General features: G+C 58.1%; 232 protein-coding genes and 1 tRNA gene (2 of these 233 running past the window's edge). 125 read left to right on the forward strand and 108 right to left on the reverse strand.

The genetic code is table 11. The features are described 5' to 3' along the window. From ACR0LY_RS01155 to purB, 4 genes are all read right to left on the reverse strand, one after another. Positions 1-717: the 5' portion of a lysophospholipid acyltransferase family protein gene (locus ACR0LY_RS01155; protein ID WP_170349100.1), read on the reverse strand. It extends 207 nt beyond the left edge of the window; only the first 717 of its 924 coding nucleotides appear in the window; the start codon lies at positions 715-717; its stop codon lies off the left edge, out of view. 97 nt (positions 718-814) lie between these two features. After that, positions 815-1,906, reverse strand: coding sequence for a flagellar motor switch protein FliG (locus ACR0LY_RS01160; protein WP_170349099.1), 1,092 nt, complete (start codon positions 1,904-1,906; stop codon positions 815-817). A gap of 68 nt (positions 1,907-1,974) precedes the next feature. Continuing rightward, positions 1,975-2,517: a tetratricopeptide repeat protein gene (locus tag ACR0LY_RS01165; RefSeq protein ID WP_170349098.1), complete on the reverse strand. Its 543-nt coding sequence runs from the start codon at positions 2,515-2,517 to the stop codon at positions 1,975-1,977. Between the two features lie 379 nt (positions 2,518-2,896). Then, positions 2,897-4,201, reverse strand: a complete 1,305-nt coding sequence (gene purB, locus ACR0LY_RS01170) for an adenylosuccinate lyase (RefSeq protein WP_170349097.1) — start codon at positions 4,199-4,201, stop codon at positions 2,897-2,899. 88 nt (positions 4,202-4,289) lie between these two features. Between purB and ACR0LY_RS01175 the strand changes: the two genes are divergently transcribed. The 4 genes from ACR0LY_RS01175 (at position 4,290) to ACR0LY_RS01190 (ending at position 6,405) form a co-directional block, all read left to right on the forward strand. Then, a complete protein-coding gene (locus ACR0LY_RS01175; protein ID WP_170349096.1) occupies positions 4,290-4,622 on the forward strand; it encodes a hypothetical protein in 333 nt (110 codons plus the stop codon). Next, entirely contained in the window at positions 4,619-5,041 is a 423-nt protein-coding gene (locus ACR0LY_RS01180) for a DUF6314 family protein (protein WP_170349095.1), read from the forward strand. The genes ACR0LY_RS01175 and ACR0LY_RS01180 overlap by 4 nt, the downstream gene beginning before the upstream one ends. Before the next feature lie 76 nt (positions 5,042-5,117). Next, positions 5,118-5,705: a biotin transporter BioY gene (locus ACR0LY_RS01185; RefSeq protein WP_170349094.1), complete on the forward strand. Its 588-nt coding sequence runs from the start codon at positions 5,118-5,120 to the stop codon at positions 5,703-5,705. A gap of 139 nt (positions 5,706-5,844) precedes the next feature. Beyond that, a complete protein-coding gene (locus tag ACR0LY_RS01190) occupies positions 5,845-6,405 on the forward strand; it encodes a hypothetical protein (RefSeq protein ID WP_170349093.1) in 561 nt (186 codons plus the stop codon). 361 nt (positions 6,406-6,766) lie between these two features. Here ACR0LY_RS01190 and ACR0LY_RS01195 read toward each other — a convergent pair whose 3' ends face one another. After that, positions 6,767-7,981 carry a bifunctional alpha/beta hydrolase/OsmC family protein gene (locus tag ACR0LY_RS01195; protein WP_170349092.1) on the reverse strand — a complete coding sequence of 405 codons (1,215 nt, stop codon included), beginning with the start codon at positions 7,979-7,981 and terminating at the stop codon, positions 6,767-6,769. A gap of 235 nt (positions 7,982-8,216) precedes the next feature. Here ACR0LY_RS01195 and ACR0LY_RS01200 point away from each other — a divergent pair, with 235 nt between their 5' ends. Next, entirely contained in the window at positions 8,217-8,408 is a 192-nt protein-coding gene (locus ACR0LY_RS01200; RefSeq protein WP_170349091.1) for a hypothetical protein, read from the forward strand. 4 nt (positions 8,409-8,412) lie between these two features. Here the strand turns inward: ACR0LY_RS01200 and dddP are convergent, their stop codons facing one another. Further along, positions 8,413-9,756 (reverse strand): dimethylsulfonioproprionate lyase DddP, encoded by a 1,344-nt coding sequence (gene dddP, locus ACR0LY_RS01205; protein WP_170349090.1) that lies wholly within the window; start codon positions 9,754-9,756, stop codon positions 8,413-8,415. A 122-nt stretch (positions 9,757-9,878) separates the two neighbouring features. On the opposite strand from dddP, the gene ACR0LY_RS01210 reads away from it, so the two are divergent. Then, the gene (locus ACR0LY_RS01210) at positions 9,879-10,619 is read left to right on the forward strand and encodes a heme-dependent oxidative N-demethylase family protein (protein ID WP_170349089.1); all 741 of its coding nucleotides are present in this window, start codon (positions 9,879-9,881) and stop codon (positions 10,617-10,619) included. A 36-nt stretch (positions 10,620-10,655) separates the two neighbouring features. Here ACR0LY_RS01210 and ACR0LY_RS01215 read toward each other — a convergent pair whose 3' ends face one another. The 5 genes from ACR0LY_RS01215 to ACR0LY_RS01235 form a co-directional block, all read right to left on the reverse strand. Next, positions 10,656-11,567, reverse strand: coding sequence for a hypothetical protein (locus ACR0LY_RS01215; RefSeq protein WP_226688305.1), 912 nt, complete (start codon positions 11,565-11,567; stop codon positions 10,656-10,658). 199 nt (positions 11,568-11,766) lie between these two features. Further along, positions 11,767-12,561 (reverse strand): lytic murein transglycosylase, encoded by a 795-nt coding sequence (locus ACR0LY_RS01220; protein ID WP_170349087.1) that lies wholly within the window; start codon positions 12,559-12,561, stop codon positions 11,767-11,769. A gap of 54 nt (positions 12,562-12,615) precedes the next feature. After that, complete coding sequence (locus ACR0LY_RS01225; protein ID WP_174820419.1) at positions 12,616-12,885, reverse strand: hypothetical protein; 270 nt, start codon at positions 12,883-12,885, stop codon at positions 12,616-12,618. A gap of 148 nt (positions 12,886-13,033) precedes the next feature. Further along, positions 13,034-14,440 (reverse strand): type I glutamate--ammonia ligase, encoded by a 1,407-nt coding sequence (gene glnA / locus ACR0LY_RS01230; RefSeq protein WP_170349085.1) that lies wholly within the window; start codon positions 14,438-14,440, stop codon positions 13,034-13,036. Between the two features lie 27 nt (positions 14,441-14,467). Next, on the reverse strand, positions 14,468-14,806 hold the full coding sequence (locus ACR0LY_RS01235) for a P-II family nitrogen regulator (protein ID WP_058280621.1): 339 nt from the start codon (positions 14,804-14,806) through the stop codon (positions 14,468-14,470). Positions 14,807-14,975: 169 nt separating this feature from the next. On the opposite strand from ACR0LY_RS01235, the gene ACR0LY_RS01240 reads away from it, so the two are divergent. The 3 genes from ACR0LY_RS01240 to tig all read left to right on the forward strand — a co-directional run bounded on the left by ACR0LY_RS01240 (position 14,976) and on the right by tig (position 19,657). Continuing rightward, positions 14,976-16,712 carry an NAD(P)H-hydrate dehydratase gene (locus tag ACR0LY_RS01240; protein ID WP_170349084.1) on the forward strand — a complete coding sequence of 579 codons (1,737 nt, stop codon included), beginning with the start codon at positions 14,976-14,978 and terminating at the stop codon, positions 16,710-16,712. Between the two features lie 303 nt (positions 16,713-17,015). Further along, on the forward strand, positions 17,016-18,140 hold the full coding sequence (locus ACR0LY_RS01245; RefSeq protein WP_170349083.1) for a porin: 1,125 nt from the start codon (positions 17,016-17,018) through the stop codon (positions 18,138-18,140). A 185-nt stretch (positions 18,141-18,325) separates the two neighbouring features. Beyond that, complete coding sequence (gene tig, locus ACR0LY_RS01250; RefSeq protein ID WP_170349082.1) at positions 18,326-19,657, forward strand: trigger factor; 1,332 nt, start codon at positions 18,326-18,328, stop codon at positions 19,655-19,657. Between the two features lie 98 nt (positions 19,658-19,755). On the opposite strand, the gene ACR0LY_RS01255 is transcribed toward tig, so the two are convergent. The 6 genes from ACR0LY_RS01255 to rpsF form a co-directional block, all read right to left on the reverse strand. Further along, positions 19,756-20,604, reverse strand: a complete 849-nt coding sequence (locus tag ACR0LY_RS01255; RefSeq protein ID WP_170349081.1) for an acyl-homoserine-lactone synthase — start codon at positions 20,602-20,604, stop codon at positions 19,756-19,758. Between the two features lie 97 nt (positions 20,605-20,701). Next, positions 20,702-21,403, reverse strand: a complete 702-nt coding sequence (locus ACR0LY_RS01260) for a helix-turn-helix transcriptional regulator (RefSeq protein WP_170349080.1) — start codon at positions 21,401-21,403, stop codon at positions 20,702-20,704. Between the two features lie 239 nt (positions 21,404-21,642). Then, complete coding sequence (locus ACR0LY_RS01265) at positions 21,643-22,083, reverse strand: lytic transglycosylase domain-containing protein (protein ID WP_170349429.1); 441 nt, start codon at positions 22,081-22,083, stop codon at positions 21,643-21,645. 190 nt (positions 22,084-22,273) lie between these two features. Continuing rightward, positions 22,274-22,894 carry a 50S ribosomal protein L9 gene (gene rplI, locus ACR0LY_RS01270; protein ID WP_170349079.1) on the reverse strand — a complete coding sequence of 207 codons (621 nt, stop codon included), beginning with the start codon at positions 22,892-22,894 and terminating at the stop codon, positions 22,274-22,276. Positions 22,895-22,906: 12 nt separating this feature from the next. Continuing rightward, positions 22,907-23,134, reverse strand: coding sequence for a 30S ribosomal protein S18 (gene rpsR / locus ACR0LY_RS01275; RefSeq protein ID WP_005982441.1), 228 nt, complete (start codon positions 23,132-23,134; stop codon positions 22,907-22,909). A 27-nt stretch (positions 23,135-23,161) separates the two neighbouring features. After that, positions 23,162-23,515 (reverse strand): 30S ribosomal protein S6, encoded by a 354-nt coding sequence (gene rpsF / locus ACR0LY_RS01280; protein WP_170349078.1) that lies wholly within the window; start codon positions 23,513-23,515, stop codon positions 23,162-23,164. A gap of 305 nt (positions 23,516-23,820) precedes the next feature. Here rpsF and ACR0LY_RS01285 point away from each other — a divergent pair, with 305 nt between their 5' ends. Both ACR0LY_RS01285 and ACR0LY_RS01290 read left to right on the forward strand, forming a co-directional pair. Further along, the gene (locus ACR0LY_RS01285; RefSeq protein WP_226688309.1) at positions 23,821-24,330 is read left to right on the forward strand and encodes a hypothetical protein; all 510 of its coding nucleotides are present in this window, start codon (positions 23,821-23,823) and stop codon (positions 24,328-24,330) included. Between the two features lie 126 nt (positions 24,331-24,456). After that, positions 24,457-25,029 (forward strand): YceI family protein, encoded by a 573-nt coding sequence (locus ACR0LY_RS01290; protein ID WP_170349076.1) that lies wholly within the window; start codon positions 24,457-24,459, stop codon positions 25,027-25,029. Positions 25,030-25,084: 55 nt separating this feature from the next. Here ACR0LY_RS01290 and ACR0LY_RS01295 read toward each other — a convergent pair whose 3' ends face one another. Beyond that, positions 25,085-26,311: a cytochrome b/b6 domain-containing protein gene (locus ACR0LY_RS01295; protein WP_170349075.1), complete on the reverse strand. Its 1,227-nt coding sequence runs from the start codon at positions 26,309-26,311 to the stop codon at positions 25,085-25,087. Positions 26,312-26,481: 170 nt separating this feature from the next. On the opposite strand from ACR0LY_RS01295, the gene fabD reads away from it, so the two are divergent. The 7 genes from fabD to mltG all read left to right on the forward strand — a co-directional run bounded on the left by fabD (position 26,482) and on the right by mltG (position 32,813). Next, complete coding sequence (gene fabD / locus ACR0LY_RS01300) at positions 26,482-27,420, forward strand: ACP S-malonyltransferase (protein WP_170349074.1); 939 nt, start codon at positions 26,482-26,484, stop codon at positions 27,418-27,420. Between the two features lie 40 nt (positions 27,421-27,460). After that, entirely contained in the window at positions 27,461-28,198 is a 738-nt protein-coding gene (fabG, locus tag ACR0LY_RS01305) for a 3-oxoacyl-[acyl-carrier-protein] reductase (protein WP_170349073.1), read from the forward strand. A gap of 209 nt (positions 28,199-28,407) precedes the next feature. Beyond that, the gene (locus ACR0LY_RS01310; protein WP_008756330.1) at positions 28,408-28,641 is read left to right on the forward strand and encodes an acyl carrier protein; all 234 of its coding nucleotides are present in this window, start codon (positions 28,408-28,410) and stop codon (positions 28,639-28,641) included. A 138-nt stretch (positions 28,642-28,779) separates the two neighbouring features. Beyond that, positions 28,780-29,319 (forward strand): GNAT family N-acetyltransferase, encoded by a 540-nt coding sequence (locus ACR0LY_RS01315; protein ID WP_170349072.1) that lies wholly within the window; start codon positions 28,780-28,782, stop codon positions 29,317-29,319. Positions 29,320-29,438: 119 nt separating this feature from the next. After that, positions 29,439-30,182 carry a 1-(5-phosphoribosyl)-5-[(5-phosphoribosylamino)methylideneamino]imidazole-4-carboxamide isomerase gene (locus ACR0LY_RS01320; RefSeq protein ID WP_170349071.1) on the forward strand — a complete coding sequence of 248 codons (744 nt, stop codon included), beginning with the start codon at positions 29,439-29,441 and terminating at the stop codon, positions 30,180-30,182. A 204-nt stretch (positions 30,183-30,386) separates the two neighbouring features. Continuing rightward, positions 30,387-31,652: a beta-ketoacyl-ACP synthase II gene (gene fabF, locus ACR0LY_RS01325; RefSeq protein WP_170349070.1), complete on the forward strand. Its 1,266-nt coding sequence runs from the start codon at positions 30,387-30,389 to the stop codon at positions 31,650-31,652. Continuing rightward, positions 31,653-32,813, forward strand: coding sequence for an endolytic transglycosylase MltG (gene mltG, locus ACR0LY_RS01330; RefSeq protein ID WP_170349069.1), 1,161 nt, complete (start codon positions 31,653-31,655; stop codon positions 32,811-32,813). It begins immediately after the preceding gene. A gap of 39 nt (positions 32,814-32,852) precedes the next feature. Here the strand turns inward: mltG and ACR0LY_RS01335 are convergent, their stop codons facing one another. Both ACR0LY_RS01335 and ACR0LY_RS01340 read right to left on the reverse strand, forming a co-directional pair. Next, positions 32,853-34,109, reverse strand: a complete 1,257-nt coding sequence (locus ACR0LY_RS01335; RefSeq protein WP_170349068.1) for a DEAD/DEAH box helicase — start codon at positions 34,107-34,109, stop codon at positions 32,853-32,855. A gap of 296 nt (positions 34,110-34,405) precedes the next feature. Next, positions 34,406-34,936: a winged helix-turn-helix transcriptional regulator gene (locus tag ACR0LY_RS01340; RefSeq protein ID WP_368040133.1), complete on the reverse strand. Its 531-nt coding sequence runs from the start codon at positions 34,934-34,936 to the stop codon at positions 34,406-34,408. A gap of 45 nt (positions 34,937-34,981) precedes the next feature. Here ACR0LY_RS01340 and ACR0LY_RS01345 point away from each other — a divergent pair, with 45 nt between their 5' ends. The 19 genes from ACR0LY_RS01345 (at position 34,982) to ACR0LY_RS01435 (ending at position 50,678) form a co-directional block, all read left to right on the forward strand. After that, positions 34,982-35,356 carry a VOC family protein gene (locus tag ACR0LY_RS01345; RefSeq protein ID WP_170349066.1) on the forward strand — a complete coding sequence of 125 codons (375 nt, stop codon included), beginning with the start codon at positions 34,982-34,984 and terminating at the stop codon, positions 35,354-35,356. Positions 35,357-35,790: 434 nt separating this feature from the next. Next, positions 35,791-37,161 carry a DNA-packaging protein gene (locus ACR0LY_RS01350; RefSeq protein WP_170349065.1) on the forward strand — a complete coding sequence of 457 codons (1,371 nt, stop codon included), beginning with the start codon at positions 35,791-35,793 and terminating at the stop codon, positions 37,159-37,161. 421 nt (positions 37,162-37,582) lie between these two features. Continuing rightward, entirely contained in the window at positions 37,583-37,933 is a 351-nt protein-coding gene (locus ACR0LY_RS01355) for a hypothetical protein (protein WP_480640458.1), read from the forward strand. A 197-nt stretch (positions 37,934-38,130) separates the two neighbouring features. Beyond that, positions 38,131-39,300, forward strand: a complete 1,170-nt coding sequence (locus ACR0LY_RS01360) for a phage portal protein (protein WP_170349063.1) — start codon at positions 38,131-38,133, stop codon at positions 39,298-39,300. Continuing rightward, positions 39,293-39,511, forward strand: coding sequence for a GTA head formation protein, RCAP_rcc01685 family (locus ACR0LY_RS01365; protein WP_058280601.1), 219 nt, complete (start codon positions 39,293-39,295; stop codon positions 39,509-39,511). The genes ACR0LY_RS01360 and ACR0LY_RS01365 overlap by 8 nt, the downstream gene beginning before the upstream one ends. A gap of 26 nt (positions 39,512-39,537) precedes the next feature. Continuing rightward, positions 39,538-40,083, forward strand: coding sequence for an HK97 family phage prohead protease (locus tag ACR0LY_RS01370; RefSeq protein WP_170349062.1), 546 nt, complete (start codon positions 39,538-39,540; stop codon positions 40,081-40,083). Positions 40,084-40,117: 34 nt separating this feature from the next. Continuing rightward, positions 40,118-41,296: a phage major capsid protein gene (locus tag ACR0LY_RS01375; protein WP_170349061.1), complete on the forward strand. Its 1,179-nt coding sequence runs from the start codon at positions 40,118-40,120 to the stop codon at positions 41,294-41,296. 177 nt (positions 41,297-41,473) lie between these two features. Then, a complete protein-coding gene (locus tag ACR0LY_RS01380; protein ID WP_170349060.1) occupies positions 41,474-42,073 on the forward strand; it encodes a head-tail connector protein in 600 nt (199 codons plus the stop codon). Beyond that, positions 42,070-42,408 (forward strand): phage head closure protein, encoded by a 339-nt coding sequence (locus ACR0LY_RS01385; protein WP_170349059.1) that lies wholly within the window; start codon positions 42,070-42,072, stop codon positions 42,406-42,408. The genes ACR0LY_RS01380 and ACR0LY_RS01385 overlap by 4 nt, the downstream gene beginning before the upstream one ends. Continuing rightward, on the forward strand, positions 42,405-42,818 hold the full coding sequence (locus ACR0LY_RS01390) for a DUF3168 domain-containing protein (RefSeq protein WP_170349058.1): 414 nt from the start codon (positions 42,405-42,407) through the stop codon (positions 42,816-42,818). Before ACR0LY_RS01385 ends, ACR0LY_RS01390 begins: the two co-directional genes overlap by 4 nt. Positions 42,819-42,838: 20 nt before the next feature. Next, positions 42,839-43,252: a phage major tail protein, TP901-1 family gene (locus tag ACR0LY_RS01395; RefSeq protein ID WP_058280596.1), complete on the forward strand. Its 414-nt coding sequence runs from the start codon at positions 42,839-42,841 to the stop codon at positions 43,250-43,252. Positions 43,253-43,256: 4 nt separating this feature from the next. Continuing rightward, positions 43,257-43,577, forward strand: coding sequence for a gene transfer agent family protein (locus ACR0LY_RS01400; protein ID WP_170349057.1), 321 nt, complete (start codon positions 43,257-43,259; stop codon positions 43,575-43,577). After that, complete coding sequence (locus ACR0LY_RS01405; RefSeq protein WP_170349056.1) at positions 43,574-43,783, forward strand: rcc01693 family protein; 210 nt, start codon at positions 43,574-43,576, stop codon at positions 43,781-43,783. The genes ACR0LY_RS01400 and ACR0LY_RS01405 overlap by 4 nt, the downstream gene beginning before the upstream one ends. Continuing rightward, on the forward strand, positions 43,770-44,432 hold the full coding sequence (locus ACR0LY_RS01410; RefSeq protein ID WP_170349055.1) for a phage tail tape measure protein: 663 nt from the start codon (positions 43,770-43,772) through the stop codon (positions 44,430-44,432). Before ACR0LY_RS01405 ends, ACR0LY_RS01410 begins: the two co-directional genes overlap by 14 nt. A 16-nt stretch (positions 44,433-44,448) precedes the next feature. Beyond that, complete coding sequence (locus tag ACR0LY_RS01415; RefSeq protein ID WP_170349054.1) at positions 44,449-45,081, forward strand: DUF2460 domain-containing protein; 633 nt, start codon at positions 44,449-44,451, stop codon at positions 45,079-45,081. Continuing rightward, on the forward strand, positions 45,081-45,968 hold the full coding sequence (locus ACR0LY_RS01420; protein WP_170349053.1) for a DUF2163 domain-containing protein: 888 nt from the start codon (positions 45,081-45,083) through the stop codon (positions 45,966-45,968). The genes ACR0LY_RS01415 and ACR0LY_RS01420 overlap by 1 nt, the downstream gene beginning before the upstream one ends. After that, on the forward strand, positions 45,965-46,411 hold the full coding sequence (locus ACR0LY_RS01425; RefSeq protein ID WP_170349052.1) for an NlpC/P60 family protein: 447 nt from the start codon (positions 45,965-45,967) through the stop codon (positions 46,409-46,411). The genes ACR0LY_RS01420 and ACR0LY_RS01425 overlap by 4 nt, the downstream gene beginning before the upstream one ends. After that, positions 46,411-50,373, forward strand: a complete 3,963-nt coding sequence (locus tag ACR0LY_RS01430; protein ID WP_170349051.1) for a baseplate multidomain protein megatron — start codon at positions 46,411-46,413, stop codon at positions 50,371-50,373. Before ACR0LY_RS01425 ends, ACR0LY_RS01430 begins: the two co-directional genes overlap by 1 nt. Before the next feature lie 8 nt (positions 50,374-50,381). After that, positions 50,382-50,678 carry a DUF7742 family protein gene (locus tag ACR0LY_RS01435; protein WP_170349050.1) on the forward strand — a complete coding sequence of 99 codons (297 nt, stop codon included), beginning with the start codon at positions 50,382-50,384 and terminating at the stop codon, positions 50,676-50,678. Here the strand turns inward: ACR0LY_RS01435 and ACR0LY_RS01440 are convergent. Then, positions 50,659-50,997 carry a TraR/DksA family transcriptional regulator gene (locus ACR0LY_RS01440; RefSeq protein WP_170349049.1) on the reverse strand — a complete coding sequence of 113 codons (339 nt, stop codon included), beginning with the start codon at positions 50,995-50,997 and terminating at the stop codon, positions 50,659-50,661. The genes ACR0LY_RS01435 and ACR0LY_RS01440 overlap by 20 nt on opposite strands. An 84-nt stretch (positions 50,998-51,081) precedes the next feature. Between ACR0LY_RS01440 and cysE the strand changes: the two genes are divergently transcribed. Further along, positions 51,082-51,891, forward strand: a complete 810-nt coding sequence (gene cysE / locus ACR0LY_RS01445; protein WP_170349048.1) for a serine O-acetyltransferase — start codon at positions 51,082-51,084, stop codon at positions 51,889-51,891. A 7-nt stretch (positions 51,892-51,898) separates the two neighbouring features. On the opposite strand, the gene ACR0LY_RS01450 is transcribed toward cysE, so the two are convergent. From ACR0LY_RS01450 to ACR0LY_RS01480, 7 genes are all read right to left on the reverse strand, one after another. Then, complete coding sequence (locus tag ACR0LY_RS01450) at positions 51,899-52,138, reverse strand: hypothetical protein (RefSeq protein ID WP_170349047.1); 240 nt, start codon at positions 52,136-52,138, stop codon at positions 51,899-51,901. 154 nt (positions 52,139-52,292) lie between these two features. After that, positions 52,293-53,597, reverse strand: a complete 1,305-nt coding sequence (locus tag ACR0LY_RS01455; RefSeq protein ID WP_170349046.1) for a pyruvate dehydrogenase complex dihydrolipoamide acetyltransferase — start codon at positions 53,595-53,597, stop codon at positions 52,293-52,295. Positions 53,598-53,611: 14 nt separating this feature from the next. Continuing rightward, a complete protein-coding gene (locus ACR0LY_RS01460) occupies positions 53,612-54,982 on the reverse strand; it encodes a pyruvate dehydrogenase complex E1 component subunit beta (RefSeq protein ID WP_170349045.1) in 1,371 nt (456 codons plus the stop codon). 15 nt (positions 54,983-54,997) lie between these two features. Next, a complete protein-coding gene (gene pdhA / locus ACR0LY_RS01465) occupies positions 54,998-55,987 on the reverse strand; it encodes a pyruvate dehydrogenase (acetyl-transferring) E1 component subunit alpha (protein ID WP_170349044.1) in 990 nt (329 codons plus the stop codon). Between the two features lie 166 nt (positions 55,988-56,153). Then, positions 56,154-56,453: an FtsB family cell division protein gene (locus tag ACR0LY_RS01470; RefSeq protein ID WP_170349043.1), complete on the reverse strand. Its 300-nt coding sequence runs from the start codon at positions 56,451-56,453 to the stop codon at positions 56,154-56,156. A gap of 132 nt (positions 56,454-56,585) precedes the next feature. Next, positions 56,586-56,930, reverse strand: coding sequence for a lysozyme inhibitor LprI family protein (locus tag ACR0LY_RS01475; protein WP_170349042.1), 345 nt, complete (start codon positions 56,928-56,930; stop codon positions 56,586-56,588). Positions 56,931-56,994: 64 nt separating this feature from the next. Continuing rightward, positions 56,995-58,191, reverse strand: coding sequence for a phosphoglycerate kinase (locus ACR0LY_RS01480; RefSeq protein ID WP_170349041.1), 1,197 nt, complete (start codon positions 58,189-58,191; stop codon positions 56,995-56,997). 132 nt (positions 58,192-58,323) lie between these two features. On the opposite strand from ACR0LY_RS01480, the gene ACR0LY_RS01485 reads away from it, so the two are divergent. Then, positions 58,324-58,830, forward strand: coding sequence for a peptidylprolyl isomerase (locus ACR0LY_RS01485; protein WP_170349040.1), 507 nt, complete (start codon positions 58,324-58,326; stop codon positions 58,828-58,830). Then, positions 58,823-59,371: a peptidylprolyl isomerase gene (locus tag ACR0LY_RS01490; RefSeq protein ID WP_170349039.1), complete on the forward strand. Its 549-nt coding sequence runs from the start codon at positions 58,823-58,825 to the stop codon at positions 59,369-59,371. The genes ACR0LY_RS01485 and ACR0LY_RS01490 overlap by 8 nt, the downstream gene beginning before the upstream one ends. Before the next feature lie 40 nt (positions 59,372-59,411). On the opposite strand, the gene aqpZ is transcribed toward ACR0LY_RS01490, so the two are convergent. From aqpZ to ACR0LY_RS01520, 6 genes are all read right to left on the reverse strand, one after another. Beyond that, positions 59,412-60,098 carry an aquaporin Z gene (aqpZ, locus tag ACR0LY_RS01495; RefSeq protein WP_170349038.1) on the reverse strand — a complete coding sequence of 229 codons (687 nt, stop codon included), beginning with the start codon at positions 60,096-60,098 and terminating at the stop codon, positions 59,412-59,414. Between the two features lie 122 nt (positions 60,099-60,220). Further along, positions 60,221-61,042: a M90 family metallopeptidase gene (locus ACR0LY_RS01500; protein ID WP_170349037.1), complete on the reverse strand. Its 822-nt coding sequence runs from the start codon at positions 61,040-61,042 to the stop codon at positions 60,221-60,223. Between the two features lie 97 nt (positions 61,043-61,139). Then, positions 61,140-61,640: a bactofilin family protein gene (locus tag ACR0LY_RS01505; protein WP_170349036.1), complete on the reverse strand. Its 501-nt coding sequence runs from the start codon at positions 61,638-61,640 to the stop codon at positions 61,140-61,142. Continuing rightward, positions 61,630-62,955: a DUF5930 domain-containing protein gene (locus ACR0LY_RS01510; protein WP_170349035.1), complete on the reverse strand. Its 1,326-nt coding sequence runs from the start codon at positions 62,953-62,955 to the stop codon at positions 61,630-61,632. The genes ACR0LY_RS01505 and ACR0LY_RS01510 overlap by 11 nt, the downstream gene beginning before the upstream one ends. 180 nt (positions 62,956-63,135) lie before the next feature. Continuing rightward, complete coding sequence (locus ACR0LY_RS01515; RefSeq protein ID WP_170349034.1) at positions 63,136-63,975, reverse strand: ferritin-like domain-containing protein; 840 nt, start codon at positions 63,973-63,975, stop codon at positions 63,136-63,138. Positions 63,976-64,036: 61 nt separating this feature from the next. Then, positions 64,037-64,498, reverse strand: a complete 462-nt coding sequence (locus ACR0LY_RS01520) for a peroxiredoxin (protein WP_170349033.1) — start codon at positions 64,496-64,498, stop codon at positions 64,037-64,039. 68 nt (positions 64,499-64,566) lie between these two features. On the opposite strand from ACR0LY_RS01520, the gene ACR0LY_RS01525 reads away from it, so the two are divergent. From ACR0LY_RS01525 to ACR0LY_RS01540, 4 genes are all read left to right on the forward strand, one after another. Next, the gene (locus ACR0LY_RS01525; protein WP_368040132.1) at positions 64,567-67,944 is read left to right on the forward strand and encodes a YhdP family protein; all 3,378 of its coding nucleotides are present in this window, start codon (positions 64,567-64,569) and stop codon (positions 67,942-67,944) included. 31 nt (positions 67,945-67,975) lie between these two features. Next, the gene (gene queA, locus ACR0LY_RS01530) at positions 67,976-69,022 is read left to right on the forward strand and encodes a tRNA preQ1(34) S-adenosylmethionine ribosyltransferase-isomerase QueA (RefSeq protein WP_170349427.1); all 1,047 of its coding nucleotides are present in this window, start codon (positions 67,976-67,978) and stop codon (positions 69,020-69,022) included. Positions 69,023-69,134: 112 nt separating this feature from the next. Further along, positions 69,135-70,406 (forward strand): MFS transporter, encoded by a 1,272-nt coding sequence (locus ACR0LY_RS01535; RefSeq protein ID WP_170349031.1) that lies wholly within the window; start codon positions 69,135-69,137, stop codon positions 70,404-70,406. A 109-nt stretch (positions 70,407-70,515) separates the two neighbouring features. Beyond that, entirely contained in the window at positions 70,516-71,094 is a 579-nt protein-coding gene (locus ACR0LY_RS01540) for a DUF924 family protein (protein ID WP_170349030.1), read from the forward strand. On the opposite strand, the gene ACR0LY_RS01545 is transcribed toward ACR0LY_RS01540, so the two are convergent. Further along, positions 71,091-71,525 carry a hypothetical protein gene (locus tag ACR0LY_RS01545; protein ID WP_170349029.1) on the reverse strand — a complete coding sequence of 145 codons (435 nt, stop codon included), beginning with the start codon at positions 71,523-71,525 and terminating at the stop codon, positions 71,091-71,093. The genes ACR0LY_RS01540 and ACR0LY_RS01545 overlap by 4 nt on opposite strands. A gap of 216 nt (positions 71,526-71,741) precedes the next feature. On the opposite strand from ACR0LY_RS01545, the gene lpdA reads away from it, so the two are divergent. After that, positions 71,742-73,136 carry a dihydrolipoyl dehydrogenase gene (gene lpdA, locus ACR0LY_RS01550; RefSeq protein WP_170349028.1) on the forward strand — a complete coding sequence of 465 codons (1,395 nt, stop codon included), beginning with the start codon at positions 71,742-71,744 and terminating at the stop codon, positions 73,134-73,136. Positions 73,137-73,280: 144 nt separating this feature from the next. On the opposite strand, the gene ACR0LY_RS01555 is transcribed toward lpdA, so the two are convergent. Then, on the reverse strand, positions 73,281-74,666 hold the full coding sequence (locus ACR0LY_RS01555) for a M20/M25/M40 family metallo-hydrolase (RefSeq protein ID WP_170349027.1): 1,386 nt from the start codon (positions 74,664-74,666) through the stop codon (positions 73,281-73,283). A gap of 320 nt (positions 74,667-74,986) precedes the next feature. Here ACR0LY_RS01555 and hemA point away from each other — a divergent pair, with 320 nt between their 5' ends. The 3 genes from hemA to ispG all read left to right on the forward strand — a co-directional run bounded on the left by hemA (position 74,987) and on the right by ispG (position 78,743). Then, positions 74,987-76,210 (forward strand): 5-aminolevulinate synthase, encoded by a 1,224-nt coding sequence (gene hemA / locus ACR0LY_RS01560; RefSeq protein WP_170349026.1) that lies wholly within the window; start codon positions 74,987-74,989, stop codon positions 76,208-76,210. Between the two features lie 128 nt (positions 76,211-76,338). Continuing rightward, entirely contained in the window at positions 76,339-77,550 is a 1,212-nt protein-coding gene (locus tag ACR0LY_RS01565) for a helix-turn-helix domain-containing protein (protein WP_170349025.1), read from the forward strand. 71 nt (positions 77,551-77,621) lie between these two features. Beyond that, a complete protein-coding gene (gene ispG / locus ACR0LY_RS01570) occupies positions 77,622-78,743 on the forward strand; it encodes a flavodoxin-dependent (E)-4-hydroxy-3-methylbut-2-enyl-diphosphate synthase (RefSeq protein ID WP_170349024.1) in 1,122 nt (373 codons plus the stop codon). Between the two features lie 21 nt (positions 78,744-78,764). Here the strand turns inward: ispG and ACR0LY_RS01575 are convergent, their stop codons facing one another. The 4 genes from ACR0LY_RS01575 to ACR0LY_RS01590 all read right to left on the reverse strand — a co-directional run bounded on the left by ACR0LY_RS01575 (position 78,765) and on the right by ACR0LY_RS01590 (position 83,246). Continuing rightward, positions 78,765-79,835 carry an agmatine deiminase family protein gene (locus ACR0LY_RS01575; RefSeq protein WP_170349023.1) on the reverse strand — a complete coding sequence of 357 codons (1,071 nt, stop codon included), beginning with the start codon at positions 79,833-79,835 and terminating at the stop codon, positions 78,765-78,767. Between the two features lie 196 nt (positions 79,836-80,031). After that, a complete protein-coding gene (locus tag ACR0LY_RS01580) occupies positions 80,032-80,919 on the reverse strand; it encodes an FkbM family methyltransferase (RefSeq protein ID WP_170349022.1) in 888 nt (295 codons plus the stop codon). Positions 80,920-81,108: 189 nt separating this feature from the next. Beyond that, a complete protein-coding gene (locus ACR0LY_RS01585) occupies positions 81,109-81,867 on the reverse strand; it encodes a DsbA family protein (protein WP_170349021.1) in 759 nt (252 codons plus the stop codon). Further along, positions 81,864-83,246: a M48 family metalloprotease gene (locus tag ACR0LY_RS01590; protein WP_170349020.1), complete on the reverse strand. Its 1,383-nt coding sequence runs from the start codon at positions 83,244-83,246 to the stop codon at positions 81,864-81,866. Before ACR0LY_RS01590 ends, ACR0LY_RS01585 begins: the two co-directional genes overlap by 4 nt. Here ACR0LY_RS01590 and ACR0LY_RS01595 point away from each other — a divergent pair. From ACR0LY_RS01595 to ACR0LY_RS01620, 6 genes are all read left to right on the forward strand, one after another. Continuing rightward, entirely contained in the window at positions 83,245-84,408 is a 1,164-nt protein-coding gene (locus ACR0LY_RS01595; RefSeq protein ID WP_170349019.1) for a pyridoxal phosphate-dependent aminotransferase, read from the forward strand. The genes ACR0LY_RS01590 and ACR0LY_RS01595 overlap by 2 nt on opposite strands. A gap of 66 nt (positions 84,409-84,474) precedes the next feature. Next, a complete protein-coding gene (locus ACR0LY_RS01600) occupies positions 84,475-85,695 on the forward strand; it encodes an N-acetylmuramoyl-L-alanine amidase (protein ID WP_170349018.1) in 1,221 nt (406 codons plus the stop codon). 95 nt (positions 85,696-85,790) lie between these two features. After that, on the forward strand, positions 85,791-88,277 hold the full coding sequence (locus tag ACR0LY_RS01605; RefSeq protein ID WP_170349017.1) for a penicillin-binding protein 1A: 2,487 nt from the start codon (positions 85,791-85,793) through the stop codon (positions 88,275-88,277). A 90-nt stretch (positions 88,278-88,367) separates the two neighbouring features. Then, on the forward strand, positions 88,368-89,492 hold the full coding sequence (prfB, locus tag ACR0LY_RS01610) for a peptide chain release factor 2 (protein ID WP_170349016.1): 1,125 nt from the start codon (positions 88,368-88,370) through the stop codon (positions 89,490-89,492). A 172-nt stretch (positions 89,493-89,664) separates the two neighbouring features. Continuing rightward, complete coding sequence (locus tag ACR0LY_RS01615; protein ID WP_170349015.1) at positions 89,665-91,065, forward strand: amidase; 1,401 nt, start codon at positions 89,665-89,667, stop codon at positions 91,063-91,065. Between the two features lie 25 nt (positions 91,066-91,090). Next, positions 91,091-91,873 carry a DUF2189 domain-containing protein gene (locus ACR0LY_RS01620; RefSeq protein WP_170349014.1) on the forward strand — a complete coding sequence of 261 codons (783 nt, stop codon included), beginning with the start codon at positions 91,091-91,093 and terminating at the stop codon, positions 91,871-91,873. A gap of 2 nt (positions 91,874-91,875) precedes the next feature. Here the strand turns inward: ACR0LY_RS01620 and ACR0LY_RS01625 are convergent, their stop codons facing one another. From ACR0LY_RS01625 to ACR0LY_RS01635, 3 genes are all read right to left on the reverse strand, one after another. Continuing rightward, a complete protein-coding gene (locus tag ACR0LY_RS01625) occupies positions 91,876-92,628 on the reverse strand; it encodes a helix-turn-helix domain-containing protein (protein WP_226688333.1) in 753 nt (250 codons plus the stop codon). A 289-nt stretch (positions 92,629-92,917) separates the two neighbouring features. After that, a complete protein-coding gene (ilvN, locus tag ACR0LY_RS01630) occupies positions 92,918-93,478 on the reverse strand; it encodes an acetolactate synthase small subunit (protein ID WP_170349013.1) in 561 nt (186 codons plus the stop codon). A gap of 59 nt (positions 93,479-93,537) precedes the next feature. Continuing rightward, positions 93,538-95,289: an acetolactate synthase 3 large subunit gene (locus tag ACR0LY_RS01635; RefSeq protein WP_170349012.1), complete on the reverse strand. Its 1,752-nt coding sequence runs from the start codon at positions 95,287-95,289 to the stop codon at positions 93,538-93,540. Between the two features lie 425 nt (positions 95,290-95,714). Here ACR0LY_RS01635 and ACR0LY_RS01640 point away from each other — a divergent pair, with 425 nt between their 5' ends. Continuing rightward, positions 95,715-96,560, forward strand: a complete 846-nt coding sequence (locus ACR0LY_RS01640; protein WP_170349011.1) for a HalD/BesD family halogenase — start codon at positions 95,715-95,717, stop codon at positions 96,558-96,560. Positions 96,561-96,607: 47 nt separating this feature from the next. Next, positions 96,608-96,991: a bleomycin resistance protein gene (locus ACR0LY_RS01645; protein ID WP_170349010.1), complete on the forward strand. Its 384-nt coding sequence runs from the start codon at positions 96,608-96,610 to the stop codon at positions 96,989-96,991. A 79-nt stretch (positions 96,992-97,070) separates the two neighbouring features. Here the strand turns inward: ACR0LY_RS01645 and ACR0LY_RS01650 are convergent, their stop codons facing one another. Continuing rightward, a complete protein-coding gene (locus ACR0LY_RS01650) occupies positions 97,071-97,718 on the reverse strand; it encodes a response regulator transcription factor (protein WP_170349009.1) in 648 nt (215 codons plus the stop codon). Next, entirely contained in the window at positions 97,715-99,148 is a 1,434-nt protein-coding gene (locus ACR0LY_RS01655) for a cache domain-containing protein (protein ID WP_170349423.1), read from the reverse strand. The genes ACR0LY_RS01650 and ACR0LY_RS01655 overlap by 4 nt, the downstream gene beginning before the upstream one ends. 231 nt (positions 99,149-99,379) lie before the next feature. Between ACR0LY_RS01655 and ACR0LY_RS01660 the strand changes: the two genes are divergently transcribed. The 3 genes from ACR0LY_RS01660 to ACR0LY_RS01670 all read left to right on the forward strand — a co-directional run bounded on the left by ACR0LY_RS01660 (position 99,380) and on the right by ACR0LY_RS01670 (position 103,894). Then, a complete protein-coding gene (locus ACR0LY_RS01660; protein ID WP_170349008.1) occupies positions 99,380-100,465 on the forward strand; it encodes a TRAP transporter substrate-binding protein in 1,086 nt (361 codons plus the stop codon). A 121-nt stretch (positions 100,466-100,586) separates the two neighbouring features. After that, the gene (locus tag ACR0LY_RS01665) at positions 100,587-101,522 is read left to right on the forward strand and encodes a TRAP transporter small permease subunit (protein ID WP_170349007.1); all 936 of its coding nucleotides are present in this window, start codon (positions 100,587-100,589) and stop codon (positions 101,520-101,522) included. 17 nt (positions 101,523-101,539) lie between these two features. Beyond that, positions 101,540-103,894 carry a TRAP transporter large permease subunit gene (locus ACR0LY_RS01670; RefSeq protein WP_170349006.1) on the forward strand — a complete coding sequence of 785 codons (2,355 nt, stop codon included), beginning with the start codon at positions 101,540-101,542 and terminating at the stop codon, positions 103,892-103,894. A gap of 133 nt (positions 103,895-104,027) precedes the next feature. Here the strand turns inward: ACR0LY_RS01670 and ACR0LY_RS01675 are convergent, their stop codons facing one another. The 4 genes from ACR0LY_RS01675 to ACR0LY_RS01690 all read right to left on the reverse strand — a co-directional run bounded on the left by ACR0LY_RS01675 (position 104,028) and on the right by ACR0LY_RS01690 (position 106,244). After that, positions 104,028-104,417, reverse strand: a complete 390-nt coding sequence (locus tag ACR0LY_RS01675; RefSeq protein ID WP_170349005.1) for a VOC family protein — start codon at positions 104,415-104,417, stop codon at positions 104,028-104,030. A 6-nt stretch (positions 104,418-104,423) separates the two neighbouring features. Then, the gene (locus ACR0LY_RS01680; protein ID WP_170349004.1) at positions 104,424-105,248 is read right to left on the reverse strand and encodes an arginyltransferase; all 825 of its coding nucleotides are present in this window, start codon (positions 105,246-105,248) and stop codon (positions 104,424-104,426) included. A 75-nt stretch (positions 105,249-105,323) separates the two neighbouring features. Continuing rightward, positions 105,324-105,755 carry an RDD family protein gene (locus ACR0LY_RS01685; protein ID WP_170349003.1) on the reverse strand — a complete coding sequence of 144 codons (432 nt, stop codon included), beginning with the start codon at positions 105,753-105,755 and terminating at the stop codon, positions 105,324-105,326. A 66-nt stretch (positions 105,756-105,821) separates the two neighbouring features. Then, positions 105,822-106,244 (reverse strand): DUF2852 domain-containing protein, encoded by a 423-nt coding sequence (locus ACR0LY_RS01690; RefSeq protein WP_170349002.1) that lies wholly within the window; start codon positions 106,242-106,244, stop codon positions 105,822-105,824. Between the two features lie 152 nt (positions 106,245-106,396). On the opposite strand from ACR0LY_RS01690, the gene ACR0LY_RS01695 reads away from it, so the two are divergent. The 5 genes from ACR0LY_RS01695 to ACR0LY_RS01715 are packed head-to-tail and all read left to right on the forward strand — an operon-like array spanning position 106,397 to position 111,611. Continuing rightward, positions 106,397-106,786 (forward strand): nuclear transport factor 2 family protein, encoded by a 390-nt coding sequence (locus ACR0LY_RS01695; RefSeq protein ID WP_170349001.1) that lies wholly within the window; start codon positions 106,397-106,399, stop codon positions 106,784-106,786. Then, entirely contained in the window at positions 106,783-109,572 is a 2,790-nt protein-coding gene (locus ACR0LY_RS01700) for a [protein-PII] uridylyltransferase family protein (RefSeq protein WP_170349000.1), read from the forward strand. The genes ACR0LY_RS01695 and ACR0LY_RS01700 overlap by 4 nt, the downstream gene beginning before the upstream one ends. Beyond that, complete coding sequence (locus tag ACR0LY_RS01705) at positions 109,559-109,831, forward strand: hypothetical protein (protein WP_170348999.1); 273 nt, start codon at positions 109,559-109,561, stop codon at positions 109,829-109,831. Before ACR0LY_RS01700 ends, ACR0LY_RS01705 begins: the two co-directional genes overlap by 14 nt. A gap of 38 nt (positions 109,832-109,869) precedes the next feature. Continuing rightward, positions 109,870-111,072: an RSP_2647 family RNA methyltransferase gene (locus ACR0LY_RS01710; protein WP_170348998.1), complete on the forward strand. Its 1,203-nt coding sequence runs from the start codon at positions 109,870-109,872 to the stop codon at positions 111,070-111,072. Next, positions 111,069-111,611, forward strand: a complete 543-nt coding sequence (locus ACR0LY_RS01715; RefSeq protein WP_170348997.1) for an RSP_2648 family PIN domain-containing protein — start codon at positions 111,069-111,071, stop codon at positions 111,609-111,611. The genes ACR0LY_RS01710 and ACR0LY_RS01715 overlap by 4 nt, the downstream gene beginning before the upstream one ends. Positions 111,612-111,672: 61 nt before the next feature. Here the strand turns inward: ACR0LY_RS01715 and ACR0LY_RS01720 are convergent, their stop codons facing one another. Then, positions 111,673-112,362, reverse strand: coding sequence for a M48 family metallopeptidase (locus ACR0LY_RS01720; RefSeq protein WP_170348996.1), 690 nt, complete (start codon positions 112,360-112,362; stop codon positions 111,673-111,675). Between the two features lie 252 nt (positions 112,363-112,614). On the opposite strand from ACR0LY_RS01720, the gene ACR0LY_RS01725 reads away from it, so the two are divergent. Continuing rightward, positions 112,615-112,968 carry a hypothetical protein gene (locus tag ACR0LY_RS01725; protein WP_170348995.1) on the forward strand — a complete coding sequence of 118 codons (354 nt, stop codon included), beginning with the start codon at positions 112,615-112,617 and terminating at the stop codon, positions 112,966-112,968. A 61-nt stretch (positions 112,969-113,029) separates the two neighbouring features. Here ACR0LY_RS01725 and ACR0LY_RS01730 read toward each other — a convergent pair whose 3' ends face one another. From ACR0LY_RS01730 to ACR0LY_RS01750, 5 genes are all read right to left on the reverse strand, one after another. Beyond that, positions 113,030-114,214, reverse strand: coding sequence for a vWA domain-containing protein (locus tag ACR0LY_RS01730; RefSeq protein WP_170348994.1), 1,185 nt, complete (start codon positions 114,212-114,214; stop codon positions 113,030-113,032). 3 nt (positions 114,215-114,217) lie between these two features. Beyond that, on the reverse strand, positions 114,218-114,388 hold the full coding sequence (locus tag ACR0LY_RS01735; protein ID WP_170348993.1) for a hypothetical protein: 171 nt from the start codon (positions 114,386-114,388) through the stop codon (positions 114,218-114,220). Between the two features lie 3 nt (positions 114,389-114,391). Next, positions 114,392-115,756: a DUF2927 domain-containing protein gene (locus tag ACR0LY_RS01740; protein ID WP_170348992.1), complete on the reverse strand. Its 1,365-nt coding sequence runs from the start codon at positions 115,754-115,756 to the stop codon at positions 114,392-114,394. Beyond that, a complete protein-coding gene (locus ACR0LY_RS01745; RefSeq protein WP_367647911.1) occupies positions 115,753-116,202 on the reverse strand; it encodes a GNAT family N-acetyltransferase in 450 nt (149 codons plus the stop codon). Before ACR0LY_RS01745 ends, ACR0LY_RS01740 begins: the two co-directional genes overlap by 4 nt. 116 nt (positions 116,203-116,318) lie before the next feature. Continuing rightward, a complete protein-coding gene (locus tag ACR0LY_RS01750; protein ID WP_170348991.1) occupies positions 116,319-117,164 on the reverse strand; it encodes an AAA family ATPase in 846 nt (281 codons plus the stop codon). A 370-nt stretch (positions 117,165-117,534) separates the two neighbouring features. Between ACR0LY_RS01750 and dksA the strand changes: the two genes are divergently transcribed. Both dksA and ACR0LY_RS01760 read left to right on the forward strand, forming a co-directional pair. Next, positions 117,535-117,957 (forward strand): RNA polymerase-binding protein DksA, encoded by a 423-nt coding sequence (gene dksA, locus ACR0LY_RS01755; RefSeq protein WP_170348990.1) that lies wholly within the window; start codon positions 117,535-117,537, stop codon positions 117,955-117,957. 71 nt (positions 117,958-118,028) lie between these two features. Beyond that, a complete protein-coding gene (locus ACR0LY_RS01760) occupies positions 118,029-119,180 on the forward strand; it encodes an FAD-dependent monooxygenase (protein ID WP_170348989.1) in 1,152 nt (383 codons plus the stop codon). 4 nt (positions 119,181-119,184) lie between these two features. Here the strand turns inward: ACR0LY_RS01760 and xth are convergent, their stop codons facing one another. After that, positions 119,185-119,964: an exodeoxyribonuclease III gene (xth, locus tag ACR0LY_RS01765; protein WP_170348988.1), complete on the reverse strand. Its 780-nt coding sequence runs from the start codon at positions 119,962-119,964 to the stop codon at positions 119,185-119,187. Between the two features lie 60 nt (positions 119,965-120,024). Then, positions 120,025-120,348, reverse strand: coding sequence for a HesB/IscA family protein (locus tag ACR0LY_RS01770; RefSeq protein WP_170348987.1), 324 nt, complete (start codon positions 120,346-120,348; stop codon positions 120,025-120,027). A gap of 76 nt (positions 120,349-120,424) precedes the next feature. Here ACR0LY_RS01770 and ACR0LY_RS01775 point away from each other — a divergent pair, with 76 nt between their 5' ends. Then, positions 120,425-121,591, forward strand: coding sequence for a deoxyguanosinetriphosphate triphosphohydrolase (locus ACR0LY_RS01775; RefSeq protein ID WP_170348986.1), 1,167 nt, complete (start codon positions 120,425-120,427; stop codon positions 121,589-121,591). On the opposite strand, the gene ACR0LY_RS01780 is transcribed toward ACR0LY_RS01775, so the two are convergent. Next, entirely contained in the window at positions 121,568-122,119 is a 552-nt protein-coding gene (locus tag ACR0LY_RS01780; RefSeq protein WP_170348985.1) for a putative pterin-binding protein, read from the reverse strand. The genes ACR0LY_RS01775 and ACR0LY_RS01780 overlap by 24 nt on opposite strands. A 134-nt stretch (positions 122,120-122,253) precedes the next feature. Between ACR0LY_RS01780 and argS the strand changes: the two genes are divergently transcribed. The 6 genes from argS (at position 122,254) to ACR0LY_RS01810 (ending at position 127,875) form a co-directional block, all read left to right on the forward strand. Then, a complete protein-coding gene (gene argS / locus ACR0LY_RS01785; RefSeq protein ID WP_170348984.1) occupies positions 122,254-123,999 on the forward strand; it encodes an arginine--tRNA ligase in 1,746 nt (581 codons plus the stop codon). Between the two features lie 88 nt (positions 124,000-124,087). Continuing rightward, positions 124,088-125,152 carry an SPOR domain-containing protein gene (locus ACR0LY_RS01790; protein WP_170348983.1) on the forward strand — a complete coding sequence of 355 codons (1,065 nt, stop codon included), beginning with the start codon at positions 124,088-124,090 and terminating at the stop codon, positions 125,150-125,152. Beyond that, positions 125,149-126,156 carry a beta-N-acetylhexosaminidase gene (gene nagZ, locus ACR0LY_RS01795; protein WP_170348982.1) on the forward strand — a complete coding sequence of 336 codons (1,008 nt, stop codon included), beginning with the start codon at positions 125,149-125,151 and terminating at the stop codon, positions 126,154-126,156. Before ACR0LY_RS01790 ends, nagZ begins: the two co-directional genes overlap by 4 nt. Beyond that, positions 126,146-126,940, forward strand: coding sequence for a segregation and condensation protein A (locus tag ACR0LY_RS01800; protein ID WP_170348981.1), 795 nt, complete (start codon positions 126,146-126,148; stop codon positions 126,938-126,940). The genes nagZ and ACR0LY_RS01800 overlap by 11 nt, the downstream gene beginning before the upstream one ends. Then, positions 126,933-127,589, forward strand: coding sequence for an SMC-Scp complex subunit ScpB (gene scpB / locus ACR0LY_RS01805; protein ID WP_170348980.1), 657 nt, complete (start codon positions 126,933-126,935; stop codon positions 127,587-127,589). The genes ACR0LY_RS01800 and scpB overlap by 8 nt, the downstream gene beginning before the upstream one ends. 64 nt (positions 127,590-127,653) lie before the next feature. Beyond that, positions 127,654-127,875, forward strand: a complete 222-nt coding sequence (locus ACR0LY_RS01810) for a hypothetical protein (protein ID WP_170348979.1) — start codon at positions 127,654-127,656, stop codon at positions 127,873-127,875. Here the strand turns inward: ACR0LY_RS01810 and ACR0LY_RS01815 are convergent, their stop codons facing one another. From ACR0LY_RS01815 to ACR0LY_RS01850, 8 genes are all read right to left on the reverse strand, one after another. Then, positions 127,876-128,955, reverse strand: a complete 1,080-nt coding sequence (locus ACR0LY_RS01815) for a 2'-deoxycytidine 5'-triphosphate deaminase (RefSeq protein WP_170348978.1) — start codon at positions 128,953-128,955, stop codon at positions 127,876-127,878. 61 nt (positions 128,956-129,016) lie between these two features. Beyond that, positions 129,017-129,093 (reverse strand) — tRNA-Pro (locus ACR0LY_RS01820). A gap of 62 nt (positions 129,094-129,155) precedes the next feature. Continuing rightward, positions 129,156-129,764 carry a MerR family transcriptional regulator gene (locus tag ACR0LY_RS01825; RefSeq protein WP_170348977.1) on the reverse strand — a complete coding sequence of 203 codons (609 nt, stop codon included), beginning with the start codon at positions 129,762-129,764 and terminating at the stop codon, positions 129,156-129,158. Between the two features lie 18 nt (positions 129,765-129,782). Next, positions 129,783-130,085: an integration host factor subunit alpha gene (gene ihfA / locus ACR0LY_RS01830; RefSeq protein ID WP_008755922.1), complete on the reverse strand. Its 303-nt coding sequence runs from the start codon at positions 130,083-130,085 to the stop codon at positions 129,783-129,785. A gap of 96 nt (positions 130,086-130,181) precedes the next feature. Next, positions 130,182-131,153: a beta-ketoacyl-ACP synthase III gene (locus ACR0LY_RS01835; protein WP_170348976.1), complete on the reverse strand. Its 972-nt coding sequence runs from the start codon at positions 131,151-131,153 to the stop codon at positions 130,182-130,184. 20 nt (positions 131,154-131,173) lie between these two features. Continuing rightward, positions 131,174-132,262: a phosphate acyltransferase PlsX gene (plsX, locus tag ACR0LY_RS01840; RefSeq protein ID WP_170348975.1), complete on the reverse strand. Its 1,089-nt coding sequence runs from the start codon at positions 132,260-132,262 to the stop codon at positions 131,174-131,176. 23 nt (positions 132,263-132,285) lie between these two features. Continuing rightward, the gene (rpmF, locus tag ACR0LY_RS01845; protein WP_008756996.1) at positions 132,286-132,492 is read right to left on the reverse strand and encodes a 50S ribosomal protein L32; all 207 of its coding nucleotides are present in this window, start codon (positions 132,490-132,492) and stop codon (positions 132,286-132,288) included. 207 nt (positions 132,493-132,699) lie between these two features. Next, positions 132,700-133,236, reverse strand: coding sequence for a YceD family protein (locus ACR0LY_RS01850; protein ID WP_170348974.1), 537 nt, complete (start codon positions 133,234-133,236; stop codon positions 132,700-132,702). A gap of 85 nt (positions 133,237-133,321) precedes the next feature. On the opposite strand from ACR0LY_RS01850, the gene ACR0LY_RS01855 reads away from it, so the two are divergent. From ACR0LY_RS01855 to ACR0LY_RS01865, 3 genes are all read left to right on the forward strand, one after another. Further along, positions 133,322-133,798 carry an outer membrane protein assembly factor BamE gene (locus tag ACR0LY_RS01855; RefSeq protein ID WP_170348973.1) on the forward strand — a complete coding sequence of 159 codons (477 nt, stop codon included), beginning with the start codon at positions 133,322-133,324 and terminating at the stop codon, positions 133,796-133,798. Between the two features lie 98 nt (positions 133,799-133,896). Further along, positions 133,897-134,631 (forward strand): GNAT family N-acetyltransferase, encoded by a 735-nt coding sequence (locus ACR0LY_RS01860; RefSeq protein ID WP_254440175.1) that lies wholly within the window; start codon positions 133,897-133,899, stop codon positions 134,629-134,631. 41 nt (positions 134,632-134,672) lie between these two features. Further along, positions 134,673-136,481, forward strand: a complete 1,809-nt coding sequence (locus tag ACR0LY_RS01865; protein WP_170348971.1) for an ABC-F family ATP-binding cassette domain-containing protein — start codon at positions 134,673-134,675, stop codon at positions 136,479-136,481. Here ACR0LY_RS01865 and ACR0LY_RS01870 read toward each other — a convergent pair. Together ACR0LY_RS01870 and ACR0LY_RS01875 are read right to left on the reverse strand one after the other, a co-directional pair. Further along, on the reverse strand, positions 136,478-137,029 hold the full coding sequence (locus ACR0LY_RS01870; protein ID WP_170348970.1) for a sugar O-acetyltransferase: 552 nt from the start codon (positions 137,027-137,029) through the stop codon (positions 136,478-136,480). The genes ACR0LY_RS01865 and ACR0LY_RS01870 overlap by 4 nt on opposite strands. A 9-nt stretch (positions 137,030-137,038) precedes the next feature. After that, entirely contained in the window at positions 137,039-137,794 is a 756-nt protein-coding gene (locus ACR0LY_RS01875; protein WP_170348969.1) for an SDR family NAD(P)-dependent oxidoreductase, read from the reverse strand. A 209-nt stretch (positions 137,795-138,003) separates the two neighbouring features. Here ACR0LY_RS01875 and ACR0LY_RS01880 point away from each other — a divergent pair, with 209 nt between their 5' ends. Further along, the gene (locus ACR0LY_RS01880; RefSeq protein WP_217360541.1) at positions 138,004-138,909 is read left to right on the forward strand and encodes a hypothetical protein; all 906 of its coding nucleotides are present in this window, start codon (positions 138,004-138,006) and stop codon (positions 138,907-138,909) included. Positions 138,910-138,989: 80 nt separating this feature from the next. Here the strand turns inward: ACR0LY_RS01880 and tyrS are convergent, their stop codons facing one another. Both tyrS and ACR0LY_RS01890 read right to left on the reverse strand, forming a co-directional pair. After that, a complete protein-coding gene (tyrS, locus tag ACR0LY_RS01885) occupies positions 138,990-140,237 on the reverse strand; it encodes a tyrosine--tRNA ligase (RefSeq protein WP_170348968.1) in 1,248 nt (415 codons plus the stop codon). Between the two features lie 92 nt (positions 140,238-140,329). Beyond that, on the reverse strand, positions 140,330-141,595 hold the full coding sequence (locus tag ACR0LY_RS01890; RefSeq protein WP_170348967.1) for an MFS transporter: 1,266 nt from the start codon (positions 141,593-141,595) through the stop codon (positions 140,330-140,332). A gap of 243 nt (positions 141,596-141,838) precedes the next feature. On the opposite strand from ACR0LY_RS01890, the gene ACR0LY_RS01895 reads away from it, so the two are divergent. Continuing rightward, positions 141,839-142,912, forward strand: coding sequence for an anhydro-N-acetylmuramic acid kinase (locus ACR0LY_RS01895; protein WP_254440196.1), 1,074 nt, complete (start codon positions 141,839-141,841; stop codon positions 142,910-142,912). A gap of 116 nt (positions 142,913-143,028) precedes the next feature. After that, positions 143,029-143,622 carry a dimethylsulfonioproprionate lyase family protein gene (locus ACR0LY_RS01900; protein ID WP_480640478.1) on the forward strand — a complete coding sequence of 198 codons (594 nt, stop codon included), beginning with the start codon at positions 143,029-143,031 and terminating at the stop codon, positions 143,620-143,622. A 70-nt stretch (positions 143,623-143,692) separates the two neighbouring features. Here the strand turns inward: ACR0LY_RS01900 and ACR0LY_RS01905 are convergent, their stop codons facing one another. Next, positions 143,693-144,580: a fatty acid desaturase gene (locus ACR0LY_RS01905; RefSeq protein WP_170348964.1), complete on the reverse strand. Its 888-nt coding sequence runs from the start codon at positions 144,578-144,580 to the stop codon at positions 143,693-143,695. Positions 144,581-144,583: 3 nt separating this feature from the next. Continuing rightward, positions 144,584-145,003, reverse strand: a complete 420-nt coding sequence (locus tag ACR0LY_RS01910; protein WP_170348963.1) for a cupin domain-containing protein — start codon at positions 145,001-145,003, stop codon at positions 144,584-144,586. An 87-nt stretch (positions 145,004-145,090) separates the two neighbouring features. Between ACR0LY_RS01910 and ACR0LY_RS01915 the strand changes: the two genes are divergently transcribed. The 8 genes from ACR0LY_RS01915 to ACR0LY_RS01950 all read left to right on the forward strand — a co-directional run bounded on the left by ACR0LY_RS01915 (position 145,091) and on the right by ACR0LY_RS01950 (position 151,601). Continuing rightward, entirely contained in the window at positions 145,091-146,509 is a 1,419-nt protein-coding gene (locus ACR0LY_RS01915; protein WP_170348962.1) for a protein adenylyltransferase SelO, read from the forward strand. Positions 146,510-146,664: 155 nt separating this feature from the next. After that, positions 146,665-147,030 (forward strand): cupin domain-containing protein, encoded by a 366-nt coding sequence (locus ACR0LY_RS01920; RefSeq protein ID WP_170348961.1) that lies wholly within the window; start codon positions 146,665-146,667, stop codon positions 147,028-147,030. A gap of 39 nt (positions 147,031-147,069) precedes the next feature. Next, a complete protein-coding gene (locus ACR0LY_RS01925; protein WP_170348960.1) occupies positions 147,070-147,780 on the forward strand; it encodes an endonuclease/exonuclease/phosphatase family protein in 711 nt (236 codons plus the stop codon). A 73-nt stretch (positions 147,781-147,853) separates the two neighbouring features. Continuing rightward, positions 147,854-148,267: a Fur family transcriptional regulator gene (locus ACR0LY_RS01930; RefSeq protein WP_170348959.1), complete on the forward strand. Its 414-nt coding sequence runs from the start codon at positions 147,854-147,856 to the stop codon at positions 148,265-148,267. Between the two features lie 133 nt (positions 148,268-148,400). After that, entirely contained in the window at positions 148,401-149,282 is an 882-nt protein-coding gene (locus tag ACR0LY_RS01935) for a DMT family transporter (protein ID WP_170348958.1), read from the forward strand. 145 nt (positions 149,283-149,427) lie between these two features. Further along, complete coding sequence (gene eno, locus ACR0LY_RS01940) at positions 149,428-150,705, forward strand: phosphopyruvate hydratase (RefSeq protein WP_170348957.1); 1,278 nt, start codon at positions 149,428-149,430, stop codon at positions 150,703-150,705. A 39-nt stretch (positions 150,706-150,744) separates the two neighbouring features. Further along, positions 150,745-151,251 carry a GNAT family N-acetyltransferase gene (locus ACR0LY_RS01945; protein WP_170348956.1) on the forward strand — a complete coding sequence of 169 codons (507 nt, stop codon included), beginning with the start codon at positions 150,745-150,747 and terminating at the stop codon, positions 151,249-151,251. Between the two features lie 182 nt (positions 151,252-151,433). Next, positions 151,434-151,601 (forward strand): hypothetical protein, encoded by a 168-nt coding sequence (locus ACR0LY_RS01950; RefSeq protein WP_165590747.1) that lies wholly within the window; start codon positions 151,434-151,436, stop codon positions 151,599-151,601. Here ACR0LY_RS01950 and ACR0LY_RS01955 read toward each other — a convergent pair. From ACR0LY_RS01955 to mazG, 3 genes are all read right to left on the reverse strand, one after another. After that, entirely contained in the window at positions 151,598-152,047 is a 450-nt protein-coding gene (locus ACR0LY_RS01955; protein ID WP_170348955.1) for a GNAT family N-acetyltransferase, read from the reverse strand. The genes ACR0LY_RS01950 and ACR0LY_RS01955 overlap by 4 nt on opposite strands. Then, positions 152,044-152,985: a nucleoside hydrolase gene (locus tag ACR0LY_RS01960; protein WP_170348954.1), complete on the reverse strand. Its 942-nt coding sequence runs from the start codon at positions 152,983-152,985 to the stop codon at positions 152,044-152,046. Before ACR0LY_RS01960 ends, ACR0LY_RS01955 begins: the two co-directional genes overlap by 4 nt. A 63-nt stretch (positions 152,986-153,048) precedes the next feature. After that, on the reverse strand, positions 153,049-153,906 hold the full coding sequence (gene mazG, locus ACR0LY_RS01965) for a nucleoside triphosphate pyrophosphohydrolase (protein WP_170348953.1): 858 nt from the start codon (positions 153,904-153,906) through the stop codon (positions 153,049-153,051). Positions 153,907-153,972: 66 nt separating this feature from the next. Here mazG and ACR0LY_RS01970 point away from each other — a divergent pair, with 66 nt between their 5' ends. The 4 genes from ACR0LY_RS01970 (at position 153,973) to ACR0LY_RS01985 (ending at position 157,610) form a co-directional block, all read left to right on the forward strand. Then, the gene (locus ACR0LY_RS01970) at positions 153,973-155,136 is read left to right on the forward strand and encodes a M20 aminoacylase family protein (protein ID WP_170348952.1); all 1,164 of its coding nucleotides are present in this window, start codon (positions 153,973-153,975) and stop codon (positions 155,134-155,136) included. Between the two features lie 12 nt (positions 155,137-155,148). Beyond that, positions 155,149-156,117, forward strand: a complete 969-nt coding sequence (speB, locus tag ACR0LY_RS01975; RefSeq protein ID WP_170348951.1) for an agmatinase — start codon at positions 155,149-155,151, stop codon at positions 156,115-156,117. Positions 156,118-156,194: 77 nt separating this feature from the next. Continuing rightward, positions 156,195-157,142 (forward strand): agmatinase, encoded by a 948-nt coding sequence (speB, locus tag ACR0LY_RS01980; protein ID WP_170348950.1) that lies wholly within the window; start codon positions 156,195-156,197, stop codon positions 157,140-157,142. A gap of 108 nt (positions 157,143-157,250) precedes the next feature. Then, a complete protein-coding gene (locus ACR0LY_RS01985; protein ID WP_480640739.1) occupies positions 157,251-157,610 on the forward strand; it encodes a DUF1499 domain-containing protein in 360 nt (119 codons plus the stop codon). On the opposite strand, the gene ACR0LY_RS01990 is transcribed toward ACR0LY_RS01985, so the two are convergent. After that, positions 157,536-157,793, reverse strand: coding sequence for a hypothetical protein (locus tag ACR0LY_RS01990; RefSeq protein ID WP_480640741.1), 258 nt, complete (start codon positions 157,791-157,793; stop codon positions 157,536-157,538). The two genes, ACR0LY_RS01985 and ACR0LY_RS01990, sit on opposite strands and share 75 nt — an antisense overlap. 107 nt (positions 157,794-157,900) lie before the next feature. Here ACR0LY_RS01990 and prfA point away from each other — a divergent pair, with 107 nt between their 5' ends. From prfA to ACR0LY_RS02005, 3 genes are all read left to right on the forward strand, one after another. Next, positions 157,901-158,956 carry a peptide chain release factor 1 gene (gene prfA, locus ACR0LY_RS01995; RefSeq protein ID WP_170348947.1) on the forward strand — a complete coding sequence of 352 codons (1,056 nt, stop codon included), beginning with the start codon at positions 157,901-157,903 and terminating at the stop codon, positions 158,954-158,956. Next, positions 158,953-159,795: a peptide chain release factor N(5)-glutamine methyltransferase gene (gene prmC / locus ACR0LY_RS02000; RefSeq protein WP_170348946.1), complete on the forward strand. Its 843-nt coding sequence runs from the start codon at positions 158,953-158,955 to the stop codon at positions 159,793-159,795. Before prfA ends, prmC begins: the two co-directional genes overlap by 4 nt. Positions 159,796-160,038: 243 nt before the next feature. Further along, positions 160,039-160,629 (forward strand): DUF4167 domain-containing protein, encoded by a 591-nt coding sequence (locus ACR0LY_RS02005; protein WP_170348945.1) that lies wholly within the window; start codon positions 160,039-160,041, stop codon positions 160,627-160,629. A gap of 57 nt (positions 160,630-160,686) precedes the next feature. Here ACR0LY_RS02005 and rsmA read toward each other — a convergent pair whose 3' ends face one another. The 5 genes from rsmA to lptG form a co-directional block, all read right to left on the reverse strand. Next, the gene (gene rsmA, locus ACR0LY_RS02010; RefSeq protein WP_170348944.1) at positions 160,687-161,529 is read right to left on the reverse strand and encodes a 16S rRNA (adenine(1518)-N(6)/adenine(1519)-N(6))-dimethyltransferase RsmA; all 843 of its coding nucleotides are present in this window, start codon (positions 161,527-161,529) and stop codon (positions 160,687-160,689) included. 73 nt (positions 161,530-161,602) lie between these two features. Next, a complete protein-coding gene (pdxA, locus tag ACR0LY_RS02015; RefSeq protein ID WP_170348943.1) occupies positions 161,603-162,568 on the reverse strand; it encodes a 4-hydroxythreonine-4-phosphate dehydrogenase PdxA in 966 nt (321 codons plus the stop codon). After that, positions 162,565-163,818, reverse strand: a complete 1,254-nt coding sequence (locus ACR0LY_RS02020; RefSeq protein ID WP_170348942.1) for a peptidylprolyl isomerase — start codon at positions 163,816-163,818, stop codon at positions 162,565-162,567. Before ACR0LY_RS02020 ends, pdxA begins: the two co-directional genes overlap by 4 nt. After that, positions 163,809-165,971: an LPS-assembly protein LptD gene (locus ACR0LY_RS02025; protein WP_170348941.1), complete on the reverse strand. Its 2,163-nt coding sequence runs from the start codon at positions 165,969-165,971 to the stop codon at positions 163,809-163,811. The genes ACR0LY_RS02020 and ACR0LY_RS02025 overlap by 10 nt, the downstream gene beginning before the upstream one ends. Continuing rightward, on the reverse strand, positions 165,971-167,071 hold the full coding sequence (gene lptG / locus ACR0LY_RS02030; RefSeq protein WP_170348940.1) for an LPS export ABC transporter permease LptG: 1,101 nt from the start codon (positions 167,069-167,071) through the stop codon (positions 165,971-165,973). The genes ACR0LY_RS02025 and lptG overlap by 1 nt, the downstream gene beginning before the upstream one ends. 240 nt (positions 167,072-167,311) lie before the next feature. Here lptG and ACR0LY_RS02035 point away from each other — a divergent pair, with 240 nt between their 5' ends. The 3 genes from ACR0LY_RS02035 to ACR0LY_RS02045 are packed head-to-tail and all read left to right on the forward strand — an operon-like array spanning position 167,312 to position 170,323. Next, positions 167,312-168,778, forward strand: a complete 1,467-nt coding sequence (locus ACR0LY_RS02035) for a leucyl aminopeptidase (RefSeq protein WP_170348939.1) — start codon at positions 167,312-167,314, stop codon at positions 168,776-168,778. A gap of 4 nt (positions 168,779-168,782) precedes the next feature. After that, on the forward strand, positions 168,783-169,241 hold the full coding sequence (locus ACR0LY_RS02040) for a DNA polymerase III subunit chi (RefSeq protein WP_170348938.1): 459 nt from the start codon (positions 168,783-168,785) through the stop codon (positions 169,239-169,241). Between the two features lie 35 nt (positions 169,242-169,276). Further along, positions 169,277-170,323 (forward strand): aldo/keto reductase, encoded by a 1,047-nt coding sequence (locus tag ACR0LY_RS02045; protein ID WP_170348937.1) that lies wholly within the window; start codon positions 169,277-169,279, stop codon positions 170,321-170,323. A gap of 69 nt (positions 170,324-170,392) precedes the next feature. Here ACR0LY_RS02045 and ACR0LY_RS02050 read toward each other — a convergent pair whose 3' ends face one another. Beyond that, complete coding sequence (locus tag ACR0LY_RS02050; RefSeq protein ID WP_170348936.1) at positions 170,393-171,379, reverse strand: GlxA family transcriptional regulator; 987 nt, start codon at positions 171,377-171,379, stop codon at positions 170,393-170,395. 132 nt (positions 171,380-171,511) lie between these two features. Here ACR0LY_RS02050 and bcoG point away from each other — a divergent pair, with 132 nt between their 5' ends. The 3 genes from bcoG to ACR0LY_RS02065 all read left to right on the forward strand — a co-directional run bounded on the left by bcoG (position 171,512) and on the right by ACR0LY_RS02065 (position 174,991). Further along, entirely contained in the window at positions 171,512-172,429 is a 918-nt protein-coding gene (gene bcoG, locus ACR0LY_RS02055; protein WP_170348935.1) for a 3-dehydrocarnitine:acetyl-CoA trimethylamine transferase BcoG, read from the forward strand. A gap of 340 nt (positions 172,430-172,769) precedes the next feature. Then, positions 172,770-174,236 carry a carnitine 3-dehydrogenase gene (locus tag ACR0LY_RS02060; protein WP_170348933.1) on the forward strand — a complete coding sequence of 489 codons (1,467 nt, stop codon included), beginning with the start codon at positions 172,770-172,772 and terminating at the stop codon, positions 174,234-174,236. Then, the gene (locus ACR0LY_RS02065) at positions 174,233-174,991 is read left to right on the forward strand and encodes an SDR family oxidoreductase (protein ID WP_170348932.1); all 759 of its coding nucleotides are present in this window, start codon (positions 174,233-174,235) and stop codon (positions 174,989-174,991) included. Before ACR0LY_RS02060 ends, ACR0LY_RS02065 begins: the two co-directional genes overlap by 4 nt. 92 nt (positions 174,992-175,083) lie before the next feature. On the opposite strand, the gene ACR0LY_RS02070 is transcribed toward ACR0LY_RS02065, so the two are convergent. Next, positions 175,084-175,266, reverse strand: a complete 183-nt coding sequence (locus tag ACR0LY_RS02070) for a hypothetical protein (RefSeq protein WP_170348931.1) — start codon at positions 175,264-175,266, stop codon at positions 175,084-175,086. A 70-nt stretch (positions 175,267-175,336) separates the two neighbouring features. After that, complete coding sequence (locus ACR0LY_RS02075) at positions 175,337-176,215, reverse strand: helix-turn-helix domain-containing protein (RefSeq protein WP_170348930.1); 879 nt, start codon at positions 176,213-176,215, stop codon at positions 175,337-175,339. 107 nt (positions 176,216-176,322) lie between these two features. Here ACR0LY_RS02075 and ACR0LY_RS02080 point away from each other — a divergent pair, with 107 nt between their 5' ends. Genes ACR0LY_RS02080 through ACR0LY_RS02090 form a run of 3 tightly spaced genes read left to right on the forward strand, consistent with a single transcriptional unit; the run spans position 176,323 to position 178,326 of the window. Next, the gene (locus ACR0LY_RS02080) at positions 176,323-176,526 is read left to right on the forward strand and encodes a DUF2061 domain-containing protein (RefSeq protein WP_170348929.1); all 204 of its coding nucleotides are present in this window, start codon (positions 176,323-176,325) and stop codon (positions 176,524-176,526) included. Beyond that, complete coding sequence (locus ACR0LY_RS02085; protein WP_170348928.1) at positions 176,519-177,403, forward strand: fatty acid desaturase; 885 nt, start codon at positions 176,519-176,521, stop codon at positions 177,401-177,403. Before ACR0LY_RS02080 ends, ACR0LY_RS02085 begins: the two co-directional genes overlap by 8 nt. Positions 177,404-177,423: 20 nt before the next feature. Beyond that, complete coding sequence (locus tag ACR0LY_RS02090) at positions 177,424-178,326, forward strand: DMT family transporter (protein WP_170348927.1); 903 nt, start codon at positions 177,424-177,426, stop codon at positions 178,324-178,326. Here ACR0LY_RS02090 and ACR0LY_RS02095 read toward each other — a convergent pair. From ACR0LY_RS02095 to ACR0LY_RS02110, 4 genes are all read right to left on the reverse strand, one after another. Then, the gene (locus ACR0LY_RS02095; RefSeq protein WP_170348926.1) at positions 178,323-179,681 is read right to left on the reverse strand and encodes a DEAD/DEAH box helicase; all 1,359 of its coding nucleotides are present in this window, start codon (positions 179,679-179,681) and stop codon (positions 178,323-178,325) included. The two genes, ACR0LY_RS02090 and ACR0LY_RS02095, sit on opposite strands and share 4 nt — an antisense overlap. A 186-nt stretch (positions 179,682-179,867) precedes the next feature. After that, complete coding sequence (locus tag ACR0LY_RS02100; protein ID WP_170348925.1) at positions 179,868-180,806, reverse strand: glycosyltransferase family 2 protein; 939 nt, start codon at positions 180,804-180,806, stop codon at positions 179,868-179,870. Further along, positions 180,799-181,563 carry a hypothetical protein gene (locus ACR0LY_RS02105; RefSeq protein WP_170348924.1) on the reverse strand — a complete coding sequence of 255 codons (765 nt, stop codon included), beginning with the start codon at positions 181,561-181,563 and terminating at the stop codon, positions 180,799-180,801. The genes ACR0LY_RS02100 and ACR0LY_RS02105 overlap by 8 nt, the downstream gene beginning before the upstream one ends. Positions 181,564-181,607: 44 nt before the next feature. Further along, entirely contained in the window at positions 181,608-183,215 is a 1,608-nt protein-coding gene (locus ACR0LY_RS02110) for a peptide chain release factor 3 (RefSeq protein ID WP_170348923.1), read from the reverse strand. Between the two features lie 109 nt (positions 183,216-183,324). Between ACR0LY_RS02110 and ACR0LY_RS02115 the strand changes: the two genes are divergently transcribed. The 8 genes from ACR0LY_RS02115 (at position 183,325) to ACR0LY_RS02150 (ending at position 190,772) form a co-directional block, all read left to right on the forward strand. Beyond that, positions 183,325-183,687, forward strand: a complete 363-nt coding sequence (locus ACR0LY_RS02115) for a nuclear transport factor 2 family protein (protein ID WP_170348922.1) — start codon at positions 183,325-183,327, stop codon at positions 183,685-183,687. Between the two features lie 73 nt (positions 183,688-183,760). Continuing rightward, positions 183,761-184,540, forward strand: coding sequence for an SDR family oxidoreductase (locus ACR0LY_RS02120; RefSeq protein WP_170349419.1), 780 nt, complete (start codon positions 183,761-183,763; stop codon positions 184,538-184,540). A gap of 3 nt (positions 184,541-184,543) precedes the next feature. After that, entirely contained in the window at positions 184,544-185,656 is a 1,113-nt protein-coding gene (locus ACR0LY_RS02125; protein ID WP_170348921.1) for a hypothetical protein, read from the forward strand. Positions 185,657-185,756: 100 nt separating this feature from the next. Next, positions 185,757-186,827 carry a methyltransferase domain-containing protein gene (locus ACR0LY_RS02130; protein ID WP_170348920.1) on the forward strand — a complete coding sequence of 357 codons (1,071 nt, stop codon included), beginning with the start codon at positions 185,757-185,759 and terminating at the stop codon, positions 186,825-186,827. A gap of 45 nt (positions 186,828-186,872) precedes the next feature. Next, positions 186,873-187,994: an ABC transporter ATP-binding protein gene (locus tag ACR0LY_RS02135; protein ID WP_170348919.1), complete on the forward strand. Its 1,122-nt coding sequence runs from the start codon at positions 186,873-186,875 to the stop codon at positions 187,992-187,994. A 121-nt stretch (positions 187,995-188,115) separates the two neighbouring features. Continuing rightward, positions 188,116-188,898, forward strand: a complete 783-nt coding sequence (gene surE, locus ACR0LY_RS02140; protein WP_170348918.1) for a 5'/3'-nucleotidase SurE — start codon at positions 188,116-188,118, stop codon at positions 188,896-188,898. Next, complete coding sequence (locus tag ACR0LY_RS02145; protein ID WP_170348917.1) at positions 188,895-189,545, forward strand: protein-L-isoaspartate(D-aspartate) O-methyltransferase; 651 nt, start codon at positions 188,895-188,897, stop codon at positions 189,543-189,545. Before surE ends, ACR0LY_RS02145 begins: the two co-directional genes overlap by 4 nt. Before the next feature lie 63 nt (positions 189,546-189,608). Beyond that, positions 189,609-190,772 (forward strand): LysM peptidoglycan-binding domain-containing M23 family metallopeptidase, encoded by a 1,164-nt coding sequence (locus ACR0LY_RS02150; protein ID WP_170348916.1) that lies wholly within the window; start codon positions 189,609-189,611, stop codon positions 190,770-190,772. Between the two features lie 41 nt (positions 190,773-190,813). Here ACR0LY_RS02150 and ACR0LY_RS02155 read toward each other — a convergent pair whose 3' ends face one another. Together ACR0LY_RS02155 and ACR0LY_RS02160 are read right to left on the reverse strand one after the other, a co-directional pair. Then, a complete protein-coding gene (locus ACR0LY_RS02155) occupies positions 190,814-191,485 on the reverse strand; it encodes a helix-turn-helix transcriptional regulator (RefSeq protein ID WP_170358768.1) in 672 nt (223 codons plus the stop codon). 21 nt (positions 191,486-191,506) lie between these two features. Continuing rightward, positions 191,507-191,812, reverse strand: coding sequence for a hypothetical protein (locus tag ACR0LY_RS02160; RefSeq protein ID WP_170348914.1), 306 nt, complete (start codon positions 191,810-191,812; stop codon positions 191,507-191,509). Between the two features lie 219 nt (positions 191,813-192,031). On the opposite strand from ACR0LY_RS02160, the gene ACR0LY_RS02165 reads away from it, so the two are divergent. The 4 genes from ACR0LY_RS02165 (at position 192,032) to ACR0LY_RS02180 (ending at position 194,545) form a co-directional block, all read left to right on the forward strand. Next, the gene (locus ACR0LY_RS02165; protein ID WP_170348913.1) at positions 192,032-192,247 is read left to right on the forward strand and encodes a twin-arginine translocase TatA/TatE family subunit; all 216 of its coding nucleotides are present in this window, start codon (positions 192,032-192,034) and stop codon (positions 192,245-192,247) included. Between the two features lie 6 nt (positions 192,248-192,253). Continuing rightward, the gene (tatB, locus tag ACR0LY_RS02170) at positions 192,254-192,712 is read left to right on the forward strand and encodes a Sec-independent protein translocase protein TatB (protein WP_170348912.1); all 459 of its coding nucleotides are present in this window, start codon (positions 192,254-192,256) and stop codon (positions 192,710-192,712) included. Continuing rightward, complete coding sequence (gene tatC / locus ACR0LY_RS02175) at positions 192,709-193,584, forward strand: twin-arginine translocase subunit TatC (protein WP_170348911.1); 876 nt, start codon at positions 192,709-192,711, stop codon at positions 193,582-193,584. The genes tatB and tatC overlap by 4 nt, the downstream gene beginning before the upstream one ends. A 118-nt stretch (positions 193,585-193,702) precedes the next feature. After that, positions 193,703-194,545, forward strand: coding sequence for an ATP-binding protein (locus tag ACR0LY_RS02180; protein ID WP_170348910.1), 843 nt, complete (start codon positions 193,703-193,705; stop codon positions 194,543-194,545). Positions 194,546-194,607: 62 nt separating this feature from the next. Here ACR0LY_RS02180 and ACR0LY_RS02185 read toward each other — a convergent pair whose 3' ends face one another. The 11 genes from ACR0LY_RS02185 to alr form a co-directional block, all read right to left on the reverse strand. Beyond that, entirely contained in the window at positions 194,608-195,252 is a 645-nt protein-coding gene (locus ACR0LY_RS02185; RefSeq protein WP_170348909.1) for an SDR family NAD(P)-dependent oxidoreductase, read from the reverse strand. Positions 195,253-195,293: 41 nt separating this feature from the next. After that, a complete protein-coding gene (locus ACR0LY_RS02190) occupies positions 195,294-195,542 on the reverse strand; it encodes a hypothetical protein (RefSeq protein ID WP_170348908.1) in 249 nt (82 codons plus the stop codon). 265 nt (positions 195,543-195,807) lie between these two features. Then, complete coding sequence (gene purF, locus ACR0LY_RS02195; protein WP_170348907.1) at positions 195,808-197,331, reverse strand: amidophosphoribosyltransferase; 1,524 nt, start codon at positions 197,329-197,331, stop codon at positions 195,808-195,810. 630 nt (positions 197,332-197,961) lie between these two features. Then, positions 197,962-198,567, reverse strand: a complete 606-nt coding sequence (locus ACR0LY_RS02200; protein WP_170348906.1) for a CvpA family protein — start codon at positions 198,565-198,567, stop codon at positions 197,962-197,964. A 42-nt stretch (positions 198,568-198,609) separates the two neighbouring features. Further along, positions 198,610-199,971, reverse strand: a complete 1,362-nt coding sequence (gene radA / locus ACR0LY_RS02205) for a DNA repair protein RadA (RefSeq protein ID WP_170348905.1) — start codon at positions 199,969-199,971, stop codon at positions 198,610-198,612. Between the two features lie 121 nt (positions 199,972-200,092). After that, complete coding sequence (locus tag ACR0LY_RS02210; RefSeq protein ID WP_254428445.1) at positions 200,093-200,737, reverse strand: DNA repair protein; 645 nt, start codon at positions 200,735-200,737, stop codon at positions 200,093-200,095. Between the two features lie 287 nt (positions 200,738-201,024). Beyond that, a complete protein-coding gene (locus tag ACR0LY_RS02215; protein ID WP_170348903.1) occupies positions 201,025-201,477 on the reverse strand; it encodes a paraquat-inducible protein A in 453 nt (150 codons plus the stop codon). Next, on the reverse strand, positions 201,474-201,875 hold the full coding sequence (locus tag ACR0LY_RS02220; protein ID WP_170348902.1) for a hypothetical protein: 402 nt from the start codon (positions 201,873-201,875) through the stop codon (positions 201,474-201,476). The genes ACR0LY_RS02215 and ACR0LY_RS02220 overlap by 4 nt, the downstream gene beginning before the upstream one ends. After that, a complete protein-coding gene (locus tag ACR0LY_RS02225; RefSeq protein WP_170348901.1) occupies positions 201,875-202,621 on the reverse strand; it encodes an ABC transporter ATP-binding protein in 747 nt (248 codons plus the stop codon). The genes ACR0LY_RS02220 and ACR0LY_RS02225 overlap by 1 nt, the downstream gene beginning before the upstream one ends. Continuing rightward, on the reverse strand, positions 202,618-203,400 hold the full coding sequence (locus ACR0LY_RS02230; protein WP_170348900.1) for an MlaE family ABC transporter permease: 783 nt from the start codon (positions 203,398-203,400) through the stop codon (positions 202,618-202,620). The genes ACR0LY_RS02225 and ACR0LY_RS02230 overlap by 4 nt, the downstream gene beginning before the upstream one ends. Beyond that, positions 203,397-204,431 carry an alanine racemase gene (alr, locus tag ACR0LY_RS02235; RefSeq protein WP_170348899.1) on the reverse strand — a complete coding sequence of 345 codons (1,035 nt, stop codon included), beginning with the start codon at positions 204,429-204,431 and terminating at the stop codon, positions 203,397-203,399. The genes ACR0LY_RS02230 and alr overlap by 4 nt, the downstream gene beginning before the upstream one ends. A 214-nt stretch (positions 204,432-204,645) precedes the next feature. On the opposite strand from alr, the gene ACR0LY_RS02240 reads away from it, so the two are divergent. Continuing rightward, positions 204,646-205,185, forward strand: a complete 540-nt coding sequence (locus ACR0LY_RS02240; RefSeq protein WP_254438704.1) for a GNAT family N-acetyltransferase — start codon at positions 204,646-204,648, stop codon at positions 205,183-205,185. A 1-nt stretch (position 205,186) separates the two neighbouring features. Here ACR0LY_RS02240 and ACR0LY_RS02245 read toward each other — a convergent pair whose 3' ends face one another. The 3 genes from ACR0LY_RS02245 to ACR0LY_RS02255 form a co-directional block, all read right to left on the reverse strand. Next, the gene (locus ACR0LY_RS02245; RefSeq protein ID WP_170348898.1) at positions 205,187-206,677 is read right to left on the reverse strand and encodes a replicative DNA helicase; all 1,491 of its coding nucleotides are present in this window, start codon (positions 206,675-206,677) and stop codon (positions 205,187-205,189) included. 223 nt (positions 206,678-206,900) lie between these two features. Continuing rightward, positions 206,901-207,581 carry an orotate phosphoribosyltransferase gene (locus ACR0LY_RS02250; RefSeq protein ID WP_170348897.1) on the reverse strand — a complete coding sequence of 227 codons (681 nt, stop codon included), beginning with the start codon at positions 207,579-207,581 and terminating at the stop codon, positions 206,901-206,903. Between the two features lie 142 nt (positions 207,582-207,723). Then, positions 207,724-208,905, reverse strand: coding sequence for an ammonium transporter (locus ACR0LY_RS02255; RefSeq protein WP_170348896.1), 1,182 nt, complete (start codon positions 208,903-208,905; stop codon positions 207,724-207,726). A 340-nt stretch (positions 208,906-209,245) separates the two neighbouring features. Between ACR0LY_RS02255 and ACR0LY_RS02260 the strand changes: the two genes are divergently transcribed. Beyond that, complete coding sequence (locus tag ACR0LY_RS02260; protein ID WP_170348895.1) at positions 209,246-209,653, forward strand: SET domain-containing protein-lysine N-methyltransferase; 408 nt, start codon at positions 209,246-209,248, stop codon at positions 209,651-209,653. Between the two features lie 4 nt (positions 209,654-209,657). Then, the gene (locus ACR0LY_RS02265) at positions 209,658-210,884 is read left to right on the forward strand and encodes a hypothetical protein (protein WP_170348894.1); all 1,227 of its coding nucleotides are present in this window, start codon (positions 209,658-209,660) and stop codon (positions 210,882-210,884) included. A gap of 17 nt (positions 210,885-210,901) precedes the next feature. Here ACR0LY_RS02265 and ACR0LY_RS02270 read toward each other — a convergent pair whose 3' ends face one another. The 3 genes from ACR0LY_RS02270 to ACR0LY_RS02280 are packed head-to-tail and all read right to left on the reverse strand — an operon-like array spanning position 210,902 to position 212,999. Continuing rightward, positions 210,902-211,378 (reverse strand): CinA family protein, encoded by a 477-nt coding sequence (locus tag ACR0LY_RS02270; RefSeq protein WP_170348893.1) that lies wholly within the window; start codon positions 211,376-211,378, stop codon positions 210,902-210,904. Beyond that, positions 211,375-211,872 (reverse strand): phosphatidylglycerophosphatase A family protein, encoded by a 498-nt coding sequence (locus ACR0LY_RS02275; protein ID WP_170348892.1) that lies wholly within the window; start codon positions 211,870-211,872, stop codon positions 211,375-211,377. Before ACR0LY_RS02275 ends, ACR0LY_RS02270 begins: the two co-directional genes overlap by 4 nt. After that, positions 211,869-212,999 (reverse strand): bifunctional 2-C-methyl-D-erythritol 4-phosphate cytidylyltransferase/2-C-methyl-D-erythritol 2,4-cyclodiphosphate synthase, encoded by a 1,131-nt coding sequence (locus tag ACR0LY_RS02280; protein WP_170348891.1) that lies wholly within the window; start codon positions 212,997-212,999, stop codon positions 211,869-211,871. Before ACR0LY_RS02280 ends, ACR0LY_RS02275 begins: the two co-directional genes overlap by 4 nt. Before the next feature lie 184 nt (positions 213,000-213,183). Between ACR0LY_RS02280 and dusB the strand changes: the two genes are divergently transcribed. From dusB to ntrX, 5 genes are all read left to right on the forward strand, one after another. Further along, positions 213,184-214,167, forward strand: coding sequence for a tRNA dihydrouridine synthase DusB (gene dusB, locus ACR0LY_RS02285; protein ID WP_302477181.1), 984 nt, complete (start codon positions 213,184-213,186; stop codon positions 214,165-214,167). Continuing rightward, a complete protein-coding gene (locus ACR0LY_RS02290; RefSeq protein WP_170348889.1) occupies positions 214,164-215,231 on the forward strand; it encodes a two-component system sensor histidine kinase NtrB in 1,068 nt (355 codons plus the stop codon). The genes dusB and ACR0LY_RS02290 overlap by 4 nt, the downstream gene beginning before the upstream one ends. A 17-nt stretch (positions 215,232-215,248) precedes the next feature. Beyond that, on the forward strand, positions 215,249-216,616 hold the full coding sequence (locus ACR0LY_RS02295) for a response regulator (RefSeq protein WP_170348888.1): 1,368 nt from the start codon (positions 215,249-215,251) through the stop codon (positions 216,614-216,616). 99 nt (positions 216,617-216,715) lie between these two features. Then, a complete protein-coding gene (locus ACR0LY_RS02300; RefSeq protein WP_170348887.1) occupies positions 216,716-219,004 on the forward strand; it encodes a sensor histidine kinase NtrY-like in 2,289 nt (762 codons plus the stop codon). Continuing rightward, the gene (gene ntrX / locus ACR0LY_RS02305) at positions 219,001-220,410 is read left to right on the forward strand and encodes a nitrogen assimilation response regulator NtrX (RefSeq protein WP_170348886.1); all 1,410 of its coding nucleotides are present in this window, start codon (positions 219,001-219,003) and stop codon (positions 220,408-220,410) included. Before ACR0LY_RS02300 ends, ntrX begins: the two co-directional genes overlap by 4 nt. Positions 220,411-220,422: 12 nt before the next feature. Here ntrX and ACR0LY_RS02310 read toward each other — a convergent pair whose 3' ends face one another. Next, the gene (locus ACR0LY_RS02310) at positions 220,423-220,905 is read right to left on the reverse strand and encodes a hypothetical protein (protein ID WP_170348885.1); all 483 of its coding nucleotides are present in this window, start codon (positions 220,903-220,905) and stop codon (positions 220,423-220,425) included. Between the two features lie 96 nt (positions 220,906-221,001). On the opposite strand from ACR0LY_RS02310, the gene trkA reads away from it, so the two are divergent. Next, on the forward strand, positions 221,002-222,247 hold the 5' portion of the coding sequence (trkA, locus tag ACR0LY_RS02315; RefSeq protein WP_170348884.1) for a Trk system potassium transporter TrkA. 131 nt of this gene lie beyond the right edge of the window; the window shows 1,246 of its 1,377 coding nt (coding positions 1-1,246); it begins with the start codon at positions 221,002-221,004; the stop codon falls past the right edge of the window.

Raw genomic sequence — 222,247 nt, forward strand, 5'->3', positions numbered from 1 at the left:
CGGGATCAGTTCGGCTTTGTATTTCATCGCCAATTCGGCGTTCAAGACGGATGTTACGGCCGGTTTGCCAAAAAACGTCAGTTCTTCCCCGCCGTGGGCGTGCAGGTCTGAGACGATGGCAATGATACCGCCACTCTTGAGGGATCGCACCATCTCAACCATCCCGCGGCGGCCCTGTTCGAACATGGGCGCGCCGGTTTTGTAGAACGCATCTACATACATGTCGTTGAAATACGGATTAGCCATACGCCGATAGAGGCATCCTATGGGCTGTCCACTGCGAGTTTGCAGGGCGATCCGCGCTGCCAGGTAGTGACCGAAATGCGCGGTTATCATCATGACGGGTCGCCCTTCGGCCACGGCGGCGTCAAAGGCAGCAATGCCGGGGCCGGACACCTTGGCGCTGGCCTGCCGTTCCGTGAAGCCTTCTGGCGAAAAGTGCTCCATGATGGCGCGACCTGCATTGTCGGGTACAGCGCGACAGATGCGATTTACCTCGGCGTCCGACAGGTCGGGGCGGGTGAGCTTCAGGTTGCTGCGCACGCGCTTGGTGAACCCGACCAAAGGGGCAAGCCCGCGTACGATGGCCCCCATCGTTGCGATACGCCGTTCATACGGCAACAGCCGCATTGCCCCGATTACACCTTTCAGAAACAGGCCGGTGACATAATATTTTCGAAGCGCCCCGCGGCTTAGTTCCGACTTTTCGACGGGCATAATCTGGTCTCACCGGCTGTTGCGTTTTGCCGGGTCAGACATACAAGGCACATTCCGCGACCACAAGCATTCCTATGGCTTAAGTCGTGGTGCTTGCCTATTCCTCATTGTCTTCTTCGATAAGGGCGATCGTTCCTTCGTCAACCAGGGCACGAATAGCGCCAACAATCTGTGTCATGGCCTCTTCAGCCTCGGACTGCTTGACTTTGCCGCGTTCGCCGATTTCTTCGCGCAGGTTGTCGGCCATTCGCGATGACATGTTGGACAAAAGGAATTCGGTTGTATTTTGGTCATCCTCCGCAGTGGCCCCGGCCAACGCGGTGACCAGATCTGCCTGATCCACACTGCGGAGAACCGCCGGGACGTCGCGTGACAGAATACGGGCTGGGATATGCGTAAAGGTAAAGATCGAACGGCGCACGACACTGGCGAAATCCGAATCCTCTTCGTCTAGCGCGGTCAGCAACCCGTCTCGGGTTGAGGCCGCCGACTGGTTCAGAATTGCGCCCACGCGCTCCCCGGGACCATCCGCAAACGCCTGCGACGGCCTTTGGTCCAGCTGAGCCGCCAGCGACCAGCCGATGCGTTCTACCGCCTCGGGTGTGACATTGGCGGTTTTCGAAACCGCATAGGTGATCTGACGGGCAACAGGACCGGGCAGATTCCCCAAAAGCTGCGCGGCCTTTGCGGTTTCCAGTTTCGATAGCATCACGGCGGCGATCTCGGTGCTTTCTGCTTGTGCCATGGCAGCCAGGTCTTCGGTTGGTACCTCGCGCAGCCGTTGCCAGGGATCACCAATCTGGCGCACTCCGGCCACCTTACGCAGCCGCGCGGCTGTAGCTGGGGCAATCTTACCATCCACCGCGTCCAAAGCACCGGCCAGACCGTGCGGGAAAGACAGGCCGACGCTGTCCAGCGCCTGTGCAAACTCCTGCGCCACTGCGTCCAATGTCACACGATCCACCAGCCCCATCTCACCCAGCTGATGGGTCAGTTTTTCCTGCAAATCGTCGGGTAGATCCTCTAGCGGGATATCCGCGCCTTCATTCAGCAGCAGCCGCACGACCACGGCGGCCTTCTGTCGGTTGCTGAGCGCGCGAGGAATGACGCGAGGCGCTTCACTGTCCGCCTGATCTGTCACCGGAGCCGCCCCCGGTGCCACCTGTATCAAAGTGTTTGTATCCTGCATCTGCCTGCGGTGCCATAGTTGCGTTCCACAGGCAAATTACGGAGAGTCGGGTAAAGAAAGGCTGAAGCTTAGTAGTTATAGGTCAGCCCGGTGCGGATTGCCTCGCGCAGCGACGCCTCGGCCCAGGTGCCTTCACCACCGCGCGCCTTGATCTCGCGCCATTGTGCAATTGCCAAATCGGTTTTCCCTTCGGCCACAAAGCCCTGACCCATATAGCTGCGTGCTAGGATATTGTCGGGGTTGGTTTCGATGGCGTTGGAATAAAAGACGTTAGCCAGTTCAAGCTCACCCATTTTGCGATAGGTAAAGCCCCAGTAGGTCAGCACACGATCATCGTCTTGATCCATAATGCGTAGAATATTCTGAGCGTTTTCTAACTGGCCGTCATATGCCAATTCCCGCACGGCTTCATACAGCTCATCTTGGGTGAAGTTGGTCTTGTCCGGCTTGACACAGCGCCCGGCATCCTTGTCGTAAACGCGGCCAAACAGGCATTTCTTGGTTGTGTTCGTTGGCTTGGGTGCGGCGCCGCTTCCACCGCCCGCAGCGTATGCCACCGGTGCAAACACAAAGGCCTGAAGGGCAATAGCTGAAACTAATACAAGACGCATTTTCCTACTCCGTTCTCTGGGCTGCTCTGATCAAGCATAGTGCGATCTGATAAAAAGCTAACAATCGCGGCCTCGCTTTTATTCACAAGTAGGAAATAAAATTCTCAGCTGTTTACAATTTTCGCGCATGTTTGGGTTTCGGAATCCCAATATGTCCCGTCTGCGCAGGACTGGGTTTGCTTGGAATGGCCAGTACAGGCCAAAGCGACCGAAGCTGAAAACGTAAGGGCCAAGGCGCAGAGAATGGTGCGTATCATGCTATTTCTCCCGTTCGGACATATAGGCGCACCATAGCTGATTTTGACCCGTCTGGCAAAAGAGCAGGGCCCGGATCGCGTTGTGCGAACCGGGCCCTTTGAACTGACTGAACGGTCAGGCTTTATTCGCCAAACACGCGGGCGAAGATCGTGTCGACGTGTTTGGTGTGGTAACCGAGGTCGAACTTCTCTTCGATTTCTTCAGGGCTCAGCGCTGCGGTGACATCGGCGTCGGCAAGCAGTTCTTCTTTGAAGTCGGTGCGATGTTCCCACACTTTCAACGCGTTGCGCTGAACCATGGCATAAGCATCTTCGCGGCTGACCCCTGCTTGCGTCAGCGCCAGCAGAACCCGCTGGCTCATCACCAGACCGGGGAACTTGTTCATGTTCTCCAGCATGTTCTCGGGGAAGATTAGCATCTTGTCGACCACGCCGGTTAGGCGGGTCAGCGCAAAATCCAGCGTGATTGTCGCATCCGGGCCGATCATGCGTTCGACCGACGAATGCGAGATATCGCGTTCATGCCAGAGCGCCACGTTTTCCATCGCCGGGATCACCGCTGCGCGCACCATGCGCGCCAGACCGGTCAGGTTCTCGGTCAGGACCGGGTTTTTCTTGTGCGGCATGGCCGAGGAGCCTTTTTGGCCCATCGAGAAGAACTCGGCACCCTCCAACACCTCGGTCCGCTGCATGTGACGGATTTCGATGGCGATGTTTTCGATGCTGCTGGCGATGACGCCAAGGGTCGCAAAGAAGGCCGCGTGGCGGTCACGCGGGATGACCTGCGTGCTGATCGGTTCAGGCACCAGACCTAGCTGATCGCAGACATGCTCTTCAACGCGGGGATCGATATTGGCGAAAGTGCCGACCGCACCACTGATCGCACCGGTGGCGATTTCCGCACGGGCGTCGCGCATGCGTGACAGGTTGCGGTCCATCTCAGCATAGAATCGGGCAAAGGTCAGACCCATTGTGGTGGGTTCCGCATGGATGCCGTGGCTGCGACCGATGCGGACGGTGTTCTTGTGTTCGATCGCGCGGCGTTTCAGGGCGGCCAGCAGGCTTTCGAGGTCAGCAATCAGCAGGTCCGCGGCGCGGGTAAGCTGTACGTTCAGGCAGGTGTCAAGTACATCCGAAGAGGTCATGCCCTGATGGACAAAGCGTGCCTCTTCACTGCCGACATGCTCGGCCAGATGGGTCAAAAAGGCGATAACGTCGTGCTTGGTGACGGCCTCGATCTCATCAATGCGGGCCACGTCGAATTCCACGTCCTTGGCCTTCCACACCGCCTCGGCGTTTTCGCGCGGGATGACGCCCAGATCGGCCATGGCGTCGCAGGCGTGAGCCTCGATCTCGAACCAGATGCGGAACTTGGTCTCGGGCGACCAGATGGCAACCATATCGGGGCGGGAATAACGTGGAATCATTGGCGGTGAGACCTTTTTGTGTTTGGGATAGAGCGTTGGCGCGGGGTTTAAACCCAGCCGCACAAGGGAACAAGGCACGAGTGCAAGTATGAGACGGTTTGCCCTGATTTTGGCCGTTTGGCCCGGTTTTTTGGCCGCGGAAGAGTTCCGGACACTGACCGGAGACGAGATTCTGGATGCCCTGACCGGCCAGAAGCTCGATTACGGGGACGGCGTCTGGCAGACATTCGATGAAACGATGCTGACGCAGTATTACTCGGGTCGCCCAAGCGCGGGCCGTTGGGCGGTGCGCGAGGATCGGTATTGCTCGGTCTGGCCGCCCTCTGATTTGTGGGCCTGTTATGACGTTCAGAAAAAGGGTGACGTGATCCGGTTCGTCGATGACAGCGGAGGCACCACCGACGGGACCTATGCCGAATGACCCAGCCTCGCAGCCTATCCGAGTTCGAAGGGAGCTGGAGTCTGAGCCGAACCATAAACGACGCGCGGGCAGGGCAGTTCGTGCAAGCCGAAGGTCACGCGGTTCTGCGCCCGGCTGAAAATGGGTTAATCTATGATGAAGAGGTCACGCTGCGTATTCCGGGTCAGGCCGAGATGACAGGCACCCGGCGCTACCTGTGGCGGGATGAAGGCGAAGGGATTGCGGTTCATTTCGAAGACGGACGGTTTTTTCATACATTGAAGCTGGAGCATTCGCAGTCTAGGGATCATCATGATTGTCCGCCAGACAGCTATGACGCGGTTTATGATTTCTCAGCCTGGCCGATTTGGTCCGTCCACTGGACGGTGAACGGACCGCGAAAAGCCTATGAAATGAAAACCGAATACCGCCCTCGATAGCGCAATCATCTTGAAGTCTCGATGTGAAATGGGCCATCCTGTGCCCCAATTTCCATCCGAACGTGGAGAAACGAAAATGACTACAAATGTTCTGGCCGAGGCAATCGGTCCGCGCGAGGGCACAGCGCTGCGCGTGAAACAGGTGGCCTTGGTCGCGGTGGGTATCGTTACGCTGGCGATTGCCGCAAAGATTAAGGTTCCGATGTGGCCGGTACCGATCACTATGGGTACCTTTGCTGTTCTGACCATCGGTACCGCTTATGGTGCGCGTCTGGGTCTGATCACCATGCTGGGCTATCTGTTGATCGGCGCGCTGGGTTTTGACGTCTTCGCCGGGTCCTCGGCCGAGAAATTTGGGCTGACTTACATGATGGGCGGCACTGGCGGCTATCTGGTCGGCTACCTGATGGCTACCGTACTGCTGGGTGCGTTGGCCGCGTGCGGTTGGGATCGCTCGGTCGGGAAACTGGCGCTGGCGCTGGTGCTGGCAAATGTACTGATCTATGTGCCGGGCCTGCTGTGGCTGGGTCAGCTCTATGGTTGGGATAAGCCGATCCTGGAATGGGGTCTGACGCCCTTCCTGATGGGAGATGTGATCAAACTGGCGCTGGCCGCTCTGCTGATCCCCGGCCTGTGGAAACTGGTTGGCGACGCCCGCAACTGATCTCCGAATAACTTTGTGAATGACACCGCGCCCAAAGCAATCCGGGCGCGGCTTTTTTTGACCTATTCCAAGAGATGCTGGACAAAACCGGCCACCGCAGTCCAAGCTGCATTCAACGAAAACATCAGGTTATTTAGAAATGAGAATTTTTACTGGCTCGACTCTGGCCGCCTGTGCCGCCCTGTGGTTAGGGGCTTTGACACCGGCGTCTGCGGATACTCCTGTCACATACACCGAAGCAGGGCGCGCCCTGTTTGGCTTTTCGGTGCCCGACTATTGGGTCGTGCGAACGGGCGGCCCGCGTGAGATTGAGGATACGGAACTGGGTGATCTTCGCGCTGTCGCACGTGTCATGGCCATACGGCCTTTGACCGATGACAACGTCTGGATGGGGTTCGTTTCACCTGCTGGCGTAAAGTCAATTAAAGACGGCCTGCAATATCTTGAAGATATTGATAAGTTTCTTGTTGAAGATCCCGAAGTTACCAACACTTCCGACACACGGATTGGCGGTTTGCCGGCGCGAGTGATCCGGGGTACCGGCACCCGCGACGGGCGTGGCATCAACTTTACGGCCTCGGTCATTGACCTGCCAAACGGTCGCGTGGCCGTTGTTGTCGCGATCCTGCGCAATGGCGCTGATCCGGCATATGTTGACGACCTGAATGCCGTTTTCGCGTCGTTTCGGGCCACGCAGTAAGGAGATGTGCCGATGATCACAAAACGTATCAAACGTACAATCCTTGCGCTGGGGCTTGGTGTTTCAAGTTTTGCACTGTCAGCATGTGACGGTGTTTCAGTTGGTGTCGGCTATGGATACGGTTACGACCCGTTTTATGACTCGATGCTGTGGAATGACTACTATCGACGCGATGTTGACGTAGATATTGACGTCGACCGGCCTCCGCGGCCGAAACCGCCTGCTGGCAAACCTCCGGCAAGACCAAAGCCGCCGGTTGCAAAACCACCTGCGCGACCGCGTCCGCCAGTGGCGCGACCACCCGCAGCCAGACCGCCGATCCATCGCCCGGCGCCACGACCGCGCAGATAGTTTCAGAGGGTCAGGTCAGAAGTTCCGTAGTGATATGGGCTGACCCTTCCAACGTTCTGTGTACAGGGCATTTATCTGCAATCTCCAGCAGCCGGGTACGCTGTTCCTGATCCAGCGGTCCTTCCAGGCGGATTTTGCGGCGGAACACGTCGATCTTGCCGTCTCCGGCAAGACCGGCATCCTGACCATGTACTTTGTTGTGGCAGACATCGACCGAGATACCCGTCAGTGGCCACCGCTTGCGCCGCGCATACATGCGGATCGTCATCGACGTACACGCCCCCAGACCCGAGGAAACAAAGCCATAAGGCGACATGCCCCGATCCGTACCGCCATAGGATTCAGGCTCATCCGCAACCGCGTGATGCCGGGGGCCGGATTGGATGTCCTGCAAATACCCGGAGGGATCAACTTCTGTCACGCGCACCACGCCCTCGGGCGCGCCCGGCGGTGGTGCCGGTGGGCAGAGTGTGACGTATCGCTTGACCCATGCGGCGATCACATCCGCCGCGTATTCCGCATCCGAGGCCCGCGTGATCAGGTGATCGGCATCGTCCAACGTAACAAAGCTTTTGGGATGTTTGGCAGCAAGAAAGATGGTGCTGGCATTGTCGATGCTGACGGTTTCATCCCGGGGGGCGTGCAGGACCAGCAGGGCAGCTTTCAGGTCGCCAATGGCAGGAGACAGAGCCGTTTCTGAAATGTCGTCGACAAAAGCCTTGCCGATGCGGAACGGGCGACCGCCCAGCATGACCTCGGCTGATCCCTCCTGTTCGATCTGGGGCAGTGCAGCCTCAAAATGGTGCGAGACATGTCCGGGATCAGCAGGCGCGCCCAGCGTGACCACTGCCTTGACGCTTGGGATACCTGCGCGCGCGCGTAGAACGGCAGCCCCACCCAATGAGTGACCGATCAGCAAGGCGGGAGCCATGTTTCGCCCGGCCAGATAATGCGCGGCGGCAATCAGGTCTTCTACATTCGAGGTAAAGGTGGTGTTCGCGAACTCACCGCCCGAATGACCCAGACCGGTGAAGTCAAAACGCAATACAGCAATGCCCATAGCCGCCAGACGCGCAGCAATACGGCGGGCGGCGGGAATATCTTTGGAACAGGTAAAACAATGCGCAAACAACGCGGTCGCAAGTACCGGTCCATCCGGCAAATCAAGGCGCGCAGCCAGCTGGTTGCCGTCGTGACCGGCAAAAGTGATGCGTTCGGTGGGCATGACAATTCCTTACCTATCGGGATGGCCCCAATAGTGTGTGCTTCGGTCTAGGCACTCAACCCCATTGTAAGAAGCGTCACGGGAAGGTGAGGGGAATACAGATATTTGGGTCGGATTCTTGGGAGAATTCGAGGTTCAATATTTGTGATGCTTGATCAATCAAATATTCGTTTTAATTATTTCTCTCTGATGTCCATCTTGCAGGTGTCACACACAGTCAGCCAAGGAGGCTCAAATGGCACATACTGCATCCGCCCCGCGTGGCGTTGTTATTCGTCCCGATCTTTTAATCATCATTGCCCTGACCGGAATTCTGGGGTTCTCAGTGGGGCAAAATTGGCCACAGGCGGCACCGTCTACAACCGAAGCCGCCATCCCACACGAGGACTGGCATGGTAACGTCCGCCGCTCAACCTGGCCGGACTAATCCTTTATGTTAGACCCATAAGCTGAGGATCAAACGGGTATGTGCTGAGGTTTTCATACCCGTCCTCGGTGATCAGCACCTGATCTTCCAGCTTGATCGAAAAATCGCCCCCAACCTCGCCACAGGCGGCTTCGACACACAACACCATGCCGGGCTCAAGCGGATAGTCGTATGAGCCCGCAACCGCCTTGTCCGGATAGGCAACCAGAGGCCATTCATCACACAGACCCACGCCATGCATCAGGCAGCCGTATTTTTGCGCCTGAAACTTGTCGTCCAGCTTGTGTGCATTGGCGGTCAGTTCCGGAATCATCACGCCGGGTTTCAACATCTCCATATTGGTCATGATGTGTTCATGGGCGTGCTGCATGGCATAAACCATGTCAGGGCGGGGTTTCTCATCCCCGATCCACCACGTGCGCGAAATATCGATGCAGATACCGTAAGATCCGATCAGATCGGTATCAAAGGCGATGATTTCGTTCTTTTGCGTGATGCGTGGGCCGCATTCCTGAAACCAAGGATTGGTGCGCTGCCCCGAGGCCAGCAGGCGGGTTTCGATCCATTCCCCACCGCGCCGGATGTTTTCGGCATGTAGTACGGCCCAGATGTCGTCCTCGGAGGTCTTGCCGTCACCCACATTGGCGCGCGCGAACTTCTCCATCTCGGCTACCGCGGTTTCACAGGCGTGATTGGCACAGCGCATGGCCAGGATCTCATCCGGGCCTTTTACGGCGCGGGTCTTTTCGGTGACCTCTTCACCCTCCATGATCTCGAACCCTTGCGCCTCAAGCGCGCGTAGGCCGTGCAACATGATCTTGTCGACGGCCAGACGTTTGTTGCCATCGCCATGTTCGTCGATCAGCAGCCGTACCTCGTTCGAGAACACGTCGGCCTGAACATCCACCTTGTCACCACGGTCAAAATAAAACAGGTCCGCTCCCGAGCGTTGTTCACGTACTAGAGGATTGAATTTCGACAGGAAGGGAGAGTTTTTATAGTCCCAGATCACCATGTAGCCATCGGCACACAGCAGCACGGCGCGGAACGGGTTATGGGTGTTCCACAACTGCATATTGGTGCTGTCCGTGGCATAACGGATGTTAAGCGGATCGAACATCAGCAGCCCACCATAGCCACGATCCACGATGGCCTTCGTCAGGCGCTTCCACCGGTATTCCCGCATCCGCGCCAGATCGGGCAGGGCAAGCCCGGCGGCTTCCCATTCAGCAAAGGCCAGCTGCGTCGGCCCGATCTCAATCCGATCATTCTCGTTCGGGGTGCCGTCGCCAAGCGTAGCGCCCTTTGCCGGGTCAATCTTGCGGGTGTCGCGATAGTGCTGGTTCATAGTGGGTCTCCCTGCCTGCGGTCGAGCGTGGAGAATCATTTCCCCCACGTCTTGAAGGATTGCGACCGGGCATCCGTCGCTTTTTGACCGACAATCCAGTAAACTGGTGTTAGGTCAAAGGCATGACGATCCTCCAGACCTCAATTCCTTATGATCCGCTTGCCCCACGTCCTTTGCCCGGTATCCAACCGGGCAGCATGGATGATTGGCTGCATTGTGATGATGTGTTTGCCGCGCAGATGCAGCGGCGCACGACGTTGTTGGCCGAAAGACGGGCAGAGGTTCTGGCGCTGGACCCAAGTGCCGTACCTGCGGCGCAAGAGCTGTTGGACCTTGTCCTAAAGCACGCTTACCCTGGGTGTTTGGACCGGGTCATACGCCCGGACGGGCAGGGTGTTGAAATCGACCGCTCCAACCCCATGGATATGCTGTGTCGTCTGGTGCAGGAAGATTTCTGCATCCTTCAAAAGCACGGGGATGAACACGTTCTGACCGGTGCCATCCTGTGTTTTCCCGCCAGTTGGCGTTTGTCTGAAAAATTCATGCGCCCCTTGATCGACATTCATGGGCCCGTCGCCAGCTATGATGCCGATATCGCCCGCCGCGTGCAGCGCCTGTTTGATGGAATACAACCTGAACGTCCGCTTTGGCGCTTCAATGCCTTGTGGTACGAGGACGCGGAACTGCACCAACCCCGCAGTGCCAGCGCACCGCGTGATGTCCAAGAACCTGGGGTCGCGCAGTATCTGCGCAGCGAACGACAGACGCTTTTGCGTCTGCCTGAAACGAAGGCCGTGGTCTTTTCAATCCATACTTATGTGCTTGAGGCAAAGCGCCTGCGCAAAGCGGAAAACCCCGCCTAAGTGGCGGGGCTTCCAAGGAGGGTCTTCGGTTTAGTGCTACATGCCAAACGCGTTTGCGACACCGGCAATTGCCCCGCTTGTGCTGAGAGCGGAGATTGCGACGGAGTAGGCAAGTACCTGAGTATTAAGGCGAAAATCTTCACCTTTGATCAGGTTCACTGCGGCCAGAGAGACCGCGATCGGAACTGACACGCTTGCCACGGCCCCGGTCAATCCCCAACTGGACAGTCGCAGGATATCGCTGGGCTTATCGTGGTCGAGGGGGGGCGTATCTTCGTCCCGATCAGTAGGTTGCTCGATAGGTTCTGTCCGGAAAGCGATGCTGAGCAACTGCTCATCCGACAGCTGGATCGGCCGGGCTGCTGGTTTCAGCGCCTCTTTTTGTGGCTCATCCAGGTCTTCTTCAGTAATGGCCAGCCCCGCGAACGGGCCTGTCACTGCCTCGAAAATCTGTTGTCTGTTGCGTGGTTTGGAAGGCGTCAGCGTGTTGAACGCGCTCATGAACTGTTCCACGGTCAGAACTGTGTTGGGCGACAGCCATTCGACGCGCTGCGTCGCGCAGATATCAACCATCCGATACAGGATGACCACCAACATAAGCTCTGAGATTTCACTGTCATCCAGCAGCGCTGATACCGGAGAGATTGTAATTGCCAAACGGCTCTGCGGAAGGGTCACGATCGGCCGATGGGCGGTCTTTAACCCGGCGGCACGGTCCAACCGCTCAAAACGGTCTTCTGCTCCGGTCGCCTGAGTTTCCAAAGTCAGGCGCACCAGATACTGGCTGGAAACGATGCTGGCTTCGGTTGCGCTTAGCATGGTCTTACGCTCGACCAGATGGCCATAGTCTTCCAATGTCGTGGCGACGATGGCACCGAACCGCTCGATCGCGCCGTCGGTCTCACCGTCGAATTGAAGACCACCATGATAGCTGTGCTTCGTTGTCACTGCGCTGTCCCTTGTCGCATCCTGTCTTACCAAACAGGTTAACAAGCGATATGGGGCAGAATTTGGCAGAAATGGAAAAAAATCCAAAATTGGCAGGATTGATTACTCTATGGAAACCTAGACATTTTAGCGGCCACTTAATGTCTGTGGCAACAATGTGGCCGGATTGGGGTGTGCAGGCGCAGATTTGTGGCAGGTCTCAGCCGTCGATTCGGGCTGCCATAATCGCAATGGATTGCTGATAGACCGTGGCAGCGTTCCATTGCTGAATTACAGCGAAGTTGGGTTGCCCCGGCTGGTAGCCACGCCCCGGTTTCCACCCTTTTTGGCGTAGAAAATTGGCGGTTGAGGCAAGCGCGTCTGTCATATTGTAGAAATCGACCTGGCCGTCACCGGTTGCATCGACCCCATAGGTCAACGCATTGCCCGGCAGGAATTGAGTGTGCCCCAATTCGCCATGTTTGGCCCCTTGGGTTGCCGTCGTAATACTGCCTTGATCGACCAGTTTTAGCGCACCGATGGCATGTGGAATAAAGAAGTCAGAACGGCGACAATCATAGGCCAGTGTTGTGATCGCGGAAACAACCTGACTGTCCCCCATGAAATTTCCGAAACCCGTTTCCATTCCGTGAATGGCGATAAGCACTCCGCTGGGGACGCCGTATTGGCGCTCCAGCGCGGCATAGAACTGCGGGTTGCGGGCCTTGCGCTTGCGTCCTTGCGACACGATTGCGTCGGCGCCGCGTACCCGCATGAATTTGTCCAACGAGTATTTAAAGCTTTTTTGATTGCGGTCTGCCGCGATTGTACGGGTGGCGTATTGGCTTTGCGCCAGCGCCTGCAATCCCTTCTTTTTGACTCCCGCGCGTTTAGCCTGTTTGGCAAAGTCCTTCTTCCAAACCTCAAACCCGCTGCTGGTATTGCCGCAAGGGGCGCTGGCCGCAATTGTGGGCAGAGCCAGCGTAAGGGTCAGTAAAATTGCAAATCGCTTCATGAAAAGAATCCCTTAATAAGATAAGTCCAACCGACCCCGCGATCCGAGTGGCACTTATAATGCACGCTGCAGATCCTCGGCCGTCAGGACGGGCTGAATTTCGATATTGGCGTTCAATGCGGCAAACAGGGGCTCGTTGATTTTCGGCATGCGGGCCTGATCGCTTTCCTCGAAAATGACAATGCCCATGCGTTTTCCGTGTTCCAGCGCAAAATAGGCGGCCTCGGCATTGACGTCTTTCACAAGCGCTTCGATGGCTTTTCCCAGCGATCCGTCCCGTTCTGCTTGATTGCCTTTTTCAACCGGTATTGTGAATTTCAACATCAACCGCACCGCGCCCTCCCAAAATCCTCTGATCAATACTTTGGGACGAGGCTCGGACGTTCGTGCGTGTCAGTCAAGAAGTGTTACCCTGAACGGCAAAAGGGCGCCCGGTAGGACGCCCTTTTCTTTTCTTAAGTTCAACCGCCGCTTAGCAGCTGTAGTACATGCCGTACTCAACCGGGTGCGGAGTATGCTCGTAGGTTTCGACCTCTTCCATCTTCAGTGCGATGTAGCCGTCGATCTGGTCTTTGGTGAACACGTCGCCTTGCAGCAGGAAGTCGTGATCCGATGCCAGAGCTTCCAGAGCTTCACGCAGACTGCCGCAAACGGTCGGGATATCGGCCAGTTCCTCGGCGGGCAGATCGTACAGGTTCTTGTCCATGGCTTCGCCCGGATCGATCTTGTTCTTGATGCCGTCCAGACCGGCCATCAGCAGTGCGGCAAACGCCAAATAAGGGTTCGCAGCCGGATCGGGGAAGCGGGCCTCGACGCGCTTGGCTTTCGGGCTTTCGGTCCACGGAATACGGACACAACCCGAACGGTTACGGGCCGAGTAGGCGCGCAGAACAGGAGCTTCGAAACCCGGGATCAGGCGCTTGTAGCTGTTGGTCGACGGGTTGGTGAAGGCGTTCAGGGTCTTGGCGTGCTTCAGAACACCACCGATGAACCACAGGGCTTCGTCCGACAGATCAGCATACTTGTCGCCGGCAAACAGCGGCTTGCCATCTTTCCAGATCGACATGTTCACGTGCATGCCGGTGCCGTTGTCGCCTGCAATCGGTTTCGGCATGAAGGTCGCCGACTTGCCGTAGGCGTGGGCAACGTTATGGATGACGTACTTGTATTTCTGCAGCTCGTCGGCCTGTTTGGTCAGGCTGTCAAAGATCAGACCCAGCTCGTGCTGGCACGAGGCAACCTCGTGGTGGTGCTTGTCGACCTTCATGCCCAGACGCTTCATGGTCGACAGCATTTCCGAACGCAGGTCCTGTGCTTCGTCAATCGGGTTGACCGGGAAGTAGCCCCCCTTGACGCCCGGACGATGGCCCATGTTGCCCATCTCGTACTCGGTGTCGGTGTTCCACGATGCGTCGGTCGCATCAACTTCGTACGATACTTTGTTGATAGTGTTTGAGAAACGAACATCGTCGAACAGGAAGAACTCAGCTTCGGGGCCCATATAGGCCACATCACCGATACCCGATGCCTTCAGGTATGCTTCGGCTTTCTGAGCGGTGCCGCGCGGGTCACGCTCATAAGCTTCGCCAGTGTCGGGCTCAACAACCGAGCAGTGTACGCAGATGGTTTTTTCAGCGTAGAACGGATCGACATACGCGCTTTCGGTGTCGACCATCAGCTTCATGTCCGATGCTTCGATCGATTTCCAGCCCGCAATGGACGAACCGTCGAACATAAAGCCTTCTTCCAGGAAATCCTCGTCAACCTGATCGGCCATCAGGGTCACGTGCTGCAACTTGCCGCGCGGGTCGGTAAAGCGAACATCGACGTATTCGGCGCCTTCGTCCTTGATCAGCTGAAGAACTGCGTCCTTGCTCATACTCTTATTCCTCTATTGGGTGTTCGATTACAGGGCTTCCGAACCGGTCTCGCCGGTACGGATGCGAATGGCTTGTTCAACGGGCGAGACAAAGATCTTACCGTCGCCGATCTTGTCGGTTTTCGCGGCGGACACGATGGCCTCGATGGCGGCGTCAACCTGGTCATCGTCCAGAACGACCTCGATCTTCACCTTGGGCAGAAAGTCGACCACGTATTCAGCGCCGCGATAGAGCTCGGTGTGACCTTTCTGTCGGCCGAACCCTTTGACTTCGATCACGCTGAGGCCCTGGACACCTACGTCCTGCAGCGCCTCTTTCACTTCGTCCAGTTTGAACGGTTTGATGATCGCTTCGATCTTCTTCATCCCGGGCTCCTATAACTCTTGTCAGAAAGGCACTGATCACGTCTAAGATCGGTCGGCAATCTGATTGCGAAAATGGCCGGGCCCTTGTGGTGAGAAATTAAGCGGTGGGTGAAATTTTGATCGACTTGCACAAAAAGTAATCAGAATTGAATCGTCAGGGGAATTTGAGATGACGGAATTGCTGACAGCCGCACAGATGCGGGCCATCGAACAGGCCGCGATTGAGTCTGGCGAGGTGACCGGGCTGGAGTTGATGGAACGGGCTGGGCGCGGCGTTGTCGAGGCTATATTCGAAGAGTGGCCAGAGCTGTCGAAAACATTGGGTCGAGCCGTGGTATTGTGCGGTCCGGGAAATAACGGTGGTGATGGGTTTGTCGTTGCGCGGTTGCTGAAAGAGTGGGGTTGGGAGGTCGAGGTCTTTCTCTATGGCGATCCCAAGAAGCTGCCGCCAGATGCGCGAGTGAATTATGATCGATGGCTTGAGTTAGGGGAGGTTATACCGCTGACCGAACAGGACATGCGCAAAGGTGGTTTTGCTGATCTTTACGTTGATGCTCTGTTCGGGACGGGACTGAAACGCGGTTTGGACGGTGAATTGTTCAACGTCGTTCGACATCTTTCTGGTGTGAATGGGGACCACTACACCGACCGCATAATCAGCATCGACGCCCCGTCCGGATTGTGTCTGGACAGCGGGCGTGTGTTGCATCAAGAGGCTCCGAACCCATGGTCTAGCAAGTTGCTGGACAGTGTTCCTGCAGAGATACGGAGCAAGGCTGCCCAAGCGGGCGGCGCGCGTGCTTTGCGCGACCGTTTTGCGTGGCTGACTGTTTGTTTCGACAGCCCAAAGCCCGGGCATTTCCTGGCGCAAGGGCCGGATTTGTGTGGCAGGCTAGTTGTGAAAGACATCGGTATCTCCATTCAGCGTTGCCGCTTTAACGGTGAACCATATGACGATGCGTTCACATTAGGCCCAAAGCCTTTTCGCAGAGCGAACCGCCCTGCATTTCTAACCCTTGCCGAAGCACCGGGCCGCGTGAAGGACGAGCGAACATGGGGTGGGTTGCCGCTCTATCGCTTGCCAAAATCCAAACAGCATCACAAGTTCACCCACGGCCACGCTCTGATCCTTTCGGGTGGCGCAGTTAAAACCGGTGCTGCTCGATTGGCGGCGCGCGGGGCTCTGCGGATTGGGGCAGGGCTTGTGACGTTGGGGGTGCCTCCGGCGGCTCAGATGGAGGTCGCTGCGCAGGTCACAGCCATCATGTTGCAGAGGGTCGAAGGAGCGGATGGCCTGACACAAGTGCTGCAGGACGAGCGGCTCAACGCATTGTGCCTTGGCCCCGGGTTGGGGTTGGAACGTGCGCGGGATTTGGTGCCAGCGGCTCTGAACGCCAAGCGCGCGACTGTACTGGATGCGGATGCGTTGACAGCTTTTGCGGATGATCCCGCAGTCTTGTCCGCGCAATTGCATGAAAACTGCATTTTGACACCACATGGTGGTGAGTTTGCGCGGTTGTTTCCGGATATTGCCGAAAAGCTGTCAGCCCCTGCAACCAAAGGCCCGGCCTATTCCAAGGTGGATGCAACACGCGAGGCCGCCAAGCGGGCAGGGTGCGTGATCTTGTTCAAAGGGCCGGACACGGTGATCGCGGCGCCGAACGGACAGTGTTCGGTCAATGCAGCAGTCTACGACCGTGCGGCCCCTTGGTTGGCTACGGCCGGGTCCGGCGATGTTCTGGCTGGTTTTATCACCGGGCTGCTCGCGCGTGGGTTTGCCCCGATGCAGGCCGCTGAAACAGCGGCTTGGTTGCATGTGGAATGCGCGCGTGCGTTTGGCCCGGGGCTTATCGCTGAAGACTTGCCCGAGTTGCTTCCTGAAGTTTTCAAACAACTTAATATATGATTTTTAGGCGAGATTTGGCCGATCCACCCGATCTTCGGCAGCATTTGGCCGACTGGTTTGCGGTGTCATCAAATCGAGTGTTTGCCAGACGCATAGCCGGGCGTCAGAATTCGCTTGGAGGGGGTCTCCGGCTGCGGTCTTCCTGCAGATAATGCGTTGATTAAAATAGGAATTATTTCTGACTTTCCTGCTCTGAGTGGCGGACATGCAATACTTTGAAAGTATCGCAAGAGGCCTCTGGAGCTATGGCGGCATGCACGCGATTGATGAGCAACGAAAGCCGGAATTTTCAAGGTGAATGAAATGACCCAGAAACTAAAACTGTCCTCAATAGCTGCGATGTTGGTTGCGACAACGGCAATTCCCGCGGCAGCGGAACTGAAATACAACAACAACAGTGGCGGTTACGTTCTGTTGTACGGACAGCTCGATCCGGTGATCGTCTCGGTCGATGATGGCGAGGAAACGGAAACGCGCTTGCTGGACAATGACCTGTCCAACAGCCGCGTCGGCCTGCGGCTGATGCAGCCCTATGGCAGCAATGAATTCATGTTCCGTTTCGAAACCGGACTGGGTCTGCCGAGTACGGGAACGGCCAACCAGAATGGAACCAACAATGACGGGTGGTCACGGGAAGACATCCGACATGTCGATTTCTCGTTAAAAGGGGGATACGGCAAGTTCTCGGCCGGGCAGGGGAGCATGGCGTCGGACGGTGCGGCCGAGGTTGATCTGTCTTATGTTGGAACGGCTTTGTATTCCTTTACGAACGACGAAAACGGTGCGTTTTTCTATCGCGGCACGGACGGTGTATTAAGCGGTATCACCGTCGGTGACTCTGCCAGCAACTTTGATGGCGCTCGCCGTGGCCGGATCCGTTACGACACCCCCGACTTCAACGGTTTCTCAGCGGCAATTGCCTATGGTCAGAACATTCTGTCCAGCAGCGACGATGATGACTACTACGACATCGCGGTTTCTTACGGCAATACTTTCGCAAATGGCGTGGAGTTTGCCGCAAGCGTGGCCTATGCGGTGCGGGATTTCGACAATAGCTCGGGTGAACGCAAAGACACGATCGGGTCCGCTTCGGTTTTGCTGCCCAGCGGTTTCAGCTTTACGGCGGCCTTGGGTACGCGTGACGACACTGCCACCGGTGCCAGCGACCCGGACTATTGGTACACCAAACTGGCCTATGAAGGGGACTGGGTGTCCTGGGGGAAAACCGGTGTCGGAATCGACTATTTCGATGGTTCGGATTTCGAAAACGACGGGTCCAGCACAAAATCCTGGGGTGTCGCCGTCGTTCAGCGGATCGACAGCATCAACACTGATGCGTACCTGAAATATCGCAACCATGACTTCGACGACACGGTCGACTTTGACAAGAACGAAGCCTGGGTTCTGGGTGCGCTCTGGAAGTTCTGATCCCGACCTTCTTGGGAATAGGCGCCCCGGGTCAGTCCGGGGCGTTTTTTTTTGTTCAAATCGGCGGTAAAACAAGGCTGATCCGGGCTTTGCCCCCTTGCACGCAGGCGGCTGGGCAAATAGAAGGCGTCAAATTTGCCCGGCGCGCCGTTTTGCGCGCCCCGAATCCTATGGGGACTACCATAATGCAGGTTACCGAGACGCTGAACGAAGGTCTGAAACGCGGCTACAACATCGTTGTGACCGCAGCCGAGCTGGACGACAAGGTCAACGAAAAGCTGACCGAAGCACAGCCCGAAGTCGAGATGAAGGGCTTCCGCAAAGGCAAGGTGCCGATGGCCCTGCTGAAAAAGCAGTTTGGTCAGCGCCTGCTGGGCGAAGCGATGCAGGAAAGCATCGATGGCGCCATGAGCAAGCATTTTGAAGACAGCGGTGAGCGTCCGGCGCTGCAGCCTGACGTCAAGATGACCAACGAAGATTGGAAAGAAGGCGACGACGTTCACGTCGAGATGTCTTATGAGGCGCTGCCGGAAATCCCCGAAGTTGATCTGAAATCGGTCGAGCTGGAAAAGCTGATTGTCAAAGCGGATGATGAGGCCGTCGAAGAAGCGCTGAAAAGCCTGGCAGAAACCGCGCAGGACTTCAAAGCGCGCCGCAAGGGGTCCAAAGCCAAAGACGGCGATCAGGTTGTGATCGACTTTGTTGGCAAAGTGGACGGCGAAGAATTCGAAGGTGGTTCGGCCGAAGACTACCCGCTGGTTCTGGGCTCGAACAGCTTCATCCCCGGCTTTGAAGAGCAGCTGGTCGGTGTGAAGGCCGAAGAAGAAAAAGACGTGAACGTCAGCTTCCCAGAAGAATACGGCGCCGAAAACCTTGCCGGTAAGGACGCTGTTTTCACCTGCACGGTGAAAGAAGTGAAAGAGCCGGTTGCTGCCGAGATTAACGACGAGCTGGCCACCAAGTTCGGTGCCGAAGATCTGGCTGGTCTGAAAGCTCAGATCGCTGAGCGTCTGGAGGCAGAGTATTCCGGTGCGTCACGTGCGGTCATGAAGCGCGCGCTGTTGGACGCGCTGGACAAGATCGTTTCCTTCGACCTGCCGCCGTCGCTGGTTGAAGCCGAAGCCAAGCAGATCGCGCACCAGCTGTGGCACGAGGAAAACCCGGAAGTGGAAGGCCACGACCACGCCGAGATCGAGCCCACCGACGAGCACAACAAACTGGCCGAGCGCCGCGTGCGTCTGGGCCTGCTGCTGGCCGAGCTGGGTCAGAAGGCCGAGGTTGAAGTCACCGATGCCGAGATGACGCAGGCGATCATGAACCAGGCGCGTCAGTACCCGGGTCAGGAACGTCAGTTCTTTGAATTCGTGCAGCAGAACGCTCAGATGCAGCAGCAACTGCGCGCGCCGATCTTCGAAGACAAAGTCATCGACTACATCGTTGAACTAGCTCAGGTTGCCGACAAAGAAGTCAGCAAAGACGACCTGCAGAAAGCCGTAGAGGCATTAGAAGAGGAGTAATCCTCTTCCGCCCCCTGCCCACGGGGCACAAAAAAACGGAGCCGTCTGACAATCAGACGGCTCCGGTGGGTGGCTTTTGATCTTATGAGGTGAGGGGGTCAGGCCTCATGAGCAAAAGCACGGGGGGTACTCAGCAGAGCAGTCTTTTGCTCTGGCGTGAAACGATCTGACAGCGCTTCGATCAGTTTAAGCACGTCTTTGACTTCGTCTTTCGATTTTGCTGAATGCATCTGTTCGACGAAGTATTTCTCAAGCTCGGTCAGCGGTTGGTGATCGACATTAGCGGGTTTTTCGGCCTTGCCGAGCGCGAACAGACTCAGCGCCTGTTCTTCGGTCAGGAAGACGTCATGTTCGATTCCCGCATAGTCCCGAATGCCCGAAATTCGTTCATCCGAGCAATCCATCAACGCCGCCATCGCAACCACTTTGCCCATTGGTTTTGCACTACCGAGGTAATCATACGGGGCATTGCCCGACCGTTGCAGAACACGGTTCATAATTGGGTCAATCACAGCGATCGAGTCCAGTACGCCTGCGGTTTTGGCGTATTCGAACGAGCCGATCATGACCTCGCTGGTCACATAGGACACTGAATTTTTGCCGCGCCCTTGGCCCAGTCGTTTGGTGTCGACACAGAACCGGGTCGCTTCCCAGACCTGTGAACTGCGCAAGGGCGGTTCACCGTCCAGAATAGAATTGAAGACATCCGCAAGCATGTGTGGACCTGTGGTCTGCAACAGGCGCATACACCCAACGACTTCCCCCTCGTCGTTGATGCTGACCACGTGTGCAGGATTCAGGTCGTCGAACATATCGCGTTCACGGCCGTCTACTATGTTGACCTCCCAGCCCAAACGATCGCCGAACACGCGGGCTCGTAGTTTGAACATTTCGTCCAGGACATCACTAAACATATGCTGGTTGATACCATCAATTACGATGATCATTTCCATCCCCCTACAGTCTGGTTACCGTGACTCGAGAGTTAACCATGTCGCGGGCGGAAACTATTGGGGGTTTCCCGTATTTTTTTCGATTTTTTGCTTATCCTGGGGCGATTAAGCCCAAACCTATCGCCCGGCCAATGGCCTGAGGCGTGGTTAACGCGCCCAGTTTTTCGCGGCCAGAGCGCATGTGAACCTCGACGGTTCGGTGGGAAATCGACAAAATATCACCAATATCTTGCTGCGATTTACCCTCAGCGACCCATTGAAGGATCTCTTTTTCGCGTGTCGAAAGGGCGGGCAGGTACAATGCTTTGGCCAGAACCCCGGACTGCATAACCGTATCATGCGCATGCACAGCGGCCATTTGCAGGTCGCCCATAACTTCTCTTTTGAGCGACTCCCATTCAGCATCTGAACAATCGCGGGTCACGCTTAGTATTCCGCATTCGCCGTAAGGGCCGCGGACAGGAACGGTTAAGCCACGCGGGGTAATGCCGAAGTCATGTGCATCGCGGAAAACGGCATTAAATTTTTCGTCGTGATTGAAACGGCCCCAATCGACCGGTGCAATGCTGAGAACCGACTGGTATATTGTTGGATCGAAATGGTGGTATCCATGGCTGCCGTAATGGATTTTCCATTCGTCAGGGTAATTCGCATACCCCTGAACGTCACCTTTCACAGGATTTAAAGTGGCATAAGACGCATAGTCAAAGCCGAGTTCCTCGCAGACCGAGTTGATTATGTCTGCGGTCGACTTTTCCTGTTGGTCGAGCGCGGCCAAGTCTATGAGTTTCACCTGTCCAACCTTTTACATAGCGCTTTCCACCCCCCGAAAGCGCACAGTCTGTCCGTATTCAAGCCTACGTTGCGTCAACCGAGGTATTAAGCGCAAGGGAATTGTTCATATCGCGCAGGCATAATGCGTACTTAGAGCAACAGAACTGCGTGAAGCTGGGGTATTTGGGTGGAATTCCGCCGATTCTGACGCGAATTGGCATCGGATGTTTACGTTCTTTGTACAAGTTGAGCGGGAATTCATTCGGGTACAAGCCCAGTTTCAACCAGCATTCCGCGGGCTTTGGCTTCGGGCCAATACCCTTTGGCGTACAGGAAGATTGCCCTTTGCTGATCGCCATCCGAAAGCAACCAGGCGCCGCGCAGATACTTTCCGGCAAATTCCAGATTGGCATCGGCGTCCAGCAGCCCCTGTGCATTTCCGCTGTAGCCCATAGAGCGTGCCGTCGCAGGAAGGATTTGCAACAGTCCATAATAAGGCCGGTTCACAGCCCACGGGCGATGAGTGCTTTCCCGGATCGCCAGCTTGTGTACAAGCTCGCGGGGGACTTCGTAGTGATCCGCCCACTTATTGATCGAGGCCCGTAACTCAGGCGTTTCGTTGGGGTAGAGAGGGGGATCGAATGCGTCTTGCGACACCGTCTCCGGCCCTCCGCAAGCAGCGAAGGGGATCATCAGCATCATGGCCAGAGCGCTGCGGCGCAGGTAAGCGGTCATCTGTGTACTCCGAATTTCAGGGCGCGATGATAGGAAACGAGTGCCCATCTGCAAGTGTAGGCTTGAGATGTGGCCGAAATTTGCCCGTTTTGCGTGTGCATGAAAAAAGGCCGCACAAATCGGTGCGGCCTTTTCGAAATTCGATTGAACCAGATCAGGCTTTGGCTTCGTCTTCTTCAGCCGGAGCTTCTTCGGCAACCAGCTCTTCATCTTCCGAAGCAGCGGAACCGATATCGTCGAACAGTTCGGCGATTTCGAATTCAGCAGCGGCTTCTTCTTCAGCAGCCAGTTCCTGGATCGATTTGCCCGACGCCTGCAGTTCGGCTTCTTCTTCCGAACGGGCGACGTTCATCTTGATTTCAACTTCGACCTCAGGATGCAGTTTGACTGCGAGCGAGTGCAGACCCAGTTCCTTGATCGGTGCGATCAGGGCAATCTGTTTCTTGTCGACGGTGAAACCAGCCTCGGTTGCTGCGTCTGCGGCGTCACGCGGGGTGACCGAACCGTACAGAGCGCCGGCATCCGATGCCGAGCGAATCACGATGAACTGCTGACCATCCAGCTTTTCAGCCAGTGCTTCAGCTTCTTTTTTGGTTTCCAGGTTGCGGGCCTCAAGCTGCGCTTTCTGGGCTTCGAACGAGGCGACGTTTGCCTCGGACGCGCTCAGCGCTTTGCCTTGAGGCAGCAGGAAGTTGCGGGCGTAGCCGGGCTTGACGTCAACGACGTCGCCCATCTGACCCAGTTTCGCAACGCGTTCCAGAAGGATAACTTGCATGTCAGTCTCTCCTTACTTCACGGCGTAGGGCAGCAGGGCGAGGAAGCGGGCGCGCTTGATAGCACGGGCCAGTTCACGCTGCTTTTTCGCCGAAACGGCGGTGATGCGGGAAGGTACGATCTTGCCACGCTCAGAGATGTAGCGCTGCAGCAGACGGGTGTCTTTATAGTCGATCTTCGGCGCGTTGTCGCCCGAGAACGGGCAGACCTTGCGGCGGCGGAAAAATGGTTTTGCGGCCATGGTTTATGTCCTTTCGTCAGGCGTTGATCAACGGCGCTCGCGGCGGCCTTCGCGCTCGTCGCGCTTCTGCATTTGGACCGAAGGGCCCTCGGCATGCTCGTCGACCTTGATGGTCAGAACGCGCATAACATCATCATGCAGGCGCATCAGGCGCTCCATTTCCTGAACGGCGCCAGCGGGGGCGTCGGTCTTCAGGAAGGAATAGTGACCCTTGCGGTTTTTGTTGATCTTGTAGGCCATTGTCTTAACGCCCCAGTACTCGCTTTCGACGACGTTACCGCCGTTGTCCGCCAGAACGGTGCCGAAATGTTCGACAAGGCTTTCTGCCTGCGCGTTGGACAGGTCCTGACGCGCGATCATTACATGCTCATACAGCGGCATGTGTACTCCTGTTTCTATCAAGGCGCATTTCATAGGCGGGGCCATTTTGTCCTTCGCGACCCTGCCACGAGAGGCTGCGCGATTCATAAGATTTGCGAAGGATGGCCTCATATACACGTTTGAGCGTGAGGGGCAAGCCCCGCCACAGACGCCTTGGCGGTGTCGTGCTATTAACATCCAATTAACATTGCGCTGCCCAATTCCTGACGCTTTTCGGCTCAAAGTTGTTTTTCATACCGGGGACTATCCGGAATTACCGGACCCAGAACGGCAACCTGAAAAACAGGGTGAGAGAGATGACCGCGATGAATACGAATGCATTCGAAGAGTCCGCAACCTCAGCGAACTATGAGAAATCTGTACCAGTTCTGATCACCTTTGCACCGAACTGGAAGGTTCGGATGGTACTGGCCCGCGTCCTGGGCGCCTTTCTGATCGTGATGGCGTTTTCCATGTGGTTGGTGGCCGGTTCCGCAATGGCCGCCGAAGTCTGGCCAATCAAGCTGGCTGCGTCACTTATGTTTCTGCTGGTCGGGGTTAGCCTGCTGACGATTCAGCTGCTGGATGCCCGCCCGGATGCTTATTTCGATCCGATCCGCCGCGAGGTTCGGGTTCTGCAAAAGAACGAAAACGGCCGCCCGCAGACCGTTCTGCGCCGCAGCTATGACACCTTGGGTGGTGCCCGCTTTGCCGACGATCAGGTCGAATTGTACGATGTCGATGGCAGCCTGCTGATGAAACTGCCGCTGCAATCGGCGGATGTCAGCCGAGCGCTCAAGGGGCAACTCAGTGGAAGCGTAACAATCTTCGCGTGAAATTTATTCTGTTCATCTAGGAACAGAAACTGTTAGAGAATAATACTTGTGTGCTGCCCTTGGGCAGCACATTTTCGTTATCGAGCAACCCATTCGGGTTGCATCCATAATTTTTCGGAGATTGTTATGAAATCCACCCTTCTTGCTGCTGCACTGGCCGTTTCGGCAACTTCGGCGTTTGCCAGCGCCGAGAAATACGTTTTGGACCCCAGCCACAGCCAGGTCGTCTTCAGCTATAACCACCTGGGTTATTCCACCACGACCGGCATGTTCTCGGGCTTCGAAGGCGAGATCATGTTTGACCAAGAAGACCCTGCGGCATCCAGCGTTTCTGTTTCGATGCCCGTGATTGAAATGATCACCGGTTGGAAGCCACGCGAAGATCACTTCATGACCGAAGATTTCTTTGGCGCCGCCGAAGGTGACCTGGTCACCTTTACTTCGACTGGTATCGAAGTCACCGGTGAAAACACGGCCAACATCACCGGCGATCTGACCATGAACGGCGTGACCAAGTCGGTCGTTCTGGATGCCAAGTTGAACCAGGTGTCCGAACACCCAATGGCGAAAAAGCCGTGGGCGGGTTTTGACGCGACCACCACGCTGGTACGCAGCGATTTCGATCTAGGTCAGTTTGCGCCTTTTGTCGGTGACGAAGTCGAAGTCCGGATCTCGGTAGAAGCAGTTAAGGCTGAATAAGTCGCACGCGATCTTCTGAACAAAACCGCCGAGGCACGTCGCCTCGGCGGTTTTTTTATTCGGCTCGTTGCGCGACCAGTTCCACAGAAACTGCAACCACAAAGGCCAGCGAGTCCTCGCCGGGCATGGACTTGCCAACATCAAAATCCAGCCGGTTCAATTCCAACACCCCGGACATCGCGGCGGTGTTGTCCTGAAGATCAAGTGTGAAAGGCAGCACCACATCCATAGTTTTGTCGCGGATGGTCAGCGGACCGCGGGCCTCGTACCCGGTGTCGGTCTTGTAGAGGTCGGCCTTGAACTGGGCGGTCGGGAATTGGGTGCTGTCAAAGAAATCGGCCCCCATGGCCTGATCCGTAACCGTTCCAAGGCTCAGCGAAGGGATCGCGATTGTGACGTCAACTGTACCGGCTAGGCCCGGCTCAGATGGGTCTTCAAAGGCAATTGCTGCGGTCCAATCGGCGAATGTGCCGGTCACTGGGCTGCCCAGTTGGGTGATGGTAATGGACAGTGTGCCTTCTTGCACCTGCCAGTCCGATTGCACCTCGGACAGTTCTGCGGTGTCGGTTGCGGCGGCGGAGTGATCCGAGAATACGCCCGTGGACCAACCACCCAACAGGACCGCACCCCAAATAGCCAGCGCAGCAACAGCGGGTAGGGCAGAGTGATGTTGGTCTGGGGGCTGAGGCACGTCTGAACGGCCGGGTAGCATACGGCGTAGAGTGCTGTCCTTGTCGACCACATGGTGCTTGAGGGCACCTGCGATATGCAGGATTAGTGATCCCGCCAGAACCAGAATGAACAGCCAGTGCAGGCCCGCCGTAACCTCGGCGACATAGGGTGACTTGGGTACGAAGGGCAGATTTTGCCCAAAGGGCCACAGGATCGGGGCGAAACCTTCCGCTGCGGCATGGTGCAGCCAGCCAGTCAGGGGAACCAGAACCAGCGAGGCATAGAGCATCCAGTGTACGACCTCGGCGGCGAAGGCTTCGGGTTTGTTGTCTGCGTTCAACAGGCCGGGCTTGGTCTGGGTCATCGCCCATAAGATGCGGGCCAGCGCGACAAAAAAGACGGTGACCCCGACTGTTTTATGGAGCGAGAACAACTGAACCGCCCGAACAAGGTCCTCTTCGGTGGTGGGGATGGACGGATCATAGATTGCGTGGGCCAGATTGTTGGCGAACCATCCCAGCGGCAGGGCGGTAAAGATCAGCAAGGCGGTCAACCAGTGAAAGGTCTTGGCCACACTGCCATAGCTGGAAAAGGTGTTGGTCGTGGGCATTGGTTGCTCCGTACTGGGGTGGCTGCGTTCAACCTAAAGCCATGGGATCAGGACGCAATAGCGAGCCACGCACAGCAAAAGTGCCAGATTGCAGAGGTCAGGCAGTGCTTGTGCCGCGCCCGCGCACGGTTTACACCCCGCCGCAACCTAACGTCATCCAAGAGGTCGCAATGACACGCGCATTCGTTTTTCCGGGGCAGGGTGCCCAAACTATCGGGATGGGCAAGGCTCTGGCCGAGGCTTATCCGGCTGCTCAGGCTGTGTTCGACGAGGTCGACGAGGCGCTGGGTGAAAAGCTGAGTAGCCTGATCTGGGAAGGTGATATAGCGGATCTGACGCTAACGCAGAACGCGCAGCCTGCGCTTATGGCGACGTCAATGGCGGTGATGCGCGCGCTGGATGCCGAAGGTGTTTCGGTTACTGACGCAGCATTTGTAGCCGGTCACTCGCTGGGTGAGTATTCCGCGCTGGCCGCTGCTGGAGCTTTGTCGGTTGCCGATACTGCCCGCCTGCTGCGCACTCGTGGTCAGGCCATGCAAAGCGCCGTGCCGGTAGGCGAAGGCGCAATGGCTGCCATTTTGGGTTTGGATTTGGACGCCGTCCGCGTCGTGGCCGAGGAAGCCGCGCAGGGCGAAGTCTGTCAGGCCGCAAATGACAATGATCCGACACAAGTCGTGGTTTCAGGCTCCAAAGCCGCCGTAGAGCGTGCTGCCGAGATCGCTAAGGAAAAAGGTGCCAAGCGCGCAGTGATGTTGCCGGTTAGCGCGCCGTTCCATTGCGCTCTGATGCAGCCTGCCGCAGACGTAATGGCAGAGGCGCTGTCAGAGGTTGAAATCAAGGCACCTGCTGTGCCGCTGGTGGCCAATGTGCGGGCCGAGGCGGTCTCGGACCCTAGCCTGATCCGTCAATTGCTGGTCGAGCAGATCACGGGTTCGGTTCGGTGGCGTGAAAGCGTGCAATACATGGCGGCGCAAGGCGTGACCGAGACATGGGAGATTGGCGCAGGTAAAGCGCTGTCAGGTATGGTCCGCAAGATTGATCGGGCCATTGCGGGCAAGGCCGTCAGTACGCCGGAAGACGTGCAAAAGGTCATTCAGGCTGAATCGTAAGTTGAAAGCGTCGCAACGGACGCACCAAGAGGGAAACCGAATGTTTGATTTGACAGGTAAGAACGCGCTGATCACCGGCGCTTCGGGTGGTATCGGGGGCGAAATCGCACGCGCACTGCATGGCGCGGGTGCCACTGTGGGGTTGTCTGGTACGCGGGTCGAACCGCTGCAAGCACTGGCGGATGAGCTGGGTGAGCGCGCGCATGTATTGCCTTGCAACCTGAGCGACCCCGAAGCAGTTGCAGCGCTGCCGAAGCAAGCCGCCGACGCGATGGGATCTGTGGACGTTCTGGTGAATAACGCGGGCATCACGCGGGACAATCTGTTTATGCGGATGTCGGATGACGAATGGCAAAGCGTGATTGACGTGAACCTGACTGCCACAGCAAAGCTGTGCAAAGGCGTATTGCGCGGCATGATGAAGGCGCGTTGGGGTCGGATCATCAACATCTCGTCCGTGGTCGGCGCGACCGGCAATCCGGGTCAGGTCAATTATGCCGCGTCCAAGGCCGGTATGGTCGGTATGACCAAGTCGCTGGCCTATGAGGTCGCAAGCCGCGGAATCACGGCAAACGCAGTGGCCCCGGGATTCATCACAACTGCGATGACGGATAAGCTGACCGACGATCAGAAATCGGGAATTCTGGATCAGGTTCCAGCTGGTCGTATGGGCGAGCCGTCAGAAATTGCTGCGGCAGTTCTGTACCTTGCAAGCCCAGAAGCGGGATATATCACAGGAACGACCTTGCATGTGAACGGCGGTATGGCCATGTTGTGAGCGCACACCGGGGCAGGCGCGAAAGCGTTTGCGTCGGGCGTTGTCTGTGCTATAGGCGGCGCATGTATGCGGGGGTCGGCCAGTGGGTCGGCCTTCTACTTTCCCGGCAATCGGGAAACCAAACCGCCCGGACCGGGCAAAATCAAGCCAGCCTGAGCGGGCAAGGGCAGAACCGGGCGCTACGCCCTGAAATGGAATGAGGAATAGACATGAGCGACGTCGCAGATCGCGTTAAAAAGATCGTTGTTGAGCACCTGGGTGTTGAAGAAGACAAAGTGGCAGAAAACGCTTCCTTCATCGACGATCTGGGCGCAGACAGCCTGGACACTGTTGAGCTGGTCATGGCCTTTGAAGAAGAGTTCGGCATCGAAATCCCCGATGACGCAGCCGAGACCATCCAGACCTTTGGCGACGCCGTCAAATTCATCTCTGAAGCGTCCTAAGCGTTTCAAATCTCTAAAAGCGGCGCTTCTGGGCAACGGAGGCGCCGTTTTTTATGCCCGAAACAAATTCACTCTTGCTTGACGCTTTTCCGCTAAGCACTGTCTGAACAGAGGCAATTTTTTCCGAGCGGGCAGGGCATGATACGATCCACCCCGACGATAAACACTGCACGCTTGATGCTTTGCGCCATGCGTCCCGAAGATTTTAACCGGTTCGCCGAGATCTGGCGCAACCCGTGCATCGTGCGGCATATCGGTGGCAAACCAAGGTCGCGTGGTGAGGCGTGGGATTCATTCCTGCGCAATGCCGGGCACTGGCAGATGGCCGGGTTCGGGCATTGGGCGGTTTTGCAGCAATCGAATCGCCAGATGATCGGTCAGGCTGGTTTTTTCTACGGCAACCGCTCGATGGGTGAAGATTTCGACAGTTACCCGGAAGCCGGATGGATTTTGGTACCCGAAGCGCAGGGGCAGGGTTTGGGAATAGAAGCGGCCCAAGCGGCGCATGATTGGTTCGACCGCATCATGCCTGGGCCCTTGGTTGCAATGGTAAATTCGGCCAATGCCGTCTCGCAGAAACTGGCTGAGAAGCTGGGATATGTGCCGATGCGCGAAGATAAGTACAACGGGTCTGAGGTTGTATTGCTGCGCCGGAATGGCCCTCCGAAACGCCATTAGTTTTCAATCGCGGCAATGCCGCAAAATGTCCTCAGTTTGCCGAAACTGGTAAAATCCGAGATCGGTCCGGTGTGTATGGTACACTGGATTGACATGCGATTGAGCGAAGGAGCGGGCTCATGAGGATTTACCCTACTATGGAACTGCAGAACGGCCGGTGCGTGACGCTGGACAAGGGCCGTCTGGACAATGCCATGATCTGGCACGTGGACCCGGTTGAAACAGCGCGCAGTTGGTCGGCCGCCGGGGCCGAATGGATGCAGCTGACGGATTTCGACGCGATCGAAGGCCGTGACACCAATGCCGAGCTGGTCGAGGAAATCATCCGCTCGGCGGAAATGCCGGTGCAATTGGCCGGTGGGATGCGCGCCCGCGAACATGTCGAACATTGGATCGACAAAGGGGCCGGGCGGGTCGTCATAGGTACATTGGCTGCGCGCGACCCGATCTTGGTAAAGGAACTGGCCAAGTTTTACCCGGATCAGATCGTTCTGGCGGTTGATGTCTGGCAGGGCTTTGTCATGACCGAAGGTTGGCGCAGTCAAAGCGCCTTTACCCCCGAAGCCTTTATCGAAGCGTTCGCGGACACCCCGTTCGCGGGTATTGTGGTGACGGATATCGACAGCGACATGGAAGATGTCGAAGCGCAGTTGGGGCTGATCTCGGGTCTTGCGGAAAAGTCCCGTACCCCCGTTATCGCCAGCGGTGTGGTGCGCACGGCGGACGATATCTCGCGCTTGGCCTATATCCACAACATCTCGGGCGCGATTGTCGGGCGGGCGCTGTTCCGCAAATCGCTGAGCCTGGAAGATGCGCTGGAAGTTGCCAAAACCGCGCATGAGCCCGTGGCGCAGTTCCAGTAAAAGACAAGTCACCCGGAAATCGCCTTTTGCCCCGCGCGGGCAGAAGGCGGTTTTTCATTTCTGAACCCTTCCAACGGTGACAGGCGGATTTTCTTTCGGTTTTGGCAGGATGATGCCGGAAGGGATTGCGCCGTGGCTCTTGCCCCCGGCCCCCACGCCGGGGTATGAGCGGTTCTCAAATAGGAAGCAGGCAAGAGGCATTTCATGCGCAGAGTCGTTGTAACCGGTCTGGGATTAGTCACTCCGTTGGCCAGTGGGGTCGAGGAAAGCTGGTCACGGCTGCTGGACGGAGAATCCGGCGCGGGCCCGATCACGCAGTTCGATGCTGAGGCGAGCGGGGTCACCACGACCTATGCCTGCGAAGTGCCCCGTGGCGATGGTACGAACGGGACGTTCAATCCCGACGATTGGATGCCACCGAAAGAGCAGCGCAAGATCGAGGACTTTATCCTGTATTCCATCGCTGCGGCTGATATGGCCTGCCAGGATGCGAATTGGCTGCCTGAGAATGAAGAAGATCGCCTGCGCACTGGGGTTCTGATCGGTTCGGGTATCGGTGGGCTGGGTTCTATCGCGAACACGGCCAATCTGATCCGTGACAAGGGTCCGCGCCGCGTGTCGCCCTTCTTTATCCCTGGCGCGCTGATTAACTTGGCCTCGGGCCAGGTCTCGATCCGTCATGGGTTCAAAGGGCCGAACCATTCGGTTGTTACCGCCTGTTCGACCGGCGCACATGCCATTGGCGATGCCAGCCGTATCATCCGTGCCGGTGACGCGGATGTCATGGTTGCAGGTGGCGGCGAGGGTTGCATCTGTGAGATTGGCATTGCGGGCTTTAACGCGTGCAAGGCGCTGTCGACCAAGTATGCCGACGACCCTAAGAAAGCCAGCCGTCCTTATGACGTCGACCGCGACGGGTTCGTAATGGGTGAAGGCGCAGGCATTGTCGTGCTGGAAGAATACGAACATGCCAAGGCGCGCGGTGCGAAGATTTACGCTGAGGTTCTGGGCTATGGCATGTCCGGTGACGCCTATCACATCACCGCACCGTCCGAGGACGGCGATGGGGCAGAGCGTTCCATGAAAGCCGCCCTGCGCAGTGCCGGGCTAGAGCCAAAGGATCTGGATTATATCAACGCGCATGGGACTTCGACCATGGCGGATACGATCGAGCTGGGCGCGGTGGAGCGTCTGTTGGGCGATCATGCGGGCAACGCAACCATGTCTTCGACCAAATCGGCCACGGGTCACTTGCTGGGTGCGGCTGGCGCGATCGAGGCGATCTTCTCGATCCTGGCGATCCGCGATCAGGTGGCTCCGCCGACGATCAACCTGGACAACCCGGCGGTTGAGACACCGATTGACCTGGCGCCGAATGCCAAACGCGAGCGTGAGATCAACGTGGCCTTGTCGAATTCGTTCGGGTTTGGCGGCACCAATGCCAGCGTGATCTTCGGAAAGGCCAGCTAAATGTGGCGGGCTTTGGCATCAAACGCGCTGACCATCCTGGTGGTCGGCCTGTTTTTGATCGGCGGTCTGATCCTTTGGGGGCAATCGCAGTACAAGGCCGAAGGCCCGCTGGACACCGCAATGTGCCTACAGGTGAAAAGCGGCTCGAACATGACACGCGTCAGCCAGCAGCTTGCAGATGAGGGTGCCATCAGCAGCGCCATGATCTTCCGGATGGGTGCGGATTACACTGACAAGGCGCAGCAGCTGAAAGCGGGCAGTTTTCTGGTTCGCGAAGGCGCATCGATGGCGCAGATCATCGACGATATCACCAGCAGCGGTGCCAGCACCTGTGGATCCGAGATTGAATATCGCGTTGGTGTCACACGGGTACAGACCCGCGTGCGAGAGCTGAACCCGGCCACCTTGGAGTTTGTCGAAATTGCGAGTTTCGAGGCTGGTGAAGAGGAAGCCCCTGCTGAATACGTTGAAAAACGTCAGGACTCCGATACGCGGTATCGTGTTTCGGTGGCTGAGGGCGTGACCTCTTGGCAGGTGGTCGAGGCGCTTAAGGGCATTGACGCCCTGACCGGTGAGGTGTCCGAAATTCCGGCCGAGGGCATGTTGGCGCCCGACAGCTATGAGCTGGCCCCAGGAGATGACCGGGCTGCTGTGTTACAGGACATGCAGGCGAAGCAACAGTTGCGGATCAACGCGGTTTGGGAAAGCCGGCAGAACGATTTGCCGATTAGCAGCCCAGAGGAGATGTTGATCCTTGCCTCGATTATCGAGAAAGAGACCGGCGTTCCACATGAGCGCGGCCAAGTGGCCAGTGTGTTCGTGAACAGACTTGAAAAAGGCATGAAGCTGCAGACAGACCCGACAGTGATCTATGGTGTCACCAAGGGACAAGGTGTGCTAGGCCGTGGCCTGCGCCGCAGCGAGTTGCGCCGTGCAACCCCTTGGAATACTTATGTGATTGACGGTTTGCCGCCCACACCAATCGCCAATCCCGGCCTCGCGAGCCTTGAGGCCGCGGTGGCGCCGGAGGATACAGACTATGTGTTCTTCGTTGCGGATGGTACTGGCGGGCACGCGTTTGCGGAAACTCTGGATGAGCACAACCGCAACGTCGCCAAATGGCGAGAAATAGAAGCTGAGAGAAACAGCTCGAGCAACTAAGAAAAGGGCCGCGTCAAAAAACGCGGCCCTTTCTTTTTCTTATGCAGCGGGACGTCTGCGGGGGCGGCGACGTTTTGACGACGCAGGTTTTGACATCGAGTTCGCTCCGTGCGGTTTGCGCCCCCGGAACCCACCACGATTGCGCGGTTTTTTGGGCTCGGCGTATTCAGGCATGGTACCGCTGGCGACCGGAATTTCGATCTTCATCAGCTTTTGGATCTGCAATAGCTGGTCCAGCTCATCCGGTGCGCAGAAGGCAATGGCTTCGCCTTCACGACCGGCGCGGGCTGTGCGGCCAATGCGATGGACATAATTGTCTGGCACCTCGGGCAGGTCATAGTTGATCACATAGGCAACGCCGGGAATGTCGATGCCACGCGCGGCCACGTCGGTGGCAACCAGCACGTTGATCTCACCGGCGCGGAACGCCTTGATTGCGCGATCGCGCTGTCCTTGGCTTTTATTTCCGTGGATCGATGCCGCGTTGAAGCCATCGGCCACGAGACCTTTCATCAGCTTTTCAGCACCGTGTTTGGTGCGGGAGAAGACCAACGTCAGGGCGTCCATGTCAGCGGACAGAATTTCGCGCAGTTTTTGCGGCTTTTCGCCCCGGCTGAGGAAATGCACAGACTGCGTAATCTTGTCGGCTGCCTTGCCCGGGGGGGAAACCTGCACCCTCTGCGGGTTGGTCAGGTAGGATTGGCTAAGCTCCTCCATCTGTTTCGGCATTGTGGCCGAGAACAACATGGTTTGACGCGGTGTGCCCAGTGCAGGTGCGATTTTACGCAGGGCGTGGATAAAGCCCATGTCCAACATCTGGTCAGCTTCATCCAACACCAGATGACGCACTGAACTGAGGTCAACGGCACCGCGCTCCATCAGATCGATCAGGCGCCCCGGAGTGGCAACCAGAATATCGGTACCTCGCGACAGGAACGAGATCTGTTTGCCAATGGATTGTCCGCCAACCACAGTGGCCACGCGCAGTTTCGTCTTTTGCGTCAGATTGCGCAGGCTTTCCGCGATCTGGTTCACCAGTTCGCGGGTGGGGGCGAGGATCAAAGCCTTCACCGTTTTCGGCGCAGGTTTGCCCGGTTGCGCCAGCAGATGATCAATCAGAGGCAAGCCAAAGGCCAAGGTCTTGCCGGTGCCAGTCTGGGCCAGCCCAAGAATATCATGCCCGTTCAGCGCCAGCGGAATGGCCTGGTTTTGTATCGGCGTAGGTTGGGTAAAATTGGCGCGTTTCAGCGCATCGTTCAGGGCGGGCGCGAGGCCCAGCATGTCAAAGTCGAACAAATAACTATCCTTTGCAGCCCTCGGTATTAACCCAAAGGCAAGTCGTCACGGGCCGCATCTGCGACCGGCAGGGGTTGTACGAGACCTCGGGAAATGCAGGCGGCTCCTGCACCATCCGGTCGTCGCATCAAGAACCCTGCGTGATGGGGAACTATGGGTGGATCGGGCGCTGTGGGGCTGTTGATGGCCCGAATGCTCACGCGGCAGCGCTGTTTCATGGGCACATGCGGGTTGAGAGGTCGAATGTCAAGCTATTGGGCAGGGTTTTCTATGTCCTGTACGACGGTGTTGCTTGATTACTGACCCAACCCGACGGCCTGATGGATGGCAAAACCGGTTTTGACCGCGCGATAGGTCGGGAAGGGCATCCGCCCCGAGGTCTCGATATCGCGCTGGATCCAGTCGTGATTCTCTAACTGATGCAATGAGGCGGATAAGGCACGATCGGTGATGGTGATCAGATCCGACCTGATCGCTGAAAAGCGATGCGGGGTGCCGGTTAGGGCCAGGATGGGAACGGTCCACGACTTTCGAAGAAGCTTGTGCGTGGCGTCATCCGGGGCAACCTGAATGATCGCGCTGGCGATACGCGCGGCTTGGGTGCCTGCGGGGGTGAGGCGAAACTCGGGGCGTAGGGGATGGCCATGGCCGGGGTTACGCTCGAGCAGTTCGAGTTGGACGAGGTGATCGAGACTGGCCGCGAAGGCCGTTCGACTGGCGCTGGTTGCGGCGAGTAAAGGGGCTTGTCGCCCAGAAACACCGGAATGCATCAGCGCCAGAATGTTCAGTGACCATGCGCGGGAGGTGAGCTTGACAAGTAGAGCCATGTCCATAAAGTATAGTAACTATATTTAAATACAAAGGAAAGTTCAATGCCGCATGTTTCGTTAAAAAACACGATCACGTTTGCGATTTCAGTCAGGGATCGTCACGCCAGTGCGGATTGGTATCGTGACATGCTTGGGTTCGAACTTGCCCATCACATCGATGAAGCCGGGTGGAGCGAAATGCGCACCAATGTGGACGGAGTGACATTGGGTCTGGGAGAACAAGCCGAGCCGTCACCGGGTAATTGCGTTCCGGTCTATGAAGTTGGTGATATTGCCACGGCGCGTGGTGCGCTGGAAGCTGCCGGGGTGGCGTTTGATGGCCCGACGGAAACGATCGAGGGGATGGTCAGCACGGCCACATTCTATGATCCGGATCGCAATGCGATGATGCTGGCGCAAGATTTGACGGGCGGTTAATCTTAATACAGCGTACGATTGTTGTTGCGTTCGATGTTGCGTAACACATTGACTTTGCGTGCTTAATCACGTAGAAGTTATGTCATGCTAGAAGAGGTGGGCCACGGCCCCGGGGCGACCCGGTGGCCGTTTTTCATTTCTCTCGTGCGGAGAAAACTCACGCATGAGGTCACAGGCAAACATGACTTTGATTACCCCGGAAGAGCGGATTTCTCAGACGGCTGACTTGTTGCAGTCCCTTGAAAGATCCATTCGCGATCTGCGCCAAGCAGCGGAAGAACTGCGCCAGCAGATTGGTGCCGGGGAGGATGCAGACCTTGCCGGAGCAGGCAAGCAACTGGGGCAGCTAGAGGGGCTGATCCGAAGTTGTCAGAAAGTGGAGACAAGCTTTGTCGAACAACATCACAGACAAGCCGGAATTGCCCAAGGAGGGTATGCGATCGACCTTGAGCGCGCTCGATTTGAAATCGGGTGCAGGTTGGCTCGCCTCCGCAGATGCTGCGGTTCGGGAGAGATTTCTGAGTGAGATCGGGGAGGGGGGGCTGTGTGCCCTCCCTTTCCTGTTTGAGTTTTGGGCGCTGCCGCATCAGTTGCCGCCCGAGGGTGATTGGCGATGCTGGGTGATCATGGGTGGACGTGGCGCGGGCAAGACACGGGCTGGATCCGAATGGGTGCGGTCGATGGTCGAGGGGGCGAAACCGCTGGATCGGGGTGAGGCCCGCCGTGTGGCTTTGGTTGGAGAGACCTTCGATCAGGTGCGCGATGTCATGATTTTTGGTGACAGCGGGATATTGCGATGTTCGCCCCCGGACAGGCGACCCAGTTGGAAGGCATCTGAACGCAAGTTGATCTGGCCCAATGGGGCTGAGGCACAGGCATTTTCGGCAAATGATCCCGAAGGGTTGCGGGGACCCCAGTTCGATGCAGCTTGGGTGGATGAGCTGGCCAAATGGAAAAAGGCCGGGGAAACCTGGGATATGCTGCAATTTGCGCTGAGATTGGGTGAGCGGCCGCGGGTCTGTGTGACGACCACGCCGCGGAATGTGAAGGTTTTGAAAGAGTTGCTGGCGTCGCCTTCAACGGTGCAGACGCACGCGCCGACCGAGGCGAACCGGGCAAATCTGGCCGCATCGTTTCTGGACGAAGTGCGCGCGCGCTATGCAGGCACGCGGCTGGGACGGCAGGAGTTGGACGGGGTGTTACTGTCGGATGCTGAGGGTGCTTTGTGGACGGGCTCGATGCTGGAGGCGGCGCGGTGTGCGCAGGTGCCCGAATTGGATCGCATCGTGGTGGCGCTGGACCCGGCTGTGACGTCTGGTTCAGATGCGGATGCCTGCGGGATCGTGGTGGTCGGTGCGCAGGTGCAGGGGCCGCCCGAGGAGTGGCGCGCCTATGTACTGGCCGACCGGACGGTGCAGGGCGTTGGCCCGGCGGGCTGGGCGCAGGCGGCGATTGACGCGATGGACGAATTCGGGGCGGAACGGTTGGTGGCCGAGGTCAATCAGGGCGGGCAACTGGTGGAAGAGGTGGTGCGGCAGGTGGACCCTCTGGTCCCGTTTCGGGCAGTGCGGGCGTCACGCGGCAAGGTGGTACGGGCTGAGCCTGTGGCGGCGCTCTACGAGCAGGGACGGGTGTCTCATGTGGTGGGGCTGGACGCGCTGGAGGAGCAGATGTGCCAGATGACCGCACGGGGGTTCGAAGGGCAGGGCTCGCCCGACCGGGTCGACGCGCTGGTCTGGGCGCTGCATGAGCTGGTGGTGGGGCCTGCGGGGGCCTATCGGCGGCCTAGGGTGCGGAGTCTGTGACGCATGGTATCATCCGTCACCGGGCTTGGATTTTTGGTGGGAAGGTCGGTTGGAATGTTGACCTAGCAGACCGATAGAGTTAGCGATGAAACCCATATGCGGAGAGTATTCATCATTGAGGAATTGTACCGAAGTGACTAAAAATAATAGTGTTTTTTTGTTTGTTGGGCTTGTGCTGCAAGCGGCATGCGTAGAAACCACACCTGACGAAAGTTATGTACCTTCGAAGCAATCTCTGACCACTTTTGGACCCTATGAGGTTCGACAGCACTCAGACCAACCGCTGACCACGCGGGTGAGAAATGCGTTTGACCAAGCTGTGAGCCAAGGAGACGGAGCGTTTGGAGCGTTTTACATTCGACCGGATGGCGGCTCTTGGGCAGTAGTGACAGGTCGGTATTCAGAGCATGACGCAAAACGAATGGCGAAGATCGACTGTGAGATCGTGTCTCGACAGGATTGTATCCTCTACGCTACGTTTGTTCCTCAAGATAAACCTACAGCATCCACAATACCCAATGCGCACAAAAGTGAATTGGCCAAGGCAAAACGAGACACAGTGTCGGGTAATTACCTAGCGGTTGCAAACAACCCAGCAGGCTACACAGGATTTGGCGTCAATTATACCTCCCAAGTAGAGGCGGAAAACAGTGCAATGAAAGCTTGCGCTGAAGCGACCCAAACAGGTCTGGCAAACGAAATAGCTCGATTCAGATCAGCCTACGAGTCGGCTGGATTGCTGAGATGTAAAATTTTTGGTGTTTATCGTTAACAAGCTTTGATAACTTGTCATTCTTATCGGCTTTGTCCACGAATTGACGGTCTGAAGTCGTGACCGATCTGGATCGTGGCGCCAGGTCGAGAATGCCGTTGCCCACCCCCCGTACGCCCCATTCCCAAGCCTTAAACTTCTTTCCGTCATAACTCCTTTCAACAAGCCGGGCAGAGCGGCGGCAGAAAGGAGAACAGATGGTATTCGATTTCTTGCGTCGTGGGTCGGCTGGGAGCGCGCCGGAGGCGAAGGCGAGCGCGGCGGGGCCTGTGGTGGCGTGGCAGACGGGCGGGCGTGTGGCGTGGAGCCCGCGGGACGCGGTATCGCTGACGCGGACGGGGTTTTCGGGGAACCCGGTGGGGTTTCGCTCGGTTAAGCTGATTGCCGAGGCGGCGGCGGCATTACCACTGGTGTTGCAGGACCGTGAACAGCGCTATGAGACGCATCCGATGTTGACCCTCATGCGTCGTCCGAACGCAGCGCAGGGGCGGGCCGAGTTGATGGAGACCGTGTTCGGTCAGCTACTGCTTTCGGGCAATGCTTACATCGAGGCGGTGCAGGCGGAAGATGGGCTGCCGGTTGAGCTGCACGTTCTGCGCTCGGACCGAATGAGCGTGGTGCCGGGCGCGGATGGCTGGCCCAAGGCGTATGACTACAGCGTCGGTGGCAAGACGCATCGTTTTTCGGCTGAAGTCATCTGTCACATAAAGTCCTTTCACCCGCAGGATGACCACTATGGATTTTCGCCGATGCAGGCGGCGGCTATGGCGATTGATGTGCATAACAGCGCGTCTCGGTGGTCGAAATCGCTGTTGGATAATGCGGCGCGGCCTTCGGGGGCGCTGGTGTGGAAAGGCGATGGCCATGGGGTGATGGCCGAAGATCAATTCCGGCGTCTGTCAGACGAGATTGAGCAGAACTATCGCGGGGCGCGCAATGCTGGTCGTCCAATGGTTCTGGAAGGGGGGCTGGATTGGAAGCCGATGGGCTTTTCCCCTTCGGACATGGAGTTTCAAAAGACCAAGGAAGCCGCCGCCCGCGAGATCGCGCTGGCCTTTGGGGTCCCGCCAATGTTGCTGGGAATTCAGGGCGACGCGACCTATTCGAACTATCAGGAGGCCAACCGGGCGTTTTATCGCCTGACCGTTCTGCCCCTGGTGACGCGGGTGGCGGCGGCAGTGTCAGAGTGGCTCTCGGGCTTTTCTGGCGAGGATTTGATGCTGAAACCCGATCTGGATCAGGTGCCCGCGTTGGCTACCGAACGTGATGCGCAGTGGACCCGCGTCAGTCGTGCCGATTTCCTGACAGATGCCGAGAAGCGGTCTTTGCTAGGGTTGCCGGCACTGGCGGAGGATGCGGATGGCTGAAGGGTATCCGCCATTCGATTGCGCGCCGGGCTTGCGTCTGGCTGCGCATGAACGGGTGGCCGAGATTCAGCATGCGCACCTGTGCAAACGGTTGGATCAGATCGAAGAAATGATGGAGCGGTTAGAGCGCCGGTTGTGGCTGACGGTCTACGGTGTGGCCGCAGTGATCCTGGCACAGGCGTTTCAGTCGTTTTTGTCGGTAACACCATGAGTTCAGAGGCTTACGAGGAGTTGTTCATGGATTTGGAGCATAAGTTTGCGCGGTTCGGCTATGGGCTGTCTGTGTCCGAGGATGCAGTGATCGAAGGCTATGCCAGCCTGTTCGGTCAGGTCGATCAGGGCCGTGATGTGGTGCAAAAAGGCGCCTATCGTGCATCACTGGATGGGCTGGTGAAGGCTGGTCAGCGAGTTAAGATGCTGTGGCAGCACGACCCGGCGCAACCAATCGGCGTTTGGGACGAAGTGCGCGAAGACGATAAGGGCCTGTGGGTCAAGGGGCGTCTGCTGGAAAGCACACAAAAGGGTCGTGAGGCGGCGGAGTTGATCCGGGCGGGTGCGATGGATGGTCTGTCGATTGGCTATCGCACTAAGCGCGCCGTGAAGAATGACAAGGGCCAGCGGGTCCTGACGGAACTGGAGCTTTGGGAGGTGTCGCTTGTGACTTTCCCGATGCTGCCCAGTGCGCGGGTGGCGGCAAAGGGGGCGACCCTGGATGCCGAAGAAACCCTGCGCAGTATTGCCGAGGTGTTCAACGACGCCCGGCAGGAGCTGGCGCGACCCTAGCGCGCCTCAAACCCACCCAAGAATGGAAGTGCTGATGAGCAAGACCGAGACCCCGGCCTTGACCGGAGAGGGTGCGCCCCTGGTTCAGGAGGTGAAGCAGGCGATGGCTGGCTTCGTGAATGAATTCAAGGGCCTGAAGGCTGAAGTGAAAACCAAACTGCAACAGACAGAAGAGCGACTGACTATGCTGGATCGTAAATCAACCATCGCGGCACGCCCGCATCTTGCTGCCTCGATCACCGAAGGCGCACCGCACCAAAAGGCTTTTGACGCTTATGTGCGTTCGGGTGACGATGACGGCCTGCGTGGGCTGGATATGGAGGCCAAGTCGCTGACCAGTGCGGTCAACAGCGATGGCGGTTACCTGGTTGATCCGCAAACCGCTGAGATCATCAAATCGGTGCTGAAATCCACCGCCTCGATCCGTTCGATTGCGTCGGTGGTGAATGTCGAAGCGAACTCGTTCGATGTGCTGATCGACCACACCGATGTGGGTGCGGGATGGGCGGATGAGGGCTCGACCGCGACCGAGACTGCGACTCCATCGATTGACCGCATCTCAATCGCGCTGCACGAGCTGAGCGCGCTGCCCAAGGCCTCGCAGCGCCTGTTGGATGACAGCGCGTTTGACGTCGAAGGTTGGCTGGCCGGTCGTATCGCTGACAAGTTTGCCCGCGCCGAGGCGTCGGCGTTTATCAGAGGCGATGGTGTCGACAAGCCGAAGGGCATTCTGGACCACACAAAGGTCGATAATGACGTCTGGGCCTGGGGCAATATCGGCTATGTTCCCACCGGCATCGACGGTGGTGTCGAGGCGGATGCGATTGTCGATGTGGTCTATGCGCTGGGTGCCCAGTACCGCGTGAACGGCACCTTCGTGATGAACTCGAAGACCGCGGGTCTGATCCGCAAGCTGAAGGACAGCGATGGCCGCTTCCTGTGGTCCGACGGCCTGGCAGCGGGCGAGCCTGCGCGTCTGATGGGCTATCCGGTGCTGATCGCCGAGGACATGCCCGATGCGGCGTCCGACAGCTTCTCGATTGCCTTTGGTGACTTCCAGGCCGGTTACACCATTGCCGAACGTCCCGACCTGCGCGTCCTGCGCGACCCGTTCAGCGCCAAGCCGCATGTCCTGTTCTACGCAACCAAGCGCGTTGGCGGCGACGTGAGCGACTTTGCCGCGATCAAGCTGGTGAAATTCGGCACCGCCTAAGTGGTGGCGAATCCGGGGGGCGGGCAACTGGCCCTCCGGGCGGCGGGTACGGGCCGGGGTGAGATCCCTTGCGTTGTCTAGCTGCTCCCCTCCGTCCGAGCAACGTGGGGCGGCGCGTGCCCGTCAAATTCCTGAAGTGACGACCCCCGGAGGGGGCCGAGATTGCGGAGTGAATGGATGATGTTGATCGAAGAAACCGCCATCGCGGATGCGGCGCTGCCGGTGGATCAGTTCAAGGCGCATCTGCGGCTGGGCACGGGCTTTGCCGAGGACAATGTGCAGGACGAGGTGTTGAAGGGCTTTTTGCGGGCGGCGATCGCTGCGATCGAGGCGCGCACCGGCAAGGTGCTGATTGAACGCGAATTTTATTGGAGCCTGAGCGAATGGCGCGATGCTGCAGGCGAGGTGTTGCCGGTAACCCCGGTGGTGACTGTGGGCGCGGTGACAATCCGCGATGCGGCGGGTTTGGAAAGCACAATCGCGCCCGATGCCTATCGGCTGGAACAGGACAGCCAGCGCCCTAGGCTGCGCCCAAAGGGCGCAATGTTGCCGAACATTGCGACAGGCGGCTCGGTGAAAATCACCTTTGCTGCAGGGATGTCGGCAGATTGGGGTGGGCTACCTGCTGATCTGGGTCAGGCAGTTTTGTTGCTGGCCGCGCATTACTACGAATACCGCGACGAGACTGCTTTGGGTGCCGGTTGTATGCCCTTTGGCGTAACCAGCCTGATCCAACGCTATCGCGTCGTGCGCTTTGGCGCAGGGGTGACGCAATGAAGGCGCCGCGATTGAACCGAAAGCTGGTTCTCGAAGCGCCAGTCCGAACTGCCGACGGCGCAGGTGGGTACATCGAAACATGGGCCTCGTTGGGCACGGTTTGGGCTGAAGTCACTGCACGCAGCGGGTCCGAGCGTCAGGTGGCCGGGGTGCCAGTTTCGCGCGTGAGTTACCGCATCGTTGTGCGGGGTGCGCCCGAGGGGTCATTGATGCGCCCGTCGCCGGACCAGCGTTTTGCCGAAGGCATACGGCGTTTTGTTATTCGCGCGGTCGCCGAGCGTGATCCGCGTGGCCAGTACTTGACCTGTTTCGCGGACGAAGAGGTGGCGGCATGAGCTATGGCGTTTCAGCGGCTTTGCAAGCGGCGGTGTATCAGCAGCTTTCAGGCGATACGCAGGTCATCACGCTGTCGGGCGGAGCGATCTATGACGCGGTGCCGGCAGGGGCGGTGCCCCAGACTTATGTGACGCTGGGCCCGGAAGAGGTGCGGGATGCCTCGGACCGATCGGGCGCTGGTGCCCTGCATCGGTTCACGGTGTCGGTGATGTCCGAGGCCGCCGGGTTTGGCGCAGCCAAGGCCCTTGCGGGGGCGGTGTGCGATGCGCTTGAGGGTGCAGCACTGACCCTGGATCGCGGGCGACTGGTGGGGCTGTGGTTCGAACGCGCCTCGGCCCGCCGCACGGGAACCGGCGGTGCCATCCGCCAGATCGACCTGAGATTCCGCGCCCGCGTGGAAGACGACTAAGCAATCAACGGAGAGAACATATGGCTGCCCAGAACGGAAAAGACCTGTTGGTCAAAGTGGATATGAACGGCTCGGGCCTGTTCGAGACCATCGCGGGGCTGCGGGCCACGCGGGTCAGTTTCAACGCGGAAAGTGTGGATGTCACCAGCCTGGAAAGTCAGGGCGGTTGGCGCGAGCTGTTGTCGGGGGCCGGGGTGAAGTCCGCTGCGATCTCGGGTTCGGGCGTATTCAAGGATGCAGGCACCGACGAACGCGCACGACAGCTGTTTTTTGACGGTGAGACACCGAACTTTCAGGTGATCATTCCCGATTTCGGCATCGTTGAAGGCGCGTTTCAAGTCACCGGCATCGAATATGCGGGGTCGCACAATGGCGAGGCGACTTATGAGATGAGCCTGGCCAGCGCCGGCGCTTTGGCCTTCACGGCACTGTAATCCTATGGCCAATCCGTGGACGGGCGAGGTGGCATTGACCATCGATGGAGAACGGCGGGTGCTCAAGCTGACGCTGGGTGCTTTGGCGGAATTGGAACAACAGCTGGGCACCGGGTCTTTGGTGGAACTGGTGCAGCGCTTCGAAGGTGGGGCCTATTCCAGCGGTGATGTGCTGGCATTGATCGTGGCCGGGCTGCGAGGCGGGGGCGCCGAAGTCGCCCGATCGGATCTGCTGCGGGCTGAGATCGATGGCGGGCCGATGGCTGGCGCCAAGGCTGCGGCTGAACTGCTGGCACGGGCCTTCATGGTACCGGGTGACGCATGAGCGGGTTCGACTGGCCCGCCCTTATGCGGGCCGGTTTCGTCGGCCTGCGCCTGACGCCGGATCAGTTCTGGCGTCTGACACCGGCTGAATTGCGACTGATGTTGGGGCAAGGGGCCGGGATGCCAGCGATGAACCGGGCGGGGTTGGACGCTTTGCTGGCGGCCTATCCGGACAAGCAACAAGGAGAGCGTGATGACGGATCGTGACGGGTTGGATGACCTGCAGGAACGGGGTGAGGCGCTGGGCGACTCTTTGGGGGATGCGGCGTCGATGGCTGCGGCATTCGACAATCAGATGAAGCGGATCAGCGCAGCCTTTGAAGAAACCGGCAAGGACGTCGCCACGTTGGAGCGCGGTATGTCCGGCGGTTTGCGCAAGGCATTTGACGGCGTGGTGCTGGACGGCATGAACCTGTCAGATGCGCTGGATGTGCTGAAGAACTCGATGATCCGCACGGCCTATTCGGCGGCGATCAAGCCTGTGACCGATCACTTTGGCGGTATGCTGGCCAATACGGTTGGTGGTCTGGTGCAGGGAATTTTGCCCTTTGCCAATGGCGGCAGCTTTTCGCAGGGCCGGGTGATGCCCTTTGCCAATGGCGGTGTGGTCAGCGGCCCAACGACATTTCCGATGCGGGGCGGCACCGGACTGATGGGCGAGGCCGGCCCCGAGGCGATCATGCCTCTGGCGCGCGGGCCAGATGGCAAGTTGGGCGTGCGGACATCCGGCGGAGGGCGCGCAGTGAACGTGGTGATGAATATCACAACGCCGGACGTGCAGGGGTTCAGACGCAGTCAGGGTCAGATCGCCGCTCAGATGAGCCGCGCCTTGGGTCGCGGCAATCGCAACAGGTAACACGAGGGAGCAGCTCATGAATTTCCACGAGGTAAGATTTCCCGCCAGCCTGAGCTTTGGTTCGGTCGGCGGCCCCGAGCGGCGCACAGATATCGTGACGCTGGCCAACGGGTTCGAAGAACGCAACACGCCCTGGGCGCATTCCCGTCGCCGCTATGACGCCGGGCTGGGGATGCGATCATTGGACGATATCGAGACGCTGGTTTCGTTTTTCGAAGCCCGTCAGGGGCAGATGTTCGGTTTTCGTTGGAAAGACTGGTCGGATTACAAGTCCGGGGCTGCGACAGCAGACGTGGCAATGGATGATCAGGTCATTGCTCGTGGTGACGGTACAAGCACCAAGTTTCAGCTGGTCAAAACCTACAGCTCGGGCGGGTTCAGCTATATCCGCCCAATCGTCAAACCGGTTTTGGGTACCGTGCGGATCGGTTTGGAACAGGATCAAATGCGCGAAGGCGTAGATTTTGAAGTGGATCTAAACAGCGGTCTGATCACGTTTACAGCGCCGCCGCCTGAAGAGGTGGAAGTCACCGCCGGGTTTGAGTTTGACGTCCCGGTTCGTTTTGACACCGACAAGATTCAGACCAGTGTCGCTAGTTTTCAAGCGGGCGACGTACCCAACGTTCCAGTGGTCGAGGTACGTGTTTGATGAGCGGCGATAAGCAGGGGCTGCACACCCATCTGCAAACAGGGTTGACCACAACCTGCCGATGCTGGGCGATCCGGCGTGAGGACGGGCAGGAATACGGTTTCACCGATCATGACATGGTACTGAGCTTTGACGGGATGACCTTCAAGGCCAGCACGGGCCTGACGGCTACGGCTATCGAACAAGCCACCGGACTGTCCGTCGACAACTCTGAGGCCATGGGGGCCTTGTCCGATGCCGCGGTCACAGAAGAAGACATCGAAGCCGGTCGGTTCGACAATGCTCAGGTCCGGGCGTGGCTGGTCAACTGGGCCAGGCCTGAACAGCGTTTTCTGCAATTCAAAGGCTCGATCGGTGAGATGCGCCGCGCAGGTGGTGCATTTCACGCCGAATTGCGTGGTTTGACCGACCTGCTCAACCGACCGATGGGCAGGGTTTACCAGAAACCTTGTACGGCAGTTCTGGGGGACGGTGATTGCAAGTTCAATCTCGGCGCGCCAGAGTATCAGGCCGAGGCTGAAGTGGTCGCTTTAATTGCCGGCACTGTCCTGCAATTGAAAGGGGCAGAAGCACCGAATGAAGCCTGGTTCAGGCGGGGCAGATTGGATGTTTTGTCCGGGCGGGCAACCGGGTTGTGGGCCGCAATCAAACAGGACGACCGGATCGTGGGTGGGCGCAATGTTACGCTTTGGTCCGGGATCAGCGGCGGCCTGGCCGTCGGGGACCGGGTAAAGCTGACAGCAGGGTGCAACAAAAGTATGCACACCTGCCGGAAAAAATTTAATAACATCATCAACTTTCAGGGGTTTCCTGACCTGCCCGGTGAAGACTGGGTAATGGCGGTGCCCAAGCAAGGCAATCCCAACACTGGGGGAAGCAGACGATGAGCGGCCATAGGCAGGATATTGTCGACGAGGCGCGCGGTTGGTTGGGAACGCCTTACGTGCATCAGGCTTCGGTCAAAGGGGTGGGTACGGATTGTCTGGGCCTTTTGCGTGGTGTGTGGCGCGCGCTGCTGGGGCACGAACCCGAAACGGTGCCGAGCTATAGCATGGACTGGTCTGAGCCGCAGGGCGAAGAGCGCATGTGGGCAGCGGCCCGCCGTCACCTGATTGAAAAGAACCCCAGTTCTGCGAAGGCGGGCGATGTTTTGTTGTTCCGTATGCGCGATGGGCGTGTTGCCAAGCATGTTGGTATCGTCAGCGAAACCGCACCCGCGCTGCGGTTTATTCACGCCTATTCCGGCTATGGCGTCGTCGAAAGCACGCTGAGTGATCCCTGGCGCCGCCGGGTGGTCGCCTGTTTTGAATTCCCGCTGGAGGATGTGTGATGGCTACAATAATTCTGTCTGCAGCAGGAGCCGCGGTCGGCGGAGCGATTGGCGGCACCGTTGCGGGGCTGTCGACCGCGGTGATCGGCCGTGCCATTGGGGCAACGCTGGGCCGGGTCATCGACCAGCAGTTAATGAGCCAGTCGGTCATGGGCGGCGGCAGCGAAGTGGTCGAGACCGGGCGCTTGGACCGTTTCCGCCTGACCGAATCCGGAGAGGGTTCTCCGGTCGCTACGGTTTTCGGGCGTATGCGGGTGGGTGGTCAGGTTATCTGGGCGTCGGATTTTCTAGAAACCAAAAGCACAAGCACAACCTCGCAGGGTGGCGGAGGTGGCAAGGGATCTCCGAAATCGCCCGAGGTCACAACAACCACGCACAGCTACAGCTATTCGATTTCTCTGGCCATTGCGGTAGGGGCGGGGCAAATTTCGGACGTCCCGCGCATTTGGGCTGATGGAGAGGAGCTGGAGCTCTCAACCCTGAACATGCGTATCTATCGGGGGAACGACCATCAATTGCCGGACCCTCTGATCGAAGCCATTGAGGGCGCGGGCAACGTTCCGGCCTATCGTGGCACGGCTTATGTTGTGATTGAAGGTTTGCAACTGGCGCCGTTTGGAAACAGGGTGCCGCAATTTTCATTCGAAGTCGTACGTCAGGAACAGCCGGGATTGCCGGATACGCCGGATGCCCTGTTCAAGACCATCCGGGGCGTTGCCCTGATGCCGGGCACCGGTGAATATGCGCTGGCCAGCGAACAGATCAATTACACAAAAGGGCGTGGGCAAAGCTGGGCGGCGAATGTCAACTCTGCCTCGGGGAGGCCGGACCTGGTGACCTCGACCCGGGCGCTGCAACGTGAGTTGCCTTCCTGCGAGGCGGCCTCTTTGATCGTGTCGTGGTTTGGCGATGACTTGCGGTGCGGGCAATGTCAAATTCAGCCCAAGGTTTTGCGCAAAGACATCGAAGGCAAGAACATGCCCTGGCGCGTGGCAGGTGTGACCCGACAGACCGCCCAAGCTGTCCGGTGCGAAAATGACCGCCCCGTCTATGGCGCAACCCCTGCGGATCAATCCGTAGTTCAGGCAATCCGGCATATGAAAAGTATTAGCAAACGGGTTATGTTTTATCCGTTTATCCTGATGGATCAATTGCAAGGCAACGGTTTGCCAGACCCGTGGTCGGATGCCGCCAACCAGCCGCATTTGCCTTGGCGGGGGCGCATCACGCTTAGCACCGCGCCCGGTAGAAAAGGATCACCGGATAAAACGGCAACGGCCGACGCGCAGGTGGCCGCGTTCTTTGGACACGCACGCGCCAGTGACTTTGCCGTTGGCGATGGCGAAGTGACCTATAGCGGCCCTCAGGAATGGGGTTTGCGCCGCTTCATTCTGCATTATGCGGCATTGTGTAAAGCTGCTGGAGGGGTGGAGTCTTTTTGCATCGGTTCCGAAATGCGCGGGCTGACCCAAATCCGAGGTCTGACCGGCTTTCCAGCCGTTTCCCAAATGCAAGCCTTGGCCGCCGAAGTGCGCGAAATCTTGGGACCAGGCACAAAAATCGGGTACGCATCGGATTGGAGCGAGTATTTCGGCTATCAGCCGAATGATGGAACCGGGGACCGTTATTTTCACCTTGATCCACTGTGGGCAGATGAAAACATCGATTTCGTCGGCATCGACAATTACATGCCCCTGTCGGATTGGCGGGATGGTGAGGATCACGTGGATCTGAAAGCCGGCACAGACGCGATCTATGACCTCGACTACCTTCGAGGCAATATCGAAGGCGGAGAAGGCTATGACTGGTATTATGCCTCGTCGGAAGAGGCCGAAGCCCAGATAAGAACGCCGATCACGGATGAGGAGCATGATGAGGCATGGGTCTGGCGTTACAAAGACCTTCGCAATTGGTGGTCGAACCGGCATCACGAACGCATTGGCGGTGTACGTCAATCGAACCCGACCGATTGGGTGCCTGGCTCAAAACCTATCTGGTTTACGGAACTGGGTTGCGCGGCCATCGACAAAGGAACCAATCAGCCGAACAAGTTTCTTGACCCGAAATCCTCGGAATCCAGCTTGCCGAAATACTCTTCCGGTCGGCGCGATGATTTCATGCAGGTGCAGTACTTGAAAGCGATGTATGGCTACTGGTCTGATCCGGCAATCAACCCGCTTTCGGATCAATATGATGGTCACATGGTTGATATGGCGAACGCCTATGTTTGGGCATGGGATGCGCGTCCGTTTCCAACGTTTCCGAACCTGCGAAGCCAGTGGAGCGACGGGGCGAACTATCCCCGAGGTCATTGGTTGAATGGACGGTCAGGCACGCGGACTCTGGCCTCCGTGGTCACTGAAATCTGCTACGGTGCCGGAGTAAAGGATATCGACGTATCGCGTCTGGAGGGCGTCGTACGGGGCTATCTGGTTCAAGATGTCTCCAGCGCGCGCGCGGCATTGCAGCCCTTGATGCTGCGTTATGGGTTTGATGCGATTGAACGGGATGGTGTGCTGCTGTTTCAGATGCGCGACGGTCTGAAAGTGGTCGGATTGGATACAGACGATCTGGCAGACAGCTCTGATATCGAAGGCCGCGTGGAATATCGCAGAGAAGCCGAGGCCGAAATGACAGGCCGCGTTCGGTTGCGCTTTGTACAATCGGACGCCGATCATGATGTAGTGTCTGAAGAGGCCATCTTGCCGGACACTCGAACGCATTCGGTGGCCGTGAACGAGATGCCTCTATCGCTGACACGCGCCGAAGGCCGCCAAACCGCTGAACGCTGGCTAAGCGAGGCGCGGGTCTCACGCGAGACAGCGCGCTTTGCACTGCCGCCGTCGATGTTGCATCTGGGGGCGGGCGACGTCGTGAGCTTGACCAAAGACGGGCAGAGTGCGCGCTATCGCATCGACCGGCTAGAGCAGGCCGATCTGCAACTGGCCGAGGCAGTGCGCATCGAACCCGGCGTCTATGCGCCATCTGATCTGCCTGACGATCAAGTGTCGATCAAACCCTTTGTGGCACCGGTTCCTGTTTTGCCTGTGTTCATGGATTTGCCGCTGCTGACCGGCTCAGAGGCACCGCATGCCCCATACCTTGCTACTTCGGCCAACCCATGGCCCGGCAGTGTTGCCGTCTATTCGGCGGCCAGCGACGAAGACTATGCTCTGCAAGAGGTGATCTCGGGGCAAGCGATAATTGGATTAACCGAAACCCCGCTGAGACGGGCAAGCGCCGGTGTCTGGGATGAAGGAACGCCGCTGCGCGTCAATCTGGTTGATGGCCTGCTGGAATCGCGTCCTCGGGATGCGTTGCTGAACGGGGCCAATCTGGCCGCGATCGGGGATGGAACACCCGGCAATTGGGAGCTGTTCCAATTCGCCGACGCCACGCTGCAAGAAACGGGCATCTATACATTGTCCGGTCGCTTGCGCGGTCAGCTTGGGACGGATGCGATCATTCCCGATGTCTGGCCCGATGGGTCGATGTTCGTCCTGTTGGATCAGCGTATTTACCAAACCGGCTTGTTGCGGTCCGAGCGGCGTGTGAGCAAGCACTACCGCATTGGTCCGGCAACGCGCGGGTATGATGACCCGTCCTATGTACATCTTGTCGAGGCGTTCGATGGCAACGGGTTGCGCCCATACACACCGGTGCATCTGAAGGCGATGGGAACAGCCGCAGGTGATCAACTCTCGTGGATACGTCGAACCCGGCTGGATGGGGACGATTGGGCGGGGATCGAGGTTCCGCTGGCCGAGGAAAGCGAATCCTACCTTCTGCAAATACGAACCAACGGGACCCTGGTACGGGAACAGATCGTGAGCGTTCCAAACTGGACCTACACGTCAGCAATGAAAGCAGACGATGGGATCAACGGGCCTTATGAAGTCCACATTGCACAGGTTTCAGCCAGCTACGGGCCGGGACTATTCGCCCAAGTGACAGTCGGGTGATCCACTGAATGCGCCCTATCCTGCATGGAGATGTCGCAGCGGCGGCGCGGGCCTTGCTGGCCGCGCTACCGCAGGATCGCGACCGCCTTTGTACACGTCTCATCCAAGAAGCAGCGCTGGCCGACCAATATGTCGGCCAGACGGGTAATCTTCATCCATTGTTCGGGAATGGATCTTTGATGGCAGCCGCGCGAAACAGGCGGCTGGCGGATGAACCCGGATTTGATGATGTGCAATATTGTCGCTGTTTCGAACTGGTTTTGCAGCATCTGATCCGGTTTCAGATCAGCCGGACGCACAACTGACGCATTTCGTGGCGGCAAGGTTCAGATTCAATCGACCGCCAGGAATCTCATCGCCGCAATCTTCGCAATACCCGAATTCTCCGTCATGTATGCGGTCCAGGGCGGCTTGTAACCGGTGCGTTTCGATATCCCGATTGGCCTGTTGTGCCTTGGCCATCGCCTGATTCTGCAGGGCATCCATTCTGCTAAGGCGGCCGACGGCCTGCTGATCAAGCTCAACAATGGCCTGAGCCTGCTTTTCCGCCGCGGAATGTTCTGAAAGTTCAGCCAATCTTGCCTGAATTTTCGCTTCATAGTCTGCCAAATCTGTTTCATTCATTTTCGTTACTCTGCCGATCACGGGTTTGCGTTTGGCGTTTTTCCCACTAAATGGCATTCTAGGCGCAGCAAAGGATCAAAAGCCATGTTGGAAAAGCGCAGTCAGGTTACTCCGGTCGACCCGGTTTGGGATCGTATCACGACCGAAGCTCATGCAGCGGTCGAAAGCGAACCATTGATGGGTGGTCTGGTTCACGCTTGCATCCTGCACCACCGAAGCCTTGAGCGGGCCCTCTCATACCGGGTGTCGGCCAAGCTGTGTTCGAACGAAATGTCGATGATGGTGCTGCGTGAAATCGTGGATGAAGCCTATGCGGATGACGCTTCGCTGCTTGAAGCGGCCCGTGCGGACCTGATGGCAGTCTATGAACGTGATCCGGCATGCCACCGATTGTTGCAGCCGATCCTTTATTTCAAAGGCTACCAAGCGATGCAGGCTTATCGCGTGGCGCATTGGCTGTGGAAAAAAGGGCGCCACGATCTGGCGTATTTCTTCCAGATGCGCTCGTCCGAGATTTTCGGGATCGACATTCACCCGGCTGCGAAAATCGGCAAAGGCATCATGATCGACCACGCTCATTCGATTGTCATTGGTGAAACCGCTATTGTCGGTGACAATGTCTCGATGCTGCATTCCGTGACACTGGGTGGCACAGGCAAGGAAGAAGAGCAGCGCCACCCGACCATCGGTAACGGTGTGCTGATCGGGGCCGGGGCCAAGGTTCTGGGCAACATTGTGGTCGGCCATTGCAGCCGCATCGCAGCGGGGTCTGTGGTTCTTCAAGAGGTCCCCGCCTGTAAGACCGTGGCAGGCATTCCTGCAAAGATCGTCGGAGAGGCCGGTTGCGACCAGCCCTCGATTTCGATGGATCATATGCTGGGCAAAGACCAGTAATTCAACCTTAGTTCGAGCGGTTTTTCTTTCTGTTCAACCGCTCGAGCCGCTTTTCCTCGCGGCGCTTTTTGCGTGCTTCGATACGTTTGGCGCGCTCAGCTTTGCGCTTGGCGACTTCAGCGGGATCCGGGTTATAGGTCGAGTTCTCGCCCGGATAGCCGTTGGGCTTTGCGATCGCAGCAACGGGCAGCGACGTCGCCAACAATGAAACCACCAGAAAGCACTTGGCCGAGTTCACGAGGGTCATGGGGCACCTTTGCATCAGAACTATAAATGCAATCAAGGTGGTCTGTTGCGTGTGTCTGAGCAACTATCGCAGCGATCACGACTGCTCACAACATGGCAGTGATTTGGTAGGCCACGCCAAGGAATGATCCGGCGTGGCCTGTGTTCAAAAGGCTTTACGCCAGCATAACCATGGGGTTTTCAAGGTTATCGACGATGGCTTGCAGCAATTCCGCACCCAACGCGCCATCAATGACCCGGTGATCCACCGACATGGTGACCGACATGACTGTGGCAACGGTAAGTTCGCCATCGTCGCCGACAACCGGTTTCTTGACGCCCGAGCCCACAGCCAGAATGCCGGCGTGAGGCGGGTTCACAATGGCGTCGAAATTGTCGATGCCGAACATACCCAGGTTCGAGATGGCAAATGTGCCGCCCTGATACTCGTGCGGTGCCAGTTTGCGTTCACGGGCGCGACCCGCAAGGTCTTTCATCTCGGTCGACAGGGCCGACAGGGATTTGGTGTCGGCATCCTGCAGGACCGGAGTGAACAGGCCCCCCTCAATAGCAACCGCAACGGCCACATCCGAAGGTTTCAGTTGCAGAACCCGGTCTTCGGCCCAGACGGCATTACATTGCGGTACTTGCTGCAGGGCGTTGGCGACGGCCTTGATGATGAAGTCGTTTACACTCAGCTTTATGCCTCGGCCTTCCAGCTGTTTGTTCAACTGGCCGCGGAACTTGAGCAGCGCGTCGAGCTTGATGTCGCGGCGCAAGTAGAAATGCGGGATGGTTTGTTTGGCCTCGGACAGGCGCGCGGCGATGGTCTTGCGCATACCGTCCAGCTTGACCTCTTCATACTCTCGCCCTTCGTACATGCGGGCCACGGCATCTGCCGAGGGACCAGCCGGTGCCGCAGCGGGTGCGGGTGCCGTAGCAGGGGCCGAAGCGGCAGCAGTGGCCGGAGCAGCCGTGGCGCTTTCGACATCTGCCTTGACGATACGGCCATGCGGACCGGACCCTGCGATTTGCGTCAGGTCCAGACCTTTTTGTGCCGCAATCCGGCGGGCCAGCGGAGATGCAAAGATACGACCGCCATCCGCCTTGGCCGGAGCAGCTGGGGCAGGGGCGGGCGCCTCGGACACCGCTTGCGCGGCGGCCTCGTTGCCCGCGGCGGCTGCGGGGGCAGCCGCAGGTGCGGCGATGGGCGTGGACGCGATATCATCGGCGCTTTCGCCATCTTCCAGCAGAACTGCGATGGCGGTGTTGACCTTGACCCCTTCGGTGCCTTCGGGGATCAGGATCTTGCCGATGGTGCCTTCGTCGACGGCTTCGAACTCCATCGTGGCCTTGTCGGTTTCGATCTCGGCCAGCAGGTCACCGGACGAGACGGTATCGCCTTCCTTGACCAGCCATTTAGCAAGCGTGCCTTCTTCCATCGTCGGTGACAGGGCGGGCATCAGAATTTCTGTGGGCATCTATCTGTCGCTCCTTACCGGTAAGTCACTTGTTTGACAGCGGCGATCACCTCATCGGTGGTGATCAGAGCCAACTTTTCAAGGTTGGCGGCGTAGGGCATTGGCACATCCTTACCGGTGCAATTAATGATGGGCGCGTCGAGGTAATCGAACGCCTCCTGCATCACTACGGACGAGATGTAGCTGCCGACCGAACCTTGCGGCCAGCCTTCTTCTACGGTCACCAGGCGGTTGGTTTTCATCACTGAGTTGATGATCGCGCCGGTATCCATGGGGCGGATGGTGCGCAAGTCGATCACTTCGGCGTTGATGCCTTCCTCGGCCAGCTTGTCGGCTGCTTCCAACGCGAACTGCATGCCGATGCCAAAGCTGGCGATGGTCACGTCCGAGCCTTCGCGCCAGATACGGGCTTTGCCCAAAGGGATGGCCAGGTCATCGACCTGTGGCATATCGAAGGAGCGGCCATAGAGGATTTCGTTTTCCAGGAAGACCACAGGGTTGGGATCGCGGATCGCTGATTTCAGCAGGCCTTTGGCATCGGCTGCAGAATAGGGCATCACTACCTTCAGGCCGGGGACCTGCATGTACCATGCGGCATAGTCCTGAGAGTGCTGTGCGGCCACGCGGGCAGCGGCACCGTTAGGGCCACGGAACACGATGGGGCAGCCCATCTGGCCGCCTGACATATAGAGCGTCTTGGCGGCCGAGTTGATGATCTGGTCCATCGCCTGCATGGCGAAGTTGAAAGTCATGAACTCGACAATCGGTTTCAACCCGCCAAAGGCAGAGCCAACCGCGATACCGGCGAAGCCATGCTCGGTGATTGGGGTGTCGATCACGCGCTTGGACCCGAATTCGTCCAGCAAGCCTTGGGAAATCTTGTAAGCGCCCTGATATTCGGCGACCTCTTCGCCCATCAGGTAGACATCTTCGTCGCGGCGCATCTCTTCCGCCATGGCGTCGCGCAGGGCTTCGCGGACCGTTTCAGATTTCATCTCGGCGTCGGCAGGCCAATCGGGCGACAGATCAACAACTGGTGCTGCCGGCGCCGTGGATGGAGCGGGGGCCTCAACCGCCGCCGGGGCGGCCTCGGCCACCGCTGTGGCTGCAGGCGCAGCCGCGGGCAGGGCCGAGGCGTCTTCGCCTTCCTCGACCAGAACCGCGATTGGGGTGTTAACCTTAACCCCTTCGGTGCCTTCCGCGATCAGGATCTTGCCGACGATGCCTTCATCGACCGCTTCGAATTCCATTGTCGCCTTGTCGGTTTCAATTTCGGCCATGATGTCGCCGGAAGAAACGGTATCGCCTTCCTTGACCAGCCATTTGGCCAATGTGCCCTCTTCCATCGTGGGCGAGAGTGCGGGCATGAGAATTTCGGTTGCCATGTCTTAATCGTCCTCTCAGGCGTAGATATCTGTCCAGAGCTCATCCAGCGACGGCTCGGGGCTTTCTTTCGAGAATTCGGCGGCCTGGTTGACGATCTCTTTGATCTCTTTGTCGATCGCCTTCAGATCCTCCTCGGTCGCGTGTTTGCCGGTCAGCAACAGCTCGCGCACATGTTCGATCGGGTCGCTTTGTTCACGAACCTTCTGAACCTCTTCGCGGGTGCGGTACTTGGCCGGGTCGGACATCGAGTGGCCCCGATAGCGATAGGTCTTGATTTCCAGAATGTAGGGGCCTTTGCCTGCGCGGCAGTGCGCGACGGCTTTTTCACCTGCGGCTTTAACCGCCAGAACATCCATGCCGTCGACCATTTCGCCCGGTATCCCAAAGGCTTGACCTCGGTGGTAGATGTCAGCGGAAGACGTCGAACGCGCCTGAGCGGTGCCCATGGCGTACTGGTTGTTCTCGATCACGAACACCACCGGCAGTTCCCACAGCGCGGCCATGTTGAAGGTCTCATAGACTTGACCCTGGTTCGCTGCGCCATCACCGAAATAGGTGAAGGTCACGCCGCCGTTTCCCTTGTACTTGTCGGCAAAAGCCAGACCTGCACCCAATGGCACCTGCGCGCCAACGATACCGTGGCCGCCGTAGAAGTGCTTCTCTTTCGAGAACATGTGCATCGAGCCGCCCTTACCTTTGGACAACCCGCCTTCGCGCCCGGTCAGTTCGGCCATCACACCACCCGGCTCCATCCCACAGGCCAGCATGTGGCCGTGGTCGCGGTATGAGGTGATGCGCTTGTCACCTTCCTTGGCTGCGGCCTCAAGGCCCACAACGACAGCTTCCTGCCCGATATACAGGTGGCAGAACCCGCCAATCAGGCCCATGCCGTAAAGCTGACCTGCTTTTTCTTCGAATCGGCGGATCAAAAGCATTTCGCGGTAGTAGGTTTTAAGCTCTTCCGCAGAAACATTTGGTTTCTTTGTGGTTTTTCGCGCAGCCATCGTGGCGATCTCCCCCTTCCGGACAGATAGTTTAGCGTTAAACTATCTCATAAAGCATTTCCGGCAATCTGGCGAGAGTAAATATGACGCATCGTCATTTCGCGCGGCTTCAGGCCGGGGGAACCCTCGGGTAAAGTTGAATTTCCAAGAAAAATGTCGGTCCGGCTTAGCGGATGACAATTTCGTCCGAACGGATCATGCCAAGAACCGAGCGGGCCTGCTGATCCAGCAGATCGAGGTCCAAATAAGTGTCGGACAAACGGCGGGTCAGGTTATCCATCTCGGCGATCTCGGCCTTAAGCTTGGCCAGGTCTTGTGACAGGGCGTCCCGTTCCGCTGCGATCTCGACCCGTCTGAATAGGCCATAGTCGCCCTGCACGGCGGCGAAGGTGAAATACACACCCAGCATGAAAGCCACCATGAAGAATACAACTGCGCCCAAACCGGGCCGATGGGAACGGGACACTCTGTTTACCGCCGTATGAAGTCTGCCTCAAAAATGTGCCCTTTGCGGGCATCTGTTCGCACTATGTCACAGGTGATTCGGCTTGTGAATCCCTTGATTCGCACTTTTTCGCGAATGGTCGGATTAAGTTTCTCAGCGCGCAGACTTTAAGATCTGATTGCGCGTCAGGGTTTGTTGTTCCATGCAATCCCAATAGAACATTGGCGCCGCGCTGCCGTCACTATCCAGTTCCGGGTCGCAGGCTGCGTCGCGCGCTTTCAGCCAGGCGCGCTGTTCGTCCAATAGGGCCTGACCGTTTCCGCGTGCATCGGCCATTGGTTTGACCTCAGCCCAGATACGGTTCAGTTCGCGATCAGCGATTTCCCACTTTTCCTTGGCGCAGAAATTGGCGTCGAGTTGCGTTTGCCCTTCGCAGCTGGATTGTGCCGCAGAGTAGGCAGGTATCAATATGGTGACCAGGCAGACTATGAACCTCATGACAAAATCTCCGATTCAACAAGGAGAGACTACCATGAGGCCCGAAATGCGACCAATTTTGACCTTACGCCTGACCTTCCAAGGCGGCGACGCCGGGCAGGGTTTTACCTTCCATCCATTCCAGGAACGCGCCGCCAGCGGTCGAGATATACGAGAAATCCTTGGCCGCACCGGATGCATTCAGCGCCGCGACTGTGTCACCGCCGCCAGCGACCGAAACCAGCTGTCCCGACCGTGTCAGCGCCGCCGCTTTTAGGGCCGCTGCATTGGTGGCGGTGTCAAAGGGTTCGATCTCGAACGCGCCCAGCGGACCGTTCCAGATCAGGGTCTGGCTCTGACCAAATATGTCCGTAATGGTCGTTACGCTTTCAGGACCAGCGTCCAGGATCATTCCGTCTTCGGTGCATTGATCGGCTGGCAACACCTGATGTGGGGCATTTGCCTCGAATTTCTCGGCGACCACAACGTCCGAAGGCAGTACGATCTTACAGCCCGAGGTTTCAGCCTTGGTCAAGATCTCGGCTGCGGTGTCCTTCATCGCTGTTTCCGCCAATGATTTGCCAACGCTAACTCCCTGAGCGACCAAAAACGTATTCGCCATACCGCCACCGATCACCAGGTAATCAACCTTGTCGATCAAGTTGCCCAGCAGCTCTAGCTTGGTTGATACCTTTGCCCCCCCAACAACCGCTGTCACAGGGCGCTTGGGCGCACCCAGTGCGCCTTCCAGCGCTTCCAGCTCGGCCTGCATTAGGCGACCGGCACAGGCGGGCAGCAACCGCGCGATGGCCTCGGTCGAGCTGTGGGCGCGGTGAGCAGCCGAGAAGGCGTCGTTGCAATAGATGTCGCCCAGCTTGGCCATGCCGGCGGCCAGATCGGCGTCGTTCTTGGTTTCAGCGGCGTGAAAGCGGGTATTCTCCAGCAGCAGCACCTGACCGGGCTTCAAGGCTTTGGTGGCCAGATCAGCCTCGGTGCCGACGCAATCGGCGGCGAATAGAACTTCGGTGCCAAAGGCGGCTTCAAGCGTGGGGATCAATTGTTTGAGCGACAGGTTCTCGCGCCGCTCGCCACCAGGGCGACCGAAATGGGCCAGCAGGATAGGCTTGCCCCCGGCTGCGAGGATATCGCGAACGGTCGGGACGATACGCTGAATACGGGTCGCATCGGTCACAACCCCGTCAACGACCGGCACGTTGATATCGACGCGCACCAGCACGCGTTTGCCGTTCAGGTCCATATCGTCCAGAGTTTTCCAGCCCATCGCTCTATCCTTGCCATTACAACAGATTCAGGCGGTTCTTTTCCTGCATTTTGCCTTCAGGTCAATGCGTCACTTGGCATTCACGCGCGTGGCGCATAGGTATTTGCGCAAGATAAACGACAGGAGGGCCTCATGGCCGAGATCAAGGATCCCGAAAACACGATCATCATGGAACTGAAAGACGGCAATGTCGTCATCGAGCTGCTGCCGGATGTTGCCCCGCAGCACAGCGCCCGGATGAAGGAACTGGCGCGTGGTGGTGAGTATGACAACGTGGCCTTCCACCGTGTGATCGACGGTTTCATGGCGCAAACCGGCGACGTGCAGCACGGCGATATGGAAGACGGGTTCAACCTGCGTATGGCGGGTACTGGCGGCTCGTCTTTGCCGAACGTCCCTGCAGAATTCTCGAAGCTGCCACATGACCGTGGCACCTTGGGTGCGGCCCGTTCGCAAAACCCGGACTCGGCCAACTCGCAGTTCTTCATCAACTTCAAAGACAACCACTTCCTGAATGGCCAGTACACCGTTTACGGCCGCGTCATCGACGGGATGGAGCATGTAGATGCCATCGTGCGTGGCGAGCCGCCTGCAAGCCCCGACCGCATGATCAGCGTCAAGGTTGCGTCTGATGTATAAGCTGGCCGCCGCTTTTGCCCTGCTGGCCAGCCCTGCGCTGGCCACGGGCCTGCAGATCGAGATCGAAGGTGAGGGCGCCAACGGCACCGTCACCGTTGACCTATTTGATGACATCGCCCCCAAACATGTCGAGCAGATCAGTGCTCTGGCCTCTGAGGGCAAGTATGACGGCGTGGTGTTCCACCGTGTCATCGACGGTTTCATGGCGCAGACCGGTGATGTTGAATTCGGCCGTATCGGTGGCGACATGCGTCGTGCCGGAACCGGTGGATCTGATCGCCCCGATTTGCCTGCCGAGTTCTCGGATTTCAACTATGACCGCGGTGTCGTCGGCATGGCGCGAGCGCAGGATCCAGACAGCGCGAATTCGCAGTTCTTCATCATGTTCGAACCGGGTCCGTTTCTGAACGGCCAATACACAGTTGTCGGTCAGGTCACTGACGGCATGGACGTGGTGGACGCGATCAAGCGCGGCGAAGGCCCGAACGGCGCAGTGACCGGTCAACCGGACGTGATGAAAAAAGTCACCGTCACCGAATAAAAAAAGCCCCGATGCGCATCGGCATCGGGGCTTTTTTGTCTCAGTCATCACCCATCATTTGCCAAATCAGCGCCCCGATGGCTGCGCCGATAAGTGGGGCGACCCAGAACAGCCAGAGCTGCGCCAGCGCCGGGCCATCAGCAAACAGGGCCACGCCGGTAGAACGCGCCGGGTTGACCGAGGTGTTGGTCACCGGAATCGAAATCAGGTGGATCAGGGTCAGGCAAAGGCCAATCGCGATCGGAGCGAACCCGTCAGGTGCAAAGTTGGATGTTGCGCCCAGTATGACCACAATGAAGAACGCGGTCATCACGATCTCAATCACCAATGCGGACATCATTGAATAACCTTCGGGTGACGCTTCGCCGTACCCGTTCGAGGCGAACCCGCCAACACCTTCGAACCCTGGTGCGCCGCTGACGATCAGGTACAAAACGGCCGCAGCAGCAATGGCGCCGATCACCTGCGCGATCCAATAGGGGATCAGTTCTTGCGCCGGGAACCTGCCTCCGATCATCAAGCCAAGGCTAACCGCCGGGTTGAAATGCCCGCCCGAGATATGTCCAACCGCGTATGCCATAGTCAGAACCGTCAGGCCGAAGGCAATGGAAACGCCCAACCAGCCGATGCCTACGTCAGCAACGCCAGCCGCCAGAACGGCGCTGCCGCACCCGCCCAGTACCAGCCAGAATGTGCCGAAGAACTCGGCCATGAGTTTAGGTGCCATGAAAATCCCTCCTGAAAACACTGGTTTAAGCGTAATTCAAAAATCACAATTTGTGAAATGTCAGGATAAGGAGAAAATTCTCCAACTGTGTTCAGGGATGACTTTTCACGTCCCTGTTGGCTTCATTTCTTTGCGTTGTCCCAACTGGCTGGATCCAGCCGAAACAGCTTTGACAGCTGTTTATAAACATCGGGAACAGCGGCCTTGAGCTGCCGGGGTTGTTCAAAAAACACCTCGACCGACACGGCAAAGAACTCTTCGTGACCCACAGCACCATAGGGATCGATAACCGTATGTTGGCTATGCTCGACTGCGCGAACATGGGCGTCATAGGCTGTCAGGAAAACACGTTCCCACTCCGCAAAGCTCTGACCGTCGCTCAGAATCGGAACGCCGTTGGTGCCCCCAGACAGGTCATCGACCTGATGCGCAAACTCGTGCAGGACGACGTTCTGCCCATCGTGATCATTCGCGGCGCCTTGCTTGCTGTGTGACCAGGATAAAATGACCGGCCCGCGATCCCAGCTTTCGCCGGTGCGTACGATCTCTTTCTCGCTGACGACATAGCCATCCTGCCGGCGCTGACGTGATTTGAAGGCGCTAGGATAGATCAGGATGGTTGTCAGGTGATCGTACCAGAGGTCGCTGTTAACCAACAAAAGGCTGGCTTGCGCAGCAATGGCCAGCTCCATCTCTTCGGTGACCTCCAGCCCGTCGCAGCCGTGGAACTCCACCTGGTCCAGAAAAAGGTTCACCTTGCCGTCCAGCTTGGACCGCAGATCGGCGGGAAGGCGGCGGATCAGTGGTACTTGCTGCTCGATCAGCCTGCGCTGGTGGTCGGTCAAGGGCGTGGCCAGCAGGGCCTGCCGCGCTTGGGACTTTGACCAGTGGCGGTACAGAAAGAAGCCCGCAATCAACAGAAGGATAGAGAAAAAGATCAACATGTCAGAACCCTATACCGACCACAGCAACCGGCAAGGACAAAAGAAAAACGCCGCAGGCTGACCCGCGGCGTTTGCTTATTCATATTTAGGGGCAGTGTTACTGCTTGACCTCGGCCGCCGGGTTGGCGCCCGACTTGCCGCTGCGGCCAGGATTCAGCGGGTCGTCCTGACGCTGCACTGAACCTTCGAAATGCGCGCCGCTTTCGATGGCGATGGTCTTGTGAATGATGTCGCCTTCGACACGGGCGGACGAGGTCAGGCGCACCTTCAGGCCACGCACGCGGCCCACGATGCGGCCGTTGATCACGACGTCATCAGCGGTGACTTCGCCCTTGATGGTCGCGGTTTCGCCGATGGTCAGCAGGTGCGCGCGGATGTCGCCTTCTACTGTGCCTTCGACCTGGATGTCGCCCGTGGTTTTCAGATTGCCTGTGATGTGCAGATCCGAGGACAGAACCGATGCCGGAGGTTTGGGCTTGGGCGCGGTGCTGGCCTTGGTTTCCGCCGGTGCAGGGGCAGCCGGTGTCGCCGGAGCAGCAGGTTTTGCTGTCTCGGGGGCGTCGGATGCGGGCTCGTTGATTTTGCTCTTAGAAAACATTTCTCGCAGCCTTAATGTAAGTCATTGGATTTCTTGGCACACCGTCGACGCGAACCTCATAGTGCAGATGCGTGCCGGTAGACCGTCCAGTGCTACCCATATCAGCAATATGATCCCCGCGCGAGACCCTTTGGCCAACCTTGACCCGGATCTTGGTATTATGAGCGTAAAGAGTCTCAACCCCGAACGCGTGCTTGATTTTCACCAGCCTGCCGAACCCGGATTGCCAGCCCGCATGGGTGACGATTCCGTCGGCGGTGGCAAAGATGTCGGTTCCGTAGGCACCGGCAAAATCCGCCCCATTGTGCATGCGCCGCCCCCCGGTTTTTGGATCCCGTCGCGTGCCAAAGCCGCTGGTAAAGCGCACCACATCATGCACCGGGCTGGCAAAGGGGGCTTTTTCGGCGGCAATGCGGTACAGGTTCAGCTGGTCCATCTGTTGCAGCAACACATTCGCGCGGATTTCGTCGGGGGTCAGGTCCTCTCCGCGCGTGCTGAATGAGATGGGGGTGAGGGGGCCACCCATACCGCTATAGCCGCGGCGGACTTCTTCGATAATACGGTCGGTGGGCATACCGGCCTGGCGGAACATTTTGTCCAGAGGCTCAACCGAGATAATCATCGCCTCTTCCAGCTGGCGGAAAATCTCGTCGCTGCGTTCCTGCATCAAACGGATTTCCAACTCAAGATCGTCGCGCTGTGCCAGAGCATCCTTTGCATCGGCGGCGATTTGGTCGCGCTCTTGTGCCGTCCGGACCAGAGCGTCGGTCATGAAATTCATTTGTTCCGGGTCGCCTGCGGCGGTCATATAAATGTCGCCGTCATCGGTCTCGACCTGCATGCTGGCTAGCTCAGTGCGGGCCTCTTCGCGCTGTTTCATCGTGGCGCGCAGGGTGGTCTGGATGACCTCGATCCCGGTCTCAAGCTCGCGGCGGCGGTTTTCCGACGCCAGCAGCTCCGATTGCATCGCCGAGATCTGTTCCAGCGCCGCGTTGAACCGGTCTTGCGCGGCCAGCGCTTCTTGCGCCCGGGCATCCCGTTCCGTCGACAGGATGTTCAGACGGTCTTGATAAGTCGCCTGATCGCGCTTGGCTTGCTCGCGGAAATTACCCGATCCGATGCTGTCCATTAGCAGGATCGCCGTGGCGACGGCGGTCCAGCCAACGAATACTGCAACGCCAGCAACGGCGAAAATCTGCGTTTCCGAGCTGAGCCGGATAAACCGCGTGTCGTTGTCAGATTTAAGAAAGACTCGGCGTTCGGGAAAATGCCGCTCGAGCAGTGAGTGTAACTTAATTGCCAGACGTGTTCGCACGCGTCTTCACCTCTCATCCCCAAGATTCGGGACCGGTCGTGAGTGATAGCCGTCCCTTTGGCGAAGTGCATAGAGGGCACGCGGGATTTGGGCAAGTTTGTAAACTAGTTCACACATGAAACCGCGTTATTCCCGCTAAATCTCGGCGGGAAATTGCCGATAACATCAATTTGCGCGCGTTTATTGCGCCGAGCCGGGCGCGGGCAGCTCCTCGGTCAGGGGCCAGTAGAAATCAGGCGGCAACCCGGCCTCGGCGCGTTTTTCTTCGTTGAAAGGTGGCTTCAACACGCCGTGAAAGTACCGGCGAACCAATTGGTGAAACACATCCTTGGGATCGGCATTCTCGCGCCCACACAGGAAATGAAACCATTTTGAGCCATAAGCCACATGCCCGACCTCTTCGGCATAAATGACTTCCAGCGCAGCAATAGCTTTTTCGTCCTTGGCCTTGCGGAATATGTCGATCATGCCGGGGGTCACGTCCAGCCCGCGTGCCTCAAGCACCATGGGAACCACGGCTAATCGACCCATCAAATCTTCGGCGGTGTCCTCGGCCGCGCGCCACATCCCGGCATGGGCGGGCAGAGCGCCATAGTTGCTATCCATGGCCTCAAGGCAATCGCACACCATCTCGAAATGACGCGATTCCTCTTCGGCGCATTTAACCCAGTCGTCATAAAACCCGACAGGCATAGGTACATGACCAAAGCGGGCGATGATGTCCCAATGCAGATCGACGGCGTTCAACTCGATATGCGCGACGGCGTGTAGCAGGGCGATACGGCCCGCTTCTGTACCCGGTTTCCGTTTCGGTACCTCGCGCGGGGAAAGCAGTTCAGGTTGATCCGGGCGTGCGGGTTGCAGCGGCGGCGTAGCGGTGCCGATCTCGATCTCTGGCGCGTCACCGCTGCGCGATGCGAACCACGCGGCGGCATGACTTTTGGACAGGGCGGTTTTTTCCCGACCATCCGCCGTTGTCAGAACCTCAGTAGCCATCTGGGTCAGCGTTTTGGGCACCATGTTTCTCCGCTTGATTGCACGCGCGGCTCTTAGACCGGATGGCGCGCGTGGTCGAGGGGCGTTACATCGCCCGTACGGCTTCCAGCACTTCATCCACGTGACCGGGCACTTTAACCTTGCGCCAGATCTTGGCGATTTTGCCATCGGCATCGATGATGAAGGTCGAGCGCTGAATGCCCATCGATTTCTTACCGTACATATTCTTTTCAACCCATACGCCATAGTCCTCGCAGACCGACGAGCCCTCATCCGACAACAGCGGAGTGGTCAGATTGTGCTTGGCAACAAACTTGTCGTGCTTGGCGACGCTGTCCCGCGAGATGCCGAAAACGTGAGCGCCCGCGTTACCAAAGGCTTGAAGTTGTTCCGAGAAACCGATGGATTCCTTGGTGCAGCCCGGCGTATCATCACGAGGATAGAAGAACAGAACGACGGTGCCGCCGCGCAGGGCTGACAATGTGACCTCGCCGCCTCCGTCGCGGGGCAAAGTGAAATCAGGGGCGATGTCTGAAACGTCGGGCATTGGAAACTCCGCTAAAGTTTTTTAAGGGCTGCCAGACATCATAGGGCGGCGCGGGCGGGTTGGAAGACGTGGATAGAAAATTGGTGCAGCACGAAGACAAAAGTGCGTCGCAGCCCAAAAAGCCCCGGCGTCGCCGGTCCCGTCGTCGTATTGCCGCGCATTTTTCCGGTTGGACGGTCCTGTCGCTGGGGCTGTTGGTCTTTGTGGGCTGGTTTTTTCTGATCGGCCAGAATCTTCATGCACCCGAATGGTTGCGAAAGCAGGTTGAACAGCGCCTTGAACACAGCCTCGGAGGGCTGAAAATCCGGTTTGGCGACGTCAACTTTATCGTGAATGAGGAATGGCGTCCCCGTCTGCAGCTGAGCGACGTGACGATCAGCGACGCAGCCGGGCAGCAGATTGCGCAGGTTTCGGACCTGCGCACCCGATTGTCGATGCGCGGGCTTTTACGGGGTCAAATCCGCCCGCGCCGCATCATCCTTCGCGATGCACAGATCGCGCTGACCCGGGGCCTGGACGGAGCATTGTCGCTGACAGTTGGTTCGGGCAGCGCCCCTGTGCAGCAAGCACCGGACCTGGCTCAACTGATCGAGCAATCGGATGATGTATTCCTGTCGCCTATCCTGTCCGGGTTGCGTTCGGTCGACTTGGAATCGCTGACGCTGGATTATCAGGATCTGCGTCTTGGGCGGGCTTGGGTATTCGACGGGGGGCATATCACTGTGACCCGCACCGGCGATGAGATGCATCTGGCCACTGGGTTTTCCGTGCTGACCGGGCGCGACTATGCAAGCTCGATCGAGGCGAACTATACCAGTGTTCTGGGTACGCCACAGGCACGGTTCGGCATTTCGATCACCGACCTGCCAGCCGAAGACATCGCCAGCCAAAGTCTTGCCCTGTCGTGGTTGCAGGTTCTCAAGGCACCGATCTCTGGGGCGTTGCGCGGCAGCATTGACGACAGGGCGGCGTTGGGGCCGCTGTTTGCAACGCTAAACCTTGGAGCAGGCGCGGTGCAGCCTACGCAGGAAACGCGCCCCATTCCATTCGAGTCCGCCAGAACCTACTTCACCTACAACCCCACGCGGCAGGAGCTGGACTTCAACGAAGTTTCGGTGGTGTCCGCATGGGGCGCGTTTCATGCCGAGGGCAAGGCGTTCCTGCGTGGAATTGAAAACGGTGCGTTGGAAAGCCTGACCTCGCAGCTGAGCCTCAGCAACATCAATATCAACCCGGCCAACCTGTTTCCAGAATCGCTGAACCTGGCACGCGCCGAACTTGATATGAAGATGAAATTGGCCCCGTTCGAATTGCGGTTGGGTCAGATCATGGTCGAAGACGCCAACTATCGGTTGCTGGGTTCTGGCACGCTGATCGGCGAACCCGAGGGTTGGGCGGCGCAACTGGATGCACATCTGGACAGCATGAACGGGGATGAACTGTTGAACTACTGGCCTGAACGCCTGGCGTCAAAACCACGGCTTTGGGTCCAAGAGAATTTGTATGAAGGGCGGTTCTCGGACGTTGACTTTGCTTTGCGGCTGCGGCCAGACAGCAAACCAGATATCTATCTGGATTTCGGTTTTGACGAGGCAAAGATTCGGTTCGCCAAGACCCTGCCGCCGCTTGAGAATGCGCAGGGACAGGCCAGTCTGATCAATCACCGTTTCACCGCCACCGCTGAATCGGGTGTTGTCATCGCGGATGAGGGGGGCGCAGTTGATGCCACGGGCACGTCCTTCATCATCCCCGATACCGAGATCAAGGGGATTTCCCCGTCGATTACCCGGATCACGGCCAAAGGGAGTGCGACCGCTGCGTTGTCGCTGCTTGATCGCCCGCCGCTCAGCTTGCTAACCAAAGCGAACCTGCCGGTTGATCTGGTCGAAGGTACTGTAAATCTTGCCGGAACATTGTCGCTGCCAATGAAGAAGGGGTTGAAATTCGAAGACACCGAATTCCACTTTCTTGGTGATATCGACAATGTAGAAAGTGACAAACTGGTTCCTGGTTTTTCGGTTAGCGCCGATCAGCTGGCGCTTGAAGGCAACCAAACCGGAGTTGAAATTTCCGGCGAAGGTTTGTTTGGCGACGTTCCCATCCAAGCTGCCTGGCGACAACCAATCGGTGGTACCGAAGCGCAGCGCAGCGAGATGACAGGTCAGATCGAACTATCCCCACGATTGATGACAGAGCTGAATGCTGGGCTTCCGCAGGGGATGCTGACGGGACGGGGGACGGCTGATATTGCGCTGGGAATTGGCGCAGGAACGCCGCCTAAGCTGACCGCATCGTCCGATTTGAAAGGCGTTGCGCTGGCTATTCCCGAACTGGGCTGGCGCAAGGGAGCGGGCACAACAGGCGCGATGACGCTTGAGGCCACCCTGGGCGACAAACTGCGTGTGGATGAACTTAAGCTGGATGCAGCCGGATTGCGTACCACCGCGTCGATCTCGTTCAACGATGGTGATTTCGACCGGGTTCAGTTCAGCTCGTTTGATCTGGGCAATTGGCTGGCGGTTCCGGCCGAACTGATCAATCGAGGTGGGGCAGTACCGGATATCCGGGTGCTGGGCGGTGTGATGAACCTGGGCCGTGCGACCTTTGGCAGTAGCAGCGGTGGTGGCTCGGGCGCGGGACCCCGGATGGACGTGACGTTGGACCGTCTGCAAGTGACCGAGACCATAGCCCTGACCGGTTTCAAGGGCGCGTTTCAAACCACCGGTGGCGTCAACGGCTCTTTCACCGCAAACGTAAACGGGGGTGCCCCCGTGCGTGGACAGGTCTCTCCGCGCGCAGGTCGCAGCGCAGTGACGTTAACCTCGGGGGATGCCGGGGCAGTTTTGCGGTCTGCGGGCATGATCACACAGGCGCGAAGCGGGTCGCTGAACGTGCAACTGGAACCGGTTGCGGGGCCTGGCAACTATGACGTGATCGCGAAAATTACCAATACATACATCAAGGATGCCCCGGCCATGGCCGCGCTGCTGAACGCTATCAGCCTTGTTGGTCTGGTCAATGAAATGGCCGGGCAGGGCATCTTTTTCTCGTCCATCGAAAGCCGGATGCGCATCACCCCGACCGAGGTCAAAGTTCTCAGCGGCAGTGCGGTCGGGCCGTCGATGGGATTGTCCTTTGACGGCACCATCAACACGGTTGCCGGAACGCTGAACCTGCGTGGCGCGATTTCTCCGATCTATCTGGTGAACGCGATTGGCAGTGTTTTCACTAAGAAAGGTGAGGGCGTCATTGGTTTCAACTATACCCTGACCGGACCGTTGCGAGACCCAAAAGTCTCGGTCAATCCGTTGTCTGGGCTGGCACCACTGTTTCTGCGAAACCTACTGAGGGCTCCAGCACCCACGGTGTCCGATGGGCCAAATGCACAGCCGATAAAACCGGATGAGCCGAAACGAACTTTCGGGGCACCACCATCAGACCGTTGAATTGGGAAGTGGGGCGCTGTATGGCGCGGCCATGAAACTCAGCGACTTTGATTTCCACCTGCCCGAAGACCGGATTGCCACACGACCTGCCAGCCCGCGCTCGTCCGCGCGACTGTTGGTAGCCAATGGCGATGCGGTATCGGATGCACATGTGTTCGATCTGCCGGACTGGCTGCAACCTGGCGACCGGCTGGTGCTGAACGACACACGCGTCATCCCTGCGCGCCTGATTGGTCGCCGACGTCGCAACAGCGCCCAGGGGCCGGTTTCGGCGGCGATCGAGGCGACCCTGTTGGACCCACAGGCCGACGGCACTTGGGCGGCGCTGATCAAACCGTTGAAAAAGGTCAAGCTGGGCGAAGAGATCACGTTTTCCGATGACCTCAGCGCCACGCTGGACCGGGTTGAAGACGGGCAGGCCTATCTGCGGTTCAACCTGACGGGTGAGGATTTCGACACCGCGCTGGAACAGGCGGGGGCAATGCCACTGCCTCCGTACATTGCCGCCAAGCGCCCGGCGGACGAACAAGACAAGACCGATTATCAGACGATTTGGGCGCGCAACTCGGGTGCCGTCGCAGCCCCTACTGCGTCGTTGCATTTCGATCAGGCACTGATGCAGGCGCTTGCAGCCCGCGGCGTCACCATCAGCCATGTGACCTTGCATGTGGGGGCGGGGACCTTCCTGCCGGTCAAGGTCGAAGATGTAACCACCCACAAGATGCACGCCGAATGGGGCAAGGTCAGCGCCGCGGCCGTCGAAGAAATCCGCGCTACCAAAGCCGCCGGAGGGCGGGTGATACCTGTGGGCACCACCGCGCTGCGCCTGATCGAAAGCGCCGCACGGTCCGGGCAGATCGAGCCGTGGGAGGGTGATACTGATATCTTCATCTATCCCGGTTTTGAATTCCACGTCACCGACGCGTTGATGACCAACTTCCATCTGCCGAAATCCACGCTGCTGATGCTGGTTTCGGCACTGATGGGGCAGGACCGGATGCGTGATGTCTACGCGCATGCGATTGAACAGAAATATCGTTTCTTTTCCTACGGAGACGCGTCGCTTTTGATCCCATAAGGGGCGCGTTGTCGGGATCGTCTACCTGCAATGTCGTAGACAAGCGCGATCAGAGCCGTTTTTCATATAAAAACGAATCCAGAGTTCAGGTCGGCATTTTTCGGAGGCCCCAATGATTCAGGTCCTGTCCAGCGCGTGGGCGCTTCTTCTTGGTATGGGCTTGCTAATGGTCGGCAACGGCCTGCAAGGCACGATCCTGGGAGTTCGGGGCGAGATCGAGGGCTTTTCGACCCTTGAGATGTCGTTCGTAATGTCAGCGTATTTTATGGGTTTTCTGGGCGGTTCGCGCCTTGCACCGGAAATGATCCGAAGGGTCGGACACGTTCGGGTGTTTGCTGCACTGGCGTCTTTCATTTCGGCCGTCATGATCCTTTACCCGTTGATGACCAATCCGTTTGTCTGGATTCTGGGTCGCTTCGTAATTGGGTTCTGCTTTTCCGGCGTGTATGTCACCGCCGAAAGCTGGCTGAACAATGCGGCCAGCAATGAAAATCGTGGTCAGGCCTTGTCGCTGTACATGATCTTCCAGATGACTGGCATCATCACTGCCCAAGGGTTGGTCTTGTTGGGGGACCCAGCTGGTTTCGACACTTTTGTTGTCGCATCTATTTTGGTTTCGATTTCTTTTGCTCCCATTCTTTTGTCAATTTCACCAACACCAGCATTCGATACTACCAAACCGATGACACTGCGCGAGCTTTTCAAAAGCTCACCTTTGGGCTGCGTCGGCATGTTCCTGTTGGGTGGTGTGTTCTCGGCTCAGTTCGGTATGGCGTCGGTCTACGGTGCCCGCGCAGGCCTGACTCTGGTTGAAATTTCGACCTTTATTGCTGCGTTCTATATCGGTGCCTTGGTGCTTCAATACCCGTTGGGCTGGATGTCGGATCGCATGGATCGGCGCTTCCTGATCATGTTGGTTGCAGGAGTGGGGACGTGTGCAGCATTGGCGGGCATGTTGTTCGGAGTCACTTTTCCAATCCTGCTGGGCGCGGCCTTCGTGATCGGAGGCATGTCGAACCCGCTGTATTCGCTGTTGATTGCCCACGCGAACGATTTTCTGGATCATGAAGATATGGCCGCAGCCTCGGGTGGTTTGCTGTTCATCAACGGTCTTGGCGCGATTGCCGGCCCGCTGATCACCGGCTGGTTGATGGGGGACAGCGTCTTTGGCCCGCAGGGGTTCTTCCTGTTCATCGCCGCGTTGCTTGCGACGATGGCTGTTTATGCGCTGTACCGAATGACGCAGCGTGCGGCGATCCCGGTGGATGAGACCGGCACCATGTCTCCTGTCTACGCGACAGCCTCGCCAGTTGCGGTCGAAGTGGCGCAAGAGGTTGCCATTGAAGCCGCCGAAGCCGAGGCCGAAACGCAAGATGTTGCCTAAGACACAAGAATATGTCGCGAATGTTGCAATTTTTTACTGTTACAATCCTGAAAAACATCCTTAAATGACCTTACGTCCCTGGGGAGGGCAACACGACGGAGTTAGGGCAATGGTAGGGCCTGAAGAAGTATTGAGTTATTGGTTAGATGAGATTGGTCCCAAAGGTTGGTATCTACAGGACGATGCCTTGGACGCAGACATTCGCGAACGGTTTTTGACCACCTGGGAAGCCGCGAATGAAGGCAAATTCTCTCTTTGGTTGACGTATCCTAGTGGGTCACTGGCCTACATCATTTTGATGGACCAGTTCCCGCGCAACATGTTCCGCGGTAGCGCCAAGGCTTTCGCGTCAGATCGCGCCGCATTGTCGGCCGCGAAATGTGCGGTGGACAAGGGGTGGGATCTCAGGATCGACGAACCAGCGCGGCAGTTCTTTTACCTGCCGATGATGCATTCGGAAAATCTGTGTGATCAGGAACGCTGTGTCCGTTTGATGTGCCAGAACATGAGTGACAGCGATAAAAGCAATCTGCTGCACGCACGAGCACATCGTGAGGTGATACGCAAATTTGGGCGTTTCCCTTATCGGAACGAAGCACTGGACCGTCCGATGACCGAACACGAAGCCGCCTATGTCGACATGGGTGGATATGGTTCGACGGTACGCGAATTGCAGGCGTCCCTCTAGGACTGCGGCACGCAACCTCGAATGGCAATAATTCGGTCGGCGACCACGTCGGCCGATTTCTCTATGGCGGAATTGATCAGCTTGTCCGGAGAGTCGGTCAACTCGGCAATGCTGGCTTGCGCGCCTTGCATTCTTTGTTCCAGATTATCCAGTTTTACCAGCGCCGTGGATATCCGCAGTTTTTCGGCAATATCTGTGACTGAGCCGCTTGATTGCACCTCGGCAAGATCATTGCGTAGCGCCGCAAGTTCCCCCCGAACGCCGAGAATTTCGTCCTTCAAGGGCGCGATAATCTGGACTTTTTCCGAGAAGACCGTGGTGACGCCCTCGACTGTCGATGCCAGTTTCCAACCTAGAAATAAGCAAAGCGCCACGAGGATGAGTGTCGCGTTGAGCAATGCAAGCAGCAGATCTTTAAGTGTTTTGGCCATGGTAAGCCTCTCGAATGATTTGCGTTTATGAAATGGCGGGCGAACCCGACATCTATGTTCTAGCCATTGAAGGATGCCCGGTATAGGCTGAAAACCGCATAAACTGATACCGATGATCCCACGTCGTATTTGTCGCGGGAATGGTGTGTTGATGCGTTTCGGAAATTAGTTTAATGGTAAACTAAATTTTCAACCGTCCTGCGCCGAGAGGGAAACATGGCTGCACAATCTTTTGATCTGATCGTAATCGGCGCTGGTCCGGGCGGCTATGTCGCTGCCATTCGTGCGGCGCAGCTGGGCCTGAAAACGGCCGTGGTTGAACGTGAGCATCTGGGCGGCATCTGCCTGAACTGGGGATGTATCCCTACCAAGGCACTGCTACGTTCGTCCGAAGTGTTTCACCTGATGGAGCGCGCCAAGGATTTCGGCCTCAAGGCGGACAAGGTCGGATACGATCTTGATGCTGTCGTTAAACGCTCGCGCGGTGTGGCGGCGCAGCTTTCAGGCGGCATCGGTCACTTGCTGAAAAAGAACAAAGTCACCGTGGTGATGGGGCAAGCGACGATTCCTTCTAAGGGCAAAGTCTCGGTCAAAACCGAGAAAGGAACCGAAGAGCTGACGGCCAAAAACATCGTACTGGCCACCGGCGCACGAGCGCGTGAATTGCCGGGGCTTGAAGCTGATGGCGATCTGGTCTGGACCTATAAGCACGCGCTGCAACCGCCGCGGATGCCCAAGAAACTTCTGGTCATCGGCTCGGGCGCGATTGGTATCGAATTCGCCAGCTTCTACAACACGTTGGGCGCTGACACGACCGTTGTCGAAGTGATGGACCGCGTGCTGCCGGTGGAAGATGCCGAGATCAGCGGGCTGGCCAAGAAAGCCTTTACCAAGCAAGGCATGACCATCATGGAAAAAGCGATGGTCAAGCAGCTGGATCGCGCCAAGGGCAAGGTCACGGCGCATATCGAAGTGAAGGGTAAGGTCGAAAAGCACGATTTCGATACCGTGATCTCTGCCGTGGGGATCGTCGGGAATGTCGAAGACCTTGGGCTTGAGGCTTTGGGCGTGAAAATCGACCGCACCCATGTTGTAACGGATGAGTTCTGCCGCACCGGAGTTGACGGTCTCTATGCGATTGGTGACATCGCGGGCGCACCGTGGCTGGCGCACAAGGCAAGCCACGAAGGCGTCATGGTCGCCGAACTGATCGCAGGCAAACACGCGCATCCCGTAAAGCCCGAAAGCATCGCCGGCTGCACCTATTGTCAGCCGCAAGTGGCTTCAGTCGGATACTCCGAGGCAAAAGCCAAAGAGTTGGGTTACGACATCAAAGTCGGTCGTTTCCCCTTTATCGGAAATGGCAAGGCCATTGCGCTGGGTGAACCCGAAGGTCTGATCAAAACAGTATTTAACGCCAAAACCGGCGAATTACTGGGGGCCCACATGATCGGTGCCGAGGTGACCGAGCTGATTCAGGGCTATGTGGTTGGTCGTCAGTTGGAAACCACGGAAGAAGACCTGATGAACACGGTCTTCCCGCATCCGACACTCTCAGAGATGATGCATGAAAGCGTTCTGGACGCTTATGGAAAGGTCATCCACATGTAATCTACGGTGGGTGGGGACTTTGCCCCCCGCCGCCCGTTCCGGGCGACTCCCCCGAGATATTTATAGCCAGATGAAGCAAGGGATCCTTAACTTCATCTGGCCGAAAACACCTCGGAGCGCGAGGCAGAGCTTCGCATGGACTCATCAGCGCGTCAGCGCGTCCAGAATGCGAGCCCAGGACCGGATGCCTTTGTGAAAGCTTTTCACGTCGTATTTTTCGTTCGGCGAGTGAATTGCATCGTCATCGTTGGCAAAGCCAACCAGCATCGAATCCAACCCAAGTTCAGTGTTGAAATAACCGACGACGGGGATCGAACCACCCATCCCGGTGAACACGGCTTCGCGCCCCCATTCGTCCGACAGGGCGCCGCGGGCGGCTTCGAACTCGGGGCGGTCCAGATTCATAACCGAAGCGGGGGACCCTTCTAGATCATTGTCCCAGTCGACCTTGGCGTCGGGCGACAGACGCTCTTGCACATGTTTGCGGATTTTGGTGCGCAAAGCGTCAGGGTCCATGTCACCGACCAGACGGCAGGTGATCTTGCAATGTGCCTGCGACGGGATCACGGTTTTCGAGCCTGCACCATTGTAACCGCCCCACAACCCGTTAACCTCAAGCGTAGGGCGCGCCCATTGCTGTTCCAGCGTCGAATATCCTTTTTCGCCATGGGGTTGCGAATAGCCGACCGAGCTTAGGTACTCGACCTCGTCAAACCCACAGTTTTGCCACTGGCGCAGTTGCTCGGCGGGCACTTCGTGAACGCCTTCATAGAACCCCTCGACCGCAACACGGCCGGTTTCGTCGTCATAGAACGAGGCGATGATCTTGGACAATTCCCGCAGGGGGTTCAGGCCGGGGCCGCCGTAATGGCCCGAATGCAGATCGATGCGGGGGCCAGTGATAGTGAATTCATCCTTGAGCATGCCGCGCAGTTGCGAGGAAATTGACGGTACGCCGCGAGATACCATCGAAGTGTCGCACACCAGTGCCAAGTCAGCTTTCAGCTCGGCCGCGTTTTCCCGCAGGAAAGGCACCAGAGACGGCGATCCTGATTCTTCTTCACCCTCGAAGAAAAAGGTGATGCGGCAGGGCAGGGAGCCATTGACGGCCTTCCAGGCCCGGCAAGCTTCGACAAAGGTCATCAACTGGCCTTTGTCATCCGACGACCCGCGACCGCGAATGACGGGGCCGTTGTCGGTGTCTTCAATGGCGGGATCGAACGGGTCGCGTTTCCACAGCTCAAGCGGATCAACGGGTTGCACGTCATAGTGCCCGTAAAACAGCACATGCGGTGCGTTGCTGTCCTCTCCGACATGGCCGACGACCATGGGGTGGCCGGTGGTTTCACGCTTTTCCGCTGCGATGCCAATACTTTGTAGGTCAGCGACCAACCAGTCCGCGGCTTGATCCACTTGCGCGTCATAGGCCGGGTCGGTCGAGATGGATGGGATGCGCAGCAGCTCCATCAGGCGATCGATTGAGGTTTGCAGATCAGTGTCGATGCGGTTCAGAACGGCGTCCAGCGACATGGGGTTCTCCTGCTTTCAAGATTTGGCAGAACCTATCAGCGCAATCGGCGCCGTCCAGTGCGCTTTGGCGGGAATATGATATAATATCGGAAACTCCGAGTGGCGCCTGCGTCGTTTCCTCGCGCCCGATGGCCGTAACTTTACTTGTCGATGCGAGTGCGAGGGGATATTTGATGCAAATCAAATGTGTGATCCCAATGTTGTCTATACGTACGGGGCACAAGGGAACGCATTGGCGTATTATCGGATTCGTCCGGTGAGAGCGTCAGAAATTTTGTCCGGCTGCAAATGCAATGGGTCGGGCATGTAAGGAGATACCGGTGGACTATACTGCTCAGCTCGATACAGCGATTGCCAAGCTGCATGATGAAGGACGTTACCGGACCTTCATCGACATCGAACGTCGCAATGGTCATTTCCCGCATGCGGTGCGGACCCGCCCGGACGGGTCGCAGCAGAATATCACCGTGTGGTGCGGCAATGACTATCTGGGCATGGGCCAGCACCCGGTTGTTCTGAACGCAATGCACGAAGCCGTTGACGCCGCCGGCGCCGGTTCGGGCGGGACCCGCAATATCTCGGGGACGACCGTCTACCACAAAAAGCTTGAGGCCGAGCTGGCCGATCTGCATGGCAAAGAGGCCGCGCTGCTGTTCACCAGTGCTTATATCGCCAATGACGCGACGCTCAGCACTTTGCCGAAATTGTTCCCCGGTCTGATCATCTATTCGGACGAGTTGAACCATGCCTCGATGATCGAGGGCGTGCGCCGCAATGGTGGGGCCAAGCGTATCTTCCGTCACAACGACGTTGCCCATCTGCGCGAATTGCTTGAGGCCGACGATCCCAAAGCCCCCAAACTGATTGCGTTTGAATCCGTTTATTCGATGGACGGCGATTTTGGTCCGATAGAAGAGATTTGTGATCTGGCCGATGAGTTTGGTGCGCTGACCTATATCGACGAGGTCCACGCAGTTGGCATGTACGGCCCGCGCGGTGGCGGCGTGACTGAGCGCGATGGCCTGGCGCATCGCATCGACATTATCAACGGAACCCTTGCCAAAGCCTTTGGCGTAATGGGCGGTTATATCGCCGCTAGCGAGAAAATGTGCGATGCCGTGCGTTCTTATGCACCGGGCTTCATCTTCACCACCTCGTTGCCGCCTGCAGTGGCCGCAGGGGCAGCGGCCTCGGTCGCTTTCCTGAAAACGGCGAGCGATCTGCGTGAGCAGCATCAGACACAGGCCAAGATCCTTAAGCTGCGGCTCAAGGGGCTGGGCATGCCATTGATCGATCACGGTACACATATCGTGCCGGTGATTGTTGGAAATCCGGTACACACCAAGATCCTCAGCGACCAGCTGCTTGATGATCATGGCATCTATGTTCAACCGATCAATTTCCCCACTGTCCCGCGCGGAACCGAGCGTCTGCGCTTTACCCCATCTCCGGTACATGGGCCTGACGAAATGAACCGTTTGGTACAGGCGATGGACGAACTTTGGTCACATTGTGCGCTAAATCGCGCCGAACTTGCCGGTTAACCTCACGCTAAAGTGTGCAACGCGTTTGCCGCGTGTTAAGCTTAGGCTAACAAAAGTATCGGACGAATCGTTAATGGGATGATTCGCCGTTAGCGCGAAACGCGCGCAGGCAGAATGGGGCAGCAGGGATGATTGGGCGCAGATCTCAGCGCGATTCCAAGGACGAAGCCGACGTCAGGCCAAAGGGTTTTGACGATTACGAAGTGCGGCTTGGTGACAGGATGCGCGGCGAACGGGCAACGATGGGTAAGTCCCTATTGGATGTTCAGCGCGAACTGCGGATCAAAGCCAACTACATAGCTGCAATCGAAGACGCCGATCCTGACGCGTTCGACACACCCGGCTTCATTGCCGGGTATGTGCGTTCTTATGCCCGGTATCTGGGGATGAACCCGGATGAGACTTTTGCCGCCTTCTGTAAGGAAAGCGGGTTCGAGGTTGCGCATGGCATGTCGGCCGAGGCTTCGGTTGTTCGCAAGCCTACGGGCGCGGTTCCGGCGCGCGGTCCGATGGGGCGTGATCCGTTTACCTCGCCCAACACGCCATACATTCCCGGCCGCGAATCCCTTGTCAGCCAGATTGAACCGCGGGCTATCGGCTCGTCACTGGTTCTGGTCGCAGTGATCTGCGGCATTGGCTATGGCGGCTGGTCGGTGCTGAACAAGATTCAGCAGGTACAGGTCAGCCCGGTCGAGCAGGCCCCGGTGGTTCTTTCCGATCTCGATCCGCTGGATGCGGCGCGCGACAGTGCCGAAACTGAGGTTGCCGTTGCGGCCACCCCCAGCGCCGAGGCGTTGGACCGTCTGTATCGCCCACAGGCGCTGGACGTTCCTGTTCTGGTCGCCCGTGATGCTCCGATCTCTACCTTGGACCCGCGCACTGTGGGCACCTTCCTGCCACAGGAATTGCCGAAGGTTGAGGTCGCCGAGGTCCACACTGTCGAACGCCCGGCCTTGCCGCAGGTGGTCGAGCAGATCGACACCACCTTGAAAATTGTCGCCGTGAAACCAGCCTGGATGCGGGTCACCGCAGCTGATGGAAGCGTAATCTTCGAAGGCACCCTTGGCACGGTTGAACAAGGTAATGTGTTCGAAGTTCCGCTGACGGAAGAGCCGCCTCAACTGCGTGCAGGTGCTTCGGGTTCGGTGTTCTTTTCGATGAACGGCGAACATTACGGACCGGCGGGCGCGCCGGGGACCGTCGCCAAAGGCGTTGTTCTGTCCAAGGACGCGGTTGCCGAAACCTATGCGGTTGCCGATCTTGAGGCTGATCAGAACAGCGCGCTGAAACAATTGGTGGCTGAACTTCAGGCACAGGTTTCAGAAGACCCCGCCGAGTGATCTAGCCATTGCGGTGTCCTGGCAGGCGGACTATCTAAAGACGCAACTTAGGTTGTCTTGGACCCGTCCTCATGTCGCTCAATCACGTTCGCCCGTGGCGCAATATCTACCGCCGCAAGTCCCGTCAGATCATGGTTGGGGATGTTGCTGTCGGTGGTGACGCACCCATTGCCGTTCAGACGATGACCAACACGCTGACAACCGATGTTTCGGCGACCGTGGCACAGGTGCAAGCCGCTGCCGAGGCCGGTGCCGATATCGTACGTGTGTCTGTCCCAGATGAGGCGTCATCAAAAGCCCTGAAAGAGATCGTACGCGAAAGCCCGGTGCCGATCGTCGCTGACATTCATTTCCATTATCGCCGTGGGATTGAGGCTGCCGAGGCTGGTGCTGCCTGTTTGCGGATCAATCCGGGCAATATCGGTGACGAAAAGCGCGTGAAAGAGGTCATCAAGGCGGCGCGCGACCACAATTGCTCGATCCGGATTGGCGTGAATGCGGGCAGTCTGGAAAAGCACCTGCTTGAGAAATATGGCGAGCCTTGCCCCGAAGTGATGGTCGAAAGCGGGCTGGAGCATATCCGCATCCTGCAGGACAACGATTTCCACGAATTCAAGATCAGTGTGAAGGCCAGTGACGTATTCCTATCCGCCGCTGCCTACCAGGGTATTGCCGAGGCCACCGACGCCCCCATTCACCTAGGGATAACCGAGGCAGGGGGGCTGGTGTCCGGCACCATCAAATCGGCCATCGGGCTGGGTAACCTTTTGTGGATGGGTATTGGCGACACAATCCGTGTCAGCCTGTCTGCCGATCCGGTCGAAGAGGTGAAGGTGGGTTATGAGATCCTGAAATCTCTGGGCCTTCGCCATCGCGGCGTGAACATCATCTCATGCCCGTCCTGCGCGCGGCAGGGGTTCGACGTGATCAAGACGGTCGAGGCGCTTGAGCAGCGGCTGGAACACATCAAGACCCCGATGAGCCTGTCCATTATCGGCTGCGTAGTCAACGGCCCGGGTGAGGCCTTGATGACCGATGTCGGCTTTACCGGCGGTGGGGCTGGGTCGGGTATGGTCTATCTGGCGGGCAAGGCCAGCCACAAGATGTCCAACGACCAGATGATCGACCACATCGTTGAAGAGGTCGAAAAGAAGGCTGCCGAGCTGGACGCCGCGCAGGAAGCGGCAGAATAACTTAAACTCGGGTGGGCAGTATTAGATCGCAGGCATCTGCTGTGTTGCACAGTGAATCCCGCCGCCAGATTGCCCTAATACGTCCACATTCAGGGCAACGACCTCGCGCCCAGGATAGTGGCGAGCAATTGCATCATTCGCTAGTAGGTCGGTTTCAATATCGCCGAACTCAGGCATGATCACACCATTATTGCACACATAATAGTTCACATAAGACGCGACGAAATCCAGGTCTCTGATGCGCGGTGAATGGGGCTCTGGGATCACCTCGATTTGCAGCCCTTCGGCGGCCAATCGGTCATGTGTATCCAGTGCAGACAGATGAAACGGGTCCCGCATGTCGGGCTCATCGGGCAGGTTCATCAAAACGCGCCCCGGTCCCGTGAAACGAGCCAAAGAGTCGATATGGTAGTCGGTGATATCTTCGCCCCATACCCCCTCGGACCAAATCATGCGATCTGCTCCGTAGGCGGCCAGCAAGCGCGTTTCGACCTGGTCCCGCGATAGGCCGGGATTGCGGTTCTTGTTCACCCACGAGCTTTCATGCGCCATGAGCAGCCCGTGCCCGTCCTGTTCAACCCCTCCAGCCTCGCCTTGTAAACCGCTTGGCAGCAGGGGCAGGTCCAAGTGTTCCGCTACGCGACCAGCGATGCGCGCGTCATGCGTATGGACCTGCTTCTTGCCCCAACCATTGAATTGAATCTGACGGATCGCCAACTGACCGCTTTCATTAACGACGAATACCGGCCCAGAGTCGCGACACCAAAGATCTTCGGTCGGAATGTCCCAGAGTTCGATGGCTGGCGAGAGCTTTCGCTTTGCCGATGCATGCTCAGCCGCAGAAGCCAGCATGACTACGGGCTCAAATGCGGATATGGCGTTGGCTATGTCGGCGATAGCCTGTTGCGTGTCTTCCAGATGGGCTGCATCCCAATACACCCGTCGGCTGTTAGGCCATTGCATAAAGGTGCGCTGATGGCGGGTTTCCTCGGCGGGTACAAAATAGCCCAAGTCCGGTTGCGATGCAGAGTGATTGGACCAACCCATCAATCCCAGCGCGCCTCCGGTCAGGATCAAATGCCTTCTGTTCATGGCAATCTTATATCGGTTCCCGGACGTTAAAGCACGTCATCGTTTCATGGCCCGAAAGTATTTAGGGTTTTGGACCTTCCGATTGACGCAGTGTAGGCTGGCCAGTGCGAAGGCTTGCAGGGTCGAACCCTTAGGGTCAAAGGCATTGGCATTTCGCACCATCCCTGACCCAGTTTCCCCCGCATAGCGGATGACCTTACTTGATGGATGAGTGCTTGGCGTGCAGATCAAACCATCCAACAACAACGGCAAACAGGTTGTCAGGGGAAAGGCCCGCGGCAATATTCAGCCCTTCTTGAACCTTTACAGCATCTTCATAAGATATCCATTTTCCAGGTATGTCTTCACCAAACACACCCGATGCACTGGTTATAAACTTGTGATCGGGAACCGGTCCGTGCGGCGATGAAGGTGAAATCGTTTGGTGCTCTACATATTTCTGGTTGGAAAACTTGAACCTGTCATACCCGTTCTCGTGCAAAGTCTCGAGCATATCCAGGCTTCCGTTTTCAACCGACACATATTTCGGCAGATTGGGCAGGTTCATAATTTGCGAAAGCGCAACGCTGTCAAGGCCTTCTATGTCGATCTTAACGTAAAGGATTTGCTTGGAAACCGGCCCCAATTCCTCGGAAAGATCAACCGCCGGAACAACGATCTTTTCGGCCCCGTCCTTCCGGCTTCCGATCCGCTCATTGACCGAGCTCCAGGCCGAATTGAATTTGTTTACGTAGAAAGTGACCTCATCCGATGTGCCGTCGGTTACAGCAAAATTTCTGATATCGACGCCGTCCACGCCCAGGTCTTCGAAATGCTTGGTTACCGCAGCGCACAAATCTGGGATGGCCTCTACGGCGATGACGTTGAACCCTCTTTTACGGTAATAGACCGTGTCTTTGCCGTCATTCATGCCGATGTCGACGATAATGCTTTCGCGGGCTTCGGGATACAAAGATTGAACTGAAGTTCCGTCTTCCTTAGGCAATGGCTTGGCAATCGGTTTTTTCTTGCCACGCAGAACACGACCTGCTTCGCGTACGCTTCGCGCCGCGCGGGACAGTCCAGATTTCTTGTTATCGCTCATGCGTGCCTCTGACTTTGGATAAATTACTTTAGCGTGTTCAATGCCCGAGACCAAAATCTCGTTCAACACAAAAATTTGGATTTCAAACCTTGATAGGTTTGCGTGGCAATAGGTTGCTGAACAAGTCCGACCTATTGCCCGGATACTTACACCAAAAGCGAGAGGGGGGCGGGTGAACCGCCCCTTTACTCAGCCTTGTTCAGCGCGCACGCCTTTGGCGATTTGCAGCATTTGATCCGCAGGAAGGAAGCCGCGCAGCATTTCGGTGCCCAAAACAAACGACGGCGTTCCCGAAATCTGCATCCGTTGTGCCAGGGCGCGGGTGCGGGTGATCTCATCGGTCACCTGATCGCTGTCCATCGCCTCGACGATTGCATCGCTGTCCAGACCCAAACCATCGGAAATGCGACGCAGAGAAACCTCGGTCGGTTCGCCGCCAAATTCCAGCAGCGCGTCATGAACTTGTTTATATGCGTCGTCGCCGGCCACATGTTTGGTCGCCACCGCAAAGCGCGAAGACAGGACCGAAGCTTCGCCCAGGATTGGGAATTCCTTGATCACCAAACGGATATTGCCGTCCTCAGCCAGCAGGCCGGCCACTTCAGGCACCGCACGGCGGCAATAGCCGCAGCGGTAGTCCATGAATTCGACCAGAGTAATGTCGCCTTCTGGATTGCCACCCACCCAGCTATAGCCGTCATTGAACAGTTCTTCGGCATTGGCGGCCACTAGTTCTTGGTCAGCGGCGGCCTCGGCAACCGCGTTGCGTTGTTCAAGGATGTTGATCGCCTCGATGATCACTTCGGGGTTCTCCAGCAGATATTCGCGCACCTGGGCGCCGAATTCTTCCTTTTCCGAGGCGCTAAGCGCGTTCAAATCCAACGCTTGCGCAGGGCCAGTGATCAAGGAAAGCCCCAGTAGGGCAGGTGCTGCATGTCTGAGGATCATTTCCGTTTCCTTTTTGCTTTCTTAGCGCGTTCCGAGGCAATCAGCACATCCTGCGCCCTTTGCCAACCCGGAGAGCCTTCGGGCAGTTGCCCTAAGGCCCGTTTTGCGTGAATACCCGCGTCGGCCAACCGGCCGCGCAAGGCATATCGTTCAGCGGTCACGACCGAAGCCATGCCATTATTGCCGACCTTCGCATAAGCGACCCCGAGGTCCTGCATCAGTCGGGCATTTCGGTAATCTCTTTGACGTGCCTTTACAAGCATTTGCAAGGCGTTCTTTGTCTGACCTTGCGCCAGCAATGCACGCCCGTACCCAGCCAGGATCAACGCGTCATTCGGGGCCATTTCAACAGCTTTGCCATAGGCTTTCACGGCGTCCTGCATTTGCCGGTTTTCCAGTAAAATCTGGCCCTTAAGCTCATAGTAAAACGGATCATTTGGGCGAATGGCCAGGGCGCCATCTATGGCGGCGCGGGCGTTGGCCAGATCATGGTTCTGATGATAGGCCGATGCCTCACGCATCAGGCGGATGTCTTGCGCGTCTTCCTCTTTTGCGCGTCGCATGGTCCATGTTGGGGATCGGAGGAAAGCCGACAGCTTACCCTTGACCCGTGCGAACCAATAGTCGGCATTTGGGTCCGATTTGGACCAGTCGCCAGATTGCGCTAGAAACCTTTCGGCCACGCGCAGGCGCTCGCGGCTGGTGGGGTGCGACCGCATATAGGGGTCTTGATTGACCGCGTTTAGTAACTCTTGACCTGCGAATTTTCGATGCAGTTCAACCATCCCGATGGGCGAGATACCGGCCCATCGGAGGTAACTGGCGGCGCTTTGGTCGGCCGAGGATTCTTCGGCGCGGGTATGTCCCAGAAAACTGCGCAGGGCAGCACTTTGGGTTCCTGCGGCAATGCCTACTGCGGCCTCACCACCTCCGGCGGCAGCGGCAATTAGGGCCAGCGCAGTCCCTAACCCCGCCTTGCGTTGCGCCGCGCGCAGGTTTTGCGTCCGCCGGGCCAGATGGCCATTGGCGATATGCGCGGCCTCGTGCGCGATCACGGCCTGCAGCATTTCAGGGCTTTCGACGGTCAGGATCAGCCCGTAATTCAGGTAAATCGCGCTGTAATCGATGACAAAGGCGTTGAACGTGCGGTCATTGACGACAAATATCTTGACCCGATTGGTGTTCAGCCCGGCCGCACGCAGGATCGGAAAGGCCAGTTCGCGCAGCCCATGTTCGATATCGGGGTCTCGGATCAGGCCCTGAGCGTTTGCCGGAACAAGGCTTGCCATCCATGTCACTGCCACCAGCAACAGGGTCGGGATTGACGCCACCCTGGATAAGCGTTCAAAAGCCATGGCTGAAACATGGGAGATTGGCATGAGAAACTCAACCCGGTCCGGGGTCGATCCCTTTATCGTGATGGACGTGATGGAGGCCGCGCGCCGCGCCGAAGAGGCCGGGCGCCACATAATCCATATGGAGGTCGGCCAGCCCGGCACCGGTGCGCCTAAGGGGGCTGTTAAGGCTCTGGGGAAGGCCATAGAGCAAGCCCCGTTAGGTTATACGGTCGCGTTGGGATTGCCTGAGCTGCGGCAACGGATCGCACGTCTGTATGGCGATTGGTATAATGTTGATCTGAACCCCGAACGCGTTGTGATTACTCCGGGATCTTCTGGCGGATTCCTGCTGGCCTTCACCGCGCTGTTCGACAGCGGTGACCGCGTTGGCATCGGCGCGCCGGGCTATCCGTCTTACCGGCAAATTCTGAAAGCACTGGGTTTGGTGCCGGTTGACCTGCCCACTGCGCCGGAAAACCGCCTGCAACCGGTGCCTGCAGATTTCGCCGGGCTTGATCTGCAGGGGCTGATGGTCGCGTCACCTGCCAATCCGACCGGTACCATGCTGGATCATGCGTCAATGGGCGCGCTGATCGAGGCTGCGCACGGGCAGGGGGCCTCGTTCATCAGCGATGAGATTTACCATGGTCTGGAATATGAGGCCAAAGCCGTCACTGCGCTGGAGTTGACGGACGAGTGCTATGTGATCAACTCATTCTCGAAATATTTCTCGATGACCGGCTGGCGTGTTGGCTGGATGGTCGTGCCCGAGGATCAAGTGCGCGTCGTCGAGCGTATCGCCCAGAACATGTTCATCTGTGCGCCCCATGCCAGCCAGTTGGCAGCACTAGCCGCGATGGATTGCGACGCGGAATTGCAAGCCAATCTGGATGTTTATCGCCGCAATCGCACTTTGATGTTGGACGGTTTGCCCAAGGCCGGGTTCACCAATATCGCGCCGCCTGACGGGGCGTTCTACGTTTACGCCGATGTCTCGGACCTGACCGAAGACAGCCGTGCCTTCGCGGCCGAGATACTGGGCAAGGCCGGGGTGGCCGTGACTCCGGGGCTGGATTTCGACCCAGTGCGCGGGCACCGCACGCTGCGGTTTTCCTATGCGCGATCAACGGCAGATATCGAGGAAGGTCTGATGCGGCTTCAGCGTTTCATGGTTGAACGCGGTTCGATCACAACTCCGGCGTAACCCGTTCACAAATTAGCTTCGGTCCGCTAGTCTGACCGCCAAACGATCTCGGGAAAACTTGAGGCCATGAGCAGGATTTTCTACGCCATCGCGCTGATCTGGGCGCTGAGCAGCGCTGCGCTCGCGCATGATTTCAGCGCGCTTGCGCGGGTTTTGCCCGACGATAGCCGCATAACTCAAGATGGCCGCGCCGGAGTTCGCGTTGAACTTGGCCTCAGTCAGGGCGTTCCTTACCGTGTCTTCACACTGCGCGATCCGTACCGTGTCGTGCTGGATTTTCAGGAGGTCGACTGGACCGGCCTGGACGCCGACACTTTCCTGCAAACCGACCGGATCAGTGGTGTGCAATTCGGCGCCTATGTTCCCGGCTGGTCGCGCATGGTGTTGGAGCTGGGCGCACCACTGGCCGTTGATACCTCTGACTTGAGGGTGGATCAGGTCAATGGAACAGCGCACCTATCGCTTGGTCTGAGCGGCACCGATTTCGACAGTTTCGCGGCCAGCGCCGGGGCGCCGCGCCAGCCAGGATGGGACCTGCCGGAACCGTCGGTGACGCCTGCCAAGCCCGGTCCAAACGGAACACGCCCTTTGCTGGTGATGCTGGACCCAGGCCACGGCGGTATTGATCCGGGGGCCGAGGTCGCGGGAACAAACGAGAAGACCCTGATGCTGACCTTCGCGCGCGAGTTGCGGGAAACACTGCTGCGGGCCGGGGGATATCAGGTGGTAATGACCCGTGTGAACGACCATTTTGTCAGCCTCGAACGGCGCATAGCTCTGGCGCATCGGGCGGGTGCGGACGTGTTTATCTCGCTTCATGCCGATAGTCTCTCCGAGGGTCGCGCGCATGGTGCGGCGGTCTATACGCTGTCCGACGATGCCTCGGACGTTGCCAGCCACAAATTGGCCGAACGTCACGATAGGGGCGATCTGATCTCGGGCGTGGACCTCAGCGGTGCCGACGACCAGGTGGCCGACATCCTGCTGGATATCGCGCGGCAAGAGACCAAGCCACGCACCGACGCGTTGGCGCGGGCCGTGGCCGACGGGATGACGCAGCAGGGCGGGCCGATGAACAACAGACCGATCCGCACGGCATCTTTTTCTGTACTAAAGGCGGCGGATATCCCGTCGATCTTGGTCGAGCTTGGGTTTCTGTCCAGCCCCAGAGATCTAAAAAACGTCACGAATCCAGAATGGCGCAAACGGATGGCGCGCGGCATCCTGGCCGGGCTAGAGCAATGGCGGCAGGACGATCTGGTTAAACGCGCCCTGATTGGGCAGTGACCCTGCGGCGCAAACCGGCTAAAATTGGCCATCGTGTTTTGACCCTGCGCCGGGGCACCACTATATAGGCGGCAGCGCGAGTAAAAGGCAGTAACGTGATCCGTTTCATTCTTTCGTTTTTCGGGGCGATCTTCAGCCTCGTCACCCTGGGTATCTTCATGGCTGCGCTGGTGATCGGCGCGGTGTTCTGGATGTATGGGCGCGACCTGCCCAGCCATGAATCGCTGGCGCAATACAAGCCGCCGACGATCAGCCGGATTTATTCGGGCGAAGGTCAACTGATCGACGAATTCGCGCAGGAACGCCGCTTGTTTACCCCGTCCGAAGAAATTCCCGACCTGGTGAAGCAGGCTTTCATCTCGGCCGAGGATAAGAACTTTTACACGCATCAAGGCTATGACCCGCGCGGCATCATCGCTGCCGGTGTCGAGGCTGTGAAATCCAAGGGTGAAAACGTGCGTGGTGCGTCCACGATCACGCAGCAGGTGATGAAGAACTTCCTGCTGTCCGGCGACCGCCGGGCCGAGCGCAAGATCAAGGAAATCATTCTCGCCACCCGGCTTGAGGATACGCTGGACAAGGAACAGATTCTCGAACTCTATATGAACGAGATCTTTCTGGGCCAGAACTCGTATGGTGTGACGGCTGCGGCGCAGACCTATTTCAACAAGACGTTGCAGGAACTGGCCCCGCATGAGGCGGCCACACTGGCCGCAATGCCTAAAGCGCCGTCCGATTACCATCCAGTTCGCCAGAAAGAACGCCTGCTGGCGCGCCGTGACTACGTGCTGCGCGAAATGCACCAGAATGGCTATATCGATAAGGCGACCTATGAGATCGAGGTCGACCAGCCGCTGCGCTCGGTCCAGAATGGCGATTTCGAAAGCTTCCGCACTGCGCTGCCACCACGTGACTATTTCACCGACGAAATCCGCCGCCAGCTGAGCGAGGATTTCGGCGAGGGTGAGTTCTTTACTGGCGGCTTTACCGTCCGCGCCTCGGTGGACGAAGAGATGCAGGTTGAAGCGGCCAAGGCCCTGCGTACCGCGTTGCAAAAATACGACCGCTCGCGCGGTAAATGGCGCGGCACGAAAGAAGTGATCGCCGAAGATAGACTGACCGATGAAGCCCAGTGGCGCGAGGCGTTGGCGATCTTGGAAATCCCGCGCGACGTGGTGCTGCCAACGCAGTGGTATCCGGCGGTGGTTTTGAACGTGGCCGATCAATCCCTAACGGTCGGTATCGAGAACGGCCCAGCCGACGGCGTTGTGCCCCGTTCCGATATCAAATGGATGCAGGGCGATTTCGCCGCCAATTTCAAACGTGGTGACGTCATCCTGGTCATGGCCGGCGAAGAAGGTCAGTGGTCGGCGCGTCAAATTCCCGAAGTACAGGGCGGATTTGTCGCGATGGACGTGAATTCGGGCCGGGTTCTGGCGATGCAGGGCGGGTTCTCGTATCAGGATACAGTGTTCAACCGCGCTACGCAGGCGCAGCGCCAGCCGGGGTCCAGCTTTAAGCCTTTTGTTTACGCAGCGGCACTGGACAGTGGTTATAGCCCAGCAACAATCGTGGTGGATGCCCCGATCGAGGTAAACACGCCGCAAGGTTTGTGGCGGCCCAAGAACTCGACAAACAAGTTCTATGGTCCGACGCCACTGCGCACCGGGATCGAGCAGTCGCGGAACCTGATGACGATCCGTCTGGCGCAAGAGGTCACGATGCCGGTTGTCGCGGGTTATGCTGAACGGTTCGGCGTTTACGACCGGATGGGGGCATTCCTTGCCAACTCGTTGGGGTCCGAGGAAACCACGCTATACAAGATGGTCGCGGCCTATGCGATGTTCGCCAATGGTGGCGAACGGGTCGAGCCCACTCTGGTCGACCGAATTCAGGACCGGTTCGGCAAGACGATTTACCGACATGACGACCGCCAGTGTGTGGACTGTAACTCTAGCTGGCTTGAGCCGGACGAGTCGCCCACCATTGTGACCGATCGCTGGCAGGTCATGGATGCGATCACCGCGTATCAGCTGACGTCGATGATGAAGGGCGTGGTGGATCGGGGAACTGCGTCGAGCGTCGTTAATCTGCCCGTGCCCACAGCGGGTAAAACCGGTACGACCAACGAATCCAAAGATGCGTGGTTCATCGGCTTTACGTCCAATATCGTGGCCGGTTGCTATATCGGGTATGACCGCCCGCGCCCGATGGGACGGGGGGCCTATGGCGGCACAATGTGTGGCCCTGTTTTCCAAAGCTTTATGGAAAAAGCTGTCGAGAAATATGGCGGCGGTCCGTTTGAAGTGCCCGAGGGTGGCCACTTTATCAAAATCGACCGTTTCAGTGGCGCGCGCCTGCCAGCGGATGCGACCGGGGATTATGTCGTTGCCGAGTATTTCCGCGATGGCGTCGACGGCTTTATTGACCGCGTGTATGACGGCGGCTTTGCGGTTGGTTCGGACCTGCCGCTGTTCGAAGAGGTCAACACCGGCCGTCAGGTGACCACATCAACCGGGAATACCGTCACTGTTGGCCCCAATGCCAGCCAGGGTGATCTCTCGACCGGTGGGCTTTACTGATAACCGATATGTTTCGGGGCTCCGCTGTCTTGTGGTGCCCCGAACCTCTTGCTATCACGCAGGCCTGATTGAGCAAGTTGGGACAAGACCATGCGCGCCGAAACCCAGAATACCGTGGCGGAAATTGAAAAGTCGCTGGAGCTGCTGGCGCAGCGTATGGACTATGAAACTGCGCCCCACCGCCTTGAGGAATTTAATGCGCGCGTCGAGGACCCCAACCTTTGGGACAACCCCGAGAACGCGCAGAAACTGATGCGCGAACGTCAGATGTTGGTTGATGCCATCGAAACCTATGAAACCATCAAAACCGATCTAAGCGACAATATCGAATTGATCGAACTGGGCGAGATGGAGGAGGACGAAGAGGTTGTCACCGACGCTGAAAACGCCATCAAAAGCCTGAAAGCCAAAGCCGCCAAGAAAGAGCTGGAGGCGCTGCTAGATGGCGAGGCTGATGGCAATGACACCTTCCTTGAAATCAACTCGGGCGCTGGTGGCACGGAAAGCTGCGACTGGGCCTCGATGCTGGCGCGGATGTATGTGCGTTGGGCCGAGAAAAAGGGCTATACCGTCGAGCTGCAATCCGAGACCTCGGGTGAAGAGGCGGGGATTAAATCCGCCGCCTACAAGATTTCCGGTCATAACGCCTATGGCTGGTTGAAGTCTGAAAGTGGTGTGCACCGGTTGGTGCGGATTTCACCTTATGACTCGGCGGCTAAGCGGCATACGTCGTTCAGCTCGGTCTGGGTTTATCCGGTGGTTGATGACAATATTGAGATCGAGGTGAACCCCTCGGACATCCGTATCGACACATACCGGTCCTCGGGCGCGGGCGGTCAGCACGTGAACACCACCGACTCGGCAGTTCGGATCACGCACATTCCGACCGGGATCGTTGTGACCAGTTCCGAGAAGTCGCAGCACCAAAACCGCGATATTGCGATGAAAGCGCTGAAGTCGCGCCTGTATCAGCAAGAGCTGGATCGCCGCAATGCGGATATCAACGCTGCGCACGAGGCCAAGGGCGACGCGGGCTGGGGAAACCAAATCCGGTCCTATGTCCTGCAGCCTTATCAGATGGTGAAGGATCTGCGCACCAACCATGAGACATCAGACACCAAGGGTGTGTTGGATGGTGATCTGGATGGGTTCATGGCAGCCACACTGGCGTTGAACGTGGCGGGCAAAAGCCGGTCCGAGGCGCAGGGCGACTAAGGCGGGCAGGGGCTTTGCCCGGTCTCCGCAAGCAATGCCTCCCCCGATAAATTTTTAGCCAGATGCAACGGATCCCGGCTTTCTGTGGGAACGGAAAAGATTCATTTAAACAGTGGGTTTAAATGGGGGGATGCCCCGGCTAGGTTGACCTTGCAAAAGGGACGAACCTGGGATGAATCTGAGCCAAGCAACTGCAAGTGACCTGTTGAACGCGCTGACGGACCGGCAGATGTCGGCGCAAAAGGTGATGCAGCAAACGCTGGAGCGGATTGGCGGGGTCAACGAGGCCGCGAACGCCATTGTGGCTTTGCGCGAGCGGGATGATTTGATGACCGAGGCCCGCGCTTTGGATTCTGGTCCAATCCGTGGCCCCCTGCATGGATTGCCGATTGCGGTCAAAGATCTGGTGAACGTGGCGGGGATCGTAACGTCGCAGGGATCTCCGATTTTTAGGGATCACGTTGCGCAAAGGGATGATCTGATTGCCGCGCGGATGCGGGCGGCCGGGGCGATCCTGATCGGCAAGACCAATGTTCCCGAATTCGGGCTGGGGTCCCATACTTTCAATCCGGTCCATGGCGCGACGACGAACCCTTATAATCCGGCCCGGACCTGCGGCGGGTCATCCGGCGGCGCGGCGGTGGCGCTGGCGACCGGGATGGTGGCGCTTGCGGATGGGTCAGACGCGATGGGCAGCCTACGCAACCCGGCGGCCTGGAACAATGTTTACGGGTTTCGGCCAAGCTGGGGGCGGGTGCCGTCGGAACCGGTAGGTGATGGCTTTCTGCATCAGCTGTCCACGCTTGGCCCGATGGCGCGCAGCCCAGAGGATCTGGGCCTGTTGCTGGACGTGATCTCAGGGCCGGATGTGCGGCAGCCGTTTGGTGGGGCCACCCCCATAGTGTCGCCGGTGCAGGCGGCAGACATGCGCGGCGTGCGGATTGGGTGGCTGGATGACTGGGGAGGGGCTTATCCATTTGAGGATGGCGTACACGCGCAATGTGAAAGTGCTTTGAATGTGTTCACTCAGCTGGGGGCCGAGGTCATCCCCGTTGCGCCGCCATTTGAGGCCGAGCGCCTTTGGGAGAGTTGGATAACCTTGCGATCCTGGAGCGTGGCCGCAAGCCTTGCGCCGCTTGCAGATCAACGTGACGTGTTGAAAGACACGGCGCAATGGGAGTTGGACCGAGGGCAGACTCTGACGGCGATGCAAGTGCATGAAGCCAGCGTCATCCGGTCCGAATGGTTTCGATGCGTGGCAGAGTTGATGCGTGGTTATGATGCCATGGTGTTGCCGTCTGCGCAGGTTTGGCCCTTTGAGATTGAGACGCCATACCCAACGGAAATTGCGGGGCGAAGGATGGATACCTATCATCGGTGGATGGAGGTCATGGTGCCAGTCAGCCTGATCGGCTTGCCCTGCCTGTCAGCACCGGCGGGTTTTGGAGCCAACGGATTACCGATGGGAATTCAGGTGTTTGGTCCACGCGGCTCCGACGCCCGCATCCTGTCGATTGGCGCAACCTATCACGCCGCCACCATGTGGCCGCAAAAACGACCGGCCCAACCATAGGGTCGGCAAGGGAGGAGGACAGAACATGGACAAGCCATTTGGTGTTCCGGAAATGGGGCCGGTGAATTTGGGGATGTTGCGCGAAGCCCTGCGCCGGGCCTGGACAGACTTTCGTCGGGCTCCGGTTTTTGGGCTTCTGTTTGCGGGGTTTTACGTGCTGGCCGGTTGGTTCATGGCCTGGATCACCTTGCAGACGGGCACGTCGTACTGGTTGGTTCTGGCTGCTATCGGGTTTCCTTTGCTGGGGCCCTTTGCGGCGGTAGGGATGTATGAAGTCTCGCACCGGCTGGAGCAGGGTGAGACCTTGGAATTCAAGTCTATTTTCGGAGTGGTGGTGCAGCAGGGGCGCCGTCAGTTGCCCTCGATATGCGCGATTATTGTGGTGATGTTTTTATTCTGGTTCTTTCTGGGCCATATGATCTTTGCCCTGTTCATGGGGTTGTCGACGATGACAAACGTGTCGACCTCGTTAGAGGTGTATTTGACCGCCAACGGGTTGACGATGTTGGCTGTGGGAAGCGTTGTGGGCGCTGTGTTTGCGACGGTGCTTTATATGATCACCGTACTTTCCATCCCCATGCTGTTGGACCGAGAGCTGGATTTCGTGACCGCTATGATCGCCAGTTTCAGCTATGTCCGTGATCATTTCAGCGTCATGTTGTTGTGGGGAATCTTTATCGCCATCCTGACTTTTCTAGCCATGATTCCGTGGTTTTTGGGCTTGTTTTTTGTGCTGCCGTTGTTGGGGCATGCTAGCTGGCATTTATATCGGCTGATCACTCAAGCGTCGGGCGAAAACGCTGCGTGACGTCAGCTTGCCGCTTGCTGAAGCGAGCGTTCTGCACGGCGGGCGGTTCGCGCCGCTGCCAGAACGGCCGAAGGGTCTTCGCCCAGATGACGCAGTAGAATGCGCCGGGTGGTTGTCTCGCTGGCGGTCGTTCTGGACAAGCAGATTGCCACGCCGCGCCACCGGTCCGAATGCTCATCGGTCCCGCGCGTCACCAGATAAATACGGCTGTTTTGCGAGGCTCGGCTGGACATCAGGATATAAATCTGCCGGCCAGCACAGGCGGCGATGCCTTGCACTTCACGTTCTGTCGGAGCGGCGCTCGGCATGCCAGGGCGCGGCTCATAACCACGCACCAGCGTGCATTGCGGCAACCGGCGTGCGTGAATCAACCGATGACGCGAGGGCTTAGGATCATCCAGTTCGGTCTCCGTCGCATAGTAGAACCCCGCCGGAAACAGGTTCTCGGTCAGTGTTGTGGGGCCCGAGCCCAGAAAATCTGTAAGGGCAGACGCTGCGGGATGTGTCGGAGAGCGGTCGATCTCGTCCAGCGGGCGCAGCAGAATACGGGCGTCCACTTCGAAAAACCGGCAAATCCGGTCAAGTACGTCAGGTCTTGGAAAACTCTCGCCACCAAGGTATCGGTTGAATTGCGTCCGGTTGACGCCCAATTGTCGGCAAAGTTCTGATACTGATGTATATTGCTGCGCAAGTTGTCTGAGATTGGCGCCGAACATCCTGCGCAATTCGTCCGGGTTGCGGATGTCTTTGGTCATAGGTGTCCCAGGTTCTCGCGACTTGTTTTATAGTACGCAACATGTTCGACCTGACGGTCGACATAACGCACATATCGTACAGATGACACGAACGGGCGCATCCCAACGCCACGTCACCCCCAGAGGCTAACGTCCAATCTTACAAACGCAATAGGCTTTATCTTGTTTTGTGTGATCTTTTGGGCGCTTTGGCGCCAATAAACGTTATTCGGCCAGTTTTAGCTTACAAGGCAGCATGACAGGCCAGAGTTTCCCCACCCATACGCGAGCCGACAGGGTGGGGTAAATGTTACTCGCCACGCAGCAGGGCCGCAACGCCAGTGCGGGCCACTTCGACCAGACCCAGAGGGCGCATCAGATCGGCAAAGGCGTCGATCTTGTCCGGGGCTCCGGTGATTTCAAAAATGAAAGAGTTCAGCGTGCTGTCGACCACGTTGGCGCGGAAGATATCGGCCAGACGCAGCGCCTCGACCCTTTTGTCGCCTGCGCCAACCACTTTGATGATCGCCAGCTCCCGCTCGACCGCGTCGCCTTCGACGGTCAAATCATGCACGTCGTGAACGGTGACGATACGACCCAGCTGCGCCTTGATCTGCTCGATAACCTGCGGCGTACCGGTGGTCACGATGGTGATACGGCTCAGATGCCCGGTGTGGTCAACCTCGGCTACGGTAAGGCTTTCGATGTTGTAACCACGGCCCGAGAACAACCCGATTACACGGGCTAGGACACCGGGTTCGTTTTCGACCAGAACCGCAATCGTGTGGCGTTCTTGCACGTCCGAAAAGGTCGGGCGTAGGTTATAGGCCGAATGGCGGGTAGAGCCTTTTTTGATATGTAGGGCAGACATTTACGTCCCTTTCATCATTCTTGTGGTGTTGGGCGCTCCGCCGCGCCCAACAAATTTCGTCAAACCAGAACCGAGCCTTTGGAATCGATCACGCCCTGTGTTTCGGCCTCGCCCAGCAACATCTCGTTATGTGCCTTTCCTGACGGGATCATGGGGAAGCAATTCTCGTGCTTTTCCACCAGACAGTCAAAAATCACCGGACCGTCATAGTTGATCATCTCCATGATCGCGTCATCCAGATCGGCGGGGTCAGAGCAAAGGATGCCCTTGGCGCCGAACGCCTCGGCCAGCTTGACGAAATCGGGCAGCGCTTCGGACCACGAATGCGAATACCGCTCGCCATGCAGAAGTTCCTGCCACTGACGTACCATGCCGAGGCGTTCATTGTTCAGGATGAACTGCTTCACCGGCAGGCGGTACTGAACAGCCGTGCCCATTTCCTGCATGTTCATCAGCCACGACGCCTCACCGGCCACGTTGATCACCAGCGCGTCCGGATGCGCCATCTGCACCCCAACAGAGGCCGGGAAACCATAGCCCATCGTGCCCAAACCACCCGAGGTCATCCAGCGGTTGGGGTCTTCGAAGCCAAGATACTGCGCCGCCCACATCTGATGCTGACCGACCTCGGTTGTGATGTAGCGGTCGTGCTTTTTGGTCAGCTCTTCAAGGCGTTGCAGCGCATATTGCGGTTTGATGGTCTTTTCGCTGTTGGTGAACGCCAGGCAATTCACCTTGCGCCAGTCGCTTATCTGGGCCTGCCACTTCTTGACGGCGGCCGCATCGGTTTTGCGGCCGCGCGATTTCCAGACCTTGAGGATATCCTCAAGCACATGTGCCACATCACCGACAATCGGGATGTCCACGCGGATCACCTTGTTGATCGATGACGGATCAATGTCGATATGCGCCTTTTTCGAGTTCGGCGAGAATGCATCAATCCGCCCGGTGATCCGGTCGTCGAACCGTGCGCCGACATTGATCATCAGGTCGCAGTCATGCATCGCCAGGTTGGCCTCGTACAGGCCGTGCATCCCCAGCATGCCCAGCCAGTTTTCACCCGACGCCGGATAAGCGCCCAGACCCATCAGGGTCGAGGTGACCGGAAAGCCCGTCGCATCAACCAATTCGCGCAGCAATTGGCTGGCAGCAGGGCCCGAGTTGATGACGCCGCCGCCAGTGTAAAAGACCGGCTTCTTTGCGGTCTCGATTGCCGCAACCAGTTCGGTGATCTCTTCCAGATCGCCTTTCAGAACCGGTTGGTAGTGCGATGTTGACGGTTTTGGCGCGGTATATTCACCCGAGGCAAACTGAACGTCTTTGGGAATATCGACCAGCACCGGCCCGGGGCGGCCCGAGATGGCGACGTGAAATGCCTCATGCATCGTCTCAGACAGCGAATCCGTGTCCTTCACCAGCCAGTTATGCTTGGTGCAAGGGCGGGTGATACCGACTGTGTCGGCCTCTTGAAAGGCGTCCGAGCCGATCATGAAGGTCGGAACCTGCCCAGTCAGAACCACAATCGGGATCGAATCCAGCAGCGCATCGGTCAGGCCGGTCACCGCGTTAGTGGCGCCGGGGCCAGAAGTCACCAGTGCAACGCCGGGTTTGCCGGTTGACCGGGCATAGCCTTCGGCGGCGTGAACCGCGCCCTGTTCGTGGCGCACCAGAACGTGCCGAATGTCGTTTTGCAGAAAGATCTCATCATAGATCGGTAGCACGGCGCCACCGGGGTATCCGAATACCGTGTCCACGCCCTGATCCTTGAGGGCCTGAACTACCATTTTTGCGCCGGTCATCTCACGTGTCATCTGCTTTGCTCCGTTCGCGACATGTGTCTTGCGTTTAGCATAAAAAAAGCCCCCGAGATTTTTCGGAGGCGCATGGGTTCGATTATGGTTTACCGTTACCGGCCCATGCGCGTGTTTCCTACGATTACGACTAGCGCTTTCATCGCCAGAGGCTCCTTTTCAGCTTGGCAGGGACATTATGGGCGGGCGAAAGGGGCGTCAACAGGCAATCGTACCAATTTTGTAACCTGAGATGCAGTTTTTGCGACATTTTATTGCGCAGATTGCCGCAGGTTGGGAATTTCCGCGAATTTTTGCCCGCTCATGATGATTTGGGCTGGCAAATGGCAGGTCTGAAAGCGTCAAGGCAATGTCTAAAATTGACATGAGCGACCCGGCTCTGTGCGGCACGCTGGTCTCAGTTGAACAGGTAAGGGAGGCGAAGAATGTTGCAGGACCTCATAGATCTAGGGCGGTATCCGATCGATCGGCCCGGGTCGCGGGGCTATGATCAGACGATTGCAGATGTGCGGAAAGAACTTGATCAAGACGGCTGCGCGGTTCTGCCAGGATTTGTGCATGAGGACGGTTTGGAGTTGCTGGTGCGCGAGGCGGATGAGGTTGCCCCACAAGCGCATCGCTCTTTCAACAGGACCAACGCCTATTTCACCAAAGATGATCCGCGCTTTGGGATCGGGCATCCGATACGCCGTTTTTATGACCGCTCAAACGCCTTTGTTCCCGCAGATAATTTCCCCACGTCGGGTCCTTTGCGGCGGATTTACGAATATGAATGGTTCATGCCTTTTGTCCGTGACGCATTGGACGAGCCCGAGGATCGGTTCTTTCGCTATGATGATCCGCTGGCAGATGTGATCATTAACGTGGTCGAAGAGGGGCAGGGCTTTCCCTGGCATTTCGACACCAACAACTACACCGTTACGCTGGCCATTCAGAATGGAGAAGTCGGGGGCACCTTTGAATATGTGCCGAACCTGCGCACGGCCGAGGACGAAAATTTTAAGTCCGTGGCCTCGGTTTTGGACGGAGACAGGGCACGGGTCCGAGAGCTGGAGTTGCAACCGGGGGACCTACAGATTTTCAAGGGACGGTACGCGCTGCACAGGGTGGCCCCAGTAACGGGTGCGCGCACCCGATACGTTGGGATTTTCTCATTCGTTGAAGCCGAAGGGATGTGCGGCGGGGTTGAACGCACACGACAGCTTTATGGGCGTGTGTTACCGCATCATCATGCGCGTGAAGGGATGCGAAAGGATCAATTGCTGGACTGAAAATTCTGGGGTTAAAATAAAGAGGTTTTCAGCGACCGGAGGGTCCGATGCCTAAGATTATACAGCTTACGCCATTTGTTCTGTGTTCCTCCCTGCAAAAGCAGATTGATTTCTATTGCGATCGTTTGGGATTTTCTTGCGGGTTTCGGCAGGACAATTACGCTTTTTTGTCATTGGGGTCCGTGGCCATTCGGCTATTGGAATGCCCGCCGCGCGATGATGGTCGCCCGTTGGGAGAAGATCAGTCGTTTTACATAGACGTCGACGAAATCGACGATTTGTACGACAGCTTGCTGCCGGGATTGGCTGATCTACCCGAAGGGCGCGTGCGCCCGCCGTTTGATCAACCCTATCTGCAGCGCGAGTTTCACGTTATCGACGAAGACGGGACGTTGGTATTCTTTGGACAGGATATCAGCCCGAGGGGGTAGGCCCTCCCGCCCGTTGTCAATACACCTGCGGCGCATCTCCTCCGGTTAGGCCGGGCAGCGCTGCGCGCTGCGGGCGTGTTTAGAAACCGGGGCTGGTGCCTTGCAGGACACCGTGTTCCAGCGCGTATCGGGTCAGGCCCGCAGTGGATGAGATACCCAGTTTGCGTTTGATGTTCTTGCGGTGAGTTTCCACCGTGCGCACAGAGATTTCCAAGGTCTGCGCCACCTCTTTGTTGGACTTTCCCTGCGCCAGTTCCAGCAGGATGGTCTGCTCACGGCCGGTCAGCGCCTCACGTGCGCTGTCTTGTTTGGGCTGCAGCGACCCGCTGGCACCGGTGCAAAGGTACTGTTCGCCGCGCATCACCGCGTCGATGGCCTGTTTGATCTCATCCGTCGGTACGTCCTTGAGGACATAACCCTTGGCCCCGTGGTTCAGTGCGGTCGAAATGTATTCGGGGCTGTCATGCATCGACAGGATCAGGATGCGGGTCTCGGGCAGGCGCTCCAAAATCATCTCGGTGGCGCTGAGCCCGCCTAGGCCAGGCATGTTCAGATCCATCAGGATCACATCGGGGGACAGATCGGCAACTTGATCAACGGCTTCTTGCCCGGTGCCTAGTGTGCAGACCACTTCGATGTCGGGATAGCTTTCAAGGATCGACTGAATCCCTTCGGCCACCATCGGGTGGTCATCCACGATCAGGACCCGGATCGACTGTGCGCTCATGTACCGGCCTTTCGGTTCGGAGTTGCGTCTTCCTGCGGCGGAAGCAAGTGGCTAAGCGGCAGGGTAACCTCGATCACGGTGCCGCCGTGCGGGCTGCGTGATGACAGAATACGCAGTGATCCGTCAAGCTGTTCGATGCGTTCCTGCATGTTGCGCAGCCCGATCCCGGTGCTGACGCCTTCAGCCTCGCGGGGCAGGCCGCGACCATTGTCGGTGATGCGCATGGTGGCACCCTTTTTGTGACCGCGCAGATCAATTGTAACATGCGTTGCGTCGGCGTGGCGTTCGATATTGGTCAGGGCTTCTTGTGCGATACGGTAAAGGGCGATCTTGGCGTCCTGATCCAACCGGTTTCGAAACACGACGGTCGAGAATTCGGTCTCAATCCCCGTACGCTCGCGGAAATCGTCGGTCAGCGCCTTCACTGCGGGGCCAAGGCCCAGATCGTCCAGCACACCTGGGCGCAAATCGCGGCTGATGCGGCGCACCTCGGTGATTGCGGTGCCGAGATGCTCTATCCCCTTGTCCAATGGGGCGTGGGCCCCGTCGTCATCGCCCCGCGCAAGCCGCCGCCGGGCATTGTCCAGCGCGTAGCGTACACCGACGAGTATCTGGCTGATCCCGTCATGCAGTTCGCGCGCCACTCGGCCCCGCTCTTCCTCTTGCGCGTCGAGAACCCGTTGCGTCAGTTCCTTCAGCTTGGCATCCGCCAGCCGCCGTTCCCGGAAATTCAGGAGCATGCCGGATGCAAAAACGACCAGCACTGCCGCCAAAGTAATTCCGCCGATATAATAGAATGTCCGGCGTACACGGGCCTCGACCTCGGCCCGGGCGGCGGCGATCGATGCGACAACATCGTCAATGAACACCCCGGTTCCAACAGCCCACTGCCAGCTGGGAAAGCTGGTGACGTAGGTGATCATCTGTGCCTCTTCCCCGGTCGAAGGTTTGGGCCACAGATAGGTGTGATACCCCGCACCTTGTCGGGCGATCCGGATCAGCTCGTCCACGACTGGTGTGCCCTCACTGTCGGTCAGGCCGCTCCAGTTCTTGTTGATCAGGTCGGTTTGGCGCGGGCTGACCAGATTGGTACCGTCATAGTCATAGACAAAAAAGAATCCGTCATCGCCGTAGATCATTGCCGACAGGATTTGCGCGACCTGATCCTTGGCCGCCTGATCATCGGGTTGGGCCGAGCCGTAGACAAAGTAAAATCCGTTGCGAGCTTGGGTGACATAGTTGCGCAGTTCGGCCTTTTTGGCTTCGATCAGCTGTGCCTCAAGCTGATCGATTTCACGTTCGGCCAGTTTGCGCGACTGATGCGCGACGAGAATGGCAATCGCCGCCACGGCCACAATCAGCGGCAGTGTTGCCAGCAGCGACAGCTTTTGCGCGTAATTCGGTCGAAAGACGTTGCGGAATCTCCCCATATCTCTGCGATAGGCAAATTTCACAAAAAAAGCAAAGTCGGACCGTTCAATGCCGGGAATAGGTAGGTGCCGAGTAAAAAATCGCGGTGAATCCAGCGGTTTGTCCCAACGAATGACCGTTTCTACGTAGTAGTAGGTATTTTCATCTTCAATTGCATGGATATGATCCGCCCCATCGACAACGATCAACTGCCCCAAGAGGCAGACCATGACTTTGGGAGGACTGACTATATGGATCGTCGTTCATTTTTGAAAACCACGGCACTAGGCAGCAGCGCGGCCGCAGCTACCGCGCTGGCAGCACCGGCATATGCGCAGGGCAAGCGGACCCTGACGATGGTGACATCATGGCCGCGTGGCTTTGCCGTTCTGGATGACGCAGCCAGCTATATGGAGCAGATGGTCGGCGAGATGTCCGACGGTCAGCTGACCATCGACAAGAAGGCCCCGGGTGAACTGGTGGGCGCGCTGGAAGTGTTCGACGCCGTGTCGTCGGGCCAGGCTGACATGTACCACTCGGCCGACTACTACTTTATCGGTCAGCACCCCGGTTACGCTTATTTCACCGCTGTGCCGTTTGGTGGTACCGCGCAGGAACTGACCAACTGGTACTACCATGGCGGCGGCGAAGAGCTGCACGACGAGCTGGGTCAGATCTTTAACCTCAAGGGCCTGCTGGCCGGTAACTCGGGCTCGCAGTCCGGTGGCTGGTTCCGTAACGAGATTAACTCGGCCGCAGACTTCAACGGTCTGAAGTTCCGTATGCCTGGTCTGGGTGGCAAGGTGCTGGGCAAACTGGGCGCCTCGGTTCAGAACATCCCCGGCGGCGAACTGTATCAGGCGCTGTCTTCGGGTGCGCTGGACGGTCTGGAGTGGGTTGGCCCGATGGCGGACGAACGCGCCGGCTTCCAGGAAGTTGCCAAGGTCTACTACACCGCGGGTTTCCATGAGCCGGGCTCGGGTCTGGCCGCATCGGTCAACCTGGATGTCTGGAATGACCTGACACCGGCACAGCAGGCAATCCTGCGCTATGCGTCGATGGCCACAACCCACTATCAGTTGGCCGAAACGCTGGCCAACAACGGTGCCGCACTGGCGCGTCTGCAATCGCAGGGCGTCAAAACGCTGCAATTCTCGGACGACGTTTGGGACGCGTTCGGCCAGGCATCCGCCGAGGTCATGGACGAGAACATGAATGACGAGTTGTTTGCCAATATCCGCGGTTCGTTCGAAGAGTCGCTGGCGACGTCGGCCTCGTGGATCAACAAGTCGGATGGATACTACGTCCAGCAGCGCGTTCGCGTTCTGGGTGGCTAAGTAGGCGCCGGAAATCTCAGAGGCCTCACGAAAGTGGGGCCTCTTTTCAATACATATTCTCTGAATCCTGCGACCCCTGCTAAGGTGAAAGTCACAGATATTCAGCTGAGTGAGGGACATCATGGACGACAGCAGCTCGGTTGGTTTGACCGACGCTCTTGCCGCAGTTGGCGGCGGGATTGTCTGGGTTCTGCAAAATCTGGCCCAAGCCTTCTACAACATTGGCTACGCACTGACCCATCCAAGCCTTTGGCTGGATTGGTCCGATAAAGAAGCTGTCATGCGCTTCGTCTACTATGGCGGATCGGTTGAGTTCTTCTTTGCCGTTTTTGCAGTTTTTCTGGTTATCACGATCATCGGCATGGTTCGCAACAACTTCATGTGGGGGTGTGTGCGCGGACTTGAGGGGTTCACCAACACGCTGGGCCGTTTCTTTGCCTGGGCCGGTCTGCTGATGGTGCTACAGCAAATCATCATCGTGATCATGCAGCGGATTTTCACCCGCCCCGACATCGTGATCGCCTTTGGCATTCCGCTGCAATACGACATCAGTTGGTATGCTGAAATGTTGAAGTTTTACAACGCTTTGGTGGTGTCTCTTTGTGTAGGGTACACCTTTGTGCAGGGCGGGCATGTGCGGGTTGATCTGTTCTATGCCCCGGCACGGTTCGGCACCAAAAAGGTGATCGACATGCTGGGCTCGGTGTTCTTCATGATGCCGCTGGCAGTGCTGGTCTGGATGTATGGCTGGTACTTCATGTGGCGGCACCTGATCGTGCCGAAACCCTCGGCCAGTGACACGCTGGAGCGGTTGTTGCTAAAATCGAAGGCGATGCGCTGGAATGTCGAAACCATCGGCTTCAGCCCCAACGGTTTCACTGCGTATTTCTTGTTCAAGATCATGCTGGTGGCCTTTGCCGGGCTGGTCTTCCTGCAAGCAATAGCATTCCTGTACCGGTCGTATCTTGAATACGTGGAAGGACCGGACAGTGCTGGAAAATACCTCGACAAGGATAGCCTTGGTGAGGGTGAAGAAGCCTACGAAGGCGCGCATTAGGGACGGAGAACCAGACAATGCTATTCGGACTTGATGGCGTCGAGATAGGCCTCATTATCGTATTTTTCTGCCTTTTCGGAGGCATCCTTTCCGGGTTCCCGGTGGCTTTTGCCATCGGTGGGGCTGGTATCATCTCATTCGGGATCATCGCGGCATTGGACAGTGCCGGGTTGCTGGTGCATCAGGCCATCGACTCGGGTACGCAGGCCTATCGGGATCTGGTGAATTCGGGCGTCAAACCTGACACCATATCTGTTTTCCGATACCCGGAATTGCCAACCATTGGCGAGCCGGTCTTCCCCTCTGGCTGGGAAACTGCGCTGGACCGCAACGTCTCGTTCATTGTGAACCGTATCAACGAACGTGTTCTGGCCGGGCAATCCATCGAAACCCTGTTGGCCGTGCTGATGTTCGTCCTGATGGGCATCACGTTGGAGCGTTCAAAGATCGCCAACGATCTGCTGACCACAATGGCGCGTGTTTTTGGCCCGTTGCCGGGTGGTCTGGCCGTGTCGATCGTGGTTGTGGGCGCGTTTCTGGCGGCCTCGACCGGGATTGTGGGCGCGACCGTTGTGACCATGGGTTTGCTGGCGCTGCCGACCATGTTGCGAAACAACTACTCGCCTGAACTGGCAACCGGTGTGATCGCGGCCTCGGGGACGTTAGGGCAAATCATCCCGCCCTCTATCGTGATTGTTCTGCTAGGCACGCTGGCTGGTGATTTGTATTCAACTGCGCAGGAAACCCGCGCGGTTGAGGCCGGGTGTACCGACGCGCTGACCTATCTGGGTGAGCCTGCGGTGGTCTCGGTCGGCACATTGTTCCAGGCGGCCTTGCTGCCGGGGATCATGCTGGCCTTGCTGTATGCGCTTTATGCCTTCGGCTATGCGTTGATGAACCCGGAAAAAGCCCCGGCCGTGGAACTGGGTGGCGGTGGCGGTGAACCGATCACCCGCGGTGAAGGCCTGACATGGCTGCTGGGCGCGCCCGTCGCGCTGATCGTGGGTGCCGTTCTGCTGGGCAGCACGGGTGTGATCGGCAGCCAGAACATCACTGTCTCGGCCTTTTCGGATATCGGCGAGGGTGCTTCGCTGCGCACCAACGTATCTGAGGAATGCAAGGTCTCGATGATCGAACTGCACGGTCAATCCGCCTGGGATCAGGCCGTGGCCGAGCAGCAAGCGTTGGATGAGGCTGGCGGTGTTTCTCAGGCTCAGCGCCTGACCGAAGAAGAGCTGGCCGCTGCGCAGGAGGCCAAGATTGCCGCTACTGCACCCATTGGTACTGGTGTCGCGGTTATCGTTGTGCTGCTGGGTCTGACCTTGCTGTTTGGTCGCGGCATAGCACCGTCGCAATCTACACAACCACTGATCATTGGATCCATCGGCCTGTTGTTGATGGTGCTGGTGGATGTGCTGCTGATTGCGCCGACGACCTCGTCAGGGTTGGCCTTCGTGATCATGGCGATACCGTTTGCGCTGGCGATCTATGGCTGCAAGTTCGCGGCTGAACGCTGTGCCACCAATGATCTGATCCGTGTGGTCTTTCCACCGCTTGTCCTGATCATCGCGGTGCTGGGTTCAATCCTTGGCGGCATTACCAACCCGACACCGGCGGCTGCGCTGGGTGCGGGCGGGGCGATCATGCTGGCGGCATATCGCAAGCTGCAGGATCAGGGGCGCTCGGGGAAGGTGATCATCTGGTCAACTTTCGCCGTCATCATCTGCATGCTGATGGGCATAAATTTCGATCTGCGCATCAATCAAGGCGATGTCTCGGTCGAAAGCTGGATCGCCTTCATCTTTGCCTACGCGGCTTACCTCTATGCGCTGTTCGGATTGATCTTTGCCTGCTGGGTTCTGTTCTCAAGCGGAGTTCTAACCCCGGTTGTGCGCGAGACGGCCAAGGTAACGTCGATGGTCTTTACCATCCTGATCGGATCGCAGTTGTTAAACCTGGTGGTGATCTCGTTTGGCGGCGAGCATTACATTCAGCAGTTCCTGCGCAGCTTTGACAACGAGTTTACGGTCTTCCTGATCGTGATGTTGGTGCTGTTCATCCTGGGCTTTGTGTTGGATTTCCTCGAGATCATCTACATCGTGATCCCCATCGTGGGCCCGGTGATCTATGGCGGATCGTTTGACCCGAAATGGGTGACAATCATGGTGGCGGTGAACCTGCAGACCTCGTTCCTCACGCCACCGTTCGGGTTTGCGTTGTTCTACCTGAGGGGGGTTGCACCGAAAGAGGTGACGACGGGCCATATCTATCGTGGGATCATACCATTTGTGATTATTCAGGTGGTGGGGATCGGTATCCTGTGGTCCTTCCCGTCGATTGTGACCATCGTGCCGGATCTGATCCCGAATTGATTGGTTACTGTGATCCAACGGAAAAGGGGGCCAATTGGCCCCCTTTGCTTTTTTGGATTGTTGAATGGGCCAGCCCCTCCTTGGCCTGCGGCCAATTCAACCCCGAGAAATTTTTTGGCCAGATGAAGGCAGATCAGGTGAACTGAATCAGGTCCCAGCGATTTCCGAACGGATCGCGCCAAACGGCGACCCAACCGTAGGGTTCTTGTCTGGGGTTTTCTTCGAAATGGACGCCTTTGGATAACATTTCGGCGTGATCGCGTTCGAAATCATCCGTTTGCAGAAAGAAGCCAACGCGGCCTCCGGTCTGATTGCCCACGGCGGCGATCTGGTTTGGACCGTCTGCCTGCGCCAGCAATAGTGACCCGCTATCTGATCCTGGAGGAGACACCAGCACCCAGCGTTTGCCACCGCCCAGGTCAACGTCTTGCGTCAGGGTGAAGCTGAGTTTTTGGGTGTAGAACGCAATAGCTGCATCGTAATCCGGCACCACAAGGGTGACGGCGTATAGTGTTTGACGCATGGAAGTTTAGCCCTTGGTCGGGTGGCGGTCGGGCAGTTGAATACTGGCGACCTGCTCGGCAATCGGCGCGGTCGATAGCGGGTGGTGCTTGCCGTCCGCCAGTTCAGACGGATTGTTGATACGCTTCCAGTTGCCTTGGATATAGGCTTCGAGCCCTGAAAACCGCGCCTTGTACCCCATCTTGGGACTGCCGGGTACCCAGTAGCCCAGATAGACGTAGGGCAGGCCAGCCTCTCGCGCGATGTCGATGTGATCGAGGATCATGTACGTTCCCAGAGAGCTTTGCGGCTGTTCAGGGTCATAGAAGGAATAAACCATGCTAAGCCCGTCATCCAAAACGTCAGTCAGGCTGACGGCGATCAGCTCTCCGTTTTCGGGGTCGGCATATTCCACCACGCGGCTGCGGATCGGAGTTTCTTCGATCATTGCGGCGAATTCGAACACATCCATATCGGCCATACCGCCATCGGCGTGGCGTGTGTCCAGATAGCGGCGGAACAGTTCGTATTGCTCATCAGTTGCCCAAGGCGAGTTTGCACGGCGCTGTAGGTAGGCATTGCGTTTGGCCGTGCGCTTTTGGCTTTTGCTGGGGCGAAAAGCCGACACGTCGATGCGGGCCGACAGACAGGCTGCGCAATCAGTGCAGGATGGGCGATAAAGCACGTTTTGAGAACGGCGAAACCCCTGTTGCGACAAGGAATTGTTCAGCTGATCGGCACCTTCGCCCTGTAGGGCGGTGAACAGCTTACGCTCCATCCTGCCCTCAAGGTAAGGGCAGGGTTGCGGGGCCGTCACATAAAATTGCGGCGCGATGGGCAGCGTGTGTCGCATGAAGGTTCCGTGTTTCCTGACACAGGATGATAACAACGGTTCCCTGAGCCGCCAAGTGATTCAATTGGCAGATATTTAAGCCCGCTGGTTGATCATGACCGTGCCAAGGAACGAATCCGTTAGGCCCTGACAACGTGCGCTGGTCAGCATCATGATGACCGAGATGATCTGAACCACGAAAAACGCCATGCTGATGAAATACCCGGCGGTATGAGCCACGGCTTTGCCCATATCCAGACGGGACCCGAATGCGTCCCGCAATTCAATGCCCATGAAACGCATGCCCAGTGTCGCCGATCCGTTGGCGATGGTAACAACGCGGTAAACAAAGCTGATGACGCCATAGATCAAGGGCAGAAACAGCAGCCCCGCGCCGAATGTCAGGAAAACCGGCACGATGCACAGCAGCGAAATGAAGGCGATATCAAACAGCCACGCGACAAAGCGTTTGGTTGCTACCGACTGGTAGAACTCAGGCTGGGTATCAGGGTCGGGCAGGTGGGTCATGTTGTAATATCCGGATATTGTTCGGAAATTACCCTGTCCCGGATGGCGGGACAGGGCAAGCTTTGATCAGGCGCGCTCGCCGTTTTCGGGCTCGTCGTGGTTTTCGCGGGCGCGTTCGTCCATGAACTGGTCGAATTCAGCCTTGTCCTTGGCGTCACGCAGGCGGCGCAGGAAGGCTTCGAAGTCCTGCTGTTCGCGTTCAAGCCGCGCCAGAGTGTCTGCCTTATAGGCATCAAACGCGCTGTTGCCCGAGGGTTTCATAGCGCTCATGTGACTGTGCCAGGACTTGCGGCGGCTGCAGGATTTACTGAACATGCGTTTGCTCCAGATCATGTAGGCCAACAGGGCCAGGCCAACGGGCCAGAAGAAGATGAAACCAAGGACCATGACGGCGATCCAGGCGCCTTTGCCTTTGTCATCAAGCCAAGTTTCGATGCGGTGCAGCCATCCCGGATTTTCTGGGACGGCGGGGTCGGACAGTGCGGTCATTTGGGGTCTCCGGGGTTGATGTAAATCGTTTTCACATTGATAAGATGGGAAGCAGATGGTTGGTTGCAAGGGGTCGATGTGAAAAAGATTTACATTATGCGTCGAGGCCGAGTTTGGTTGACGTCACCCAGAGAACAAAGCAGTTTGCAAAAATGTCTGTCGAAGAACGAAAAACCGCCCCGTCACTTGCCGAAATTCTGGAACTGGAAAAGCAAGTCTGGACTGCACTAGTTGAAGGCAATTCCTCGGCCGACCGGGCGTTGCTGAGCGCGGATTTTCTGGGGGTCTATCCCACCGGGTTCGCCAACCGCGATGATCATGTCGGGCAATTCGCTGATGCGCCAACGATGTCGCGGTACGAGTTGAGCGAGACAAAACTCCGGGTTCTGAACGCTGATATTGTCCTGTTGTCCTATCGTGCCGATTACCAACGCCCGGACAGTGATGCTTGGGAGGCGATGCTGATCTCTTCCCTGTGGGAGCGCCGCCATGACGTCTGGGTCAACAGTTTCAGTCAGGACACTCCATTGGAGGCGCAATGACCGGTCCGCTGACCATCCACCGTGTTCCGCGGGCGTTTGATGCATCGCTGGGTGATGAAGCGCTGAATGCGGTATCTGGTATCGCGCCTGAACAAGGGGAGCTGATTGCAGGGACGGCGGGTTCGAGTCCATACCTAAAGGGATTGATCGAACACGAACGCGATTGGTTGCCGCCGGCCTTGCAAGAGCCCGATCAGGCTTTTGCGGATGTGATGGATGCAGCGCGTGCCTTTCCACCGGATCAGTTGAAATCCGGTTTGCGGCAAGCCAAGCGGCGCATGGCTTTGCTGACCGCGCTGGCTGATCTGGCGGGCGCGTGGCCGTTAGAGAAAGTGACCGCTGCGCTGACGGATTTCGGTGCGCTGGCTGCGGATGTTGCCGCCAAGGCCGAGATCGCGGCACTGATCCGGCGCGGCAAGCTGCCGGGGATGACCGAAGATGATGTGGAAACCGCCGCCGGGATGATCATTCTGGCCATGGGCAAGATGGGCGCGCACGAGCTGAACTATAGCTCGGATATCGACCTGATCGTTCTGTTTGATGAGACCCGCTTTGACCCCGATGATTTCTTCGATGCGCGTCAGGGTATGGTGCGGGCCACGCGCAATTTTTGCGCCACGCTCAGCGACAAGACCGCTGATGGGTATGTGTTCCGCACTGACCTGCGATTGCGTCCCGATCCGGCGGTGACCCCGGTCTGTTTGGCGACCGAGGCGGCCGAGCGGTATTATGAAAGCCTTGGCCGCACCTGGGAAAGGGCAGCTTATATCAAGGCGCGCCCATGTGCCGGTGACATTGCCGCCGGGCAACGCTTTCTTGATGCATTGCGCCCCTTTGTCTGGCGCAGGCATCTGGATTTCGCCGCCATTCAGGACGCGCATGACATGCGTCTGCGCATTCGCGAGAATAAAGGCACCGGCGGCACGCTGACCATTCCCGGCCACGATATGAAGCTGGGGCAGGGTGGCATTCGTGAGATCGAATTCTTCACCCAGACCCGCCAGTTGATCGCGGGAGGTCGCGACCCTGACCTGCGCGTGCGCGGCACGGTGCCCGGTCTGGCTGCATTGGCCGGAAAAGACTGGATACCGCAGGACGTGGCCGAAAAGCTGACCGACCACTACCGCTCCCACCGCGAGGTCGAACATCGCATTCAGATGGTTCACGATGCTCAGACCCATAAGGTGCCCCAATCACCGGATGGGATCGAACGCGTTGCCTGCCTGATGGGGATGAACAGCGCCGAGTTGACCGCAGATCTGACCCGTCGTCTGACCGAAGTGCATGAGCTGACCGAGGGGTTCTTTGCCCCAGGATCTTCGACGCCCGCACCTGCCGGTGAGACCGGTTTTGACCAAAATGTCCTGGCCCGCTGGACCACCTATCCAGCGCTACGCTCGCAACGCGGCGCGCGGATCTTTGAACGTCTCAAGCCCGAGCTGCTCTCACGTCTGTCGAAAACTGCAAAACCGGACGAGGCACTGCGGGCGCTGGACGGTTTTCTTGCAGGGTTGCCAGCAGGTGTGCAGCTGTTTTCCCTGTTCGAGGCTAATCCCCACCTGATCGACCTGCTGGTCGATATCGTGGGCACCTCGCACGCATTGGCGGCGCATCTGTCCCATAACGCCGCCGTGTTTGACGCGGTGATTGGGGGCAGTTTCTTCAGCGACTGGCCAGGGCAAACGGCACTTCAGTCTGATCTTGAGCAGGCGCTGCAGCAGGAAACGGACTATGAAACGCAGCTGGATTTCGCACGTCGCTGGTGCAAGGAATGGCATTTCCGTATCGGTGTACATCACCTGCGCGGTCTGATTGACGGTGTGCAGGCCGGAAAGCAATATGCCGAACTGGCCAGCGCTGTTATAGCCGCGATCCTACCTTGCGTGACTGAACAATTCGCCAAGAAGCACGGACCTGCGCCGGGGCGCGGGGCGACTGTACTGGGTATGGGATCGCTGGGGGCAGGGCGGATCAACTCGCAATCCGATCTGGACATGATCGTGATCTATGACCCACTGGATCAGGACATGTCGGACGGTCCGCGCCCTCTGGCCACGCGTACCTATTACGCCCGGTTCACACAGGCGCTGATCACGGCGCTCTCTGCTCCGATGTCGCAGGGGCGGCTTTATGAGGTCGACATGCGCCTGCGCCCGTCTGGCAATCAGGGGCCGGTGGCGACCAGCTGGGCCAGCTTCACCAATTACCAGCGCAACGAAGCCTGGGTTTGGGAGCATTTGGCCTTGACCCGTGCCCACGTGGTCGCAGGCGACGCGGGTTTGACGCAGGATATCGAGAGCTTCCGCGCTGATTTTCTGGCGCAACCGGAAGACCGCCAGAAGGTCCTGCGCGAAGTGTCCGAAATGCGCGCCCGTTTGGCCGCCGCCAAATCCCCAGCGGGGATATGGGATGCCAAGAACGGCGCCGGGCGGATGATGGATATCGAACTGATGGCCGAAACCGGGGCACTACTGTCTGGTGTGACACAGCGCGACGTGCAGTCCGGGTTGGACGGCACTGTCGCTGCCGGTTTGCTGGACGTCGCGCAAGTGCAAACGCTCAAGGATTGCTACGATTTATGCTGGTCTGTGCAATGCGCTGCCCGGCTGCTGTCGGGTAAAGTGATCGAAGCGGACAAGATCGGCGAGGGCGGCGCGGCTTTCCTGTGTCGGGCCACCGGGTTCGAACAGGTCGAACACCTGCAGGGCGCGCTGCAGGACAGTTACACCGCCGCCGCCGGTATTATCGGTCGCGTGCTTGAGGAGGGGCAAGATGCCGCGCAATGACGATCCAAACGATCACAAGGGCCTGATCCGCGAGGCGTACCGCATCGACGGCATCACGCTGCCCGAATGCCGCAGCATTTTTCTGGACTGGGCGCTGAGCCTGCCTGCGGATCGCGATCAGACACAGGCCCTTACTGCATTACACGCCATCTATGCCGCGCAAGAGGCCGATCATCCGATGACACAAGTGCTGGCCGAAGGGCTACAATCGGCTCAGACACCCAAGAGGCGCGGCGGCTGGCGGTCCCGGTCTCGCTAGGGCTTTTCCCCCGGCGCGTTCACCACTATGAGGGCGTCATGACCCAAGCCACCGACCGCCCCCGTATCCGCCTGAAACCCAAAGCCAACGCGCGCGGCCTGCGCCATGGCTTCCCGTGGGTCTATGCCAACGACATTGTCACTGATCGGCGTACACGCAAGATACCGGTTGGTGCTTTGGCCGTGCTGGAGGATGACAAACGCGCGCCCATTGCGTTGGTCGCCGTGAACCCCGAGTCGAAAATCATGTGCCGCGTACTGGATCGCGACCTTGACGCCGATTTGAATGCTGAATGGTTCGAATCCCGCCTGCGCCGCGCTATGGACATGCGCGAACGCCTGTTTGACGCCCCCTATTACCGCCTGATCCACGCCGAAGCGGATGGCTTTCCCGGCGTGATCATCGACCGCTTTGGTGATGCCTGCGTGATCCAACCCAACGCCGCTTGGGCCGAGGCGCATCTGGAAGCGCTGACCGACGCGTTGGTTGCTGTGACGGGTGTTACAACTGTGCTGAAAAATGCCTCGGGCCGCACTCGGGGACTGGAAGGGCTGGATGACGAAAACCAGACCTTGCGTGGAACTGCGCCTGACGCTCCGCTGCCGGTGCCAATGAATGGCGCGACCTATATGGCTGATCTTACCGGAGGCCAGAAAACCGGCCTGTTTTACGACCAACGCCCCAACCATGCATTCGCTGCACGGCTGGTGCAGCCGGGTGCGCAAGTGCTGGACGTGTTCAGCCATGTGGGCGGTTTTGGTCTGGCGATGCTGGCTGGCGGCGCGGCGCAGGCCCTGTCTGTCGATGGTTCGGCTGCGGCGCTGGACTTGGCGACGAAGGGTGCCGAGGCTTCGGGATGCGCGGATCGATTTGAAACCCGTCAGGGCGATGCGTTCGAGGTGCTGACCAAATTGGGCGAAGAAGGCGCGCAATTTGGCGTCGTCATCTGTGATCCACCCGCTTTTGCGCCGTCGAAACAAGCCCTGGACGCGGGCCTGCGCGCTTATGAGCGTATCGCACGGCTGGCCGCACCCTTGGTAAAACCGGGCGGCTATCTAGGGCTTTGTTCTTGTTCACACGCGGCCGATCTGGGTCGGTTCCGCGACGCGTCCTCGCGCGGGATTGGTCGGGCAGGGCGGCAGGCACAATTGATCCACACGGGGTTTGCCGGCCCCGACCACCCGCAACTGCCGCAATTGGCTGAAAGCGGGTATCTCAAAGCCGTGTTTTACCGGCTGTGAAGGCAGTTCTGGATACCTGTGTCATCTACCCCACGGTGATGCGCGAGATGCTGTTGGGCGCCGCCAGATTGAGTCACTTCACGCCGATCTGGTCTCCTCGTATCCTCGAGGAATGGGCCCGCGCCGCCCGCAAACTGGGCCCGGAAGGCGAGGCGCAGGCCCGTGCCGAAATCGCCCTGACGCAGGCGCAGTGGCCTAAGGCCGAACGCGCGGCCAATCCGGGGCTTGAACAACGCCTCTGGCTGCCCGATAGCGCCGATATTCACGTTCTCGCCACCGCCGTTGAGGCCTCGGCCGATGTTATCGTCACCGTGAACGCCAAGGATTTCCCAAGAAATATCCTGTTGGAAGAAGGGCTTGAACGCCGCGATCCTGACGGCCTGCTATATGGGTTCTTGCTGGACGACCCCGACGGCATGGCGGAACTCGCCGACCGTGTTTTAGCCGAAGCCAACCGGCTGTCCGGTGATCAATGGACTTTGCGCGCGCTGATGAAAAAGGCCCGTCTGCCAAGGTTGGGCAAGGCGCTCAGCCATTAGACCGTATCCAACTTCATCTGGCTAATAATATCCCGGTGGGGCTGGCCCCACTCTTTCGAACCTAACTGCCCGCGCCCCAACGCTGCTCAAGGGCTTCCAGCGCTGCAATCCGCTCATCCGTTTTGGGATGGCTCATCAGCCAGGCCGGAGTAACACCCGCGCGCTGTTGTGTCAGGTCTTCCAACTTGTGAAACAGCGACTTTTGCGGCCCAATCCCGATCCCGGCCTTGGTCAGCAGAGCGGCGGCATATTCATCCGCCTCATATTCATCGCTGCGCGACAGGCGCGAGGCCAGCAGGTGGGTCAGCATATTGGCAATCCACGCGCCGATGAAGGGAATGAACCGGTTCAACAGCATCATCAAAGCCGCCCGCAATGCGTTCTGGCCGGAAAAATCGATCATCCGCCGCCGCGCATGCCCCAGCGCAACATGTCCCAGCTCATGTGCAATAACGCTGGCCATTTCCTCGGCCGAAACCTCTCCGTTACGGAACTTGCGATAAAAGCCGCGCGTAATGAATATCCGCCCGTCAGCAGCCGCCAGACCGTTCACCGGGTCGATCTCGTAGATGTAAACCGGGACCCGGTCGATCTCGAGCGCGGCGGCCAGCCTGTCAGTCATGCGTTTCAGTACCGGATCGGCCAGTTCGGTCGATTTGGCATCCAGCTCCCGATGTGTGCGCCAGACGGAAATCCGGTACATCACAAAGGCATAAGCAATCGCCAATAGGATCGGGGTCAATCGAAGCATGCAGTAGATATGGCTCTGAGTGGGGGAATAGGCAACCAGCCTTGATTATTTGTGCATTAAAGAGAGCGGACGTCCTATTTTCGTCGAAATTCTCGGGTAGCCAGGAATCGGAAAAAAATCACTAGGATTCAATTGATTATGAAGAAGTTTTGTTTTCGCGCGTACAGAGCTTGCCTGCGATCAATGGGACTATACGGGCTTCTAATGTGTTTCATGGCTGCTTGGACACTGACTTTCGGTTGGTCTCAGGGAATGAGTATTGGACCGATGGCTTTGGCCACGCTGACTACACTCGCTTTCAGTGTAGCAATGACCAATTCAAAACTAACGCCGAATTGGTTGGCTGATCCGGATGGCATTGTAAAAGCACTAATCGTCTTTGTGGGTTCAGGCCCACTTATGCTTGTTTTTGGCGTGGCGGCCATCGCTGTCATTGGACCATTGGGGTTTGAAACACAGTTGGGTAAATCGCTGTCCATTCTGGTCGCGTTTCCCGCTTTGGTGTTGGGAACTGTGATGGGTTGGGCGGCCCTATTCTACGGGATTTTGCCCAATATAGACCAATCCGTCACGCCAATGCGGCCCAGTTTTCCTCTGCCGGAGTAACCCACCAAAAACGCAATCCTGCGCGACCTGCGTCAATCGCGCACGAGCAGTTGATCCTGACTTAACGCGTCAATTCCTTCATTCCCTGCTCCAGTCCAGCCAGGGTCATCGGCACCATGCGATCCTCAAAAATTTCCTGGATCATGCCGATTGAGTGGGTGTATTCCCAGTATTTCTCGGGCACCGGGTTGATCCACAGGTTTGACGGCCATTGCTCGCGGGCGCGTTGCAGCCAGACCTGCCCGGCCTCATGGTTCCAGTGCTCGTTGGCGCCGCCTGGATAGGCGATCTCGTAGGGGCTCATCGAGGCATCGCCGACAAAGATGCATTTGTAGTCCGAGCCATAGGTGCGCAGCACCTCATGCGTGGGGGTCTTCTGATCCCAACGGCGGCGGTTGTCGCGCCAGACGCCTTCGTACAGGCAATTGTGAAAGTAGTAGTACTCCAGATGCTTGAACTCGGTCCGGGCGGCCGAGAACAGTTCTTCGACCACTTTGATATGCGGGTCCATTGAGCCGCCGACGTCCAAAAACAGCAGCACTTTGACAGCGTTGTGGCGTTCGGGGCGGGTTTTCACATCCAGATAACCATGTTCGGCTGTGGCTCGGATGGTGCCGTCCAGATCCAACTCTTCCGCCGCTCCTTCACGCGCCCAGCGACGCAGGCGTTTCAAGGCGACCTTGATATTGCGCGTGCCCAGTTCAACCGTGTCGTCCAGGTTTTTGAATTCACGCTTGTCCCAGACCTTGACCGCACGCTGATGGCGGCTCTCGTCCTGACCGATGCGTACGCCTTCGGGATTATATCCATAGGCCCCGAACGGAGAGGTGCCAGCGGTGCCGATCCATTTGTTGCCACCCTGATGGCGGCCTTTCTGATCCTTGAGCCGCTCGCGCAGCGTCTCCATCAGTTTGTCGAATCCGCCCATGGCTTCGATTTCGGCTTTTTCTTCTTCCGAGAGGTGTTTTTCGGCCATCTTTGCCAGCCAATCGGCGGGAATGTCGACTGCTTCAAGAACCTGTTCAAAGCTGATCTCGTCCAGCCCTTCAAAACTGGCGGCAAAGGCGCGGTCGAACTTGTCGATGTTGCGTTCATCTTTAACCATCGACACGCGGGCGAGGTAATAAAACGCCTCGACATCATATGTGGCCAGACCCTTTTTCATACCCTCAAGAAAGGTCAGGTATTCGCGCAAGGATACGGGAATGCCCGCTTTTCTGAGATTTTCGAAAAAGGGCAGGAACATGGGTCAGACCACAAAACGTATGAGTATAAGGGACAGAACAAGACCGACCAATGCAAAGGCAATGCCATACCCGGCTGCATATTGCGCCATGTCGGCGCCGGTGCCGTTGCGCTTGCGCGCTGTCATCGCCCCAAGGATTGCCCCCAATATCGCCATTCCCAGAATTACGACCATGCGTTATCCGCCTCTGTTGTTGGGGGATCCTTCCGCAACTTCCTGATTAAGCGACCGGACCACCGTTTCCGAGCCGAACCCGTAACGTGCCCATCCCAGACTGTCCAGCCTGACAGAGCGTGCCTCAGCCGTCCGGCCCGCCTGATTGAGGGCTTCGGATTTCAGAAGCAACAATGTCGCCAGTTGCGAGGCATTTTCGGCCCGCATCATCACGTCGATGGCCTTATCCAATTCGGGCAGGGCTTCGGGGCCTTTGCCTAGTGCTAGTGCGAAAGCGGCAGTCTGTGTAGTGATATAGGCCTGATGGATTTCGGTGCCGGGGGTTGCGCGCAAGTATTGCAAAGCGGTCTGATAATTGCGCAGCGCGTCCTGCGGTTTGTCGAACTGACCCATCCGCCCCATCAGGTAAAAGGGATAGGCGCGGCGATGATCGGTCCAGCCCTGTTCCTGACCGATCCGCGCGGCCTTTTGCGCGGCCCGCAGGCGCCGTTGCGTATTCAGTTGCGGGCGCAGGGATTTTTGAACCGCATTGATCCATTCACGCGGCGTTTCAGATAGCGGCTGCATTGGTATGTTCTCGCCACGCGGGTTCAGGCGCCTCAGAATGCCGGGTAGGGCGGCCTCAACCTGTTCGCTTGTCATGCCGCTGCGCAGTTCGGGTGCGTAGGCCGTGCGCAGGATCAGCATGTCAAATCCGGTAAGGACAGTATGGATATTGTCATCGTTGAACACTGAATCCGGCAGATGATACAGATCGTTCAGCGGTCCCAGTGACTGCGCAATCTCTTCATGCAGGCAATCGCGTTTTTCCTGCGGGCTGACGTCGTATGGAATAAAGATGCCCAGACGTTCGCGGCTGCGCAGCCGGCTCCAGCTGCTTATCTGTTTGCGCCGGTTGCGGCGGTACTCTTCAAAGCTCGAAGAGTTCGGCACCACGAAACAGGCCGCCTGTGGCAGAATTTCGTGGATCTCTGCCTGACTGACGGCTTCGATGGTGATGTTGGCCGTGCCGTCCGAAATCTGTTGAATGTCGATCCCGGCCTCGCGGCGCAGGCGGGTCAGCAATTGAGTCAGGTCGCGCTGCATCCAGGGCGTAGGTGAGCCGGTCAGACGCACGGTGATCGGCGTTTCAAACCGCGTGAATACCGGCAGTTTCGCGCCCCCTTCCAACGCGAAATGTAACGATACGAAATCCGCCGCGATATTGGCGTTCGACCGGCCCGGTGGCATCGGGAACGCGCGGGTGAATGTCTTGGCCGGGGGCAACGTCTCTTCAATCGCCTGCACGCGAGTTGGTACTTCGGTCGTCTCAACCGCTGCGCAGCCTGCCAGCGCCACACCTGCAACAAGGGCCAGCCATCGCATCATGGGCGCTGATACCGGATAAAGGGCGTCTGTTTGCCGATGCGGTCATAAAGTTTGCGGGCGGTGTGGTTGAAATCCTGCGTCAGCCAATAGACTGAAGGCGCGCCCTGTCGGTCGGCTTCATCATACACCGCCTGAATCAGAGCGCGGCCGACTCCGGAACCACGCGCCTGGGGGCGGGCGAACAGGTCTTGCAAGTAGCACACGGATTCAACCTTCCACGCGTGGCGGTGGAAAAGGTAATGCGTGAGACCAACAAGCCGCCCGTTTTGTTCCGCAACAAAACATGAGAAATCGTGCGGATCGTCGCCCAGCAATCGTGCGAAGGTGCTGTCATAGATCTCATCTGCGACCGTTGTTTCATAAAACGCCAGATAGTCGCGCCACATGTCGGACCATTCAGCGCGGTCTTCGGGCCGCAAGGCGCGGATGGTCAAAGTGTCAGTCAATCACAGGGTCCCGTCTGATCCGGTCATAGGTAGCCCGGATAAAACGGACCGCCACCTGCAATGCTGACAGCCAGACCTGTCCAAGGCAAGCAGCGATCACCAGATGCTCAACAGGTTTAGCGTTTGCTGCGCGCCATAAAGGCCAGTCGCTCGAACAGATGCACGTCCTGTTCGTTCTTCAGCAACGCACCGTGCAGCTTGGGCAAAGCGTTCGCACCATCGCGTTTCAGGTCTTCGGACGTCAGGTCTTCGGCCAACAGCAGTTTCAGCCAATCCAGCACTTCGGAGGTTGAGGGCTTTTTCTTCAGCCCCTGCGTTTCGCGGATTTCATAGAATTGCGTCAGGGCAGTGGTCAGCAACGCATCTTTGATACCGGGGTGGTGGACCTCGACGATCCGGCGCATGGTCGCCTCGTCAGGGAAGCGGATATAGTGGAAGAAACAGCGGCGCAGAAACGCGTCGGGCAGTTCCTTTTCATTGTTCGAGGTGATGATGACGATGGGGCGGTGTTTGGCCCGGATGGTCTCACCAGTCTCGTAAACATGGAACTCCATCTTATCGAGTTCCTGCAGCAGATCGTTGGGAAACTCGATATCCGCCTTGTCGATCTCGTCAATCAGCAGAACAATCTTCTCGTCGGCCTCAAACGCCTGCCACAGCTTGCCCTTACGGATGTAGTTGGACACGTCATGCACGCGTTCTTCACCCAGCTGACTGTCACGAAGCCGGCTGACCGCATCGTATTCGTACAGACCTTGTTGCGCGCGGGTGGTGGATTTCACGTTCCACTCGATCATGCGCAGCCCCAGTGCGCCTGCCACCTGTTTGGCCAGTTCTGTTTTGCCCGTGCCAGGTTCCCCCTTGACCAGCAAGGGGCGTTCCAGCGTCACGGCAGCATTCACCGCAATGGTCAGGTCATCGGTGGCAACATATTCGGCGGTGCCTTGGAAACGTGCGGTCATGGGCCCCTCGTTTGGTTTTGCGCAATCTGTGTTGTTCGGGTTACAGAGAGGCGATGATTTTGACAAGCGGGCCACGGCGTCGCGGGATCAGATTTTCGTAACGACTCCAATCCCTTTTGCGTGATTCGACGTCCGGCGGGTGCCGTGTCTGTTGGGGATCGCCTAATTTTCGCCTGACAATTTCCACAGTATAACAAGGTTTTGTTGTTATTTGTCTCATATTTAGACATGCCGGGGACGTGACGTATTAAGACGACGTTTGTGTAGTGACATTCGTGCGTGCGTCGGATACATGCACCGCAGAAGGGAGTGCCAAATGTCAGGTCAAACAACAGCAACCGACGTTACTGGCCATACCGAGGGAGCAAAAATGAAGCAGGAAGTTTTTCTGCCGGAGGATTATCGCCCGGCCGAAGATGAACCTTTCATGAATGACCGTCAGCTTGAGTATTTTCGCCGCAAGCTGCTGGATTGGAAGAATGAACTATTGGCGGGCAGCCGCGACACGATCGAAGGGCTGCAGGACAACACCCGTAACATTCCGGACGTTGCAGACCGCGCAAGCGAGGAAACAGATCGCGCGCTGGAGCTGCGGACCCGCGACCGTCAGCGCAAGCTAGTTGCCAAGATCGACTCGGCCCTGCGTCGCATCGAAGAGGGCGAGTACGGCTATTGCGAAAAGACGGGCGATCCGATTTCGCTGAAACGTCTGGATGCGCGTCCAATCGCGACCATGACGCTTGAGGCGCAGGAACGTCACGAGCGTCGCGAAAAGGTCCACCGCGACGATTGATCGCTGGAACTTTGGTACTAATTCAAACGCCGGGGCCTGTTGCTCCGGCGTTTTTGCGTTAAGCCGGTGCCATGGATATCAACGGTCTGAAATTCAATGTCATCGGCGGCGGAATAGGGGGGCTGGCAGCCTCTTTGGCACTGCGGCAACGCGGGGCGCAGGTCACGGTTCTTGAGCAGGCTCCGGCCCTGACTGAGGTTGGCGCAGGATTGCAGATCAGCGCCAACGGCATGGCGGTTTTGCGGGCGCTGAATGTGTTAGGGGATAAGCCCGAGGGCGGGCAGTTGTCTCACGGCACAATTCTGCGAGATTATCGCAACGGTCGAGTAATAAGCCGTATTCCCGCACCGGCGGCCGGACCGACCTACTATTACCATCGCGCAGATTTGCTGGACCTGTTGCGCCGGGCGGCTTTAGAGGCGGGCGTTACTATCCAGCTGGGCGCGCAGGTGGCGCAGGTTCTCCAACATCCGGCAGAGGCGGAAATCGTTATCAATGACGGCGAACGCTTGCGGTGCGACTGTGCTATCGCGGCGGACGGGGGCCGCAGCACCATACGTCCGACCCTGAACGGGCCAGAGGCCCCTCAGTTTACGCACCAGATTGCCTGGCGTGCGACTATCCCCTTGTCAGAACGAGAGGAGATGCCTTGCGCCTCACTGACAATGGGGCCTGGACGCCACGTCGTCACCTATCCGTTGCGCGATCAGCAACTGATGAATGTGGTGGCAATTGAGGAACGCTCGGACTGGCAAGAGGAAGGCTGGCGGCTGCAAGGCGATCCGAATGATCTGCGCGCGCGTTTTGCCGATTTCGGGGGGCCAGTGGGCGATATTCTGTCTGACGTGACCGAAACCCATCTTTGGGCCCTGTTCCTGCGGCCTGTGGCGCAAAGCTGGCAGAACGGGCGGTTGGCGCTGCTGGGCGACGCCGCGCATCCGACCTTGCCCTTTATGGCGCAAGGGGCCTGTTTGGCGTTAGAGGATGCGTGGATTCTAGCCCGCACCTTCGAAGAAAAACCCGATGTGACACAAGCTCTTGCTGCCTATGAAACCCGCCGTCGCCCAAGGGCCAAACGAGTTGTGGCTACCGCCGGAGCCAACGCGCGAAATTTTCACCTGCGCGGTCCCATGCGACTGGCGGCACAGATGGTGCTGATGGCCGTTGGACCAAGGCTTTCGAAAAAATATGAGTGGATCTATGCCTACGACCCGACCGCATGATTGATTACAGGTCGAGCTGAACCCAGACTGGCACGTGGTCCGACGGTTTCTCATGCCCTCGCACGGCTGCATCAATCTGGCAGTCTTGCATCAGATCGGCAGCCTGAGGTGTCAGCAGAAAGTGATCGATACGAATGCCATCGTTCTTGTTCCACGCACCCGCCTGATAGTCCCAGAATGAGTAGTGACCAGGTCCTTGTGTGCGGGCCCGAAACGCTTCGGTAAAGCCCAGATTGAGGATTTTGCGAAACGCCGCACGGCTTTCCGGTCGGAACAAGGCATCCTCGCGCCAGGCATCCGGGCGGGCGGCATCTTCGGCCTGTGGGATGATGTTGTAATCTCCCGCCATAAGTGCCGGTTCTTCGCTGGCCATCAGTTCGCGCGCCCGATGATACAGCCGTTCCATCCAGGCCAGCTTATAGTCGTATTTCGGTCCGGGTACCGGGTTGCCGTTGGGCAGGTACAACCCGCAAATCCGCAGCGCTTGCTTGCCGATCACGGTCGCTTCGATCCAGCGCGCCTGTTCGTCCTCGTCATCTCCGGGCAGGCCACGGGACACATCCTCAAGTGGAAGTTTTGATAAGATGGCGACGCCGTTAAAACTTTTCTGGCCGTGGGTTTCGACGTTATAACCACGTTCCTCAAATATCTCGCGCGGGAAGTTTTCATCGACCGACTTGATTTCCTGCAATAGGACGACGTCAGGTTGTGCTTCGTCAAGCCACCGGGGCAGAGCTTCGGCCCGCGCTTTGATGCCGTTGATGTTAAACGTGGCGATTTTCATGCGCGATCCTCCGGCTGACTGCCGGTTGATCTATCCCTCAACCACGCGGGCAGGGCAAGGTCACATTGAAAAAGACGTACCGCAGCCGCAGGATGAGGTCGCGTTGGGGTTTTCGATCACAAACCGCGCACCAATCAGTTCCTGCGTGAAATCGATCACTGCATTTTCCAGAAACGGCAGAGAAATCGAATCGACAATGACCTTTTGGCCTTTGCCTTCCAGCACAAGATCGTCGTCTTTGGGTTCGTCCAGCGCGATTTCGTATTGAAAGCCGGAACATCCGCCGCCTTCCACTGCGACGCGCAGGGCCTGACCCTGATCCGCTGCGCCAATCTCGGCCAGACGGTCAAAGGCGCGTTCTGTGACTGTGGGGGGCAGATTCATGCCAGTCTCCAAAGGTTTATTTCCTTTACGCCTTACAATATAGAAATTGCAAGGACAGGCGACAAGGATAAGGCCTTTGGACAGAGCAGGTTTTGCCTCGGACCCAGGCCGCGCAAGGGGGCGGCTAGTACCTGAGGAGGAAAGCAGTTTCCGATCATGCTTTCAGCGCGACCGGGATCGGATCATTCATGCCAGCGCGTTTCGGCGGCTGAAACACAAGACACAGGTGTTTGTTGAACATGAAGGCGACAGTTACCGCACGCGCCTGACGCATTCTATCGAAGTGGCACAGGTGGCGCGCACGATTGCCGGGGCATTGGGATTGAACCCCGAACTGACCGAAGCCGTGGCATTGGCGCATGATCTGGGGCACACGCCCTTTGGTCATACCGGAGAGGACGCCTTGCACGCTTTGATGGAGCCATACGGCGGCTTCGATCACAACGCGCAGGCCATTCGGATCGTCACCAAATTGGAACGCCACTATGCCGAATTCGACGGCTGCAACCTGACATGGGAATGTCTGGAAGGCATAGCCAAGCATAATGGGCCTGTGACAGGCGAATTGCCGTGGGCGCTGGCCGAGTGCAATGGCGGTTTTGACCTTGAACTGCACACCCATGCCAGTGCCGAGGCACAGGTGGCCGCGCTGTCTGACGATATAGCCTATAACAATCATGATCTGTTGGATGGGCTCAGGGCCGATCTGTTCACGGACGCTGAAATTCAGCAATTGCCCATCGTCGGTGATTGCTATGCGGAAGTGGACCGCAAGTACCCTGGTCTGGACCCGTATCGGCGCAGGCACGAAGCATTGCGTCGCGTGTTTGGAGTGATGGTTTCGGATGTGATCGACACCTCGCGCGACCTGATCGCTGATTCTGGGGCGCAAACGGTCGAAGATATCCGGCATCTGGGTTATCCGGTGATCCAGTTCTCGGCAGGGCTTTGGGCGCAACTTAAAGAGATCCGCGCCTTCCTGTTTTCGCGGATGTATCGTGCGCCCAGCGTCATGAAGGTCAGGGCCGAAGTGTCTGCGGTCGTTGAAGAATTATTCCCGATCTACTTGAACGATCCCAAACAAATGCCAGCCCATTGGCACGGCGATATAGAAGCAGCCCGGGATGAGACGGTGCTGGCACGGATTGTGTCGGACTACATTGCAGGTATGACCGACCGCTTTGCCTTGCAGGATCACAAAAGGCTGACGGGGCGGTCGTCACTCGATGCCGATATAGGCTAGCGCCCAAACCTGTTGCCCGGATTGCTCGTCTGCCAGATCAGCATCATCTGTGGGCGGAAAAACGATCATCGTAGGGCCATAGCCGCCGATCCCCATCGGACTGCCATCCGCATGCGTTGCCACGATGGGTTGGTGCGCCTGAATACTGTCCCATGGGATTTCGGACTGGTATCCATCCATCGCCATTGGTTTGGCAGTCTTCCCTTCGGCCCCTGCCATGACCATCAAATCCGACAAAAGCGGACCAGAGAAGGCGACGTCGCGCTGATTGTCTTCGGGGCCGTAGGCAATTGTGATCTCCACTTGCGCTAGACCGTCAAGCATCGCGGCGTCAAATCCGGCGCCGCCGCTGTGCTGCACTTCGAGATAACCCAGCAGACCACCGTCATTTTCACCCCGAGCCGGTAAGTTGGTTTCCGTCACCGCCCCGCCCAGCGTCAGAAGAACATGGCCCTGCGGCGCGGGCATATCGGCCCAGACCGGGATCGAAGTGGTCAGGACGAATGCAAGGGGCAGGGCAAGACGCATGGAACGATCTCCGAGGTTAGGAATTTCCTGTGACCTTAGCCCGGTTTACCGCTAATCCAAGCGGAAACTGATCGCTTCCATTGACCTTGCCGCTTTGCGTGGTAAACCGCCGGGCAAGCAAAAGGACATCCGAAATGAACCTGTTTTCCGAGATCCGCGGCCTTGTACTGGACGCGCTGGCACAGATGCAGTCCGAAGGCGCGCTGCCCGAGGGGCTGAGCTTTGACAATGTGGCGGTCGAACCACCGCGTGATGCCGCGCATGGCGACATGGCGACAAACGCCGCGATGGTGCTGGCGAAGCCGGCCAAGATGAAGCCGCGCGACATTGCCGATGTGTTGGCCGGAAAGCTGGCGGCGGATGACCGGATCACCAGTGCCGAGGTAGCGGGGCCGGGCTTTTTGAACCTGCGGTTGGCGCCTTCGGTTTGGCAGGGTGTTTTGGCGGCAGTGTTGGAGAAAGGCACGGATTATGGCCGCTCGACTATGGGGCAGGGGCAAAAGGTCAACGTGGAATATGTGTCGGCCAACCCGACTGGGCCGCTGCATGTTGGCCATACGCGGGGCGCGGTGTTTGGCGATGCGCTGGCAAGCTTGTTGGCCTATTCCGGCCATGATGTGACCCGCGAATACTATATTAACGACGGCGGTGCGCAGGTCGACGTGTTGGCACGCTCGGCCTACGAGCGCTATCGCGAAGCCAACGGGTTGAGCCCCGAGATTGCCGAAGGCTTGTATCCGGGCGACTACTTGATCCCAATCGGCGAAGCGCTGAAAGAGAAATACGGCGACAGCCTGATCGACAAGCCGGAAAGCGAATGGCTGGACGATCTGCGCGAGTTCTCGACCGACGCGATGATGGACCTGATCCGCGCTGACCTGAAGGCGCTGGGCGTAGAGATGGATGTGTTCTTCTCGGAAAAATCGCTCTATGGCACAGGTCGGATCGAGGCCGCGCTGGAGTCGCTGACCGAAAAGGGCCTGATCTATGAAGGCGTTCTGGAGCCGCCAAAGGGCAAAAAGCCCGAGGATTGGGAGCCGCGCGAGCAGACCCTGTTCAAGTCCACCGAACATGGCGATGACGTCGATCGCCCGGTGAAGAAGTCGGACGGCAGCTGGACCTATTTCGCCCCCGACATTGCTTATCATTATGACAAGGTGACCCGTGGTTTTGACGCGTTGATCGACGTATTTGGTGCGGACCATGGCGGCTATGTCAAACGGATGAAGGCAGCAGTATCGGCGCTGTCTGATGGCAAAGTGCCGCTGGATATCAAGCTGACCCAGCTTGTGAAGCTGTGGAAGAACGGCGAGCCATTCAAGATGTCCAAGCGGGCCGGGAACTTTGTCACCCTGCGGGATGTGGTCGATCAGGTTGGGCCGGATGTGACCCGCTTCGTGATGCTGACTCGTAAGAACGACGCGCCCCTGGATTTCGATTTCGACAAGGTGCTTGAGCAGAGCCGCGAGAACCCCGTGTTCTACGTTCAATACGCTCATGCCCGCATCATGAGCGTGCTGCGCCGAGCCGCCGAGGCAGGGATTGTCGCTGATGACGTGACCCTTGCGGGTGCGGACCTCAGCAAGAACGATCACGCCTCGGAACTGACCGTGGCCAAGAAGCTGGCTGAATGGCCTCGTTTGGTTGAGATCGCCGCGCGCACGAATGAGCCGCACCGGGTTGCCTTCTACCTGTATGAGCTTGCAGGAGACTTCCACGCGCTGTGGAATAAGGGCAACGACGAGACTCAACTGCGTTTCATCCAGGATGGCGATGTTGCCACAAGCCAGTCAAAAATCGCATTGGCCCGCGCCGTTTCTGTTGTGATTTCAGCGGGCTTGGGTATTCTTGGCGTTACTCCGGCGCAGGAGATGCGGTAACAAACACCGCCCGAAGCACCGGTACGAGGTAGGCAAGAAATGACCCGCGCGCCTTATTTTCTGGCGTGAATCGGGCGGTGAGGCGGACATGGCACGTTACGATTACTCGGGGCAGATGCGCCCCGAGCAGATGCATTACACGAATCAACCACATCCTCAGGATGGGTATGACTATTCCGACGACATGCACGGGTATGAAGAAGCGCCGCGCGCAGCGGGTCTGGGTCGTATCGTAAACGCGCTGGGCGCGGTTGCGTCCCTGGCATTGGTCGCTGGCATTGGTGTTTGGGGTTACAAGCTGGTGATGCGCGATGTTAGCGGCGTACCGGTCGTACGTGCCATCGAAGGGCCCATGCGCATTCAGCCAGAAAGCCCCGGTGGAACACCTGCCGATCATCAAGGACTGGCCGTCAACACGGTGGCCGCGGTCGGAACAGCCGCACCCCCGGCGGATCGTCTGATCCTTGCGCCGCGCCCGGTGTCCCTGTCGGATGAGGACACGCCGGTTGAGCCTCTGAAGCCCACCCCGGCCGTGCATGTGGTGCAGGAAGAGATTTCTGATCAGGAGGCTGCGCAATTGCGCCAGGGTTCGGTAGACGCTCTGGTCGCCGAACTGGCTGGTGATGCGGCACAAATCGACCAACCGACCGAGCAGGGCGTGCAACTGGCCTCTTTGGTCGTGCCCGAAGAAGAGCCCGCGATTGATCCCGCTGATCTGGCCGCACAGTTGCCCGATCCGGAACTGGCCGCACTGCCGGGGGTTCGCAGGTCTTTGCGCCCCAACACGCGCCCGGCCCGTTCTACACCCAGCGGGATCACCACCAGCAGCAGTACTGAAGACGCGATCAACGCTGCGGTCAAAGCTGCTGTGGGGCTGGATATTGACCCGGACACATTGTCCAAGGGCACGCGCATGGCCCAGCTTGGGGCCTATGAAAGCACGGATGTAGCGCGGGCTGAATGGGATCGCCTGAATGGCCGTTTCGGTGAGTATATGGATGGAAAACAACGTGTTATCCAAAAAACCTCACGTGGTGGACGGACCTTCTATCGTTTGCGGGTTCTGGGATTTGACGACCTAAGCGACTCGCGTCAGTTCTGCGCTGCCCTCGAAGCACAAGGCGCCGATTGTATCCCGGTGGCCGCTCGGTGAGTTTCGGCGCGGCAATCACTGATGCCGAAGGCTTGCGCCTGACGCCCGAAGAAAAAAGTCTGTTTCAAGAAATGAACCCGTTTGGGTTCATTTTATTTGCCCGCAACATCGATACCGCCGATCAGGTCCGTGCTCTGTGCGACGACTTCCGCGAGGCTGTGGGACGCAATTGCCCGATCACCATTGATCAGGAAGGCGGCCGCGTGCAACGGCTGCGCGCACCACTGGCGCGGGAATGGATGCCACCGCTGGATCATGTCGCGGGCGCGGGGGATCAGGCTGAACGCGCCATGTATCTACGCTATCGCCTAATCGCGAATGAGCTGTTTGAGCTGGGGATCGACAGCAATTGTGCCCCGATGGTGGATCTGGCGCGTGATGATACGCATGCCTTTCTGAAGAACCGCTGCTATGGATCTGATTCAACAACAGTTTCCGGGATCGGAAAGGCGGTTGCCAAGGGGCATCTGGATGGTGGTGTTCTGCCAGTGATCAAGCACATGCCAGGCCACGGCCTGTCCACGCTGGACAGCCACCACGACCTGCCACATGTCGATCTGACGCAAGACGCATTGGAAGAGACCGATTTCGCGCCGTTCCGTGCCTTGAACGACCTGCCAATGGGGATGACGGCGCATTTGGTTTATGACCGGATCGACCCACAACCGGCTACGATTTCACCCACAATGATCGGTCTGATCCGCGACAGGATTGGGTTTGATGGCCTGATCATGACCGATGATATCTCGATGAAGGCCCTCAGCGGCGCACCCGAGGAGATTGCCCGTCAGGCGCTCAACGCCGGGTGCGACGTGGTTTTGCATTGCAACGGCTCGTTTGAAGCCCGCGCCAAAGTGCTGGAAGCCGCCGGAGAAATGACCGAGCAGGCCGAGATACGCGCAGAAAAGGCGCTGGCAATGCGGCAAAAGCCTGCGGAACTTGACATCCCCGCGACTGAGGCGGAACTATCTGCCCTAATGGGCGGGCAGGTATATGAACGATAACCTTTTCAGCGAAGACCCGGTCTCGGTCGCGGATCGCCTTGCGGCCGAAGCCCTGATCGTTGACGTCGACGGGTTCGAAGGCCCGTTGGACGTGTTGTTGACCCTGTCGCGGACACAAAAGGTCGACCTGCGGAAAATCTCGGTTCTAGCGCTGGCGCAGCAATATTTGACATTTGTTGAAAAAGCCCGGGCTCTGCGGATTGAATTGGCAGCTGACTATCTGGTTATGGCGGCGTGGCTGGCCTTCTTGAAATCCCGCCTGCTGCTGCCCCCTGATCCGGATGACGAGGGTCCGTCAGGTGAAGAACTGGCCGCGCATCTGGCGTTTCAGCTAGAGCGCTTGCAGGCCATGCGTGATGCTGCGGCCCGCTTGATGGCGCGGGACCAGCTGGGCCGCGATTTCTTCAAACGCGGGCAGGGCGAGGACGTCACCCGCATCCGCACTGTGACTTATTCGGCAACCCTGCTGGATTTGATGCAGGGGTACGCTCGCATCCGCACACGCGACGAATTCCGCCCCTTCGTGATGGACCGTGACGCCGTGTTCACGATGGAACAGGCGCTGGAGCGGATGCGCCCCCTGATCGGCTTTGCGGGCACCTGGACGGATATGGAGACCTATCTGCCCGATGGTTGGGACGCGGACCCTGTCCGCAAACGCTCGGCCACGGCGGCGACCTTTGCGGCCTCGCTGGAATTGGTGAAAGAAGGACATATGGAAATCAAGCAGAGCGAGACCTTTGCCCCGATCCATCTGCGCAAGAGGACTGACACACGTGACTGACGCCCCCGAAGACGAAGGCACCGGCACCCTGTTCGAAGCACCGCCGCTGGCAGAGCAAGAGCGCATGGTCGAGGCCGTGCTGTTCGCCAGCGCCGAACCGGTGACTACCTCTGATCTTGAGGCCCGGATGCCCCATGGCAGCGACGCGGCGCAAGCCGTTGAAATGCTTCAGAAACGATATGAAGGGCGCGGCGTGCGGGTGGTCAAGGTTGGCGAGGCCTGGGCCATTCGAACTGCCCCCGATCTGGGCTTTTTGATGCAAAAAGAAACAGTTGAAACCCGCAAACTGAGCCGTGCGGCCATCGAAACGCTGGCTATTGTGGCCTACCATCAACCCTGTACGCGGGCTGAGATTGAAGAAATTCGCGGTGTTTCGGTCTCACGCGGGACGATCGACCAACTGCTGGAAATGGAGTGGATCAGGTTAGGCCGTCGCCGAATGACACCGGGCCGTCCGGTGACATTTGTGGTGACGCCGCATTTCCTGGACCATTTCGGGCTTGAGAACGCCCGCGACCTGCCGGGGCTCAAGGAACTGCGCGCCGCTGGCCTGCTGGAAAACCGGCCACCGCCGGGCACCATCCCACTGGGCGAGGGGCGCGAAGAAGAGCAGGATGAAGATCAGACCGAACTGTTCGAGGAAGAGTGATCAAACGCCCCTTTTGGTGTCACACAATTCGCCTATGTTGAGGGTCAGAAAACGGAGTTGAGCAATGAATGCCAATCGGATGATCGACATGATCGTACGTCAGGTCATGCGCCGCCTTGTCAGTAAAGGCGTTGACAAGGGCTTTGGTATGGCAAGCCGTATGGGTGGTAAAAACGAACAGCCCGGCGAGGCCAACCGTGCCAACAACAAAGGCCCACGCCCATCCCAGAACCTGAAACAAGCGCAACGAATAACCCGTCAAGCGCGCCGATTCATGAAGTTCTAATCAGCTAACCGCCTTGAAATGCTTGGACAATTTCAAGCCTTGTCCTTGGTAGTTTGAGGCGATGCCAGCCCCGTACAGCTGGGTGGGCATTTCGGCCATTTTCTCATAGACCAGCCGGCCGACGACTTGACCGTGTTCCAACACAAAAGGTGCCTCATGGCAGCGCACTTCAAGCACTCCACGTGATCCAGCGCCTCCGGCGGCGGCGTGGCCGAAACCGGGGTCGAAGAAACCTGCGTAATGCACCCGGAATTCACCCACCATGGCCAGATACGGCGCCATCTCGGCGGCATAGAGGGGCGGGATGTGGACGGCCTCGCGGCTGACCAGGATGTAGAAGGCGCCCGGGTCCAGGATGATGCGGCCATCGGTGGTGCGGACCTCTTCCCAGTATTCCTGCGGGTCGTATTCTCCGATCCGGTCCAGATCGATCACTCCGGTATGCGGCTTGGCGCGATAGCCCACCAGATCGGTGTCGGGCAATTGCAAGTCGACCGAAAAACCCAACCCGTCCTGAATCACTGCAGGACCGTCAACCAAGGGCGAGTCACTGTGCAACGCGGTCAGTTCTGCATCGCTAAGCACGGCCTGACCTTGGCGGAAGCGAATCTGATTGAGCCGCATCCCCGGACGTACCAGCACCGAGAAGGAACGCGGGCAAATCTCTGCGTAAAGCGGGCCGGTATAGCCCGCGGGCACGCGGTCGAACTCGGTGCCACCATCGGTGATGGTGCGGGTCAGCAAGTCCAGCCGCCCGGTCGAGCTTTTGGCGTTAGCCACAGCCGTCACGGTTTCGGGCAGGGCCAGCGATTCCATCAGCGGCACCAGATAGACGCAGCCTTTTTCCAGAACCGCACCGTCCGTGATGTCGATGCGGTGCATCTCGAACTCAGACAACCGATCCGCGACGGATCGGGTTTCGCCGGCCAGAAACGAGGCGCGAACACGGTAAGCCACTGTTCCCAAGCGCAAATCAAGGCTGGCAGGCTGAACCTGCGCAGTGATAATCTCGGGGTTAGCGGTGATTTCACCGCGCGCGATCATCGCTTCGATTTGCTGATTTGGGCATACACCTGTCATTCCGATCCCCCTTGATGCCAGAGCGGGATCTGGCCTGTCTGCCATAAACGTCGGTATGATTTGGTCGGGCTAGCAGGACTCGAACCTGCGACCTTCCGTCCCCCAGACGGACGCGCTACCAGGCTGCGCCATAGCCCGACGTTGAGGTGTTCATAAAGACTTTCCCGGCAGGGGCAAGAGGAAATCATCGCCTTTTTTTCTTATCCCGCCGTTCGGTTTTCAATGCGGTTAAGAACGGCGCGCAGGTCCTTTGCCACCGGAGCAATCTGTTTCAGCAGATCGTCATCGAAATCGGTGCGATTCCATGCCTGCGTTGCGATTCCACCCAGCAGAGGGGCCTCATCCAGAAACTCCGGTGTGGGTTGCGCCGCGACCGGCTGCGGTTTGGGTTCAGCAGGTTCCACCTTAGGGGCCTCGGCAACGGGTGCAGCGTCGTCCAGATTTAGGTTGATCTGTTCGCTTGTCTCGACTGGCTTAGAAGAGAAGGGCACAACTACACTGTCATTAGCGGTGGCGTCCGGTTTGGCCACCTCGTCCAACCCTTGCGAAAGCGCGGAAACATGCGCCACGCCCTGTTCGCGCAGGATACGCTGAACGCCTTTGATGGTTATCCCGTCCTCGTGCAGCAGTTTCTTGATACCGCCCAGCAGGCGCATGTCGTTGGGACGGTAGTAACGCCGCCCTCCGGCACGCTTTACCGGTTTGACCTGATTGAAACGGCTTTCCCAGAATCGCAGGACATGAGCCTGAACGCCCAGCCAGTCCGCAACTTCACTGATCGTGCGAAAGGCGTCGGGGGACTTGCTCATGACCGTGTCGTCCTGATCTTACTTACGGTTCCCTGCGGCGACGCGATCCTTCATCAGGTGCGACGGGCGGAACGTCAGAACCCGGCGGGGTTGAATCGGAACCTCTTCGCCGGTTTTGGGGTTGCGGCCGATGCGGGCAGTTTTGTCCCGAACGCTGAATGTGCCGAATGACGAAATCTTAACCTGCTCGCCGCGCACCAATGCGTCGGACATGTGGTTCAGAACGCTTTCGACCAGCTGTGCACTTTCGTTGCGTGACAGGCCAACCTCACGAAAGACGGCCTCGCTCAGATCCATTCGGGTCAGTGTTTTATCGCCCATACCATTTCCCCTGTTGATACCGCAGAATACGGTGAGGGGAAATTCGCTGTCAATATCAATGAATTGCAAGTCTGCGTGTAAGCCGAATTGCGCCGGTTACCAGCGCAGCACAACCGCGCCCCAGGCCAGACCGCCGCCGATGGCCTCGGTCACAAGCAGATCGCCCTGCTTGATTTGCCCGCGCTGTTTGCCGACGGACAAGGCAAGAGGAATCGACGCGGCCGATGTGTTGCCATGGTCCTGAACGGTGACGACGACGTTTTCCATCGGCAGGCCCATTTTCTTGGCGGTGCCCTGAATAATACGGATATTTGCCTGATGGGGCACAATCCAATCGACGTCAGTGTTGCTGAGGCCAACGCTTTGCAACGCGGTTTCTGCCGTTTTGGCCAGTTTTTCGACCGCATGGCGGAACACCTGATTACCTTGCATCCGCAGATGTCCGGTCGATTGGGTCGACACACCGCCATCGACGTAAAGCAGGTCCTTGTACCGGCCGTCTGAATTAAGGTCGGTCGCCAGAATGCCGCGATCCTGGGCACTGCCTTCGCCCTCTTGCAGCTCCAACACTAGCGCACCAGCGCCATCACCGAACAGCACGCAGGTGGACCGGTCCGTCCAGTCCATGATTCGCGAGAAGGTTTCAGCCCCGATGACCAGAACGCGCTTGGCCTGACCGGATACGATCAGGGCGTTGGCATTGGTCAGCGCAAAGACGAACCCGGCGCAGACGGCCTGAACGTCAAAGGCAAAGCCTTTGGTCATGCCCAACTGTGCCTGCACCATGGTTGCGGCAGATGGGAAAGTCAGATCGGCGGTCGAAGTTGCCACAATGATCGCATCGATATCGTCAGCCACTAGCCCCGCATCGGCCAGCGCGGCCTCGGCCGCTTTGGTTGCCAGATCGGACGTTGTTTCGTTTTCGGCGGCGAAATGGCGGCGCTCGATACCCGAGCGGGTCTTAATCCACTCATCCGTTGTATCGAGCCTCTTTTCAAACTCGGAATTCGGAACGATGCGCTCTGGCAAATAGTGTCCGACACCAACGACAACTGAACGGCCTGCCATGCTTGGGTACTGCCTTTTTGTTATTCGCCAGCCTTTGGCGGCGTGTGGGCGGCATCTTGTGCAAGCTCGGCTGTCGATGCAACCCGTGCCGCCAATTTTTCGGCGAAACCAGACTGGGCCAGGGTAAAGGCCAGTTTGACTGCTGCCGAGACTCCGATGGCATCCGCGCCACCATGTGATTTGACCACGGTTCCGTTGAGGCCAAGAAAAACGCCGCCATTCACTTGGCGCGGGTCGATACGCTTTTTCAAACGATTTAACGACGTGATCGCCAGTACCGAAGCGAGGCGTGACAGCGGTGAATACTTGAACGCTTTGCGCAACAGGTCGCCAATCAGGCTGGCGGTGCCTTCGCCGGTCTTAATGGCGACGTTGCCGGTAAACCCATCAGTGACAATGACATCCGCCTTGTCGCCGGGAATGTCGCTGCCTTCAACGAAACCGACAAAATCGAAATTCGCCTGCTCTGCGAATTCCGTGATCATAGCATGTGCTTCTTTAAGCTCGGCGCGGCCCTTGTGTTCTTCGGTGCCCACGTTCAACAGACCGATCCGAGGACGTTCCAGCGCCATGCCGTTGCGCGCATAGGATGCACCCATCAGCGCATATTGCAGCAGATCCTTGGCGTCGGCGCGCACATCCGCGCCCACATCCAGCATCACGTTGAACCCCTGCGGGTTGCGCGATGGCCACAGAATCGCAATCGCCGGACGATTTACACCCGGCAATTTGCGCAACCGCATCATCGACAGCGCCATCAGCGCGCCGGTGTTGCCGCAGGAAACGGCGCCATGCGCCTCACCTTGCCGCACTGATTCCAGCGTTGACCACATCGAGGTCTGCTTGCCACTGCGGACAACCTGACTGGGCTTGTCCTCCATCGTGACTACATCGGGGCAATCACGAAAAACGACGCGCCCCTGCAGGACACGCCGTTTGGCAACAAGTTTGCGCAGCGTAGGCTCAGGCCCGTGCAGAATAAACGCGATATCGGGGTTTTTGATTGCCGATTTGGCAATGCCCGCAACCACAGTCGCGGGCCCCGAGTCTCCGCCCATAGCGTCAACCGAAATGGTAATCCGTCCGGCGTGCGAGGGCTGTTCAGTCATGCCTTGCCTGCGCTTTTAAAGGCTTAGGCCGCGTCTTCGTCCAGGTCGATTTCGTCGGCCTGTGCGACGACTTCGCGGTCATCGTAGTGGCCGCAGGACGCGCAGACGTGGTGCGGGCGCTTCAGCTCGCCGCAGTTGGGGCATTCGTTCGGGTTTGCAGCAACCAGAGCGTCGTGTGCGCGGCGGTTGTTGCGACGCGACTTGGAAACTTTGTTCTGTTGGACGGCCATGGTCTCAACCTTTGTCTAACTAAGGGCCAACAGATTCGCTGTGGGCCGGGTTTCATTCTTCGTTTATCTCGTGGTTTGACGCGCGTTTAGGGGACGATCCCCGCAATGTCCAACCCAAATTCCGATGAGCGCGCGAAAATACTGCGATTCTCGACATGTTCAAGCGATTTTTCTGAGGGCCTGATATGACAGGAAAACAGACCTATGTCACTCGTCTTTTTTCAGCGCGTCGCGCAGACTGGCCAGACCGGCAAAGGGCTTGACGTCTTCGTCTGTCATGGCCTGTTTGCCCGGCTCGGTATAGTCGGCCTGTCCCAGTTCGGCACCGTCTTTACGTGGGTATTGGGGCAGGGCCAGCGACAGGGCCTCGACCATGACAAGCGCTGGGTCGATCTCAGCACCAAGCTGTTCGGTTTCATCACCTTCGGGAATTTCAAACTCGGGCTCTTCTGGATCAACCCAATCGGCCACATAGATTCGCGCGACCGGGATGTCGATGCGGGTGGTCACCGGTTCCAATGTCACCACGCAGGGCTGAATCACTGTAGCCCCCAGTTTTCCGTTCAATACCCAGTCGCGCTTGCCCTGTGCCCTTACGTCACCCACAAAGCTGAGCTTGCGTAGGCCAAGCAAGCCCAACTCGTCTCTGGTAGCCTCCAAAGCCTTGGCGTCTGGGCGCAACTCAAAGGGGGTTGGTGCATTTTGGGGCAGATCGGCCACCCGCAGAGATGTCTGGTTGCTCATTCGTGACCCTTTCCTGTGTTGAACCGGGGCTGCGGTTTGATGTAAGCGGATAGGGTCCGTAACGGGCCAAGGCAAGAGGGTGTGAATGTTGAAGGTTGTGAACAGGTTGAAACCGGCGTCGAAAACGCTTGTCTTTGCGGCCTGTCTGGCAGCGGCTGGTGCATGTTCGCCGGTCTTCAAGAATCACGGATATGTCCCAACGCCCGAGGACCTGGCCGAGGTCAAAGTGGGTGTGGACACCCGCGACAGTGTGATCGAGGCGGTCGGCGCCCCCAGTTCGTCCGGCGTGATCCGCGATTCCGGGTTCTATTACGTCCGGTCACGCATTCGTCATTACGGCCCGAAAAAGCCCGAAGTGGTCTCGCGTGAGTTGGTGGCGATCAGCTTTGATGACCGGGGCGTGGTTCGGAACATCGAACGGTTCGGGCTTGAGGATGGTATTGTCGTTACGCTGGATCGCCGGATTACCGAGTCCACGATTCAGGGTCAGGGCTTTATCCGTCAGCTGTTGGGTAACATCGGTAACTTTAACCCGGCCAATATTCCCGGCACGTCACAATAAGTTACAGCCACATCTTGCGATGGTCATGCGGCAATCACACATTGTGTGATAGGGGCATGGCAAGAGGAAACAGGTCAGCAACCGCGGAGGATGCGACCATGGCACTATTGCTTGGTAAGGGGCGGTATCGCGCCCGGCTGGCGCAGTCGCGGCAGGACCTGGCGGCGGCACAGCAGCTGCGGATGTTGGCCTTTGGGACAGAAAAAATCGATCAGGACGATTTCGATTCGGTCTGTGCCCATATTCTGGTCGAAGATGTGCGCGCAGGCGGGCAGGTGGTCTGTTGTTTCCGCATGCTGACCATGGCAGATGGCACTGAAATCGGCCGCAGCTATTCGGCGCAGTTCTATGATCTTTCGGCGCTTGCGGGGTTTAGCGGTCGGATGGTTGAGATGGGGCGGTTTTGCGTTCATCCGGACTGGACCGACCCAGACATTCTGCGTGTCGCCTGGGGGGCAATGACGGCCTATGTAGATCAGAATGATGTCGAGATGCTGTTTGGCTGTTCGTCCTTCGCTGGGACCGAAACCGAGGAGTATCTGGATGCGTTCGCGATTCTAAAGCACAGGCATCTCGCCCCAAAACGTTGGCTGCCACGGGTCAAGGCACCGGATGTATTCCGCTTTGCCACGCGTCTGCGTCGCAGGCCGGATGTGAAAAAGGCGATGTTGCGGATGCCGCCCTTGCTGCGTACTTATCTGATGATGGGCGGCTGGGTCAGTGACCATGCGGTCGTCGATCGGCATATGAACACGCTGCATGTGTTCACCGGACTTGAGATTGGTGCGATTCCCCCGGCAAGGAAACGTTTGTTGCGAGCGGTGGTTCGGTAATCCCCGTTGACCCCTTGGCCTTGCCGGTTTAGCTGGCGGGCATGGCGAGAATTCCTTTGTTGCAGATGTCCGGCATTTCCCTGACCTTTGGGGGTGATCCGGTGTTTTCGGGGCTGGACCTGGTGGTGCAGCCGGGCGATCGTGTCGCGTTGGTGGGGCGCAATGGGTCCGGCAAATCAACCTTGATGAAAGTGATGGCCGGTCTGGTCGAGCCAGACCAAGGCGACATTGTGATTCCGCCCGGTAAATCCGTGGGCTACATGGAACAAGATCCAACCATGCTAGGGTTCACCACGCTCGGCGACTATGCCTCAAGCGGATTAGAACCGGGTGAGCTGTACAAGGTTGAACGTGCCGGAGAGGGGCTGAAATTCGACCCGTCGCGCCCGGTCGAAACGGCCTCGGGCGGCGAGCGGCGACGCGCGGCTTTGGCCAAGCTGATGGCCGAGGCGCCAGACCTGATGCTGCTGGACGAGCCGACCAACCACCTAGATATCGAAGCCATCGCCTGGCTCGAGCGTGAGCTGGGCGCGACGCGGGCTGCGTTTGTTCTGATCTCGCACGACCGCGCGTTTTTGCGGGCATTAACCCGAGCCACGCTGTGGATTGACCGCGGAATGGTGCGGCGACAGGAACAGGGGTTCGACGCTTTCGAAACCTGGCGTGACAAAGTTTGGGATGAGGAAGATCAGCAACGTCACAAGCTGAACCGCCTGATTAAATCCGAGGCAAAATGGGCTGTCGAGGGCATCAGCGCACGACGCAAGCGCAATCAAGGCCGCGTGCGCGCCCTGCAGGAATTGCGGGCCGAAAAGGCGGCGCAAATCAAACGCCAGGGTTCGGCCGCTATGGCGCTTGAGGCAGGGCCGAAATCCGGACGAAAAGTGATCGAGGCCAAAGGCTTATCCAAGTCCTTTGATGCGCAACAGATCGTGCGGAACTTCGACCTATTGGTGCAACGCGGTGATCGGGTGGCTTTTGTCGGACCCAATGGTGTAGGCAAGACGACCCTGCTGAAAATGCTGCTTGGACAAGAGCAACCGGATGATGGGTCGGTGACCCTGGGTACCAATCTTGAGGTTGCGGTGTTCGATCAGACCCGCGCGCAATTGGACCCGGAAATGAGCCTTTGGGATAGTCTGACCGGCGACCCCGAGATGCGGGTTTCCGGCAAGGCCGATCAGGTGATGGTCGGTGGCCAACCCAAGCATGTGGTCGGCTACCTCAAGGAATTCCTGTTTGACGAACGGCAGGCCAGAGCGGCGGTTAAATCCCTGTCAGGGGGTGAAAAAGCGCGATTGCTGCTGGCCAAGCTGATGGCGAAATCCTCGAACCTGCTGGTGCTGGACGAACCGACCAACGATCTGGATGTCGAAACGCTGGATCTGTTGCAGGAACTGCTGGACGATTATGACGGCACCGTTCTGCTGGTCAGTCACGACCGGGATTTCTTGGACCGCGTCGCCACTACGACCATCGCGATGGAGGGCAATGGCCGCGCAATCGTCTATGCGGGTGGGTGGTCGGACTATATTGCACAGCGAGGGGACGTTGCGGAAAAGAAGGTAGAAAAATCAAAACCCTCAAAGCCAAAGGTCAAGCCGGAAAGTCAGGCGAAATCGGGCCTGTCTTTCTCGGAAAAACACCGGCTTGAGAAACTACCCGCCGAAATCGCCCGGCTTGAGGCCGAGATCGGCAAACTGGAAGACCTCATGTCCGATCCCGAATTGTTCACTCGCGAGCCGGTTAAATTCCAGAAGGCGACCGAGGCGTTGGTCGAGCGGCAGGAAAAACTGGCCGCAGCCGAGGATGAGTGGCTGATGCTCGAAGAAAAGGCCGAAGGCGCTTAGGACTGTTTCAGCGCTCGGGCAGGGTTTCCAACGACCGTTTCTTCGGCCGCGACGTCTTTGGTCACGACGCTGCCCGCACCGATGGTGGCATTGTCGCCGATGGTGATGCCGGGCATCAAGATGGCTCCACCGCCCACCCAGACATTCCGCCCAATCGTCACCGGAAGACCAATTTCAAGACCCTGCGCACGCTCAACCGGGTCTTTGGCGTGTTGAGCGCAATAAATCTGAACGTGCGGTCCGAACATCGTGCCGTCTCCTACACGCACCGCAGCAGTGTCCAGAACCACGCAGCCCGCGTTGAAGTAAACGCGCTGGCCTAGATGGATGTTCACCCCATAGGCGCAGTGAAAAGGAGCCTCGAGAAAGCAATCCGACCCGACGTTGCCGAACAACGCCAGCAATTCCGGTGCTATCGCACCGCGGGTATCCGGTGGACAGGTGTTATGCGCGTGAACCGCGCGCCGGGCTTGTGCGCGCAGGGCATCCAATTCCGGATTCAAACAGCAATACCACTCTCCGGCCTGCATCTTTTCGCGTTCGGTCATGAAACTGACCTAGCGCATTCGCAGGGCACCGTCGATGCGGATGACCTCTCCGTTCAGGTATCCCATCTCGACGATAAACCCGGCCAGTCGCCCGTATTCACGCGGATCACCCAGACGGGCCGGGTTGGGGACGTCAGCGGCCAGTTGCTGCTGTACCTCTTCTGGTAGACCGGCCAGCATCGGGGTCATGAAGATACCGGGGGCGATGGCCATCACCCGTATCCCGGTCGCGGCCAGATCGCGGGACATCGGCAGGGTCATCCCGACCACTCCACCTTTTGAGGCCGCATAGGCCGCTTGTCCCTTTTGCCCGTCAAAGGCCGCGATCGATGCGGTATTGATGATCACACCGCGTGCGCCGTCGGGCTCAGGGTCATTCTTTGCCATTTCAGCCGCAGCCAGGCGCGAGACGTTGAATGTGCCCACCAGATTGATGTCGATGGTGCGTTGAAAGGCGTCCAGAGGGTGGGGGCCGTCTTTGCCCACCGTCTTGATGCCATAAGCGATTCCGGCGCAGTTCACGGCGGCCGTGATCTGGCCCATATTGTTCATCGCCCGATCGATCGCTGCGGCGACGGATTCCTCGTTCGTCACGTCCGTTTCAGCAAAATGCCCTCCGATTTCCTCCGCGACCTGAGTGCCACGGACGGCGTCGCGGTCCAGAATAGTGACCTGCGCGCCGCGCTCGGCAAAGTGACGTGCGGTTGCTTCGCCCAGCCCCGAAGCACCGCCAGTGATGATCGCGGATGTGGTGGACAATTGCATGGCGGCGGTCTCCTCTCAGGATATGAACGTATGTTCAGTTAATCTGAGGATTTAGGTGATGTCCACAATTCGGACGAGATTTTTCAAAGTTTTATGCCGTTTCTCAAGCGATTCTCAGAGGAACTTTAACTGCGCTTAATGCGCAAGTCTCACATCGGTACCTATCAATTTGACGCGTCGAGGGGGCGCCGAACAAGGAGACAAGTGTTATGCGTAAGAGTTTGAAAGTCGGAATTCCTGTGCTGGTAACTGCACCTTTTCTGACTGTGATGGCGGTAAGCAGCGCCGCAGCTGCGCCAGAGGTGTGCAACTGGAAGACCGCCCGGGATGCTGCAAATCGGGGGGATTATCAGGCGCTGTGTGATTGTCAGCAGGTGACACCCAGCTTTCTGGAACGCCTGCAACAACGGTCGGATTTCGCGACCACATTGCGCAACACAACGGCGCAATGCCCAGGATTGGCTTCGTTGTTGACCGACCAACCAACGGGTTCGATTGGTGCATCGGGAAATCCAGGCGAGGCGCGGGGAAATGATCAGTTTGCCGGTCTTGATTCAGATAACGGAGGCGGTTCCGGGTCTGGCGGCGGAGGCGGAGGTGGTAACCCCGGCAACGGCGGCGGTGGCCCCGGTGACGGTGGCGGCGACCCCGGTGATGGTGGCGGTGATCCCGGTGACGGCGGCGGTGACCCAGGCAACGGCGGTGGCGGCGGCAACGGCGGCAACAACGGCGGCGGCAATGGCGGCAACAACGGTGGTGGCAACGGCGGCAACAACGGCAGCGGCAACGGTGGCAACAACGGCGGCCCCGGTAATGGTAACGGAAACAACGGGAATTCCGGCAACGGCGGTGGCAATAACGGCGGCTCTGGCCCCGGCACCGGAAACGGTGGCGGCAATAACGGCAATGGCAATGGCGGCGGTGGTCACGGCAATGGGGGCAGCAATGGCGGCGGTCACGGCGGAGGCAAAGGCGGCCACGGCGACGGTAAAGGCGGCCATGGCGGTGGCAAAGGCGGCCACGGCGACGGTAAAGGCGGCGGCAAAGGAGGCCATGGCGGTGGTAAGGGCGGCCACGGCGACGGAAAAGGCGGCGGCAAGGATGGAAAACGCTAAGCCCGTTTGCCACCTGCGCGTCAGCGCCTGAAACGAAAACGGCCACCCAATTGGGTGGCCGTTAGCCGTGTTGGAACAGTTTAGGCCAGCCGGACCAAGGCGTGCCGCTTCTTGCCTGCGCTCAATTTGACGGGTGAGGACAGAGCGCCTGCGTCGATCATCAGGCCCGCATCCGTCAAAGGGGCATCGTCCACTTTGGCGCCGTTTTCAGCAATCAGGCGTTTGGCCTCTTTGCCCGACTTCGCGAGACCGGAAATGACGAACAATTGCACGATCGAGATTGGGAGGGTGCCCTCGCCGACGATCACGGTCGGCAGGTCATCCCCAACGCCCCCTCTCTCAAACACTTCGCGTGCGGTGGCCTCGGCAGTCGCAGCGGCTAAAGCACCGTGGGCAAGGGTGGTCACCTCGTTGGCAAGACGGATCTTGGCCTCATTGATTTCGGACCCTTGCAGCGCGCCCAGGCGCTCGCACTCATCCACCGGCATTTCGGTGTAGAGCTTCAGGAACCGCCCGACATCCGCATCGGTGGTGTTGCGCCAGAACTGCCAGAATTCGTAGGGCGAGCGCATCTCGGCGTTCAGCCACACGGCACCGTCCTGAGATTTGCCCATCTTCTTGCCGTCGCTGGTGGTCAACAGGGGCGAGGTCAGACCGTAAATCTCGTGATCCAGCACGCGGCGGGTTAGGTCGATCCCATTGACGATATTGCCCCACTGATCCGAGCCGCCCATCTGCAGAACGCAGCCATAGCGGCGGTTCAGCTCAAGGAAATCATAAGCCTGCAGGATCATGTAGTTGAATTCGAGGAAGCTGAGCGATTGTTCTCGATCCAGCCGCGATTTCACGGACTCAAACGAAAGCATGCGGTTGACCGAGAAGTGCCGCCCGATGTCCCGCAGGAAATCGAGGTAGTTCAGGTCGTCCAGCCACTCGGCATTGTTCAGCATCAGAGCTTTGTTTTCGGCGTCACTTTCATAGTCGATATAGGCCGAGAACACCTTTTTGATGCCCGCGATGTTTTCGTCGATCTGTTCGGGCCCCAACAGGGGACGTTCATCCGCGCGGAACGACGGATCGCCCACCTTGGTGGTGCCGCCGCCCATCAGGGTGATCGGCTGATGGCCGGTTTTCTGGAACCAGCGCAGCATCATGATTTGGATCAGGCTGCCCACATGCAACGATTTTGCCGTCGCATCAAAGCCGATATAGGCCGGCTTGCACCCACTGATCAGCGCTTCGTCAAGGCCCTGATAATCGGTGCAGTCGGCGAGAAAGCCGCGCTCGATCATCGTGGCGATGAAATCCGATTTGGGGTGGTAGGTCATATCGTGCCCTTTGGGTTGATGTTGCGGGGCACTGTATAGGCGTCGCTTTGGGCAAGGAAAAGCCACCATTTCCAAGAAAAACGTGGGCAGTGTCAGCTTTTGACCGGAGGCAGGCGCAACGCATAGAGCATTGCGATCAGGTTCAGCGCGGCCAGTGCAAAGATCGGGGTGATTGGATCGTGCAGATGTGCCACCGCGCCCAGGATCGCAGCAAAGACCATGCCGATCAGTCCGGCGCTAACATCGCCAAGGGCGACCAGGTAGGGACGCTCCTGTTCCGATGTCTTTTCAATGATATAGAGATAGCGGCCATAAATGACGCCATTCCCGCCCAGTGACAGCAGCAGGATGACCAGCGCATAAACCCAGACGTTCTGCGCATAGCCAAGGAATGTGAAGGCCAGCGCCAGTATGGCTGAAACTGCCGAGATCAAGCACCCCAGCCACATCACCGGCTTGACCGAGATCCGACCGCTGAGCCAACCCCACAGGATCGAGCCCAGCACCATACCAAGACTGGCGGCCATCACGAAATAGCTGAGTGAGTGTTTGGTGCCCACGTGAAAGGTCGCAGCGTGGATTGTGTAAAACGGCATGGCCAGTTCAACCGAGACAAAGATCAGACGCGCCGTTAGAAACTTGCGATACCACGAATAAGCCATTCCGGTTTTGAAACCGGTCACCAACTCAGCCAGCGGTTTGGGTTTGCTTTTGGGTGCGGGGGCACGGGCTTGCTCTTGTTCCAGCAGCCGGACACCGGCAAAGCTGACGCCGGCGGCGAACATGGCGACAACGCCGCACCACAGGACGACGATGTGGCGCTGCATTGGTTCATCCGAGGCCAGCAGATCGCGCGTCACCCAGACCACAAGAATGGCCAGAATGCCTGAGATTGTGGCCTGTGCAAACACCATCCGATTTCGTTTCGCCTCGGGCACCGAGATGCCATAGATTTGGCTGGTGCCCAGACTGGTGATCCCTTGGCACAGTCCCATTACAACCGCGGTTGTCAGAAATAGTAACACAATCAGAAGATTGGGGAGGTTTGTTGCGAACAATGCCACGACCGACAGAATGGCGGCCGTCAGGATGTTCGGCACGTAAACCGCCAGTTTCGCGCGGGTCACCCGGTTGATGAACGGAGACATGAAAATCTCGGCAATCAGGCGCGATCCGGTCACGAAGGGCAGCAACAGGCCCGCGAAAAACGTAGGCGCCCCCAAGGCCAGATACAGGAAGGGCAGCACCAGATTGGGGTTCACCAGCTGCCCGCCAATTGTGGCCAGTGACCCTGACCAAAAGATAAGCTGGTAATTGCGCCCCTGCGCGGGCTGGTTGGGTGTCTGTGTGTCCGTCATGGTCGTCCGTTTAGGGTGCAGTTGGTCGCAATGCTTACTCAGGCCGTGCGCCGGTGCAACCGTCCCGTCGCTCGTGTTGTGGTTGCAGGCGCGCAGGTTGTAGCAAAAAAGCACGTGGACCGCGTGATGTGACTTGCCTAGTGGGGCGATGAACAGGCAGGTTGAGCGCCATAAAACAAGATAAATGAGGTGAGCGTGAACCGGGCCATCAGGAAAGGCGGGCCGATCAAAGCCCTGGGTGCAATGTCTGGCACGTCGCTGGACGGTGTGGATGCTGCGGTGGTGGAAACCGATGGGCATCACATCATCGGTTTTGGCCCAAGCGGCTATCGCGCCTATACCGAGGCCGAGCGCAGCGATCTGCGCGCGGCGCTGAGTCAATGGCACGGCCCGGACGTGGACAAGGCGGCTGAGCTGGTTACCATTGCGCACGCCGAGGCGCTCTCGGAATTTGAAGAGATCGATCTGATCGGCTTTCACGGGCAGACTCTGGCGCACGAACCACATGGGCGGGGTACGTTACAAGTGGGCGACGGCAAGGGGTTGGCGCAGGCTTTAGGCGTGCCGGTCGTCTGGGATTTCCGCAGTGACGACGTGGCGATGGGGGGGGAAGGTGCGCCCCTAGCACCATTCTTTCACTTTGCCTGCGCTAAATGGATCGGGGCGACCCAACCGCTGTGTTTTTTGAACCTCGGCGGGGTGGGAAACCTGACTTATGTGGACCCCGGCTTTGACGGCCCGGAAGCGCCCGGAGCTCTGCTGGCCTTTGACACCGGTCCCGCCAATGCACCCGTTGATGACCTGATGCAGGCGCGTCTGGGCCTGCCGATGGACCGCGATGGTGCGGTTGCGCGTGGCGGCACGGTCGAGATGGGCGCGCTCGAACTGTTTCTGGCTGAGCCTTACTTTACCCGAATGCCCCCTAAGTCTCTTGACCGGAACGACTTTGCCGAGATGATCCGGTTGGTTCAGGAGCTAAACGACGCCGACGCGGTGGCCACACTGACCGGCATGTGTGCGGCGGGCGTGCTGCAGGGGATGGAACATTGCCCCAAACCGCCTGCGCGTCTTCTGGTCACTGGCGGCGGGCGGCATAACCCGGTGCTGATGGAGATGCTGCGCGTCGCACTGGACTGCCCGGTCGAGCCGGTCGAAGCGGTAGGGTTGGACGGCGACATGCTCGAGGCACAGGCCTTCGCCTATCTCGCAGTACGCGTGGCACGTGGGTTGCCGACATCATGCCCTGGAACAACTGGGGTTAAAGCTCTTGTCGGGGGAGGAGTTGTCAGTACGGTTTCGATGGGTGCTGCTGGCTGAAGGGAATTTGGCTGGAACCTCAGATGATAGGCTTTCGTGTCGCTCGGCAGCAAAATTTGCATTCGATGTCGCATGCAGACAAACCCAAGTCTGAAAACTGGTTATCCTCGCTCTTTATGAGCAAAGAAGGCGTCTACCAGAATCTACTGCAACAAGCTCGGGATGCATATGTCAGCCATCCCCAGATGACGTCGTTCGCACCGTTTCCAGATGACATTCAAAGGCAGGAGATTGAGCCATATCATCTCCCGTGTGGCGACGTGTTGCAGCAGGAGGCGGGGCTGGTATCACAAACCTATGCTCGCCTGCAGGATGCGATCGTAAACGCAGCACCTTACGCGGTTTGGCGAGAGACCTACAAATACACAGATATCGGCGATTGTTTCCTGAATAATTTTGGATGTTATTCCATCGTCGGAGCAGGAGGGCCGTTCTTATCGAACAAACTCTGGCTTTGGATTGTTCACATGCCGCCTCAGCTTTACTATCCGTGGCATCATCATCCAGCAGAAGAAATGTACATGGTGATTTCAGGAACTGGCGTGTTCAATCGCGAGGGCTGTCCGAGTGAAAACCTCGGCGAAGGCGGCACTATGTATCACGAAAGCAATCAGCCGCATGCAATGGAAACGCAGGACGATCCGATATTGTGCCTTGTGGCCTGGCGCAACCGTTTCGATACGCCTCCTGTCCTGACCCCATCCAATTAAACGGTTGGATAGGGGGTGACTTTGACCAGCTTTTTTGTCGGAGGTCACAGGGTCACTGGAAGACGGATTTTCACTTCAGGGATTTCATGTAATCCAGTGAAAAATCGGAATACCCCTCAGAAGTCGATTTCAAATGTGCCCGGGTCCAATCGTGCAGCGCGGGCAATTGATGGAACGGCACGTTGGGAAACGCATGGTGCTCGGCGTGGTAGGGCATATTCCAGGCCAGAAACCGGACGATGCGGTTGGTGAAAGTGGTGCGAGAGTTCTCGAGCATATTGGCGACTGAGGGGCAGAGGCCATGTTCGGCTAATAGAAAGAGGCGCAAGAAGGGTTGCGCGATCAGCACCGGTAGAATCCATAGCCAGAACAATACTGAAGAATAGAGCAGGCTGAGACCGACAAGGACGTAGAGAACCAGCAATAGCCGCGCCTCAATACGCATGGCGCGGTGTTGGCGGGCAGGCAGGTAGGGCGCGTCGATCCGGCCAAAAGCGTTTTGCATCAGAACCTTTGCCATCCCGCTCCAATACGGCCATCCGCTTAGGTAAATCAGCAGGTCCCGCCAATTCCCGGGTCGTGGTTTGCCACCCAGCTCCGGGTCTTTTTCCGGGTGGTTGGTCCATTTGTGATGGGCCAGATGGAAATACCGAAACCACGTAAAGGGCAGGGCGGTAGGGATCGAAACCAGATGCCCGATGACATCGTTCAACCAGCCACTGCGAAACGGTGTCTTGTGCGTACACTCGTGACTGAGCGTAAACAGGAAAACCAGAAGGATGCCTTGGGGAAGGATAAACAGAGGCCAAAGCGGCACCCGCAATGCGATACAGGCCGAGGTGCCCGCCAGTACTATGCCATACGCCGCCAAATGCTTCAGCCCAGCGGCGTCAGATCGGAGCTGAAGCCTTTCTTTCGCCTCGGGCGGGATCGACGCTATGAGCGCGCGGTGGTCCACGGTTTACCCGCGCGCGATATCGAATTCCGGCGCGGCCAACACAAAGCCGTCGAATTCGAACCCGGGTGAGACGGTGCAACTGACCAGAGTGTACTCTCCAGTCGACTGCGCTGATTGCCAGTGGTTCGTGGGTACGATCAATTGTGGCGCGCCTTTGGTCAGGTCGGGGGTCAGCAGGTGATCGTTGGCAGGGCCGTCATCGGTAGCGCTGAGGGACAGGGTCAGTGGCGCACCGGCGTGATACAGCCAGATTTCGGTCGCATCGACGCGGTGCCAGTGGCTGTGTTCGCCAGCCTGCAACAGGAAATAGATGCATGTGCCGGTGGCGCGGCCTTCGTTATCGGCCCGCCAAGTTTCGCGGAACCAACCGCCCTCGGGGTGGCGCTGCAACTGAAGGTGGTCGATGATCTCTTGCGCGGTCATTAGGGCCTCTTGCTTGGTTGTGGTGATTATGCACGCAGGCGTGCGATCGGCTATGGTATTTACGTGTATCCACCATATGTTTGCCGCATGACCTTGAATATCCCGTTTGACAACAGCTATGCCCGTCTTCCCAAAACTTTTTTCGCCCGGCAAGTGCCGGTGCCGGTGCGCGCTCCGCGTTTGATTGCGTTTAATGAAGATCTGGCCCGCGTTCTGGGGGTAACTCCGGGCGATGTGCAGGAAATGGCCGAGGTTTTCGCCGGGAATGCCCTGCCTGAAGGGGCCGAGCCGATTGCTCAGCTTTATTCCGGCCATCAGTTCGGCACCTACAACCCGCAGCTCGGCGATGGGCGTGCGGTATTGCTGGGTGAGACGATCGGAACAGACGGCGTGCGGCGGGATATTCAGTTGAAGGGCTCGGGACAAACCCCGTTCAGCCGCCAGGGCGATGGCCGTGCGTGGCTTGGGCCAGTTCTGCGCGAATACGTGGTATCCGAGGCGATGCACGCACTGGGCATCCCGACCACCCGTGCGCTGGCTGCGGTTGAGACAGGAGAGATCGTCTTGCGCGAAGGCCCGATGCCGGGCGCGGTGCTGACCCGCGTGGCGCAAAGCCATCTGCGTGTGGGGACGTTTCAGGTGTTTGCCGCAAGACGGCAGGTCGACAGCTTGAAGCGGCTGACCGAATACGCCATCGCCCGACACTATCCGCAGGCCGAAGGTCCAATGGGCCTGCTGCGCGCGGTCCGGGACGCGCAGGCGCGGCTGATTGCGCAATGGATGAGCGTCGGGTTTATCCACGGGGTGATGAACACCGATAACTTCTCGATCGCTGGCGAGACCATCGACTATGGGCCTTGTGCCTTCATGGACATCTATCACCCGAATACGGTCTTCAGTTCAATCGACCGAATGGGACGATACGCCTATTCCAATCAGCCGGACATCGCCGTATGGAACCTGGCGCAATTGGCGACCTCTTTGATTCAGCAGGTCGAGGACCCCGAAGCCGCCGTTCAAGAGGCCACTGAGATCGTGCATGCAATGCCGGTACTGATCCAACAGGAATGGCTGGCCCGCTTCCGCGCCAAGATCGGTTTGACGACCGAGGATAAGGGCGACGAGGCGTTGATCACCGATCTGCTGACCCGGATGGCGCATAACAGTGCCGATTTCACCAATACGTTCCGTGCGCTGGGCAGTGACAAGGCCCGCGATCAGTTCGTGAACCCCGAAGCTTATGATGAATGGGCCGACGGCTGGCAGGCTCGGCTGGCCCGTGAAAATGACCCGCAGACGGTGATGAACGCCGCCAACCCGGCCTTTATCCCGCGCAACCACCGGGTCGAGCAGATGATACAGGCTGCTGTCCAAGGCGATTTTGCCCCGTTCCATCGGTTAAATGCGGTGCTTGCCCGCGCCTATGAGGATCAACCCGACGCAACCGACCTGACACATCCGCCGGCCGAAAGCGAAGTGGTCCACGCGACGTTCTGTGGGACATAGCGAATATCAAAACTTGAACGTCTAGTTTTTAAGCTGTCTAGTGGGCGTTCTTCTGAACATAATGCCAAGCGACTTACCATCGGCACATAATGCTGCATAATGGACGCAACCGGGGGAACTGCAGATAAAATCAGTTTTGTTTTAGGGAGCATAAAATGCGCTACGCCATTTTGTTGGAAGACGCGGACGGAGTGTCTTATTTTGAAAATTGTGAGATTGATTTCGAGCTCAAGACCTTTGCCCCCCCGGCCGCACCGTTTCTGGTCTCAAAAGAGGTCGATGCCGCGCGTATTGCCTTCTTGTCATTGCCTGCTGGGTGGAAAGGGGTTCAACACCGTTCCCCGAAACCCCAACTTGCGACGGTTCTGTCCGGTACGTTCCGTGTTCAGGCGGGGTCGGGCGAAATACGTGATTTCAAAACGGGTGACTTGTTTTGGGCCGAAGATGTCAAGGGAACAGGCCATAGCTCATCCGCAGAAGGGGGTGAGCCCGCCAACCTTATGATTACACAATTTAAATAGGGGCCGGGTGGCCGAGGAACCTTTGATGTCAGACACAGGATGCCAATGACCAAACCATCAACCCTGCGTATCGCCAGCTATAACATTCAGAAATGTGTGGGGCTGGATTTTCGGCGGCAGCCCCAGCGTATCATGCAGGTCATCGACAGCATGCAGGCCGATATCGTGGTGTTGCAAGAGGCCGACAAACGCTTGCCGCCCCGGCCTGCCGCCTTACCACATTTCATGTTGGATGAGGCCGGCTGGCAGATCGTCGATCTGGGTGGGGCCGGCAGTCTGGGCTGGCATGGAAACGCTGTGATCTGGCGCGGAAATTCGATTCAGGTTCGGCAGACCGGGCACCACGACCTGCCAGGGCTGGAGCCGCGGGGAGCCGTGCGTGTGGAATTCGACACCCAAATCGGGCCGCTGCGCGTGATGGGAATGCATCTGGGCCTGTTGCCCGCATCCCGGCGCCAGCAGATAACGCACATCCGCCGCTTTGACGATGATCTGGACAACATGCCCACCGTCTGGGCCGGGGACTTCAACGAATGGTCGCGCCAGCCTGTGTTGGACCATCTGGCCCCGGATATGCGCTTTTTGGCACCGGTTCCAAGCTTTCCGGCCGCACAGCCCCTGGGGGCGCTGGACCGGATCGCGCTGGGCGCAGGGCTTGAGGCGGTGCTGCACGGCGTGCATGACGCGCGGCCTGCGCATATTGCATCTGACCATCTGCCGATCTGGGCCGACCTGCGACGGGTGGCCTAGGATGCATTTCCCCTGTGGCGTGATCCGCACAGACGTATTAAGACAGAAACCCGAACTACTCTGAGGGTCACTTATGTCCGATACGATCATCGCCCGCTGCGAAGCAAAAGGCCTGCGCATGACGGGGCAGCGCCGCACAATCGCGCAGGTGCTGCAACAAAGTGAGGATCACCCGGATGTTGAGGAACTGTATGCCCGTGCCTCGAAAGTGGATTCGGGCATCTCGATCGCCACGGTCTATCGCACTGTCAAACTGTTCGAAGAAGCGGGGATTCTTGACCGGCTGGAATTCGGTGACGGGCGCGCACGGTATGAGGATGCTGAGCGTGATCATCATGACCATTTGATCGACATGCAATCCGGCAAGGTGATCGAATTCGTCGATCCCGAGATCGAAGTGTTGCAGGAAAAGATCGCGGCCAAGCTGGGGTATAAGCTGAAAGGCCACCGGCTGGAACTGTACGGCGTGCCGCTGGAACAGGACTGATTCATCACAAAACGCGAACCGCAGGCGCACGGGAATTCATGCTTTCCGGGCGGATAATGCTTGCCTGAACGGCTTACTTGCGATTTTGCTGAGAAAAGCGGCATTGGGGCCGCAGGATTCAACGGACACGATCATGAACAACGTACACGGCATTTTGCTGGTCGTCGGCGCGATGGCGGCTTTTGCGCTTGAAGATATGTTCATCAAGCATCTGTCGGTGACAGTGCCGACCGGTCAGATCATGGTTGTGTTGGGTGTGATCTGCAGCCTGGCCTTTGTCGTGATGTCGTTGGCCACGCGCAAACGTATCCTTGATCCGGTGGCGTGGCAGCCTCTGCCTCTGATGCGCGCCGGGACCGAAGCGGTTGGTGCGCTGAGTTTTGTGACCGCGTTGTCTCTGGTCGATCTGTCCACCGTGGCTGCCGTGTTTCAGGCGATGCCGCTGGCCGTCACCATGGGGGCCGCGCTGTTTCTGGGCGAGCATGTCGGCTGGCGACGGTGGAGCGCGATTGGCATCGGCTTCATCGGCGTGCTGATGATCATCCGCCCCGGGCTGGCCGGGTTTCAACCCGAGTCGTTGTTTGTCGTGGCCAGTGTGCTTGCCATCGCCGCGCGCGACCTGATCACCCGTAAGCTGGATGTTCGCGTGGCCTCGTCCGTGGTCGCCCTGCAGGCCTATGTCGCCGTGGCATTCGCTGGCGTGGCGTTGATGGTGTTTTCCGCACAACCCGTTGTGCCTTTACATACTTGGCAGATTGGTCCCTACTTGGGTGCCGTTGGCTTTGGTTTTCTCGGTTATTACGGCATCGTCATCGCCATGCGGATTGGTGAGGCTTCGGCCCTGACGCCCTTCCGCTATACCCGGCTGATCTTCTCGATCGCCGCGGGGATGCTGATGTTCGGTGAACGCCCGGACCTGATGACGCTGGCCGGGGCCACGTTGATCATGGGGTCGGGCATGTACACCTTTATTCGCGAACGCCGTTTGGCCCGTGAACTGGCGGTCGCAGCCTGACGGATCGTCGCACGTTGGCGCAAACAGGTAATTGTTAGCCCTAAAGGGCCGGGAATATACATGTTAGCGATAACATGACTGGTTTACTTTTTGCCCGGTGATGGTATGAGGCGTGCAACTGATTGCAGCCACAGGAACGGGCCTCATGAGCACCATTATCGACATCCACGCACGCGAAATTCTGGACAGCCGGGGCAACCCGACCGTTGAGGTCGACGTGATTCTGGAAGACGGCACCATGGGCCGCGCCGCTGTGCCCTCGGGCGCGTCGACCGGCGCTTATGAAGCAGTGGAAAAGCGTGACGGTGACAAATCCCGCTATCTGGGCAAAGGCGTGCTTGAGGCCGTCGCTGCCGTGAACGGTGAGATTGCCGAGGAGCTGGTCGGCTTTGACGCCACCGAGCAGGTTGCCATCGATGGCGCCATGATCGAACTGGACGGAACCGAGAACAAGGGTCGGCTTGGCGCCAATGCCATTCTGGGTGTTTCGCTGGCCACGGCTAAGGCAGCGGCGGATTTCACCACGCAGCCTCTGTATCGCTATGTGGGTGGCACCTCGGCTCGTGTTCTGCCAGTGCCGATGATGAACATCATCAACGGGGGTGAGCACGCGGACAACCCGATCGATATTCAAGAATTCATGATCATGCCAACTTCGGCCGTAAATATCCGCGAAGCCGTGCGCATGGGGTCCGAAGTTTTCCACACCCTCAAACGCGAACTATCGGCTGCTGGTCTAGCCACTGGTGTGGGCGATGAGGGCGGTTTTGCCCCCAACATCGCATCCACCCGCGAAGCGTTGGATTTCATCCTGCAGTCCATTGAAAAGGCGGGTTATAAACCGGGTGAAGAAATCCACCTGGCGCTGGACTGCGCTGCCACTGAATACTATCGCGACGGCAAATACGTTCTGTCGGGTGAGAATATCTCGCTAACCTCCGAAGAAAACGCCGAGTATCTGGCGGCGCTGGTCAAAGACTATCCGATCATCTCGATCGAAGACGGCATGTCCGAAGATGATTGGGACGGCTGGAAGGCGTTGACCGATGCCATCGGTGACCGTGTTCAACTGGTGGGCGACGACCTGTTCGTGACCAACCCCGAACGTCTGGCTGAAGGGATCGACCGCGGCTGCGCCAATTCGATGCTGGTCAAGGTGAACCAGATCGGCTCGTTGACCGAAACCCTGCGCGCCGTCGATATGGCGCACCGCGCGGGTTATACCAACGTGATGTCGCACCGTTCGGGCGAGACCGAGGATGCAACCATCGCCGATCTAGCCGTGGCGACCAATTGCGGTCAGATAAAGACCGGCTCGCTGGCGCGATCGGACCGGTTGGCCAAGTACAACCAATTGATCCGTATCGAGGAATCGTTGGGCGAAGTTGCCGAATACGCCGGGGCTTCGATCCTTAAGCGCTGAGTGTTATTCTGATCCTCGTACCTTATCGAGGATCGGCAGTTGCTTAGCATCATAGAACCCAGAACGCCGGACCACTTTGATGCGGTCCGGCGTTTGTGTTGGGAATACCGCGACTTCCTCCTGACGCTGGATGAAAAGTCGCAACGTATTGTTCAGACCATCTATTCGCAGGATAAATATGCCCGTGTGATGGAGGTCATTGAGGCCGAACACAGCCCGCCGAACGGTGGCGCGCGTCTTGCGCTGATCGGTGATCAGCCCGTTGGATGTGGCATGTTCCACACGATCGAGCCGGGCGTGGCCGAGATCAAGCGCGTATTCGTTCAGGACAGCGCCCGCGGTACGGGGGCAGGTCGTGCCATCATGCTGTCTTTGATCCAGCAATGTCGCCAGCAGGGGTTTGACCTGATCCGCATGGACACTGGCAAACCATTGCAGACAGCGACCCGACTTTACCTCTCAATGGGGTTCGTTCTGCGGGACGCATACGCTGAGATTCCGGAAATCGCCGAGGGTCATCTGCTGTTTTTCGAGATGAAATTGTAGCGGAACGGACAAGAAAGACCTTTTAGCCGAATTATTTTGCGCCGCTTTCTCGTTGTTAACGCGTGGAAAAAACATAACCCTAAATATTTCTCAGCATAATTCGCGTTATGTGTGAACTTTTTCCTATTTGTCTCAATTTGAGCTGACCTATTGTGACTGGATTACAGAAAAGGGGGTACACCATGACTGGTTCGAAATTCCTTCTCGTAGTTTCAGTGATCAGCACTGTATTTTTGGCGGCCTGCTCGGGGCCGGGGACTTATCCGGTATCGGGGATGCAGGCGTCGTCCACTGACCCGGTGATGGATATGGACATTCCTGGATTCGATATGGGCGTTGAGGCGCGCTAAAGCGGCTTGCTCATCAGCACATAGCGGTCTCGCGCTTTGAAACCGGTGCGCAGATACAGTCTTTGTGTGGCTTCATTGGTCCGGTCGACCTCAAGATGCAATGCGGTCAATCCTGCCCCGGCAAGGGCTTTGGGCAAGTCCAGCAGGACTTCGGTGGCGATCCCGCGGCCACGAACTGCGGGGCGGATGTAGATCTCGTCGACAAAGCCGTCCATACCGCCAAATTCGACCGACCAACCAAAGGTCAGCACGATATAGCCCAGCGGCGCGCGGCCGGGTCCGATCAGATAGACGCACCCGTGGGGGATGCCCTCAAGAAGCGGGGCCAGAGCCTCGCGACGTTGATCGGCGTCCTGTTCAATTCCGGCCTCGGCGTGAAAGGCCGCGACCAGCGACATCAGGCGATCCAGATCTGTGGGACGGGCGAGTTTCAGCGCGGCGCTCATAGGCGGGCCAGCCTTTCTGTTAGCAGGTCAAAGAATCCATCAGCATCGATATCCCCCATGAACAGGGCATTGGGGGGATGTTCAGTCACGCGCCACCAATCAGCGACGGTCATGCCAAGGGTCAGGTCGGATTGCGTTTCGATCTGCACATTGACGTGACGGCCCGAGAACAGTTCGGGCCGGATCAGATATGCGGTCACGCAGGGGTCGTGCAGCGGCGCGCCCTCTGAGCCGTATTTTTCTTTGTCGAAGCGTTCGAAGAAATCTGTCATTTCGGCAACCGCATGGCCGACTTTTGAATCGAGCGCGCGGAACGCATCGTTGCGATGTTTCGTGACTAAGGCGTCATGGGTGACATCCAGCGGCATCACGACGATGTGAACGCCGGATTTAAACACGATTTCAGCGGCTTCCGGGTCAACGTAGATGTTGAATTCGGCGGTGGGTGTGATGTTGCCCACCTCAAAATACGCGCCACCCATCAGCACGATTTCTTGCACGCGCTCGACGATATCGGGCGCTTTCTGAAAGGCCGTGGCGATATTGGTCAAGGGCCCCAGCGGGCAGAGCGTCACCGTCCCCGGTTCCTGCGCGCGCAGGGTGTCGATGATGAAGTCGACCGCGTGCCCATCAGCCAGCGGCATCTCCGGATCGGGAAGGACAGGGCCGTCCAGCCCGGTCTTACCATGCACATGCTCCGCGGTGACCAAAGCGCGGTTCAACGGACGGTCGCATCCAGCGTAAACAGGGATATGCGTATGCCCGGCCAGTTCACAAACAATCCGCGCGTTTTTGGCGGTCAGTTCCAGCGGCACATTCCCGGCAACAGCTGTGATGCCCAGCACGTCGATCTCATCAGGGCTGGCCAACGCCAGCAAGATTGCGACAGCGTCGTCCTGACCGGGGTCAGTGTCGATAATGATCTTGCGCGGTGCCATGATTTGCCTCCGGGGTCTTGAAGCGCGGACACTCGCAAGTGTCAACCCACTTGTCCAGCGGTTTCAGGCCTCGGTCGCGGCGTCCACAGGCGGGAGTTTGCCATTGGCGCGGTGCTCTTCGATCTTCACCTCATCCCACAGCGCATCCATTTCGGCCAAATCACTTTGCGACGGCGTTTTCCCGTGCGCGGCAAGACGTGCCTCGACCTGTTCGAAACGCCGCGTGAACTTGGCGTTGGTACGGCGCAGGGCGGCTTCGGGTTCGATGCCCAGGTGACGGCCCAGATTGACCATCACGAACAGCAAATCTCCAAACTCGTCCTCTAACGCATCGGTATCCATGCTGTTGCGGGCCTCTTCCAGCTCAGCTGCCTCTTCGGTGATCTTGGCGAGTACATGGCTGGCATCGGGCCAGTCGAATCCCACGCGGGCGGCGCGTTTTTGCAGCTTATGGGCTCGCAACAGGGCTGGCAGGTTCGCGGCCACTCCGTCCAAAGCGCCTTTTTGTTCCTTGCCCTCACGCTCGGCTGCCTTGATGGTTTCCCAATCCACCGTTTGCTGTTCCGCAGATTTGTCGCGGGATTCGTCGCCGAACACATGCGGGTGACGGTCGACCATCTTGTCCGACATGGTGCGCACCACGTCCTGAAAAGTGAAATGTCCAGCCTCTTCAGCCATTTGCGCGTGGAAGACGGACTGGAACAGCAGGTCACCCAGCTCACCCTTCAGTTCGTCATAGGCGTTGCGTTCGATGGCATCGGCGACCTCATAGGCTTCTTCGATCGTATAAGGGGCGATGGTGGCGAAATCCTGTTCGATATCCCACGGGCAGCCTGATTCCGGGTCGCGCAGGCGGCGCATGATTTCCAGCAAACGCTCGATACCCGCTTCGCTGTCGTGGATCAGAGGATTTTCGGCCATTGCGAACCCTTTCGTTCCGGTGTCAGATGCATCCATTCCGCAGTCAGGATCAGGAGTCCACCCCAGATGCCCGTCGTCAACCGAATTGCCGATTTCTCTGCCGATATGGCCGCATGGCGCCGGCACCTGCATTCGATCCCTGAATTAGAGTTCGAATGTCACGAAACATCTGCTTTCGTCGCCGACCGACTGCGCGAGTTCGGTGTGGATGAGCTGCATGAGGGCATTGCCAAGACGGGCATAGTGGCAATCATCAATGGGCAGGGTGAGGGGCCGACCATCGGCTTGCGCGCCGATATGGACGCCTTGCCGATCCCTGAGGAGACGGGCGTATCTTACGCGTCCAAAAACCCCGGCAAGATGCACGCCTGCGGGCATGACGGGCACACCACGATGCTGCTGGGTGCGGCCCGCTATCTGGCCGAGACGCGAAATTTCCGCGGTCGCGTGGCGCTGATCTTTCAACCCGCCGAAGAAGAGGGCGGCGGGGCCGGTGTCATGGTCGAAGAAGGGATCATGGACCGGTTCAACATCTCTCAGGTCTACGCGCTGCACAACGCGCCCGGATTTGTCGAAGGGTCTTTTTATACCACGCCGGGGCCGATCATGGCGGCTGTGGACACGTTCGAGGTTCATATTCAGGGCGTCGGAGGCCACGGCGCCATGCCGCATGAAACACGCGATCCGGTGATGGCGGCCTGTGGTATCGCGCAAGCGATACAGACTATTGTCAGCCGCAACCACTATGCGCTGGATGATCTGGTGGTCTCGGTCACGCAAATCCACACGGGAACGGTGAACAATGTGATCCCTGATACGGCCTTCATCAACGGTACAGTCCGGACGTTTGACCCTGCTGTTCAGAAGATGGTGATAGAGCGGATGGAACAGATCGTGCAGGGACAGGCGACCTCGTATGGGGTCACGGCGCGGCTGGACTATGAAAAGAACTATCCCGCCACGATAAACGACGCCGAAAAGGCTGGTTTCGCAGCCGATGTCGCGCGCGACATCTCGGGCGCTGACCAGGTAACCGCCAACGCTGGGCGTGAGATGGGGGCCGAGGATTTTTCCTATATGTTACAGGCACGTCCCGGTGCCTATCTGTTCCTGGGGCAGGGTGAGGGCGCAGGGCTGCACCACCCCAAATACAACTTCAATGACGAGATCGCGCCGGTTGGCGCCTCGTTCTTTGCACGGATTGTCGAAAAGGCGCAGCCTTTGGGCTGATGGGGGGAAGACATGGCACTGGAAGACGCAAAAAATCAGGTGGATGAGGCATTCACCAATCCGGACCTCAAAGGGTTATCGTTCGAAAACACGTTCGGCGGCGCGACGTCATTCCTGCGGCGGCTCTATACCAAAGAGCTGAAGGGCGTAGATATTGCCGTGACCGGCGTGCCGTTCGATCAGGCCGTGACCAACCGCCCTGGTACCCGTCTTGGCCCCCGCGCAATTCGCGAGGCCAGCGCGCTGCAATCTCCGGATGCGCCTTACGGCTGGCCCTTCGACGCGCTCAGCGAATTGGCAATCGTGGATTACGGAGATATGGCCTATGACTACGCCAATATCCCTGCCTTTCCCGATACGTTGACGGATCATATCCGTACTATTCTGGCGGCCGACGTGGCCTCGGTTTCGTTGGGCGGAGATCACTATATCAGCTTTCCGATTCTAAAAGCCTATGCAGAGAAGTACGGGCCAATGTCGCTGCTGCAATTCGATGCGCACACGGACACATGGGCCGATGACGACATGTCCCGCGTCGATCACGGGACGATGTTTTACAAGGCGGTGAAATCGGGGATCGTGGACCCTAAACGCTCGGTCCAGGTGGGTATTCGCACTACGAATGAGGACACGCTGGGCGTCAACATCATAGACGCGCGCGAGGTGTATGAATCTGGTCCTGCCGCCGTGGCGCAAAAGATCAAGGGTATTCTGGGCGACAGCCCCGTTTACCTGAGCTTTGACATCGACGGTCTGGACCCGGCCTTCGCCCCCGGCACCGGCACGCCCGTCTGGGGTGGGCTGACTTCGATACAAACGCAGATCATCCTGCGCGACATTGCCGGCATCAACATCAAAGGGGGGGACGTGGTCGAGGTCTCTCCGCCTTTTGATACGTCCGGTGCCACGGCGATTGCGGGCGCGCATGTGGCGACGCAGATCATTTGTCTGCTGGGGTGGAATAAGCTGGTCTCGGATTAATTCAACAGGCTTAACCATTGGTTAGACATCTTTCCGATATCTGGTTAACCAAAAGGCCGGACGGGAGAATGACGGGAATGACAGAATATAACCAACCCATCAGCGGCAATGATCTGGCGCGGTTTTCGGGACCGAACACGTTTATGCGCCTGCCGCAGGTGGATTCGCTTGCCGGGTTGGACGTGGCGGTGCTGGGCATCCCGATGGATATTGGCACCTCTTGGCGGTCGGGGACGCGGTTCGGACCCAAGCAGATCCGCAGCGAAAGTGCGATGATCCGGCCCTATAATATGGCCACGTTTGCGGCCCCGTTCGACAGCCTTCAAATCGCGGATATCGGCGATCTTGCGATCAATACATTCTCGTTGGCCGACAGTCTGAAAATCATCAAGGAAAGCTATGATGCCATCCTGGCACAGGGTGTGACGCCAGTGGCAATGGGGGGCGATCACTCGATCACCCTGCCGATCCTGCGGTCAATCGCTGCCAAACACGGGCCGGTGGCACTGGTCCATGTCGATGCCCATGCAGACGTGAATGATGAGATGTTTGGTGAAAGAGAAACGCATGGCACGGTTTTCCGCCGCGCCTACGAAGAGGGGCTGATCGTCCCTGATAAAACCTTTCAGATCGGCATTCGCGGCTCGGGCTACGCAGCATCGGATTTTACCGAGGCTAAGGGCTGGGGCTTTCGCCAATTCCCTGCTTGGGAGCTGTGGCAGCAAAATCTGACCGTGACAGGTGCCCAGATTCGCAAAGAGATCGGCGAGCATCCGGTTTACATCTCGTACGATATCGACAGCCTGGACCCTTCTATCGCCCCAGGCACCGGCACACCCGAGATTGCAGGGCTGACCACGCCACAGGCTTTACAGCTGATCCACGCGCTGGCGGGTATGAATGTGGTGGGCTGTGATCTGGTCGAGGTTTCCCCTCCGTATGACGCTACCGGCAACACCGCACTGACAGCGGCGAACCTGCTGTTCGAGATGTTGTGCATTCTACCTGGCGTGACGTCACGATAGCGGCAGTGGCGCCTTGCCACGACCAGCGATCCGAATATTGTTTTGCAAAGCGATGGGATCGGGATGAAAAGAATGTTTTTTTGGGGATTGGTTGCCTGCTTGATCGCCATGGCTGCCATTCGCTCAGCCCCATCAGACCCCAATCGTTGGCACGTCGCTCCTGTCGGAGACACGGATCGCGATATGCCGGGCGGCGTGTTTAGGGTGATCGAAAGTGACCCCGACCGTTTTGCGCGTCTGCATGAAATCGTGACAGATACTCCCCGAACCTATGTGCTGGCGGGATCCGTGCGAGAGGGGATGGTCACTTACATAACGCGCAGTAAAGTATTTGGCTTCCCAGATTACACCACGATTCAGCAGGATGGAGACACTCTACGCGTCTACGGTCGGTTAAGATTCGGTCGGCGAGATTTCGGGGTAAACCGAAACAGAGTCGATGGCTGGCTGGCTGCTTTGCAGCCCTGAGGACAAACACCCCTCTTGCACTTCGCGCCACATGGGGACGTTCAGGGACATTTGGCACTGGGCGGTGAACATGCGGCCGTCGACTTGTAGGCAGATCATCTCACCCAACTCGATGCGCGTTCCGGATTTGTCGGTGCAATAGCAGTCCTGTACCTTGCCTCCGGGACCGACGACATCGGCCATGGCCGGGGCTGCGCACAACAAAATAACAAGTGCCAAACGTGTCATAGCGTCAGCTTAGCACAGGGACGGCTCTTGACCAAAGCGCCGGATTAAGAGACACCGCGCGGATGATCCCCGAAGAACGCCTTGAACAGATAACTCAGCGATTCCAGTATCTCGAAGCAGCCATGGCAGATGGCGCCTCGGGCGGGGATATTGCGGCCTTGGCCAAGGAGTATTCTGATCTGAAGCCGGTCGTGGATCAGATCATGGCGTGGCGTCAGCTGGTCGCCGATCTGGCTGAAGCTGAAACGATGCTGGCCGATCCCGACATGAAAGAGCTCGCCGAGGAAGAAATCCCTGAGCTTCAGGCCCGTATCCCGCAGGCCGAACAAGCCCTGCAACTGGCGTTGTTGCCGCGGGACAAGGCCGATGCGCGTCCAGCGATGTTGGAAATCCGCCCTGGAACGGGCGGGGATGAGGCTGCGTTGTTCGCGGGCGATCTGCTGCGCATGTATCAACGCTATGCCGAAGCGCGCGGCTGGCAGTTTGAGATCATTGAAGAGCAAGCCTCGGACCTTGGTGGTATCAAAGAGGTGGTGGCCCACATCAAGGGCGACAATGTCTTTGCCCGCATGAAATACGAATCCGGTGTACACCGCGTTCAGCGCGTGCCCGAAACCGAAAGCGGTGGGCGGATTCATACCTCGGCAGCCACCGTGGCGGTTCTGCCCGAGGCCGAGGATGTGGACATTCAGATCGACGCCAATGACATTCGCATCGACACGATGCGCAGTTCGGGCGCGGGCGGACAGCACGTTAACACGACGGATTCGGCTGTGCGGGTCACACACCTGCCCAGCGGTCTGGTGGTGACGAGTTCCGAGAAGTCTCAGCACCGCAACCGTGAAATAGCGATGCAGGTCCTGAAAACGCGCCTGTATGATCTTGAACGCCAACGGATCGACAGCGAACGATCCGCTGATCGCGCCAGTCAGGTAGGCTCGGGCGACCGGTCCGAGCGGATCAGGACGTATAATTTTCCGCAGGGGCGGATGACGGATCACCGCATTAACCTGACACTCTATAAGCTGGATCAGGTGATGCAGGGCGATCTGGATGAGGTGATCGACGCGCTGACCGCTGACGATCAGGCCCGTCTGCTGGCCGAGATGGCACAATGATCGCTGCGTTGACTGCCGCCCAGGCCATGGTTGCCGCCACCGCCCGCTTACGCGCTGCTGGAGTCGATGATCCGGCACGTGATGCGCGGGTTTTGCTGGCCCATGCCGCACGGATAGAGGCCAGCCGAGTCACGTTGATTGCGCCCGAGGAACTGTCACCCGAGATTGCCGAACGGTACGATCACCTGATCTCGCTGCGGGCTATCCGCGTGCCGGTGTCGCACTTGCTGGGAGAGCGCGAGTTTTATGGTCGCAGGTTCCGTGTCAGCCGAGATGTGCTGGACCCGCGCCCTGAAACCGAGACACTGGTCGAGGCGGCGTTAAGCGAACCGTTCGATCATGTTCTGGACTTGGGCACAGGCTCTGGCTGTATCTTGATTACTCTGCTGGCCGAGCGCACCAGTGCTTCGGGTATCGGTGCGGATCTAAGCGAATCCGCCTGTCTGCAAGCCAGCGCCAATGCGGTGCAGCATCAGGTGCAGGACAGGGTCGAGATTTTACGCTCGGATTGGTTTGAAAATATCGAAGGGTTGTTTGACCTGATTGTTGCAAACCCGCCCTATATTTCGCTGGAGGAGATGCAGGACCTGTCCCCCGAGGTGCGTGAACATGAACCGCGTATGGCACTGACGGACGAAGGGGACGGGCTGGGCGCATACCGCCATATTGCCGCCTCGGCCCCGGATTTTCTGATGCCCGGCGGGCGGATTCTGGTTGAAATCGGACCGACACAGGGTAAGGCCGTTGCAGCCCTTTTCCATGCGGCTGGACTAGTTGATGCAGGGGTTATCCCCGATCTGGACGGTCGAGATCGTGTTGTTGTCGCCAGAATGCCGTAAAATTGGCGCATGATGAGGCTGAAATGCGCCGATCAATGTAAAAAAGCTGCGAATTTTTGGACAAACCTCTTGTCTGTAGGCGCTGGACATGCTTACTCAGAGTTAGTCGGAGAGGTTGACGCTGTTTCAGCGGGCCCCTGACGCCAAGCCCAAAAAAGTCGACATCGCGTGACGGCTAATGCCATTGAGCAGTGCAGGACGCGACTTGATCGGCACCGAATGACAAGGCTGACGTAAAGTACGATGAGATCTTCTAAATCCCGCTCGCGGGCCAAGAATAACCGCAATCGCCCCTCTGGCGGCAACGTTGTTAACCGGGTTTTCGATAGTTCAGGCCCCGAAGGCAAGGTGCGCGGCACGCCCCAGCAGATCATTGACAAATACAACCAGCTGGCGCGCGACGCCCAGCTAGGTAACGACCGTGTGGCAGCTGAGAACTTTCAGCAGCACGCCGAGCATTATCTGCGTCTGCTCAGCGAAGCGCAGCGCGAAATCGAAGCGCGCCGCGAAGAGCAAGAGCGCCAGAATCGCGAACGTCAGGCCGAGCGCGACCGGGAACGTGCCGAACGACAGGAGCGCGAAGCGGCCCGTCAGGCCGATCCCGCCGAGGCACCGCAACCCGACGTGATGGATTTCGGAGCCGAAGCTTCCGCCCCCGAATCCGGTCTGGTCGAGACCCCGGAAAGCAAAGATGCCGCCCCGGTGGTCGATGCGCCCGAGAAATCGGAGAAGAAAGAAAAACCTGCACGTCGCCCGCGTGCGCGCAAGCCCAAGGCTGCACCGGTTGAGGATGCCCCTAAAACGGATGGGGATGCGCCAGAAGCGGCGGAATAAATAAAGACCGCGAAATTGCGAAAGCCTTGGATTAATCCGGGGCTTTTTCTTTTACTCTTAGCTTTTTTTGACTTCGCGCGCTAAAGCACAAAACGCCTCAAGCGGGACCTGTTCGGCCCGTTCGGTGGGCTGGATACCAGCTGCGAGCAACCTGTCTTCGATATCCGATGCAACACCTTTTAACGATGCGCGCAGCATTTTCCGGCGCTGGTTAAAGGCAGCCGCGACGACGCGTGACAGTGTGGCAGCATCGGCCGGATAACGCGGCTCGGGCAGGGCGGTCAGGTGAACAACGGCGCTGGAAACCTTGGGTGGAGGGGTGAAGGCACCAGGCGGCAATGACATGGCGATCCGCGCCTCGGCCCGCCATTGGGCGAGGATGGCGAGGCGGCCATAGGCCTTGCTGCCAGGTTGGGCGACGATACGCTCGGCCACCTCACGCTGGAACATCAGGGTCAAGCTCTGCCAGAAGGGCGGCCATTTCGGTGGAGTTAACCAGCGAACCAGCAACTCGGTGCCGACATTGTAGGGCAGATTGGCTGCGATGCGAATCGGTGGAGTCAGGTGCGCCAGCGGGTCGATTTCAAGCGCATCGCCGTTGATCACCTCAAGCCGACCGGGGTAGGCGGCTGCGATATCGTTCAGAGCCGCGATGCAGCGTGTGTCTTTTTCCACCGCCACGACCTTGCGTGCGCCCTCTGACAACAACCCACGGGTCAGGCCTCCGGGGCCGGGGCCAATTTCCAATACGTCGCATTCCGTAAGATCTCCGGCCTGACGGGCGATCTTGGCCGTCAGGTTCAGGTCCAGCAAAAAATTCTGCCCCAGCGACTTGCGGGCCGAAAGCTGGTGGGTCGCGATGACTTCGCGTAGTGGAGGGAGATTGTCGATTGCACTCATGATCCGGTTGCCGTGACGCGGGGTGCGCCGATGATTTTGCCTTTGGTTGGGGTATTTTCAGCCAACAGAAGGGTCAAGCGCTTTGTGCCATGCGTTGGGCCAGCTTAAGTGCTTCGATCAGGCTGGTGGGTGTGGCGATGCCTTGGCCTGCGATATCCAGTGCGGTGCCGTGATCGGGTGAGGTGCGGATAAAGGGAAGGCCAAGCGTCACGTTGACCCCGCGATCGAAATCCAGCGTTTTGATCGGGATAAGTGCTTGATCATGATACATCGCAATCGCTGCGTCATAACGGGCGCGCGCAGCGGCGTGGAACATCGTATCGGCAGGGTGTGGCCCGGTAACGGTATAGCTGTCGTCAGGGAGGTCGGCGATCAGGGGCGCGATCCAGTCCAACTCTTCATGGCCCATCTTCCCGCCTTCACCGGCATGGGGGTTCAGACCCGCGATGGCAATACGAGGATGCGCGATACCGAATTGATTGCGCAGTCCTTGGACGGTGATTGCGATGGTGTCGTGCAGCAGGTCCGGGGTCAGAGCCGAAGGCACCCGGGACAGCGCGATATGGATGGTTGCTGGCACCACGCGCAATTGCGCGCTGGCCAGCATCATGACCACCCGGTCCCGACCGGCCAGGGCGGCGAGAAATTCAGTATGGCCGGGATAAGCGAAGCTGGCGCCGTCGATCAGGGCTTTCTTGTGGATCGGCGCGGTACAAAGCGCCGAGGCCGCACCGGATTGCACCAGCGAAACACCGCGCTCAATAGCGGCGATGACTGAGGGCGCGTTGGCCGGATCGGGTTGGCCGGGGACATTGGGCGCCGGAAAATCCAATTGCAGAACCGGCAGCGCCGAGGCGCTGATTTTAACAGATTCGGACGGGTCAGTTATGCGAACAACCGGCGTTCCCGGCGGCAAGTGGGTTGCATCACCGATATAGAAGAAGGGACATGTGTCGCGAAGGTCCGACCACGCTTTAGCTGCGATTTCCGGGCCTATTCCGGCCGGGTCACCACAGCTGAGCGCGATCGGGAATGTCATTGCTCGACGATGTTTGCTTCGGCGCGCAGCTGCGCCACAAGGCTGTTAGCAAAAGCCTCGAGACGTTGTTGCGTCAGCGCGTTGGCAACGTCCACTCGCGAAGTCTCTTCGCCCAGATCACGGGTGCGGGTGCAGAGCATCAGGAACATCAGGGTCTGGCCATTTTTGCGGGTCAGCGTGGTGGACACCTCATTCAGGTCAAGCTTGGCAAGCTCCAGCGCCACGTCACGCGGAATCTCACCGGGGCTGGCCTGAATCCGTTGCAATACTTCTGGTGGTTGGTCCTTGGCGATGCCGTAGAGGTCATCGCAGGTGTCAATTTCTTCTCTGAGTTTGGCCGCCCGTGCCAGGGTTTCAGCACTACGGCCACCGGCCATATTATAGATCGCGTAGTCTATCTCGGAATAGTTGGTCGCGCTGGTCGCGACCTCACGCAGTCCGCGCATCTGGAACAGCGCAATGGCGTTGGGCAACGAAAGCGGCTGTGTGATCTCTCCGTCCTTCAAACCCAGGATCACCGGTTGCAGTGCTGGCGGCAGGCTGGTGAGGCTCAGCCAGTCAAGTCGTCCACCATCATCGCGGGTGGCTGCCGCTGAATATTGTGTGGCTGCGGCGGAAAACGAGTCAAACCCCTGCAGTTGGGCAATCTCTTGGGCAAGCAGATCAGCCTGGGCAATGGTTTGCTGGTTCACTGGGATAATGATTTCGGACAGCAGCACCTGCAGGCCACCGCTGTCAGTTTGACCCAGGGCGCGGTTGATCTCGTCCTCGGACGGGCGAGCCTGTGACAGGAAACGCGCACTGACATAGTCGCGCCAAGCAACCTGATCGGCCACGAAATCCCGAACGGTTTCGCGATCAACACCCTGATCGGCGAGCAGTTGCAGGAACCGGTCAGTCGACAATTGCCCACGCGCGGCAAATTCGTCGATGCCGACCTGAATGTCTTCGGGGGCTGCCTGGATTCCGGCCTCGCGCATAATTTGGCGGCGCAACCTTTCGTCGATCAATGCATCACGGACTTCGGCGTCGGACGCACCGGGGGCACCCAGTGCGGTCAGGAATTGTTGCCGTTGTGACAGCTCGTACCAGGTGATGATGTCTTGATTGACTTTGATCGCCGGGGAAAACAGGCTTTGGGCACCAGCTTGTGGCGACGTCAAAGCCAGCGCAGCCCCGATCAGCATAGGGGCGACCGGTTTAAGCCAACCGGAGCGGAGGAAACTGGTGAAACCTGAAATCAACTGCATCTTCTCTTGTACTGTTGGCCGCCACTGTTAACGGAGTACCCCGTCAAGGCTACGGTAAAGCCGAATTCTGTCGAAGGCTCAATACTTGATGATGAAGTAAAGCGCCTACTGACATTCATGTTAACCTGTACGCATTCATTCTGATACGTCACCCCCAACCCATAGCGGATCGGTTCGGATTCGCTTAGGTCATAGCGCGCCAGGGCCCGTGTGTTCCAGTTCTGATCCACCCGGTAACGTCCGGTCAACCGAACTTCGGAAATCTCGTCGTCGATACCTTCAGCTGGGTCCGGCTCTTGCCAGCCATAGCTTCCGGTGAAGCCGACCCGCGGCTGTTGCCAGCCGACCCGCAGTTCGGCTTTGGAAAAGCTGAAATCTCCGTTCAACAAGCCACGGCCGGCCAGACGCCAGCCGTTATTGGTTTGAATCTGACCTGCCAGCAGCAAGTCTGAGGTTGTCCCCTGCAAGCCCGAGGTCAGGTTGAAACTGGGGTCAGCATCTGCACGGTACACCTGACCTATCGTGGCAAGAGCCCGCCAGCCGCCGGCTGCATAGCGGGACCAGTTCAGGCCCACAACGCCGGTCACGCCGTCTTCGCGCCGGTCGGGGGCTGGAAAGCGGGACAGGGACAGCAAGTTACCCTGATCGAATTCCTGAAACGTACTTTCGTCATTTGGCACGTCATCGTCCGAGACATGAGTCCAGCCGATCTGGGCAATCGGTTCCAATATCTGCGTCGCCCCTGATGACTCGCGCTTGCGCATCGGATAACGCAGTGTCAAAGCCGCACGTGGCGTGGTGCGCGTTACGTTGTCAGGGAAATCGCTGTCGTGACGAATGTTGAACGCATCGACCGACGCGCCAGCTCGCACCTCAGCCCGAAGGCCCGACGCAAAAGTCCAGTCGCGCAACCATTCGGCATCAAAGGTGGCACGAGCAACGTCACGCCCGACGATATCCTCGTCACTGGTGCGCTCATGCGCGTGAGTAACAAAGCCCAACCGAACCTCGCCGCCCACAGAGGTCGGGAACAGACGCTTTTCATAATAAAGATCGAAGATCCGTGACGGGATTTCGTCCTGTTCCTCGCTATCGCGCAGGGTTTTATAGTGGGTGAAACTGGTACGGAACGCCGTGTCGCGTTTGATCCGTTCCAGCGCAACTTCGCTACGCAGCCGATCCAGATCTGGCAGGCCATAATCGGCCAGATAAGCATCGTCTGACGTTGTTCTGATGTTGAAAAGGAACCGATAACCGTCGTTCAGGTTGAACCAGCCATTGGCAAACAAGTATCCGCGATCTTCACCCGGCTGCAGATCATCGCGGGTATAGGCGCCCTCAAGCTGGATGCGCCCCCTTTTAAAGGCCTGTCGATAGCGAAACCCAAGTGTATTGGTCTTGGACGAGACATAGGGCGTCAGTGTCAGATCCTTGTGGTCACCCAGCTTGATGAAATACGGCACCTGGACGCCAGTGCCCAACTGCGAGGTGGTTCGGATCGACGGTACCAAGAACCCGGTGGCCCGCTCGAGCGTCGGGTCCGGCAGTCGCAGATAGGGGAAATAGAACACTGGCACATCCAGCACCCGAAGCTGCGCCCCTTCAAAATAGAGTTGCCGTTCCAGTTGATCATGCGTGACCTTGCGGGCGCGGATCTGCCAGATCGGCGGTTTGCCATTCGCGCAGACATGGCACGAGGTGGCCGAAACTTTGCTGAACTGCGTATACCTGCCCGCCGCGCGCGTGGCCTGAACCGAAGCAATCTGCACCTGCTGGTCGAACACCATCCGCGCGCCGATCAGCAGGCCATTCTGAATACCGTCATCCAGTTCGGCCGAGTCCGCCAGGATTGTCGTATCACCGGCCTGATCGATGCGAATCGGCCCCTCAAGTGTCAGCGCGCCGGTATCGCGGTCATAGGTGATGCGGTCAGCGGTGATTTTGATGTCACCCTGAAAAGCTTCGACATTGCCTTCAGCCACCAGCACGCGTTCGGGTGTGATGAAGATTTCGTCAGCCACCAGCAGGGCGGGCTGGTCCTCTTGCTGGGTATCCTGCGCCGGGCCAGGGGCTGATTGGGTCTGGGCGGCGGCACCTGTTGGCATTGCCAGAGCCACAGCGCCGGACAGCAAAAGACTTGATATGAGCCGCATCAGCCGTCCTCCGCATGGAGAAGAAGGCCAAGGGAAAGAAGAATGGCTGCAAAGGGCGGAGCCCAGGCTGCGACGAAGATTGGCAATTGACCGTTTTCTCCGAGTATTTGGGCAAAGTTGCGAACGAAGTAGATTGAGAATCCCAAAAGCACTGCGGACAGAACCGCGATACCGGTGCCACCAAAACGGACATGGCGCATGGTAAAGGCCGCGCCGATCATCACCATGGCCACCAGAAAAAGCGGTCGCGCAAGTTGAACCTGCAACCAGACCTCATATTGCTTGGTGGAAAATCCGGCCTCGCGGAGATCACGGATAAGCTGCGGCAAGTCGTAGACGGATACGGAATCCTGCTGGCCCAGTGTGTCCAGAATGCGCTGGCGCGTCAGCGTGGTGGGAATTTCGATGCGCTGATGTGTTTGAGCCGTCGCCTCGGGGTTCATATCATCCGCCAGAGACCAGATCTTGGCATTGTGCAATATCCAAGACCCGTTCGACAGCTGTGCCCGATTGGCATTGATTTGCTGTGTTGGTTTACCATCCGGCGAAAATGTAACGATCGTTACGCCGGTTAGTTCCAACGCATCCGCATTCGTGGTGCCTCGCGCGTGGATGACCGATTGCCCATTTTCCGAACCCTGCCGCAACCAAAGCCCCTCGCTGGTGATCGACAGCGCCGAGTTGCCTTTGTCTTTGTAGGCATCAGACAGGCGTCGGTACTCCTCGGACGTGGCGGCGGTGATCGGGTTCAGCAAGGCCACCGCGAGGGTCCCAATGATCAATGCCAACGTGACCGGAGCCAGCAGCGCCCGGATACCGGACCGCCCGATGGCGCGTGTCACCACCAGTTCGGAATTGCGCGCCAAGCCGATGAACAATGCAATGGTGGCAAGGATAACCAGCAAGGGCAGCATCTCGCTGATCGCTGCGGGTGAGTTCAGCAAGGTCAGGTGCAGCAGCGTGCCAAAGGACAGCCCCTCTGAGTTGAACCGGCGGGCTTGTTCGACCAGATCGATCAGAATCAGCAGCGTTAGAAAAATGCCGCCAATGACCAGAAAGCTTTGCATGAACCGGCGGGCGAAATAGCGGTCGAGGATCACGATTGTGCCTCCGCCTTGATCCGGCAGCAGGTGAAATCGGCACCGAAACGGCCAGAATCACCTTCGCCTGCGCGGATGCGCAACGGCATATGCCTGCCCTGTCTCGCCAATTCGTTCTCCCCCGATCCTGCCGGAATTTTTCCGCGACTGTAATGCAATTGGCACGCGGGGAAAACTGCTATCTGGTCAAGCCGCGCGGTGCGGGCTAGGTCTTGGGGAACAGTTTTTGAGGAGTTCGCAATGAGCAGTCTTGTCCCGATCCGGTTTCAGCCCTTTGATACGGATGCAATGGCGCAAGCCGAAGGCCGGGTGGCGGTAATCATCCCATCGGACGGCAAGATGAGCCCCGCGGTGCGTCGGGCCAACCGTCTGACCCGTGGCGCGGTGGCGCGTCTGGTGGAAAGTTCCCGGTTTGAAAAGGTAAAGACGGGCGATGTGATCTCGATGGCCTGGCCTGGTGGCATGGCGGCCGAGGCGCTGGATATCGTGATCCTGCCCCGCCGTCCTGATCCGGCCGAGGCCCGCAAGGCGGGCGCGACGCTGGCCAAGCTGGCAGGGGGCAAGGACGTGCTGGTGATGGCAGGCAATCAGGTCCGGACCGAAGATCTGACGATGGGCATCGTGCTGCGTACCTATGATTTCGACGCGCACAAGACCAAAGAGGCGGAAGAGGTTGGCACCGTCACCATCAGTCACCAGAAACCCGACGAGGTCGAAGCCGCCTTTGCCCCACAATACGCCGTGGCCGATGGGGTGCGGATGACCCGTGATCTGACCAACGAGCCTGCAAACGTCCTGACCACCACTGAATTCGCCGACCGTTTGGCCGAGATGGCGGAGCTGGGCCTTGAGGTTGAGGTTCTGGAAGAGGACACACTGGCCGAGTTGGGCATGCGTACGCTGCTGAGCGTCGGGCAGGGTTCGGTCAGCCCCTCGAAGGTTGTGGTGATGCAGTGGAACGGCGGTGACAAGGACGACGCGCCACTGGCTCTGGTGGGTAAGGGTGTCGTGTTCGACACCGGTGGTATCTCGCTGAAGCCCGCAGGCGGCATGGAAGACATGACCATGGATATGGGCGGTGCCGGCGTTGTTGCTGGCACCATGCGTGCGTTGGCTAAGCGCAAGGCCAAGGCCAACGTGGTCGGTCTGGTCGGACTGGTCGAAAACATGCCGTCCGGCAATGCCAGCCGTCCGGGCGATGTGGTCAAGTCGATGAAGGGCGACACGGTTGAGATCATCAACACCGACGCCGAAGGGCGTTTGGTTCTGTGCGATGTGATGTGGTACACGCAAGAGCGGTTCCAACCGGTGGGCATGATCGATCTGGCCACGCTGACCGGCGCGGTGATCATTGGTCTGGGCCACGAGAATGCCGGTGTATTTTCCAACAATGACACGTTCTGCGATGCCTTCCTGAAATCGGCCAAGGCCGAGGATGAAGGCGCGTGGCGCTTGCCGCTGGGCGAAGGGTACGACAAACAGTTGAAGTCGCGCATTGCTGATATGAAAAATGTCGGCGGTCGCCCGGCAGGGTCGATCACAGCGGCGCAATTCCTGCAGCGTTTTGTGAAAGAAGAAACGCCTTGGATTCACCTCGATATTGCGGGTGTGGCCTCGGTGTCGTCGGAAACATCCTATGCGCCCAAAGGGGCAACCGGCTGGGGCGTTCGCGCGCTCAGCCGTTTGGTGCAGGATAACTTCGAGTAATCGTATGGGTGCCGTCTATTTCTACCACCTGACCCGTCAGCCCTTGGAACACACCTTGCCGGTGCTGCTGGACAAGGCGCGGCAGGCTGGGTGGAAGATTGCCGTGCGGGGCACAGATCCGGCACGGATGGACTGGCTGGATGAAAAGCTGTGGCTGGGGCCCGAGGACGGGTTCCTGCCACATGGGCGCGAAGGTGGCCCGCATGACGCGGCGCAGCCTGTTTTGCTGACGACCGGGCCAGAGGCAGCCAATGAACCGGCCTGTGTCATGGCCGTGGACGGCGCGCCGGTAAACGCCGACGAGGTGGCTTCGCTGGAGCGTGTCTGCATCCTGTTCGATGGCAATGATGATATGGCTGTCCAGCAGGCGCGCGGCCAGTGGAAAGCACTAACTAGCGCGGGTTGTTCGGCGCAATACTGGTCCGAGGAATCGGGCCGGTGGGAGAAGAAGGCCGAGACTTAAGAGGCTGATCTTAAAAGCTTTCCGGAGACTGACAAATGGAAACAAGACCATTAGGCCGCACGGGAATTTCGGCGACAGACTTATGTCTGGGTACGATGACCTTTGGCACACAGACGTCCGAGGCGGATGGTCACAAGCAGTTGGATATGGCGCTGGCAGCCGGGATCAATTTCGTTGATACGGCGGAGATGTATCCGGTGAACCCGATCGCAAGGGAAACCGTCGGTCGAACCGAAGAGATTCTGGGCAGCTGGAACGCTGCCAACCCGTCCCGTCGTGCAGATTACCTACTGGCAACCAAACACTCGGGGGCAGGGTTCGCCCACGCCCGCGATGGCGCGCAGATTTCGGGAAAGACGATCCCCGAAGCGATCGAAGGCTCACTGCGGCGGCTGAACACGGATTGCATTGATCTCTATCAGTTTCACTGGCCGAACCGCGGCAGTTACATGTTCCGGCAAAACTGGAATTACGCACCTTCGGGGCACAACACCAACGAAGTATTGGACAACATGCAGGATTGCCTTGAGGCCCTGCAAGTGCAGGTCGACAAGGGTAATATCCGCGCCTTTGGACTGTCCAACGAAAGCGCTTGGGGTACGGCGCAATGGCTGCGGATTGCCGAGCAGATGGGCGCGCCGCGTGTGGCCTCGGTTCAGAATGAGTATTCGATTCTATGCCGGCACTTCGATACGGACATGGCGGAACTCAGTGTGCATGAAGATGTGGGCTTGATGGCCTTTTCTCCCTTGGGGGCGGGATTTCTGACCGGCAAGTATCAGGGTGATGCGGTGCCCGTCGGATCACGTATGTCGCTGGTTCCCGAGATGGGCGGGCGCACCGGTCCACGCGTGTTTGGTGCCGTGACGGCTTATCTGGAGATTGCTGAGCGGCATGGGTTGGACCCGGTGCATATGGCACTGGCCTGGTGTCGGACGCGGCCGTTCATGATGTCGGCTGTTTTCGGCGCGACCTCGGTGGCACAGCTGGAGCATATCCTGGCCGGTAAGGACTTGCGGCTGTCCGATGAGGTCGTGGCAGAAATCGGTCAGGCGCACCGAACGCATCCGATGCCTTTTTAGGGGGCTCTGCCACCGACGCACTGCGCGCGCGCGCCCCGAGGTATTTTTAGCCAGATGAAGAAGATCTCGTCAGTGATGGGTGGGCTGGATGCGTTCCTGCCGCAGGTCACGGGCCGAGAGGCCGTGTGCGGTGCGGAAAGCACGTGCAAAGCTGGATTGTGAGGCGAACCCCGTAGCCAGGGCCACATCCATCAGCGGCATGTCCGTGTCGGTAACCAGGCGGCGGGCCTCGGCCAAGCGTAACTGCAGATAGTGGTCTTGCGGCGTTGTGTTCAGGCGCAGGCGAAATTGCTGCTGTAGGGTGCGGGGGCTGGTGCCGAGGGTTTCGGCGATGTCCGCCAGTGGCAGCGGCTCGTCCAGCGAAGATTCCATCAAGGTGTTCGCCTTGGCCGTCAGCGCCGTATGGCGGTGTGGGGCACCGGTCCGGCTTTGCGGTTTTGTGGGCTCGGGCGCACCGTCGTACAGGAAAAGACCCGAGACGCGGGCAGCAAAACCGGCACCGTGGCGGGCGGCGATAATGTGCAGCATCATTTCGACCGCTGGGATAGCGCCACCTGAGGTCAGGCGATTGCCGGATACGGTGAAACGATCGGGGCGAACGTCAACATCGGGGAATCGGGTGGCGAAATTGTCCAAGTCTTCCCAGTGAGTTGTGGCGGCGTGTCCATCCAGCAGGCCAGCCTCGGCCAACAACCAGGGGCCTCCGTCGATGCCCGCCATGGTGGCACCAGTGCCCGCAATACGGCGCAGTCCGGCCAGCAAACTGGGTGTGGCGTGTCGGGCCAGTTGGAATCCCGCGACAACGATCATCAGATCGCAGCTTTGCAACCGTGCCAGCGGAACACCCGGTACGTTCAGTGCGCTGGTCAACATCGCGGGTTCTGTCGTTGCCGTCACATAATCCCAGTCGAAAGCGGGACGATCCGCCAGACGGTTGGCAGCCCGCATTGGATCAACGGCCGAGGCGAAGCTGAGCGTGTTGCATTCGTCCAGAACCAGCACAGCCGTTTTCAGGGCGCGATGTTCGGGTTGGAGTATGTTTTTTGCGGATTTCATCAAGTTCGATTCGCATTCTGGCAAGTGTTTCCACAAGGCTGCGTCAGAGTCGGGGGTGAACGCAAATCGGAATCCGTGGAGAAGCCTGGGGAAAACTCACGGCAAAACCGGGTATAACTTGGGGAAAACACAATGCCTCTGGAAATGAACCGCGAAGTCTTCATCACTTGCGCCGTTACCGGCTCGGGAGGGACACAGGATCGCAGCCCACATGTGCCGCGCTCACCCAAGCAAATCGCCGACAGTGCGATTGCCGCAGCCAAGGCCGGGGCGGCGGTGGTGCATTGCCATGTACGCGACCCTGAAACCGGTGTACCCAGCCGCCGTCTGGACCTGTATCGCGAAGTCACGGACCGCATTCGCGAGGCTGAGGTTGACGTCGTTCTGAACCTGACCGCCGGGATGGGTGGGGACATGGTGTTTGGCCCAAGCGAATCTCCGCTGCCGCTGCGCGAGGACGGGACTGATATGATCGGTGCAGCCGCGCGGGTCGAACATGTTGCGGAATGCCTGCCGGAGATCTGCACGCTGGACTGCGGCACCATGAACTTTGCCGAAGCCGATTACGTCATGACCAACACGCCGGGCATGCTGCAGGCGATGGGTCGGATGATGACACATTTGGGCGTGAAGCCCGAGATCGAAGCCTTTGACACCGGCCATCTGTGGTACGCTAAGCAGCTGGTGAAGGACGGTGTTCTGGACAGCCCGGCTTTGGTGCAACTTTGCATGGGCGTGCCGTGGGGCGCGCCGGATGACTTGAACACCTTCATGGCGATGGTCAACAACGTGCCGGATGACTGGACGTTCAGCGCGTTTGCTCTGGGCCGCAATCAGATGGCTTATGCCGCGGCGGCTGTATTGGCGGGCGGCAACGTGCGCGTCGGGCTTGAGGATAACCTGTGGCTGGACAAAGGCGTGCTGGCCGAGAATTGGCAACTAGTCGAACGCGCCGGAACCATTATCGAGAACATGGGCGCGCGGGTGATCGGTGCGCAGGAAGTGCGCGAGAAATTGGGTCTGGTGAAACGGGCGCCAGTGGCGAAGTGAAGCCGTTCTGGTTGGTGTGCTTGATTTGTGCCGGGCCACTGAGTGCGGAAACTCCTGATGCTGTCGATGAATATTTGGCGATCCAGACGGGGCTGTGTGCACAATTGAAGGAAAACGTCTTTTCGGTGCCATTTTGGATACATCGGCACAGCCTGGGTGGATGTCGCGTGAACAGCGTACAACCACTTTCGGCGACCTATGTTCTTGACGTGGTTTGCGAAGATGAAGGTGAAGTCTTGCTAAACGAGACTTGGGAAATGGAACAGTTGGGCAAAACGAAATTCACAATACGTGACGCTGTCGGAGGGATCTTCGGCACTTTGGAATGTAGTGAGGAACAATGACAAAAACAGCAGCGATCATTGGCGGCGGCGTCATCGGCGGCGGATGGGCCGCAAGATTTCTACTGAACGGCTGGAACGTCCGGGTGTTCGACCCGGACCCCGAGGCCGAGCGTAAGATTGGTGAGGTTCTGGATAATGCGCGCCGCTCCTTGCCGGGGCTGAGCGATGTGCCATTGCCGTCCGAGGGATCTCTGACGTTCTACGAAGATATGGCGGAGGCCGTGCAGGGTGCCGCCTGGATACAGGAAAGCGTGCCTGAACGGCTGAACCTGAAACTGAAGGTCTACAAGGGGTTGCAGGAGGCTTGTGATCCAGATGCGATCATTGGGTCCTCGACCAGCGGCTTCAAACCGTCCGAATTGCAGGAGGGCGCGTTGAGGCCCGAGCAGATCGTGGTGACGCACCCGTTCAACCCGGTCTATCTGCTGCCGTTGATTGAGCTAGTCCCAACCGGCAAAAACTCGGCCGAGATGGTTGCCAAGGCACAAGAACTGCTGAAGTCCGTCGGGTTTTTCCCGCTGCACATCAAGAAAGAAATCGACGCGCATATCGCTGACCGATTTCTTGAGGCCGTTTGGCGCGAGGCATTGTGGTTAGTCAAAGACGGCATCGCCACGACCGAAGAGATCGACGAGGCCATCCGCATGGGCTTTGGCATTCGCTGGGCGCAGATGGGCCTGTTTGAAACCTATCGCGTGGCCGGAGGTGAGGCCGGGATGCGGCACTTCATGGCTCAGTTCGGGCCAGCGTTGAAATGGCCGTGGACCAAGCTGATGGACGTGCCGGACTTTACTGATGAACTGGTCGACCTGATCGCGGATCAGTCGGACGCGCAGTCGGGTATGCACTCGATCCGCGAGCTGGAGCGGATCCGCGACAATAACCTTGTGGGCATGATGCGCGCGCTCAAAGCGCAGAACTATGGCGCAGGGGCGGTGCTGAACCAGCATGACGCGCTGTTGAAACCCGGCGCGTTGCCAACGCTGGAACAGGCGGACCTGAGCCAGCCGATCCTGACACTGGCCCGCGCGGTGCCGTTGGACTGGACCGATTACAACGGCCACATGAATGAGGCGCGGTATCTGGAAGCCTTCGCCGCCGCGACCGACCGGTTCATGGAGATCATCGGCTGCGACGCGGATTACATCACCTCGGGCGGCAGCTATTTCACCGCTGAAAACCACATCCGGTATGTCGACGAAGCACACGCAGGCGCCAAGATCGAAGTGCGCACGCAGATGCTGTTGGGGCAGGGCAAGAAACTGCACGTGTTCCACAGCATGTATGAGGGCGACAAGCTGCTGGCCACGGGCGAAAGCTTCCTGCTGCATGTCAGCCTTGAATCTCGTCGCCCCAGCGCACCGTCGCCGGAAATCGAGGCCTCCATGACGCGGATCGCCGAGGCGCAGGCAGGGTTGCCCTACCCCGAAGGCGCGGGCGCCGCGATCCGGAAACCCGCATGACCCGGCAGGTTCTGATTACAGCTGGCGCCTCGGGCGTTGGCCGTGCCATGGCCGAAGCATTTGATGATGCAGGCTATGGTGTTTGGATCACGGATATTGACGAGGCTGCTTTGAATACGGTGCCGGATCACTGGGAGGCTCGTCGCGCCGATGCCGCAAGTGAGTCCGATATGAGTGCCGTTTTTCAGGATATCGCAGCCGAAGGTGGATTGGATGCGCTGTGCGCCAATGCAGGCACGGCAGGACCGACAAACGCGATCGAGGATGTCGGGTTGGCAGATTGGCGGACCTGCGTTTCGGTCAACCTCGAGGGCGCTTTTCTGGCCGTGAAACATGCAGCCCCTTTGATGAAGACCGCGCAGGCGGGCAGCATCACCCTGACGTCGTCAACTGCTGGTCAATACGGGTACCCGTACCGCGCGCCATATGCAGCGGCGAAATGGGCGGTGATCGGTTTGATGAAAACCCTTGCGATGGAACTTGGCCCCCACGGTATTCGCGCCAATGCAATTTGTCCTGGAGCGGTTGAAGGCCCACGGATGGAGGGTGTGCTGGCGCGTGAAGCGGCCGCAAAAGGTATGACCCGCGATCAGGTCTATGCTGGGTATGCTTCGGGTACCTCGATGGGACGCTTTGTTGAAGGTCACGATATCGCAAACATGGCCGTGTTCCTCGCCTCGGATGCGGCGCGGCTTGTTTCGGGGCAGGTTATTGCCGTGGATGGGCACACGGTGAATCCAGATCCGAAAATCTAACTCGGTTTAGAAAACACACAGAACCCCAATGCCCTGGCGCAATAAGGGCATTGGTGATCGGCTTGGGGCAGGGCTTTTTCGAAACGCTGAAGCTAGCCCTGATTTGGCCCGCGAATTTGGCGGATGGTCTGGCGGACAGCTTGCCAGTCTAGCGCTTCCTGTCTATTTCCGGCGGCTTCACATTCGCGCATCTTTTGTGCGGCTTCCGCCTCGGCCCGGTCGCCGTGAACTGTATATAAGGCCCGTGCGTATTGAGCGGTCTGTAGTGCGTCCATTCCTGTCGTCCTCCGTCTGTGATCGGAATACCCGAAGGTTCGCGCCGAACGACGATAGCACAAGACAGGCTTAGGTGCATCCTTTGTGGTCGGAAATTTGCGTGCGCAGCCGTTTAAGGTGTTCTGTGAAGTCGCGCGCAGTCAGGTCAGCCTCGCGAACCAGTCGGTCGAAATGGCGGGTGAAGGTTTCGATCCGATCACGGTCCCGAAAGGCCATATAGTGGCTGCCGGCGTAGAAAACACACAGCAAAGGGCCGAAGATCGTGACCGGAGCGGAATAAAGCCGTTTTGCGTCAAACAGATAGATTCTAAGACGCGGGTAGAGCTGTTGGCAAATCTCCAGCAGATGGTCGATCTGTTCCAACCGGATTTTGGGACAAAGACCGTCGTAATAGCCCCGCGCATGGACGAAACTATCGATTTCATACAGCGGCATGGCGATTTCATAGTCGGATTGCGCGCTGCGCATCCACATCAGCCGGTCAGCTGAGGCACCGATGGCCTGATCCGCCGTCCGCCCCAGATGCGGGGCATATTCCCACTCCAGCACCGCGCGGGTCTTTAACATGTCGGGCAAAGTCGCTGGAACATAACGGATTTTGTACCCTGCGGCTTCTTGATGCCACTCAAAGATGCGCTCATCCACCAGCGCACGTGGTGCTTCGGTCATTGTCAGCGAGCTGGCCAACAATTCCGCTGCGCTTTCGGGTCGGTCGGACAGGCTCAGAAGCCAATCCGCCGAAACCCCCAGCGCCGAGGCGCAACTGCCTACCACATGTGCATTTGGCAAGCGCGCGCCTTCACCCGTCAAAAGCTGCGATACGGTCGAACGGTCCACCGCAATCTGACGCGCCAGCGCACTTTGACTGACGTGTCGCTCCTCCATCGCCCGTGCTAGGCGAGTACGGAACTGTGCCGCGCGGTCTCTTTTGTCGATTTTTTCCTGCATATGTTTAAAAATATCACAGTTGATGAGTTTTGTTAATCATATTCAGAATTTTCAACGGATGCCGTGACCCGTAATTTTGAAGACACAACAATAATATGGGTGACGGAATGGAAACACGGCGCAGATCAGTCGTGAAAGCGGTGCTGTGGAATGCGATGGGCTTGCTGGTGATGACACTGGTCGGGCTGGTCGCGACTGGCTCGGCGGCTGTGGGCGGGACACTGGCGATTGTAAATACGGCCATCGGATTGACGATGTACGTTATTTACGAGCGCGTCTGGGCCAAAATCTCATGGGGGCGCAATGTCTAGGCCCGCTGCACCCGAATGGGGCACGTTCGCCCTGATCCTGGCTTGCTATGGGGCGTGGTTGGCGGTGATTTTCCTGATGCCGGTTTGGCTGGCAATTCCGGTGATGGGTCTGGTTGCGGCGCTCCATTCCTCGTTGACGCATGAGGCGCTGCACGGCCACCCGTTTCGTACAAAATGGCTGAATGAGGGCCTGATGGCGCTGCCTCTGACCCTGTTCATCCCGTATCAGAGGTTCCGCGACCTGCATCTGGCCCATCACCGGGATGAGACGTTGACCGACCCCTATGACGATCCTGAAACCAACTATCTGGATCCACAGGTCTGGGGCGCATTGGCCGGGTGGCAGCGATGGCTGCTGTCTGTGAACAACACATTGTTGGGGCGCATGGTGCTGGGTCCGGCGATTGGCCAATTCATATTCACGCGGAATGAATTGCGCGGTGCGTTGCTGGGCGACCTTGGCATCCTGCGGGCCTGGGCGCTGCATCTGGTTGGGGTGGCCTTGGTTTTGTGGGTGGTCGGGCACTCGGCAATGCCGATTTGGGCGTATGTTCTGTCCGCCTATATCGGGCTGGGGCTGGTGAAGATCCGCACCTTCCTTGAACACCGCGCGCATGAAAATCCGCAGGCCCGTACTGTGATTATCGAAGATCGTGGGTTGCTGGCTTTTCTGTTTTTAAACAACAACCTGCATGTGGTTCATCACATGAATCCTGGTGCGCCGTGGTACCGCCTGCCTGCGCTATATCGCGCCAGCAAAGACCGGTATCAGACCCGGAATGAGGCTTATGTCTACCGGTCTTACGCGCAGATCTTTAAGGCGTATTTCCTGCGGGCCAAGGATCCGGTGGAACATCCTCTCTGGCCAAAGCCTTGATTTAGCGACACAAGGGGGCCATGAGTTTATGGATTCCCATCACAATTGCTGCCGCCTCGTTCCAGACAGTGCGGTTCATGCTGCAAAAATCCCTCAGCACCGTAAAGCTAAGTGCGGCCGGGGCGACGTTTGCCCGGTTCGCGTATTCGATGCCACTGGCGCTTTTGGGGCTGATTGTGGCGCTGCAAGTGACTGGCTTCAGCCTGCCGCCGCTGACGGGGTGGTTCTGGGTATACGCTGTCATCGGTGGCACCGCGCAAATTCTGGCAACGATCTGCGTGGTCGCTTTGTTCAAACAACGAAATTTTGCGGTTGGGATTACCTTTAAGAAAACCGAAGTAATTCAGACCGCCATTGTCGGTTTTCTGGTGCTGGGCGATCAGATCTCGTACGGGGGTCTGGTTGCGATCTTGCTGGGATTGATGGCGGTGCTTTTGCTGTCCAAATCACCCGGAGGCGACGGGGCGTGGTGGAAACATCTGACCAACCGGGCCTCGCGCCTAGGGTTGGGGTCAGGCGTATTGTTCGCCTTTTCCGCCGTCAGTTACCGGGGTGCGTCGCTTGAATTGGGTGATATCGACGCGTGGTTTCGCGCTCTGATCACTCTGGCCGCGGTTGTGACGTTCCAGTTCCTCAGCATGGCGCTATGGCTGCTGTGGCGCGACCGGGCCGAACTGCTTGCGGTGTGGCAGACACGTCGAACAGGGGTGTTTGTCGGTTTGACCAGTCTGGGCGGATCGTTTTGCTGGTTCTTTGCGTTCACCTTGCAGAACGCGGCCTATGTCAAAGCGCTGGGGCAGGTCGAGCTGTTGCTCAGCCTGTTCGCATCGATCCTGTTTTTCCGCGAGACCATTACCCGGCGTGAGATCGCCGGGATGGCGTTGTTGGGGTTGTCGATCCTGGCGCTGGTGCTGGCGATTTAACCAGCACGGCGCTCGGCAAAGCTTAGGGCAATGAAGCTGGGCAGGTGATCGCCCATGCCCACAACCGCGTTGCCGTTATCCGAACGACGGCCGCGACCTTTAGGTTCTTTGTCCTTTTTGCGGTCGCTCTTTTTGCCTTCGCTCTTTTGCGTGTCGGCAGACTTGGTCTTTTTCTCAGGCTTCTGCGTGTCGGCTTTGGGTTCGTCCTTGACCGGATTGTCGAGCTTTGGAATGTCCTTCTGGATCAGCTTTTCAATCGCAGCCAGCGCTTTTTCGTCACGACCCGAACAGATAGTAATCGCCTTGCCATCGCGCCCGGCACGACCGGTGCGGCCGATGCGGTGAACGTAATCCTCGGGGTGGCCGGGGACGTCGAAATTGAAAACATGGCTGACCGACGGGACATCAAGGCCACGCGCAGCCACGTCCGAGGCAACCAGCAACCGCAACGAGCCGTCGCGGAAACCGTCCAGCGTTTTCATCCGCTGTGATTGGTCCAGATCGCCGTGGATCGCGGCGGCGTCATAGCCGTATTTCTTTAGCGACTTTGCGCAGATATCAACGTCTGTCTTGCGGTTACAGAAGATGATCGCGTTGGTGCATTTTTCACCCTCGGCATCGATCAGTGCGCGCAAGACCTTGCGCTTGGCGCTGGCCTCTCGATCGCGACGGCCGCCTTTGAACATGACCACGCCCTGTTCAATGGTTTCCGAGGCGGTCGCCTGTCGGGCAACCTCGACCCGCGCGGGGGCAGACAGGAAAGTGTCGGTGATGCGTTCAATCTCGGACGCCATGGTGGCCGAAAAGAACAGCGTCTGGCGGGTGAACGGCGTAAGCGAGAAGATGCGCTCGATATCGGGGATAAAACCCATGTCCAGCATCCGGTCAGCTTCGTCCACGACCATGATCTGCACGCCGGTCAACAGCAGTTTGCCGCGTTCGAAATGGTCCAGCAGTCGGCCGGGAGTTGCGATCAGAACATCGACGCCACGGTCGATCAGTGCGTCCTGTTCCTTGAAGCTGACGCCTCCGATCAACAACGCCTTGGTCAGTTTCAGGTGTTTGCTATAGGTGTCGAAATTCTCGGCGACCTGTGCAGCCAGTTCCCGTGTCGGGCACAGCACCAGCGACCGTGGCATCCGCGCGCGCGCGCGGCCCCGTGCCAGCATTGTGATCATCGGCAGCGTAAAGCTTGCAGTTTTTCCCGTGCCGGTCTGGGCGATCCCCAATACATCACGACCTTCCAGCGCAGGTGGAATTGCGCCTTCTTGGATCGGGGTGGGGGATTCGTATCCGGCTTCCTCAATGGCTTTGAGGACCTTCGGGTTCAGGTTCAGTTCGTTAAATTTTGTCATGTAAGTCCGGTTCATGCGGACATTAGACCTGGCCCGCGCGTCAAAGGTGTGCCGGGCCCGGATGGCCATACGCTGCATTGCGCAATTTCGGCTTGGAGGGGGACATAACAAAAACGCCGGGTATGGTCAAATGAAGACCTCTTTAAGGTTTTTACTGTGCTCGATCTGCGGATTTCTCGCAACAATTCAGTCACTTCCGGGAAAGTGTTTCCTGACTTTTTCGTCCAAATCCAGGGGCCGATATCGGATCAGGTCATGTTGTTCCAGACGGGTTCTCACGTCGGGGTCTGCACCGCTGATTTCGTCAAAAAATGCACGCAGCCCATCCATGCCGCCTTCGGCCTCGATCCAGCTGAGTAATTCGTTCATGTTCATGCCGCCCCGTTCACGTGGAACATTCAGGGACATTCCTGGCTGATACGAGCCACGCGCCAGGCGAAATCGAAGGTGAGCCTTAAAATGTTCCCAGTCGGGGGCGTGTCGATGGCACAGCTCCAACCCCGGCAATTCGAACTTGCAGGGCAAGAGTGTTTTTTCCTGGAACAGGTTGTGGATACGAAAACTCAGTTTCTTCAAACCCGTCCGGACGATCAGCTTACCTTGCAAATGGCTGAAGAACCCACCCAAAACAAACGCGCCATAACGCGGGTACAGCGATTGTACGAGGGCGTCACGGTGGGGGGTCTTTGGAAGATGCGCCTTAAAAAGATCCGTGCCACCGCCCACGGCTTCGATCGGGCGGACACGTACAGCGGGGATGTGGTTGGGAACATCGGTCAGTTGCTGGGGAATGGGACGGTCCGTCCACAGAAACTCGTCCATGTCGATATGGGCCAACCAATTCAGATTGGTCTTGCGATAGGTGAATGACGCATTTGCGGTCTGACGGTTTTGATGCCGTTCGGGCCGTTCACGCTTGCGGCTGGCCCAGAAGGCCTCATCGCATGTATGCACGTCGACCTTCGGATGCCGATCCAGGGCATCGAAAGCTTTGGAATTGGGTTCATCCAGATAGATGTGCATCAGGTCGACCCCAAGATCGAGGTGATAGGCAACAAATCGCAGGATATCCGGGGCAGGGCCCCGAACCGTTGAAACAATGCCCCAGCCAGAGCCGTCAGTCATCAATGTGATCCAACAGGGACTGCCGGGTCTTGTAGTGCTGGATGCGCCCAAAAATGCTGCGCGGGTCGTACATCACCAGTTTCAACATCCGGTACCCCAGCGGGCGCAACACCGCGTCGTTTTCTGCATGACGCCAAAGGCGTGCCAAAAGGTTGCGATCCAGATCGCCATTCCGTAGCGAATAGCCCGCCATGCCGAATGCCAATGGAACGTCGTGGTGTTTTTCACCCTGCGTCTCAAAGGCTTGATCGTTTGGACGAAGGGATACCCGACGCTCGCTATCATGCAGCTTGATCAGATCGTACAACAGGAACAGACCCTGTCCGCCCAAGCGCTGATCCAGTGTTTCGCCATGGTCGGCGAATGTGGTTGCCGAGGAAATAAGCCAACGCACAGGCAGGTCCCGCGCTAACTCTGAACCCTTTTCCCGCCACATCCGCAGAAACAGCGCCCGTGCCTCAGCCGGTGACGGATGCCGGCGCAGCAATGCGATGCACATTGCGTGAACAAGATGCAGCAGCGATTGGCCAGAAAATTCCTGCTGCAGCGCGTGGTACTTCCTGCGCGCGTCCTGCTTGTGGTCAAAGCTGGCGTCCGGGTCAGGTTTTTCTACGGGTGTTTGGGCAAGTTCACTCAGATCAACATCCGGCGGCGGCAGTACCCGTTGTGGATCGCGATAAGGAACCTCTTTGCGTTCCAGATGGCGCATCACCGAATAGAAGCCGCCGGGATAGTTTTCCTGATCCAAATCCGCCATGCTTCGGAACCCTAGAGAACGGTGCCCAAACTACAAGACCCGGATCAAACCATCATTTCCTTGGTCGCCGTCAGGTTCAGCTCGGGGTAATCACGCACGACCCGGTCGATATCCCATTGCAAGCGCGTCAGATAGACGATGTCGCCGTCATGATCATGGGCGATGTGCTGTTTATTAGCGTTGACGAACTTTTCAACCTCGGCCTTGTCACCGCTCACCCAGCGGGCAGAGGTGAACTGCGACGCCTCGAACCGGACGGGTAGACCGTATTCCATCTCAATCCGGCTGGCGAGGACTTCGAACTGCAGCGCACCAACGACGCCGACGATATAGCCCGAACCAATCGATGGCTTGAAAACCTTGGCTGCACCTTCCTCGGCAAATTGCATCAGGGCTTTTTCCAGATGCTTGGCCTTCAGCGGGTCGGCTGCCCTGACAGTTTGCAGCAATTCCGGTGCGAATGACGGGATCCCGGACACGCGCAGCGCTTCGCCCTCGGTCAGGGTGTCACCGATGCGCAGCTGACCGTGGTTGGGGATTCCAATGATGTCTCCGGCCCAGGCCTCTTCGGCCAGTTCGCGGTCAGAGGCCAGAAACAGCACGGGGTTCGAAATCGCCATCGGTTTCTTGGATCGCACGTGTGTCAACTTCATGCCGCGCTTGAAATGACCGCTTGCCATGCGGACGAATGCAACCCGGTCGCGGTGCTTGGGGTCCATGTTGGCCTGCACCTTAAAGACAAAACCGGCGACCTTCTTTTCATCAGGCGCAATTTGTCGGGGTTCAGCGGACTGGACCTGCGGCTGCGGGCCATAGGCGCCGATACCTTCCATCAGTTCCTTGACCCCGAACGAGTTGATCGCCGAGCCGAACCAGATCGGAGTCATGTGCCCCTCAAGAACCGCCTGCGGGTCCAGAGCAGGCAGCAGCTCGCGCGCCATCTCGACCTCTTCCAGCAGCTTGTCCAGCAGATGCTCGGGTACGTGTTCGGCCAGTTTGGGGTCGTCCAGACCGTTGATCTGAATGCTTTCAGCTACCTTGTTGCGGTCGGCGCGGTCCATCAATTCCAGTCGGTCGCGCAGCATGTCATAGCAGCCGATGAAATCGCGACCCACGCCGATCGGCCACGCAGCGGGCGTGACGTCGATGGCCAGCATCTCCTGAATTTCGTCGATGATCTCGAACGTATCGCGGCTTTCGCGGTCCATCTTGTTACAGAAGGTCAGGATCGGCAAATCGCGCAGGCGGCAAACCTCGAACAGTTTCTGCGTCTGGCTTTCCACACCTTTCGCGCCGTCGATCACCATAACGGCGGCGTCCACGGCGGTCAGCGTGCGATAGGTGTCCTCGGAAAAATCTGAGTGGCCGGGTGTATCCACCAGATTAAAACGAAAGTCCCCGTAATCGAAAGACATGGCCGAGGCCGAGACCGAAATGCCCCGATCTTTCTCCATCTGCATGAAGTCCGACCGGGTCCGCCGCGCCTCGCCCTTAGCGCGCACCTGACCGGCCATCTGAATCGCGCCCCCGTACAACAGGAACTTTTCAGTCAGCGTCGTCTTGCCCGCATCCGGGTGCGAGATGATGGCGAATGTCCGGCGTCGGGCAATCTCGGGCGGCAATACGGGTTGGTTGGTGGCGGTATCAAGCATGAACGCGCGTATAGGCGGGGAATCCTGCCGAAGCAAGACAAAGGGGGTGTTCAGAATCGTATGGTTATGCCAATAAGAACAAATAGTGAACAAAAGATGGAGAGGATCAATGAATTTGAAAGAAATCGCAGACGAACTGGTCGCTGGGTGTCGTGAGGACCGGGCCAAGGAAAACCTAAACAAATTATACGCGACTGATGCCGTTTCGGTCGAAGCGCAAGAGATGGAAGGCATGGGGCGTGAAACACACGGCGTCGAGGGCATCCGCGGCAAACACGAATGGTGGGAAGGCGCGCATGAGGTCTCGGGCGCGTCGGTCAGTGAGCCTTATTTGCACGGCGACGATCGCTTTGCCGTAATTTTCGAAGTGCAGGGCAAGGTTAAGGAAAGTGGTGAGACCTTCGATATGAAAGAGGTCGGTATCTATCACGTCGCCAACGGAAAAATCGTGCGCGAAGAGTTCTTTTACTGAAGCTTTGTGACTTCTGGTCTTCCCTGTCTGGCCGGTGCTAGACATGCGGGCAACAACAGATGGGGAGGATCAGATGGATCTGGGAATTCGCGGAAAGCGCGCGCTGGTTTGTGCAAGCTCAAAAGGGCTGGGCTTAGGCTGTGCCGAGGCGTTGGCCGAAGCTGGGGTTGATCTGGTGATGAACGCGCGCGGGGCCGAGGCGTTGGATGCCGAAGCTGCTCGTTTGCGGTCCGAATATGGCGTCGATGTGAAAACCGTGGCTTGCGATGTGACCTCGGTAGACGGACAGGCGCAAGTTATCGAAGCCGCGCAGGGCGTTGATATACTTGTGACAAACGCCGGTGGCCCGCCACCCGGACTGTGGTCGGATTGGGATCGTGACGATTTCATCAAGGCGCTGGATGCAAATATGCTGACACCGATTGCCTTCATGAAAGCCTTATTGCCGGGGATGATGGACAAGGGCTGGGGCAGGGTGGTCAACATCACGTCGCAATCCGTGCGTGCGCCGATCCCTGCTTTGGGTCTGTCGAACGCGGCGCGGACTGGTTTGACCGGCTATGTCGCTGGTACAGCGCGACAAGTCGCACCGCGTGGAGTGACGATCAACAACCTACTGCCGGGCATTCACGCGACGGATCGCGCGGAGTCGCTGGATGGTGGCGTGGCTGCACAAAAAGGAATTTCCATGGATCAGGCGCGCGCCGAACGCGCCGAGACGATCCCTGCACGTCGGTATGGGACGCGGCAGGAATTCGGCGCGGCCTGCGCGTTTTTGTGTTCGCAACACGCCGGCTTTATCGTCGGGCAGAATATACTGCTGGACGGTGGCGGAACCAATCTGACGATGTGAGTCATGGCACAGAACTTCTCGCTCAAAGATCAGTTGTTTAATGCGGAAAAGACCTGTTTTTTAGCGGACCTTTTCGCCGATGCTGATCCATCCTTTGATGCCAAGGCATTCGAGGCGCAGGTCATGTCGCGGCTGCTGGAGCTTGAACTGAAAGAGCGCATGGCCTGGATCGCCGACTGCCTGCAACAGGCCGTACCCGGAGAGCTGCCGACTGTCGCGCCAACCCTTCTGCGCGCACTGCCACCGCCTTTGGACCCAACCAAAACAGATGATGATTTCGGTGATTTCATCTTTGCGCCTTTGGGGGATTGGATCGTTTCAGTGGGGTTGGAGTATCCTGATCTGGCTTTGGACGTGCTTGAAGAACTGACCCAACGGTTTTCGATGGAGTGGGCCATTCGCCCATTCCTCAACCGCTATCCGGATCAGGTCTTGGCGCGGATGGAACTATGGTGCGGGCATGACTGCTATCACGTGCGCCGTCTGGTCAGTGAAGGCACACGACCACGGTTGCCTTGGGGGCAGGCTGTAGGGCTGGAACTGACCGACCCGCTGCCATTGTTGGACCGGCTGCATAGTGACCCAACACGCTATGTTACGCGGTCTGTGGCGAACCATCTGAACGACATCACCAAGAAAGACCCTGCGCTGGTGCTGGACCGGTTACAGGACTGGTCCGAAACCGGGACACAGGATCGGGACGAACTGCGCTGGATGACCTCACATACGCTGAGGGGGCTGGTGAAGGCAGGCCATCCCGGTGCCATGAAGATGTTGGGCTTCGATCCCGAGGCCGAGATAACCGCAAGCGTGCAGGTAAGCCAAGAGGCGCGGATTGGTGGGGCGCTTGAGTTCGATGTCTCGCTTAACGGTGCGGGGGATCAACCTGTTCTGGTCGACTATATCATTCACTTTCAACGCCCTGGGGGTAAAACCTCAGCCAAGGTGCATAAGCTGAAGCAAGCAGCCCTGCGCGATGGCGCACTTAGCCTGACCAAGAAACACAAGCTGAAAGGCAACGCGACCACGTTCAAGCTGGTCCCCGGCGCACATCGGCTAGAGATTCAGGTGAATGGGCGGGTTCGCGCCTCGGTCGATTTCGACCTGCTGGGCTAGGGCAGGACCCTCACGCTTTTGTCAAAATTGGCGGCAGCGGTTGCGCAGGTGACAATGCTGCATTAGCTGCGAAGCAGCCAGTGAGGAAAGGGGTGCTGCGATGAAGCATGAATCAGTGCAGAATTACTATGGCGAGGTCCTTCAGGGCAGCGCGGATTTGCAAACCAACGCTTGCTGTACTCCCGATGACATGCCGGACCATGTCAAAAAGATCCTCTCGAAAATTCATGATGATGTGCTGACGCGCTACTATGGTTGCGGCCTGATCGCGCCGCTGGATCTGGAGGGGATGAGCATCCTTGATCTGGGTTGCGGGGCTGGTCGCGACGTTTATGCCCTGTCTGCGATGGTGGGTGAAAAGGGTCGCGTGGTCGGGGTCGACATGACGCCGGAACAGCTAGACGTCGCTCGCGCGCATCAGGATTTCCACGCGCAGGCCTTTGGTCATGCCGCCAGCAACGTAGAATTCCATCACGGCTACATCGAAAAGCTGGATGAGCTGGACCTGGAACCTAGTTCCTTCGACATCATCGTCTCGAATTGCGTGATCAATCTGGCCACCGACAAAGAGGCCGTCCTACGCGGTGCCCATCGTCTGCTGAAAGAGGGTGGTGAGATGTATTTTTCGGACGTCTACGCCGACCGTCGTGTTCCGCAGGCCATGGCCGAAGATGAAGTTTTGTACGGCGAATGCCTGTCCGGCGCACTGTATTGGAACGATTTTCTGTCGATGTCGCGCAAGGCGGGATTCGGTGATCCACGCCGCGTCACGCACCGCCCGCTGACCATCGAGAACCCTGTGCTGGAAGAACGCGTCGCACCGCTGAAGTTCCTGTCGGCGACTTATCGACTGTTCAATCTGTCCGAACTGGAACCCGCTTGCGAGGATTACGGGCAGGCCGTCATCTACAAAGGCACCATCCCGCACGCGCCACATCTGTTCGAACTGGATGACCACCACGCGATCGAAACAGGCAAGGTGTTTCCGGTCTGCGGCAATACATGGATGATGTTGAACGATACCCGTTTCGCGCGGCATTTCGACTTTATCGGTAATTTCTCGACGCATTATGGCATCTTCGATGGTTGCGGCGGCGAAAGCCCGTTTGAAGCCACCGGCGCGATCACGAGCGCGTCGACCGGCGAGGCTACCTCGGGCGGCTGCTGCTGATCACTTGCACCGGACGGGCGGGGTTGCTATCCCCGCCTAAGCCCGATGAATTCGATCGGGAAAAGGCAACGAGGCCCATCGGTGACAATAGACGTAACTCCTCCTCGTCTGGAAATTCGCAATCTTAACGCACGGTACGAGGGGCGGGTTGTAGTTGACGACGTCTCTTTGACGGTTGAAGCAGGGAAAGTGACTTGCCTGCTTGGGCCTTCGGGGTGCGGCAAGTCGACCACGTTGCGCATGATCGCCGGGGTTGAGATGCAGGAATCCGGTGAGATCTATGTCGACGGCAAGCTGATCTGCGACACCGTGTTCCGGGTTCCGCCCGAACGCCGCGAGATCGGCCTGATGTTTCAGGATTTTGCGCTGTTTCCGCATTTAAGTGTTGCAGACAACGTGGCCTTTGGCCTGACGGGGCATAAAGAAGAAAAGCGCGCGCGCGTTGATGAGTTACTGCGCAAAGTTGATCTTATCCACTTCATCGACCAATTCCCGCATCACCTGTCCGGGGGCGAGCAACAACGTGTCGCTCTGGCCCGCGCACTGGCCCCGCGTCCACGGATCATGCTGATGGACGAGCCGTTCTCTGGCCTCGACAACCGGCTGCGCGACGGTATTCGGGATGAGACGCTGGCGATCCTCAAGGAAGAAGATGCCGCCGTTGTGTTGGTGACGCACGAGCCCGAAGAGGCGATGCGCATGGCTGATGAGATCGCACTGATGCGCCGCGGCAAGATCGTGCAGCAAGGTGCGCCTTACAACGTCTATACCCGTCCGGCTGACAAAGCGGCTGTGGCATTTTTCAGTGATGTCAACGTGTTGCAAGCGCAAGTGAATGGAGCGTTGGCCGATACACCCTTTGGTCAGTTTCTAGCGCCGGGCATTCCCGACGGCACAGATGTTGAGATTGTATTCCGGCCACAGCACGTGCGGTTGGACTTTGACCGCAATGGCAAAGGCCCGCTGCCGACGGCAACCGATGGCGTTGCGGCTCGCGGTACGGTCGAGAGAGCGCGGTTCTTAGGCAACGAAAGCCTGGTCGAGTTCCGCATGGACCATGATGGTTCCGTTCTGAAGGCCACGGTGCCGAATGTTTTCGTGCCAAATCCGGGACGGGTCATGTGGCTGACCATTCGCCGGGATCGGTGCTTTGTTTTCCCCATTTAGGGCCTGAAAACGTAGTTTAGGCTCAAGTGGTGCGCGAAAGCCTCAGATTGCAGGCGTGCTTTGCTTGCCGCCGCGCGGGGGCGGGTCTATCAAGGTCAAAACGCTGCGGTGGATGGGGCAAATGCGTATTCTTCTGACCAATGATGACGGCATCAACGCGCCGGGCCTGATCACGCTTGAGGCGATTGCCGCCGATCTGGCTGGGCCCGACGGAGAAGTCTGGGTGGTTGCACCTGCGTTCGAGCAATCGGGTGTCGGCCATTGCATCAGCTATACCCATCCGATGATGGTCGCCAAACTGGGGGATCGGCGTTTCGCCGCCGAAGGCTCGCCCGCCGATTGTGTGCTGGCCGGTCTGCACGACGTGATGAAAGACGCGCCGCCCGACTTGGTGTTGTCTGGCGTGAACCGGGGCAACAATTCGGCGGAAAACACGCTGTATTCCGGCACTGTCGGTGGCGCGATGGAGGCCGCGTTGCAGGGCATCCCGGCGATTGCCCTGTCTCAATATTTTGGTCCGCGTAATCTGGGGCTGGACGATCCGTTCGAGGCCGCGACCCGGTTCGGGGCGGATCTGGTGAGGAAAATTTTGGACGCGACCCCGGCCGAGCAGGGCGATTACCGTCTGTTCTACAACGTGAATTTCCCGCCCGTGCCCGCGGACGAAGTTCTGGGCACCCGAATTGCCCCACAAGGGTATCGCCGCGATACGCATTTCTCGGTTGAGCCGCACAGTTCGCCCTCGGGGCGGCGGTTTCTGTGGATCAAGGGTGGGTATCAGCACAACCCAACCGCGCCGGGCACGGATGCGGCGGTTAATCTGGCGGGCTACATCTCGGTCACGCCGATGCGCGCGGATCTGACGGCGCATGACGCGCTTGAGGCATTGAAGACGATCGAATGACCGGACCAGATCCAGAAACAATCATGCAGTTCCTGTTTGCCCTGCGATCGCGTGGGGTGACGGATGCGCGGGTGCTGGCCGCGATGGAGCAGGTTGATCGTGGCCGCTTTGTCAAAGGTCTGTTTGCCGAGCGCGCATATGAGGACACACCTTTGCCGATTGCCTGCGGGCAGACGATCAGCCAGCCGTCTGTTGTTGGGTTGATGACCCAGGCGCTGGATGTGCGCCCGCGCGATACAGTGTTAGAGGTCGGTACAGGCTCGGGTTATCAGGCGGCGATCCTGTCCAAACTGGCGCGCCGGGTCTATACGGTCGAACGACACAAGCGACTGGTGCGCGAAACTGGTGCGCTGTTTCGCGAGCTGGGGCTGACCAATGTTACCGCGATGCTGTCGGATGGCTCCTTTGGTTTGTCCGAACAGGCCCCGTTTGACAGGATCATTGTGACGGCTGCAGCAGAAGACCCTCCAGGGCCGCTCTTGGCGCAGCTTAAAATCGGCGGTATCATGGTTTTGCCGGTGGGACAGTCGGATGCGGTTCAGACCCTGATCCGGGTCAGGCGGACCGAGACCGGTCTGGACTATGACGAATTGTTACCCGTTCGTTTCGTGCCCTTGTTAGAAGGGCTTGGCAGGGACGGGGCGTAAAAGAATATTCTGCAACATGCGCCGGAACCCCGGAAAACACGGGCAGGCGTTGAGGACAGTACAATGAGAGCAGTTTCCAAATCAGCGATGCTCCGCTGCGTGACAGGTGTGGCGGCTTTGGCGATTCTGGCAGGGTGCGAAGGCCCGCTGGACTACGATCTGCGCGGGCAGGTCGGCGGATTTTCGACCGCAGATGCCGCGCGAGGGGTGACCGCGAACCGGCCAGCACCGGATGCGCGCGGGGTCATCACCTATCCGAACTATCAGGTGGCCGTTGCGCAACGCGGCGATACGGTCGCCTCGGTTGCTGCCCGCGTCGGTTTGCCCGAGGGAGAGTTGGCCGTGTTCAACGGTCTCAAACCGACGGACAAATTGCGCGACGGCGAGGTTATCGCCCTGCCGCGCACGGTCAGTTCGACCAGTTCGGTGGATATCGCCTCGATAGCCGGAACCGCGATTGATGAGGCGCCGGCAGATGGCTCGGTTAGGACATCGACGTTGGCGCCCGCCCAACCTGCGACCGCGCCTGCACCGGCCCCTGTGGCATCGGGGCCCGAGCCGATCCGTCACCAGGTCAAACGCGGCGAGACAGCTTATACCATTGCACGGCTTTACGACGTGCCAGTTGATGCGCTGGCCGAATGGAACGGGTTGGGGTCGGACTTTACCGTGCGGGAGGATCAGTTCCTGTTAATCCCGATCAAGAACCAGCCTGCTCCAAGACAAGCGGCTGTGCCCGCCAGCAATGTGACACAACCCGGCCAGGGCTCGCCCACGCCGACACCGCCAAGTGCCACGCAACCGTTGCCGGACGAGGTGATCGCTCCGGCCACACCTGCGCCCGACGTGACGGCCGAGGCTCCGACAAACCAAAGTAATTCTGCCTTGGGATTGCCAGTTACCGGGACGATCATTCGTACCTATGACAAGGGCAAGAATGAAGGGATCGACATCGCCGGACAGTCGGGAGCTGCGGTAAAGGCAGCCGAAGCCGGGACCGTTGCGGCGATCACCGCAGATGCGGATCAAGTGCCGATTATAGTGGTTAAACACAACAGCGACCTGCTGACCGTCTATGCAAACGTTGACAAGATCACGGTAAAAAAGGGCGACCGCGTGCGCCGAGGCGAACAGATTGCATCCTTGCGTGGCGGCGACAATTCCTATGTCCATTTCGAGGTGCGCAAAGGGTTCGAATCCGTCGATCCGGAACCTTATCTGAAGTGATTGGAATGGCCCATTTCGGGCCATATACCTGACAGCCGGGTTTAGGCGTGCGGGTCGAAATCGCTTAGTGTTTTGCCGGGCTCGTCAGCGAAGATTTCCGGTAGGGGTGAGACAGCTTCGATCAGGTCGATGCGAAACACGCGGAACCCTTCGCGCAACTCACACCATGCGGTCAGGGTCCAGACGCGGCCCCAGTACTCCATATGAAGAGGGCGAATGGTGCGGTCTGTCAGAACGCCGTCGATACGGCGATAGGACAGGTGCAGTTTCTGTCGGGTTTTGATCGCGGACCGAATCGGAGCCATATGCGCCAGCCCCCGCGCAGCGTCGGCAAAGGGGTAGACGGCGAATTTCCACGTGTCCGCCTCGGCCACGACCTGGGTGGGCAGTACAGCGTCAATCTTGTCGGCCAGGGTTTCTGCGGCGGCCTTCAGATCGGGGTCTGCGGCCTCGGCTACGATGGCCATGCCGAGGTTCAGCGCTTCAAGCTCGGCCGGGGTCAGGTTCAGCGGGGGCAGGGTGATTTGCTCGCGGACCATATAGCCTACGCCACGCTCACCCTCTACCGGAACACCCGAGGCCACCAGCGTGTCCATATCGCGATAGATTGTACGAACCGACACTTCGAGCCGGTCCGCAATATCCTGCGCGCGGTGCAGTTTGCCGTCGCGCAGGATCTGAATGATGTCGAACAGACGATCAGAGCGGCGCATGACACGCCGCCCGGACTGCGTTTATGCGGTCATTTTCCATTGCACATTCTCGTGGCGCATCTGGACACTGTCGGGTTGGATAGCGGCCATCAAGGCCGGGGCAAAGGTTTGCTGCGGGAATTGCGCCGCTGCGTCCTTGGCGGCCTTCATATCCGTCCAGATTACATAGTCGGTCCAACGGCCATCTTCACCCTGGCTCAGCTGACGGTGGGCAAAACCTGGGGCGTTGCGAACGAACGCCTCGGACGCCTGGCTGAGTTTGACGAACTCTTCCGGTGTTGTCCCGTTGGCGAGAGTGAAGGTGACGATTTCAGCAACATGGGTCATTTGATTCTCCGTTGACCAGGTTTCGATGCCCTGTTCCTAATGCCCTTCAACTGACATAAACCTGTCAGTTGTGAAATGCCAGCCTGCAAAATTTGCGTGATCGGATCAATTTTGAGCGCGGAATTGATCTGGCGCACTTTTGCGCAGGGCCATGCAGGCGTAGACACAGACCCAGATCACATTCCCGGCGCAACGCGTCGACGTACAAGGAGAAGAGACATGCTCAACAATATCGGCCTTCCCGGTCTGCTGCTGATCGCCGTTGTGGTGCTGGTGCTGTTTGGCCGCGGTAAAATCAGCTCGTTGATGGGTGAAGTGGGCAAGGGCATCACCTCGTTCAAGAAGGGCGTCAAAGAAGGCGCGGACGAGCTGGAGCAGGACGCTGCCGAAGTGGCCAAGGACGTCACGCCCGAGACCGACAAAGACAAGGCCTAAGCGCAGATGTTTGATCTGGGTTGGACCGAGCTTCTGGTCATTGGCATTGTTGCCCTGATCGTTGTGGGGCCAAAGGACCTGCCGGTTCTGTTTCGCAATGTTGGCCGCTGGGTTGGCAAGGCCCGTGGTATGGCGCGCGAATTCAGCAGCGCCATGAACGAGGCCGCGGATCAGGCAGGTGTGAACGAGATCAAAAAGGGTCTGAATGCGGCCGCCAATCCCGTCAGCACCGCCATGGACAGCGTTAACGAGGCGGCGCGGGACGTTGCCAAAAGCATCGATCCCACCAAGTTCGACCCCGACAGCGAAACAGGCAAGTTGGCGGCTGAGCGGGCTGAGCAGGCCAAGAAGATTCAGGCCTCAACTGCCCGTGCTGCGGCTGAGCGTAAGGCCAAAGAAGCGGCAGATGCGCTAGCCAAAGCCGAAGAGGCCGAGGCCGCGCTGAAGACTGAAAGCAAGACATGACAAAGACCGACGAGATCGAAGACAGCTCGGCCCCGCTGATCGAGCATCTGGCGGAACTGCGCACGCGGCTGATCCACTGCGTCGTGGCGTTTTTGGTCGGGATGATCATCTGTTTCACTGTGGCCACGCCGCTTTTCAACTTCCTTACGAACCCTTTGTGCGAAGTTTTGGCCGAACGCGGGCAGGATTGCGGGTTGATCTTCATCTCGCCGCAAGAAGGGTTCTTCGTTGCTATCAAGGTCTCGCTGCTGGGTGGCTTTATCTTGGCCTTCCCATATATCGGGATGCAGATGTGGCGCTTCGTGGCGCCGGGCCTCTACCGATCGGAAAAGAACGCGTTCCTGCCATTCATGCTGGCCTCGCCCTTCATGTTCCTTCTGGGGGCAAGCTTTGCGTTCTATGTCGTAACACCACTGGCTTACGACTTCTTCCTCGGGTTCCAGCAATTTGGTGCCGAAGGAGAGGCAGTGGTCGAAGGCGCAACCGCGGCTCCGCTGAGCGTGGTGTTCCAGGGCTCGGCGCAGGAATACCTGAACCTGACGATCAAGTTTATCGTGGCCTTTGGCCTGTGTTTTCAACTGCCCGTTTTGTTGACCCTTATGGGTAAGGCGGGGCTGGTTACGGCTGAAGGACTGGGCTCGGTTCGGAAATACGCAGTGGTTGCCATTCTGGTGCTTGCCGCGCTGGTGACACCGCCTGATGTGATTACGCAGGTTATTCTGTTTGTGGTGGTCTACGGCCTGTATGAGATTTCGATCTTCCTAGTCGCCCGGGTCGAAAAAAAGCGCGAAGAGCAACTGCGTGCCGACGGCTACTATGACGACGAAGAAGAAGCCGACGAAGAGATCGTGCGGGAAGAAGACAGCAAGTAACCCCGCTGAAAACCATGCAACACGCGCGCCTAACCGGCGCGCCTTTTTCGTGTCTGGCCCTTGTTGCGCCGCTTCGAACATGGTTTGAACCGCGCAAGACATGACGCCGGAGGCCCCAATGGACGACCAAGCCCTGAACCGTATCGCCGACGCGCTGGAACGGATGGCACCAGCCCCTTTGGACGCGCCCGATTTCGCGGCTGCCCCGGCATTTGTCTGGCATGTTGAACCGGATCGGCTGGAGCCCGTCACGCAGGTCAACCGCGTCGATCTGGATTTGCTGGTGGGCATCAACCGGTCCCGCGATACTCTGCTGGACAATACGCGCCGATTTGCTGCCGGCTTCAAAGCAAATAACGCGTTGCTTTGGGGCGCGCGGGGGATGGGAAAATCCAGCCTCGTCAAAGCTGTTCACGGGACGCTGCAGATGGATTTCCCAGATCTGAAGCTGGTTGAACTCCAGCGCGAGGATATGGGCTCAGTCGCCCGCCTTCTGAATCACCTGCGTGCCGCACCGCACCGGTTCATTCTGTTCTGCGATGACTTATCGTTTAGTCATGACGACCAGCACTATAAATCGCTCAAGGCAGTGCTGGACGGGGGTATCGAAGGGCGCCCGGAAAACGTCGTATTCTACGCCACCTCGAACCGCCGCCACCTAATGCCGCGCGATATGATCGAGAATGAACGCTCCAGCGCGATCAATCCGTCTGAGGCGGTCGAGGAAAAGGTTTCACTGTCTGATCGGTTCGGCCTGTGGTTGGGCTTCCACCCTTGTGATCAGGACGAATACCTAGCGATGATCGACCGCTATTGCGGGGCATATGGCGTGTCGGTTGACGCTGAAACCCTGCGTGCCGAAGCCATCGAATGGCAGGCAACGCGGGGCGCGCGGTCGGGCCGCGTGGCTTGGCAATTCTTCGTCGATCTGGCCGGGCGCAACGGCGTGCACATCGCCTAACCCGCCCGCTTCATCTTTTTTCCAAATACTCACGCCGGAGGCATGGCCCAAAGGGCCATTCCTTACAGCAAAGATAAAATCCGAGCGGCTTCGTCTGCCGTGCTGGTCAACGCATCGCGATCCTCACCGGGATGGAACCGCGCACGTACGGCGGTTGGCATCGGGGCAGGTTCGACAATTGAAACCCTCGGCCCGGTGCGTTTGGTCTCTTGTGCCCAGCCACGTGCCAACGCCATCTGCGCCGCCTTGGTTGCACCGTAGATGCCGTAAAACTTCTGACCGGCTTTCGGATCGTCAAAGAACACGGCATGGCCGGTTTCACCCAACAGGGGGGCAATATAGGGGATCAGAACTGACGTCGCCGTGGCGTTGGTATTTACGGCCTTAGTCCACTCTTTCGGGTCGATGAAATGCGTGGGTGTCAGGGCCGAGGTGTGAACGGCTGTGTGCAGCCACAAATCCACCTTGCCCCAGCGATCATGGATGCCCCGGCACAACGTCGCCATGGCGTTGGGGTCGGCGATATCCATCGGTGCCAGGGTTGCGGCACCGCCTTTGGCCCGAATGCGGTCATCCAGTTCTTCCAGCCCGCCGGTGGTGCGGGCAACGGCGACAATGTGATATTCGGGTGCCAGTGCCTCGGCCAGGGCAGCGCCCAACCCACGAGAGGCCCCGGTGACGAGGGCAATTTTGGTCTGATCGGTCATGACAGGGGTTTGAACCCCCGCACGCAGGGCGTCAAGACAGATTAACTGCCGGGTATGACGATCCGCTTGGTCTGGCCGCTTTGTCGCAGCATTACGCCGTCGGCATCAATGGCAACGATGGTGCCCGACGACACGCGGCTGCCCAGCTTGACCTCTTTCACACGTCCCGAAGACATACGCATAAGGGCCCGCATGTCCGATTTCGGACCAAAGACCCCCAGAACAGACAAAGAGCTTTTTTTCAGCGCACCTTTTTGCGTGGCCGCGCTTTTGACAGTGGCGTTTGACATGTATTCCGGCCTGACCACAGCGGCCCGACCCCTTGATTGAGTGGTTGGCAACCTGCGGGCTACCAAACCGGATCAGAAAGGAAAAGCCCGGTTGGCCGAGCGCTTCCCAAGGGGATTTTGCATTGCGGCGAAGCCCTTGCGATTGCAATTTCTTCACCGATGGGTTGTGGCGGAAATCTACCGATGCGGCCTGCCAGGCAGGCAGAAAAAGGCCCGCATCACATCGGTGAAACGGGCCAAAAGCAAGGTCGATTCGGATCAAATCCTATCCCGAGGCCAGCTTCGCGCTGTTCCACGAGCCGCCCGGAACCTGCATATCTGCGCGTTTCTTGCTGACCCGATTGCTGTTTTCGAGACTGTCCAGATAGTCATCGCTGACGCTGCCGGTGATGTAATTGCCATCGAAACAGGAACAGTCAAAGGCTTCGATTTCGGGGTTGCCTTCTTTGGCCGCCCAGATCAGGTCGTCGAGATCCTGATAGAACAGGGCATCTGCGCCGACTTCCTGACGGATTTCTTCGATATCTTTGCCATTGGCGATCAGTTCATGCTTGGTGGGCATGTCGATGCCATAGACGTTGGGGAATTTTACCGGCGGTGAGGCGCTGGCGATGTACACTTTTTTAGCCCCGGCTTCGCGGCACATCTGCACGATCTTCTTGATTGTATTGCCGCGCACAATGGAATCATCGATCAGCAGAACGTTGTGATCGCGGAACTCCAACGGAACGGCGTTCAGCTTGCGGCGCACCGATTTCTGGCGCTCTTCCTGGCCGGGCATGATGAAGGTTCGCCCGACATAGCGGTTTTTGACCAGACCTTCGCGGTATGGAATGCCGGTGGCCTTAGCGACCTCAAGCGCCACGGGGCGGGCGCTGTCGGGCACGGGGATGATGCGGTCGATCTCAAGCCCTGCGGCTTGGATCTGGCGGGCCAGCGTCTGACCCATGCGCATCTGGGTTTTGTAAACCGAAACGCCATCCAGCAGCGAGTCCGGGCGGGCCAGGTAGACATATTCAAAGATACACGGGGTCAGTTGACCTTCGACCGCCTGGAAGGTGTGCATGTTTCCATCCAGATCAATCAGTATGGCCTCACCGGGGTTAAGGTCGCGCAGCTTTTCAAAGCCGTTGATGCCAAAGGCCACATCCTCTGAGGCAAAGGCGTAATCGTCGCCGTCGCCGTCCACATCGCGCTTGGCGACGGAAAGAGGACGGATGCCATAAGGATCGCGGAACGCCAGCATGCCGACACCGGCAACCAGACAGATTACCGAATAGGCGCCTTGGATTCGCTCCATCGTCATCTTCACACCGGCAAAGATGTTGCGGATCGGTTCGCCGTTGCCGTTGACCTTGATCGCATCGGCAACCTTGTCGGCCAGCACGTTCAGCAGGATTTCGGAATCCGACGTGGTGCGCAGGTGACGGCTGTATTTGGCGGTCACCTTCTCACGCTGTTCGGCGGTGTTGGTTATGTTGCCATTATGAACCAGATAGATGCCATAGGGCGCGTTCACAAAGAACGGCTGCGCCTCGGACGCGCTGAGCGATCCTGCGGTCGGGTACCGCACATGACCCATGCCGATCTTACCCAGAAGGGTCTCGGCGTCTTGTGCGTTGAACACGTCCTTGACCAGACCATTTGCCTTCTTTTCACGGAAGAAGCCGTCGTTATAGGTGACGATCCCCGAGGCATCCTGACCCCGGTGCTGAAGCATCAGCAGCCCGTCATAGATTTCCGCAAAGACATCATGTGTCCTGCTTGCGATCCCTAAAATCCCACACATGTACGGGCTCCAATTTCCATGACGTTTTGACTAGCGGTGATGATCTGAACGTCTGCATGGGTATGCCAGTGCGCCTTGTTTCCATCCCGGCTGATGATGCAAACGCGCCAATGTCACGAGGGCAAGCGCGAGAGAAAACAGGTACAGCAAGATCGGTGGCTCCGATTCCATGTCAGTTCGGCCTCCACATAATGCCTAATGGGCCCTGTGTCATCAAAGGATCACATTCACCAATCGTCGCAGGTGCGTTTTATGAAAGGTGACTGGAATAGGTGACATATAGGCATGCTTGTGCTGTCATGGTGCAAGTAGCGGTTTTTTACCTAGTGTATGAGTTTCGATAGGACATTAGCCATGTGGGAACACAAGCAAGGAAGAAAAAAAGAAGACCCAGTAAAACGCCGGTGCCATCGCTGCCGTGGTATGGGCCGGTCGCCTTGTCCGATTTGCAATGGCTCTGGCGAGGTGATCAAAAGCCGCGATATCCACGGCAAACCCATAATGGGCCGCTGCGAGGGGTGCTTTGGCCTGAAGAACACCCGATGCACGGTTTGCGGTGGAGAAGGTTTTTTAACTGAATACGTCTGAAAGGCAGCCAAGAAAAAAGCCCGATCAATGCCGGGCTTTTTCTTATTCAGTTGCGGTCGGTGCCGTGGTTTCCGATGCCTCTGGCGCCTCGGTGCCGGCGCCACAGCTTGCCACGAGCTCTTCATATTGTTGGGTGACCCAACCCAGCCATTGCTCGGGGTTTTGTTCTTCGATGCGGTCGCTGAATTGTTCGAACACTTTGGCGGAACGGCTTTCGTCGACCATCGTATAAGATTGACCGGTCATGACCGTGTCATAGACAAAGAAGGCGATAGCCACCAACAGGATGCCGCGCGCGATGCCAAAGAATAAGCCAAGCGCCTGATCCAACCCACCAATGGCCGAGCGTTGCACGATCGATGAAAACAGCGGAGTAAAGATGCTGACCACGATTAGAGCGATCGCAAACACGGCGGCAAAGCCGGTGATCACCGACAATTCGCAGCTGTCGCGCAGGAAATCTCCAACGACCGGGATCTCTTTCACCAGCGGAACGGCCTGGGGTGCAAAAATAAAGGCCAGTACGGCGGCTGCGACCCAGCCAGCGATGGCCAAAACCTCACGTAAAAATCCGCGTGAATAGGCCAGCAGGCCTGACACGACGATGATCAGGGCAACCACCCCGTCGATAATTGTAAAACCTTCCATGGCCCTCGCCTGTACTTTTTTTCAGCCCCTCAAGGCGTTACCTTAACCTGCTCCGAAGGTTTCGCCAACAAACCCCACCAAATCAGAGGGTCGGGTGAGTGTCAGACCTGCCACAGTACCGGTTTTGCCGCCCGCCGGAGCGATTGCCGATGTGAAACCAAGTTTTTGGGCTTCTTTCAACCTGTTTTCTGTCTGTGGGGCCGGTCTAAGTGCCCCGGATAACGAGATTTCTCCAAAAATCACCGTATCAGCGGGCAGAGCTGTGTCTTCTCGGGCACTCAGCAATGCGGCCGCCACGGCAAGGTCGGCGGCCGGTTCGCTGATTTTCATCCCTCCGGCGACGTTCAGGTAAACGTCCAACCCGGCAAAGGGGATGCCACAGCGTGCTTCAAGAACGGCAAGGATCATGGCCAGCCGCCCACTATCCCATCCGACCACGGTCCGGCGGGGTTGGGAATGCGGGGACGGTGCCACAAGTGCTTGCAATTCCACCAAAACAGGGCGGGTGCCCTCAATTCCGGCGAAAACGGCCGAACCGGGGCTGGGGGTGCCGCGTTCCGACAGGAACAAGGCCGAGGGGTTTGTGACCTGCGCCAACCCTTTGCCGGTCATTTCGAACACGCCGATTTCATCAGCGGGGCCAAAACGGTTTTTCACGGCGCGTAAGATGCGGAACTGATGGCCACGTTCACCTTCGAAATAGAGCACGGTGTCGACCATGTGCTCGACCACGCGGGGGCCTGCGATCTGGCCTTCCTTGGTGACATGGCCGACCATGATGATTGATACGCCGTGTCGTTTCGCAAACGTTGTCAATTCATGCGCTGCGGCCCGGACTTGTGACACTGAGCCGGGGGCGCTGTCCACATTGTCGGCCCACATGGTCTGAATCGAGTCGATGATGGCCAGACCGGGCTTTTCAGCCTCAAGCGTCGTCAGGATGTTGCGTAGGTTGGTCTCAGCCGCCAATTGAACCGGCGCGTCCTCGAGCCCCAGACGGCGGGCCCGCATTCGAACCTGCGCGCTGGCTTCTTCGCCGGAAACATAGATGGTTTTGACGCCCGCACGGGAAAAGCGCGCCGCGGCCTGCAGCAGAAGGGTGGATTTGCCGATGCCGGGGTCGCCGCCCACCAGCAGGGCCGAGGCGGGAACAAGGCCACCGCCAAGCACGCGGTCCAGTTCCTCAACCCCGCAAAGCGTACGGGGCGGGGGTGTTTCTTCGGTCGACAGATCGGTGAGTGCGATGGACTGGCCGCGTTTGCCGCCCAAGGATTTCTTGGCGGGACCCGCCGAAAGGGGTACGTCCTGCGAAATGGTGTTCCACTCGCCGCATGCGTCACAACGCCCGGACCAGCGCGAATGCGACGCGCCGCAGGCCGAACAGGAGAAAGTCGTTTTTGCCATGCGGCCTTGGTGCCCGAGGATCGGCGGTTCTTCAAGCCCTTGCAAGGCATTCATCTCCACCGGTGGGGTGCCGCGTCCTCAGGCCCGATGGGCCATCGTCCGCAGCAAAGGCGCCAAGCGCCTATTCCGCCGCGCGGGGCGGGGACATGGCGACCACGCTTGAGGCTTTGGTCGAGCTGTCCTTGGGAGGTGTTTGCAGCTGAGCCGACAGTTCGGGTAACAGCTCAAACAGCTCATCCCGCAGGCGGGCCAGTTGTGACTTGGCGATGGTTTCTTCCATTTCGACATCGCGCGTCCATTGGCGCAATTCGTTCTGGATCACCTGGGCTTCTTCAAGACGCTTCTGGAACAGCTCAATCTCTTCCTGACGTTGTTGTAGGAAGGTTCGGGCGCGATTGATCCGCACGTCGCCATAGGTTTCAGCCAGTTCGTGGCTGATCTGGCTCATCTGTGCGGCCAGTTCCAGGATTTCGGGCTCGAGTGTCTGTAGGTCAGGGTGCTGGCGCAGAAAGGCCATACGTTCTTTGACCGCGTCAAACTCGGACGACATCATGAACAGGCCGCCACGGTCCGCTGCGTGGGCCATTTGATAGGCGTCTGATATGTCGTGCATGTTCAGGGCAAATTTGCGGTGATTGTTTTCCAATGCCATCATTCGGGCATTCGCTGGCAGATAGAATGCCAGCATGAGAATCAGAACGGTCAGGCCGATCTGGATAAACATCCCGGCGTCTTGCACTGGCCCACCGCCGAAACCGGCTTGCATGGATAACCAGGGCAATACACCCAAGGCAGATAATAATGTGGCTGAAACGGCAAACAGGGCTGCCGCGCAAATGAGGAAAAAAGTCAGTCTTAAAAAGGCATTCTGAAATTGCAATGTAATGTTATGGAGGGCAGTCATGTTCGACGAACTCCTTCTAGAACCGGTACACACCAGGCCCAAGCGGAGAGCATCCAAAACACACAGATTGATCCGCTACGGACCCGAAAACTACAAATTGTCACTGCTCGAAATATAAAGATGATACTCAGATGAGTGTTTTCAATCAATTACATCTGAGTATTTCGTGATTTGCGTGTCATTTCGGTAATGTGGCCCAACGCGAGCGAGGCCAGAATGCAAGCCGTGAACAGGTACAGACCCCATGCAGTTTCGATGGTCGCGTACGAGATGCCTTTGGCCAGAGTGATATAGAGCGCGATCAGAAAGATGTCGGCCATGGCCAGCTTGCCGAGGATGTTCAGCGCGGGTTGGACGCGGACATCCAGCAGGTCCCACTGGATCAGGGCGGTGCCGATGGTTTTGATGTAAGGTGCGACGAGGGCGAAGATGGTGACGATCAGCGCCAGAAAGACGTCGGATTTCCAAAGAGACTGGAGCCCGGTGATGACGCTGATTTCGGACAGGCCAAAGATCGGTAAGAGTCCGGCACGCATCAGCGGGGCAAACCATGCGATGGGGTAGAGGATCAGGAGCGAGAGGGTGGCGAGGCGGAGGGTCATATCAGATTGCCTTGCTGCAGCCTGAAGGCACTCCACCCAAACAAAACAGCCATGAGAACAAAAAACACGGCAACAAAAATGGCAGTTCTGCGGGCGTTCAATGATAATGTGAATAGCTCTTTGTGAAGAATAGAGGCAGAAACAGCGACACCGATAACGGCTGGAAGTGTCGCGAGTATACTTACAGAAGACGAACTAAACGCGATTACGTTCGAAATCAATGCACCGGGAATGAAGCCGTACAAAAGCGCCTTCATTACCGGTTTCATGGTTTTGAATGCGCGAATTGGAGAGAAAATCAAACCATGTATTGAAAAGATTGTGATGAACCAGACGATCAAAACTGAGTTGAAGTAAATTCCTGGCAACGAAAAGAAAAAAAATTGGGTTGAATTCATCACCGCACGGCCTCAATTGGCCCTTCAGCACTCCCACTAATGAACTGCTCCACATAGGGATCGCCCGAGGCATCCAGCTGTCCGACCGGACCGGTCCATTGGATGACGCCTCCATGCAGCATGGCCACGTTGTCGGCAATCGCGCGGACGGAGCTCATGTCGTGGGTGATGGTCATCGCGGTGGCGCCCATCTCGGTCACGATCTCGCGGATCAGATCATTGATGACGCCGGACATGATCGGATCGAGGCCGGTGGTGGGCTCGTCAAAGAAAATGATCTCGGGCTCGGCGGCGATGGCGCGGGCGAGGCCCACGCGTTTTTGCATGCCGCCTGACAGTTCGGACGGGAAACGGTCGGCCACGTCGGATTTCAAACCCACGCGGCGTAGTTTCTCGATAGCGATTTCGCGGGCGTATTCTGGCGGGCGTTTCAACGGCCCGCGCAGCAGGCGGAAGGACACGTTTTGCCAGACGGGCAGCGAGTCAAACAAAGCCGCGCCCTGAAACAGCATCCCGAACCGGGCCAGAAACTTATCCCTATCGCCCTTGGTGGCGTCTTTGCCATCTACATAGATCATGCCGCTGTCAGGCTTGATCAGGCCAAGGATGCATTTCAGCGCCACCGACTTCCCGGTGCCCGAACCGCCGATGATGACCATCGAGGTACCCTTGGGAATCTCAAGGTCCATGCCCTGCAGAACCCGATTGTCCCCAAATGCCTTTTGTACGTTCTCCATCCGGATCATAGCGAGAAGAACACCCCCGTCAGAATGAAGTTGGTGGCCAGAATCATGATAGCAGCGGATTCGACCGAGGATTTGGTGGCGCGGCCCACACCCTGCGCACCGCGGCCCGAGTTCATGCCGTAAAAGCAGCCCATGACCGCCGCGATCAGGCCGAAGGCTGCGCCCTTGGCCAGCGACGACATGATGTCATGGGCCTCAAGGAAATTGACTGTGTTCAGCAGGTAGGTCGCCGGATTGAAACCCAAATTTTGGGTCGCAACGACATAACCGCCTGCGATGCCAATGATATCTCCGATCCCGACCAGTAGCGGCACGGTAATCAGCGCGGCCAGAACGCGCGGGGCCGTCAGGTATTTCATCGGATGAGTGGACAGGGTGACCAGCGCGTCGATCTGCTCGGTCACTTTCATGGTGGCGATCTCGGCTGCGATGGACGAGGTCACGCGGGCGGCGATCATCAGGCCCACCAGCACGGGCCCCAGTTCGCGCACCATACCGATGGCAACGATCTGCGGAACCACGGCCTCGGCGTTGAAGCGAGCGCCGCCAGCGTAGATCTGCAGCGCCAGCGCGCCACCAGTGAAAATGGCGGTCAGGCCGACGACTGGCAGGGACAGCCAGCCGATGTTCATCAGCGCGACGATAAATTCGCGCGGGTAGTAGGGCGGACGAAAAATGTGCGAGATCGCATCAATCGTAAACAGCGCGACTTTGCCAAAGGTGGCAAACAGCGCCAGGACCGCGCGGCCCAACCCACCCAGCAGAGAAAGAGGATTCATTCCACGTAACCCCGTGAATAACGCGCGCCAAGCGAAGTGAGGATTTCATACCCGATGGTGCCTGCGGCCTCGGCCAGGTCGTCGACTGTCTGGTGACCGTTCAGGATGCGCAGGCGTTCTGGATCTTCGGGCAGGTCAGTGACGTCAATGGTGACAAGGTCCATCGATATGCGGCCGACCACAGGGCAGGGTTGGTCCCCGGCAAATGCGTCGATACCGCCGCCAATGGCCCGGTGCAGCCCGTCCGCATACCCTGCGGCCACGGTTGCGATTCGCGATGGGCGTCGGGCAACCCAGCTACCGCCATAACCGACGGTTTCACCAACTTCGACCGCGCGCACCTGAATGACGGGCAGATCGACGGTTACGACGGGCTTGGCGTCGGCAAATGGCATGCCGCCATAAAGACCAACGCCCGGACGGCAGAAATCAAAGTGGAATTCCGAGCCCATCAGCGTGCCCGCCGTTGCCGCCAGCGACCGTGGTGCGGTGACACCATCGGTCATATCGCGGAAGGTCTTAAGCTGTTGACGGTTCATCGGGTGGTCGGGCTCATCCGAGCAGGCCAAATGCGATATGACCGCCTGTGGGTTCTGGCTTTCCATCTCAGACCTCAGCGCGGCCCAATCGGCGGGCTCAAGGCCCAGACGGTTCATTCCACTGTCCAGTTGAACTCCGAATGGGTGACTCGGCATGGCCTGTTGCAGGCGTTTGAACTGTTCCGGAGAGTTGATCAAAGGAATCAGGTTGTCAGCAAAGTGCAGCCCGTTGTCACCTTCCATGAACCCTGAGAAGACAAAAATCTGGGGTTCGGGGCCAACGGCTTTGCGCACGGCAGCGCCTTCTTCTGCGGCGGCGACAAAGAACTTGCGAACGCCTTCTTCGGCCAGGGTCGCAGACACCGGTCCGGCACCAAGGCCGTAGGCGTCAGCTTTGACCACGGCGCCGGTCTCGACATCCGTTTTTGCATTGAGCGCCCGCCAGTTGCTGGCGAGCGCCTGAAGATTGATCGTTAAACGTGCGGTACTCATGGTGCTGTTCATGACATTGGATTGCGGCAGGTCAAGGGGGTAGGAGGCAATTCTTGTGCATATCGCGGTGTTCCTACGCAGCTTCTGGTCGGTATCGCAATATCATGGTTAAAAAAGGCTCGGACAAGGGCAGCCGAACTCTCGTCATTGTGTCCGACCTGTGATCAACTCGGCGCATGAAACGGGACCGTTGATCCACCTGAAAGGGGCCGTAATGCTGAACCTGACCGCCGACTACCGGGCCCGGGCTGCCGAACTGCCCGGCTTGTTTCTGGACGTCTTCACCGCCTCAGAGGGCGAAGGAGAGGGGCGTGCGGTTGCTGCTTTGGTGGATGACCTGCTGCTTTCAACACCCGATGGAGATCTTTTGGGCGTTTTGGCTTTGGATGACCGCAATCTGGCAGGTTGCATCCTATTCTCGCGGCTCAGCTATGATCAGGACCCGCGCCAGGTCTTTCTGATGTCACCGGTGGCCGTGCGCGCCGACAGGCAAAAGTCGGGCATTGGTCAGAAATTGATCGGCTTTGGATTGGAACAACTGCGCCATAACGGGGTTGATTTTGCAGTGACTTACGGTGATCCGGCATATTATTGCAAAACCGGGTTTCAACCGATCGCACAAACATTCGCACAACCGCCCATGCCGCTGAGCATGCCACATGGTTGGCTTGGACAATCCTTGAATGGCGACGATGCGCCGCTTATGGGCCCGTCCCGCTGTGTCAGCGCATTCAATAAACCTGAGATGTGGTAGGTCAGTAGCCTTCGATTTGGCCGTCCTGTTGCCAGGGTTTGACCAAGTTACCGAACCGGGTGAACTGAGCCTCGAACGACAGCTCGACCGTGCCGATGGGGCCGTGACGCTGTTTGCCGACGATAACTTCGGCTTTGGCGTGCAGGCGCTCCATGGCCTGTTTCCACTCTTCCATCTTTTCCAGCTCGTGATCGCCGGGTTTTTCGCGTTCCTTATAATATTCCTCGCGGAACACGAACATCACCACGTCGGCATCCTGTTCGATCGAGCCCGATTCCCGCAGGTCAGACAATTGCGGGCGCTTGTCGTCGCGGTTTTCGACCTGACGGCTCAGCTGTGACAGTGCGATGACCGGGATGTTCAGTTCTTTGGCGATGGCCTTCATGCCCATCGAAATTTCGGCAATCTCGTTGACCCGATTTTCGGCCATGCCACGGCACAGCTGCAGATAGTCGATGACCAGCAGGTCCAGCCCATGCGTCCGCTTCAACCGCCGCGCGCGGGCGGCCAACTGAGAGATCGGCAGGGCCGGGGTGTCGTCGATGAACAATGGGCAGGCTTCCAGATCCTTGGCCGCGTCGACAAAGCGGCGGAATTCGGATTCCGTCATGTCACCCTGACGAATTTTGTGGCTGGAAATCTCGGAGGCTTCGGCCAGAACCCGGCCCGCCAATTGCTCGGCACTCATCTCAAGCGAGAAGAAACCCACAACGCCACCGTCAATCGCGCCTTCGGTGCCATCCGGCTTGGTGCCGCGCTTGTACGCCTTGGCCACGTTGAACGCCACATTGGTCGCTAACGAGGTTTTCCCCATCGACGGACGACCCGCAAGAATAATCAAGTCGGACGGATGCAGCCCGCCCAACTGTTTGTCCAGGTCGGCCAGACCGGTAGAAATTCCCGCCATGCCACCACCACGTTGATACGCTTCGTTGGTGACGTTGACGGCTTCTGTGACCGCCTTGAGGAAAGATTGGAAACCCTGTTCGGTCTGGCCCTGCTCGGATAACTGATAAAGTTGCTGTTCAGCCTCGACGATCTGTTCTTTGGGCTCGCTGGATACATCCACCCGCGCCGCCTTGTCAGAGATATCCCGACCCAGCCGGATCAACTCGCGGCGAATAGCCAGGTCATAGATCATCTGGGCGTAGTCATGCACAGCAAACGCGCTGATCGAAGCCCCGGCCAGTTTCACCAGATAGGCGGGGCCGCCCAGTTCCTTCAGACCTTCATCTTCGGCCATAAAGGATTTCAGCGTGACGGGCGAGGCTAGCGCATTCTTGGCGATGCGATTGGCCGCAACCTCGTAGATGCGGGCGTGGACCGGATCATAGAAATGTTCGGACCCGATGATCGAGGCCACCCGGTCATAAAGATCGTTGTTGGTTAGGATCGCACCCAGAAGCTGTTGTTCGGCTTCAATGGAATGCGGCATTGTTTCGGCGTTTTGAATCTTCGCCGCTGCCTGCTCGATGCTGCTTATCTCGTTCATTTTGTCCCCGCTGCCCACGGTGTTCTTACACGCGACACTGGCGTGTCGGCTATCTGGAAATACTTGTGGGTAACTATGGGTAACGCCTTGGGATAAGTTTTGAAGACGCCATAGTTCCAGAATGGATTTGGTCTATTATGTAGGATATCACGCAGATGTCACTATATATTGTTTCCCCAAAGCCGATTCTCAGACGTTTATCCCCAAGTAATCCACAGCAAGTTTACGTGGATTTATTCGCATCCTGCCACTTGCGCGGGTCGTTAAGGAAGGCCTCGACACCATCAAGTGTTTCTTGGTCAAAGGCTTTCTGCGCTTTGGCCTCGGCCAAAACATCCCACCATGTGCAAAGGTGATGCAGCTTCACGCCGTGATCGCCCAGCGTTTTTTCGGTTTCGGGGAAAATGCCATAGTAGAAGATCACCGCCGTATGCCCGCAGGTCGCGCCGGTTTCACGGATCGCATCCACAAAGGACAGCTTTGAGCCGCCATCGGTCGTCAGGTCCTCGACCAGCAATACACGCTCACCTTCGCTCATGGCGCCTTCGATACGGGCGTTGCGGCCATAGCCTTTGGGCTTTTTGCGCACATAGGTCATCGGCAGAGCCATACGCTCGGCGACCATGGCGGCAAACGGGATGCCGGCTGTCTCACCACCTGCGATGTTATCAAACGCCTCAAAACCTGCATCACGCATTACGGTGACCGTCAGGAAATCCATCAGGGTCGAGCGGATGCGCGGGTACGAGATCAGCTTGCGACAATCGATATAGGTCGGGCTGGGCAGGCCCGAGGCCAATGTGAACGGTTCGCGCGAGTTAAAGTGGACGGCCTTGATCTCCAGCAGCATCCGCGCGGTCAGGCGGGCGATTTCGGTGCTATCGGGGAAAGAGCTGGGGATCATGGTGCAACCTCGGGACAAAATGACATTGCGGGCTGATAGCCTGTCCTTTGGGCCAGAGTCGAGAGGGCTGAGCCGCAAAAGAAAAGCGGACCCGCAAGAGGTCCGCTTTGCGCCCTTGCGGGCCGCGCAGGCTAAGGTGGGCTTAGCTGCTCATATCATAGGCCCGTTCACCGTGTACCGACAGATCTAGCCCGTTTGTCTCGGTTTCTGCGTCTACGCGAAGCGGGGTGATAAGTGCAACCAGTTTGATCAACACAAAAGTGACAACTGCCGTAAAGGCACCCACAATCACCAGCCCGCCAATCTGGGCAGTCCAAGCGCCCAAACCGAATACGGCGATCATCAGCGTGCCAAAGATGCCGCCCACGCCGTGAACGGCAAAGACGTCCAGCGTGTCGTCGATCTTGGCGATGTTGCGGATGACGTTGACCGCCTCCTGACATAGGACACCTGCGACTGCACCGATGATTAGCGCCTGCACCGGATCGACATAGCCCGAGGCCGGGGTGATCGAGGCCAGACCGGCGATTGTGCCGGTGACCAGCCCCACCATCGAGGCTTTGCCGTATTTGATGCGTTCGTACAGCGCCCATGTCAGTGACGCGGTCGCCGCCGAGATATGCGTGACAGTCATCGCCATCGCCGCACCACCATCAGCGGCCAGTTGCGAGCCGCCATTGAAACCGAACCAGCCGACCCACAACATCGCGGCACCAATCATGACAAAGCCGGGGTTGTGCGGCGGCGTCGTGCGATTGCGGCGTGGTCCAAGTGCAATGGCGATGATCAGTGCAGCCAGACCGGCGGTTTCATGGACAACGATGCCACCCGCAAAGTCGCGGACACCCACCTCACCAAGAATGCCACCATCGGTCAGCATGCCGCCGCCCCAAATCCAATGCACCACGGGCGCGTAGCACAGCAACATCCACAGGGCTGAGAATGTCAGGACAAACCCAAACCCCACACGTTCGACATAGGCCCCAACGATCAGGGCTGGGGTGATGATGGCAAAGGTCATCTGGAAGGCAAAAAACAGGACTTCTGGCAGGGTGCCCGACAGGCTGTCGGCGTCGACACCGTTCAAAAACGCTTTGCCCAGCCCGCCCCAAAGGCCCGACCCACCGTCGCCAAATGCGATGGAATAGCCTGCGACCAGCCACAGGATGCTCATCAAACAGGCGATGCTGAAACAGTGCATGAAGACGCTCAGCACGTTGCGGGCGCGCACTAGGCCGCCGTAGAACAGGGCCAGGCCCGGCAATGTCATGAACAGGACTAGGGCGGTTGCCACTATGATCCAGGCGGTATCGGCTCCATTCATCAGCCGGTCTCCTTTTTTGCGTCTTTTACGTGCGTGGAAGGGGTTGAAGCCGACAGCAGTCGCGGAAAAAAGAGGCAGACGCGGTTTTAGCGCCTGATTAACGGGCTTTTGGCCAAGCGGTGATAAAACAGGCACCTGATGGTGCTGGATGCCCAATAATTAAACAACTTGGGAAAGGTGCGTTGGCGCAGATCTACTGGCGTCACTAGGGAAACCGACGCGTAAGCGGGTGTCAGGCCCGCCAACTTATGACCCATTAGAAAGCGACCTGCGCTAAGGGATTGCTTGTCTTGGTTGAAAGCGGCTTCTAAAGTCGGTTGCGACGACAGGAGGGGCCGGAATGACGGTGGAGTTGGCAGGACCACGCATCCAGAATTTGGACAAAGTCCTGGAGGGCATCAGTGACATTCACGGCACAGGCTTGTTTGCGCGGTCCGATATCCAAACTGGCGCTGTTCTGGGTTATTTAGACGGCCAAATCGTCGACTATGATCGTCATCCCACGGTTCGCGACCTGGAGTGGAACGGGATTGGCGGAAGCAAGGTACTCTGCCGCCCATTTGCCACCCAATACGCTTTGATTAACCATTCGTTTACCCCCAATCTTTCAATACTCAGAACCGGTTGGGCCATTGTGGCCTGTAAGGATATTCGTGATGGAGAAGAATTGACGCTTGATTACCTCGAGCATGGCGTTCCCGAAACCTATCTAAATTCTCCACACGGAAATTACCTGCGTAACAATTGAAAATATGTTCACTCATCATCTTATTCATCCAGTGCATCTGGAAACCGAGACCCGTATCCGGCTGTCCTCTGTCATTCGAGAAATTGTCCCTTTAAGACCAGTGCTTTGCGGTAAAGCGGCCGAGGAGATCTCGGAGAACAGGCTTAACGCAAACCATACTGATGAATTACACGCATTCTCTGGCAACGCCTTCACAAAAAGTCTGACTGAACTGCGTCGCAATGCCTGCCTTGAGTGGGATCTGTCGGATCTGGTGACATCCCCGGAACCCAATTGCGACGCGTGGTATTTCAAACTTCTGCTGATGGTTTCTGGTGATATGTGTCTGGTCTATGGCGCGAGTTTCTCGGATCTTGCGCACTTGCCCGAAAACCCGCGGCCTTACTACCGCGACCACACGCTTCCCGAAGTTACAGAACTGGTCGACGCACTGGTTTCCGTTTTGCAGCTTCGCGTTGGGTCGCGGCTTGAGGCTGATCTGGACACATCCATTCAAGTCGTCCTTGGTGGGGTGGACGCGGCACCATTCCATGAACGCCTTTCGAAGTTGTTCGAAGAGGAAGGGCTGGTATTGGAAGATTGCGAGATGTCGGCGGCAGAAAATGGGGATTGGACCATCTACGGAGGCTGGAGTTATTCCGCCATCGTTCGCAAAGACCTGGCCGAGGAATTCTATTTCGTTGCGCTGATGTTCAGGTTGCAGCTGGACTGGATCAAAGCGCGCCGTATTCGCAACAAGATCGTCAATACTGCGGATGAGCGCGCCGAATCCTATCACGGAAGCAAAATTGGCGAACTCAATACCGCCCTGAATGAGTTAATCTTTTTCCTACAGGTGGCCCGCCAAAGGCGGGCTGATTACCGGGCGAACCTGAAACCCTGGCTTGCCCGGTGTTACGATTCGACCAACACGCGCTGGCAAATCGAAGATAACTTTGACAGCCTTTACAAAGCGGCCTGTGATTTTCGGAATTATGTCGGTTTTATCAGCGACGAAAAATCCAAGCTGCAACTCGAGATTCAGTCAAAACTGCTGTACTTCATCGCTGGTCTGGACACATTGGCGATATCCTCTTTTGCCATGACCTTGCTGTCTTTTCGGCGCGGTGACAGCCCTGTGTTGCCCAGCTGGATTCACCAATATGGCCCAAAGCTGCTGTTGTTTCTTGTGGCGTCGAATGTCGTTCTTTTGCTGGTGATTTTCGTGCTGGGCTTCATTCGAAAAAGATAAGCAGTTTTGGCTCCACATTAAGAAAACGCGCCAAGCCCTTGTGCTAGCAGTGCCAAAGCATGATCTCGCGCGGCCACGCGCACGTTGTCCCGACCTAATGCACCAAATTCGACGGTCTCGGTCAGCGTAGGATGGCCTTTCGCGGCCAACCCAAAACAAACCCGGCCTTCGGGTTTGAATTCAGAACCGCCAGGGCCCGCGATACCGGTTACGGAAACCGCCAATTGCGCGTCGGAGTGCGCCAGGGCACCGTCCGCCATTTCACCGGCAACCGGTTCCGAAACCGCCCCATGTGCGACCAGTGTTTCGCCCTGAACTCCCAGCATTTGCTGTTTCGCGGTGTTCGTGTAGGTGACAAACCCACGCTCGACTACGGCTGAACTGCCGGGGATATCGGTCAGCGCCGCCGCCACCATACCGCCGGTACAACTTTCGGCGGTGGCGATCATCACGCCCTTTGACTTGGCGCGGTCGAGGATTTCGGCAACGGTCACAGGCCCAGAACTCCGTGCGAGATACCGGCGAGGATCAGAACTCCGACCCCGGCGAGGATACCGGCAATGACATCGTCCAGCATGACACCCATTGCGTCGTCGCGCCGGTCGGCCCAGCCAACAGGGCCCGGTTTGGTGATGTCGAACAAGCGGAACAGCACGAAGCCGGCAATCCAGCCCGGCCAAAGTGCCGTGATTTCAATCCCGTGCGCCCAAGAGGGATAGGAAATTGCCCAAAGCGCGATGAACTGCCCGGCGACCTCGTCGATGACAATCTCGGACGGATCGTGATTGTCCTGGCCCGCTGTCATCACACGTGTGGCCCAGAGACCGCCAAAGAACGCGGCCAGTGTGGCGATCACCAACAGCGGAAAGCCACCCAGTGTATGCAGAACCCACGCCAGCGGCAGGGCGGCCAGTGACCCCCATGTGCCGGGCGCAGGTCGCAGATAGCCCACGCCGCAGACGGTTCCGATCAGTTGCGCGGCGGTCATGATTTCACCAGACAAGCTGTGGCGAGTGAGGCAATCCCCTCGCTTCGGCCAGTGAACCCCAGCCGTTCCGACGTCGTTGCTTTGACCGAGACCTGATCCGCGCTCAGGTCCATGATCCGTGCCATCTCGTTGCGCATGGCAGGCGCATGGGGGCCGATTTTGGGGTATTCGCAGACCAGTGTGCAGTCGACGTTCGAGATTTTGTAGCCCATCTGCCCGGCCAGTTCGACCGCATGGCGTAGGAAAATCTCGCTGGCAGCACCCTTCCATTGCGGGTCTGAGGGGGGGAAGTGCTGGCCAATGTCGCCCTGCGCCAACGCGCCATAGATGGCGTCAGTGACGGCGTGCATGCCCACATCCGCGTCTGAATGACCTTGCAGGCCGCGATCATGCGGAACCTTCACACCACACAGGATCACGTGATCCCCGTCGCCAAACCGATGCACGTCATACCCGTTGCCCAGCCTTACATCCATATCCGTTCCCAATATGCGTTCCGCCCGGGCAAAATCCTCGGGCCGTGTGATTTTGATGTTATCCGCATTGCCCGGCACGATGGCCACGTCCAGCCCGGCGGCACGGGCGACCTCGACATCGTCGGCAGCGCCTCCAGGGTGGGCCGCGTGGGCCGAGGCGATGGCGTCATAGTGAAAACCCTGCGGCGTTTGCGCAGCGAACAGCCCGGTCCGGTCCTGAGTTCCCGTCACGATAGAACCGTCTCCGGTCCAGAGCGCATCAGTGACCGTCAACCCCGGCGCGGCAGCAGGGTGGGTTTCCAGTGCTTCCAGAACCTGTTGAATGGTCTGAAGGTCAACACAAGGCCGCGCTACGTCATGGATAAGAACGCGATGCACCCCATAGGGCAAAAGCGCATCAAGTCCGTTGCGCACCGATCCGGCCCGGTCACTACCGCCCTTGGCAAGGATCAGATCAGAGTTTTCGAACTCGGCCCATGCGTCCCTGTCATCTTCGGACAAGACAAGCACTATCTGGTCGACTTGCCCTTGAAATTGATCAATCGTCCAATCCGCAACGCGGCGCCCTGCCAATGGGCGCCACTGCTTTGGTGTTCCCCCTCCGGCGCGCAAGCCGCGTCCTGCGGCGACGATGATGGCGGCGGTGGTCATGGGGGCGTTCTCTCCGATGGTTTGAGGCAATCTTTAGGGTGCGGTGAATGCAGAGGCAATCACCCACGTAAAGTTGCCTAAAAAATAGGCATATGATGATTTAGCGGGCTTGAAGGTCGCCGTTTTGTTGTTCATATGCGCTCAATTCGATATCAAAGCCGCAACTGCCCAAGGATTAAGCACGTTGACTCTGCTCCTCGCTGACAAAGCCCTGAACCCGCCGGTCTTGCTGGCACCGATGGCCGGAATCACCGACCGTCCGTTTCGCGATCTAGTGATGCGTTTTGGCGCGGGCATGGTCGTGAGCGAAATGGTCGCCAGCCAGGAGATGGTTCAGGCCAAGCCTGGCGTGCGGGAGCGGGCCGAACTTTCGGCAGATGTTGAGAACACCGCCGTTCAACTGGCGGGGCGTGAAGCGCATTGGATGGCCGAAGCCGCCAGGCAGGTGGTCGATCGCGGGGCGCGGGTGATCGACATCAACATGGGCTGCCCGGCCAAGAAGGTGACTAACGGTTATTCTGGGTCAGCCTTGTTAAAGACGCCGGATCACGCACTGACATTGATCGAGGCGGTTGTCGAAGCCGTTGATGTTCCGGTGACTCTTAAAACCCGACTGGGCTGGGACGACAACCTGCTGAATGCGCCCGACGTGGCGAGACGAGCCCAGGATGCGGGTATTTGCATGGTCACGATTCATGGCCGTACTCGTTGTCAGTTCTACAAGGGCAGTGCCGATTGGCGGGCGATCCGCGCGGTGAAGCGGGCGGTGTCGATCCCGGTTATCGCGAACGGGGATATCGTGGATACGGACGCCGCGCGTGTTGCGCTGGATCAATCCGGCGCGGATGGAGTGATGGTCGGACGTGGGGCGCAGGGCAAGCCGTGGTTGCCGGCGCAAATTTGTCATGATCTCTATGGCGCAGCCGCGCCGGAAGTTCCGGCGGGTGACGACCTGATCGAAATGGTACGTGCGCATTATCAGGCGATGCTTGGGTTCTACGGGTCCGATCTGGGCCTGCGCGTCGCGCGCAAGCATCTGGGCTGGTACATGGATGAGGCCGGCACGCCCGTCACCCTTCGCCGTGCCGTTCTGACTGCGCGCGATACCGACGAGGTGTTACGCCTGCTGGGTGATGCGCTGAACACAGATGCAGAGGCGGCGGCATGACCTCGGATCAGGATATTTGGACCTCGCTGCCGGTTCCCGCTTTCATCATCAACGCCGAAGACCGGATTGCCGATGTGAATTCGGCTGGCGAAGGGTTTCTGAACGCATCGCGCAAAGCTGTTGTCGGGCATCCGGTCTGGGATCAGATTGCCGTGGATGCCCCGCTGGAAGAAGCGTTTGAACGCGCGCGTGAACATGGCACGCCGTTGTTCGTGAACGATGTGGATGCAGGGTCGGGCAACCGGGCCCCGCTGCAATGCGCATTGCAGATTGCGCCTTTGGTCGGGCATCCCGGATCGATGATCATGATCATCTCACCGCGTGAGCTGGCCGGGCGAATGACCTTGGGCAATACGGTGAAATCCGCAGCGCAGTCCGCCATCGGCATGGCCGAGATGCTGGCGCATGAGATCAAGAATCCACTGGCCGGGATCACCGGCGCGGCGCAATTGCTCAGCATGAATATCCCACCGCAAGACCTTGAACTAACGGATCTTATTGTCGCTGAAAGCCGCCGCATCGTTAAGTTGCTGGAACAGGTCGAGCAATTCGGAAACCTGCAACAACCTGATTTCAAACCGGTCAATGTTCATGACGTCCTCGACCGCGCGCGCCGGTCGGCGCTGCTGGGGTTTGGCGCGCATATGAAAATTATCGAGGATTACGACCCTTCGTTGCCGCTGGCCTACGGAGACCCGGATCAGTTCCTGCAGGTGGTGTTGAACCTGCTCAAGAACGCCTCGGAGGCCGCTGACCCCAAGGGCGGAACGATCCGCTTGCGCACCTATTTCGAACACTCCTTCCGGCTGCGACGCAATGACGGGTCGGGACATTCTCTGCCGCTGCAGATCGAAATTATCGACGATGGCCCGGGTCTGCCCGAGAAGATCCGTGGGGATATTTTTGATCCCTTCGTTTCAGGCAAGGAAAACGGCACCGGCCTTGGGCTGGCGCTGGTCAGCAAGATCATCTCGGACCATGACGGCTGGATTTCTGCCGACTCGGTACCGGGCCGCACGGTGTTCCGCATCTCGCTGAGGCGGGCACCAAAAGACGCAATGTAAAACAAGGAGAGCACCCGATGGATGGTACAGTACTGGTTGCAGATGACGACCGCACGATCCGCACTGTTCTGACGCAGGCCCTGACGCGGGCAGGGTGCAAAGTTCATGCGACCTCGTCGCTGACCACGTTGATGCGCTGGGTTGGCGAAGGCAAAGGCGACGTCGTGATCTCAGACGTGGTCATGCCGGACGGTAACGGGTTGGAGATGCTGCCGAAAATTTCGCAGGACCGTCCCGGTTTACCGGTCATCGTGATCTCGGCCCAGAACACGATCATGACGGCGATTCAAGCGGCTGAGGCGGATGCCTATGACTACTTGCCCAAGCCCTTCGATCTACCCGATCTGATGAAGCGGACCGCTCGGGCGCTTGAGCAGAAGCAACATGTGCAGACCGAAGCGATCGAAGTTTCCGAAGATCGCCCCGAAGAACTGCCCCTTGTTGGGCGTACACCAGTGATGCAGGCGCTGTACCGGTTGGTCGCCCGGGTGATGAATACCGATTTGTCGGTGATGATATCTGGGGATAGTGGCACAGGTAAATCATTGATTGCACGCGCTATTCATGATTTCTCGGATCGGCGCACATTGCCGTTTTTAACCGCCACTGCGGCGGACCTGCGCGATCTGGAAGGGCCCGCACGCATCATGGCGCGCGTACGTGGCGGCACACTGTTGATCGATGAGATTGCTGATATCGAAGACGAATTGCAGGCACGCATCGTGCGTATGATGGATGCGCCCGGTGATCACGTTCCGCGCTTCATGGCCACCAGCCAGTCGGACCTGACCGAAGCGATGGAGAATGGGCGGGTGCGCCAAGATCTGTATTATCGCCTGTGCGGCGCAACGGTGCATGTGCCCGCCTTACGCGAGCGGGTGGACGACATCATCTTGTTGGCCGATCACTTTCTGGCGCGCGAAGAGCGTGAGCATGGCGCCAAACGCTGGCTCAGCCCTGATGCTGTAGAGCTGTTTCGACGTTATTCGTGGCCGGGCAATGTGCGGCAGCTGGAAAACGCCGTGCGCCGTCTGAGCCTGACCAGCCGCACCGACGAGATTACCAAATCTGAGGTCGAAATGGTTCTGGGCAGCCAGCCCGAGGCCGAACCGATTCTGGGCGATGGTGAACGTGAGAAATTATCGGCCTCAGTTGCCCGTCATTTGCGCCGATATTTCGACCTGCACGGAAATCTCTTACCGCCTCCGGGTCTGTATCAGCGGATTTTGCGCGAGGTCGAGGCGCCATTGATAGAACAGGCTTTGGACGCAACCGGCGGAAATCAGGCGAAATGTGCGGATCTGCTGGGGATTAACCGGAATACGCTGCGGAAAAAGATTACAGATCTCGATATTCAGGTGACACGCCGACGCAAACTGATGTAATATCGCCACACAAATCGTGGCATCTGGGTTCTCACCCGGCAAGGACCACGACATATGGCGGTACGTCGCGCAAGCGACACATCAGGATGAGGGCAGACGGTGGCAACCCGGGCACAGAGCGGGCCGATTCCAGCGATAAATCGGTGGCGGAAATCCCGAAAACTGCGCAATTTCGGCACTTTGGGGCTGGTCCTTCTGGGCCCCGCGCTGGCGTTGTCGACCTATCTTGTCATCGGTCCTTTTGATCTGGGGGCAACGGCCCCAACACTGCGCCTGATCCTTCTGGCAGATTTGGTTTATGTGCTGGTCGTGGCCGCCCTTGTTCTGGGGCAGGTCTTCAACCTGATCGCGGCGCGCCGGGCGAAATCCGCGGGCTCCCGTCTACACCTTCGATTGATTGGCGCATTCACGCTGTTGGCTCTGGTGCCGACTGTCACCGTTGCGATCTTTGCGGGGTTGACGGTGAATATCGGCTTGGAAGGGTGGTTTTCGGATCGCGTACGTCAGGTGGTGGGCTCGTCCCTGACCGCGGCCGAAGCATATGAGTTGGAACACCGGCAGGGTCTGACACAGGACGCAACCATTCTTGCGCGGTACCTGGATAATGCGCGTAACCGTGACTTTTACATTTCGGACGCGGAGCTGCGCGAAGTTCTTGCGCAAGGACAAGCGCAGATTCAACGTGGTCTGCGCGAGGCGTATGTCATTGATGGTATTGGCGAAATCAAGTCGCGCGGGGATCGTTCTTATCTATTCGATTTCGAGGCCCCCACACCTGAACAAATGATTCAGGCCACAGATGACGGCGTCCTGATCATCGCCGATTGGCAAAATAATGAATTCCGCGCGCTTGTTCCATTGCAGGCTTATCTGGACCGGTATCTGTATGTCAGCCGCGAGGTGGATGGACAGCTATTGACGCTGCTGGACGATACCAAGGAAACGGCGCAATTCTACCAACAGTTGGAAAGCGAACGGGGCAGGGTGCTGTTCGAATTCGGGCTGCTGTATCTGGGCTTTGCAGTGATCCTTATTCTGGCGGCCATGTCGCTGGGCATGTGGTTCGCCGAACGCCTCTCGCGCCCGGTGGGTCGATTGACCACGGCTGCTCAACGCGTTGGTGCGGGTGATCTTAGTGTGCAGGTGATCGAAGAGGCCAACGATGATGAAATTGCAATGTTAGGCCGTTATTTCAATCAGATGACGCGACAACTTAAAGGGCAGCGCGACACGTTGCTTGAGAATACCCGCCAGATTGAACGCCGTCGGCGCTTGTTCGATTCTGTGCTTAGCTCGGTGACTTCGGGCGTGGTTGGTGTTGACCCAGATGGCTGCGTGACATTCGTGAACCGTTCGGCTGAGCGGTTGCTGGACTGGATGCGCGTGGATGAGCAGCTTGCCATCGGAATTGCGGTGCCGGAGTTCCTACCGCTGTTTGAAAGCCTAAAGGAAAGTGGGCAAGAGGCCGTGCAGGGTGAGATCAAGGTCACCCGCAAAGGTCAACTTGAAAACCTGCTGGTCCGCATGGCGACCCGCCGTGGCGAAGATGGCGGGCTTGAGGGTTATGTGGTTGCTTTCGACGATGTGACCGATCTGGTCAGTGCGCAGCGGATGGCCGCTTGGGGCGACGTCGCGCGGCGGATCGCGCACGAGATCAAGAACCCGCTGACGCCAATCCAGCTGAGCGCGGAACGGATTAAACGCAAATTCGCACGCAAGTTGGATGAAGAGGATTGCGATAGCCTTGAATCCATGACCGACGTTATCGTGCGGCAGACAAATGATCTACGGCGGATCGTGGACGAGTTTTCGAAATTCGCACGGATGCCGGAACCAGACAGGCGCGAAGAAGACGTCGTCGGACTGGTGCGCGAGGCAGTACTATTGCAGCAGGCCGGGCAGCCGGACGTGCAAATCGATGCAACGCTGCCGGATCAACCGATATTGACGGATGTGGACGCCACGATGCTGAATCAGGCTCTGACTAATCTGATCAAGAATGCCGGTGAGGCCATTGAAACACTAAAACAAAAAGGCGCACCAGAAAACCTGAAGCCACAGATAAAGGTGGACGTGATCAGCGATGACGCGGGTACGGTGATTACCATCGCTGACAACGGCATTGGACTGCCCGAAGACCGGGCGCGACTGTTCGAGCCGTATGTGACCACAAGGGACGAAGGCACAGGTTTGGGCCTGCCCATCGTCAAAAAGATTATCGAAGAACATGGCGGGGCGCTCACTCTGGAAGATGCACCCGTCTTTGACGGACAGGACCATTTTGGTGCGATGGCCGTGATCCGTTTACCAGGGGGAAATCTCTCTCCGACCGCAGCGCCACAGAAGCAGGCAATTCATACAAACAAACTGAAAGCAGGCCAAAGATGAGTGACATTCTGATCGTAGATGACGAACGCGATATTCGCGAGCTGGTGTCCGACATTCTGGAGGATGAAGGCTATTCAACCCGGCTGGCTGGCAACTCGGACGAGTGCATGGCCGAAATCAATTCTGAACCGCCGGGGCTGTTGATACTGGATATCTGGCTGAAAGACAGCCGCATGGACGGGATCGACATTCTGAAGGCGGTGAAACGCGACAACCCCGACGTGCCAGTGGTGATTATTTCCGGCCATGGAAACATTGAAATTGCCGTGGCGGCGATCAAGCAAGGGGCGTATGACTTTATCGAAAAGCCCTTTAATATCGACCAGTTGATGGTGGTGATCCGACGCGCCATGGAAACCTCGCGCCTGCGTCGCGAGAATGCCTCGTTGAAGCGCAAAGAGGTCACCAATTCGGATATGATCGGCAAGTCCGCGTCTTTCCGCGCGATGCAAAGCCAGTTGGACAAGGTGACCAAGTCGAACGGTCGTGTGATGCTGAGCGGCCCTGCCGGATCGGGCAAGGAAATCGCTGCGCGGTATATCCACGCGCATTCCAACCGCGCCAATGCGCCCTTTGTGACCGTGAATTGCGCCGGGGTTGAACCCGAGCGTGTGGAAGAAGTTCTGTTTGGCCGCGAGTCCTCGGAACGCGGCATCGAGCCCGGCCTGTTGGAAGAGGCCCATGGCGGTGTGGTCTATTTCGACGAGGTGGCCGATATGCCGATGGGCACGCAGTCCAAGATATTGCGTGTGCTGGTCGATCAGCAATTCCAACGTGTTGGTGGGTCGGACAAGGTGCGGGTTGATCTGCGGGTAATCTCATCAACCAACCGCGATCTTGAAACGGAAATCGCCGCCGATCGGTTCCGTGAAGAATTGTATCACCGCCTGAACGTGGTGCCGATTGCGGTGCCGTCGCTGGAAGAACGGCGCGAGGATATCCCAGTTCTGGCGCAGCATTTCATTGAGATGTGTAATGAAACGCAGGGGCTCGCGATGCGTGAGATCTCGGAAGAGGCGGTGGCGCTGTTACAGACCATGACCTGGCCAGGTAATGTGCGGCAGCTCAAGAACCTGATTGAACGCGTGCTGATCCTGGGGGACGATTCTGGCCCGATCGAGGCCAAGGAATTGCCCGCCGAAGAAGAAAAGACCGACGACTCGGGTCGTGTGGTGCTATCGGGTGCGCTGGCAACTTTGCCCCTGCGCGAAGCCCGCGAGGCGTTCGAGCGGGAATACCTGCTGACCCAGATCAACCGCTTTGGCGGCAATATTAGCCGTACCGCCAGCTTTGTCGGGATGGAGCGCAGCGCGCTGCACCGCAAACTAAAATCGCTGGGGGTTGTGACCTCGAACAAATCGGGCGCGCGAGTGGCACAACTGGACGAACCGGAGCCGGCGGAATAATCCGCCGGGCCGTTACCCCGCCTGACCGGGATCGATGATCTGGAACGACCCGTTGTCGAATTTCACATAGCACGATTGGGTGCCTATCGGTGGCAATGTCGTGGTGGCCACGGCGGGCACCCGTGATTTCACGTTCTGCTTGCACGGCGGCAGGCTGATCGGGCGAAACCCTTTTTTGGCCATGCACTGGGCCTCGACCTGATTGCGCAATCCTTGATTTGCATCGACGCTGTAAACCTGACCGGGCTGCCACCAGCCGGGCGAGCGGTAACAGCGCCCCCGCCCATCACAATAGGTGCGCCCGGGCCAATACGTGGGCGGGCTTTGACGTATCTGAGTGGCTACCGGAACCTCTTCCAGCGCCTTAACCTGGCATTGAGTGGTCTCGGCTTGAAGGCGCTTAACGCTCTCACCTTCACGATAATACAGTGAAAGGGGGCCTTCGCATGCGGACAGGACCATCAATGGAATAATCAAACGAAGTACTGATTTCATAGGCTTATCTTGCCTTAGCTTTGCCGGTATGACAATTCAATTGACCGCTTTGGGGGCATCTGTCATTCAAAGATTTCAGGCAGAAGGGCCAAAAACATGAAGGTCATCATTTGCGGTGCGGGTCAGGTCGGCTGGCAGATTGCACGGCACCTTTCGGGCGAGCTGAACGATGTGACGGTGGTGGACAACAACCCTGACCTGGTGCGTCGCGCGACCGAAACGCTGGATGTGCAGGGGATTGCAGGGTTTGCCAGTTATCCGGACGTGCTAGAGCGGGCAGGCGCCCGTGACGCCGACATGATCATTGCCGCGACCCATTCGGATGAGGTGAATATGGTCACCTGTCAGATGGCGCACTCTATTTTCTCGATCCAGCGCAAGATCGCGCGCTTGCGCTCGAAATCCTATCTCGAGGCGATCCACTCGGACCTGTTTCGTCGCGATCACCTGCCCATCGACGTGGTAATCAGCCCTGAACGCGAGGTGGCAGCCGCTGCCATGCGCCGCCTGTCCGCACCTTCGGCCTTTGACACGGAAATGTTCATGGATGGTAAAGCCCAGTTGCTGGGCATCCGCATCGAAGAAGACTGTCCCATCGTCAATACGCCGCTACGGCAACTGACAGATCTGTTTTCAACACTCAGCTCTATTGTCGTGGGGGTTCGGCGCGACGGCAGCCTGTTTGCCCCGGAATCCGAGGACCAGTTGTTCGTTGGCGATGAATGTTATGTCTTCAGCAATGTTCAGGACGTTGACCGCACGATGGAGGTCTTTGGCAAGACCCAAAAGAAACAGGACCGCGTCGTGATCGTCGGTGGCGGTAACGTCGGGCTTGAGGTTGCGCGCACGCTGGAAGAGCGTGAAAGCCGAGTGCGCGCCAAAATCATCGAACGGGATCGCAGCTGCGCCGAACATGCCGCTGAAGCATTGGAACGAACGATTGTTCTGAATGGCGACGGGCTGGATGCCGCACTGTTGCGCGAGGCGGGCATCGAACGGGCCGATGCGATGCTGGCGGTTACTGATGATGACCGGGCCAACATGCTGGTCGCTGTGCGCGCCAAATCCGAAGGTTGTGCGCTGGCGATTGCGTTGATCAATGACCCCACTATGGTGGCGCTGATGGGCCCGCTGGGGATCGATGCTTATATCAACCCGCGTGCCACGACCGTCAGTTCAATCCTGCGCCACATTCGCCACGGGCGGGTGCGGCAGGTCTATTCCATTGGGGATGCCGAGGCCGAGGTGATCGAGGCCGAGGTGCTGTCGACCTCGCCGCTGGCCGGTCAAAAACTGCGCGACATTGATTTCCCCGAAGGCGTTCTGGTGGGTGCCGTACGCA

This window comes from Ruegeria sp. BC5 (assembly GCF_056539205.1).

Coding starts and splice junctions, on each gene's coding strand:
- prmC (WP_170348946.1), top strand. CDS start 158,953: ATGATCGCTGCGTTGACTGCCGCCCAGGCCATGGTTGCCGCCACCGCC.
- ACR0LY_RS01310 (WP_008756330.1), top strand. CDS start 28,408: ATGAGCGACGTCGCAGATCGCGTTAAAAAGATCGTTGTTGAGCACCTG.
- ACR0LY_RS01650 (WP_170349009.1), bottom strand. CDS start 97,718: ATGAGCGCACAGTCGATCCGGGTCCTGATCGTGGATGACCACCCGATG.
- tig (WP_170349082.1), top strand. CDS start 18,326: ATGCAGGTTACCGAGACGCTGAACGAAGGTCTGAAACGCGGCTACAAC.
- ACR0LY_RS01590 (WP_170349020.1), bottom strand. CDS start 83,246: ATGCCAATCTCCCATGTTTCAGCCATGGCTTTTGAACGCTTATCCAGG.
- ACR0LY_RS01675 (WP_170349005.1), bottom strand. CDS start 104,417: ATGCGTCAAACACTATACGCCGTCACCCTTGTGGTGCCGGATTACGAT.
- ispG (WP_170349024.1), top strand. CDS start 77,622: ATGTCGCTCAATCACGTTCGCCCGTGGCGCAATATCTACCGCCGCAAG.
- ACR0LY_RS01265 (WP_170349429.1), bottom strand. CDS start 22,083: ATGCTGATGATCCCCTTCGCTGCTTGCGGAGGGCCGGAGACGGTGTCG.
- ACR0LY_RS01520 (WP_170349033.1), bottom strand. CDS start 64,498: ATGCCCGACGTTTCAGACATCGCCCCTGATTTCACTTTGCCCCGCGAC.
- ACR0LY_RS01320 (WP_170349071.1), top strand. CDS start 29,439: ATGAGGATTTACCCTACTATGGAACTGCAGAACGGCCGGTGCGTGACG.
- ACR0LY_RS01195 (WP_170349092.1), bottom strand. CDS start 7,981: ATGCCCACCGAACGCATCACTTTTGCCGGTCACGACGGCAACCAGCTG.
- ACR0LY_RS01895 (WP_254440196.1), top strand. CDS start 141,839: ATGTCTGGCACGTCGCTGGACGGTGTGGATGCTGCGGTGGTGGAAACC.
- ACR0LY_RS01685 (WP_170349003.1), bottom strand. CDS start 105,755: ATGACCCACCTGCCCGACCCTGATACCCAGCCTGAGTTCTACCAGTCG.
- rplI (WP_170349079.1), bottom strand. CDS start 22,894: ATGCAAGTTATCCTTCTGGAACGCGTTGCGAAACTGGGTCAGATGGGC.
- ACR0LY_RS02135 (WP_170348919.1), top strand. CDS start 186,873: ATGAATTCGATCGGGAAAAGGCAACGAGGCCCATCGGTGACAATAGAC.
- ACR0LY_RS01235 (WP_058280621.1), bottom strand. CDS start 14,806: ATGAAGAAGATCGAAGCGATCATCAAACCGTTCAAACTGGACGAAGTG.
- ACR0LY_RS01450 (WP_170349047.1), bottom strand. CDS start 52,138: ATGACCCTCGTGAACTCGGCCAAGTGCTTTCTGGTGGTTTCATTGTTG.
- ACR0LY_RS01615 (WP_170349015.1), top strand. CDS start 89,665: ATGAATCTGAGCCAAGCAACTGCAAGTGACCTGTTGAACGCGCTGACG.
- dksA (WP_170348990.1), top strand. CDS start 117,535: ATGAAGCAGGAAGTTTTTCTGCCGGAGGATTATCGCCCGGCCGAAGAT.
- ACR0LY_RS01240 (WP_170349084.1), top strand. CDS start 14,976: ATGACGGAATTGCTGACAGCCGCACAGATGCGGGCCATCGAACAGGCC.
- ACR0LY_RS01920 (WP_170348961.1), top strand. CDS start 146,665: ATGCGCTACGCCATTTTGTTGGAAGACGCGGACGGAGTGTCTTATTTT.
- mltG (WP_170349069.1), top strand. CDS start 31,653: ATGTGGCGGGCTTTGGCATCAAACGCGCTGACCATCCTGGTGGTCGGC.
- ACR0LY_RS01395 (WP_058280596.1), top strand. CDS start 42,839: ATGGCTGCCCAGAACGGAAAAGACCTGTTGGTCAAAGTGGATATGAAC.
- ACR0LY_RS02220 (WP_170348902.1), bottom strand. CDS start 201,875: ATGAATTCAACCCAATTTTTTTTCTTTTCGTTGCCAGGAATTTACTTC.
- ACR0LY_RS01515 (WP_170349034.1), bottom strand. CDS start 63,975: ATGGTGCCCAAAACGCTGACCCAGATGGCTACTGAGGTTCTGACAACG.
- ACR0LY_RS01345 (WP_170349066.1), top strand. CDS start 34,982: ATGCCGCATGTTTCGTTAAAAAACACGATCACGTTTGCGATTTCAGTC.
- ACR0LY_RS01475 (WP_170349042.1), bottom strand. CDS start 56,930: ATGAGGTTCATAGTCTGCCTGGTCACCATATTGATACCTGCCTACTCT.
- ACR0LY_RS02215 (WP_170348903.1), bottom strand. CDS start 201,477: ATGACCCTCCGCCTCGCCACCCTCTCGCTCCTGATCCTCTACCCCATC.
- ACR0LY_RS01770 (WP_170348987.1), bottom strand. CDS start 120,348: ATGAATCTGCCCCCCACAGTCACAGAACGCGCCTTTGACCGTCTGGCC.
- radA (WP_170348905.1), bottom strand. CDS start 199,971: ATGGCAAAAACGACTTTCTCCTGTTCGGCCTGCGGCGCGTCGCATTCG.
- ACR0LY_RS01500 (WP_170349037.1), bottom strand. CDS start 61,042: ATGTTGATCTTTTTCTCTATCCTTCTGTTGATTGCGGGCTTCTTTCTG.
- ACR0LY_RS01180 (WP_170349095.1), top strand. CDS start 4,619: ATGACCCAGCCTCGCAGCCTATCCGAGTTCGAAGGGAGCTGGAGTCTG.
- ACR0LY_RS01835 (WP_170348976.1), bottom strand. CDS start 131,153: ATGGCAGGCCGTTCAGTTGTCGTTGGTGTCGGACACTATTTGCCAGAG.
- ACR0LY_RS01220 (WP_170349087.1), bottom strand. CDS start 12,561: ATGAAGCGATTTGCAATTTTACTGACCCTTACGCTGGCTCTGCCCACA.
- ACR0LY_RS01735 (WP_170348993.1), bottom strand. CDS start 114,388: ATGGTCGTAATTCTGGGAATGGCGATATTGGGGGCAATCCTTGGGGCG.
- ACR0LY_RS01680 (WP_170349004.1), bottom strand. CDS start 105,248: ATGCGACACACGCTGCCCATCGCGCCGCAATTTTATGTGACGGCCCCG.
- ACR0LY_RS01565 (WP_170349025.1), top strand. CDS start 76,339: ATGATTGGGCGCAGATCTCAGCGCGATTCCAAGGACGAAGCCGACGTC.
- aqpZ (WP_170349038.1), bottom strand. CDS start 60,098: ATGGCACCTAAACTCATGGCCGAGTTCTTCGGCACATTCTGGCTGGTA.
- ACR0LY_RS02185 (WP_170348909.1), bottom strand. CDS start 195,252: ATGACCGATCAGACCAAAATTGCCCTCGTCACCGGGGCCTCTCGTGGG.
- ACR0LY_RS01400 (WP_170349057.1), top strand. CDS start 43,257: ATGGCCAATCCGTGGACGGGCGAGGTGGCATTGACCATCGATGGAGAA.
- prfB (WP_170349016.1), top strand. CDS start 88,368: ATGCGCGCCGAAACCCAGAATACCGTGGCGGAAATTGAAAAGTCGCTG.
- pdhA (WP_170349044.1), bottom strand. CDS start 55,987: ATGGCTGCGCGAAAAACCACAAAGAAACCAAATGTTTCTGCGGAAGAG.
- ACR0LY_RS01925 (WP_170348960.1), top strand. CDS start 147,070: ATGCCAATGACCAAACCATCAACCCTGCGTATCGCCAGCTATAACATT.
- ACR0LY_RS02145 (WP_170348917.1), top strand. CDS start 188,895: ATGACCGGACCAGATCCAGAAACAATCATGCAGTTCCTGTTTGCCCTG.
- ACR0LY_RS02250 (WP_170348897.1), bottom strand. CDS start 207,581: ATGATCCCCAGCTCTTTCCCCGATAGCACCGAAATCGCCCGCCTGACC.
- ACR0LY_RS01875 (WP_170348969.1), bottom strand. CDS start 137,794: ATGCAATTGTCCACCACATCCGCGATCATCACTGGCGGTGCTTCGGGG.
- ACR0LY_RS01295 (WP_170349075.1), bottom strand. CDS start 26,311: ATGCCCACGACCAACACCTTTTCCAGCTATGGCAGTGTGGCCAAGACC.
- ACR0LY_RS01665 (WP_170349007.1), top strand. CDS start 100,587: ATGGACGACAGCAGCTCGGTTGGTTTGACCGACGCTCTTGCCGCAGTT.
- ACR0LY_RS01700 (WP_170349000.1), top strand. CDS start 106,783: ATGACCGGTCCGCTGACCATCCACCGTGTTCCGCGGGCGTTTGATGCA.
- ACR0LY_RS01725 (WP_170348995.1), top strand. CDS start 112,615: ATGAGTATTGGACCGATGGCTTTGGCCACGCTGACTACACTCGCTTTC.
- ACR0LY_RS02165 (WP_170348913.1), top strand. CDS start 192,032: ATGCTCAACAATATCGGCCTTCCCGGTCTGCTGCTGATCGCCGTTGTG.
- ACR0LY_RS01825 (WP_170348977.1), bottom strand. CDS start 129,764: ATGAGCAAGTCCCCCGACGCCTTTCGCACGATCAGTGAAGTTGCGGAC.
- ACR0LY_RS01930 (WP_170348959.1), top strand. CDS start 147,854: ATGTCCGATACGATCATCGCCCGCTGCGAAGCAAAAGGCCTGCGCATG.
- ACR0LY_RS02200 (WP_170348906.1), bottom strand. CDS start 198,567: ATGGAAGGTTTTACAATTATCGACGGGGTGGTTGCCCTGATCATCGTC.
- rpmF (WP_008756996.1), bottom strand. CDS start 132,492: ATGGCCGTCCAACAGAACAAAGTTTCCAAGTCGCGTCGCAACAACCGC.
- ACR0LY_RS01190 (WP_170349093.1), top strand. CDS start 5,845: ATGAGAATTTTTACTGGCTCGACTCTGGCCGCCTGTGCCGCCCTGTGG.
- ACR0LY_RS01545 (WP_170349029.1), bottom strand. CDS start 71,525: ATGGCCAAAACACTTAAAGATCTGCTGCTTGCATTGCTCAACGCGACA.
- ACR0LY_RS01575 (WP_170349023.1), bottom strand. CDS start 79,835: ATGAACAGAAGGCATTTGATCCTGACCGGAGGCGCGCTGGGATTGATG.
- ACR0LY_RS01290 (WP_170349076.1), top strand. CDS start 24,457: ATGAAATCCACCCTTCTTGCTGCTGCACTGGCCGTTTCGGCAACTTCG.
- tatB (WP_170348912.1), top strand. CDS start 192,254: ATGTTTGATCTGGGTTGGACCGAGCTTCTGGTCATTGGCATTGTTGCC.
- tatC (WP_170348911.1), top strand. CDS start 192,709: ATGACAAAGACCGACGAGATCGAAGACAGCTCGGCCCCGCTGATCGAG.
- ACR0LY_RS02290 (WP_170348889.1), top strand. CDS start 214,164: ATGACCTCGGATCAGGATATTTGGACCTCGCTGCCGGTTCCCGCTTTC.
- ACR0LY_RS01655 (WP_170349423.1), bottom strand. CDS start 99,148: ATGGGGAGATTCCGCAACGTCTTTCGACCGAATTACGCGCAAAAGCTG.
- lpdA (WP_170349028.1), top strand. CDS start 71,742: ATGGCTGCACAATCTTTTGATCTGATCGTAATCGGCGCTGGTCCGGGC.
- ACR0LY_RS01865 (WP_170348971.1), top strand. CDS start 134,673: ATGGCGAGAATTCCTTTGTTGCAGATGTCCGGCATTTCCCTGACCTTT.
- ACR0LY_RS02125 (WP_170348921.1), top strand. CDS start 184,544: ATGGCACAGAACTTCTCGCTCAAAGATCAGTTGTTTAATGCGGAAAAG.
- ACR0LY_RS01485 (WP_170349040.1), top strand. CDS start 58,324: ATGGCCGAGATCAAGGATCCCGAAAACACGATCATCATGGAACTGAAA.
- ACR0LY_RS01405 (WP_170349056.1), top strand. CDS start 43,574: ATGAGCGGGTTCGACTGGCCCGCCCTTATGCGGGCCGGTTTCGTCGGC.
- cysE (WP_170349048.1), top strand. CDS start 51,082: ATGTTGGAAAAGCGCAGTCAGGTTACTCCGGTCGACCCGGTTTGGGAT.
- ACR0LY_RS02295 (WP_170348888.1), top strand. CDS start 215,249: ATGGATGGTACAGTACTGGTTGCAGATGACGACCGCACGATCCGCACT.
- ACR0LY_RS01365 (WP_058280601.1), top strand. CDS start 39,293: ATGGCTGAAGGGTATCCGCCATTCGATTGCGCGCCGGGCTTGCGTCTG.
- ACR0LY_RS01385 (WP_170349059.1), top strand. CDS start 42,070: ATGAAGGCGCCGCGATTGAACCGAAAGCTGGTTCTCGAAGCGCCAGTC.
- ACR0LY_RS01640 (WP_170349011.1), top strand. CDS start 95,715: ATGTTGCAGGACCTCATAGATCTAGGGCGGTATCCGATCGATCGGCCC.
- ACR0LY_RS02035 (WP_170348939.1), top strand. CDS start 167,312: ATGAGCAGTCTTGTCCCGATCCGGTTTCAGCCCTTTGATACGGATGCA.
- xth (WP_170348988.1), bottom strand. CDS start 119,964: ATGAAAATCGCCACGTTTAACATCAACGGCATCAAAGCGCGGGCCGAA.
- ACR0LY_RS02155 (WP_170358768.1), bottom strand. CDS start 191,485: ATGCGCCGCTCTGATCGTCTGTTCGACATCATTCAGATCCTGCGCGAC.
- ACR0LY_RS02115 (WP_170348922.1), top strand. CDS start 183,325: ATGAATTTGAAAGAAATCGCAGACGAACTGGTCGCTGGGTGTCGTGAG.
- ACR0LY_RS02275 (WP_170348892.1), bottom strand. CDS start 211,872: ATGACCGCCGCGCAACTGATCGGAACCGTCTGCGGCGTGGGCTATCTG.
- ACR0LY_RS02265 (WP_170348894.1), top strand. CDS start 209,658: ATGTTCACTCATCATCTTATTCATCCAGTGCATCTGGAAACCGAGACC.
- rpsF (WP_170349078.1), bottom strand. CDS start 23,515: ATGCCGCTGTATGAGCATGTAATGATCGCGCGTCAGGACCTGTCCAAC.
- ACR0LY_RS02080 (WP_170348929.1), top strand. CDS start 176,323: ATGGAAACACGGCGCAGATCAGTCGTGAAAGCGGTGCTGTGGAATGCG.
- ACR0LY_RS01970 (WP_170348952.1), top strand. CDS start 153,973: ATGCCCGTCGTCAACCGAATTGCCGATTTCTCTGCCGATATGGCCGCA.
- ACR0LY_RS02005 (WP_170348945.1), top strand. CDS start 160,039: ATGAGATCTTCTAAATCCCGCTCGCGGGCCAAGAATAACCGCAATCGC.
- tyrS (WP_170348968.1), bottom strand. CDS start 140,237: ATGACCTACCACCCCAAATCGGATTTCATCGCCACGATGATCGAGCGC.
- ACR0LY_RS02160 (WP_170348914.1), bottom strand. CDS start 191,812: ATGACCCATGTTGCTGAAATCGTCACCTTCACTCTCGCCAACGGGACA.
- ACR0LY_RS01990 (WP_480640741.1), bottom strand. CDS start 157,793: ATGGCCGATGTCGTCGGTCCCGGAGGCAAGGTACAGGACTGCTATTGC.
- speB (WP_170348951.1), top strand. CDS start 155,149: ATGGCACTGGAAGACGCAAAAAATCAGGTGGATGAGGCATTCACCAAT.
- ACR0LY_RS01455 (WP_170349046.1), bottom strand. CDS start 53,597: ATGCCCACAGAAATTCTGATGCCCGCCCTGTCACCGACGATGGAAGAA.
- ACR0LY_RS01420 (WP_170349053.1), top strand. CDS start 45,081: ATGAGCGGCGATAAGCAGGGGCTGCACACCCATCTGCAAACAGGGTTG.
- prfA (WP_170348947.1), top strand. CDS start 157,901: ATGATCCCCGAAGAACGCCTTGAACAGATAACTCAGCGATTCCAGTAT.
- ACR0LY_RS01660 (WP_170349008.1), top strand. CDS start 99,380: ATGGATCGTCGTTCATTTTTGAAAACCACGGCACTAGGCAGCAGCGCG.
- ACR0LY_RS01430 (WP_170349051.1), top strand. CDS start 46,411: ATGGCTACAATAATTCTGTCTGCAGCAGGAGCCGCGGTCGGCGGAGCG.
- ACR0LY_RS02065 (WP_170348932.1), top strand. CDS start 174,233: ATGACCCGGCAGGTTCTGATTACAGCTGGCGCCTCGGGCGTTGGCCGT.
- ACR0LY_RS01760 (WP_170348989.1), top strand. CDS start 118,029: ATGGATATCAACGGTCTGAAATTCAATGTCATCGGCGGCGGAATAGGG.
- ACR0LY_RS01790 (WP_170348983.1), top strand. CDS start 124,088: ATGGCACGTTACGATTACTCGGGGCAGATGCGCCCCGAGCAGATGCAT.
- purF (WP_170348907.1), bottom strand. CDS start 197,331: ATGTGTGGGATTTTAGGGATCGCAAGCAGGACACATGATGTCTTTGCG.
- ACR0LY_RS01390 (WP_170349058.1), top strand. CDS start 42,405: ATGAGCTATGGCGTTTCAGCGGCTTTGCAAGCGGCGGTGTATCAGCAG.
- ACR0LY_RS01460 (WP_170349045.1), bottom strand. CDS start 54,982: ATGGCAACCGAAATTCTCATGCCCGCACTCTCGCCCACGATGGAAGAG.
- ilvN (WP_170349013.1), bottom strand. CDS start 93,478: ATGTCTGCCCTACATATCAAAAAAGGCTCTACCCGCCATTCGGCCTAT.
- ACR0LY_RS01255 (WP_170349081.1), bottom strand. CDS start 20,604: ATGATCATCGTAATTGATGGTATCAACCAGCATATGTTTAGTGATGTC.
- ACR0LY_RS01490 (WP_170349039.1), top strand. CDS start 58,823: ATGTATAAGCTGGCCGCCGCTTTTGCCCTGCTGGCCAGCCCTGCGCTG.
- ACR0LY_RS02150 (WP_170348916.1), top strand. CDS start 189,609: ATGAGAGCAGTTTCCAAATCAGCGATGCTCCGCTGCGTGACAGGTGTG.
- ACR0LY_RS01955 (WP_170348955.1), bottom strand. CDS start 152,047: ATGAGCGCCGCGCTGAAACTCGCCCGTCCCACAGATCTGGATCGCCTG.
- ACR0LY_RS01855 (WP_170348973.1), top strand. CDS start 133,322: ATGTTGAAGGTTGTGAACAGGTTGAAACCGGCGTCGAAAACGCTTGTC.
- ACR0LY_RS01480 (WP_170349041.1), bottom strand. CDS start 58,191: ATGGGCTGGAAAACTCTGGACGATATGGACCTGAACGGCAAACGCGTG.
- ACR0LY_RS02225 (WP_170348901.1), bottom strand. CDS start 202,621: ATGATCCGGATGGAGAACGTACAAAAGGCATTTGGGGACAATCGGGTT.
- ACR0LY_RS02190 (WP_170348908.1), bottom strand. CDS start 195,542: ATGTCAAACGCCACTGTCAAAAGCGCGGCCACGCAAAAAGGTGCGCTG.
- ACR0LY_RS01860 (WP_254440175.1), top strand. CDS start 133,897: ATGGCACTATTGCTTGGTAAGGGGCGGTATCGCGCCCGGCTGGCGCAG.
- ACR0LY_RS01985 (WP_480640739.1), top strand. CDS start 157,251: ATGGCTGCCATTCGCTCAGCCCCATCAGACCCCAATCGTTGGCACGTC.
- ACR0LY_RS02310 (WP_170348885.1), bottom strand. CDS start 220,905: ATGAAATCAGTACTTCGTTTGATTATTCCATTGATGGTCCTGTCCGCA.
- fabD (WP_170349074.1), top strand. CDS start 26,482: ATGACACGCGCATTCGTTTTTCCGGGGCAGGGTGCCCAAACTATCGGG.
- queA (WP_170349427.1), top strand. CDS start 67,976: ATGAAACTCAGCGACTTTGATTTCCACCTGCCCGAAGACCGGATTGCC.
- ACR0LY_RS01440 (WP_170349049.1), bottom strand. CDS start 50,997: ATGAATGAAACAGATTTGGCAGACTATGAAGCGAAAATTCAGGCAAGA.
- ACR0LY_RS01175 (WP_170349096.1), top strand. CDS start 4,290: ATGAGACGGTTTGCCCTGATTTTGGCCGTTTGGCCCGGTTTTTTGGCC.
- ihfA (WP_008755922.1), bottom strand. CDS start 130,085: ATGGGCGATAAAACACTGACCCGAATGGATCTGAGCGAGGCCGTCTTT.
- ACR0LY_RS01245 (WP_170349083.1), top strand. CDS start 17,016: ATGACCCAGAAACTAAAACTGTCCTCAATAGCTGCGATGTTGGTTGCG.
- ACR0LY_RS01285 (WP_226688309.1), top strand. CDS start 23,821: ATGAATACGAATGCATTCGAAGAGTCCGCAACCTCAGCGAACTATGAG.
- ACR0LY_RS01935 (WP_170348958.1), top strand. CDS start 148,401: ATGAACAACGTACACGGCATTTTGCTGGTCGTCGGCGCGATGGCGGCT.
- ACR0LY_RS02255 (WP_170348896.1), bottom strand. CDS start 208,905: ATGAATGGAGCCGATACCGCCTGGATCATAGTGGCAACCGCCCTAGTC.
- ACR0LY_RS01315 (WP_170349072.1), top strand. CDS start 28,780: ATGATACGATCCACCCCGACGATAAACACTGCACGCTTGATGCTTTGC.
- ACR0LY_RS01670 (WP_170349006.1), top strand. CDS start 101,540: ATGCTATTCGGACTTGATGGCGTCGAGATAGGCCTCATTATCGTATTT.
- ACR0LY_RS02210 (WP_254428445.1), bottom strand. CDS start 200,737: ATGCAAGCCGGTTTCGGCGGTGGGCCAGTGCAAGACGCCGGGATGTTT.
- ACR0LY_RS01380 (WP_170349060.1), top strand. CDS start 41,474: ATGATGTTGATCGAAGAAACCGCCATCGCGGATGCGGCGCTGCCGGTG.
- glnA (WP_170349085.1), bottom strand. CDS start 14,440: ATGAGCAAGGACGCAGTTCTTCAGCTGATCAAGGACGAAGGCGCCGAA.
- purB (WP_170349097.1), bottom strand. CDS start 4,201: ATGATTCCACGTTATTCCCGCCCCGATATGGTTGCCATCTGGTCGCCC.
- ACR0LY_RS02100 (WP_170348925.1), bottom strand. CDS start 180,806: ATGACTGACGGCTCTGGCTGGGGCATTGTTTCAACGGTTCGGGGCCCT.
- ACR0LY_RS01780 (WP_170348985.1), bottom strand. CDS start 122,119: ATGCGTCTTGCCCTGCCCCTTGCATTCGTCCTGACCACTTCGATCCCG.
- ACR0LY_RS01435 (WP_170349050.1), top strand. CDS start 50,382: ATGCGCCCTATCCTGCATGGAGATGTCGCAGCGGCGGCGCGGGCCTTG.
- ACR0LY_RS01620 (WP_170349014.1), top strand. CDS start 91,091: ATGGACAAGCCATTTGGTGTTCCGGAAATGGGGCCGGTGAATTTGGGG.
- ACR0LY_RS01210 (WP_170349089.1), top strand. CDS start 9,879: ATGACGATCCTCCAGACCTCAATTCCTTATGATCCGCTTGCCCCACGT.
- ACR0LY_RS01910 (WP_170348963.1), bottom strand. CDS start 145,003: ATGACCGCGCAAGAGATCATCGACCACCTTCAGTTGCAGCGCCACCCC.
- ACR0LY_RS01185 (WP_170349094.1), top strand. CDS start 5,118: ATGACTACAAATGTTCTGGCCGAGGCAATCGGTCCGCGCGAGGGCACA.
- ACR0LY_RS01585 (WP_170349021.1), bottom strand. CDS start 81,867: ATGATCCTCAGACATGCAGCACCTGCCCTACTGGGGCTTTCCTTGATC.
- ACR0LY_RS01425 (WP_170349052.1), top strand. CDS start 45,965: ATGAGCGGCCATAGGCAGGATATTGTCGACGAGGCGCGCGGTTGGTTG.
- ACR0LY_RS02060 (WP_170348933.1), top strand. CDS start 172,770: ATGACAAAAACAGCAGCGATCATTGGCGGCGGCGTCATCGGCGGCGGA.
- ACR0LY_RS01690 (WP_170349002.1), bottom strand. CDS start 106,244: ATGACCGCACTGTCCGACCCCGCCGTCCCAGAAAATCCGGGATGGCTG.
- ACR0LY_RS01730 (WP_170348994.1), bottom strand. CDS start 114,214: ATGTTCCTGCCCTTTTTCGAAAATCTCAGAAAAGCGGGCATTCCCGTA.
- ACR0LY_RS01535 (WP_170349031.1), top strand. CDS start 69,135: ATGATTCAGGTCCTGTCCAGCGCGTGGGCGCTTCTTCTTGGTATGGGC.
- ACR0LY_RS01750 (WP_170348991.1), bottom strand. CDS start 117,164: ATGACCGCACGTTTCCAAGGCACCGCCGAATATGTTGCCACCGATGAC.
- ACR0LY_RS01810 (WP_170348979.1), top strand. CDS start 127,654: ATGAATGCCAATCGGATGATCGACATGATCGTACGTCAGGTCATGCGC.
- ACR0LY_RS02110 (WP_170348923.1), bottom strand. CDS start 183,215: ATGCTTGATACCGCCACCAACCAACCCGTATTGCCGCCCGAGATTGCC.
- speB (WP_170348950.1), top strand. CDS start 156,195: ATGACAGAATATAACCAACCCATCAGCGGCAATGATCTGGCGCGGTTT.
- ACR0LY_RS01595 (WP_170349019.1), top strand. CDS start 83,245: ATGAGAAACTCAACCCGGTCCGGGGTCGATCCCTTTATCGTGATGGAC.
- ACR0LY_RS01350 (WP_170349065.1), top strand. CDS start 35,791: ATGCGATCGACCTTGAGCGCGCTCGATTTGAAATCGGGTGCAGGTTGG.
- ACR0LY_RS02050 (WP_170348936.1), bottom strand. CDS start 171,379: ATGAAATCCGCAAAAAACATACTCCAACCCGAACATCGCGCCCTGAAA.
- ACR0LY_RS01890 (WP_170348967.1), bottom strand. CDS start 141,595: ATGACGGACACACAGACACCCAACCAGCCCGCGCAGGGGCGCAATTAC.
- ACR0LY_RS01555 (WP_170349027.1), bottom strand. CDS start 74,666: ATGTCGCTGGACGCCGTTCTGAACCGCATCGACACTGATCTGCAAACC.
- ACR0LY_RS01870 (WP_170348970.1), bottom strand. CDS start 137,029: ATGACCGAACGCGAAAAGATGCAGGCCGGAGAGTGGTATTGCTGTTTG.
- ACR0LY_RS02105 (WP_170348924.1), bottom strand. CDS start 181,563: ATGGCGGATTTGGATCAGGAAAACTATCCCGGCGGCTTCTATTCGGTG.
- ACR0LY_RS01850 (WP_170348974.1), bottom strand. CDS start 133,236: ATGAGCAACCAGACATCTCTGCGGGTGGCCGATCTGCCCCAAAATGCA.
- ACR0LY_RS02070 (WP_170348931.1), bottom strand. CDS start 175,266: ATGGACGCACTACAGACCGCTCAATACGCACGGGCCTTATATACAGTT.
- ACR0LY_RS01645 (WP_170349010.1), top strand. CDS start 96,608: ATGCCTAAGATTATACAGCTTACGCCATTTGTTCTGTGTTCCTCCCTG.
- ACR0LY_RS02085 (WP_170348928.1), top strand. CDS start 176,519: ATGTCTAGGCCCGCTGCACCCGAATGGGGCACGTTCGCCCTGATCCTG.
- ACR0LY_RS01635 (WP_170349012.1), bottom strand. CDS start 95,289: ATGACACGTGAGATGACCGGCGCAAAAATGGTAGTTCAGGCCCTCAAG.
- ACR0LY_RS02245 (WP_170348898.1), bottom strand. CDS start 206,677: ATGAACGAGATAAGCAGCATCGAGCAGGCAGCGGCGAAGATTCAAAAC.
- ACR0LY_RS02095 (WP_170348926.1), bottom strand. CDS start 179,681: ATGACAAAATTTAACGAACTGAACCTGAACCCGAAGGTCCTCAAAGCC.
- ACR0LY_RS02120 (WP_170349419.1), top strand. CDS start 183,761: ATGGATCTGGGAATTCGCGGAAAGCGCGCGCTGGTTTGTGCAAGCTCA.
- plsX (WP_170348975.1), bottom strand. CDS start 132,262: ATGACTGAACAGCCCTCGCACGCCGGACGGATTACCATTTCGGTTGAC.
- ACR0LY_RS02230 (WP_170348900.1), bottom strand. CDS start 203,400: ATGAATCCTCTTTCTCTGCTGGGTGGGTTGGGCCGCGCGGTCCTGGCG.
- ACR0LY_RS01160 (WP_170349099.1), bottom strand. CDS start 1,906: ATGCAGGATACAAACACTTTGATACAGGTGGCACCGGGGGCGGCTCCG.
- ACR0LY_RS01370 (WP_170349062.1), top strand. CDS start 39,538: ATGGATTTGGAGCATAAGTTTGCGCGGTTCGGCTATGGGCTGTCTGTG.
- ACR0LY_RS01740 (WP_170348992.1), bottom strand. CDS start 115,756: ATGATGCGATGGCTGGCCCTTGTTGCAGGTGTGGCGCTGGCAGGCTGC.
- ntrX (WP_170348886.1), top strand. CDS start 219,001: ATGAGTGACATTCTGATCGTAGATGACGAACGCGATATTCGCGAGCTG.
- ACR0LY_RS01625 (WP_226688333.1), bottom strand. CDS start 92,628: ATGACCAAAGACATCCGCAACCCGGACGAATTGCGCAGGATGTTCGGC.
- rsmA (WP_170348944.1), bottom strand. CDS start 161,529: ATGAGTGCAATCGACAATCTCCCTCCACTACGCGAAGTCATCGCGACC.
- ACR0LY_RS01815 (WP_170348978.1), bottom strand. CDS start 128,955: ATGACAGGTGTATGCCCAAATCAGCAAATCGAAGCGATGATCGCGCGC.
- mazG (WP_170348953.1), bottom strand. CDS start 153,906: ATGGCCGAAAATCCTCTGATCCACGACAGCGAAGCGGGTATCGAGCGT.
- rpsR (WP_005982441.1), bottom strand. CDS start 23,134: ATGGCCGCAAAACCATTTTTCCGCCGCCGCAAGGTCTGCCCGTTCTCG.
- ACR0LY_RS01600 (WP_170349018.1), top strand. CDS start 84,475: ATGAGCAGGATTTTCTACGCCATCGCGCTGATCTGGGCGCTGAGCAGC.
- ACR0LY_RS02180 (WP_170348910.1), top strand. CDS start 193,703: ATGGACGACCAAGCCCTGAACCGTATCGCCGACGCGCTGGAACGGATG.
- ACR0LY_RS01915 (WP_170348962.1), top strand. CDS start 145,091: ATGACCTTGAATATCCCGTTTGACAACAGCTATGCCCGTCTTCCCAAA.
- ACR0LY_RS02020 (WP_170348942.1), bottom strand. CDS start 163,818: ATGCAGTTGATTTCAGGTTTCACCAGTTTCCTCCGCTCCGGTTGGCTT.
- ACR0LY_RS01900 (WP_480640478.1), top strand. CDS start 143,029: ATGAGCAAAGAAGGCGTCTACCAGAATCTACTGCAACAAGCTCGGGAT.
- ACR0LY_RS02040 (WP_170348938.1), top strand. CDS start 168,783: ATGGGTGCCGTCTATTTCTACCACCTGACCCGTCAGCCCTTGGAACAC.
- ACR0LY_RS01375 (WP_170349061.1), top strand. CDS start 40,118: ATGAGCAAGACCGAGACCCCGGCCTTGACCGGAGAGGGTGCGCCCCTG.
- bcoG (WP_170348935.1), top strand. CDS start 171,512: ATGCCTCTGGAAATGAACCGCGAAGTCTTCATCACTTGCGCCGTTACC.
- ACR0LY_RS01960 (WP_170348954.1), bottom strand. CDS start 152,985: ATGGCACCGCGCAAGATCATTATCGACACTGACCCCGGTCAGGACGAC.
- surE (WP_170348918.1), top strand. CDS start 188,116: ATGCGTATTCTTCTGACCAATGATGACGGCATCAACGCGCCGGGCCTG.
- alr (WP_170348899.1), bottom strand. CDS start 204,431: ATGAGTACCGCACGTTTAACGATCAATCTTCAGGCGCTCGCCAGCAAC.
- ACR0LY_RS01540 (WP_170349030.1), top strand. CDS start 70,516: ATGGTAGGGCCTGAAGAAGTATTGAGTTATTGGTTAGATGAGATTGGT.
- dddP (WP_170349090.1), bottom strand. CDS start 9,756: ATGAACCAGCACTATCGCGACACCCGCAAGATTGACCCGGCAAAGGGC.
- ACR0LY_RS01705 (WP_170348999.1), top strand. CDS start 109,559: ATGCCGCGCAATGACGATCCAAACGATCACAAGGGCCTGATCCGCGAG.
- ACR0LY_RS02090 (WP_170348927.1), top strand. CDS start 177,424: ATGAGTTTATGGATTCCCATCACAATTGCTGCCGCCTCGTTCCAGACA.
- ACR0LY_RS02045 (WP_170348937.1), top strand. CDS start 169,277: ATGGAAACAAGACCATTAGGCCGCACGGGAATTTCGGCGACAGACTTA.
- ACR0LY_RS01415 (WP_170349054.1), top strand. CDS start 44,449: ATGAATTTCCACGAGGTAAGATTTCCCGCCAGCCTGAGCTTTGGTTCG.
- ACR0LY_RS01800 (WP_170348981.1), top strand. CDS start 126,146: ATGAACGATAACCTTTTCAGCGAAGACCCGGTCTCGGTCGCGGATCGC.
- ACR0LY_RS02025 (WP_170348941.1), bottom strand. CDS start 165,971: ATGCGGCTCATATCAAGTCTTTTGCTGTCCGGCGCTGTGGCTCTGGCA.
- ACR0LY_RS01505 (WP_170349036.1), bottom strand. CDS start 61,640: ATGTTTTCTAAGAGCAAAATCAACGAGCCCGCATCCGACGCCCCCGAG.
- ACR0LY_RS01720 (WP_170348996.1), bottom strand. CDS start 112,362: ATGCTTCGATTGACCCCGATCCTATTGGCGATTGCTTATGCCTTTGTG.
- ACR0LY_RS01355 (WP_480640458.1), top strand. CDS start 37,583: ATGGCGAAGATCGACTGTGAGATCGTGTCTCGACAGGATTGTATCCTC.
- ACR0LY_RS02075 (WP_170348930.1), bottom strand. CDS start 176,215: ATGCAGGAAAAAATCGACAAAAGAGACCGCGCGGCACAGTTCCGTACT.
- ACR0LY_RS01880 (WP_217360541.1), top strand. CDS start 138,004: ATGCGTAAGAGTTTGAAAGTCGGAATTCCTGTGCTGGTAACTGCACCT.
- ACR0LY_RS01950 (WP_165590747.1), top strand. CDS start 151,434: ATGACTGGTTCGAAATTCCTTCTCGTAGTTTCAGTGATCAGCACTGTA.
- ACR0LY_RS01360 (WP_170349063.1), top strand. CDS start 38,131: ATGGTATTCGATTTCTTGCGTCGTGGGTCGGCTGGGAGCGCGCCGGAG.
- ACR0LY_RS01710 (WP_170348998.1), top strand. CDS start 109,870: ATGACCCAAGCCACCGACCGCCCCCGTATCCGCCTGAAACCCAAAGCC.
- ACR0LY_RS02260 (WP_170348895.1), top strand. CDS start 209,246: ATGACGGTGGAGTTGGCAGGACCACGCATCCAGAATTTGGACAAAGTC.
- argS (WP_170348984.1), top strand. CDS start 122,254: ATGAACCTGTTTTCCGAGATCCGCGGCCTTGTACTGGACGCGCTGGCA.
- ACR0LY_RS02280 (WP_170348891.1), bottom strand. CDS start 212,999: ATGACCACCGCCGCCATCATCGTCGCCGCAGGACGCGGCTTGCGCGCC.
- ACR0LY_RS02130 (WP_170348920.1), top strand. CDS start 185,757: ATGAAGCATGAATCAGTGCAGAATTACTATGGCGAGGTCCTTCAGGGC.
- eno (WP_170348957.1), top strand. CDS start 149,428: ATGAGCACCATTATCGACATCCACGCACGCGAAATTCTGGACAGCCGG.
- ACR0LY_RS01340 (WP_368040133.1), bottom strand. CDS start 34,936: ATGGCTCTACTTGTCAAGCTCACCTCCCGCGCATGGTCACTGAACATT.
- ACR0LY_RS01580 (WP_170349022.1), bottom strand. CDS start 80,919: ATGAGCGATAACAAGAAATCTGGACTGTCCCGCGCGGCGCGAAGCGTA.
- fabF (WP_170349070.1), top strand. CDS start 30,387: ATGCGCAGAGTCGTTGTAACCGGTCTGGGATTAGTCACTCCGTTGGCC.
- ACR0LY_RS01695 (WP_170349001.1), top strand. CDS start 106,397: ATGTCTGTCGAAGAACGAAAAACCGCCCCGTCACTTGCCGAAATTCTG.
- fabG (WP_170349073.1), top strand. CDS start 27,461: ATGTTTGATTTGACAGGTAAGAACGCGCTGATCACCGGCGCTTCGGGT.
- ACR0LY_RS01225 (WP_174820419.1), bottom strand. CDS start 12,885: ATGTTGAAATTCACAATACCGGTTGAAAAAGGCAATCAAGCAGAACGG.
- ACR0LY_RS01200 (WP_170349091.1), top strand. CDS start 8,217: ATGGCACATACTGCATCCGCCCCGCGTGGCGTTGTTATTCGTCCCGAT.
- ACR0LY_RS01410 (WP_170349055.1), top strand. CDS start 43,770: ATGACGGATCGTGACGGGTTGGATGACCTGCAGGAACGGGGTGAGGCG.
- ACR0LY_RS02240 (WP_254438704.1), top strand. CDS start 204,646: ATGCTGAACCTGACCGCCGACTACCGGGCCCGGGCTGCCGAACTGCCC.
- ACR0LY_RS01165 (WP_170349098.1), bottom strand. CDS start 2,517: ATGCGTCTTGTATTAGTTTCAGCTATTGCCCTTCAGGCCTTTGTGTTT.
- pdxA (WP_170348943.1), bottom strand. CDS start 162,568: ATGACATTCCCGATCGCGCTCAGCTGTGGTGACCCGGCCGGAATAGGC.